Below are 227,616 nucleotides of genomic sequence, written 5' to 3' on the forward strand. Positions count from 1 at the left end.
TCACCCGGGAAACCCTTGCCTTCGGCTAACTCTTCCCCTTGCCGGGCGAGTAGAGGACTTTCACCTCCAAGTAAGTGCGCCCTGCCGGGCGCACCCAATGAAAAAGCCCCGGCCAAAGCCGGGGCTCGATCGAACCCGATCCGCCCGACCGGCTTGCGCCGGCCGGGCTTTTTTCATTCAGTCGGCGTGCGCGTTCATGCGTGCGCTTCGCAGTGACGGCAGAAGATCAGCGCGCGCGACCGCGACACGGCTGCCTGCGCACCGCGCGCCGCGACGATCATTCCGACCTGGCCGAGATTGAAATCGCGCTCGACCATCAGCTGCGTGAGCCCGGCAAGCGCCAACACGACGGACGGGTGGTACAGGCTCGATTCAATCAGGGCTTTCATCATCGGCTCCATCTGGCAATGCGTGATTTGATGGAGTGGATTCTAGGGATCGGTCGCGTCCGGATAAACAGCGCGAATGCGAAGTCACTTGTCAGCGGCCGAGAACAATCGGCAGCGGCTTGCCGGATAAGGGCGAGCGGCGTGCGACAGCCCGGCGGGCCGCTTCACAAGCTAGGCGAGCGGCGTCTCGACGAAGGCCGGGAGCGCTTCCGCCCGCGCGGAATGCGCGGCGAGCGCCGGATAACGGGCCGGATCAATCCGCGCCAGTACCGGGTAGTCGGCCGCCATGAACTGCGTGAAGCGCCACGCCACCGCGACCGTCACGTCCGACTGCAGCAGCCGCGCACCGCCGAACCAGCCCTTGGTGGCCGCGACCAGCGGCTCCAGCGCGCCGTATGCGCCTTCGAGCTGGCTCAGCACGCGTTCGATCCACGGTTCGTGCTGCTTGTCCGACGGCCGCAGCGCCTGCTCGTAGACGACCTGCACGGTTTTCTCGGCGGCGGCCAACGCGAATCCGATCGGCACCAGCGCGCGCAGTCGGGCATCGACGGCGTCGGGCAGCAGGCGCCGCTCCGGCGCGGCGAGATGATCGAGATAGTCGACGATCAGCGACGAATCGATCAGCGTCGCGCCGCCGTCGGTCACGAGCGTCGGCGCCTTGACGACCGGGTTGACCGTCCTGAACTGGTCGATATGACGAAACACCGAGATCGACTCGTGTTCGAACGGCAGGTCGAGCAGCTTCGCCGAAATGGCGACGCGGCGCACGAACGGGGAATCCAGCATGCCGATCAGCTTCATCGCGAACGCTCCGCTTACGAGGATGGGACCGACGACTGTAGCAGCGTCGCGCGGCAGCGCCTAGCGCTTGACGCGCATCAGCCAGCCGCGCATCGGGCTCGCACTGCCCGCCCCCTGCGACCATAATGCAGATTCACGCTCCTTCCGCCCCAGGGTCCGCCATGTGGTACGCCGTCGTCGAGCAGCAGCGGGAATGGATGCGCGCATGGCGCGAGGCGACGCGGTACGCGTTCGATGCCTGGCCCGCGGCGTCGCTGCCGCATGCCGCGTCGTCGTGCTACGACGACCTGTTCGAACCGCTGCTCGGGCCGCAGGCCGCGCCGCCGGGCTTCGATCTCGCGTGGCCCGACGTCGGCGAGCAGGTGGTCGCGCACACGCCGTTTTGCGACTTGCGGCGCTTCGCGCACGCCGACGCGCGCCGCACCGTGCTGCTGTGCGCGCCGCTCGTCGGGCACGCGGCCGTGATGATGCGGGAAACCGCCGAAACGCTGCTCGCCGATGGCGACGTTTGCGTGACCGACTGGCGCAATGCGCGCGACGTGCCGCTCGCGGCAGGCCGTTTCGGGCTCGACGAGTACGTCGCGATGCTCGACGGCTTCGTCGACGCGCTCGAGCACGACGATCGGCCGCTGCACGTCGTCGCCGTGTGCCAGGCGACCGTGCCGGCGCTCGGCGCACTCGCGCTGCGGGCCGCGCGCGGCCTCGCGCCGCCCGCGAGCATCACGCTGATCGGCGGCCCGCTCGATGCGCGGCTGAACCCGAGCGCGCTCGGCGCCGCGGCGGCCGCCCATTCGCTCGACTGGTGCCGGCGCCACCTGATCGACATCGTGCCGCCCGGCTTCGCCGGACACGGCCGCCACGTGTTCCCGACCTATCTGCAACAGGGCGAGATCGCACTGCTGTATCCGCAACGCTTCCTGGCGCTGATCGAGACCTACGCGCTGGCCGCCTCCCGCTTCGACATGGCCGGGCTTGCCGACGCCCGGCGGGCGCTGCGCGAATACACCGCGCTGCTCGACATGCCGGCCGATTATTTTCTCGATACGGTCGACGTCGTGTTCCAGCGCATGCTGCTCGCGACCGGCGCGTGGCGCGTGCGTGGCCGGCGCGTCGATCCGGCCGCGTTGCGCGACGTCGCGCTGCTGACCGTCGAAGGCGCCCGCGACGCGGTCACGGGTGCCGGCCAGACGCATGCGGCGCTCGGCCTGTGCAGCGGCCTCTCGGCCGACGAACGTCATCGCGTCGACGTCGACGATTGCGATCACTACGGGCTGTTTACGGGGCCACGCTGGCACGGCAACGTCCATCCGGCGATGCAACGCGTGTTCGCGCTGGCGGAAGCCGGCCGACCGCGCCCGCGCCGGAACCGTCGGACGTGACGACGGGTCAGGGGCGCGCCGCGTCGAGCAGCGCGCGCACCTCGTCGTCGCTCGTCTGCTCGAAGCGCGCGTAGAACTGGCTGATCCCGAAGAGCCGCGCCGGCTGCGACACCGCGACGAATGCATCGGCCAGACCGTCGAACGCATGCGCCGCGCCCGCCGGCGCGACCGGCACCGCCGCGACGATGCGCGCCGGACGGCGCTCGCGCAGCGCCTGCAGCGCGACGCGCATCGATGCGCCGGTCGCGACACCGTCGTCGACGACGATCGCAATGCGTCCATCCACCGCCAGCGGCGGCGCCGCGCCGCGATACAGCGCCTCGCGGCGTTGCAGTTCGGTCGTCTCGCGCGCGATCACGTCGGCGAGTTGCGCATCCGATACGTCCATCGCGCGGATCACCGAACGCTGCAGATGGGTCGCGCCGCCCGTCGCGATCGCGCCCATCGCCAGCTCGGGGTCGAACGGCACGCCGAGCTTGCGCACAACCAGCACGTCGAGCGGCGCGCGCAGTGCGCACGCGACCGGATACGCGACGGGCACGCCGCCGCGCGGCAGCGCGAGCACGACGACGTCGGTTCGCCCCGCGTATTCGCGCAACGCGTCGGCCAGCTGGCGGCCGGCATCGGCGCGATCGGCAAAACTGCTTTCGGTCACGATCGGCTCCCTGCCGTTGCGCCGGGCGCGCGCAACCCGCGCCGACGCCTGTCAACGAGCATGGTTCATCGGTCGCGCCGATGCAAGCAGGGTCATACCGGTGCGCGACGCGCCGCGGGAAAGGGTCAGAGGCCGCCAGGGCCTGTTCACGCTAATAACGGGCTTGCGCTGGCCCCCAGAAGGGCCGAGCGCAAGGATTGCGACGAAGCGAATACTCGACGTATTCGCGAGGAGCATGACGCGGCGATCGGCCCTTCTGGGGGCCAGCCCCACGAATGCATTTTTCCAAACAGGGGAACGTGCCTTTCCGCCCGCATGGCGGCGTCGTGCGTCGCTTGTTTGGCACGGCCAAACGGCGCTCCTTACTCCTTGCCCTGCGGGCGGAAAGGCACGTTCGCAAGCCCGTTATTAGCGTGAACAGGCCCTAGCCTGCCGGTACAGCCGCCAGAACGACTGCGCGTAGGACTGCGCGAGTTCGGGCGCGCGCCGGAACACGTTCACCGTGTCGGCGTGCTCGGCCGCGCCGTCGGACAGCGTCGTCAGCGCGACGCTGTCGTCGACGATCGCGAAGCGCGACGCAGGGCCGCCGTGCCGCGAATCGATCGCGACGTCGATGCCTGCGGACTTCAGATAGCCGGCGCCGCTGTACCGGCCCGCGCGCGGCGAACGCACGAGCACGACGCGCACCTCGATCCCGCGCGCGCGGGCCGCCCGCAGCGCGCTCGCGACCGTCGGCGGCACCTGCGTATAGCCGGCCAGCAGCACGCGGCGCTGCGCCTGTTCGATCAGATCGACGGTCGCATCGGCCGCCGCGTTGTCATACGAAAAGTACGTGCCGACCGATGCGGCATCGGACGGAATCTGGCTGGCGTGGACGCTCGTCGCGCAGCAGAACGCGGCGAGCAAGAAGGCGGCTGGTCTCATGGCGGGCGCCATTGTAGCGACGCCAATTCGCGTGACAAGAGGCGGCTGCGACGCTGCTGCGCCGGCGCAACACACGGTGCGGAACAAGTGCCCGGCCGCCGTGTTTCGCGCCGTGTTTCGCGCCGTGTTTCGCGCCGTGTTTCGCGCCGTGTTTCGACCCGCCGATCAGCCGGCCGCGACGCGCGCGAGCCAACGCGTCACGCCGTCGACGGAACGGAAATCCGCGAGGCTGCGCGCGGGCAACGCGGGATACGCGCCGCCGGCCATCTCGGCCAGCGCGCGCCCGGGGCCGAGTTCGAGAAACGCGGTCGCGCCGGCCTCCACGCACGCGGCAAGACAGGACGCCCATTCGACCGGCTCCGCGATCTGCCGCGCGAGCTTGTCGAGGCCCGTGTCGACATCGAGCACGGTCGCGCCATCGATCCCCGAGAACAGCCGGGTGCCGGGCAACGGCCGGCGCACGCGCGTCGCGGCCAGCGTCGCGCGGAAGGCCGGCACGGCCGCCGCCAGCCGACGCGTATGCGACGCGATCCGCACGCAGACGGGCGCGACACGCAGCGCGCCGGCGCGCGCCGCGTCGTCGGCCACGGCATCGACGTCGGCGTGCCGCCCCGCAACCACGAACGCATCGCCGGGGTTCGCGATCGCGATGGCCGCGTCGCGACCGTCGCACAGCGGCGCCAGTTGCGCCCGCGTCAGGCCGCGCACGAACACCATCCGCTCGTCGCCGCCGCTCGCGGCATCCATCTCGCGTGCACGCGCATCGGCCAGATCGAGCGCATCGTGCGGGTCGATCATTCCCGCGACGCTCCACGAGCCGACCTCGCCGACGCTGTAGCCCGCGATGCAGCGCCGGCGTGGCCATACAGCGTCGAGCAGCGCGGCGGCCGCGAGCGCCTGGACCGTACAGAGGATCTGCGCGGCCCGGTTTTCCTGCAGCGCGTCGGGGCGGGCCTGTCGGACCCACGTGCGCGGATCGTCGCCGAGCAACCGGCCCGCATGCGCGAACAGGGCATCGGCCTGCGGCGCCGATCCGGTCAGGTCGAACATGTCGGCGCGCTGCGCGCCTTGCCCCGAGCACAGGATGGCCAGCGTCATCGCGCGTGCCCTTCGGCTTCGAGCGCATCGACGAACACGCTCATCGCGAGCAGGTCGGCCGCGCCGCCCGGACTCAGCCGGCGCGCGACGAACGCACGATGCGCGGCCGCCGCGCGCAGCCGCCAGTCGCGCGCCCGCACGCCGCCGCGCGCGACGAACGCACGGGCGGTCGCGCGGGCGTAATCGAGGCCGTCCTGCCCGCCCCGGTGCAGCAGATTCGTGTCGTCGAGCGCGGCGATCAGCGCGAAGCACGCGGCGACGCGCGCGGCTTCCGGGTCGCCCGGCAGGTCGCGCTGGGCGCGGCGCAGCGCGGGCAAGCCGATCGCGTAAACGGTCGGGAAGCCGTCGGCGGCCTCGCGCCGTGCACCGCCGACCCCGTAGCGGCGGCTCGCGCGCTCGCCGTGGCTGTCCGGCAAACGCGGACCGCCGAGGATATCGGTGCCCCAGCGGCGCGACACGAACGCGCCGAGTGTCGTCCCGGCCGGCATCGCGCCCGGTATCGTGCGCCGGCCGGCGGCCGCGCACAGCAGCCCGAGGCCAAAGATCGCGCCACGATGCGTATTGACGCCGCCGGTCGCGGCGAGCATCGCGTGCTCGGCCCGCAGGCCGATCTTGCGCAGCACGGCCATGTCGGCGTCGCGTGCGCCGGCGTCGGCGAGTTCCGCGAAGTACGGCCGCAGCACGGCGGCGCTGCGCGCGAACGTCGCGGCATCCATGTCCGCGTGACTGCCGGTGTCGACGTGACTGACGAGGCCCGGCTTCGGGTAGGTGTCGATCTCGAGCACGAGGCTGCGCTCGGCCAGCGCGGCGATGCGCTCGGCCTCGGACGGCGCCGCGACGCGGCAGGCAGCCGCGGCGTTCATTGCGCGCCCCCGATGAACGCATCGGCGCGCATCAATTCGACGGTAGTCGCGGTCTTCACCGCGACTTCGGGCAACCGCGCGTGCAGTTCGCGCCAGTTGGCGCCCGCGCCGTCGTCGCGCAGCAGTTCGCCGTCGATGCGCATCGGCGCGCGCGCATCGATCGTCGCGAGACCGTCGAGCAACGGCGCGAGCGACGCGGCGTCCGGCAGCGGGAACACGATGTCGAGATCGGACGATGCGCTCAGGTACGGCTCGCCGGTCAGCGCCTGCCAGGCGAGGCTGCCGAACACGCGGCCCTGCACGCCGCAGCGCGCGCCGAGCGCATCGAGCTCGCGCAGCGGCGCATGCCACGCGGCGGGCGCTCCGGAGAGTACGTCCGCCAACGCCGGCAGCGGGCCGACCGTCGCGAGCGCGTCGGCGGCCACGTTCAGCGCGACGCGCCGCTTGCCCGCCGACGGCGGCAGCGGCAGGCCGAGCGGCACGCGGCCGGCATCGGCTTCATCCGGCGACGCGCGACGCACGATCAGCGGCCAGCCGCGTTCGGCCCATGCGCGCACGAGCGGATCGCCCGCGAGCACGGGGTCGCGGGCGAAGGCCGCGCCCCACCCGGTCGCCGTCAGCGTGACGAGCGTGTGGCGGCGCAGCGGCAGCTCAGCGTGCGGCACGCGCAAGGGCCTCGACGCGGGCGGCGACGTCGGTCGCGACCGGCCGGCCGCGCGCCGCGCGCCGGTCGACGCCCTCGGCCGCCTTGCCGAACCATTCGCCGACTTGCGCGTCGAGCGCGCGGGACGGATCGAGCACGGCGTCGACGGCGCCCATCTTCACGAGGTTGTCGAGCCCCGGCGCGAACACCGGGGTCGAACGCGCCATCTCCTTCAGCACGTCGATCGGCAGCTTGGTCACGCGCGACATCGACGGCAGGTCCATCACCTCGGGCTCGGCGCCCGGCACCGCGAGCAGCGTGCGGGTCGCGAGCGCGGTCGCGATGAACGCGCCCGCGGCCGTGTGGCCGTACAGCACGCCGATCGTCCGGTGTCCGGCGAGATCCGCGTGCATCAGGCACTTCGCGAGATGCGACAGCCCCTCGTTCAGGCCGAGCAATTCGTCGCGCTTGCTCATCCGCTGGCTATCGCTGTCGACCAGCACGACGATCGGCGTGTCGCCGCCGCGCGCGACCGTGTCGAGCACGCGCGACGCGAGCGTCAGCGCCTCGTCGATGCCGAACGGCAGGCGATCGGTCACACCGATCACGTCGACGCGCGTGCCGGCCAGTTCCGCGTGGCCCGTCAGCAGGCCGCCGGTGCGCGCAATCGAATGGCCTTTGGGGAACAGCGAGGTCAGTACTTCATCGAGCGTCATGCTGCGGCTCCTGCAGTTGATCGGCGAGCTTCGCGAATGCTTCGTCTGGCATGCCGGGGATCGCTTCCGGCTCGTCGGTCCCGAGCATGCGCCATACATCGAGCGCGTCCTTGCAGCCGCCGAACCGTTCGACTCGCGCCTCGAGGCGCGCCTGTTCCGCGCGCAGCGTCGCCGCATTGAACGCCGGCGCGCGGCCGATCAGGTCGAGCGCGGCCGCGCGAAATGCGTCCGGCGTATCGGCCACGTACCGATCGGCACCGCCGATCAGGCGCCGGTGCTTGCCGCCCATCGTGCGCCAGATCAGCGCGCGATCCTTCGAGTCGAATTCCTCGACGCCGCGATTGGTCTCGATCACTTCAGGCCCCGACACGCTGATGCGCCCCTGCTCCGACACCGCGAGCGCCGAACAGCACGCGGCGAGCAACCCGCCGCCGCCATAGCAGCCCGCGCGCCCGCCGATCAGCCCGATCACCGGCACGCCGGCCGCACGCGCGTCGACGAGCGCACGCATGATCTCGGCAATCGCGAGCTCGCCCGCATTCGCTTCCTGCAGCCGCACGCCGCCCGTATCGAACAGGATCAGCACCGGCTTGCCTACCTCGCGCGCAGCGCGCAGCAACCCGGTGAGCTTCGCGCCGTGCACTTCGCCGAACGCGCCGCCCATGAAGCGGCCTTCCTGAGCGGCGACGAACACGGGCCGGCCGTCGAGCCGGCCGTGGCCGACCACCATCCCGTCGTCGAACTGCTGCGGCAGGCCGAACAGCGGCAAGTGCGGGCTCGTCACGCGCTCGGCCGGCCCGAGGAATTCGCTGAAACTGCCCGCGTCGAGCAGCCCGTCGATGCGCTGCCGCGCCGATGCTTCATACCAGCTCGCCGCATTCGCGACGAACGCCGGCGCGTCGTGGATCACGTCGCTCATCATGCGTCTCCCTCGATCGCGCGCACGGCCTGCGCGAGCCGCAGCGACACCATGTCGGGCCGCGCGCCGCCGTCGTTGATCGACAGTTTCAGGCCGCCCGGCGTGCGCCGTTCGACGAAATCCGACACGACCGCCTGCCACACCGCGCCGAACCCGACGGCCGCGGTGCGGATGTCGATCTCGCATTCGTTGCCCGGCAGCACGCGCTCGACGAGCACCTCGAGATTGCCGGACGCGACCACGCCGACGAGCGCCGCGGCTTGTTCGCCCTTCGCGCGTTCACGCGCGGTGAAGCGATAGTTCAACTGTTCCATGCCCTCTTCCTCACCAGTTGCGGAACCGGGCCGGCGGCGCATAGAGCCCGCCCGACCAGTGCACGAGATCCTTGATCGACCGCGCGGCGAGCCAGCGGCGGTCGGCGTCGAGCGGATCGATGCCGAGATCCTCCGGGCGGCGGATCACGCCGCGCTCGCGCAGCCGCTCGACCATCTTCCGGTCGCGGCCGCGGCCGACGTCCGTATAGCCGGCCACGCCGCGGATCGCATGCTCGCGTTCGTCCTTGTCGCGGCACATCAGCAGGTTCGCGATGCCCTCCTCGGTGACGATGTGCGTGACGTCGTCGCCATAGACCATGATCGGCGCGAGGTCGAGCTGCAGCTTGTCGGCGAGCTTCAGCGCATCGAGCTTCTCGACGAACATCGGCACGTTCTTGTCGCCGAACGTCTCGCCGATCTGCACGACCAGCTTGCGCCCGCGCCGCAGCGCCGCCGGCGTGTCGGGATCGGCCTCCGCGCCCGCCTTCAACCACGGTTCGCTCGGATGGCGCCGGCCGCGCGCGTCGCTGCCCATGTTCGGCGCGCCGCCGAAGCCGGCGATGCGCTCGGCGGTAACCGTCGACGAATGGCCGGACAGGTCGATCTGCAGCGTCGAGCCGATGAACATGTCGCACGCATAGAGGCCGGCCGTCTGACAGAACGCGCGGTTCGAGCGCAGCGACCCGTCGGGGCCCGTGAACCACACGTCGGAGCGCGCGCGGATGTAGTCGTCCATCCCGACTTCGGAGCCGAAGCAGTGGATCTGCTCGACCCAGCCCGATTCGATCGCGGGAATCAGCGTCGGATGCGGATTGAGCGCCCAGTGCGTGCAGACCTTGCCCTTCAGCCCGAGCTTCGCGCCGTAGGTGGGTAGCAGCAGCTCGATCGCAGCCGTGTTGAAGCCGATCCCGTGGTTCAGGCGCTTGATCCCATACGGCTCGTAGATGCCCTTGATCGCGAGCATCGCGGTGAGGATCTGCGTCTCGGTGATCGCGGCTGGATCGCGCGTGAACAGCGGCTCGACGTAGAACGGCCGGCCGGCCTCGACGACGAAATGCACGCGATCGCCCGGGATGTCGACGCGCGGCACCTTGTCGACGATGCGGTCGACCTGCGCGATCACGATGCCGTCCTTGAACGCGGTGGCTTCGACGACGGTCGGCGTGTCCTCCGTGTTCGGGCCGGTGTACAGGTTGCCGTCGGCGTCGGCGCTCACGGCCGCGATCAGCGCGACCTGCGGCGTGAGGTCGATGAAGTAGCGGGCGAACAGCTCGAGATAAGTATGCACCGCGCCGAGCGCGATCTTGCCGCCGAACAGCAGCTTCGCGATGCGCTGCGACTGCGGGCCCGAATACGCGAAGTCGAGACGCGTCGCGATGCCGCGCTCGAACACGTCGAGGTGCTCGGGCAGCACGACGCCCGACTGCACCATGTGCAGGTCGTGGATCTTCGCGCTGTCGACGTCGGCGAGCGCGGTGGCGAGCAGATCGGCCTGCTTCTGGTTGTCGCCTTCGAGGCACACGCGGTCGCCGGGCCGCAGCACCGCTTCGAGCAACGCGACGGTGTCGCGCGCGTCGACCCGCTTGCCCTGCGCGTACGCCGCGCCGGCCGCGACGCGTGCATCGCGCGCCTGCCGCGCGTGATTCCATCCGGTCATGAACAGTTCTCCGCTTCGAGGGTTCAGCGGCATTCTAAGCCTGGCGCCGCCGCCGATTGATGATGTTGCAGAATGCGACTCAGAGGACGCCGCGATGGATGCGGCCCGCACGCGGGCCGCGTCGCATCGCCCTACGCGCCGACCAGCGCGCGCGTCGTGAAGAACAGCAGCGACGGCCCGAGCAGGCAGCCGACGCCGGTATGGAACGTCGCGACCAGCGCGCCGTACGGCACGAGCCGGCGGTCGGTCGCGGCAAGGCCCGCGCTCACCCCGCTGACGGTGCCGGCCAGCCCGCCGAAGATCATCGCGGAACGCGGCGTCTTCAGCCCCATGAAGTTGGCCGCGACCGGCGTGCCGACCATCACGATGATCGCCTTCACGAGCCCCGTCGCGATGCTGAGCGCGATCACGTCGGAGCTCGCGCCGATCGCCGCGCCCGTGACGGGCCCGACGATGTAGGTGACGGCGCCGGCCCCGATCGTCGTCATGCTGACCGCGTCGGTATAGCCGAACGCGCGCGCGACGCACGCGCCGACGATGAACGGCAGCACGGTGCCGAGCAGCAGCGACACGACGCCGACGAGCCCGGCCTTGCGCGCCTCGGTCGGCTGCACTTCGAACGCGGTCGCGACGATCGCGAAATCGCGCAGCATCGCGCCGCCCATCAGGCCGATGCCGGCGAACAGCTTGACGTCGGCCAGCCCCTTCTCGCCACCGGTGAACGCGCCGCCGACGTAGGCGAGCACGAGGCCGATCACGATCGCGATCGCCGAGCCGTGCACGCGGCCGAACGTGAGCTTGCGCGACGCGATCGAAGACAGCCACATGATCAGGCCGACCAGCGCGAACGACGCGACGAGCCCGTTGTGGGCGACGGTTTTTTCGAGCATCTGCAGCATGGCGGCCTCCGTTACTGTTCTTCGAATTGCGGCACGCCCGCGAAGGCCGTGTCGTCGCGGCCCGTGCGCGCGAGTACCGCGATGCAGCATGCGCAGATCGCGACCGCGCCGACCGCGGCCAGCAGCGCGACCGGCCCACCCTTCAGCGCGGCGACGACGTTCTGGTTCGCGGCCATCGCGACGACGACCGGGATGTACATCGCGCCCCAGAAACCGACGCCCGCCTCGGTCTCCTTCGGCAGCCAGCCTCGCCGGTGCAGCCACAGGCGCAGGCAGATCAGCAGCAGCATCGCGATGCCGACGCCGCCGACGTTCGTTTTCACGCCGATCGCGCTGCCGAGCAGGTCGCCGAGGAACAGTCCGGCCAGGTGGCAGAACGCCAGCAGCGCGGTTCCGTAGATGATCATGAGTCGTCTCCAGTCTCTTCGTGACGGGCGCCTGACGCGTGCGGGAGCCAGGCCCGCACGCCGATCCCGGGCGGACTGTCTGTCTCCTGCGGCGGGGCGCCGCGGCCCGGCGGCTCGTCGTGCGAGCGCGTTCTCGGGGTCGATGGGATGATGCGGGTTCGGGCCGGACGCCGGATGGCTTAGACTGATCGATGCAGCCGGCGGCGCGACACGGGCTACGCGTCCGGTGCCCCTCGTTCGCGGAGGCCGCACTGGCGCGTGATCCGATACTAGCGCCGCAAAATCCGGCCATTTATGAAGTTGTCGAAACCGATTCAGTGGATTTAGCAATGCGTCCGTTACCGCCCGAATTGCTGCGCAGCTTCGTCGCCGTCGCCCAGTCCGGCAGCTTCACCGCCGCGTCCGAGCGCGTGAACCTGTCGCAGTCGACCGTCAGCCAGCATATCCGCCGGCTCGAGGAGCTGCTCGACCGGCCGCTGTTCGAGCGCGACACGCGCAACGTGCACCTGTCGCAGCACGGCGACGCGCTGTTCCGCTACGCGGTGCGCATCCTCGAACTGATGGACGAGGCCGTCACGTCGGTCTGCGGGCCGCCGCTGTCGGGCAAGGTGCGGCTCGCGATGTCGGAGGATTTCGCGTCGGCGCACCTGACGGCCGCGCTCGCGAGCTTCGTGCAGCGCAACCCGGACGTCGAGCTCGCGATCTCGACCGGGCTGTCGGGCGACCTGTTCGACGCGCTCGACGAGGGCCGGCACGATCTCGTGTTCGCGAAGCGCATCGCCGGCAGCCGGCGCGGCCGCGTGATCCGCAGCGAACCGCTGTACTGGTGCACCGGCCCCGATTCGCGGATCACCGGCCACGAGGCCGTGCTGCCGCTCGCGATGCATCCGGAGCCGAGCGTGTCGCGCCGCCGCGTGCTCGAATCGCTCGAGGCCGTCGGGCGGCCGTACCGGATCGCCGTCGTGAGCAGCAGCATCGCGGTGCTGCGGGCGGCCGCGAGCGCGGGGCTCGGCGTCAGCGCGTTCGCCGGCTACGTGATCCCGGCCGGGCTCGCGCGGCTCGACGCAGGGCTGCCGGAACTCGGCGAACTCGAATACGTGATCGATCGCCCGGCGGCCGCGTCGCGCTCGACGCTCGCGCTCGAAGCCACGCTGATCACGGCGGCGGCCGAGTTGTAACGGCACGGCGGGCACCGCACGCGGGCGCGGTCGCATCCAGCGGCACCTGACAGCTTTGCCCGGAACGCGTCATCGTCCGCGCAGCACCCGCTCGCGACAATGGGCTCCATCCGAACGCACCGCGCATCGCCGCGCGCGTCCGGTACCCCGTCCCATTGATCGGAGCCCGCCATGAAGAACGTCCTGCGATTCGCCGTCGCGACCGCTGCAGCCGCCTGGCTGTCCCCCGCCTTTGCCCAGACCGACGCGTCGGCCCCCGCACAACAAGGCCTGACGCGCGCGGAAGTCATCGACCAGCTCAAGCAGGCCTATCTCGACGGCGAACTGCCGACCAACGACGGCAACTACCCGCCGAACGCCGCGACCCGTGCGCGCAACCGCGAACTCGTGCAGGCCGTGAGCCCCACGTGGCTGGCTCACACGCCGCCCGCCGCACAAGCGACATCGCAGCAGTGACCGTCGCCCCCGCTGCGCATAATCAGATCAGGATCAGGGCAGGAAGCTGCGGCGCCGCGCGTCGATCAGCTCGACGAGCAACCGGTCGCGCTCCGCCGCCAGTTCCTGCATCGAGCGCTCGCCCTGGATCGCGCGCAGCTCGTCGGTCAGCTTGCGATCGACTTCCGGATCGAACGACGGCGTGCCGAGGTCGTCCCACCAGCTCGTGATCGGCCCCGACAGGTGTTCGAGGAAATGCGCGATCCCGCCCGCGCCGCCGCCGAGGTGATAGGTCAGGCACTGCCCCATTAGCCCCCAGCGCAGGCCGGGGCCCCACGCGACGGCCTTGTCCGCATCGGCGACGCTCACGACGCCTTCGCCGACGAGGTGATACACCTCGCGGAACAGCGCGGCCGCGAGCCGGTTCGCGACGTGGCCGGTCATCTCCTTGTTCAGCACGATCGTCTGCTTGCCGAGCGCATCGTAGAACTGCTTCGCGCGCGCGATCACGTCCTGGCCGGTCGCGTCGCCGCCGACCAGTTCGACGAGCGGAATCAAGTGTGGCGGATTGAACGGATGCGCGATCAGGCAGCGCTCCGGATGCTTCGCGCACGCGCTCTGGATCTCGGACATCTTCAGGCCCGACGAGCTCGACGCGATCGGCACGTGCGCGGGCAGCACGTCGTCCATCTGGCGGTAAAGCGCGCGCTTCAGGTCGAGCCGCTCGGGGCCGTTCTCCTGCACGAAGTCGACGCCATCCAGCGCGCGCACGAGATCGGCGTCGAACGACAGCCGCGCGGAAAGTTCGTCGGCCCGCTCGCCGAGGAAGGCGGCGAGCGCGTCGCGCAGCCGCGCGTCGGCTTGCGGCGCCGGGTCGGTCGCGACGACGTCGAAGCCTTGCGTCAGGTAGAACGCGGCCCAGCTCGCGCCGATCACGCCGGCGCCGACGATCGCGATACGTCGAATGTCCATGGTTGTCCCGTGTGGTTGGTCTGCGGATATGTCGCGGCGATTGTCGCATCGAATCCCCTGCGCACGCGTCGACGCCGATTGCAAATTCCCTCTTGAAATGCGCGGCGGCGGCCACTAATTAAGCGTCGGCTGGCAGTGCCGCATGCAACGCACCGCCCCCGTTATCGACCCCGTGGAGCCACCCGTCGCGCCCGCCCCAGGCGTCGCGCCGTCGCGTCTCCCGCGTTCCCTGTTCAGGAGGACCAACATGAGCGGTATCCATCACGGCTACGACTTGTTCGACGAATTCGCCCGCGTGCAGCGGCAGATGGCGAGCCTGCTCGGCGAACGGCCGTCCGGCATCCGTGCGGGGCGCGCCGGCGCGTTTCCCGCGCTCAACGTCGGCGCCACCGACGACGCGATCGAAATCGTCGCGTTCGCGCCCGGCATGGCCGCGGCCGACTTCGACGTGTCGATCGACAAGGACCTGCTGACGATCAGCGGCGAGCGCAAACCGGCGCCGCGCACGGAAGGCGACGACGTGCGCACGTATGCGCAGGAGCGCTTTCACGGCGCGTTCCGCCGCGTGGTCGAACTGCCGCGCGACGCGGACCCCGAGCAGGTCAGCGCCCGCTACGAGAACGGCTGCCTGCTGATTCGCGTCGGCCGGCGCGAAGCATCGAAGCCGCGCGCGATCACCATTCAGTAATCTTCAGGATACCGACATGAACACGAACCCGACCCTGGCCGAACGCCACCCGAGCACCGTTCACGCTGCCGCCGCCGAAGCCGCGCGCCGGCCCGCGATCACCCCGTCCGTCGACATCGTCGAGGACGCGCGCGGCGTCACGCTGCGGGCCGACCTGCCCGGCGTGCCGCGCGAGAACCTCGACGTGAAGGTGCACGACACGACGCTGACGATCGAAGCCGCGACGCAACTCGACACGCCGGCCGACCTGCGCGTGCGACACGCGGAAGTGCGCGCGACGCGCTATGCACGGTCGTTCGTGCTGAGCGCCGATCTCGACACGTCGCGAATCGACGCGAACCTGCGCGACGGCGTGCTGACGCTGACGATCCCGCGCCGCGAGGAAACGCGCCCGCGCCGCATCGACGTGACGGCCGGCAATGCGTAAGGGTCGACGCGTGTGCTGACGCGACGCGCATGAAAATGCCCCGCTCCGGCGTGATGCCGGGCGGGGCTTTTTTGCATCGGGCCGTGCGCGCTCAAACGCACGGACTTCAGATTCAATCGAAATCGAACAGGTCGAACACCGACTTCTTGCGGCGCCGGCCGTCGTGCCGGTATCGATCGTCGTGCGAGCGGCCGTCGCGGCCCCAGCCGTCGTCGCGCTCGCGCGGCGCGTGCGCGTCGTGCTGCGCCGGCACGGCATCGCGGCGGGCCGGCGCGTCGCCGGTCTCGCGTGCGATCAGCTTGTCGAGCTCGCCGCGATCGAGCCACACGCCGCGGCAGGTCGGACAGTAGTCGATCTCGATCGACTGGCGCTCGGCCATCAGCAGGTCGGGCGTCTTGCAGACAGGACATTTCATCGCGTTTCTCCTTTCCGTGCGAATTTCATCCGGATTCCGTACGAGGCGCGCGAACCGGCCGCCGCGGCGGCCGGCATCCCGCGCGCCGGCTCAGTCGCGCGCCACGTGCGCCGCACGCTTCGCCTTCGCGCGCCGCGCCAGCATGTTCATGCCCTCGACGAACGCCGAGAACGCCATCGCCGCATAGATGTACCCCTTCGGCACGTGCGAACCGAACCCTTCGGCGATCAGCGTCATGCCGATCACGACCAGGAACGACAGCGCGAGCATCACGATCGTCGGGTTGCGGTCGATGAAACGCGCGAGCGGCTGCGCGGCGAACAGCATCACGCTCACGGCGACGATCACGGCGACGAACATGATCGGAACGTGCTCGGTCATGCCGATCGCGGTCACGATGCTGTCGATCGAGAACACGATGTCGAGCATCACGATCTGGCCGATCGCGGCCCACATCGTCAGGCCGGCCGCGCCCGCGGCGCCGCCCGCGCCGTCACCGTCGTGCGACACGTGGTGATGGATCTCGGTGGTCGCCTTCCACACGAGGAACAGGCCGCCCGACAGCAGGATCATGTCGCGCCACGAGAACGCATGATCGAACAGCGTGAACACGGGTTCGGTCAGGCTCGCGATCCACGCGACGCTGCCGAGCAGCGCGAGGCGCATCACCAGCGCGAGCGCGATGCCGAGGCGCTGCGTGCGGGCGCGCTGCGCTTCGGGCAGCTTGTTGCTGAGGATGGAGATGAAGATCAGGTTGTCGATGCCGAGCACGACTTCCATCACGACGAGCGTCAGGAGCGCGGCCCAGACGGCGGGGTCGGTGGCAAGCGTCAGCAGGTAGTCCATGGGATGGGCCGATACGAAAGTGGAAAGCCCGATGATATGCCGCCCCGCACTTCGAAAAAATCAGCGAGAATCTGACTTTGGGTTCGGTTTTTTCGATATATCGCGCGCCGATGCTGAATTTTCGCCATCTGTACTATTTCTGGGTCGTCGTGAAGGAAGGCGGCTTCGCGCGCGCGGCCGGCCGGCTGGACATGGCCGTGCAGACGATCAGCGCGCAGGTGCGCGAGCTGGAGAAAGCGCTCGGCCACCAGTTGCTGCGCCCCGCCGGGCGCGGGGTCGCGATGACCGACGCCGGGCAGGCCGCCTTTGCGCGCGCGGAAATCATCTTCGAGATGGGCCGGCTGATCCCCGACGACGTGCGCGCGGCGGCCAGCCAGCCGACCGTGCGGCTCGCGGTCGGCCTCGCGGACGGCATCTCCAAGCTCGCCGCGCACGCAATCCTGGCCCCGGTGCTCGACACGCCCACGCTGCGGCTGCTGTGCCACGAAGGCGAGCACGACGCGCTGCTCGCGGAACTCGCGCTGCATCACCTGGATCTCGTGCTGGCCGGCCAAGGCGCGCCATCGGGGTCGAATCTGCGCGTGACGAGCGAGCGGCTCGTCGCGTCGCCGGTCGACTGGTACGGGCCCGCGGCGCTCGTCACGCCGGCCGCGCGGCAGCGCTTTCCGCACTGCCTCACCGACCTGCCGGTGCTGCTGCCGACCGCGCATTCGGCGTTGCGCGCGCGTCTCGACCTGTGGCTGGAAAGCGAGCGGATCGTGCCGCGCGTGGCCGGCGAGTTCGAGGACAGCGCGCTGATGGCCGTATTCGCCGCGCGCGGCCTCGGCGTGTTCCCGCTGAGCGAACTCGGCGCGAACGATGCGTCGCTGCTGCGTGGGCTCAGGCGGCTCGGGCGCGCGGGCGACGTGACCGAGGAGATCCACGCGATCCGCTCGCGGCGCGGCGAACACCATCCGCTGACGGCGCAATTGCTGGCCGCGGCGCGCGGCGCGTCGGCCGACTGAAGCGAGCGCGACATCAAACGAAACTATAATGTCGCCCCGGCCATACGAGATGTGCGCGCGCGTCAATCCGGGCACTCCCTTTGCGCCGCCTCTCGCCGAGCCTTCTGAAAGACGCCATGCACAACCGATTTCGCCTGTTTTCCGTTTCGTGCGCGCTCGCGGCCGCGACCGTGCTGGCGGCATGCTCGTCGCCGCCCAAGCCGATCTACCAGCAGGAACAGTTCGACGCGACCAGCAGCCCGTATGCGCATACGTTCCACTCGAAATCCGACGCGGCCTGCGAGGCCGCCCGGCGCGCGCTGCTGAGCCAGGGCTACGTGGTGTCGTCGTCGCGCAACGACGCGGTCGATGGCAGCAAGAATTTCCAGCCGAGCAACGACATGCACGTCGTGATCGAGTTTCACGTCGTGTGCGCGGACGCGACGGCGGACGGCGCGTCGAGCATCGCGTACGTGAACGCGGTGCAGGACCGCTATACGCTGAAGAAATCGAATACGTCGGCCAGCGTGGGCTTGAGCGTGTTCGGCTCACTGTCGCTGCCGATCGGGTCGAGCGACGACGCGCTCGTCAAGACCGCGAGCGAGACGATTCCCGCCGGCGTGTTCTATGAGCGCTTCTTCACGCTCGTCGACCATTTCCTGAAGATCGACCCGGCGCGCCGCGACCGCGCGACCGTGAAGGCCGCGGAGAAGGAGCCCGTCGCGCCACTGCCCGAGCCCGCGCCGACGCCGCAGGGCGAACCGATGAAGATGACGACGCCGGTCGTACCGACGCCGCCCGCGGCGCCGGTGCCGCTGTCGGCGACGGGTGTCGCGCCGGGGTCGGGCGCGAATGCCGTGCCGGCCGCGGCATCGGCCGTCGCGGCGCCGGCTTCGGGGACGGCACCCGCGGCCGCTTCTGCGCCTGCGCCGGCTTCGGCTGCCGGCCCGGCGCCTGCATCGACCCCCGCTCCCGCTTCGTCTGCTGCGCCAGCTTCGGCGCCTAAGCCGGGTTCCGGTCCGGCACCCGCGCCGGCACCTTCGTCGACCTCCGGTTCGACGGCCGCGCCGGTTTCCCCGCCCCCGGCTCTTTCGGAGCCGCCAACAGCCGCGGCCACCGCTACGCCGTCGTCGTCCTCGGCCGCGCCTTCGTCAGCGGCATCCACGTCCGCATCGGCATCGGCGCCGTCAAGCGGATCGCCTGCGCCGGCTACCGCCAACCCGGTCGCATCGTCCACGCCGTCCGGCGCGAGCGCACCCATCGCGAATTGATCGCGCTCCCGTATCGACGCGGCGCGACGACACGCCCCCCCTTCCGCAACGTTCCTGAAGTCGTTTCCGCCCATCCGGCCGTGCGCCGACCGCGCATGGTCGCGCGGGATTGACGGTAAGGCAACGTCGACGCGTGGCGGTCCGCCATGCACGCGCCAGACCCGCCGTCACCGCGCGCGACAATCGCCAGCAATCCGCCGTCTCGCGAGTGCGCTGCTCACCCGCGCACTCGCCTACCGCAACGTCGCGCGCAGCGTCTGCAGATCCTCGGCGGTCGTGGCCACCCCGCCGCAGACGATCACGGCGATATCCGCGGCCGACGCGAGCACCGGCACCGGCCGCTCCAGCGCGGCCAACGCCGCGCCGCACGCGGGCTCGACGACGATCCTGTGTTCGTCGAGAAACCGCAGCGACGCCGCCACCGCGTCGGCGTCGGACACGACGACCGGATGGATCGCGTGGCGTGTCGCCCATTCGACCGCCGCGTCGCACGGCCGCTTCGCGCCGAGCGTCGTCGCGATGCTCGAGATGGCCGCCAGTTCGACCGGACGCCCCTGCGCGACCGAGCGCGCATAGCAGTCGGCGCCTTCTGTCTCGGCCGCGACGACCGGCACGTCGTGCCAGCCGTTGCGCGCCAGCCCTTCCAGCACGCCACACAGCAGACCGCCGCCGCCCACAGCAAGCACGACCGCGTCCGGCTTCGGGCCGGCCGCCGCCATCTCGTCGATCATCGTCGCGTGGCCCTGCCACAGCACGCGATCGTCGAACGGATGCACGAACGCGTCGTGCGCGTCGAGCGCCGACTGCGCGAACGCGTTCGCCTCGGCCCAGCTCGCGCCGTGCACGACGAGTTCCGCGCCTTCGACGCGGATCAACTCGCGCGCCCGCGCCGACGTGCTTTCCGGCACGACGACGCGCACCGGCACGCCGAGCTCGCGGCCGCAGTACGCGACCGCGATGCCCGCGTTGCCGCCCGACGACGACACGAATCGCCGCGCGCCGGCGGCGTGCCGTGCCTCGCAGACGGCGCCGATGCCGCGCAGCTTGAACGAACCCGACGGCTGCAACGCCTCGAGCTTCAGCCGGATGGTCGTGCCGAGCCGGCGGGATGCGATCGGCGAGCGGATATAAGGAGTCGGGATATGAAGCGGCATGGGGCGGAACGCAATGAGGACGGAGGAAACGCACACGACGCGCGACGACGCGCATGCGGCAATGACGGTCATCGTACGGCAGGCCCGCCATGCTTTCCAATACCATCGAATGGCGTTTGCTATGCTTCACAGGCATATCCATACATCAGACCCGACACCGCATGCGCCAGATCGAACTGCGTCACCTGCGCTACTTCGTCGCCGTCGCCCAGGCCGGCAGCGTGATGGCCGGCGCCCGTGCGGCCGGCATCGTCCAACCCGCGCTGTCGCGACAGATCCGCGAACTCGAGGACGCGATCGGCACGCCGCTGCTGATTCGTCGCGCGACGGGCGTCACGCTCACGGCGGCCGGCACGAGCTTCCTGCACGATGCAACGGGCCTGCTCGCGATGCTGCAGGACAGCCGCGAGCGCGCGTTGCGCAGCGCGGCCGGCCAGCTCGGCGAACTGCGGCTCGGCGCGCTGCCGAACTGCCTGCCGTTGCCGGTCGTCGCGAAGGTCCTCAAGGCGTTTCGCGATGCGTGCCCGGACGTGAAACTGTCGATCGCGCCGATGCTGTCGGCCGAACAGGCGAGCGCGCTGATGCGCGGCCAGCTCGACGCCGGGATCATGGCGTGGCGTCGCGAGGAAGCGCCGCACCTGACGGGCGTGCGGCTGCTGAGCGACCGCTTCGTGCTCGCGATGCCCGCGCCGCCGGGCGGCCGCTTCGTCGCGCCGCGCACGCTGGCCGACGTCGCGAACGAGCCGTTCGTCTGGTTCGATGCGCAGCGCTCCGCCGCGCACCACCGGTTCCTGATGACGCAGTGCGAGCAGGCCGGCTTCACGCCGCGCATCGCGCAGGTCGGCAGCGACATCCCGACGCTGATCGGCCTCGTCGCGGCCGGCATGGGCTGCGCGTTCGTGCCGGAAAGCGCGTCGCCGACCTGCCCGCGCACGGTCCGGCTCGTCGCGCTCGACGAACTCGCGAGCCGCTTCGACATCGAGTTCGTGTTCGACGGCGCGGCGGCCCCGTCGCCCGTCGTCGCGCGGTTTCTCGCGGCGGTCCGCGACGCGGCCGGCGAACCGGGCTGAACGTACGCCAGATGCTTCGCCGCGCGATCGGGCGATGCGACTTGCAGCGCCGGCCGCTGGACGGAATCGCCATTCCGCGATCTCGTCGTTTTCGCGGTTTTCGCGCACTAAACGACACCGCCGTGCCACCGAAAAATCTTTCAGAACACCGACGGACGGCGTCACGACGCCGCTATTTTCAAATTGACACCAAAAACGGCCGTTTAACGCCGATTCGAATCGTCCTGGCCCGAAATATACTGCCCGCGCATCCCATTCCTCGTGCCAAAGAGAGGATGCGTTTCCGCCCCGGCCACGGACCCCCTGTGGTCGGGGCTTTTTTCCTGTTGCGCGTCGCGTCACGCCCCACACGCCACCCCCGCGCCGCATTGTTGACATGAAATCAAGATAATTTCGTCCGGATGCGGCTTTTTCCGCAAAAGTAATGCAGGCACACTTCGGGCTGTCCTCAATGGCTTCATGCCGTTGTCCCCCGCTTACAGGAGCCCGCCGCATGAACCCCACGACTTCCTCTCCGTCCCGCCCGGGCGGCAGCGCCGCGCTGCCGCTGCTGGCGCTCGCCGCCGGCGCGTTCGGCATCGGCACCACCGAGTTCTCGCCGATGGGCCTGCTGCCCGTGATCGCCGACGGCGTGCACGTGTCGATTCCGCAAGCCGGCATGCTGATCAGCGCGTATGCGATCGGCGTGATGGTCGGCGCGCCGCTGATGACGCTGCTGCTCGCGCGCTGGTCGCGCCGCTCCGCGCTGATCGCGCTGATGTCGATCTTCACGATCGGCAACCTGCTGTCGGCCGCCGCACCGGACTACACGACGCTGCTGCTCGCCCGCCTCGTGACGAGCCTCAACCACGGCGCGTTCTTCGGGCTCGGCTCGGTGGTCGCGGCGAGCCTCGTGCCGCGCGACAAGCAGGCCAGCGCCGTCGCGACGATGTTCATGGGCCTCACGATCGCGAACGTCGGCGGCGTGCCGGCCGCGACCTGGCTCGGCCAGATGATCGGCTGGCGCATGTCGTTCGCGGCGACCGCGGGCCTCGGCCTGGTCGCGATCGCCGGCCTGTTCGCCGCGCTGCCGAAGGGCGAAGCCGGCAAGATGCCGGACCTGCGCGCCGAACTCTCCGTGCTCACGCGCCCGGTCGTGCTCGGCGCGCTCGCGACGACGGTGCTCGGCGCCGGCGCGATGTTTACGCTCTATACGTATGTCGCACCGACGCTCGAACACCTGACGGGCGCCACGCCCGGCTTCGTGACCGCGATGCTCGTGCTGATCGGCGTCGGCTTCTCGATCGGCAACATCGCGGGCGGGCGCCTCGCCGACCGCTCGCTCGACGGCACGCTGATCGGCTTCCTGTTGCTGCTGATCGCGACGATGGCCGCGTTCCCGCTGCTCGCCGCGACCCACGCGGGCGCCGCCGTCACGCTGCTGGTCTGGGGGACCGCGACGTTCGCGGTCGTGCCGCCGCTGCAGATGCGCGTGATGCGCGCGGCCCATGAAGCGCCGGGCCTCGCGTCGGCCGTCAACATCGGCGCGTTCAACCTCGGCAACGCGGTCGGCGCCGCCGCCGGCGGTGCGGCGATCTCGGCCGGGTTCGGCTACGCGGCGGTGCCGCTCGTCGGCGCGCTGATCGCCGCCGCCGGGCTCGCCCTCGTCATGCTGCAGGTCACGCAGCGCCGCCGCTCGCCAGCCGCCGCGAATTCGTAAGCGCGGGCACGTCGGGACTGCCGGGAACCCGCTCGCTTTTTTACGGCCGCGCCATGCGGCCGTTGTCATTTCCAGCGTGCGGTCCGGTTCCGACGGCCCCGGTCAGCGCCCCGCGGCGAACCCGCCGAAGAACGCGCGCGCGTTCGCGTCGAGACTCTCGAGGTGATAGCCGCCTTCCTGCACGATCACCGTCGGCAACCCGAGCGCGCCGATCGCGCGGCCGAGCCGGCCGAACCCGTCGGTCGTGACCGCGACCTGCGATTGCGGATCGTCCTTGTAGATGTCGAAGCCGAGCGCGAGCACGAGCGCATCGGGCTGGAACCGCGCGAGCGCGCGCAGCGCGTCGTCGAGCCGCTGGAAGAACGTCGACTCCGGCGCACCGTGCGGCATCGGCAGGTTGAGGTTGAAGCCGTCGCCGGCCCCAGCGCCCGTCTCTTCCTCGTAGCCCGCGACGACCGGGTAGAAGTTGGTCGGGTCGCCGTGAATCGATACGTACAGCACATCGTCGCGGCCGTAGAAAATCTCCTGCACGCCCTGCCCGTGATGCATGTCGGTATCGAGGATCGCGACGCGGCGATGGCGGCCGAGCAGCGCCTGCGCGGCGATCGCCGCGTTGTTCAGGTAGCAGAAGCCGCCCGCCGCGTCGCGGCGCGCATGATGGCCGGGCGGCCGGCACAGCGCGTAGGCTTCGCGTGCGCCGTCGTTGACGTCGGCCGCCGCGGCCAGCGCGCCCTGCGCGGACCAGTACGCCGCGCGCCACGTGTTCGCGCCCACCGGGCAACTGCCGTCGGCGAGATAGCGCGCGGCCTTCGCGAGCACGCCGCGCAACGGGTTCGGATCGCGCACGAACACGTTCGACATCACTTCGTCGCCCCAGTCGTCGGGCATCTGCTTCCAGTCGCGGTGCGCATCCTCGAGAAAGCGCAGGTAGTTCATGTCGTGCACGGCCGCGATCGGCGCGGTGCCGCGGTCGGCCGGCTCGCGCACGTCGAAGTCGAGCGACCGGACGGCCGCGACGAGCCGCGCCGCGCGCTCGGGCACTTCCTGCGGCTCGCGCATCTGGCCGCGCGACAGGTAGCTGCGCGGATGGTGCAGCAGTTGTTCGGGATGGAAATAGGTTTTCATCGTAGTCCTCGTCGATTCGCCGGATCAGGCGCCGTGCGCGGCGGCCGCCGCGTCGATGCGCGCCGCGATGCCCGCGCGCGCGAGCACCGCATGGAGCAGCACGTTCGCGCCGCGCGTCACGTCGTCGGGCAACGCATCCTCGGCTTCGTTGTGCGACAGGCCGTCGACGCACGGAATGAACACCATCGCGGTCGGGAAGCGACGCGCGAGCAGGATCGCATCGTGGCCGGCGCCGCTCACGATCCGCTCGTGCGTGTAGCCGAACGCGGCCGCGGCCTGCGCGACCAGCCCCACGCAATCGCGATCGAACGGCGTCGCCGGGCTGCGCCAGCAGGTGTCGACCGCCACCTGCACGCCGCGCGCGGCGGCGATGCGGGCGCACGCCTCGCGCAGGTCGCGCTCCATCGCGTCGACTTCGGCATCGTCGTGATGACGCAGGTCGACCGTGAAGGTCAACTCGCCGGCAATCGTGTTGCGCGATGCGTGGCGGATGCCGACCTGCCCGATCGTCGCGAGCCCGCGCGGTGCATAAGCGGCGACGATCCGTTCGAGTTCGAGCGCGATCTGCGCACTCGCGAAATACGCGTCCTTGCGATACGGCATCGGCGTCGTGCCGGCGTGCGCGGCCACGCCCGTCACCGTCACGTCGAGCCAGCGGATCGCCTGCCCGCCCGTGACGATGCCGATCGTCGTGCCGTTCGCCTCGAGCACGGGCCCCTGTTCGATATGCGCCTCGAAATACGCGTCGACCGCACCGCCCGTTGCGCGCGTGCCGCGATAGCTGCATGCGTCGAGCGCCGCGCCGAGCGTGACGCCGTCGGCGTCCTGCTTCGCGAGCGCGTCGTCGAGCGGCAGCGCGCCCGTGAACACGGCCGAGCCAAGCATCGCCGGCGCGAAGCGCGCGCCTTCCTCGTTGGTCCACGACACGATCTCGAGCGGCTTGTCGGTCGCGATGCCTGCGTCGTTCAGCGTGCGCACGAGTTCGAGCGCGGCGAGCACACCGTAGACGCCGTCGAAGCGGCCGCCTTCGGGCTGCGTGTCGAGATGGCTGCCGATCAGCACGGGAGCTGCCTGCGCATCGGCGCCGTCGCGACGCGCGAACACGTTGCCGACCGCATCGACGCTCACCGTCAGCCCCGCGTCGCGGCACCATTGCACGAACAGGTCGCGCCCGCGCCGGTCGTCATCGGTGAGCGCGACACGCCGCACGCCGCCGCGCGGCGTCGCGCCGACGCGCGCCATGTCGGCCAGGCTCTGCCACAGGCGGGCGCCGTCGATTTCCAGCAGGTCGTTCATTGGGATTCCGGATCGATTCGTTCGTTGAGGTTCAATGCGAGCCGAGCGCTTCGGCGGCGGCCGGCCGCGCGGCGCGGCGCGCGTCGAGCGCGACGATGCAGAGCAGCGAGATGCCGGCGAGACACGTGTAGAACACCGCGAGCGGCCACCACTGGCCCGTGAAGCGATGCGCGAGCCACGTGCCGACGAGCGGCGTCAGGCCGCCCGCGATCGCGCCGCAAATCTGGTAAGCGAGCGAGATCGCCGAATAGCGCACGTGGGCGGGAAACACGTCGCTGACGAAGCCCGCGATCACCGAATAGAAGCCGGCCATGCAGACGACGGCGAGTGCGATGCCCGCGATCAGCGACGCGGACGTGCCGCCCTGCACGAGCATGAACATCGGATACGGCGACAGCATCGCGAGCAGCGCCGCGAGCTTCAGGAAGCGCGCGCCGCCGATACGCTCGGCGATCCACGCGGCGAGCGGCTGCGCGAAGAACTGGATGATCGCGACCGCGAACAGGCTGTCGAGGATCAGCGAGCGCGACACGCCGACGTACTGCGTCGTGTACGCAATCATGAACGTGTTCGTGAAATAGACGCCCGCGATGCCGATCGTGTTCGCACCGATGCAGAGCAGCACGAGCCCCGACGCGGAACGGAACACTTCCGCGACCGGCAGCTTCACCGTGCGGTTCGCTTCCTTGACCCGCGCGAACTCCGGCGACTCGTTCACGCCAAGCCGGATCAGGATGCCGACCACGAGCAACACCGAACTCGCGAGAAACGGCAGGCGCCAGCCCCACGCGAGGAAGTCGGCCTTGTCCATCGACGTGACCGCGCGGAACGCGATCAGCGACAGGATCAGCCCGGCCGGGCTGCCGAGCTGCGCGAACGATGCGAAAAACGTGCGGCGCCCCTGCGGCGCATGCTCGCCCGCCATCAGCACCGCGCCGCCCCATTCGCCGCCGACCGCGATCCCCTGCACGACCCGCAGCGCGACGAGCAGCACCGGCGCGAGGACGCCGACCTTCGAATAGGCGGGCAGCAGCCCGACGCAGACGGTCGCGACGCCCATCATCATCAACGTCGTCATCAGCGCCTTCTTGCGGCCGATGCGGTCGCCGAGATGGCCGAAGATCACGCCGCCGAGCGGACGCGCGAAGAAGCCGACCGCGAACGTCGCGAACGACGCCATCGTGCTGACGAACGGGTCGTGCGACGGGAAATAGAGTTCGCCGAACACGAGCGCGGCCGCGGTCGCATAGATGTAGAAGTCGTACCACTCGATCATCGTGCCCATGAACGCGGCCGTCGCGGCGCGTGCCGGCTGGCGGGCGGAAGGAAGGGACTGAGTCATGCGGGCTCCTGACGCGCGCCGCGGCGGAGCGGCACGCACTATCGTGAGGACGGCCGTCTGTCGCGGCCTCGCGCCGCACGCTGCGGCGCCCCTCCTTTATCGGTGGCCGCAAATCATTAGTCAAATTTCAAGTTATTATTCTCTATATAAATTCAACTAATGCCGGCCCCGCCGCCCGCCCGGAGACCCGATGCGCCCCGACCTCGCCCCGTTCCTCAACGATCGCCTCGACTGGAACCTGCTGCGCACCTATCTGGTGATCATGCAGGAGCGCAGCGTGAGCCGCGCGGCCGCCCGCCTGCACGTCACGCAGCCGGCCGTGAGCCAGGCGCTGCGGCGGCTCGAGGAGACGCTCGAGCGCCGGCTGATCGAGCGGCGCGGCGCGCACTTCGCGCCGACGCCGGCTGGCGAAGCCGTGTACCGGATCGCGAGCGACATCTACGGCGGCATCTCGCGCCTCGAAACCGAAATCGACGACAGCACGGCCGACCTGACCGGCTCGATCCGGCTGCTGACGGTGAGCCGCATCGAATCGCCCGTCTACGACGAATTCCTCGCGGATTTCCATCGCGCGTATCCGCGTATCGATCTGCAGATCGAAGTGATGCGTTCGTCGGACATCCTGTCGTCGCTGCTGCAGAAGACGGCCACGGCCGGGCTCGGCCTGTGCCGCACGCCGCACGACAAGCTGGAGATGCGCTGCTTCCTGCGCCAGCGCTATGCGATCTACTGCGGCCGCCACCACCGGCTGTTCGGGCAGACGCAATTGCGGATGGACGATCTGCTCGCGGAGAATTTCGTGTCGTTCACGAGCGACCAGATCGGCGACAGCCTGTCGCCGCTCACCGTGTTTCGCGACCAGAAGGGCTTCACCGGGCGCATCGTCGCGTCGTCGCCGAGCCTCGACGAAGTGCGGCGGCTGATCTTCGCGGGCTATGGCATCGGCTGCCTGCCCGAGCACATCGTGCGCGACGACATCGCACAGCAACGGCTGTGGCGGTTGCCGCCCGACGACGGGCTCGTCGATGTCGACGTGTTCTTGCTGTGGCATCGCGACCGCAAGATGAATGCGGCGGAGCATGCGTTTCTCGACGCGATGGAGCGCTGCATGCAGCGCTACTCGCTCGCGAAGCGGCTGGGGAAATGATGACGCGGGTGCGCCCGATGCACGCGCCGGGCGCACGCGGCCCGGCGCATTGCGTGCGTCAGAAGCGATGCACGATGCCGAGTTGCACGCCGCGCGCATTCGCGCCCGGGTACGCGAGCGGCAGGCCGGGGTTCGCCGCGCCGGCGAGCGTGTAGTCGGCCTGGTTGCGGTTGCGCAGGTACGACAGCGCGCCGTAGAAGCTCGTGCGCTTCGACAGGTCGTACTCGTACATCAGCCCGAGCTGGTCCGCGTTATTGCGTTGCGACGACTGGTCGTGCAAGTATGCGTAGCCGAGCGCGACCGCATTCGCCGGGTTGATCCGATATTTGACCGACAGCCCGTACACGCGCGAATCGATTCCGAGGTCGGCCCACTTCACCGCGGAGAACCCGCCATACACGGTGGCCTTGCCGATTGCGTACGATGCGCCGGCCATGATCGTGCGATCCGTCGTGGTCGCCGCGGCGTTCTTCAACCACTGGCCCGCGACGAATGCGCCGAACGGGCCGCGTTCGTAGGTGAGGTCGAACTGCCGGCTGGAACCGGCCGAGCGCACGCCGCCCGCGTCGCCGAACCCGAAGTACAGTCCGCCCTGGAAACCGGCAATCTCGGGGCTCTGGTACGACAGCGTATTGCTCGTGCGGAATGCGAACACGGTCAGGTTGTCCATGCCGGACGCCTGCGTGACGCCGCCGAACGCATCCTGCCCGCCCTGGTCGTTGAACAGCGGCGAATTCTGCCGGCCCGCGCGCACCTTGCCCCACTGCCCCGCGATGCCGACCCACGCCTGCCGGTTGAACATCGTGCCGGCGCTCGCGAGCGAGCCGTCGTTCGGGTTGAAGCCGTTTTCCAGCGCGAACTCGATCTTCTGGCCGCCGCCGATCTCTTCGCCGCCCTTCAGCCCGAACCGGCTGCCCCACTAGCCGCCCGAGTTGATCGCGGCCGTATAGCCGTTGCCCGTGTTCACGTATTGCGCGAATTCGTCGATCACGCCGTACAGCGTGACGCCGTCCTGCGCGAGCGCGGCGTCCGAACCGGCGACGCAAGCGGCCGCGACGGCCATCCGAAGACCGGCATGCGCCGGTCGCACCCGGGAACGATGTCCTCGTGCGTTCATTTTATTAGTCCTGCTATTCAATGAAAGGAGAATGGAACGACGCCGGGCACGGTGGTCCACCATGCCGGCATCGCGGATAACGAAGAGGATGTGCGGTGCGGTTGCCGGTCGCGCCGGTTCGGCGCGGCGGGCCGCTCAGGCCAGCGGTAAACCGGCCCGACGAACGACGTGATACGTCGGTGTCAGACCTCGCCGCGTTCGAGCGGCAGGATCAGGCGTTCGGGAATGCTGCGTCGCGACGCACGTGCGGCGACGTAATACAGCACGGCCGGCACGACGAGGCCGAGGATCCACGAGATGTCGGTGCCGCCGAGCGCATCGACGAGCGGCCCCGTGTAGATGTGCGTCGACATGAACGGCAGTTGCACCAGGATGCCGACCACGTAGATCGTGATCGCCATCACGTTCCAGCGACCGTAGCGGCCGTCGGGATCGGACAGCGCCGGCACGTCGTAGCGCGAACGCGTGAAGCAGTAGTAATCGACCAAGTTGATCGCGCTCCACGGCGTGAAGAACGCGAGCAGGAACAGGATGAACGCGGTGAATTCCTTCAGGAACGAATGACGGCCCGCGAGCGCGATCAGCGTCGATACGCAGATCATCCCGAAGATGTACACGAGGCGGCTCTTCGACGATACCGCCCCCTTGCCGCGAAAGCCGCTGACGATCGTCGCCATCGACATGAAGCTGCCGTACGCGTTGAGCGCCGTCACCGTCACCTTGCCGAACGCGATGCTGAAGTACAGCAGCGCGGCCACGGCGCCCGTCGAGCCGAGGCCGACGATATACGCCACTTCATGGTGCGCGAACTGGCTGCCGGCGAGCGCGGCCGCGAACACGCCGAACACCATCGCCGCCTGCGCGCCGATCACCGAGCCGAGTCCGACCGCGAGAAACGTCGCGACCGACGACGTCGAACGCGGCAGGTAGCGCGAATAGTCGGCCACGTACGGGCCGAACGCGATCTGCCACGACGCGGACAGCGACATCGCGAGCAGGAAACTCGCGAGCGAGAAATGCTTGTTCGCGAGCAGCGCGCCGACGTCGTGGTTCGCGAACAGCTGCGCGAACATGTAGACGAACGCGACGATGCCGACCACGCTCGCGATCCGGCCGACGAAGTGGATCGCGCGATAGCCGAACACGGTCAGCACGACGATCACGGCCGCGAACAGCAGGATGCCGGCCGCGTCGTCGACGTGCAGCAGTTGCGCGACGGCCTGCCCGGCCAGCACCGAGCCGCTCGCGGAAAAGCCGATGTACATCACGCACACGAGCACGATCGGGATCATCGCGCCATACACGCCGAACTGCACGCGGCTCGAGATCATCTGCGGCAGCCCGAGCTGCGGCCCCTGCGCGCCGTGCAGCGCCATCACCGCGCCGCCGACGAGCTGGCCGAGCAGCAGCGCGACCAGCGACCAGAACACGTCGCCGCCGAGCACGACCGCGAGCGCGCCCGTGACGATGGCCGTGATCTGCATGTTCGCCGACAGCCACAGCGTGAACTGGCTCAGCAGGCCGCCGTGGCGCTCGGCGTCGGGAATGAAGTCGATCGAGCGTACCTCGATCAGTCCGCCGGCTTTTCCACTGGAATTCGTTGACACGGGTCAATCTCCAAAATACTCAGGACCACACAGGGTTTGAACGAGACAGGAAGCTGCGACCCGCCCTTTCGGCTCGACGGATGCGGGGCGCCGTGGATCGCCGGCATGCGCCACGCACGCACGGTCTGCACGCTGGCGCGCAAGCGGCACGACGTGTGCCGACATTGCCAGCGGATGATCTTGTATATACAACTTGCGAGATATCGGTGATTACCCGGAATCGATCGATTTTCGAAATCGTCCGAGAGATCCGTGCACGTCCGAGCGATTTCGCCGCAAGTCTGGCGTTGGAAAAATGAAAGGTCAGGCGCTGGATGAAATGACTGCCGGGATGGACATCGTGCACGCCGCGCTCGCCGAGCAGTTCGGCACGCTCGACGGAAACGCAGACGAATGGCCGGACGGGCGCACCCGCCCGCGCCGTATCAGACCAGTTGGTCGGATGCGACGACCTGCACGCCCGGCCGTGCGTCGATTGCCGCGTCGAGCAACGCGCGTGCAATCCGCGACGCGGGATTCACGCGCCACTTCGCCGGCAGCACCGGCGCGGCGGCGCTCAGCGCGAACACGAACAACCGCTCGCCGAACCGGAACTCGTCGCGGCTGCCGCCGATCAGGCCCGGTCGCACATACGTGAGCGAGTCGAACCCGACGCCGGCGAGCGCCTGTTCGACCTCGCCCTTCACGCGGTTGTAGAAGATGCGCGACGCAGCATCGGCGCCGAGTGCGGAATTCAGCACGTAGGTCAGCGTGCCGTGCCGGTGCGCGAGCCGCGCGATCGCGAGCGGATAGTCGTGATCGACGCGCCGGAAAGCCGCCTGCGAACCGGCGGCCCGCATCGTGGTGCCGAGCGTGCAGATCACGGCATCCGCGTGCCACCAGTCGGCCGTGTCGGGCAGATGGTCGAAATCGACTTCCAGTGCGCGCATCTTCGGATGTGGCGTCAACGGCCGGCGCGCGAGGACGATCACCTGGTCGACCCGCGCGTCGGCCAGCGCGACGTCGAGGACGTGGCGCCCGACGAGTCCGGTCGCGCCGACGAGCAGCAGTTTCATATCCGGTTCATCCGTGTGGAGCCTGCGTTGTCGGACCGAGGCGGCCCGGTTTCCGGCTATCGACATGATCGTCGGCCAACGCCACGCCGACAACCCTCCACTCGTCTCGAAAAATTACGGCGCTGTCGGGTGCGATCCCGCGCGATCGAATGCCGACTGAAACAACGCGAAGTCCATCAGACGCCGCAAGCGCCGCCGATGCGTGCGTGACGCACCGGCGGCGCCCCGTCAGGCGATTACGTCAGATATGCAGCGCATGTCCGAGCGCGCGCAACGCCGCTTCCTGCAGCGCCTCGCCGAGCGTCGGATGCGCGTGAATCGTGCCACCGATGTCCTCCAGCCGCGCGCCCATCTCCAGTGACTGCGAGAACGCCGCGGCCAGCTCCGACACCCCGCGCCCGACCGCCTGCCAGCCGACGATCAGGTGATTGTCGCGCCGCGCGACGACGCGCACGAATCCGTCGGTCGCCTGCAACGTCATCGCCCGCCCGTTCGCGGCGAACGGGAACGACGCGCTCAGACAATCGACGCCGGACGCGTGCGCATCGTCGGGCGACCAGCCGGCCGTCACGATCTCGGGATCGGTGAAGCACACGGCCGGAATCGATGCGGGCGTGAACTGCCGACGCCGGCCCGCGATCAGCTCGGCCACCATCTCGCCTTGCGCCATCGCGCGATGCGCGAGCATCGGCTCGCCCGCGACGTCGCCGATCGCCCAGACATTGCGCATCGACGTGCGGCATTCATCGTCGATCCGCAGCGCGCGGCCGTTACGATCGAGCATCAGCGTCTCGAGCCCGAAGCCGTCGACGCGCGGCCGCCGGCCCACGGCGACCAGCACGCGATCGGCCGGCAGCGTCTGTTCGGCGCCATCGGCCGCCTGCACGCGCACGGCGCCGTGCGCGTCCAAGCCGAGCACCTTGTGGCCGAGCCACAGCCGCACGCCGAGCCGCGCGAGCGAATCGGCCACCGGCCGCACGAGTTCGGCATCGTACGCAGGCAGCACGCGCTCGGCCGCTTCGACGACGCTGACGTCGACGCCGAGCTTCCGATAGACGGTCCCGAGTTCGAGCCCGATATAGCCGGCCCCGACGACGACCAGCCGCTTCGGCAGCGTCGCGGGCGACAGCGCGTCGGTGGACGACACGACGTGCCCGCCGAACGGCATCGACGGCAGCTCGACCGGTTCGGAACCGGTCGCGAGCAACAGGTGTTCGCAACCGATCCGCATCGTATGGCCGCCGCCGACGACTTCGACGGTCTTGCCGTCGATCACGCGCGCTTCGCCGTGCAGCACGCGCACGCCGTTCTTCTTGAGCAGCGTGCCGACGCCGCGTGTCAGACGATCGACGATGCCGTCCTTCCATGCGACGCTTCTCGCGATGTCGATCTCCGGCGTGCGCACGCGGATGCCGAGCGCGCCTTCGCCGGCATGACCGCACGCCTGTTCGAACGCGTCGGCCACATGGATCAGCGCCTTCGACGGAATGCAGCCGATGTTCAGGCAGGTGCCGCCGAGCCGGTCGCGTTCGACGAGCACGGTCGGAATGCCGAGCTGGCCCGCGCGGATCGCGGCGACGTAGCCGCCCGGGCCGCCGCCGATGACGAGCAGTGTGGTGTGTTCGTTCTTCATCGGCTCACTCCACGAACAGCAGCGCCGGGCGTTCGAGCACCGCGCGCACGGCCTGGATGAATTCGGCCGCATCCGCGCCGTCGACGACGCGATGATCGAACGACGACGACAGGTTCATCATCTTGCGCGCGACGATCGCGCCGTCGCGGATCATCGGCCGCTCGACGATCCGGTTCACGCCGACGATGCCCACTTCCGGATGATTGATCACCGGCGTCGACACGATGCCGCCGAGCGCGCCGAGGCTCGAGATCGTGATCGTCGACCCGCTCAGCTCGTCGCGCTGCGCGCGGTTCGCGCGCACCGCGTCGGCGAGCCGCGCGATTTCGGCCGAGATCGACCACACGTCGCGCGCTTCCGCATGACGCAGCACGGGCACCGTGAGGCCGCCGTCCGTCTGCGTCGCGACGCCCATGTGCACCGCGCCGTAGCGCGTGACGACACCCGCTTCGTCGTCGAAGCGCGCATTGATCTGCGGGAAGTCGCGCAGCGCGATCACCATCGCGCGGATCAGCAGCGGCAGCGGCGTGAGCTTGCCGCGCGTGTCGCCGTGGCGGCGGTTCAGTTCCGTGCGCAACGATTCGAGTTCGGTCACGTCGATTTCCTCGACGTAGCTGAAGTGCGGAATGCGGCGCTTCGCTTCCTGCATCTTGCGCGCGATCGCGCGCCGCAAGCCGATCACCGGCACTTCGGTTTGGTCGTGGCGTTCGTCGTAACCGCGCGGTTGCGCCCCCTGCGCCGAACCGCCGCCGGTGCGCGCATACGCATCGAGATCCTCATGCAGGATCCGCCCGGCTTCGCCGGTGCCGCGCACGTAGCGCAGCTCGATGCCCATGTCCCACGCACGTTGGCGCACGGCCGGCGACGCGAGCGGCCGTTCGCCCGGCGCAAGCGCCGCGCGCGGCTGCGCGGCCGGTTCGTCGCGGCGCGGTTTCGCCGAGGCGCGAGGCGCAGCGGATTCGGCAGTCGGCTCGGCCGGCACGTCCGTCACCGGCTTCGACGGCGCCGCCGCCGCGACCGGTGCGGTTGCTACCTTTGTTTCTCGCACCGGTGCCGTGGCCTTCAGGTTGCCATCGCCTTCGACTTCCAGCCGAATCAGCTCGCTGCCGACCGCCATCATCTCGCCGATCCGCCCGCCCAGTTCGATCACCTTGCCCGTTACCGGCGACGGAATCTCGACCGCCGCCTTGTCGGTCATCACGTCGGCGAGCGGCTGGTCTTCCTCGATCGTCTGCCCGACCTCCACATGCCAGGCCACCAGCTCGACCTCGGCGATCCCTTCGCCGATATCCGGCATCTTGATGACATGAATCCCCATCTCACGCCTCCATCACGCGTCGCAACGCTTCACCGACCCGGGTCGGCCCCGGAAAGTACGCCCATTCCTGCGCATGCGGATACGGCGTGTCCCAGCCCGTCGTGCGTTCGACCGGCGCTTCGAGGTGATAGAAGCAGTGCTCCTGGACCAGCGACACGAGTTCCGCGCCATAGCCGCAGGTACGCGTCGCCTCGTGCACCACGACGCAGCGCCCGGTCTTGCGCACCGACGCGACGACCGTGTCGAGATCGAGCGGCCACAGCGTGCGCAGGTCGATCACTTCCGCGTCGATGCCCGTCTCCTCGGCCGCGGCGAGCGACACGTGCACGGTCGTGCCGTACGTCAGCACCGTCACGTCGTTGCCGGGCCGCACGACGGCGGCCGTATCGAGCGGCACCGTGTAGTAGCCTTCCGGCACCGCGCTCGCCGGATGCTTGAGCCACGACGTGACGGGCCGTTCGTGATGGCCGTCGAACGGCCCGTTGTACAGCCGTTTCGGTTCGAGGAAGATCACCGGATCGTCGTTCTCGATCGACGCGATCAGCAGCCCTTTCGCGTCGTACGGATTCGACGGCATCACCGTGCGCAGCCCGCACACCTGCGTGAACATCGCCTCCGGGCTCTGGCTGTGCGTCTGCCCGCCGTAGATGCCGCCGCCGCACGGCATCCGGATCGTCATCGGCGCGGTGAACTGGCCGGCCGAGCGGTAACGCAGCCGCGCGCCTTCCGACACGATCTGATCGGAGGCCGGGTAGAAATAGTCGGCGAACTGGATCTCGCAGACGGGCCGCAATCCGTACGCGCCCATCCCGACCGCCGCGCCGACGATCCCGCCTTCGGAGATCGGCGCATCGAACACGCGCGACTTCCCGTATTTGTTCTGCAGTCCTTCGGTACAGCGGAACACGCCGCCGAAATAGCCGACGTCCTGCCCGAACACGACCACGTCACTGTCGCGCCCGAGCATCACGTCCATCGCGGAGCGCAGCGCCTGGATCATCGTCATCGGCTGCGTGGCCGTCCCTGTCTCGTGTTGCGCCATGATCACGCTCCCAGTTCCTGGCGCTGACGGCGCAGGTGCGCGGGCAGCTCCTTGTAGACGTCGTCGAACATCGAGGCCGGCGACGGAATCCGGTCGTCGGCCAGCGTCCCGTATTTCTCCGCTTCCTTCTGCGCGGCAATCACCTCGGCCTCGAGCTCGGCCGTCAACGCGTCGTGCGCGCCGTCCGACCAGATGCCCTTCACGATCAGGTGACGCTTGAAGCGCTCGATCGGATCGCCGAGCGGGAAATGGGACCAGTCGTCGCTCGGCCGGTACTTGGTCGGATCGTCCGACGTCGAATGCGCGCCCGCGCGGTAGGTCACCCACTCGATCAGCGTCGGGCCGAGGTTGCGACGCGCGCGTTCGGCGGCCCAGTTGGAGGCGGCGTAGATCGCGAGGAAGTCGTTGCCGTCGACGCGCAGCGACGCGATCCCGCAGCCGACGCCGCGCCCGGCGAACGTCGTGCCCTCGCCGCCCGCGATCGCCTGGAACGTCGAGATCGCCCACTGGTTGTTGACCACGTTCAGCACGACCGGCGCGCGGTACACGTGCGCGAACGTGAGCGCGGTGTGGAAATCGGCTTCGGCCGTCGCGCCGTCGCCGATCCACGCGGACGCGATCTTCGTGTCGCCCTTGATCGCCGACGCCATCGCCCAGCCAACCGCCTGGATGAACTGCGTCGCGAGGTTGCCGGAAATGGAGAAGAAGCCGGCTTCGCGGTCCGAGTACATCACCGGAAGCTGGCGCCCCTTCAGCGGATCGCCTTCGTTCGACATCAACTGGCAGATCATCCGCTTGAGCGGCACGTCGCGCGCGATCAGGATGCTTTGCTGCCGGTAGGTCGGAAAGCACATGTCGCCGTCGCGCAGCGCCATCGCATGCGCGGTGCCGATCGCCTCTTCGCCGAGGCTCAACATGTAGAAGGAGATTTTCTTCTGGCGCTGCGCGATCATCATGCGCGCGTCGAAAATGCGGGTCTTGAGCATCGCGCGCAGCCCGGCGATCAGCCGCGCATCGTCGAGATCGGGCGCCCACGGGCCGACGGCCTTGCCGCTGTCGTCGAGCACGCGCACGAGGCTGCGGGCGAGATTGGCGGTGTCCGCCGCGGCAACGTCGATCGGCGGGCGGCGGACGGCGCCGGCCGGCGATAGATGCAGGTAGGAAAAGTCCGTCTTGCAGCCCGGGCGCCCGGTGGGCTCCGGCACATGCAGACGCAATGGCTCTGACAGGCTCATCGTGTCGTCTCCACGCTCGATTGTGTCTCACGCTGTTTGGGAACGCGCGGGCCGGTTGCCGGCCTGCGCGCGAGCTGACGCGCGGATAAGCACGCCAACCTTGGAAATCTATGCCCGGCAGCGGCGGGCGTCGATGCCCAAGCCGCTCGTTCGTCGTGAGCAGATTTGCCATGGTGGCGGTCGGCGGCACGTGAGAGCGGCGGCCGGCTTCGGCGAAGGATGGGTTTGCTGCAGCGCATCGTCGTTGGAGCGGCGGCGACGAGCGGGCATCGAGGAAGGGACGGTCAGCGTCGTCCCGATCATGTGAGGGTACGAAGCAAAAGACCCCGCGAAATCCTGGATCGTCGCGGGGTCTTTCGTCGGGTGCGGGCGCTCGTGCGCCTGATTTGCCGGCCTACTGCGGCGCGCGATCGCTCACGCGTCGGGACGGAAAAGATCGAAGCGACTGTCCGGCGTCACGTGTACATAGGCCGATGGGCCGCCCGCGCGAAGAATGATGCCCGCGCCGAACGTGTCGAAGATGCCGTCCTTCAACAGGTCATGGCGGATATGGACCGCGATCAGATCAGCCACGACTCACCGCCCCTATAGTGGGCCACGCACCCAATGCTAAAGTCATATCTACAGCGATATCACACCTTGTGAAGAACATGCCATAGTTACTTTGGCTCTGCAGTTATCAGATCCTGCGGTAGCGTTGGAGCATCGCACGAGCCGAGGCCGCGCTGGCATTTGAGAAATGTTATAGAGGACCCGAATTGGCTGCACTAACCAAGAATCAACACTTCGTACCACAACTACTGCTCCGGCATTTCACCACCGATGGCGACAAAGACGTGCTGCTCTTTGACTCAACGCGGAATAAGCTTCGACCCAGTTCCATCCGTAAAGTACTTTCACAGAACTACTTCTACGATGACGACAACAGCGTAGAGAAGTGAACCGCACCGGGAATCGTGGAGGTCGGTTGGTTTAAGTTAATGCAGGCACTTCAGCCGCATTTCTGAGTTGCCTGTAGTAGTTTGCCTCAGCTTCGGCAGGCGGGATATAGCCGAGCGGTTCCATCAGCCGATGATGGTTGTACCAGGCGACCCATTCCAGCGTTGCCAGCTCGACGGATTCCCTCGTTTTCCAAGGGGCGCGCCGATGAATCAGTTCCGTCTTGTAGAGACCGTTGATCGTTTCAGCCAGCGCGTTATCGTAGCTGTCGCCACGACTGCCGACGGACGGCTCGATACCCGCCTCGGCCAAACGTTCGCTGTACCGAATGCTGACGTATTGAGCCCCCCTATCGGAGTGGTGTATCAAAGTGCCATCGTCGCCCGGTTGGCGCGCGTACAGCGCCTGTTCGAGCGCATCCAGAACGAAGTCCGTGCTCATCGACGAACTGACGCGCCAACCGACGATGCGACGGGCAAACACGTCGATCACGAACGCCACGTACAGCCAACCCTGCCATGTCGAGACATAGGTGAAGTCAGACACCCAAAGCTGATTCGGGCGCTCTGCCTTGAACTGCCGGTTGACCCGGTCCAGCGGGCGCGGGGCGCTCGTATCGGGATTCGTCGTGCGAACTCGCTTGCCGCGAACTGCGCCTCGCAAGCCCTGCAGCTTCATCAGCCGCCCGACCGTGCAGCGTGCGACCACAATGCCCTCCCGGTTCATCTGCTTCCAGACCTTCGGCACACCGTAGACCTGCATGTTGGCCCGCCAGACACGCTTGATCTCGGGTTGCAGGACCTCATCGCGTTTGGCGCGAGCGCAGCGTTTGGACGGATCACGAAGCTGCGCAGCATGGCGTCGGTAGCCCGACGGGGCAATCCGCAAGACCTTGCAGATCGGCTCGACCCCGAAGGTGTCGCGATGCTGATCAACGAAGGCCTTCAGGACTTGAATCGGCGGTCGAGCTCCGCCTGGGCGAAAAACGCGCTCGCCAGCTTGAGAATCTCGTTGGTACGGCGCAGTTCCTTGACCTCACGCTCCAGGGCCTTGATGCGTTCACGCTCGGCCATGCTCACGCCATCACGTTCCCCACGATCAATCTCCTCGCGCTTGACCCAATCCAGCAGCGTCTGCGGCGTACAGCCGATCATCGGCGCAATCGATTCGACCGCCGCCCACATCGACGGATGTTCGCTACGCTGCTCACGTACCAGACGCACTGCGCGCTCCCGGACTTCCGGGGAAAACTTGGTTGCCTTCTTGTTCATGGCTCGATTCTCTCAAGAATCCGAGCCTCCACAAAATTCGGTGCGGTTCAGAAGTTCCTGGCTGAGAAAATTGAGGGGCCTGCTGCCGCGGTGATCGACTCTATCGTGGCAAACCCGGAACAAGTGATTAAACCAGGACTTCCGGCACTTCTCACTTTCATCGCGGTTCAGATGGCGCGCACGCCTAGCAGCCAAACCGAGGCACTTGACTTCGTCAATAGCTTCGGTGGCCAAGTCATTGAACAGGTTGCGGCGCTGAACGGTCTTCCGATCGAATCGGCCAAGAGTCTCAGGCTGAGACCAACGGACGAGCGGGCCATGCGTAATCATCTGCTGCTGCGCTCAACGCTGAATCGCTGGCTATTGGAAGACCTTTCCTGGCATGTTCTTAGCAACGAAACCAATCTCCCCTTCGTGATCTCGGATCACCCGGCAGTACTGTACAACTGGTACCTCCGGGATTCTGATGATCCTGGTTACACGGCAATAACGAAGAGTGGGGTCCAGATATTTCTCCCACTGTCTCCGTCGATCACCTTGGCGCTAATCGACAAGTCTGTCTACAAGTTCGGCGAGAAGGGAAGCAGCCACACCGTGCTAAGCCATAGGCGAGACGTCGAGCTGTTGAACAGCCTACAGTTTCGGGCGCGTCAGGACTTCATCGTGTTCCCGCGCTCGCTCGATGAGCACTACGTCGCACGTCGTTGCGCCAGCATTCCTGCAAACAGCTTAATGACTGCCCATTCAGGACGCACAGATCCCGTTCCGGCTGGTGGCGACAAACTGTCTTCAACCGTGTATGTATGGAGAATGCAAGCCCGATACGACCAATGGTTGTCCTTTTGCAAAATCAAGCGGCGGGTGTCGAAGAAGTCTCTTGGTTGCCGCGATCGCCGTCCAGACACGACGGCCGCGCACATAGCGGCGGCGCGTGATCTCTTTAAACTACCGACACGTTCTACACTGTAAGCGCAAGTGGTAACCACTTGCGATTGAATCGCATATCGATCAGCTTCACGTTGCGAACGGGCATCGGCGAGTCACGGATGCGAGCGCCCGTCCCTGGAAATCCGAATAGAAAAACCGGCCTTGGCCGGGGTGTCGGCCGGTCTTTGTTCTGGTGCGTCCGGGCACTTCGGCGTTTGCATACCCCCTCGCTGCGGCGCGCGACGAATTACGCGTCAGGGCGCGCGATATCGAAGCGGCTGTCCGGCGTCACATGCACATAGGCCGATGGGCCGCCCGCACGAAGAATGATGCCCGCGCCGAACGTGTCGAAGATGCCGTCCTTCAGCAGGTCCTGGCGGATATGGACCGCGACGACCTCACCCAACACCAGCGTGGCCGGCGTTTCGACGCCGTGGTGATCGCGCAGCCGGATCACGTCAGTTACCTTGCATTCGAAGTTCACGCCGCTTTCCGCGACGCGCGGCACGTCGACGAGGCGCGACGGAACCGCAGTCAAGCCGCCGAGTTCGAACTCGTTCACGTCGTACGGCACGGCGGCGCAGGTCTGGTTCATCCGCTCGGCCAGATCGCGCGTCGCGAGGTTCCACACGAACTCGCCGGTCTCCTGCACGTTGCGCACGCTGTCCTTCGCGGTGGTGCTCGAAAAGCCGATGATCGGCGGTCGATAGTTGAACGCGTTGAAGAAGCTGTACGGCGCGAGGTTCAGCGTGCCGTCGCTGCCGCGGGATGAAATCCAGCCGATCGGGCGTGGGCCGATGATCGCGTTCAACGGGTCGTGCGGCAGGCCGTGGCCTTGCGACGGCTCGTAATAATGATGGGTCGATTCGGTCATGACGGATGGTCTTGCGAGAGGCAAACGATGAGGGAAGCGGTCGGCGGGACGCGTTGGCCGTGGCGACGCAGGCGTCCGGTGCGACGTGCGTGCCAGTATCACATGGCGTGGTTTTCGGCGCAGTGAAGCGTATCGTGAGCCGCGCTGGCGTGCCGCTACATGTGCGTGCGCCAAATAAAAAACCCGCGAGCGCTGCATTTCTCGCGGGTTTTTTACGCCTTCGTCGAATCGAATCGCGTCGACGCAATCGATGGTGCCGGGGACCGGACTTGAACCGGCAAGCCAGTTAAGGCGGCGGATTTTCGTCACACTGCTTCTTTCAAAGCCGGCGTCGCGTACGCGAGCCGTTCGTGCGCTGGACTATGCCTTCACCGTCGCGCGCGGGCGTGACCGCTGCCCGTGCGCCTTAGGCGCCCCCCGTCTAGTCTCTACACCTTCCTCGCGGATGCCGCGAGGCTTGGCTCGGCGTTGCCTCGATGCGCACATCAGGGGTTTCGCCGAATTTGAAGGGTTCTGCACCGACCGTTTCCGGCCGGGCACTCAATCGTTTAAGTCCGCTATGTTTACCAATTTCATCACCCCGGCAAGAGGGCGGACGCGATTCTACCATTGCTTGCGCATGCGTTCCCTTATTCCGCGGCGCCGCATCGCGATACTGGCCGTCATCGCATCGCTTCTTCCTCAGCGTTCGACGCCGATACGACACTGACACCACACGGCCCACCGATTTCGTCCCGCCCCGCGACCTGCCCCGATACAATCGACCGCGCGTCGTCCCACGGCCCCAAACCGTCTGACGTTTGTATCGTGCTTTTCGCGAAACAAGCGTCGCGTGCGTCATCGCGAAGTCACAAACGTTTTCGATAATTCCCCGGCCGAAAACGTTTACATCGCACGATTTCATGACCTCGACCATCAAGGACGTCGCCGCCCTCGCGGGCTTCTCGATCGCCACCGTTTCGCGTGCGATCAACGCGCCGCATACCGTCAGCCCCGCCACGCTGCAGACGATCCGCACCGCGATCGACACGCTGCGGTTCCGCCCGAGCCCGCTCGGCCGGCAACTGCGCGGCGAGCGCACGCGGCTCGTCGGCGTCGTCGTGCCGACGCTGTCGAACCCGGTGTTCGCCGACTGCCTGCAAGGCATCGACGAACTCGCGACCGCGGCCGGTTTCAAGCTGATCCTGATGACGACCGAATACGACGCAGCGCGCGAGCGTCATGCGATCGAGACGCTGCGCGAGCAGCGCGTCGAAGGGCTGATCCTCACCGTCGCCGATGCGGACACGCACCCGCTGCTCGACATGCTCGACCGCGACGGCCCGCATTACGTGCTGATGCACAACGACACGCAGCGCCGTCCGTCGGTGTCGGTCGACAACCGCCGCGCCGCGTATGACGGCGTGCAACGGCTGACCGCGCACGGCCATCGTCGCGTGCTGATGCTGGCCGGTTCGCTCGCCGCGTCGGATCGCGCACGCCAGCGTCATCTCGGTTATGCGCAGGCGCTCGAGGCAGTCGGCGTGGCGCCGCTGCCGCCCGTCGAAGTCGACTTCACCGCGCCCGAGCTGCCCGATGCGGTGCTCGCGCATCTCACCGCGCACGCCACGCGCCCGACCGCCCTCTTCTGCAGCAACGACCTGCTCGCGATGGTCGTGATGCGCGGCCTGCGCCGCGCGGGTTTCTCGGTTCCCGACGACCTGTCGGTGCTCGGTTTCGATGGCATCGCGATCGGCGAGCTGCTTGCGCCGCCGCTCGCGAGCGTCGCGACGCCGAACCGCGACATCGGCCGCCACGCGTGGCAGCGTCTCGTCGAATGCATCGGCGGCGCGCCGATCGACCGCACGTCGACGATCCTGCCGCATGCGGTACGCGACGGCGCGACGATTGCTCCGCCCGCCACCGACCGGCAACTGCGCAACGCCTGAGCGCAACACGCACGCGCGACGCACACCGATCACCCCGTACCACACCACTCGCCCGGAGATTCACCGTGTCCTTTCGCCTGACCTCGCTGCTGCGCGCGCTTGCCGCGCCGCTCGCCTTCGCCGCGCTCGTCGCCGGCGCCCCCGCTGCCCACGCCGACGAAACGGCGATCTGCTACAACTGCCCGCCCGAATGGGCCGACTGGGCCGCGCAGATCGCCGCGATCAAGCAGAAGACCGGCATCCGCGTGCCGTCCGACAACAAGAACTCGGGCCAGGCGATCGCGCAGCTGATCGCCGAGCAGAAGAGCCCGGTGGCCGACGTCGTCTACCTCGGCGTGTCGTCGGCATTCCAGGCGAAGGACAAGGGCGTGATCGCGCCGTACAAACCCGCGCACTGGAACGACATCCCCGCGAACCTGAAGGACCCGCAAGGCTACTGGTTCGCGATCCACTCGGGCACGCTCGGCTTCTTCGTGAACAAGGACGCGCTCGACGGCAAGCCGGTGCCGCGTTCGTGGGCCGATCTGCTGAAGCCCGAATACAAGGGCATGGTCGGCTATCTCGATCCGTCGAGCGCGTTCGTCGGCTATGCGGGCGCGGTCGCCGTCAACCAGGCGCTCGGCGGCAGCCTCGACAACTTCAAGCCGGGCCTCGACTGGTTCCGCAAGCTCAAGGCCAACGCGCCGATCGTGCCGAAGCAAACGGCCTATGCACGCGTGCTGTCCGGCGAGATTCCGATCCTGCTCGACTACGACTTCGACGCGTATCGCGCGAAATACAAGGACAACGCGAACGTCGAATTCGTGATCCCGAAGGAAGGCACGATCGCGGTGCCGTACGTGATGAGCCTCGTGAAGGGCGCGCCGCACGACGCGAACGGCAAGAAGGTGCTCGATTTCGTGCTGTCCGACGAAGGCCAGAAGCTGTGGGCCAACGCCTACCTGCGCCCGGTGCGCGCGCAGGCGCTCGGCGCCGACGTCGCCGCGAAGTTCCTGCCGGCCAGCGAATACGCGCGGGCGAAATCGGTCGACTTCGGCAAGATGGCGGCCGGCCAGCAGGCGTTCGGTCAGCAGTACCTGCAGATCATGCAGTAAGCCGCGGGACGCAACCGATGTTCGACCTGACTTTTCCGCTGCGCTGGCGCGTCGCGCTCGTCGCGCCGGCGCTGGCGGTATTCGCCGCGTTCTGGCTGCTGCCGATGGCTTCGCTCGTGCGGGTGTCGGCCGACGGCGCCTTCTTCTCGCACTACGCGGCGCTGCTCGCCAACGCGCGCTACATGAAGAGCCTCGGCGAGACGGTTGCGTTGTCCGCGGGCGTCACGCTCGCGACGCTCGCGCTGTCGACGATCTCGGGCCTGCTGCTCGCGCGCCGCGAATTCGCCGGCAAGCGCGTGCTGCTCGCGCTGCTCACGTTTCCGCTCGCGTTCCCGGGCGTCGTGGTCGGCTTCATGGTGATCATGCTCGCCGGACGCCAGGGGCTGATCGGCATGCTGTCGGCGAAACTCACCGGCGACAAGTTCGTGTTCGCGTATTCGGTGGCCGGCCTGTTCATCGGCTACCTGTATTTCTCGATTCCGCGCGTGATCGTCACCGTGATCGCGGCCGCGTCGAAGCTCGACGCGTCGCTCGAGGAAGCCGCGCGTTCGCTCGGCGCGTCGCCGTGGCGCATCTTCGTCGACATCGTGCTGCCCGCGCTCGCGCCGGGCTTGATCGCGGCCGGCGCGATCTGCTTCGCGACCGCGATGGGCGCGTTCGGCACCGCGTTCACGCTCGCCACCGACCTGAACGTGCTGCCGATGACGATCTATACCGAGTTCACGCTGAACGCGAACATCGCGACGGCGGCCGGCCTGTCGATCGTGCTCGGCATCGTCACCTGGGCCGTGCTCGCGCTCGCGCGTCGCTTCACCGGTCACACCGCCGCCGCCGCGGCCTGAGGATTTACGCATGCAATCGCTTTCCGGCTCTTCCGCGCGGTCGCCGGCACCCGCTCCGGCTCCCTTGCACGCGAAACGTGCCGCCCGGCACGCGCCGCGCGTCGCCGGCGCGCGGGCGATCGCCGCGCTGCAATGGGGCGTCACGCTGCTGCTGTGCGCGTTCCTCATCGTGCCCGTCGTGATGTCGGTGCTCGCGGGGCTGACCGTCAACTATTTCCGCGGCCTGTCGAGCGGCCTCACGCTGCGCTGGCTCGAGCAGGTGTGGCAGCAGTATCACGGCTCGGTCGCGTTGTCGCTCTACGTCGCGTTCGCGACGCTCGCGATCGTGCTCGCGGTCGGCGTGCCGGCCGGCTATGCGCTCGCGCGCAGCAAGAGCCGCATCGCGCGTGCGATCGAGGAAGCGCTCGTGCTGCCGGTCGCGCTGCCGGGGCTGGCTTCGGCGCTCGCGCTGCTGGTCGTGTACGGCGGCTTCACCGCGTTCCGGATGAGCCTGTGGTTCATCGTCGTCGGCCACGTCGTGTTCACGCTGCCGTTCATGGTGCGCGCGGTCGCGGCCGTCGCGGCCGGCGCCGACCTGCGCACGCTCGAGGAAGGCGCGGCGAGCCTCGGGGCATCGTTCGTCACGCGCTTCGTCACGATCGTGCTGCCGAACCTGCGGCCGGGCATCGTCGCCGGTGCGCTCGCGGTGCTCACGCTGTCGATCGGCGAATTCAATCTCACGTGGATGCTGCATACGCCCGACACCAAGACGCTGCCGGTCGGGCTCGCCGATACCTATGCATCGCTGCGCCTCGAAGTCGGCAGCGCGTACACGATCCTGTTCCTGCTGATGACGCTGCCGCTGCTCGTCGCGATGCAGTGGCTCGGCGTCGATCCGTCCGGTACGCGTGCGCTGAAGAAGCGCCCGCGCTGAAATTTTCACAGACATGAAACTCGATTCCACTCCCATCACCCTGACCGGCTGCGCGAAGACCTTCCGCGGCACGCGCGTGCTCGAACCGCTCGACCTGTCGATCGGCGCCGGCGAAACGCTCGTGCTGCTCGGGCCGTCCGGCTGCGGCAAGACGACCACGCTGCGCCTGATCGCGGGACTCGACACGCCGGACGCCGGCGGCACGATCGCGTTCGGCGACGACGACGTCACCGCCCTGCCGATCGAACGCCGGCAAGTCGGCATGGTGTTCCAGAACTACGCGCTGTTTCCGAACCTGACGGTGCGCGGCAACGTCGGCTACGGGCTGAAGATCCGCAAGACCGAGCCGCGTGCGTTGCGCGAACGCGTCGACGAACTGCTCGCGATGATGCGGCTCGACGCGCATGCGGACAAACCGGTCGATCAACTGTCGGGCGGCCAGCGGCAGCGCGTCGCGCTGGCGCGTGCGCTCGCGGTGCGCCCGCGCGTGCTGCTGCTCGACGAACCGCTGACCGCGCTCGACGCGAAGCTGCGCGACGTGCTGCGTCGCGACATGAACGCGCTGCTGCGCGAGCTCGGCGTGACGACCGTCTACGTGACGCACGACCAGGCCGAAGCGATGGAGCTCGGCGACCGGATCGTCGTGATGGGCGCGGGCCGCATCGAGCAGATCGGCACGCCGCGCGAGATCTACTACCAGCCCGCGAACCGCACGGTCGCGCAGTTCATCGGCACGCTGAACCGGCTCGCCGGCCAGTGGCGCGACGGCGCGCTCGAAACGACGGGCGGCGCGATCGCCACGCCGCATGCGGCCGACGAATGGTTCTTCCGCCCCGAGGATGCGCAGCTCGCCGATCCTGCGCATGCATCGCTGCGCGGTGCGGTCGGTGCGTGCGCGTTCCTCGGCGAACGCACGCGGCTCACGATCGAGCATGCGGCGCCCGACGCGCTCGTGATCGACGTGCCGGGCCGCGTCGCGCTTGCGCGCGGCACGGCGGTCGGCCTCACGATCGCGCCGGAAGGGCTGATCGCGCTCGGCGCGTAAGCCGTCGATCGGGCATCATCCAGGCAGCCCCCCACGCGGCGCACGCCGCCGCGACAACAACCAGACGATTCCGAGGAACGACGATGCTGCTTGCTCAAATCAGCGATCTCCACATCAAGCGGCCGGGCCAGCTCGCGTACCGGCGCGTCGACACGGCGGCCGCGCTCGCGCGCTGTATCGAGAAACTGAACGCCCTCGTGCCGCGCCCCGACGCCGTGCTCGTCACCGGCGACCTGACCGACTTCGGCCACGACGAAGAGTACGGCAACCTGCGCGAGCTGCTCGACGCGCTCGAGATTCCGTATTACCTGATGATCGGCAATCACGACGACCGCGCCGGTTTGCGCCGCGCATTCGCCGATCGCGCCGAGCTGCAGGATGGCGAATTCGTGCAGTACGCGCTCGACGTCGGCGCGGTGCGCGTGCTCGCGCTCGATTCGCAGGTGCCGGGCGCGAGCCACGGCGACCTGTGCGACGCCCGGCTCGCGTGGCTCGCCGCGCAGCTCGACGCCGCGCGCGACCGGCCGGTGATCGTTGCGCTGCATCACCCGCCGTTTGTGTCCGGCATCGGGCACATGGACAAGCTGCGTCTCGCGCCCGCCGCCGCCGCGAAATTCGATGCACTGCTGCGCGGCCATCCGAACGTCGAGCGCGTGCTGTGCGGTCACGTGCACCGCACGATGTTCACGCGCTTCGGCGGCACGCTCGCGTGCGCGGTGCCGTCGCCCGCGCATCAGGTCGCGTTCGACTTGCGAGTCGATGGGCCGTCCGCATTCCGGCTCGAACCGCCGGCGTTCGCGGTCCATCGTCATGCGCCCGATACGGGGATGATGTCGCATCACGTCTATGTGGATGAAGGCGCGGGGCCGTATCCGTTCTACGAGCCGACCGGCGAGCTGGTCGACTGACGACGTGAAGCGCGTGCCGTGACGGGCGGCGGCCGGCCGGTTGTGCCCGTTATACCGGTTATGCGGCCGGCAGGATTCGCGTCGCTCCGGTATGATCGGCAGCCTCGACCGGCGCCCGGCCTGACTGCGCACCCGACGCGTGCGCCGCCTGCCGCGCCGCCCCACTCCGTCGCCGCCGCCATGTCCACTGCCTCGACCGATCGTCCGACCGACGCCCCCTCGCCCCACTATTCGCGCGGCCTGCTGTTGCTGCTTGCGACGATCGCGGGCGTATCGGTCGCGAACATCTACTACAACCAGCCGCTGCTCGACAGCTTCCGCTCGTCCTTCCCCGACAGCGCGTCATGGATCGGCGTGGTGCCGACCGCGACGCAGCTCGGCTATGCGGCCGGCATGTTCCTGCTCGCGCCGCTCGGCGACCGCTTCGATCGCCGCGGGCTGATCCTGCTGCAGATCGCCGCGCTGTCGATCGCGCTGATCGCGGCGGCCGCCGCGCCGTCGCTCGTCGTACTCGCGTTCGCGAGCCTCGCGATCGGCATCCTCGCGACCATCGCGCAGCAGGCCGTGCCGTTCGCCGCCGAAATCGCGCCGCCGGCCGAACGCGGCCACGCGGTCGGCACCGTGATGAGCGGCCTGCTGCTCGGCATCCTGCTCGCGCGTACGGCCGCCGGCTTCGTCGCCGAGTATTTCGGCTGGCGCGCGGTGTTCGCCGCGTCGGTCGCGGCGCTCGTCGCGCTCGCCGTCGTGATCGTGCTGCGGCTGCCGCGCAGCTCGCCGACGTCGACGCTGTCATACGGCAAGCTGCTCGGCTCGATGTGGCATCTGGTCGTCGAGTTGCGCGGGCTGCGCGAGGCATCGCTGACGGGCGCCGCGCTGTTCGCGGCGTTCAGCGCGTTCTGGCCGGTGCTCACGCTGCTGCTCGCCGGCGCGCCGTTCCACCTCGGCCCGCAGGCCGCCGGCCTGTTCGGGATCGTCGGAGCCGCGGGCGCGCTCGCCGCGCCGTATGCGGGCCGCTTCGCGGACACCCGCGGCCCGCGGGCGATCATCTCGCTCGCGATCGCGCTGCTCGCGCTGTCGTTCGTGATCTTCGCGCTGTCGGGTTCGAGCCTCGTCGGGCTGGTGATCGGCGTGATCGTGCTCGACGTGGGCGTACAGGCCGCGCAGATCTCGAACCAGTCGCGCATCTATGCGCTGAAGCCCGACGCGCGCAGCCGCGTGAACACGGTGTACATGGTGTGCTATTTCATCGGCGGCGCGCTCGGCTCGTCGGCCGGCGTCGCCGCATGGCGCGCGTTCGGCTGGACCGGCATGTGCGCGGCCGGCCTGCTGTTCACCGCGCTCGCCGGCTGGTCCCACCATCGCGGCGGCCGGCGCGGCTGAGCACGACCGGCCACCGCGGCGTCACGCGTCGGTGCGCGACGCGGCCGGCTCGGCGACGGCGGGCGGCGGCGCGAACGCCGGGGCCGGGTCGATCACCGCGGCGGGATCCATCACCGCCGCGGGCGTCGGCACCGCGAGCGGGACGGCGGAAGGCGCGAGGATCGGCGCGGCCTCCTGCGTGGCGACCGGCTCGGCGGCAGGCGAAGCGTCCGCCGTCACCGCCTGCTCGGCCGCCATGGCCGGCGAACCGGCAGCAGCGGCCGCCGCGGGCCGGCGCGCCGGGTCGAACACGAACGACAATCCGACGCTGCCGAGGATCGCGACGGTCGCGACGACGGTCGCCATCGTCACCGGTTCGCCCAGCAGCAGCGCACCGAGCGCGACCGCGACGATCGGGTTCACGTACATGCAGCTGCTCGCGATGATCGGGCTCGTGTGGCGGATCAGGTAGCCGTACGCGACGTACGCGGCCATCGTGCAGAACACCATCAGGTACACGAACGCGAACACCGGCCCGACGGCCAACTGCTCGACGCGTTCGCCGAGCAGCCACGCGACGATCGTCGACATCAGGCCGCCGAGGCCGATCTGCAGCGACGTCGACAGGAACAGGTCCGACGGCAGCTTGAGCCGCGTCGCGAGATGCGCGCCGCCCGCCCAGAACAGCGCGCCGGCCAGCACGCAGATCGTGCCGAGCGCCGAGTTCGAGGCGGCCGAACCGCCCGAATTCAGCACGACGATGCCGACCATCCCGAGCGCGACGGCCGCCCACTCGCCCTTCGTCACCGGCCGCCCGGCCACCGCCGCGATCACGGTCGCGAACAGCGGCACCGTGGCGACCATCACCGCGGCCGACCCGCTGCTGACCGTGCGCATGCCGAGCGCGATCGTGCCGGACGACAGCGCGACGAGCATCGTGCCGACGATCGCCGAGTTGCGGATTTCCAGCAGCGTCGGCCATTCGGGCTTGCGCCGCAGCGCGAAGATGAACAGCCCGATTCCACCGAGCAGGTTGCGCAGCCCCGACAGCAGCAGCGGCGGGAACGACTGCAGCGCGAAATGCAGCCCGCTGTAGGTCGAACCCCAGACGAAATAGATGAAGACGAGCGCGAGCGCCACGCGGCCGCCGCGGCTTTGCGGCAGGCGGATCCGGAACGAAAAACGGGCGAGGAAATCGAGGAGGCGGTCGAGCGGCGTCATCGAGTCACCCGCTCGCACGTCACGCCGCGTGCTCCGCTGAAAGGCGCCGGCGATGCCGGCAAACGGTCCATGCGGGACCGGGAAGGCAGAGCGAACGTGCGGGACGACATGGCAGTGCGAACGGCGACGAAAGAGAACCGGCAAGCGGCGGCAAAAGGGCAAAAACGGGGCAAAAAAAACGTGCGCAACCGCGCGGCCGCACACGCTCGGCATTATGGCATCAAGGATTCGAAAGCATCGTCGGACCTGTCTGAAAGATATCGACTGATGTTTCGGCGCGACATTTTTTCCGGCGCCGGCCCGGTGAAATCGGGGGCCGGATACGCAATGCGGGGACGGCCGGCGTATCGGAGAGCCGCCTGAGTCGCCATTCGCAGCCGTCGATCCAGCATCGGCCGGACGGCCAGTGATATGCGCCGGCGCTTCGCGGCGCGTCTATCGTGACGGACGGCGTGCCCGCGCGCCGCCGTCTGCAGCCTCTTTCCGACACTCACAACACACATACAAAATTTTGTATAATCCAGATATACTTCCGCCGAAGCCGGTCGTTTTCGTCGGCAGCGCGTTGGCCGATCTCCGCGGCTTTCCGCTGCCGGCACGGCGCGAAGCCGGCCACCAGATCGACCAGGTGCAGCGCGGCCTCGCACCCGACGACTGGAAACCGATGCGCACCATCGGCGTCGGCGTGCGGGAAATTCGCCTGCGCGATGCGAGCGGCGCATTCCGGATCGTCTACGTCGCGACTTTCCCCGAGGCGATCTACGTGCTGCACTGCTTCCGCAAGCAATCGACGCGCACGAACAAGACCGATATCGACCTCGCCGCCCGCCGCTATCGGTCGCTGATGATGGAGTCGAAACGTTGACCAATGAACGTTATGCGAACGTCTGGGACGCAATCGAAAGCGAGCCGGCGGAAGCCGCGAACATGAAACTGCGCTCCGAACTGATGATCGCGCTCAAGCAGCGCATCGCGCGGCTCGAGCTGAGCCAGGCCGAAGCCGCGAAGCAACTGGGCGTCACGCAGCCGCGCGTGTCCGACCTGATGCGCGGCAAGATCAACCTGTTCGGGCTCGACGCGCTCGTGAACATGGCCGCGGCGGTCGGCCTGCACGTCGATCTGCAGGTACGCGAATCCACGTGACGCATGCGCACGCCACGCGCACCGCTCACGATCCGCCGAACCAGTTGTAGCCCTGATCGACCCAGTAGCCGCCCGGGAACGTATCGGTCACGAAGATTTCCATGATGTGCTTCGGGTTCTTGTAGCCGAGCTTGGTCGGCATCCGCAGCTTCATCGGGAAACCGTATTCCGGCGGCAGACGATGGCCGTCGTACTCGAATGCGAGCAACGTCTGCGGATGCAGCGCGGTCGGCATGTCGATGCTCTCGTAGTAGTCGTCCGCACATTTGAAGCCGACGTATTTCGCGTGCGTATCGGCACCGGCGCGCGCGAGGAATGCGCCGAACGGCGTGCCGCCCCAGCGGCCGATCGCACTCCACCCTTCCACGCAGATATGCCGCGTGATCTGTTCCGCGTGCGGCAGCGCATACAACTCGTCGAGCGTCCACACGCGCTTGCCGGTCACGCGGCCCGACAGCACCAGCCGGTACGTCGACGCGTCGACGTGCCGCACTTCGTCGATCCCGTAGTACGCGTTGAACGGAAACGGCCGCGTGATGTCGGCTTCGGTGTAGGTCGGCGCGAGCTGGTTCGGGTTGAACAGCCACGCCTGCACGCGATCGTTCATGCGCGACACTTTTTCGAGAAACGTGTTGACCGATGCATCATCCTGCAGCGTGCAGCCGGTCAGCATCGCAAGGCCGCCGACCGTCAGCACGCGCCGGTTGAAGAGCCGTCGCGACGGCATCTCGAGTTCGCGGCGCAAATCAAGTTCGAGCGACTTCCGGTCGAGCGTCCAGCGCGGCTCGCCGCGGGGTTTTTCGGATTCCGACATGATGATTTCCTTCGCCCGCGAAGCGGGTCAGCGGCCGCGCAGCATCGCGAGCAGCGAGCGCGGCACCAGCAACGCCATCGCGACGTGAACGACGACGAATGCGACGAGCAGCGCCATCGCCCAGAAGTGCACGATGCGCGCGTTGTCGTAGCCGCCGAACAGCTCGCGCAGCAGCGGGAATTGCACCGATTTCCAGATCGTGAGCCCGGACAACACCAACAAGACGAGATCGACGATCGCGGTCAGGTACGCGGCACGCTGCACCGCGTTGTAGACGCTCAGGTCGTCGTGCGACAGCCGCCCGCCGAGCGCGGCGCGCACGTCGCGCCACACCGACGCGGGCGTCACGGGCAGCAGCTTGCGTGCGAGGCGCCCCGTCGCGATCGACATCGCGAGATAGAACAGCCCGTTGCCGACCAGCAGCCACATCGCCGCGAAATGCCATTGCAGCGCGCCGCCGAGCCAGCCGCCGAGCGTGATGCCGTGCGCGAACGTGAACGACGGATAGATCGGCGACGCGTCGTAGATGCGCCAGCCGGATAGCGCCATCAGGATCGCCGCGAGCGCGTTGAGCCAGTGGCTCGCGCGCACCCACCGCGGATGGATCGTCGTCGGCGCGGGCGGCGGCACGCTCGCACGATCGGTGACAGGAACCGTTTGCATGATGATGACTCCCGGAATGAGGCGACGGGACGCTATGCGCGCCGATGACCGGCCGCCCGCGCCCCGCACGCATTCGTCAGTTCGACGGGCTCATGGCGTCCTTCTTCATCGCGTCGCCCTTCTTCATCGCGTCGTGGCCCATCGCATCCTTCTTCATCGCATGCTTCTTCATGCCGTCCTTCTTCATCGCGCCGTCCTTCGCCATCGCGTCGTGGCCCATCGCGTCCTTCGACATCGACATGCCGTCCTTCGACATCGCATCGTTCTGCGCATGGGCGCCCGTTGCGATCGTGGCAAGTGCGGCGACGCAGGCGGCAAGGAATACGTTTTTCATGACATCTCTCCGATACATGGGTTTGGGAGCCGAATAGACGGAGGACGCCGCCGGAAATGACAGCGATGTCGAAAATTTTTTCGAAACGGGAAACAACGGACGGAAATGCTGCACTGCCCGCCCCTTCCGTCCCGGGCGACACGGCGGGTAGACGGCCGCGCCTGCTGCGGCGCACCGCGTCGGCGTCGACGTCCGCGCCCCGCCCGCTGCCCGCCGACATCGGCTTCGCACCCGGTTGAAACCGCCGCCAAGCCGGTGTATCGTGTGCCCTTGCTAACGCGGGGGTCCTGCAATGCGTTCGGTCAAACAACCGGCATTGCGGGTGAGAAATACCCTTTGAACCTGATCTGGATAATGCCAGCGCAGGGAAGCGTACGGATTTCGCCGCCATCCTTCTGACGAAATCCGCCGCCTCACCAAGCCTCGTCTCCTGCTTAGCTCGAGCCCACATTCGTCAAGGGCTCCGGGCAAGCGCCGACGCGCCTGTCCGGCGCCCGCACAGGAGATTGCATGAACGCCAATCCGAAGTTTCTGTCTGCCGACGCGCACGTCGACGCCGCTGCCGTCGCGCCGCTGCCCAATTCGCGAAAGGTCTATGTAACCGGCTCGCAGCCCGACATCCGCGTGCCGATGCGCGAGATCACGCAGGCCGACACCCCGACCGGCTTCGGCGGCGAGAAGAATCCGCCGATCTACGTGTACGACACGTCGGGCCCGTACACCGATCCGGACGCGAAGATCGACATCCGCGCGGGCCTGCCCGCGCTGCGCCAGCGCTGGATCGAAGCGCGCGGCGACACCGAGGTGCTCCCCGGCCTGTCGAGCCAGTACGGCCTCGAGCGCGCGGCCGATCCGGCCACGGCCGACCTGCGTTTCCCGGGCCTGCACCGCAACCCGCGCCGCGCGCAGCCCGGCAAGAACGTCACGCAAATGCACTACGCGCGTCAGGGCATCATCACGCCGGAAATGGAATACATCGCGATCCGCGAGAACCAGCGCCGCGCCGAATACATCGAGAGCCTGAAGTCGAGCGGCCCGAACGGCGCGAAGCTCGCCGCGATGATGGGCCGCCAGCACCCGGGCCAGGCGTTCGGCGCCGCGGCCTTCGGCGCGAACGCGCTGGCCGAGATCACGCCGGAATTCGTGCGCGACGAAATCGCACGCGGCCGCGCGATCATCCCCGCCAACATCAACCACCCGGAATCCGAGCCGATGATCATCGGCCGCAACTTCCTCGTGAAGATCAACGCGAATATCGGCAACTCGGCCGTCACGTCGTCGATCGGCGAGGAAGTCGACAAGATGACGTGGGCGATCCGCTGGGGTGGCGACACGGTGATGGACCTGTCGACCGGCAAGCACATCCATGAAACGCGCGAGTGGATCATCCGCAACAGCCCGGTGCCGATCGGCACGGTGCCGATCTACCAGGCGCTCGAAAAGGTCAACGGCAAGGCCGAGGACCTGACCTGGGAAATCTTCCGCGACACGCTGATCGAACAGGCCGAACAAGGCGTCGACTACTTCACGATCCACGCGGGCGTGCGCCTGCAGTACGTGCCGCTCACAGCGAACCGGATGACGGGCATCGTGTCGCGCGGCGGCTCGATCATGGCGAAGTGGTGCCTCGCGCATCACAAGGAAAGCTTCCTGTACGAACACTTCGAAGAGATCTGCGAGATCATGAAGGCGTACGACGTGAGCTTCTCGCTCGGCGACGGCCTGCGTCCCGGCTCGATCTACGACGCGAACGACGAAGCGCAGCTCGGCGAACTGAAGACGCTCGGCGAGCTCACGCAGATCGCGTGGAAGCACGACGTGCAGGTGATGATCGAAGGCCCCGGCCACGTGCCGATGCAGCTGATCAAGGAGAACATGGATCTCCAGCTCGACTGGTGCAAGGAAGCGCCGTTCTACACGCTCGGGCCGCTGACCACCGACATCGCGCCGGGCTACGACCACATCACGTCGGGCATCGGCGCCGCGATGATCGGCTGGTTCGGCACCGCGATGCTGTGCTACGTGACGCCGAAGGAACACCTCGGGCTGCCGAACAAGGACGACGTGAAGGAAGGGATCATCACGTACAAGCTCGCCGCGCACGCCGCCGACCTCGCCAAGGGTCACCCGGGCGCGCAGGTGCGCGACAACGCGCTGTCGAAGGCGCGCTTCGAGTTCCGCTGGGAAGACCAGTTCAATATCGGTCTCGATCCGGACAAGGCGCGCGAATTCCACGACGAAACGCTGCCGAAGGATTCGGCGAAGGTCGCACACTTCTGCTCGATGTGCGGCCCGCATTTCTGCTCGATGAAGATCACGCAGGACGTGCGCGAATTCGCGGCGCAGCAGGGCGTGTCGGAAACCGAGGCGCTGCAGAAAGGGATGGAGGTCAAGGCGGTCGAGTTCGTGAAGACGGGCGCCGAGATCTATCACCGTCAGTAAGCGCGCGCAGCGGGCCGCACCGGCCCGTCTGGCGATGCCTGAAGCCCGCTTTCGAGCGGGCTTTTTTGCGCATGCCGTGTGCCTGCCGGCGGACGCGAAACAATTGATTACGAAACCGCGCGAGCCTTAACAAGTCCTTACAGCAGCAGCGCGGGGCGGCGCGTAGATTGGGGACATGCGCGGCCGCCAGCCGGTCGTGCGCCTTCCGTTCACTACCACAAGGACAACGATCATGAACTCGATTCGGCGTTTTGGGGTATGCGCGCTTCTCGTCGCGACGGTGGCCAGCCTGTCGGCCTGCGATTCGATGTCGCGACGCCAGCGTGATACGGCAATCGGTGCGGGTGTCGGCGGCGTCGCCGGCGCGGCGATCGGCGGCAACGCGCTGTCGACGCTGGGCGGCGCGGCGGCCGGCGGCATCATCGGTAACCAGGTCGGCAAGTAAGTCGTCCGACATCGGCCGGTTGGGCGTCGTCGCCCAGCCGCAGGCCGGCCGGTCCAACGGCGTTTCCGCGGTGCGGAAGCGCCGTTTTCGTATGTCCTGCCGGAACCGGCGCGGCCGCTGCGCCCGGAAATGATCGGTTACCGTTTTTCATGCCGTGTCATCGGTACTCGGCCTAAGCTACAAGCATCTGCCGATAGCCGGCTCCGCCGGAGACACATCATGAACAGGACCTTCGTCGCCGCGGCGCTTGCCTGTACGACGCTTGCCGGTTGCTACTATCCGTACGGCTATTATCCGGGCGGCTATTACACGGCGGCGCCGGTGCCGGTACAGCCCGCGCCCGTGTATGTCGATCCCGCCCCCGCCTATTACTATCCGGCGCCTGCGTATGCGCCCGCATGGGGCGGTTACTGGGGCCCGGCGCTGTCGCTCAATTTCGGCTTCGGCGGACGCGGCGGCTGGCGTCATCACTGATCCGACCGGCCGCGCCGCACGCGGTCGGCCGGCCGCCGCCCGGCGGCAAACCGGCGAAATTCCCGTTTCTTGTCGTTTCATCCGATCATGAAACGACGGTGAGGTCGCGCGGTGTAAGATTCCTCGCATCCCGTCCCCGCCCTCGCCGATCGATGTCGCCCAAGAACGCTTTCCTGCTGACCGTGCTCGCCGCCCTGTGGGGCGCATCCTTCCTGTTCATCCGGGTCGGCGTCGTCGATTTCGGCGTCGCGCCGCTGATGGCGCTGCGCGTGGGCATCGGCGCGCTGTTTCTCGCGGGCTTCGCGCTGACGCGCTTCAAACCCGCCGATCTCGGCGCCCGGCTACGCCGTCATGCGTGGCCGCTGTTCGTCGTCGGCGCACTGAATTCGGGCATCCCGTTCTGCCTGTTCGCGTTCGCCGAACTGACGCTGTCGGCCGGGTTGACGTCGGTGATCAACGCGACGACGCCGCTGTGGGGCGCGCTCGTCGCTTACCTGTGGCTGAAGGACAAGCTGTCGCTGCCGCGCGCGCTCGGCCTCGTGATCGGGTTTGCCGGCGTGCTCACGCTCGTGTGGAACCAGGTCGCGAACGCGCACGGCGACACGGGCGCCAGCGCGACCGCGCTCGCCGCGGCGGCCGCACTCGGCGCGACGCTGCTGTACGGCATCGCGGCCAACTATACGAAACGCAAGCTCAGCGGCGTCGATCCGCTCGTCAACGCGGCCGGCAGCATGATCGGCTCGACCGTGCTGCTGCTGCCGTTCGCGATCGCGACGTGGCCGGCCGCGCCGGTCGGGGTGCACGCATGGGGCGCGGTGCTCGCGCTCGGCGTCGCGTGCACCGGCATCGCATATTTCATCTTCTTCTACCTGATCGCGCATGTCGGGCCCGCCCGCGCGATTACCGTCACGTTCGTGATCCCCGTGTTCGGGCTGCTGTGGGGCGCGCTGTTCCTCGGCGAACACGTGTCGGCCGTGATGATCGAAGGCTGCGTGATCGTGCTCGTCGGCACCGCGCTCGCCACCGGCGTGATCAAGCGGATTCCGGGCGTCCGACCGCGCGGCGGCGAGGCGACCTGACGATCGGCGCGCCGGGCGCGCACGGACCGCCGCCGGTCGCGCGGCGATGCCGGTGTCGACGCGACGCGGGTTGGCCGACGCGCCGCCGATCGCACCGCGGTGCGCGGGCATTCGTTTCATTCGTCTGACGGCGGCGGTTGACCGCCGGAATTTCCCGTATCCGCCTGCGCATCGGGCGGCATCGACGCACGGTCATGCCGCCGTCGTGTCGCGGAATTGTCATCTGTCGCCGTCATGCCCTTCGTTTCGCGACGGTCATGCACCGTACGCAGGCATGCGACGCCGTCGCCGCGCTGCCGCGCACGGGCCGGAATCGCGGTGTACCGTTTGCGTCTGGAGTTACCCTGATACGCGCGCCGCGGCAATCCCGTTACACTCGGAACACTTATTCGCAGAAGGCGTTTCGATGCCCCACGTTCTTTCGCGCCCGCCTGCGCATGCGGCTGCATCGGCGTGGCGGGGCGTCGGCGCCCCGCCGCCCGCTTCCGGGCACCGTTGACATGAAGCCCGCTCGCGACCTGTCGCTCGACGCCCTCCTCCAACGCCTCACGCCGACACCCCACGGCTGGCTCGCCACCTATCGCACCACGACGTTGCGCAGCGTGTTCCAGCCCGTGCTGTCGATCACGCACAAGCGCGTCGTCGGCTACGAGGCGCTGCTGCGCGTCGTCGACGGGAACGGTGCGCTGGTGTCGCCCACCGCCCTGTTCGACAAGACGCGCGGCGACGCCGACGCGCTGCTGCTCGACCGGCTCGCGCGCTGCCTGCACACGGCCAACTTCGTCACGCAAGGCATCGGCGACGGCTGGCTGTTCCTGAACGTGACGCCGCGCGTGCTGGACACTGGCCTCGTGCAGCGCGAGTTCGTCGAGGCGCTGTGCCGGCATTTCGCACTGCCGCCGAACCGCATCGTGCTGGAAGTGATCGAGCAGCCGGCGCGCGACGAAGCCGCGCTCGCCCGCACGATCGACATGATCCAGCATCGCGATTTCCTGATCGCGATCGACGATTTCGGCACCGGCTTCTCGAACTTCGACCGCGTGTGGCGCGCGCGGCCCGACATCGTGAAGCTCGACCGCTCGCTCGTCGAGCGTTCGACCGGCTCGGCCGACGATCGCCGCATCATGCATCACCTCGTGTCGATGCTCCACCAGGCCGGCGCGATGGTGCTGGCCGAAGGCGTCGAAAGCGACGACGCGCTGCAGGCGCTGATGGAAGCCGACATCGATTTCGTGCAGGGTTTCCAGTTCGGCCAGCCCGACGCGTCGATCGCGCACGCGAGCGCGGCGGCGCCCGCGATGCTCGACGCCGCGTGGCGGCGCTTCATCGCCCGCCGGCATACGCCGGTGGCCGCCGAGCAGCCGGGCTTCGACGCGATCGAACGGCTCGTGCTCAGCGGCGCGGCCGCGTTTTCGGCGAGCGGCAGCCTGCAGGACGCCGCGCAACGCGTGTTCGCGGTGCCGGCCGCGCGACGCGTGTTCGTCACGGACGAGACCGGCGAACAGTTCCTGCCGTCGATCGGCGCACCGCCCGACGACAGCCAGGCGAGCGTCACCCGCCTCGCCCCGCTATTCCCCGAGACCCACAGCAACTGGTCGCGGCGCCCGTATTTCCAGCGCGCGATCGCCGCCCCCGGACGCGTCGCGCTGATGGGCCCGCACTTCTCGCTGACGGAAGGCCGCGACTGCTATACGGCCGCCGTCGCGATCCGCGCGCAGAGCCGGCTCGTCGTGTTCTGCGTCGACTTCGTGCTCGACAGCGCGGGAACCGTGATGCGGTAAGCGGCGCGCACGGCGGACGGTCGCGTTCGCCTCCGACAAGCACCGCCCCTTCGTTCGTCAGTCGACCACCTTCCCGCGCCCCGACTTCACCACGCTGCGGCGCGACTTGTGCTCGAGCCGCCGCTCCTTCGACGCGCGCGTCGGCCGCGTGGCAACCCGCGCACGCGGCGTGTACGCGACGCTGCCGATCAGCGCATCGAGACGAGCGAGCGCGGCCTCGCGATTCTTCTCCTGCGTCCGATATTCCTGCGACTTGATCACGACGATACCGTCGCGCGTGATGCGCTGGTCGGACAGCGCGAGCAGCCGCTCCTTGAGGACCGGCGGCAGCGACGACGCGCGGATGTCGAAGCGCAGATGAATCGCGCTCGACACCTTGTTGACGTTCTGCCCGCCCGCGCCCTGCGCGCGCACGGCCGTCCATTCGACGTCGGCCGGATCGAGCGTGTAACGGATCATCATCGCGAAGCCTCCATGCGGCGCCGCGCGAGCGCCTCGTCGACGCGGGCAGCGAGCCCCGAATCGCGCTGCGTGCGCGTCGCGACCGCCTGCGCCAGCACGCGCCGCGGCCCGATCACCTGCACGCGCGTGCGCGCGCGCGTGACGGCCGTATAAACGAGCTCGCGCGTCAGCACCCGGCCGAACGACGCGGGCAGCACGAGCGCCGCTTCGTCGAATTCCGAGCCCTGCGACTTGTGCACCGTCAGCGCGAACGCCGTTTCGTGCGGCGGCAGCGCAGCCGGCGACACCGCGCGCGCGGTGCCGTCGGCGCGCCGGAACCACACGCGCAGCACGCCGTGCGCGTCGGGCAGCGCAATGCCGATGTCGCCGTTGAACAATCCCAGCGCATAGTCGTTGCGCGTGACCATGATCGGCCGCCCGCTGAACCAGTGCGCGCCGACCGCGAGCGGCACGCGCGCCGCATGCCGCACGTGCGCGGCCACCAGCGCGTTGACGTGTTCCGCGCCGCGCGAGCCGCTGCGGGTCGCGCACAGGATCCGGAACCGGTTGAGCGCGTCGAACAGCGGCAGCGGATCGGGCGCCAGCGCGGCCAGCGCGTCGCGCAATGCGTCGAGGTAGGCGCCGAAGCGCCGTGCGAGCCGCTCGACCGTCGACGACGCCAGCGTGTCGCCCGCATCGTCGTGAAACGATGCGGCTGCCGAGTCGTCGGCGGGCAGCGCATCGAGCGCCGCCTGCACGTCGCCGTGGCGGATCGCGAGCGACAGCCGCCCGATCGGCGAATCGAGCCCGAAGCGGTAATTGCGTTCGAGCCATACGACGCAGTCCGCGAGCGGCGCCGACGCCGGTGCGGGCGTGCCGGCGGACGCGGCAGCGGCTTCGCCGGTCAATGGCGATGCAGCCGCCGTCGCCACTGCCGATGCAAGTGCCGCGCCGTCTGCGTCGAACGGCGGTAGCTCGACGGCGTCGAGCCATGCGAGGTCGTTGGCCTCGATCCAGGCCGGCGCATTGCCGTCTGGTGCGCCGGCATCGGCCGGTGCCGACTCGGTGGGCTGTGGCGGCGCGATGTCGGCCGTCGACGACACTTCGTCATCCTGCGGTTCGTCGTCGAAGAGCGACGCCTGTCGCGCATCGACTTTCGACGACCGAGGCGCCGATCTGCGTGAAACGGGAGCAGACGCCGATGGCGACGCCGGAGCACGTGCGGAAGCAGGAACCGGATGCGCGGCCGAAACCGCCGCCGCCGGCGCAGCTTCGTCCGGCATCGGCAACGCCGCGACGAACGCCGCCTCGTCGATACCCAGCGCCTGCGCGATGCGCGTGCGCGCCGCGGCGGTGAACGCCGGCCGCGCGCTCAGCTCCGCGAACACGGCGCCGGCCTCGACCGCCGCCAGTTGATCCTTGTCGCCCAGCAACACGAGCCGCGCGCCCGGCGCGAGCGCGTCGAGCAGATGCGCGGCGAGCGCGACGTCGATCATCGACGCCTCGTCGACGACGATCAGATCGTACGGCAGCGGATTGTCGCGATGATGCCGGAAACCGGCCGCCCCGCCGCCGCCCAGCAGCCGATGCAGCGTGTACGACGTGTCGGGCAGGCGCGCCGCGAGCTCGGGCGGCAGATCGCCGGCCCGCGCGTGCAGCGCCTCCTGCATCCGCTGCGCGGCCTTGCCGGTCGGTGCGGCCAGCGCGATGCGCAGCCCCGGGTGCGCGTCGAGCAGACAGGCCAGCACGCCGACGACGGTCGTCGTCTTGCCCGTGCCCGGGCCGCCGCTGACGATCGTCACGCGGCCCGTCAGCGCGACGATCGCCGCGACGCGCTGCCAGTCGACTTCGCCGGTAGCCGGCCCGAAGTAACGGGCGAGACTGTCGCGCAAACGGTCGGGCGACAGGCCTTCGTCCGGCGCGGCGACACCGGCCTGCGCGACGAGCGCATCGGCGAGCCGCCGTTCGTAATCGAAATAGCGCGACAGGTACAGGTGATCGAGCCGATCGACGATCAGCGGCCGTTCGTCGCCGCGCGCGAGCGTGCCGAACGCGACCACGCCGCTCGCGGCGAGCGCGGCTCGCACTTCGTCGAGCGGTGCTTCGTAGCGCTGCGCGAGCGCGCCAAGCGCGACGCACACGTGGCCGCCGGCGGTCGCGCGGCTCGTCGCGAACGCGGCGCGCGCCGCCCAGCGCGCCGACGCGGACGGCGCACCGGCACGCCGCGCGAGGTCGCCGATGCGGCGCGCAAAGCCCTCCGCGAGCGCGATGCCGAAATCGGCCGGCTCGGGCAGCCGCGCGACGAGGCCGCCGGTGAATTCGAGCATGTCGTCGGACGCGGTCATGCGCGGCCCCCTTCCATCATCCGGTCGAGTGCGTCGACGAGTGCGCGGGCGGGCCGCCGCGCATGCACGCCGGCCGGCTCGCCGCCGCTGCGCCAGCCGGGCCGCACGCCGCGCACGAACAGGTACAGGTAACCCGCGATGTGCGTGTCGTAGTCGTAATCGGGCAGCCGGCCGCGCAGGTAGCGATGCAGCGCGACCGTATAGAGCAATGCCTGCAGGTGATACGCGTGATCGGCCATCGCGACGTCGAGCGCGCGCGGGCCATAGGCATCCGGCGTCGTGCCGAGGTGATTCGACTTCCAGTCGACGATCCAGAAACGGCCGTCGTGTTCGACGATCATGTCGATGAAACCCTTGATGAAACCGGCGAGCGTACCCGCCTCCAGTGCAACGTCCGGATAGCCGTGCGCGACCAGCAGCCGGCGCAGCGCCATCAGGTCGAGCGACGGCGCCGGAAACAGGAAGCCCATTTCGTCGAGCCGCTTCGCCGGATCGAGATCGACGAGCCGCATGCCCGGCACGAGCTCGGTGTGCACGACGTCGTCGACGAGCCGCACCATCATCGCCGGCAGGCGCGTCGCAAGCGCCGGCTCGGCCTCCACCGGCCGGTCGTGCAGCGCGCCGAGCGCGGCCTTGTGCCACGATTCGCGCTCCGTGAACCGGCTGAGCTCGAACAGGCGGTGCAGGCATTCGCCGGCCGCCGCGCCGCGCGGGAACACGAGGATGTCGTCGTCCGGCGGGTCGGCCGCGACCGTATCGGCCAGCGTCAATTCGCCGTCCGGCGTCACCGCGGCCAACGCGTCGTGATCGGGCCGCAGTTCGTCGTCGGGCACGGCCGCGACGCCCGCCTCCTCGCGCGCCATCGACGCGGTCAGCGAGCTGAAGCTCGCCATCCGCCACGCATCGCGCAGCACGCGCGTCGCATGGCGCGCCGCGAGCGTCTGCGACGCGTCGTGCCCGGCCGCGAGACGCTCGCGGCGCGCAGGCACCGGCAGCGGCGCGACGCTCACCGGGCCGCCCGCCAGCGCGCGCCACGCCGCATCGAGCGCGGCTTCGTCGGGCGGCTCGTCGAGCCACGCATCGAACGCAAGGCCGGCGCCCGCGACGAGCCAGTTGAGCACGCTGCGCCGCGCTTCGCGCGTCGAGCGCGACGACAGGTAGGGGCCGGCCACGACATAGCAGCGATAGACCGCGCGCGTAAGCGCCACATAGACGAGCCGCGCGCGCTCCGCGGCCTGCTCGCGCAACACCTGCCGCGCCGCGTGCGCGGCCGCTTCGTCGTCGCATCCGTAATGCAGCACCGCATCGCCCGCATCGTCGTGATACTCGCGCGCATCGGGCAGCGCGGACGACGGCGGCTCGCGCAGCCCGCCGTCGTTGAGGAACGGACAGAACACGACCGCGTATTCGAGCCCCTTCGACTTGTGCACCGTGACGATCTGCACGAGGTTGCGGTCGGATTCGAGCCGCAGTTGCGCTTCCTCGCCGCCGCCGTCGAGCCGTTGCGCGGCGAGCCAGCGCAGCGTCGGCGCGATGCCCGGCTGCGCGGATGCGCGCGCCTGCGTCAACTCGGCCAGATGGTTGATGTCGGTCACGCGGCGCTCGCCGTCCGCACCGGCCATCAGCCGCTCGGCGATTCGCAGCTCGCGCGTGAACGTGCGCCACATCACCGCGAAGCCGCGTTCGCGCCACAGCAGCCGATACCGCGAGAAGCGCTCGACCCAGCTCATCGCGTCGGCGCTGTCGACCGCCGACGCGCCGGATGGCGCATCGCCGTCGCCCTGCTCCATGCGCCAGAGCGCGCCGGCATCGAGCCCGAACCAGTCGGACGCGAGCGCCGCGCGCAGACGCCGCAGGTCGCCCGGTGCATCGATCGCCGCCAGCACGCGTTCGAGCTGCTCGGCGTCGCCGGTCGAGAACACCGACGCCTGCGCGAGCTCGACGCTGCTGATGCCCCACGTCGCGAGCACGCGCTTCACGAGACTGCCCTGCCGGTGCGTCTGCACGAGCACCGCGATGTCGCCCGGCGACAACGGCGTGTCGCCCAATCGCACGCGCCCTTCACGCGCGCCGCGCATCAGCCGCGCGATCTCGGCCGCGCAAGCCTGGGCAGCCTGCGCTTGCGCATCGCGCTTGAGCAGCGTGCCCTCGCCGCCCGGCAGCGCCCACACGCGAAAATCGCCGGCCGGACCCGGATCGGTTTCGTCGACGAACGGCGCACGCACGCGCGTGCCGGCGCGCACCGCGTAATAGTCGAGCCCGTCGAGCACGAACGCGCGCGGATTCGACATGAAGAAACGGTTGCATGCGTCGACGATCGCGGGCGTCGAGCGCTGGTTCACCGCGAGCGTGTAGCACGCGCTCGCCCGTGCGCGCGCCGCGAGATAGGTATGCAGATCGGCCGCGCGGAAACTGTAGATCGCCTGCTTCGGATCGCCGACGAGGAACAGCGGGCCGCCCGGCGCGAAGATCCGGTCGAAGATCGCGAACTGCAGCGGATCGGTATCCTGGAACTCGTCGATCAACGCGGCCGGATAGCGTGCGCGCAGCGTCTCGGCGAGCCACGGATGCGCATGCAGCGCGTGATACAGGTTCGCGAGCAGATCGTCGAACGACACGACTCGCCGCGTGCGCTTGCGCTCGGCCAGCGCGCCGGGCGCCATGTCGAGCCATTCGGCGATCAGCGCGAGCCAGCGCGCGCGCTGCGCGGCCTCGGCGGCGGCCACCGCCGCTTCGAGCGCGTCGGCCACGTCGAAGAACGCGTGGGCGGGCGTCGCACCGCCTTTTTTCGTCGCCTTCGTCAGCGCGGTTTGCGTGAGCTTCAGCGCGGCTTTCGGCAGCGCGGCCGTCGCGTCGCCCTGCTCGAAATGCACGGCCCACGCGGCGAGCGCATCGGCGAGCGCATCGGGCTTGTGCGAGCGCTGATTGAGCGCCGGCTGCGCGGCGCGCAGCAATGCATCGATCGCGTCGCGCTCGGCCGCCCACATCCGCGCGGCCTCGGCGAAACATTCGGCCGCCGCCGCTTCGGCCGATTCGTCCGGCTCGGTCACGCCGTCCCAGCGCAGCGCGGCGAGCGGCTTCTTCAGCCGGCGTGCGAGCTGCGCATCGAGCGCGGCCGGGCCGGCGCCCGATTCGACGAGCCACGTTGCGAAGCCCGGCCAGCGCGCGGCCGCCGGTTCGACGCGCGTGCGCCAGAAATCCGCCGCGAGTTCGAAGCGCAGCGACGCATCGTCGGCCTCCATGTCGAACGCGAACGGCATCGCCGCCGCGAACGGCGCTTCCTGCAGCGCGCGCTGGCAGAACGCGTGGATCGTATGGATCGCGGCCTGGTCGAACGCGCGCAGCGCGCGGCGGATCCGCTTCACGGCCGTCTCGGCGTCGAGCGCGCCGCCGTCGCCGAGCGTCGTCTCCAGCAGGCGAGCGATGAACGGATCGCCGCCGTCGTCGCCCGTGTCGAGCGCATGCGCAAGCTGCGCGAGCCGGCTGCGAATCCGCTCGTGCAGCTCGGCCGTCGCCGCCTTCGTGAAGGTCACGACGAGGATTTCGTCCGCGCCGAGATCCTTTTCGAGCAGCAGGCGCACGTACAGCGCGCAGATGTTCCAGGTCTTGCCGGTGCCGGCCGACGCCTCGATCTGGTTGACGCCGTCGAGCGGGCACGCGAACACGTCGAGTTCGAGCGCCGGCTGCTGCGACACGGCACTCATGCGACCTCCTTCAGATGCTCGACGAGCGGTTCGAACACGAGCCGCGCAAGCGTGCCGAACGGCTCGTCGAGCGACGGATGCGCACCGCGCCACGCGATCGCGATGGCCGGATCGTCGGCTTCGCTCACGACCCGCTCGTTGATCCACACGCTCGCGGCCTTCGCCTCGCCGTCGGATACCCTCGCCCACGCACTGCGCGGGAAAAACTGCAGCGGCATGCGCCGCCCCGCGCGAAACAGCGCGGCCAGCGGCGCGAGCCGTTCGAGCGGCGCCGCGACAGGCGTCAACTCGAACGCGCCGCCGCTGCCGAACCACAGCGTGCGGCGCGGGCCGCCGGGCTCGATCGCACAGTAGACGAGATGCGCGAGCCACGCGGACAGATAGTCGCGCGCGCTCGGCCGTGCATAGCGATAGATGACCTGCCCGGCCGGCGTCAGCCGGTTCAGCGTGCCGTGCAACTCGAGCGGCGCGCTCACCGCATCGGCCGACAGCATCGCGTCGTCGGCGCCGAACAGCGCCTGCTCGGTGTCCGGCCACTTCGGCACGACGGTGAGCGAGAACGGCCGCCGCTCGATGCCGTCGGCCAGCGCTCGGCGTACGTTCGACGCAAGCTGCGTCATCGAACCGAGCGCCTGGTCGCGCCACACCGCGCCCGTCGCGCCGCCGGGCAACTCCGGGCTCGCGTCCGCGATGCGCAGCGCGCGATCGTGCACGCCGCCGTCGCCCGCTTCGATCAGCAGCGGCAGCACGCGCTCGGCGAGCGCGTCGCTGCCGGCAAAGTCCAGCGCGAACGGCTCGGTATCGAGCAGTTCGGCCTGCGCGTCGGCCAGCACGATGCCGAGCCGGCCGCGCAGCAACGCACGCGCCGGATGCCGCCAGAAGCGCTCGAATTCGCTGAACGCGACGGGCTCGACCGGCTCGGCCGGCAGCGGCTGCGCGAAGAACGGCTGCTCGCGCGGCCCATTGCGCGACGCTTCGGCAGCCAGCAGCGACGCGAGCGTCGCCCGCTCGGCGTCGTACGAAACGAGGTCGCTGCCCGGCTGGAAATACGCGGCCGCGAACGGCTGCAGCGGATGCTCGACAATGAACGCGCGGCGCGCGGCGTCGACCGCGTCCGGTGCGGCGCCGGGCCCGGCCGTGACGTCCGCCAGATGATCGAGCAGTTCGTCGACGAGCGCCGCGGGCGGCAACGGCGCATTGTCGCGAATGCTGCGGCCCGTGTAGGCGATCAGCAACCGGTCGCGTGCGGCCAGCAGCAAATCGAGAAACAGATTGCGCTCGTCGTCGCGGCGCTGCCGGTCGCCCAGCTTCGGCAGCACGGCCATCAGGTCGAATTCGTCCGCGCGCGCGAGGCTCGGCAGCACGCCGTCGTCCATCCCGAGCAGGCAGACGACGCGATACGGCAGCCCGCGCAGGCTCGTCAGCGACGAGAACGTGACGCCGCCCCACGGCACGCCGCCGCGGGCCGGATCGTCGAGCGCCGCCGCGAGCCCCGCGCGGACGACGGCCGCCGGCAGCGCCTCGTCGGGCGCCCCCTCCGTCATCGCGGCCAGCATCGCATCGAGCGCATCGCGCACGCCGGCCAGCGCGTCGGCATACGCGGCGCCCGAATCGAAGAAGCGCGCGAGCGTGTCGCCAAACAGTTCGCTCCAGCCGCGCGGCGTGTGCGATTCCGCGAGCCGCCGCGCGAAGCCGTCGAGATCGTCGGTGAAGCGCGCGAGCCGGCCGAGCAGTTCGGCCTCGCTGCCGGTGGCCGCCTCGATCGGCAGCCATGCACCGATCGGCGCCGCGCCTTCGGGCATCGCATAGCCGAGAAAGAGCCGCGCGAGCGCATCGGAGAACGTATGGCGCGGCGCGGGCACGGCCGCGTCGTCGCTCGCGAGCGGCGACAGCCCGCGCCGCGCGCCGGCGGCCGCGAGCCAGGTCTGCACCGTTTCGAGCGCGGCCGCGTCGATGTCGTAGCGCGCGGCCACCGCATCCACGCGCAGCCATTCGACCAGCTCCGGCGCGCCGACCTGCCGCTCCGGCAACGCGAGCCAGTCGAGCAGCACGCGCGCAACCGGGTTCGCCTGCGACGGCGGCAGGCCGGTGATCCGGTAAGGCACCCGCGCGCCGCCGGCGCCGGCCGTGCCGAACACCGCGTCGATCAGCGGCCCGGCCGCGGCGAGATCGGCCACCGCGACGAGCACGTCGGACGGCTGCAGGCTCGCATCGGCGTCGAACCACGCGAGCAGCCGGTCGTGCAGCACCTCGAGCTGGCGCGCGAGGCTGTGGCACACGTGCACCTCGATTCCGCGCTCGACCGGCGTGTCGCCGATTTCGGCTTCCGGCTGCAGCTCGAGGATCGCGTTCTGCACGCGCGCGAGCCAGGTGGGCGCGGGATTCTCGACGAAACGCGACGCATCGCCCGACGCGGCGCTTTCGGTCAGCTCATGCAGCATGTGCAATTGCGCCTGCGTCTGCCTGCCCCATTCGGCGAGCAGCGGATGGCCGACTTCCTGGTAGTCGCGCCGCCCGGCCGCATCGAGCGCCTCGGCGTGCGCGGCGGTCACGATGTCGAACCAGAATTCGCGGCACGGGTTCAGCGCGTAGACGCGCACGTCGATCCAGCGCGACAGTTCGCGCAGCAGCGCGACGTGCAGCGGCGGCATCGTCGGCAGCGCGAACACGCTGACCGATTCGGGCCAGTCGGCGCGTGCGACCGCCTCGGCATCGAGATGGCGCGCGTCGACGAGGAAACGGTGCGCAGGCGGCGTACCGCTGTCGCTCAGCTCGGCCAGCAGCGCACGCCACAGCGCGGCCTGCCAGCGTTCGTCGTCGCGCGCGGCGTCGCTGATCCCGCGCGGCGCGCCGTCGCCCGCGAGCACCGATTCGCCGGCCTGCCACGCGGCCAGCCATTCGGGGCGATAGGTCAGGTAGTGATCGAGCACGGCCGCGACGCGATGGGCCAGTTCGTAGCGCATCGCGTCGTCGGAGGCCGACAGATACGCGGCCAGCCGCGGCGACGCGAGCCACGGCGCGTCGCCTGCCGGCTGCGCGAACAGCCGGTAGCAGCGCCACACGAGCCGGTCGGGCGCGAACGGCGAACGCGCGGGCACCGTCAGCACGCGGCCGATCTGCGCCCACAGCCACTGCGCGAGATAAGTGAACTCGACGTTCGCGCACACGCCATTGCGCGCGGCGATGTCGAGCTCGAGGCGGCGGCGCAGCGCCGCGCTCGGCACGATGACCTGTTGCGGCGCCCACGGGCCGTTGCGGGCCGGGAACGCGGCCAGATCCTCGAGCAGCGCGTCGGCCAGCGTTTCGTGACGGTTCGAATAGAAAAGATGGAGCATGAAGCGGGCGTCGGAACCTCGCACCGGCGGGGCCGGGCGAACAGGATCACCAAGGATAGCAAATGGGCCGCCGCCGCGAACCTCGGCCGGAAAGCCAGCTTTTACGAGACGCGAAATACGATAGACTCGTCGCCAGTCAATACGCCGCCCCGGGCGTCTTCGTCTGTCATTCAGCTCATCGATGCGCTATTCGGTCGAAATCAGAAAGTTTTTCTACAGCCAGTACTTTTTCGGCGGCCTGCGGATCGCGGTCGGCGTGTCGCTGCCGGCCGTGTTGTGCCTGATCGTGTTTCACAACCGGGAGCTCGGCTTCACGATCTCGACGGGCGCGCTCGGCGCGTGCGTCGTCGACATGCCGGGCCCGCTCAAGTACAAGCACAACGAAATGCTCGCGTGCAGCGTGATCGGCTTCCTCGCCGCGCTCGCCACCGGCCTCGCGACCCCGAACATCTTCGCGCTGTGGCTCACGATCGTGCCGCTCACGTTCGTGCTGTCGCTGATCGTCGTCTACGGCAACCGCTGGCCGCAGATCAGCTTCGCGACGCTGTTCATGATGGTGATGACGCTCGAGGAGAAATTCACGCCGCTGCAGGCGTTCGTCAACGCCGGCTGGATTCTCGCGGGCGGCCTCTGGTACACGTACTGGGCCACGCTCGTGTCGCAATGGCAGGCGCGTCGGATCGAGCAGCAGGCGCTGGCCGAAAGCCTGTTCGCCTGTGCCGACTACCTGCTCGCGCGCGCGCAGTTCTACGATCTCGACGCCGATCTCGACGAGTGCTACCGCAATCTCGTCGCGAAGCAGATCACCGCGGTCGAAACGCAGGAAACCGCGCGCGACATCGTGCTGCGCAACCTGCCGAAGCTGCGGCGCGGCAAGCTCGATCCCGGCCGCACGACGATGTACAACCTGTTCATCAACAGCGTCGACCTGCACGAGCTGTTCGTCGGCGCGCACACCGATTATCCGCTCGTGCGCAACACGTTCGGCGGAACGGACCTGATCATTTTCTATCGCGACCTGATCCGCAAGGCCGCCGCCGATCTCGAGGAGGTCGGCCTCGCGGTGCTCGAAAACCGCGCGCCGCATTCGCACATCAGCGTGAAGGCCGAACTGCGCGCGATCGAGTACGAGATCGAGCTGATGCGCAAGAAGAACTTCGCGGCCACCAACCCGGAAGCGTATGCGGCCGTGCTCGCGACGTTCCGGCGCATCTGGAGCGCGACGCGCCTGATCGACCGGATGCGCCGCAACCTGTCGGGCCGTGCCGATCCGCAGCAAACCGAACTGAAGATCGACAAGGCGCTCACGCGCTTCCTGCAGCGCCGCCGCATGTCGCCGCTGCTGATCTTCTCGAACCTGAACATGCGCTCGCCGAGCTTTCGCCATGCGCTGCGCGTGACGATCGCCGTCGCGGTCGGCTTCTGGATCGGCCGGCTGCTGCCGCTCACGAACGCGTACTGGATCGTGATGACGACCATCATCATCCTGAAGCCCGGCTACTCGCTGACCAAGCAGCGCAACGCGGCGCGTATCGTCGGCACGCTGATCGGCTGCGCGGCGAGCGTCGCGCTGATCTACACGGTCAAGGATACGCACCTGCTGATCGCGATCATGTTCGGGTCGATGGTGATGAGCTACAGCCTGCTGCTGTTCAACTATGCGGCGAGCGTCGTGTTCACGTCGTCGTACGTGCTGCTGATGTTCCACCTGCTCGCGCCGGGCAGCATGCGGATCATCGGCGAGCGCGCGATCGACACGGTGGTCGGCTGCATGATCGCGATCGCCGCGAGCCGGCTGTTCCCGTACTGGGAATACCGGCTGATGGGCAAGCTCGTCACCGACATGCTGACGTCCACCCGCAAGTATTTCGAGGCCGTATGGCGCGCCGGGCGCGGCATGTCGCCGCCGCCGGTGCCGACCGCCGACGGCGCTGCCGTCGTCGCGGGCGTCGCGGCCGCGATCGAGTCGCCGACGGCCAGCCTCGAGGACGACTACCGCTACCGCCTCGCCCGCAAGGACGTGCACATCGCGTTCGCGAACCTCGGGCAGGCGTTCCAGCGGATGATGATCGAGCCGAAGGCGCACCAGCGCTTCGTGCCCGAACTGAACGACCTGCTCGTGCAGACGCACGTGCTCGGCGCGCAGATCACGGCCGCCGCGCCGCTGATCCGCAGCGCATGCGCGGCCGATGGCGGCCTCGTTCACGACGACGCGCTGCAGCGCGGCCTCGCCGCCGTGCTCGACAATCTCGAGAAGGCCGAGGCCGGCGAGCCGCCGCCCGCCGACCAGCTCGAAGCGTCGAAGCAGATCACGCGCGATCTCGATGCGATGGTCGTGTCCGCGGAAAAATCCGATGCGGTCGGCGCCGAGCTCACGCACGACCTGAAGGTGCTCGCGCACCAGTGCAAGCAGATGCTCGCGTCGTCGCTGCTGATCCGCAAGGATGCGAGCGTGATCCGCCTGCCTGCCTGACCTCCGTATGTCCACGCCGGCAGGCCGGCCCGCGCACGCCGCGGATCGGCCTGCCGGCACGCCTCGATTCAACGATCCCCGAAGAAGCATGCCCCAGCCGCTCCACGCGGCCCGCGGCGCGCGACCGCCGCACGCCCCGTTCCGCTCGCCGCACTAGTCAGGGAATACCCGATTCCGGTCACCGGGTCCGGCTTGTTATCATTCGTTCACATTCAAGTTGTATAGACAACTTGACGCAGTCGAACCGGCCCCGCTCGCCAGGTTCGTCGCATAACGATATCGGAGACTCCATGAAAAACTTGCAGCGCCACCTGAGCGCGCGGCACATCCGCTTTCTCGCGCTGGGCTCGGCGATCGGCACGGGCCTGTTCTACGGTTCGGCGTCCGCGATCCAGCTCGCGGGCCCGGCCGTGATCCTCGCGTACATCCTGGGCGGCGCGGCCGTCTACATGGTGATGCGCGCGCTCGGCGAGATGGCCGTGCGCGAACCCGTCGCCGGCTCGTTCGGCCACTACGCGACCGAGAACCTCGGCCCGTTCGCGGGCTTTGTCACCGGCTGGACCTACACGCTCGAAATGGTGATCGTCGCGATCGCCGACATCACCGCATTCGGCATCTACATGGGTTTCTGGTTTCCGGACGTGCCGCAATGGATCTGGGTGCTCGGCGTCGTCGCGGTCATCTGCGGGCTGAATCTGTGCCACGTGAAGGTGTTCGGCGAGCTCGAATTCTGGCTGTCGATCATCAAGGTCGGCGCGATCGTCGCGATGATCGGCGGCGGCGTCGCGATCCTGCTGACCGGCATGCACTTCGGCCATTCGGCCGACGTGCCGACCTTTGCCAACCTGTGGAACCATGGCGGCTTCTTCCCGAACGGCGTCGGCGGCCTGATCGCGTCGCTGTCGGTCGTGATCTTCGCGTACGGCGGGATCGAGGTGATCGGGATGAGCGCCGGCGAGGCGAAGGACCCGGAGCGCGTGATTCCGCGCGCGATCAACGCGGTGCCCGCGCGGATCCTGCTGTTCTACGTGCTGACGATGGTCGTGCTGATGTCGATCAGCCCGTGGACCGGCGTCGGCAGCGACGGCAGCCCGTTCGTGCAGATCTTCTCGGCGCTCGGCGTGAAGTCGGCCGCGACGATCCTGAATCTCGTCGTGATCAGCGCGGCGATCTCGGCGATCAACAGCGACATCTTCGGTGCGGGCCGGATGATGTTCGGGATGGCGCGGCAAGGCCAGGCGCCGCGCGTGCTGACGACGACGTCGCGCCACGGCGTGCCGTGGGTCACGGTGCTCGTGATGGCCGGCGCGCTGCTGGTCGGCGTGCTGCTTAACTACCTGATGCCGAAGGACGTGTTCCTGGTGGTCGCCGCGATCGCGACGTTCGCGACCGTGTGGGTCTGGCTGATGATCCTGCTGTCGCAGGTGGCGATGCGTCGCCGGCTGTCGAACGCCGAAGTCGCCGCGCTGAAGTTCAAGGTGCCGCTGTGGCCGGTCGCGCCGGCGCTGACGATCGCCTTCATGGGCTTCGTGATCGTGATGCTCGGCTGGTTCGACGATACGCGCGTCGCGCTCTACGTGGGCGCGGCGTGGCTCGCGCTGCTCGCGGCCGTGTTCTACGCACGGATCCGCCCGAAATTCGCCGCCGCGTCACGTTGACGCACGGCTGAGCTGCCGATGCGGCGCGCCGGTTCCGGCGCGTCTTCTGCCGTCCCGGTTCCGCGCGGCGCCCGTCGCGCCGGCAACCGCGGATCGACTCCGTTCGCATGCCCCGCACGCGACCCGCCGGGCCGCGCACCGGCGCATCAGTGCGACGCCGCGCTCGCGGCCTCGGCCGGATGGGCCTCGTCGTACGCGTGCTTCTGCGAAATCGCGTTGTACAGGATCGTCCCGATCACGAGCAGCACGGCCACGACGATCAGGATGCTCACGTTGCGGACAGGGTTCTTCTTGCGCTGATCGTTCATGGTCGGTGCCGCTCCGTCAAATTCGTCGAAGCGGGCATTCTACGCGCTTGGCGCCGCGCTGCGCCGCCCCGTTCGCCGGTCCCCGCCGCCGGCCGCTCTCCGGCTTTCCGCAAGCTTTCGTTTGTTAATCATTCCCATTTCGATTTAGAATCCAGCGTCTTTCATTTTGTAATGTTTCGGGTCGCGCGGGCGGCAGGCGCGCCGCGGAACGCTCCCTCGTCCACCTGCCGCACCGGAGTCTCCATGTCGAATCCGCGCACCCGCCTGCTGCCGCTCGCCGGCGCCCTCGCCCTGACCGCGGCCGCCTTCGCGCCGCTTGCCCACGCGGCCGAGGAAGTGAGCCTGTACACCACCCGCGAGCCGAAGCTGATCCAGCCGCTCATCGACGCGTTCACGAAGCAGAGCGGCGTCAAGGTCAACACGGTGTTCGTGAAGGACGGCCTGCTCGAGCGCGTGAAGGCGGAAGGCGCGCAGTCGCCGGCCGACGTGCTGATGACGGTCGACGTCGGCAACCTGCTCGACCTCGTCGACGGCGGCGTCACGCAACCGGTGCGCTCGAAGGCGCTCGACGACGCGATTCCCGCGAACCTGCGCGGCGCGAACGGCGACTGGTACGCGCTGTCGCTGCGCGACCGCGTGCTGTACGTCGAAAAGGACCTGAAGATCGATGCGTTCCGCTACGAGGATCTCGCCGATCCGAAATGGAAGGGCAAGGTCTGCATCCGCTCGGGCCAGCATCCGTACAACACCGCGCTCGTCGCGGCGATGATCGCGCACGACGGCGAGGCCGCGACCGAGACATGGCTGCGCGCCGTGAAGGCCAACCTCGCGCGCAAAGCGACCGGCGGCGACCGCGACGTCGCGCGCGACATCCTCGGCGGCATCTGCGACGTCGGCCTCGCGAACGCTTACTACGTCGGCCATATGAAGAATGCGGAAGCCGGCAGCGATGCGCGCAAATGGGGCGATGCGATCAAGGTCGTGCGCCCGACGTTCGCGAATGCGAAGAGCGGCGGCACGCACGTGAACATCAGCGGCGCGACGGTGGCGAAGCACGCGCCGCACAAGGCCAATGCGGTGAAGCTGCTCGAATACCTGGTGTCGCCGGAGGCGCAGGCGCTGTATGCGCAGGCGAACTACGAATATCCGGTGCGCGCGAACGTGAAGCTCGACCCGGTGATCGCGAGCTTCGGCACGCTGAAGGTCGACCCGTTGCCGCTCGCGGATATCGCGAAGCATCGCAAGCAGGCGAGCCAGCTCGTCGACAAGGTCGGCTTTGACAACTGACGCGTCGCCTGCTGCCCGCGCCTGCCGCGAGCCGCGCGTTCCGCGACCGCGCGTGCGGCCGCGCGCGGGCAGCCTGTGGCTGCTCGCGGCGCTGACGATCGCCGCGGCGGTCGCGGCGCCGCTCGCGGTGCTCGTGGCCGCCGCGTTCGACGCCGATCTCGCGCACTGGCGGCATCTCGCCGAATTCGTGCTGCCGCAGGCGCTCGTCAATACGCTGCTGCTGCTCGCCGGGGTCGGCACCATCGTGTCGATCGTCGGCACCGGCTGCGCATGGCTCGTCACCGCGTACGATTTTCCCGGCCGCCGGATCCTGACCTGGGCGCTGCTGCTGCCGCTCGCGGTCCCCACCTACATCGTCGCGTTCGCGTATCTCGACCTGCTGCATCCGATCGGCCCGGTGCAGGGCGCGATCCGCTGGCTGCTCGGCTTCGACAGCCCGCGCCAGTTCCGCCTGCCCGACCTGCGCTCGCTGCCCGGCGCGATCTTCGTGCTCGGCTTCGTGCTGTATCCGTACGTCTATCTGAGCGCGCGCGCGATGTTCGTCACGCAATCCGCAAGCCTGCTCGAAGCCGCGCGCACGCTCGGCGCCGGCCGCGTCGCGACGTTCTGGCGCGTCGTCGTGCCGCTCGCCCGGCCGGCAATCGCGGTCGGCGTAAGCCTCGCGCTGCTCGAAACGCTGAACGATATCGGCGCGTCGGAGTTCCTCGGCGTGCAGACGCTGACCGTGTCCGTCTATACGACGTGGATCACGCGCTCCGATCTCGCCGGCGCCGCGCAGATCGCACTCGCGATGCTCGCGATCGTCGTCGGCATGATCGCGCTCGAACGTTACGGGCGCCGCCGCCAGCGCTACGCGCACGGCCGGCGCATGCGTCCGATCGCGCCGCGCCGCCTGACCGGCCCGGCCGCGCTGGGCGCCGCGGTGCTTGGCTGGCTGCCCGTCCTGCTCGGCTTCGGCGCGCCGGCCGCGTACCTCGCGGTCGAAACGGCCAAGCGGCTGCACGTCGTCGGTGGCGTGTCCGCGCAACTGATGACGGGGCTCGCGAACACACTGACGATCGCGACCGCCGCTACCGCCGCGACGCTCGCGTGCGGGCTCGTCGTCGCGTGGGCCGCGCGCGCGCAACGCGACAGCGCCCGCGCGGGCCCTGCCCGCCTGTGCGCGCGGATCGCGAGCCTCGGCTACGCGGTGCCGGGCACCGTGCTCGCGATCGGCCTGCTGATGCCGTTCGCGGCGGCCGACCGGCTGTTCGGCGCGGCGCTCGGCCGCGACGGGCTGCTGCTGATGGGCTCGGCCACCGCGCTCGCGATCGCCTATACGGTGCGCTTTCTCGCGATCCCGGCCGGCGGCATCGAGGCCGGCCTCGCGCGCATTCCACCGTCGCTCGAACAGGCCGCGCGCTCGCTCGGCGAGACGGCCGGCGGCACGCTGCGCCGCGTCCACCTGCCGCTGTTGCGGCCCGCGCTCACGACGAGCGCGCTGCTGGTGTTCGTCGACGCGATGAAGGAATTGCCGGCCACGCTGCTGCTGCGCCCGCTGAACTTCGACACGCTCGCGACCTGGCTGTATGCGGAAGCCGCGCGCGGCACCTATGAAGAAGGCGCGGTCGCCGCGCTCGCGATCGTGCTGGCCGGGCTCGTGCCCGTGATCCTGCTCGCCCGCACCCGCCACAAGATCGGAGCCTGACACCGTGAACCTGCTCGAACTCGACGACCTCTGCATCGCCTACGACACGCCGCACGGCCGCCGCACCGTGGTCGACGGCCTGAGCCTCGCGCTGCCGCGCGGCGAGATCGGCTGCCTGCTCGGTGCGTCCGGCTGCGGCAAGACCACCGTGCTGCGCGCGATCGCCGGCTTCGAGCCCGTGCGCATGGGGCGTATCGTGCTGGACGGCACGCCGGTCGCGGCGCCGTCGCTCGACGTGCCGCCCGAGCGACGGCGGATCGGCATGATGTTCCAGGATTACGCGCTGTTCCCGCACCTGAGCGCGGTCGACAACGTCGCGTTCGGGCTGCGGCGCATGCCGAAGGCCGAACGGCGCCTGCGCGTCGCGGAGATGCTCGACCTCGTCGGCCTCGCCGATGCCGGCGACGCCTATCCGCACGAACTGTCGGGCGGCCAGCAGCAGCGCGTCGCGCTCGCGCGCGCACTCGCGCCGTCGCCGGAATTGCTGCTGCTCGACGAGCCGTTCTCGAACCTCGACGTCGATACGCGCGAGCGGCTCGCGTTCGAGCTGCGCGACATCCTGAAGCGTACGGGCCACACCGCGATCCTCGTCACGCACAACCAGGCGGAAGCGTTCGCGATCGCCGACCGGATCGGCGTGATGAAGGACGGCCAACTCGCGCAATGGGATACGCCGTACGCGCTGCATCATCATCCGGCCAGCCCGTTCGTCGCGGATTTCGTGCGCCGCGACGCGCTGGCCGACGAACGCGCACGCGCGCTGGCGCGCGGCCGCTGAAGCCGCGCCGCCAGCGCGACGGCGTGGCGGCGTGCCCGTCAGGCCGGCTCGGCCAGATCGCGCACGGGCAGCGCGGTCGAATACTTGATCTGCTCCATCGCGAACGACGAACTGACGTCGAACAGCGGCACCGTGCGAATCAGTTGCTTGTACACGCGGTCGTAGTCGTCGATGCCGGCCACGACGACGCGCAGCAGGTAATCGGTCTCGCCGCTCATCCGGTAGACCTCGACTACTTCCGGCATGTCGCGCACCGCCTGCGTGAAGCGCTGCGCCCACTCCTCGGTATGCTGGTTCGTGCGGATCGCGACGAACACGGTCGTGCCGACCCCGAGCTTGCGCGGATCGCACAGCGCAACCTGCGCGCGAATCGCGCCGGTTTCCTTCAGCCGCTGCACGCGCTTCCAGCACGGCGTCTGCGACAGGTTCACGCGCTGTGCCAGCTCCGCGATCGGCAGCGTGGCATCCGCCTGCAGCAGCTCCAGCAGCTTGCGATCGATGGCGTCCATTTCTCCGTTCCCTCGTCGATAGAAATTTATTCTATTCATCCTGCCCGACGGGGAACAATATGAAAACTGTCTTGGCGCGTCGACCGGTGTAAATACCGATCCGTCACGCAGTCGCCGCGCCAAAGGAAACAGGCGACGCCACCCGTGAGGATGGAATCGCCTGACATTGCCGCGCGTCGCGGCTTGCACGTCGCGTCCCGGCCGGCGCTCACACGCCGCCGGCCGTCATGCCGCTCAATATGCGACCGTCGCGATCTCGCGCACGAAGCCGTCCTGTTCGAGCGCGTCGACGAACGCGACCGCGTAGTCTTCCGCCGAGATCTTGCTGTTGCCCTGCGCGTCCACGATCAGCTTGCCGACGCCCGTGCGGAACGTGCCCGTGCGCTCGCCCGGCGCGATCAGCGCGGCCGGTGCGAAGAAGGTCCAGTCGAGATCGGCGACCGTCTTCAGGTAGTCGAACGCATCGCGGTGCGCAAGCGCCTGTGGCTTGTACGCGTCCGGGAAACCTTCGGTGTCGACGAGCTGCTTGCCCGGCGCGACTTCGAGCGAACCGGCGCCGCCCACCACGACGAGCCGCTTCAACCCGGCCTGACGCGTGCCGGCGACCAGCGCCTTCGCGACCGCGACGACCTGCGCCGCATCTTCCTGCTTCGGGCCGTACGCGCTCGCGACGACGTCATGGCCCGGCAGCGCGGCCGCGATGCTGGCCGCGTCGAACAGGTCGGCCGCCTTCGCGGTGATGCCGTCGACGGATGCGCCAGGATGGCGCGACAGCGCCGTGACGCGGTGGCCGCGCCGCACGGCTTCCGCCGCGATGCGCGAGCCGATCGTGCCGGTGGCGCCGAACAGCGCGATATTCAACGAACGTTGCGTCATATCGATTCTCCAGAGTTGAAAATATGTAACACAGTCAATTACACATAAGACCGAAAAAAACGGGGCGAAGCCCCCGTTGCGCCGATCGCCGCGCTTGCGCGCCGTCCGGCTTCCTGCCCTGCCTGCCGCCCGGCACCCGTTGTCGGGTGCCCGCCGTCCGTCATCCGCCGGCGCGCGCCGCTCGTTGCGTGCGCTGCTCCCGATCCAGCATGTCGGCCGTCACGTCGACGAGCGTGCGCGTGGCGAGCGACGCCTCCATCGCGCGCTGCGCGTCGCCGATATAGCCGGTCAGCACGCCCTGGATGTGCCGCCCGACGAGACACGCCGGATTCGGTGCCTCGCGGTGCAGCGCGAACAGCTGCGCATCGTCGACCGCGCGATACACGTCGAGCAGCGTGATCTCCCCGGGCTCGCGCGCCAGCAGCGCACCGCCGCCCGCGCCGAGCTGCGACGTGGTCAGCCCTGCGGCCGCCAGCATCGACAACAACCGGCGAATCAGCGCCGGATTCGTATTCACGCTGCCCGCGATGATGTCGGACGACAACGGCACGCCTTCCTGCATCGACAGCAAGGCGAGCACGTGAACGGCAAACGCGAACCGGCTGCTGGTATTCATTCGTGACTCACTCGGCGACGCCGGCCCGACCCGCGACCGGCGACATGTGTAACTATCATAATTACAATTTGCGGATCGTGCAAGCCCGCGTCATTCGCCGCTCGCGGGTTTCGTCCCCGAGGCGCCCTGCTGGCTCCACTGCTGGAGTTTCTTGCCGGCTTCGGCGATCTTCGCGCCCGCTTCGGAAGCCGCATGCGCGACGACCGCGGACGCCGCCGCGTCGATCTGCGCCTGCGCGGCCGACGCGAGGCCGCTGGCGGACAACGGCGGCACGGCCGACGCCGCGGACGCGAGGCCGGCCTTCGCCGCGTTGATCTGTTGCGTGACGGTGCTTGCCACCTGGTCGAGCGCCTTGGCCGCATTGTTCGCGGCATCGGCCGCCGCGCTGGCGGCCGTATCGGGTTGCGCGGCCGGCGTGCCGGACTTCTCGCAGCCCGCGAGCAACAGCAGCGCACCGGCGGCCACGGCCGCCAGCACGAACCCGGGCGCGCGACGCGCCCGCGATGTCTTCATGTTCATCAGCAATCTCCGGCCGCGCATGGCGCGACCTCGTGGTTGGACCGGGGTTGATGATACCGCCTGTGGAACAGGCCCAATGACGACCCACCATTAAAAATGCCTTTCAATTTCGGACTCGTCTGATTCAATCGCACGCGCCACGCCTCTAAAGTGGGCACGCTTCGATCCGCTTCGTACGTGCCCCTTTCCCTCGTCATGGCTTTCCTCGTTGATTGGCTCATCGCCCTGGCCGCGCTGCTCGCGGCCACCCTGTTCCTGTGCCTGCGCGCGCCGTCGGCGCGCCGCCTCGCCGAATCCGGGCGGCCGCGCCGCATCGCCTGTGCGCGCCTGCTCACGCAGGCCGTGATCGGTTTCTGGACGGCCGCGCTGATCGTCGCGCAAGGCATCCTCGGCGCCGATGGCGACGGGCAGTCCCTCGCCAGCTTCGCCGCGCTCGCGTTCGCCGCGCTCGGGCTGGCGACCGTCGCCGCCTACTGGTCCGCGCGCGCGCTGCGGCTGCGCCGGCCGCCCACGCTGTTCGAGCGCCACTGACGCGCCAGATCGGTGCGCGCCCCGCGCCACCGCGCACCGCGTCATTCGTCGTACGCACCAGTTCGGCACGCATCGCACCACGCACGTGCACCCGACGCGCTGCGCGGCCGGCGACGGTCACGCCCCGATCCCGTGCACGATTCACCGGAATGCCGCATCGCGCGGGTCTCCGGGCACCAATTCCACGCAGCCGTTCACCACGTTGGCTCGATACTTGCATTCCTCGCCCGTTTTTTGCGCAAGGAAGCCACGGCATGGATGGTCTGAAATCCGGCGTCGACACACTGTTCCTGTTGATCGGCGCCGTCATGGTGCTCGCGATGCACGCGGGCTTCGCATTTCTCGAACTCGGCACGGTTCGCAAGAAGAACCAGGTCAATGCGCTCGTGAAGATCCTGGTCGACTTCTCGGTGTCGACGCTCGCGTATTTCCTGATCGGCTACACGATCGCGTACGGCGTCGAATTCTTCGACGACATCGGCACGCTGTCGCAGCACAACGGCTACGCGCTCGTGCGCTTCTTCTTCCTGCTGACGTTCGCGGCGGCGATCCCGGCGATCGTGTCCGGCGGCATCGCCGAGCGCGCGAAGTTCAATCCGCAGCTCGTCGCGACGCTGATCATCGTCGGCTTCATCTATCCGTTCTTCGAAGGCGTCGCGTGGAACGAGCGCTTCGGCGTGCAGGCCTGGCTCACGCACGCGTTCGGCGCGCCGTTCCACGACTTCGCGGGCTCGGTCGTCGTGCATGCGTTCGGCGGCTGGGTCGCGCTGCCGGCCGTGCTGCTGCTCGGCGCGCGCCACGGCCGCTATGCGAAGGACGGCCGGATCGCCGCGCACCCGCCGTCGAACATCCCGTTCCTCGCGCTCGGCGCGTGGGTGCTCGCGGTCGGGTGGTTCGGCTTCAACGTGATGAGCGCGCAGACGCTCGACAAGATCAGCGGCCTCGTCGCGGTGAACTCGCTGATGGCGATGGTCGGCGGCACGCTCGCGGCATGGATGGCCGGCCGCAACGACCCGGGCTTCACCTACAACGGGCCGCTCGCGGGCCTCGTCGCGGTCTGCGCGGGCTCCGACGTGATGCACCCGATCGGCGCGCTAGTCACCGGCGCCGCGGCCGGTGCGCTGTTCGTCGCGATGTTCACCTGCGTGCAGAACCGCTGGCGCATCGACGACGTGCTCGGCGTCTGGCCGCTGCACGGGATGTGCGGCGCGCTCGGCGGCCTCGCGGCCGGCGTGTTCGGGCTGCCCACGCTCGGCGGTCTTGGCGGCGTGTCGTTCCTGTCGCAGCTCGTCGGCACGCTCGGCGGCATCGCGATCGCGACCGCGGGCGGCACGCTCGTCTACGGCGCGCTGAAGGCGACCGTCGGCCTGCGTCTCGATCGCGAAGCCGAATTCGACGGCGCGGACCTGTCGATCCACCGCATCTCGGCCACGCCCGAGCGCGACTGAGCGCAAACGCTTGCGACCGGCGTCCGTCAGCTCACCTGACGGACGCCCGACGCATCATTACGTTTCCGATTCAAAAAACTTTCATCTAGCGTCCTTACACTTCGGTCCAGTTTTCAATCCGCCTTCACGAAGCTTGCCGCTCGCCTGCTTCGCGAAGGCCATGCTTCCAACAACCGAAACTGGACTCCACATGCCCGCGTTGCCCAATGCTTCCCGTCGTCAGGCCCTGAAGATCCTCGCCGGCGCGCCGATGCTTCCTCTTTCCGGCCTCGCGCTGCCGGCCCTGCTGACGGGTTGCGGCGGCGACGACGATCCCGCGTCGACGCCGGTCGCCGCCGCCTATACGTCGGCGGCATTCTCGGCGATGGCCGCGCCGACGCTCGACAACGCGGCCGCGATGGCCACGACGACGGTCGGCTCGACGCTGGCGGTGTCGTTCTCGGACGGCTCGTCGCGCAACTTCAAGCTCGCGTACAAGCCGTTCTTCGTGACCGGCGACATGGTGCCGGACGGCAACGGCGGCACGACGCTCGCGGGCGGCTACTACGACATCAACAACCAGCCGATCATCGATCGTTCGGTCGCCGGCAAGGAACGCCAGTTCTATTCCGACTGCCCGGACGGCAGCTCGCTGCTGACGCTGAAGAACGCCACCGTGCCCGGCGTGAAGGGCAACGCGGTGTTCGCGGTCGTGCAGTTCGAATACACGACGCGCGACCAGGCGAGCGCATCGCAGTACGGCCAGCTGCCGTCGCCGATCGCGGTGATCACGCTCGACCAGGACCCGGCCACCGGCGCGCTGAAGGTCGTGAAGTACCACAACGTCGACACGTCGAAGGCGCACGGCCTGTGGATCACCTGCGGCGCGAGCCTGTCACCGTGGGGCACGCACCTGTCGAGCGAGGAATACGAGCCGGACGCGACGAAGGCCGCGACCGACGCGCAGTTCAAGGCATTCAGCAAGAACACGTTCGGCGACGAGACGAAGGCGAACCCCTACCACTACGGCCACCTGCCCGAGATCACCGTGAATCCGGACGGCACCGGCACCGTGAAGAAGCACTACTGCCTCGGCCGCATCTCGCACGAGCTGATCCAGGTGATGCCGGACCAGCGCACCGTGATGATGGGCGACGACGCGACCAACGGCGGCCTGTTCATGTTCGTCGCCGACAAGGCGGCCGACCTGTCGGCCGGCACGCTGTACGTCGCGAAGTGGACGCAGACGTCGTCGGCCGGCGCGGGCACCGCGACGCTCACGTGGATCAGGATCGGCCACGCGACCAGCAGCGAGATCGAAGCGCTCGCGAACACGCTGAAGGCGTCGGACATCATGGACCTCGCGACCGTCGACCCGAACGATGCGAGCTACACGAAGATCCATTTCGGCGGCAAGTTCAACTGGATGCGCGTGAAGCCGGGGATGGAAAAGGCGGCCGCGTTCCTCGAGACGCACCGCTACGCGGCGCTCATCGGCGGCAGCATGGCGTTCACGAAGCTCGAAGGCACGACCGTGAACGCGAAGGACAAGATCGTCTACACGGCGATGTCGCGGATCGAGACGTCGATGGTCAAGGGCAACGCGGTGTCGCGCGACGTCGCGGTCGACAAGAAGATCGCCGCGGGCGCCGTCTACGCGCTGAACCTGAAGGCCGGCCAGCGCGACACGACGGGCGCCGCGATCGACAGCGAATGGGTGCCGGTCGACATGGGCGCGCCGGCCGCGCTGGTCGGCGAGGATCTCGCCGCGGCCGACGCACTCGGCAACCTCGCGAACCCGGACAAGATCGCGAACCCGGACAATCTGAAGTTCTCCGAAAAGCTGCGCACGCTGTTCATCGGCGAAGACTCGGGGATGCACGTGAACAACTTCCTGTGGGCCTACAACGTCGACACGAAGTCGCTCGCACGCGTGCTGTCGTGCCCGGCCGGCGCCGAATCGACGGGCCTGCACGCGGTCGACGAGATCAACGGCTGGACGTACATCATGAGCAACTTCCAGCACGTGGGCGACTGGGAATCGCCGCTGCACGACAAGGTCAAGCCGACGCTCGATCCGCTCGTGCGCGCGAACTACAAGGATCGCTTCGGCGCGAGCGTCGGCTACCTGACGGCCGAGCAGACCAGCATCAAGCTCGCGAAGGGCTGACCGGCCACGCACGAGGGGCGTGGCTCGCCAGCCGGGCACGCCCGACCGGGCCCCTTTCTTCATCATCGTTCATTCGTCGGCGCTCCACGCCGTTTCACGCGCGATGCCCACTGCGGGCATCGCGCTTTTTTTTGCGTGCGGGGATCGTGCAGGCGGCGCAAATCGCGCGTGCAAGCAGGCGCGAAACCGGCCAGGACGGGGCGTTTGCGGCGATCGGGGGATAATACGGGCCTGACGCGTCCGGGCGGACGGTCGGAAAGACAGGCAAAAAAAAGCGCCACGGAGACCGTGGCGCTAAAAAAGTTCTAGCCATTCCGAGGGCCGTGCTAGAACCTGAGAGACTGCGCGAAACATCGTTGCCGGTTAAACTCTTGAAACGATGTTTCGAAAACGTGAGACATTCTTTCCGTTTCCGCCCGACAAGTCAAGCGGTATTTGCACCGGTTCATGCACTTTCCGGCAATGCTCCTTTGAGCGTTTTCCTAATAAACCAAGGGTGAACCCGTAAAATCTCATCCAATGACCGGTTCGCCCGCGGAACATGCATCCTTTGACAATAGTCCTACAATACCAACAAAATTGAAATCGAGTTTCGGAATTAGAGAGAATCCCTCGTGTCGACACCTGTAACCTCTCCCGCGTCGCGGGACCGTGAATCGTCGCCCGACGAGATCACCGCCCTTGCCCGCGGCCTCGCCGTGCTGCGCCGCATCGCGGCTGCCGACGCGCCCGTCAGCAACCGCGAACTGACCGAATTGACCGGCATCCCGAAGCCGACCGTCTCGCGCATCACCGCGACGCTCGTCAGCGCCGGCTTCCTGTTCCAGTTGCCCGACAGCGAGCGCTTCGTGCTGACCGCGTCGGTGCTCGAACTGAGCCACGGCTTCCTGCGCAACTTCGACATCCGCGCGCGTTCGCGGCCGTTCATGATCGAGCTGGCCGAGCGCACGTCGCTGTCCGTGCACCTCGCGGTGCGCGACCGGCTCGACATGGTCGCGATCGACGTGATCCGCCCGCGCTCGGCCGTGCTCGTCACGCGCCTCGAGATCGGGTCGCGGATGGACATCGCGCGTACGGCCGTGGGCCGCGCGTATCTCGCCGCACTCGAGGACGACGAGCGCCGCCAGCTGCTCGAGTCGCTGCGCACCACGGCCGGCGACGACTGGCCGCACGTATCCGCCCGCCTGACGCCCGCGCTCGACGAAGCGATGCGCGACGGCCACGCGATCGCGATCGGCGAATGGCGCGAAGGCCTGAATGCGGTCGCGGCCGGTTTCGTCGGCCCGTCGGGCCAGCGCTATTCGGTGAATTGCGGCGGCGCGTCGCACCAGTGTCCACCCGAATGGCTTCAGCAGCACGTGGTGCCCGCGCTGCAGGAATGCATCGCGAAAATCACCCGCGAAATCGGCGGCGCGCCGGCCCGGCGCATCGGCCTGTAACCGTTTCGTCATCGCGCCGTCGCGTTGTGTAACGACCGTAACCCGTTGAAAGATAGACCGCTGGACTGTAACGGGGACGGCACGTAGGATCATGCCCATCGTCGCGCCGCATTCGCGGTGCGCACCGCTCTTTTCCCGCGCGGATCGGCGGGGCCCCGGACCGAGCCGGGCCGCCCCGTCCCGTCACCCGCACGCCCACGCGCAGCCGAGCAGCCCGATTTCCGGCCCGCCGCGCCGTCTTCCTGACAGAACACGATGGATAACGAACAAAAGCCCACGCCCCCTTCGAAAGACCCCGCGCCCGCCGTCGCCCGGCGCCCGCGCCGCACGCTGCTGATCGGCACCGCCGCGGTCGTCGTGATCGGCGGCCTGTTGTGGTGGCACCCGTGGAACCGCACGCCGGCGGCAGGCAGCACCGCGAAAGGCGCGGGCGCCAGCGCCGCCGCGGGCAGCCATCGCGGCCGCGGCGGCCCCGCCGCGATGGCGAACATGCCGCAGCCGGTGCAGGTCGCGACCGCGACGCAAGGCGAGATGCCGATCGTGCTGTCCGCGCTCGGCACGGTCACGCCGCTCGCGAACGTGACGGTGAAGACGCAGCTGTCGGGCTACCTGCAGTCGGTGTCGTTCCAGGAAGGCCAGCTCGTCAAGAAGGGCGACGTGCTCGCGCAGATCGACCCGCGTCCGTACCAGGTCGCGCTGGAGAACGCCGAAGGCACGCATGCGCGCGACGCGGCGCTGCTCGCGACCGCCCGCCTCGACCTGAAGCGCTACCAGACGCTGCTGTCGCAGGACTCGATCGCGTCGCAAACCGTCGATACGCAGGCGTCCCTCGTCAAGCAGTACGAAGGCGCGGTGAAGACCGACCAGGCCGCGATCGATTCCGCGAAACTCAATCTCACGTATGCGCGCATCACGGCGCCGGTGTCGGGCCGCGTCGGCCTGCGCCAGGTCGACCCCGGCAACTACGTGACGCCGGGCGATACCAACGGCATCGTCGTGATCACGCAGTTGCAGCCGATGAGCGTGATCTTCACGACGTCGGAAGACAACCTGCCGCAGATCCTCAAGCAGGTGAACGCGGGCCAGAAGCTGTCGGTCACCGCGTACAACCGCAACAACACGGTGCCGCTCGAGACGGGCGCGCTCGCGACGCTCGACAACCAGATCGACACGAGCACCGGCACGGTCAAGCTGCGCGCGAATTTCGATAACAAGGCAGGCATGCTGTTCCCGAATCAGTTCGTAAACACGCGGCTGCTCGTCGACGTGATGCGCAACGCGACGATCGTGCCGACCTCCGCCGTGCTGACGGGCTCGATCGGCCAGTTCGTCTATGTCGTGAAACCCGACAATACGGTGACCGTGCGCAAGGTCACGATCGGGCCGGTCGACGGCGAACGCACGAGCATCGTCAGCGGCGTCGCGCTCGGCGAGCGCGTGGTGACCGACGGCTCGGACCGCCTGCGCGAAGGCGCGAAGATCTCGATTCCGGCCGACAAGCCGAAAGGCGCGTCGGGCGCGCACGGCGCCGGCGCGGCGTCGGGCGCCTCGGCGGCCTCGGGCGCGGCCGGTCATCGCGGCGGACACAAGCACGGCGCGTCGCAGGCCGCGGCCCCCACGGCCCAGTAACGCGCGGGCCGCTCGATGAATCCATCCCGCCTCTTCATTCTCCGGCCGGTCGGCACCGCTCTCCTGATGGCGGCGATCATGCTGGCCGGTCTCGTCGCGCTGCGCTTCCTGCCGCTCGCCGCGCTGCCCGAAGTCGACTATCCGACGATCCAGGTCCAGACTTTCTATCCGGGCGCGAGCCCGGAAGTGATGACGTCGTCGGTCACCGCGCCGCTCGAACGCCAGTTCGGGCAGATGCCGTCGCTGAACCAGATGTCGTCGCAAAGCTCGGCCGGCGCGTCGGTGATCACGCTGCAGTTCTCGCTCGACCTGCCGCTCGACATCGCCGAGCAGGAAGTGCAGGCCGCGATCAACGCGGCCGGCAACCTGCTGCCGTCCGACCTCCCGGCCCCGCCGATCTACGCGAAGGTGAACCCGGCCGATGCGCCGGTGCTGACGCTCGCCGTCAAGTCGAAGACGCTGCCGCTCACGCAGGTGCAGGACCTCGCCGACACGCGCCTCGCGATGAAGATCTCGCAGATCGCCGGCGTCGGCCTCGTGAGCCTGTCGGGCGGCAACCGTCCGGCCGTGCGGATCCAGGCGAACCCGACCGCGCTCGCGCAGTACGGGATGAACCTCGACGACCTGCGCACGACGATCTCGAACCTGAACGTCAACACGCCGAAGGGCAACTTCGACGGCCCGACGCGTGCGTACACGATCAACGCGAACGACCAGCTGACGAGCGCCGACCAGTACAACAGCGCGGTCGTCGCGTACAAGAACGGCCGCCCGGTGATGCTGACCGACGTCGCGACGGTCGTCGCCGGCTCGGAGAACACCAAGCTCGGCGCGTGGGTGAATGCGGACCCGGCGATCATCCTGAACGTGCAGCGCCAGCCGGGCGCGAACGTGATCGCGACCGTCGACGCGATCAAGGCGCAGTTGCCGAAGCTGCAGGAAACGCTGCCGGCCGCGCTCGACGTCGAGATCGTCACCGACCGCACGACGATGATCCGCGCGGCCGTGCGCGACGTGCAGTTCGAGCTGCTGCTCGCGGTCGCGCTCGTCGTGCTGGTGATGTACCTGTTCCTCGCGAACGTCTACGCGACGATCATCCCGAGCCTGTCGGTGCCGCTGTCGCTGATCGGCACGCTCGCGGTGATGTACATGGCCGGCTTCTCGCTGAACAACCTGTCGCTGATGGCGCTCACGATCGCGACCGGCTTCGTCGTCGACGATGCGATCGTGATGATCGAGAACATCGCGCGCTACGTCGAGGAAGGCGAGACGGGGCTCGAGGCCGCGCTGAAGGGCTCGCGGCAGATCGGCTTCACGATCATCTCGCTGACGGTGTCGCTGATCGCGGTGCTGATCCCGCTGCTGTTCATGGGCGACGTGGTCGGGCGCCTCTTCCACGAATTCGCGATCACGCTCGCGGTGACGATCGTGATCTCGGCGATCGTGTCGCTCACGCTCGTGCCGATGCTGTGCGCGAAGCTGCTGCGCCATTCGCCGCCGCCGGAGAGCCACCGCTTCGAGGCGCGCGTGCACCGCGCGATCGACTGGGTGATCGCGCGCTACGCGGTCGCGCTCGAATGGGTGCTGAACCGCCAGCGCTCGACGCTCGTCGTCGCGCTGCTGACGCTCGGGCTGACCGCCCTGCTCTACGTGTTCGTGCCGAAGGGCTTCTTCCCCGCGCAGGACACCGGCGTGATCCAGGCGATCACGCAGGCGCCGCAATCGATCTCGTACGGCGCGATGGCCGAACGCCAGCAGGCGCTCGCGGCCGAGATCCTGAAGGACCCGAACATCGACAGCCTCACGTCGTTCATCGGCGTCGATGGCAGCAACATCACGCTGAACAGCGGCCGGATGCTGATCAACCTGAAGGCACGCGACGAGCGCACCGAAACCGCCGCGCAGATCATCCGCGACCTGCAGCATCGTGTGTCGAACATCACCGGCATTTCGCTGTTCATGCAGCCGGTGCAGGATCTGACGATCGACTCGACGGTCAGCCCGACGCAGTATCAGTTCATGCTGACGAGCCCGAACTCGGAAGAATTCGCGACCTGGGTGCCGAAGCTCGTCGCGCGGCTGCAGCAGGAGCCGTCGCTCGCCGACGTCGCGACCGACCTGCAGAGCAACGGCCAGTCGGTGTACATCGAGATCGACCGCGCGAGCGCCGCGCGCTTCGGCATCACGCCGGCGACCGTCGACAACGCGCTGTACGACGCGTTCGGCCAGCGCATCGTGTCGACGATCTTCACGCAGTCGAACCAGTACCGCGTGATTCTCGAATCGGAGCCGAAGGAGCAGCACTACGCGCAATCGCTGAACGACATCTACCTGCCGTCGGCCGGCGGCGGCCAGGTGCCGCTGTCGTCGATCGCGTCGTTCCACGAGCGGCCGTCGCCGCTGCTGGTCGCGCACCTGTCGCAGTTCCCGTCGACGACCATCTCGTTCAACCTCGCGCCGGGCGCGTCGCTCGGCGAGGCCGTCAAGGCGATCGAGGCCGCCGAGAAGGACATCGGCCTGCCCGGCTCGTTCCAGACGCGCTTCCAGGGCGCGGCGCTCGCGTTCCAGGCGTCGCTGTCGAACCAGCTGTTCCTGATCCTCGCGGCGGTCGTCACGATGTACATCGTGCTCGGCGTGCTGTACGAGAGCTACATCCACCCGATCACGATCCTGTCGACGCTGCCGTCGGCCGGCGTCGGCGCGCTGCTCGCGCTGATGATCACCGGACACGACCTCGACATCATCGGGATCATCGGGATCGTGCTGCTGATCGGCATCGTGAAGAAGAACGCGATCATGATGATCGACTTCGCGCTCGAGGCCGAACGCGTCGAAGGCAAGCCGCCGCGCGAGGCGATCTACCAGGCGTGCCTGCTGCGCTTCCGGCCGATCCTGATGACGACGCTCGCCGCGCTGCTCGGCGCGGTGCCGCTGATCGTCGGCTCCGGCGCGGGCTCCGAGCTGCGCCAGCCGCTCGGGATCGCGATCGCCGGCGGCCTGATCGTGTCGCAGGTGCTGACGCTGTTCACGACGCCCGTGATCTATCTCGGCTTCGACTCGCTCGCGCGCCGCGTGCGCGGCTGGTTCGAACGCCACGGCCCGCAAGCCGGCACGCGCACGGATGCGTAAATGAAACGACCCCCACGCTCACTTCGTTCGCGTGGGGGGGCGCAGCCCCCCCATCTCCCGAAAACGCATCCGTCGGAACACGCGGCGGCCCAGCGAGTGCCGACATGAACCTGTCGCGCCCCTTCATCACCCGCCCCGTCGCGACGACGCTGCTCGCGCTCGGCGTCGCGCTCGCGGGCCTGTTCGCGTTCATCAAGCTGCCGGTGTCGCCGCTGCCGCAGGTCGATTTCCCGACGATCTCGGTGCAGGCGTCGCTGCCGGGCGCGAGCCCGGAAACGGTCGCGACCAGCGTGACGAGCCCGCTGGAGCGGCACCTCGGCTCGATCGCGGACGTCTCCGAAATGACGTCGACGAGCACCGTCGGCAACGCGCGGATCATCCTGCAGTTCGGCCTGAACCGCGACATCGACGGCGCCGCGCGCGACGTGCAGGCCGCGATCAACGCGGCGCGCGCCGACCTGCCCGCCGCGCTGAAGAGCAACCCGACCTACCGCAAGGTCAACCCGGCCGATTCGCCAATCATGGTCGTCGCGCTGACGTCGGAAACGGCGTCGCCGGCGAAGGTGTACGACGCCGCGTCGACGGTGCTGCAGCAGTCGCTGTCGCAGATCGACGGGATCGGCCAGGTCAGCGTGAGCGGCTCCGCGAACCCGGCCGTGCGCGTCGAGCTCGAACCGCAGTCGCTGTTCCACTACGGGATCGGCCTCGAGGACGTGCGCGCGGCGCTGGCGTCCGCGAACGCCAACGCGCCGAAGGGCGCGATCGAGTTCGGCCCGCAGCGCTTCCAGCTCTATACGAACGACCAGGCATCCCAGGCGTCGCAATACCGCGACCTCGTCGTCGCGTACCGCAACGGCTCGGCCGTGCGGCTGTCCGACCTGTCCGACGTCGTCGATTCGGTCGAGGACCTGCGCAACCTCGGTTTGTCGAACGGCAAGCGCGCGGTGCTCGTGATCCTCTACCGCTCGCCCGGCGCGAACATCATCGAGACGCTCGACCGCGTGCGCGCGGCGCTGCCGCAGCTCACCGCGTCGCTGCCGGCCGACATCACCGTCACGCCGGTGCTCGACCGCTCGACCACCATCCGCGCGTCGCTGAAGGACACCGAGCACACGCTGCTGATCGCGATCAGCCTCGTCGTGATGGTCGTGTTCCTGTTCCTGCGCAACTGGCGCGCGACGCTGATCCCGAGCGTCGCGGTGCCGATCTCGATCGTCGGCACGTTCGGCGCGATGTACCTGCTCGGCTTCTCGATCGACAACCTGTCGCTGATGGCGCTGATCGTCGCGACCGGCTTCGTCGTCGACGACGCGATCGTCGTACTCGAGAACATCTCGCGGCACATCGAGAACGGCAAGCCGCGGATGCAGGCCGCGTTCGACGGCGCGCGCGAAGTCGGCTTCACCGTGCTGTCGATGAGCATCTCGCTCGTCGCGGTGTTCCTGCCGATCCTGCTGATGGGCGGGATCGTCGGCCGCCTGTTCCGCGAGTTCGCGCTGACGCTGTCGCTCGCGATCGCCGTGTCGCTCGCGGTGTCGCTCACGCTCACGCCGATGATGTGCGCGCGCCTGCTGCCGGAACAACACGACCCGCAAAGCGAGGGCCGCTTCGGGCGCTTCCTCGAACGCGGCTTCGCGCGCATGCAGCGCGGCTACGAGCGTTCGCTGTCGTGGGCGCTGCGCCGGCCGCTGCTGATCCTGCTGACGCTGTTCGCGACGATCGGGCTGAACCTCTACCTGTACGTCGTCGTGCCGAAGGGCTTTTTCCCGCAGCAGGACACCGGGCTGATGATCGGCGGCATCCAGGCCGACCAGTCGACGTCGTTCCAGGCGATGAAGCTGAAGTTCTCCGAGATGATGCGGATCGTGCAGGGCAACCCGAACGTGAAGAGCGTCGCGGGCTTCACCGGCGGCACGCAGACCAACTCGGGCTTCATGTTCGTCACGCTGAAGGACCGCACCGAGCGCAAGCTGTCGGCCGACCAGGTGATCCAGCAGCTGCGCCCGCGGCTGGCGGACGTGGCGGGCGCGCGCACGTTCCTGCAGGCGGCGCAGGACATCCGCGTCGGCGGCCGGCAGAGCAACGCGCAGTACCAGTTCACGCTGCTCGGCGATTCGAGCGCCGACCTGTACAAGTGGGGGCCGATCCTGACCGAGGCGCTGCAGAAGCGCCCCGAGCTGACCGACGTGAACTCCGACCAGCAGCAAGGCGGCCTCGAGGCGATGGTGACGATCGACCGCGCGACGGCCGCGCGGTTCGGCATCAAGCCCGCGCAGATCGACAACACGCTGTACGACGCGTTCGGCCAGCGCCAGGTCTCGACGATCTACAACCCGCTGAACCAGTACCACGTCGTGATGGAGGTCGCGCCGAAGTACTGGCAGAGCCCGGAGATGCTCAACCAGGTGTGGATCAGCACGTCGGGCGGCAGCGCGAACGGCTCGCAGACCACCAACGCGGCCGCCGGCACCTTCGTCGCGACCGCGGCCGGCACGTCGAGCGCCGGCACGGCCGCGCAGAGCGCCGCGGCGATCGCGTCCGACTCCGCGCGCAACCAGGCGCTTAACGCGATCGCGGCGAGCGGCAAGTCGAGCGCGTCGTCGGGCGCGTCGGTGTCGACGTCGAAGTCGACGATGATCCCGCTGTCGGCGATCGCGACGTTCGGGCCGAGCACGACGCCGTTGTCGGTCAACCACCAGGGGCTGTTCGTCGCGACGACGATCTCGTTCAACCTGCCGCCGGGCGTGTCGCTGTCGCAGGCGACGCAGATCATCTATCAGACGATGGCGCAGATCGGCGTCCCGCCGACGATCGTCGGCAGCTTCCAGGGCACCGCGCAGGCGTTCCAGCAGTCGATGAACGATCAGCCGATCCTGATCCTCGCGGCGCTGCTGGCCGTCTACATCGTGCTCGGGATCCTGTACGAGAGCTACATCCACCCGATCACGATCCTGTCGACGCTGCCGTCGGCCGGCGTCGGCGCGCTGCTCGCGCTGCTGCTGTTCAAGACCGAGTTCAGCATCATCGCGCTGATCGGCGTGATCCTGCTGATCGGCATCGTGAAGAAGAACGCGATCATGATGGTCGACTTCGCGATCGACCAGACGCGCAACAACGGGAAGTCGTCGTTCGACGCGATCCACGAGGCGTGCCTGCTGCGCTTCCGCCCGATCATGATGACGACGATGGCGGCGCTGCTCGGCGCGCTGCCGCTCGCGTTCGGCAGCGGCGACGGCGCCGAGCTGCGCGCGCCGCTCGGGATCGCGATCGCCGGCGGCCTGATCGTGTCGCAGGTGCTGACGCTCTATACGACGCCCGTCGTCTACCTGTACATGGACCGGTTCCGCGTCTGGGGCGAGAAGCGCCGCAACCGCCGCGGCAATACCGGCGGGCCGGCGGTCGCCGGCGAGTAACGGAAAGCGGCTGCCCTTCGGGCAGCCGTCTTTTGCGCTTGATTGGCGGGCTCGGTTGCCGGGCTTGTTTGCCGGCCGCGATCGGCTATCGTGTGTCCATGTCCACCGCCGCTCCTTCCCGGGAACCCGCCATGAACGTCCAGCTCAATCACACGATCGTCTGGTGCCGCGACAAGCATGCGTCGAGCCGCTTCGTCACCGAACTGCTGGAATTGCCGCCGCCGACGCCGTTCGGCGCGATGCTGGTCGTCGCGCTCGACAACGGCGTGTCGCTCGATTTTTACGAACAGGCGGGGGAAATCCGGTCGCAGCATTACGCGTTCCTGATCGACGAAGCCGGCTTCGACCGCGTGCTCGCGCGCATTCGCGAACGCGAATTGCCGCACTGGGCCGATCCGGCGAAGCGGCAAGCCGGCGACATCTACCGCCACAACGGCGGACGCGGCGTGTACTTCGACGATCCGGACGGCCACTTCCTCGAAGTGATGACGCAGCCGTATGGGCTGAACGGGTAGCGCGGCAGGCCGGCGGGGCGCCGGCCCGGCATGCGCGGCGCGGGTGTCGCCCGGTTGCGGACGAGACCCGGCCGATTGTCCGACTGTCGCCCGCTGCCGTTACTCGGCGGCAGCCGTCGTCTTGCGCGGACGGCGCGCGCGCGGCGCCGCCTTGCGGGCCGGTTTCTTCGGCTTGGCGGCGGCCGGGGCTTCGGCAGCCGCGTCGGGGAGTGCCGCGTCGTGCGACGGTTGCACGGCCTCGTCCCGAGCGCCGGACGCGCGAGCCGCCGGTTCGGCCGGCGCCGCCGCGTGCCGCTCGTCATGCGCCGCGTCGCGGTGCGGTTCGTCCGCATGCCGGCCCGGTGCGTGCGCTTCGCCACCGTGTGTCGTATCGCCCTGCGCGGCGGCGTCCGGCTTGCCGGCCGCGGGGCGACCGGCGCCCTTCGCGGCCGCGCCCTTCTTCGCGGCGGTCTTCTTGGCCGCGCTCTTGCGCGCGCGCTTGCGGCCATCCTTCGCGTCGCCGTGCGCGTCGGTCACATCGGGCGTGTCGGCCGTATCGGCCGGCGCCGCATCAGCGACCTCGGCAAACTCCGCGTCTTCCGCGTCGAACTGCACGCTTTCGTGAACGACCGCTTCCGCGCGCTGCCCGCGACGGTGCGCGTCGCGGCCGGCCGGTGCCGGCTCCGCCGCGCGCGCGCCGTGATGCGCGCCGTGGTGCGCCGCGCCACCGTCACCGCCCGCCGCGACGTGCTCGGCCGCGGCCGACTGGCGGGCCCGCGACACGAACGCGCCCGACTTGTCGTCGCGCCCCACTTCGAGCAGGCCGCGCGCCTGCGCCTCGTCGAGCAGGTTGCCGAACGCGCGGAACCCGTAGTACGACTCGTTGAAGTCCGGCTTGCGACGCTTGATCGCGCTCTTGAGCACCGACGCCCAGATCTTGCCGACGTCGTCGCGCTCCGACGCGAGCGCGTCGAACGTCTCGACCGCCAGCGCGATCGCCTCGGCCTTGCGCGCATCCATGTCGTGCTTGCGCGACGGCTCGTCCGGTCGCTTCGCGCCGCCGTTGCCCGCGCGCTGCTGCTGTTCGCGCTTCGCGAGCGCACGCTGCTGCTCGCGCACCAGATCGTCGTAGAAGATGAATTCGTCGCAGTTCGCGACCAGCAGATCCGACGTCGATTTCTTCACGCCGACGCCGATCACCTTCTTCGCGTTCTCGCGCAGCTTCGACACGAGCGGCGAAAAATCCGAGTCGCCGCTGATGATCACGAACGTATCGACGTGCGACTTCGTGTAGCAGAGATCGAGCGCGTCGACGACGAGCCGGATGTCGGCCGAATTCTTGCCCGACTGGCGCACGTGCGGAATCTCGATCAGCTCGAAGCTCGCTTCGTGCATCGACGCCTTGAAGCCCTTGTAGCGATCCCAGTCGCAATAGGCCTTCTTCACGACGATGCTGCCTTTCAGCAGCAGGCGCTCCAGCACGGGCTTGATGTCGAATTTCTCGTACTTCGCATCGCGCACGCCGAGCGCGACGTTCTCGAAGTCGCAGAACACGGCCATGCTGACGTTGTCCAGGGGTAATGCCATGTTGTACTCCAACCGGTGGGCCGACGCGTGATGCACGCGTAGCGGCGAAAAATGCATCGCGCACATGATAGCCGGTCGGCGCGTCATTCCCGCATCCGTGTGAACGAATGAACGCCGGTACGCCGAAGCCGGTACGCCCGAAGCCGGTACGCCCCTTATTACATGCGCACCGTCGGGCCGATTCGACATTACACTTGAGTTATCGGTCGTCCGTCCCTATCTGCACGGATGACGCATCGAGCAAGGAGCGGTTTCATGACGACGAAGGTACTGCTGATTGGCGCGACCGGCCGGACGGGCCAGGCCTGCGCGGATCTGCTGCTCAAGCAGCCGGAGTTCGAGGTCACGGCGCTCGTGCGCCGGCACGGCTATGCGCTGGCGGGCGCACGGGTCGTCGAGGCCGATCTGACGAACGATTTCTCGCACGCTTTCCAGGGCATCACGCACGTCATCTACGCGGCCGGCTCGGCCGAATCGGACGGCGCGACCGAAGAGGAGCAGGTCGACCGCGATGCGGTCGCCCGCGCGGCCGACTACGCGCTCGCGTTCAACGCGCAGAAGCTCGTGGTGGTCAGCTCGCTGTCCGCCTACCGGCCCGAGCACGGGCCCGACGCGCTGCACCACTATTCGCAGATGAAGCGCGAAGGCGACGATCGCGTGATCGCGTCGGGCGTCGACTACGTGATCCTGCGCCCGGGCCCGCTGACGGACGATCCGGGCGTCGGCAAGATCGCGCTGACCGACACGTGGCTCGAGCCCGCGCCGCCCGTGTCGCGCCAGGATGTGGCATGGGCCGCGATCGAGGCGATCAAGCTCGGCATCTCGCGCAAGGTCGTCGGCTTCGTCGGCGGCAGCGTGCCGATCGAACAGGCGCTGCGCGCGTAACGGCCCGCTGTGCGCCGCCTTTCCGGCGGCGCGTTCCCGTGCCCGCGGCCCGCACGACGGGCCGTTTTTCACGCGCAGGCCAGCCGTTTTACTGCTTCGGATGCGCGTCGGCCCACGCCTTCACGGCGGCGAGCGTGTTCTCGACGTGCTTGTCGGGCGACAGGCTCGTGTATTCGTAGAGAATCTTCCCTTCCGGCGAAATCACGTAGGACACGCGGTTCGCCCGGTCGAGCGCCGGCAGCTTCGCGTCGTACTCGCGGATGATCTTCGCATCCGGGTCGGCCGCCACCGGGAACTTGCTGCGGCACTCGCTGACCGAGAACTTCGTCAGCGTGTCGATGTTGTCGGCCGACACGCCGATCACCGTCGCGCCGTAAGCCTTGTAACGGTCGACCGCGTCCGCGAACGCATGCGCCTCGATCGTGCAGCCCTTCGTGAACGCCGCCGGATAGAAATACAGCACGACCGGCCCCTGCTTCAGTGCGTCCGCGAGCGCGTACGTGTAGGTCTTGCCGCCCAGCGACGCCTGCGTCGTGAAATTAGGCGCGGCCGCGCCCGGCTTCAGTTCCGCCTGCGCCACGAGCGCATGGCCGGCCACCAGCGCCGCCATGGCGCCCAGCAACAGTTTTCGCTTCATCTGCGTCCTCATTTCTTATAAAGTCAGCCTCGATATAGGCCACGCGGGCGTTCGCCTGCCGAACATCCGCGTGGAAAATCCGGCCGGCGGCAGCGCCGCCTGGGGCCGGCCCGTTAAAGATTTCTGACAGTCTGCCGTTATTCCTTCCGGACAACCGGTTCCAGCCCTTCACGTCAGCGAGAAACATGGAAGCCAACAGGAAACAGACGTCACGCAAGGGCTCCTGGCGCAGCGCCTTGCATACGCTGCGCCGCTTCGCTCGGTCGGGCGGCGCGCTGATGCCCGCGCGCGCGGTCGCGCCGCGACGCGACGACTCCGTGCGCAACTGGCTGGAACAGACGGTCGGCACGGTGGATTTCCTTGCCCACGTCGATCGCGAGCTGCGCTTTCTGTACGTGTCCGACGCGAGCCTGCGCTTCATCGGCTACCACCGCGACTACCTGCATACGCTGACGCTGCGCGACCTGATCGCCGAACAGGATACCGCGGCGCTCGAAGGCCTGCTCGCTCGCGCCGCGCGCTCGGGCCAGGTCGAGAAGGCGACGATGTGCATCGTCAAGTCGCTCACCTATCCGCTGGACGTCGAGGTCCGCGCGTTCAAGAGCCGCCACCACGGCGTCGACGGCTTCGCGATCGCGGCGTTCGACGTGTCGTCGTGGCGCGCGCTCGAGGCGCGCCTGACCTACGAAATGCACCACGACCCGATGACGGGGCTCGACAACCTGTCGGCGCTCGTGCCGGCGCTGATGCGCGCGCAGCAGACCGCCGACGAGGACGGCACCTGCGCGGCGCTGCTGCTGCTCGACCTCGACGACTACCAGCGGATCAACCGCGCGCTCGGCTACGACGCGGGCGACATGCTGCTGCGCGAGACCGCGCAGCGGCTGAAGGCGCTCGTCACGCCGGACGAGCAGCTCGCGCGGGTCGCGAGCGACAAGTTCGCGGTCGTGCTGGGCGCACCGGACCGCACGCAGGCGAGCCATGCCGCCGATTCGCTCGCGCGCCGGCTGCAGGCCGCGGTGCGCGAGCCCTACGTGTTCCAGGGGCAGACCGTGCACCTGTCCGCGAGCATCGGCATCGCGCTCTATCCGGACGAACGTGCCGCGCCGCATCGCGCGCAGCATCACAGCCCGCTGCTGCGCCGCGCCGACCACGCGCTCTCCCAGGCGAAGGCATCGGGCGGCAACGCGCTCGCGTTCCATGCGCCCGTCGACGATCCGGCCGACGCCGAACGGCTCAAGCTCGAAGCCGACCTGTACGACGGCGTGCGCAACGGCGAGTTTTCGCTGCATTTCCAGCCGATCACGCGCAGCCAGTCGGGCGCGGTGGTCGGCGTCGAGGCGCTGATCCGCTGGCGCCATCCGGTGCACGGCCTCGTGCCGCCGGCCACCTTCATCCCGCTCGCCGAATCGATCGGCCTGATCAACTACCTCGGCAACTGGGTGCTCAAGGCCGCGTGCATGCAGCTCGTCGCGTGGGACGGCCAGGGGCTCGCGCTGCAATACGTGGCGGTCAACGTGTCGCCGCAGCAGTTCCGCGACCCGCGCTTCACGCAGAGCGTGCGCGAGGCGATCGCGCTGACCGGCATCGACCCGCGCCGCATCGTGCTCGAAATCACCGAAAGCCTGCTGATGCACGATCCCGCGCACGCGAAAATGCTGCTCGAGGAGCTGACCGGTCTCGGCATCCGCTTCGCGATCGACGATTTCGGCACCGGCTATTCGAGCCTGGCCTATCTGCAGCGCTTCCCGCTCGCGAAGCTGAAGATCGACCGCAGTTTCGTCGAGAACCTGCTGACGTCGCGCAACGACCGCGCGATCGTGTCGGCGGTGGTCGGCCTCGCGCAAACACTGGATCTCGAGCTCGTCGCCGAAGGCGTCGAGACCGAGGCGCAGCGCGAGCTGCTGACGGAGATGGGCTGCAATCACATCCAGGGCTGGCTCGTCTGCCAGGCGCTGCCGTCCGAGGAGCTCGCGCGGCGCTTCGAGGCGCAGCAGCTGCACCTGCACGCCGCCGCCTGACGCGCGCGGCGAACCGAAAGATCCGTATGTCAACCACCGAATACCTGCCCCGCACCGCGCTGCTCGACAAGCTGTGGGCCCGGATGAACGAACGGGGCGATTTCCCGCTGCTGTCGGAATCGCTGCGCGCGACGATGGCCGCGATGAAGAACGACGACCTCGACTTCACCGCGCTCGTGCGCGTCGTGCTGTCGGACTTCGCGCTCACGCAGAAAGTGCTGCGGCTCGCGAACTCCGCGATGTACATGGCGTTCGGCGGCAACATCACCACCGTGACCCGTGCGCTGATGGTGCTCGGCATGGACGCCGTCGGCCATCTCGTGGTCGGGTTGAAGCTCGTCGACCACTTCCATCAGAGCACGCCGCGGCGCATCGACGCGAAGCTTGAGCTGAACCGTGCGCTGCTGTCCGGCTGCGTCGCGCGCAAGCTCACCGAGCACGCCGAACTGCGCGGCGGCGAGGAAGCCGTCGTCTGCACGCTGATGCGCCAGGTCGGCAAGCTGCTGGTGGTCTGCTATCTCGACAGCGAATGGGACCGCATCCGCCGCCGCGCGGCCGAGCTGAACGGCGACGAAGCGGCCGCCTGCGTCGACGTGCTCGGCGTCGGCTTCGACGAGATCGGCGTCGAAGCGGCCGCGCGCTGGCGGCTGCCCGACGTGATCCGCGGCGGGATCGCCGACGACGATCGCGCCACCCGAGCCGATGCGTTCGACAACGAAGACGGTGACGCCCGCCACGCGGGCCCGGCTGGCGACGACGGCTCGGCCGATCGCATCCGCTGGCTGCGCGCGGTGAGCCGCTGCTCGACCGACGTCGCCGGCGCGCTCGTCATGCCCGCGAGCCCGCAGCGCGACGCGCGCATCGCGGCGCTCGCGCAGCACTACGGCGCCGAACTCGACATGGAGGCCGACGCGCTCGTCGAGATCGCCGATCGGCTCGCGCGCGAGGAAGCGAGCGACACCATGATGCGCGAGATCGTCGAGCTGCGCGCGAACGCCGATGCGATCGCGCGCGCGCAGGCCGCGCCCGAGGCCTGCCTCGAAGCCGGCCTCGCGGACTTGCGCGCGCTGCCGTCCGAGCACGTGCTGACGCCGGTGCTCGCGCTCGCGTCGGAAAGCCTGCTGGCCGGCCTCGCGTTCACGCGCACCGTGATGTTCGTACGGCACGACGACGGCACCTTCGCCGCGCGCCTGGGCTTCGGCCCCGGCGTCGATACGGCGCTCGACCGGCTGCATTTCGACGAACGCTTCGAGCCGGACGTGTTTCATCTCGCGATCTCGAACTCGGTCGGCATCTTCATCGAGCAGGCGCAGGACCCGAAGATGACGAAGCGCCTGCCCGCGTGGTATCTCGACGCGTTCGACGACGCGCGCGCGTTCGTGCTGCTGCCCGTGCGCGTCGGCGCGACGAGCGTCGCGCTGCTGTACGGCGACTGGGCCGGCGCGCAACCCGCGCGCAAGATCTCGCAGCAGGAGATGGCCGTGCTCAACGAACTCGCGCGCGAGCTGGGACGGTTCTTCGCCGCGCAGCCCGGCTGACGGCGGGCCCGCCTCCCGTCGTTTTCGCTTCCCAAAAGCAAACCGACCGCATCAGCGGCCGGTTTTTTCCATCGTGCGATCGAGCGAGGCGCTTACTTGAGCGTGACAGGCACGCTGAAGTACTTCTTCGCGAGGTTGTCGATCGTGCCGTCGGCCTTCAGGTCCTTCAGCGCCTGATCGAGCGCGGTCTTCAGCGCCGCGTCGTTCTTGCGCAGACCGAAGCCGACGCCCGAGCCGAGGATCTCGGCGTCGCTGACCGTGCCGCCCGCGAACGCGAAGCCCTGGCCTTGCGGCTTCGTCAGGAAGCCCTTCGAGCCCGCTTCCGAATCCTGGAACGTCGCGTCGAGACGGCCCGACTTCAGGTCGGCATACGCCAGATCCTGCGTCTGGTACGGCACGACATCAACGCCGGCCGGCGCCCACTTCTTCTTCGCGTACGCTTCCTGGATCGTGCCCTGCAGCACGCCGACGCGCTTGCCCTTCAGCGATTGCGGGGTCGGCAGCAGGCCGCTGCCCTGCTTCGCGATCAGCTGGTTCGGAATCGTGTAGATCGGATCGGTGAACGCGATCGCGTGCTTGCGCTGGTCGGTGATCGTCATGTCCGAGTTGATCGCGTCGAACTTGCGCGCCTGCAGCGCCGGGATCAGGCCGTCGAAGTCGTTCTCGACCCACACGCACTTCGTCTTCAGCTTCGCGCACACCGCGTTGCCGATGTCGATGTCGAAGCCGGTCAGCTTGCCGTCGGGCGTCTTGTATTCGAACGGTGCGTACGAGGCCTCGACGCCGAACCGGATCTCCTTCAGATCCGCGGCAAACGCGCTGCCTGCCGCCACCGCCGATGCCGCTACCACCGCGTGCGCGGCCACTTTACGCCAATCCAACTTCATCAGGTGTTCTCCTCGATACTCGAATGTTCCGGAACGACGGGCGCATGCATCATTGCAGGGCCGGATGACACCGACAATGCCGACGCCGCGCCTTGATGCGGCGCAACAGCCGCAAGGCCGCGATTGTACCAATCCGCGCGGCTCGACACGGCAAAGCGGCCGTCGATGCGCGATGGTGCGCTGCGCGCACGGCGGCCGCCGCGCGACCCGTCGAACTTGCAAGACGGTGTCGCAAATATGCAAGCGCGACGCATGCGCCGTCCGCGCGGCGGGCGGGCGTCATCGCAAAAAATGAATCGACTGCCGGACGATGCGCGGCCCGCACGATTGCACGTCGATCAGACGAGCGCCGCCAGCGTGTCGCGCGTCGTATCGACGACAAGCAGGCCCGCGCGCAAACCCGGCTTCACGGTCGGGTTCGGAAATACGATGCGTTCCTCGTCGTGCTTCACCGTATAGCGGTAGTCGCCGTCCTGCGCGAGCACCGTGCCGCGCGCGAACGCGGTGAAGTTCGCGACGTCGGCCGCGACGAACAGCTCCAGCGCATCGCTCTGCTTGGTGATCTGATCGATCACCGTGAACACCCGCGGCAATGAGGCGTCGACGTCACGCCGCTCACCCGACACGAGCTTGCGCACCGCGCGGTCGGCCGGCGCGAAGCGCGTCAAGTCGTTCTGGCCGAACGGCCGCACCTTGCCGAGTTCGAGCGTGCACGCGAGCGCGCCGCACTGCTCGGCCGTGAAATGCGAATACGTGTTGCCCTTCGCGGTATGCAGCAGCACGGCCGCGATGCGTGCGTCGCCGAGCCATTCGACCATCGCGCGCGTCGGCGGCGTGCCCGTATGCGGCAGCAGCGCGAATTGCTCGAAGACCGATGCGCGAATCGCCGTGTGCATGTCGATGTGCCAGCGCGCGCTGCCTGCCGGCGCGGCCGCGAAGAATGCGGCGGCCGCCGCCTCGAGCTGCGCGGCGCGCGGCGCTTCGCGGCTCGCGCTCACCTGCGCGTGACGGCCGCTGAACAGGCGGTTCAGGTCGTCGTCGAGATAGCGTTCGCCCGCACGCATCGCCGGCACGTTGCCGAGCACGACCAGCAGCCGGCACGCGAGCGGCAGCGCGCCCGCCGCGAGATCGCGCACGAGCAGCGACAGCAGCTCGATCGGCGCGGTCTCGTCGCCGTGCACGCCGGCCGACACGAGAACGCTCGCGCGCGCCGCCGCGTCGGCGGCTGCCGGTTCGAACGCGAGCAGCCCGTCGCCGAGCCAGCGCCAGCGCACCGCGCCGCCCGCGCACGCGCCGTCCCGTTCGGCCGGCGCGCCACCGGCCAACGTGAACGCGAGGAAGTCGTCGAGCAACGCGTTCGCCGACATGCGGTGCTCAGCGCTGGAAGTCATACAGCGACCCGACGCGCAGGATCTGCGTGAGCGCGTCGAGCGCCGTGCGCGATTCGTCGAGCAGCGCCGGATCGGCGAGATCTTCCGGGGCGAGGCGATCGCGATAGTGCTTGTCGATCCACGCGTCGAGCGACGCGAACAGCGTGTCGTTGATCCACACGTTCGACGTGACGGCCGCGCGCTCGGCTTCGGTCAGCACGACGCGCAGGCGCAGGCACGCGGGGCCGCCGCCGTTCTTCATGCTTTCGCGCAGGTCGAACACGAGCACGTCGTGAATCGGACCATTGCCGGCCGCAAGCTGGTCGAGATAGGCGGCGACCCGCTCGTTCTCGCGGCATTCCTGCGGTACGACGAGCACCTGCGAGCCGTCCGCGCGCGACAGCAGCTGGCTGTTGAACAGATACGACGTGACCGCGTCGTTCACGCTCACCGCTGCGTCGGGCACCTCGATCACGTTCAGGCGCGCACCGCGTGCGTCGAGCGCGGCGGTCAGCGTGTCGTAGATCGCCTGCTTGTTGACGAACGCGCGTTCGTGCGTGAACAGCGTGTCGCGGTTGCCGACCGAGATCACGTCGTTGTGGAACACGCCCGCGTCGATCACGTCCGGATCCTGTTGCGCGTAGACCGTCGCTTCCTCGGCGAGCCCGTGGCGATGCGCGACCGCGCGGCTCGCCTCGAAGGTCTGCCGTGCCGGGAACCGCTTCGGCTCGGGGCCGCGGCGGTATTCGGCGCGGCCGTACACGAAGAATTCGACGCCCGGCTTGCCGTATTCGGCGCAGAAGCGCGTGTGGTTCGCCGCGCCTTCGTCGCCGAGCGCCGGCGTGCCCGTCAATGCTTCGTGCACCGCGAAGTGCGTGGGGTCCGCGAACAGCGTCGACAGCGTGCGGCGCGTCGCTTCGTGCTCGATCGCGCGATGCAGCTTGCTGCACAGGTTCGCCGGCGTGAAGTGCACGCGGCCGTCGCTCGTGTCGGCCGACGGGCTGACGGTGGCCGCGTTCGCGGTCCACATCGCCGACGCCGAGCTCGCCGCGGCGAGCAGTTCGGGCGCCTGCTTCGCCGCCTTCGCGATCACGTCCGCGTCCTTGCCGGAGAAGCCGAGCTCGCGCAACAGGCGCAGCGACGGCCGCTCCTGCGGCGGCAGCACGCCTTGCGCGAAGCCGAGATCCGCAAGCTGCTTCATCTTGCGCAGCCCCTGCTTGGCGGCGGCCTTCGGGTTCGCGGCCGACTTCTCGTTGTTCAGCGACGCCACGTTGCCGAACGACAGTCCGGCGTAGTTGTGGGTCGGGCCGACGAGCCCGTCGAAATTGGCTTCTTGTGCGTTCATCGTCGTTCCCTCGATCAGAAATGCAGGCCCGGCGACAGGCTCGCGGGCAAGGTCAGTTGCGTGCTTTCCACCGACGCCATCGGGTACGCGCAATAGTCGGCCGCGTAGTACGCGCTCGGCCGATGGTTGCCCGAGCGGCCCGTGCCGCCGAACGGCGCGGCCGACGATGCGCCGTTGGTCGGGCGGTTCCAGTTGACGATCCCGGCGCGGATCGTGCGGCGGAAGTGTTCCCATGCGTTGGCGTCATCGGCCAGCAAGCCTGCGGACAGGCCGAACGCCGTGTCGTTCGCGCGCTCGATCGCTTCGTCGAACGTCGCGTAGCGGACGATCTGCGCGAGCGGGCCGAAGTGCTCTTCGTCGGGCAGGTTCGCGACACCCGTCACGTCGATGATCGACGCGTTCACGAAACCCAGGCGCGGATCGCGCTGCGTCATCGCGATGATCGGCTTCGCGCCCTGCTCGACCAGGCGCGCCTGCGCATCGACCAGCTTCGCGGCTGCGCGTGCCGAGATCACCGCGCCCATGAACGGCTGCGGATCGGCATCGAACACATCGGCGGTGATTTTCGACGTGACGTCGGCAAAGCGTGCGAGGAAGCGATCGCCGAACGCGCCCTGCGGCACGAAGATGCGGCGTGCGCACGTGCAGCGCTGGCCGGCCGACAGGAACGCCGACTGGATCGTGTGGTGCACGGCCGCGTCGAGGTCCTCGACCTCGCCGATCACGAGCGGGTTGTTGCCGCCCATCTCGAGCGCGAGCACGATTTCCGGACGGCCGCCGAACTGCTTGTGCAGCAGCGTGCCGGTATCCGAGCTGCCGGTGAAGAACAGCCCGTCGATCTGCCGGTGATTCGCGAGCGCGATGCCGGTGTCCTTCTCGCCCTGCACGAGGTTCAGCACGCCGGCCGGCAGCCCGGCTTCGCGCCACACGTCGACCGTCGCGCGCGCGACGCCCGGGGCGAGCTCCGACGGCTTGAACACCACGGTGTTGCCGGCGATCAGCGCCGGCACGATATGACCGTTCGGCAAGTGGCCGGGGAAGTTGTACGGGCCGAACACCGCAACGACGCCGTGCGGGCGGTGACGCAGCACCGCGACGCCATCGGCCATGTCCTGGCGCTTCTCGCCGGTGCGTTCCTGGTACGCCTGGATCGAGATGCCGACCTTCGCGGCCATCGCCGCGACTTCGGTGCGCGCTTCCCACAGCGGCTTGCCCGTCTCGCGGCCGATCGCGGTCGCGATCGCTTCCTTGCGTTCGGTGAGCAACGCGGCGAAGCGTTTGACGATCTCGCAGCGCGCTTCGAAGTCGAGCGCCGACCAGCCGGCGAATGCGCGGCGTGCGCTCGCGACCGCACGGTCGACGTCCGCCGCCGATGCGCTGCCGCCCTGCCATGCGATTTCATCGGTGCCCGGGTTGCGCGACGCGAAGACGGGGCCCGAGCCTGCGACCCAGGCGCCGTCGATGAAGAGTTCCGTCATGATTCGTTTATCCCTGTTTGACTTTGAGCGGCAGCACGCGGACCGGATCGCCGGCCTTCACGTCGAGCGCGGCGGCATCGTCGGCCGACAGCACGAATGCGCCGTTCGCGACCACGCCCGGCGCGACGCCGACGCGGAAATCGCCGAGCGACGTGTTCGACACGAGCGACTTCGGCGCGTCGTCCCCCGCGTCGGGCACGCCGATCGCGACCGGCACGACGACGCTCTCGCGCACCGTGCGCAGGTCGTTGACGTGGCATTCGAGCACCGGGCCCGCGTCGAAGATGTCGACGTGATTCTGGTAGCGCAGCCCTTCCGCTTCGAGCATCTTGCGGGCCGGCAGCGTGTCGCGATGCGTGAGGCCGACCGCGTCCTGCGCGTCCTGCGGCAGCAGGTCGACGTACACCGGGTAGCGCGGCATCAGTTCCGCGAGGAACGACTTGCGGCCGTGCGAGCTCAGGTAATCGGCCGCGTTGAAATCGATCTGGTAGAAGTGCGAACCGACCGCGCGCCAGAACGGCGACGTGCCGTCCTCGTCGAAGTGGCCGCGCAGTTCCGCGCAGATGCGTTCCGGAAAGCGGTCGCGGAACTGCGCGATGAACATGAAGCGCGAGCGCGACAGCAGTCCGCCGACGCCGCCCGTGCGATAGCGCGGGCTCAGGAACAGCGAGCACACTTCCGCGTATCCCGTCAGGTCGTGCGAGATGTTCAGCGCGGACATCCGCGTCCACACGCCGAGCTCCTGGCTCGCGTGCACGACCGTGCTCACGCGATAGTTGTAGAACGGCTGCTCGAGGCCGACCTGCGTCTCGATTCCGCACACGCCTGCGATGTCGCGCGTCTTCGAATCTTCCATCACGAAGAAGTAGCCGGCCTCGCCGGGCGCCGCGTGGCCTTCGAGCGTGCGGCGCGAGCGTTCGATGCGCGCCGCGAGCGCATCGCGGTCGGGCTTGAACGTGGTCAGGCCCGGCCCGGTTTCCTGCGCGAGCGACACGAGCGCGTCGACGTCGCCCGTTTGTACGACCCGAACGACGATCATGCTGCGTCTCCCTTCAAATCTTCATCGTCGCGGCGATGCAGCGGCACGCAGCGCACGACATCGCCTTCCTTCACGTCGAGCGCCGCGCGCACGTCGCCGGCGAGCGGCGCCTCGGTGCTCCGCGCGTCGGCCGTGTCGCCCGGCAGGTCGGCCAGCACGCAGCGGAACGATTCGCCGCTGCCCGTCGACACCATGTACGCGACGTCGCCCTGCTGATGCGCGGCCTCGCGCACGACGCGCTCCGACGCCTGCTTCACGCACGCGGTGCGATCGACCTGCGCGGTCAGCACCGGGCCCGCGTCGAAGATGTCGACGAAGCGGTCGGGCTCGAAGCCTTCCTCGAGATGGATGTCGTACGCGAGCAGGGCCGTTTCGTTCGGCTCGCCGAGCACGCGTTGCGCGGCTTCCGGCAACAGCGGCACGTAGAGCGGATAGGCCGGCATCACTTCCGCGATGAACGTGCGGCTGCGACCGCCCGATGCGATGTCGACGTCGGTGAAGTCGCGGCCGAAGAATTTGCGGCCCACCGCTTCCCAGAACGGCGACGCGCCGTTGCCGTCGCTCACGCCGAGCAGCAGCGTGAACACTTCCGGCGTGAAGCGGCGGCGGTTCGCGGCGATGTACATCATCCGGGCGCGCGAGATCAGGTGCGCGGCCGCGTCGCCGCGCAGCGACGGATCGACGTAGAAGCCCGCGAGCCGGCTCTTGCCGGTCAGCTCGTGCGACATCGTGAGCGCGTGGATCTTGCGGTTCACGTGCAGCTCGCGCGACGCGTGGATCAGCGCGTCGTTGCGGAACGCGTAGAACGGTTCCGAGTAGCCGGCCGCGGCCACGATGCTCGCCGTGCCGAGCAGCTTGCCGGTCGACGAATCCTCGAGCACGAAGAGGTAGAACTCCTCGCCGGCGAAGTCGACGTCCGCGCGAAACGAATCCTCGGAGAGCGCCACGCGCGCTTCGAGCGCCGCGCGGTCGTGCGGCAGCGAGTGCAGGACCGGCTGCGCGGTGCGCGCCATCTGCGCGAGCGCATCGAGATCCGTGAGTTTGCCGGGGCGAACAAATAGCATCGTCGTTCCTGTCTGCGATGGGCGCGCCGTTCAGCGCGCGGTGGCTTCCTGCGCCGCGAGCACCTGCTCGACCGCCTTTTCGAAGCGCTTCACGCCTTCGTCGAGCAGGTCGAACGGGATCACCAGCGACGGGACGAAGCGCAGCACGTTCGGGCCGGCGATCAGCATGATCAGCCCTTGCTCGGCGGCGGCCGTGACGAAATCCTTCGCGCGGCCGTCGAATGCGGCGGTGAGTTCCGCGCCGACCAGCAGGCCCTTGCCGCGGATGTCCTTGAAGATGCCGAAGCGCGCGTTGATGCGTTCGAGTGCGCCCTTCAGGCGCACGCTGCGTTCGCGCACGCCTTCGAGCAGCGCCGGGTCGCCGATCAGTTCGACGACCTTGTCCGCGATCGCCGATGCGAGCGGGTTGCCGCCGTACGTCGTGCCGTGCACGCCGACCTTGAAGTGCGCGGCCAGTTCGTTCGTCGTCAGCATCGCGCCGATCGGGAAGCCGTTGCCGAGCGCTTTCGCGGTCGTGAGGATGTCCGGCGTGACGCCCGTGTCCATGTAGGCGTAGAACTGGCCGGTGCGGCCCACGCCCGTTTGCACTTCGTCGAAGATCAGCAGTGCGCCGTTGGCGTCGCATGCTTCGCGCAGTGCCTTCAGGAATGCCGGATCGGCCGGGATCACGCCGCCTTCGCCTTGCACCGGCTCGACGATCACGGCGCACGTTTTCGGGCCGATTGCGGCCTTCGCGGCTTCGATGTCGTTGAACGGCAGGTGCTTGATGCCTTCCGGCACGGGGCCGAAGCCTTCCGAGTACTTCGGCTGGCCGCCGACGCTGACCGTGAAGAACGTGCGGCCGTGGAACGACTGCACGAACGACACGATTTCGTATTTGTCTGCGCCGTGGCGGTCGAACGCGACGCGGCGCGCGAGCTTCAGTGCGGCTTCGTTCGCTTCCGCGCCCGAGTTCGCGAAGAATGCGCGGTCGGCGAAGGTCAGCGATTCGAGGCGCTTCGCGAGGCGCAGCACCGGTTCGTTCGTGTAGCCGTTGCCGATGTGCCAGAGCTTGCGGCCTTGTTCGTCGAGGACTTTCAGCAGTTCCGGGTGGCCGTGGCCCAGCGACGTGACCGCGATGCCGCACGCGAAGTCAATGTACTCGCGGCCAGCCGTGTCCCACACGCGCGAGCCCTCTGCACGGTCCGGCACGAACGGCGCGGGAGAGAATACCGGCACCATCACTTCGTCGAATGTCTGGCGGGTCACGGTCGAGGTCGTCATGGTCGTTCCTTTCGGTTTCGTAAGAGGGTTCAACAGGATCAAGTTTAGGGAAGGGTGACGCAAGCGTCTTGCGGAATTGCGACGGGTTCTATCGGAAGGTTTTGGTTTTGCCCTCCCGGGCAGGGGGGCGGCTACGCCGTGTCGGTATTTTGGGGCTTTTTCTGTCTTGTCTGTGGCTTGCTTCCGGTGTCGTGAAGCACCTGCGATAGTGTCGGTCTATTAGCGTCGCCCCTCCGCGGGGCAGCGGTCACTTTTCTTTGTCTTGCCAAAGAAAAGTAACCAAAAGAAAGGCGCTCGGATATCGCATGACCTCCCGGTGCCATGGCGCCCAACGTGGATCGCACAAAAGTGTCCGCGCCAGTCACGTACCGGGAGTGGTTCGAGCAATGGTTCTGACACCACTCGATACCCCACGGAGCGGTATACCGCCCGCTAGCTCCGTCCTCGCTTCGCTCGGCCGATAGGTCCATCCCGACCAATGCCGCCATCTTCCGCCCGTTGCAAGGGACTCGCTGTACTTTCGATAAACGGGAATTCGCTGCTCTGCCCGCGAAAAAAATGGGGGACGCAAATACATCGTCTCGCGCAGACATCGATCGTCAAACGATCCGGTCATACAAATGCGGAGAGCAGAAAAAGTGCCTGGCAGTCGACACCTCATGCAGGAAGCAAGAACGCAACCGCCCCCCTGAAGTACCTTGCAGCCGAGCGTAGCGAGGATGGAGCTAGCGGACGGTATACCACTCCGTGGGGTAGCGAGAGGTGTCGGAACCATTGCTCGAACCACTCTGGATTCCTGACTGGCGCGGACACTTTTGTGCGGACCACTTTGTTGGCGATGGCACCGGGAGGTCATGCGATATCCGAGCGCCTTTCTTTTGGTTACTTTTCTTTGGCAAGACAAAGAAAAGTGACCGCTGCCCCGCGGAGGGGCGACGCTAATAGACCGACACGATCGCAGGTGCTTCACGCCAAACGCGGGCGGACCACCAAACAAACCAAGTCAAAACCCAACCTCAATCCTTCCCGCGCTCGACGAGCGCCCCTCCGCGAGGTTCGCTGCCCCCACCGGTCTGCTTCTCGAGCCACGCTCTTCGATCTTCCCGAGGCGTAACCCCGAACCTTTCGCGATAAGCGTTAGAGAAGTGCGCAGCAGAAGAGAACCCACAAGCCAGAGAAACTTGAACGACAGACTTGCTGGTCCGCTGCAACTGAGTCCGAGCCTTGAGCAGTCGAAGATTGAGGTAATACTTTGAGGGCATCGCCCCGAGATACTGCCGAAAGAGCCGCTCCAACTGTCGGCGCGAAACGCCGACCAAGCCGGCGATCTCATCGGTAGTAAGCGGATCCTCGATATTGGCTTCCATCAAAAGCAACGCGTCATTCAACCGAGGATGCCGCTCCCCCGGTGCAGTCACAAACGGAATCCTCTGCCGCTCCTCGCCGCTGCGCAACACCCCAACCCCAAGCGCATCGCCAATCCGCTCCGCGAGATCCACCCCATGTTCCCGGCCAATCATGGCCAACATGAAGTCAACAGTCGCCTGCCCACCCGCACAGGTGGCCCGATCGCGATCGATCTCGAAGATCTGCTGCGTGACGATCGACCGCTCGAACTGCTCGGCGAACTGCTGATACGTCTCCCAGTTCACACTCACGCGATACCCGGAAAGCTGCCCGGCCATCGCCAGCCACCACACACCGTGATGAATGCCGGTCACAACGGGCGTACGCTGCCCGACCCGCGCGAGACTCGCGAGAAACAACCGATAGTCGGCAAACTGCTGAAACCGCTCGGACACGACGATTACCCAGTCGCACGCGATCGCATCGTTGAACGCCGCATCGGCATGCCACTGCGCGCCGCCCGCGAGCGGCACCGGCCGACCGTCCCACGAACACACCTGCCAGCGATACAGCAAGCGTCCGTCGATCTCGTTCGCGAGATTCAGCGCATCGACGATCGGACCCACGCCCGACATCGACACGGGCGGCAATGCAACGATCGCCACCTGCGTCGTGCGGGTGGCGCCTGCGGGACGAGACACCGGTACCACGTTGAAACCTGCCCTGTCGCGTTACTTGAGGCTGCCCGACAGGAACTGCTTGAGCCGCTCGCTCTGCGGACGCACCAGCACCTCCTTCGGATCGCCCTCTTCCTCGGTCCGCCCCTGATGCAGGAACATCACATGATTCGACACGTTGCGCGCGAAACCCATCTCGTGCGTGACGACGATCATCGTGCGGCCTTCCTCGGCCAGCTTCTGCATCACCTTCAGCACTTCGCCCACCAGTTCCGGATCGAGCGCGGAGGTCGGCTCGTCGAACAGCATCACGTCCGGATGCATCGCCAGCGCCCGCGCGATCGCCACGCGCTGTTGCTGGCCGCCCGACAGGTGCGACGGATACTGCTTCTCGACGCGCGGCGGCAGACCGACCTTCTCCAGGTACTCGCGCGCACGCTCCTCGGCTTCCTTCTTCGAAATGCCGAGCACGTGCACGGGCGCTTCCATCACGTTCTCGAGCACGTTCATGTGCGCCCACAGGTTGAAGTGCTGGAACACCATCGCGAGCTTCGTGCGGATGCGCTGCAACTGCTTGTGATCGGCGACTTCGAGCGCGCCGGCGCGGTCGGTCTTCGTGCGCACGGCCTCGCCGTCGACGACGATCTGCCCCGCATTCGGCCGCTCGAGAAAATTGATGCAGCGCAGGAACGTGCTCTTGCCCGAGCCGCTCGCGCCGATGATGCTGATGACGTCGCCGGCCTTCGCGTTCAGCGACACGCCCTTGAGCACCTCGTTGTCGCCATAGCGCTTGTGGATGTCGACCGCGGCAAGCTTGACGGAAGCGGACGCGCTCGTTTGAGTGATCTCGGCCAACTGGCTCTCCTCGAAGTAATTCAATGACGGGCGGCCGCGAGATACGCGAGCCAGTGGCGCTCCGCGCGGCGAAACGCCGCGACGAGTGCGAACGATACCGCAAGATAGATCAGCGCGGCGATCCCGAATGACTGGAACGCCATGTAGGTCGCGGAGTTGGCGTCGCGCGCGACCTTCAGGATGTCCGGCACGGTCGCGGTGAAGGCCACCGTCGTCGCGTGCAGCATCAGGATCACCTCGTTGCTGTACAGCGGCAGCGCGCGGCGCAGCGCTGACGGCAGGATCACGCGGCGGTACATCGTGAACGGCGACATCCCGTAGGCCCGCGCCGCCTCGACCTCGCCGTGCGGGATCGCACGGATCGCGCCGGCGAAGATTTCGGTGGTGTACGCGCAGGTGTTCAGCGCGAACGCGAGGATCGCGCAGTTGAAACCGCTGCGGAAAAACGCGTCGAGCAGCGAGTGCGAGCGCACGAACTCGAGGCTGTACATGCCCGTGTACATCAGCAGCAGCTGCACGTAGAGCGGCGTGCCGCGGAACACGTACGTGTAGAACCGCACGGGCATCGACACCCACTTGTTCCTCGACACGCGCGCGACCGCGAGCGGCACCGCGCACACGAAGCCGAGCGAAATCGACGCGACGAGCAGCCACAGCGTCACCGCGAGGCCGGACAGGCGCTGGCCGTCCCAGAAAAGGAACGCCTTGCCGAATTCCTGGAGGATCTCGATCATAGTTCTGCGTGCCGCACGCCCATGGAATAACGCTTCTCGAGCTGGATCAGCACGAGGTTGGAGACGGTCGTGATCGCGAGATAGATCAGCGCCGCGACGAGGATGAAGAAGAACATGTTGAACGTGCTCTTGCCGGCGTCCTGCGCGGCCTTCACGACGTCCGCGAGACCGATGATCGACACCAGCGCGGTCGCCTTCACGAGCACCTGCCAGTTGTTGCCGATGCCCGGCAGCGCAAAGCGCATCATCTGCGGAAACATGATCCGCACGAACACGCGCGCGCCGCTCATCCCGTAAGCCGAACCGGCTTCGAGCTGACCGCGCGGCACCGACAGGAACGCGCCGCGAAACGTCTCGGTGAAGTACGCGCCGTAGATGAAGCCGAGCGTCAGCACGCCGGCCACGAACGGATCGATGTCGATCTGGTTCCAGCCGACGAGGTCGGTGAACTGGTTCAGCCAGATCTGGATGCTGTAGAACAGCAGCAGCATCAGCACAAGGTCGGGCACCGAGCGGATCAGCGTCGTATAACCGGTCGCGATCGCTCGCAGCCCCCGGTTGTGCGACAGCTTCGCCACCGCGCCGATCAGCCCCAGCGCCACCGCAGTGGCGAGCGACAGCACCGACAGCTCGATGGTCTGCACGGTGCCGGCCCAGAGGACGGGACCAAAGCCGTAAAGGAACACGCGCGTCTCCAGAGTTGAATGAATGCCGACGCGTATGCCTGTCCCGCGCCGGGCTGACGCGGATAGTCGCAAGCGAAATTATTTGCCTCAAATCACCGTGCGCGCGATTGCTGCGTCGCAACAATTCGTCCCATCATTTCTGCGCACGGCCTACGCCGCTGTTTCAAAAGGAAAAAACCCGCTTCCTGACAGTCCGATGACGCGCCGGGAAGCGGGCTTTTTGCAATTTTCCGGTCGCTTTTTCGATATAGCGCCGGCCTGGCCGTCAGGCCGAATGGGCAGATCCGGACCGACGCCACACAATCGCTCGCTCATGCCCGCGACGCGCTGCGCGGGCTGGCTGAGAAGCGCCGCGCGTGAGCGTCACCGCCCTTTCAGGATGTCGGAGCGCGACGTCGTATAGACGAGCCCGTCCGGGCCGAAATGGACGTTGAAGAACGCGTCGGTGTTGACGCCGTCCTCGAGCCAGCGCCAGCTCCAGACCGTCTCGGGTTTCAGCGGATACTGCGCGACGTCGCCGGGCTTGCCGAGCAGGCGCCGCACCTCGTCCTCGTCCATTCCCGGGCGCACTTTCGCGAAATTCTCGGCGGTCAGCACCTGCGTCGCGCCCGTGTAGCGCCCGTTCGCGTCGAGATCGACGAACCACGTCTGGTTGCCCATCGGGCCGCGCGGATATTCGAGACGCTTCGAGCCGTCGGTGAACGTGCGCTCGGTCTCGGGTTTGCCCATCGTGCCGCGCACGTCGGCCTCGGTCGATTCGCCGACCTTCAGCCCCTTCAGCAGCAGCGGCGCGGGCTTGATCGCGTTGAAGAAGTCCCTGATACGTTGCACGTCGAGATGGCCTTGGTCGTCGCAACCGGTCAGCGCCAGCGCGGCGGCCAGCATCGTCACGGCAAGCAGCCGGAAACGAAAAATCATCGGAAGAATGGCGCGTGGAGAAAACACGCGGCAAGGATACCCGCGCGGCGCCGAAAGCGCGAGACGGGCCGCGCGGCCCGTCGGAGGTTCAATGCGTCGTTTCGGTTTCGGTCCGGGCTTCGGACGCCCGATTCGCCGGCGGCGCCGGGCGCGGCCCACTCGGCGGCGCGCCCGGACGGCCGCGCGTGCGCACCAGCTCGGCCAGCTGCCACGAGCCGAGCGCGAGGCAGCCGAACAGCACTTCGCGGCCGCGCTTGACCACCGCGAGCGACAGCGCCGTCTCGCGGTCGACGCCGAACATCTGCGCGAGCAGCACGACGGTCGCCTCCTGCACGCCGAGCCCGCCCGGCACCATGAACGCCGCATGCCGGACGGCCTGCGTCATCGCCTCGATCGCGATCGCGCCGCCGATCGACACCGGATGGCCGAGCAGCGCGAGCGCCCAGTAGATCTCGAGCGCGCCGAGCACGTAGCCGGCCAGTTGCCAGAAGAACGCGCTGAACAGCAGGCCCGTGCGCGACATCAGCGAATCGATGTCGGCGTCGAGCCGGCGGCCGTCGACGCCCTGCAGCAGCCGGTGCGAATCGCCGAGCAGGCGGCCCGCGAAACGCTCGATCGCATGGAAGATGCCGCCGCGCCGCATCAGCACGACGCCGAGCACCGGCAACGGCAGCGTCAACAGCAGCGCGAGGCCGATCGTGCCGCCGCCCATGTTGTCGGTCGTCGCGAGCAGCAGCACGAGGCCGAGCGCCGCGAACGCATACTGGACGACGATCGTCACGAGCACCTCGACGATCACCGACGCGGTCACGCGGCTCGCGTCGGGCACCTGCCAGCGCGCGAGCCGGATGCCGACGATCTCGCCGCCGATCCCGACCACGGGCAGCAGCCGGTTCACGGCCTCGCGCACGGTCGCGATCCACCACAGGAACGCCAGCGACGCGCGCCGGTCGAGCAACTGGTGCCACGCGTATGCATCGAGCAGCAGCGGCAGCGCGTGGAACGGCACGAGCCACAGCAGCGCGTAACCGGCGCGCGCGAGCATCTGCGACACGTCGCCGACGCCTTCGTGCAGCCCCAGCGCGAGCAGGATGCCGATGCCGATCGGCCAGCCGAGCCACTTGATCCACTTGCTCATGACGGCTGCGCTCCCGGTGCGCGCGACGCATGCGCGCCGCGCCGTGCCGCGGGCCCGCCGAACACGTCGGCAAAGCCGCCGGTCGCGACGCCCGCCGCCTTCAGCGCGGCCGCGACGCGCGGCGACAGCAGCGCATCCAGTTCGTCGACCGGTCGGTAGCCGGCCATCGTCGGCGTGATCGGACCGTCGCCGGCTTCGGCCGGATGGCAGTAGATCTCGCCGACGCCCGGCGGCAGCTTCGCGAGCGCGTCGAGCAGCACGGCCTCGTCCATCGCGCCCGTATGCTCGATGCCGACCACGTAGTCGTTGTGCGCGAGCCCGGCCCGGTCGAGCCGCGCGCGCACCAGCGCGATCCACGGCTTGAGCAGCGCGGGCGCGCTCGTTTCGTACGGCAGCCGCACCGCGCGCAGCCCGTAGTCGCGGCCGATCTCGACGATCATCGACAGCACGGTCGGATGCAGATGGAAATGCTTGTGCGCGTTCACGTGATCGAGCGGCAGGCCGCTCGCCGCGAACGCATCGAACTGCGCACGGATCTCGCGGCGCAGCTGCGCGCGCACGTGCGGCAGGAAGAAGAAGCGACAGCCGTCCTTCGCCATCGCGTCGCCGAAGCGCCCGTCAGGGCCGACGAGCGCGGGAATCTCGTGCGCGGGCAGCGTGGCCGGCCCGTCCGCGAGCACCAGATGCAGGCCGACCGCGAGCGACGGCAGCCGCCGCGCGCGCTCGATCGCATCCTGCGCCGCAGGCGCACCGACCATCAGGCTGGCGGCGTTCAGCACGCCGTCGCGATGCGCACGCTCGACCGCCGCGTTGACGCGCGGGTGCAGCCCGAAGTCGTCCGCGGTGAAGATCAGCGCCCGCGCCGCCCGCTGCGTCGCCACGGATCAAGCCTCGTGCGCGCGCAGGAAGCGGAAGAACTCGACGCCTTCGCGCAGGCGACGCTTCATCATGTCCCAGCTCGTCAGCATCTCGCGCACGATTTCCCAGATCTTCGACGGGCGGAAGTAGAACTGGCGATAGAACTGCTCGAGATGGTGATAGATCTCGTCGCGCGACAGGTGCGGATAGCCGATCGCTGCAAGCTGCACGCCTTCCTTGCTGACCAGGTTGATGGTCTTGTTCTCTTCCATCCAGCCGTTCTCGACGGCCTGCTTGTACAGCGTCGTGCCCGGATACGGCGCGGCGAGCGACACCTGGATCGTGTGCGGATTGATTTCCTTCGCGTACTCGATCGTCTTCCTGATCGTCTCCTGCGTCTCGCCCGGCAGGCCGAGGATGAAGGTACCGTGGATCTTGATGCCGAGCTTCTTGCAGTCCGCGCTGAAGCGGCGCGCGAAATCGGTGCGCACGCCCTTCTTGATGTTCACGAGGATCTGGTCGTCGCCCGATTCGAAGCCGACCAGCAGCAGGCGCAGGCCGTTGTCCTTCATGATCTTCAGCGACTTGTACGGCACGTTGGCCTTCGCGTTGCACGACCACGTGATGCCGAGCTTGCCCAGGCCGATGGCGATGGCTTCGGCGCGCGGCAGGTCGTCGGTGAAGGTGTCGTCGTCGAACATCAGTTCCTTCACTTCCGGCATGTTGTCGCGGATCCACTTCGCTTCCGCGAGCACGTTCTCGACCGAGCGCGTGCGGTAGCGATGGCCGCTGACCGTCTGCGGCCACAGGCAGAACGTGCAGCGCGACTTGCAACCGCGGCCCGTGTAGATCGACACGTACGGATAGTTCAGGTAGCCGATGAAGTAGTTGTCGATCTTCAGGTCGCGCTTGTAGACGGGCGCGACGAACGGCAGCTCGTCCATGTTCTCGAGGATCGGACGCGCTTCGTTGTGCTCGATCGAGCCGTCCTTCGCGCGCCAGCTCAAGCCCTTGATCTCGGGGAACGGCTTGCCTTCGGCGATTTCCTTGCAGGTGTAGTCGAATTCCTCGCGACACACGAAGTCGATCGCGTCGCTCGCCGTCAGCGAGTTGTGCGGATCGACCATCACCTTCGCGCCGACCATGCCGACCCGCATCGACGGCTTCATCTTCTTCAGGTCCTGCGCGAACATCGCGTCGGTCGGGAACGACGGCGTGCTCGTGTGGATGATCACGAGGTCGTAGTCGTTGGCGATCTTCAACGTTTCCTCGACCGACAGCCCGTCGGCCGGCGCATCGACGACGCGGCTGCCCGGCACGAGCGCGGCCGGCTGCGCGAGCCAGGTCGGATACCAGAAGGAACGGATTTCGCGCTTCGCCTGATAGCGCGAGCCGGCTCCGCCGTCGAAGCCGTCATACGAAGGGGCCTGCAAGAACAGCGTTTTCATGAATGCTCCGGTAGCCTGCATAGTTCGTTTCGTTACAACGATTCAGTCAAAAAACCGCGGGCCGCCCTGCCGGCGCCCGCCTCTCTGTCATGTCGCGCCGCGCGGCTTCGCCGTGCGACGCGTCTCGGCCCGCGGGCCGGGTTCGATCGACGGCGCTAGCGGCCGTCCACTGCTTCCACGGCCGCCGTCGCGCGTTCGCCGCCGACGACCGTCATCCTGGCGCCGCGCCACACGACCTGCGTGCCGAACACGGCCGCGAGCCACTCGAGCGCGAGCAGCGTGTCGCGCACCGCGACGAGCGGCAGGTCGCGCCAGAACGCGCGCCAGCCGTCCTCGCCGCGCGCGTGCAGCACGAGCCGCCCGAATGCGCCGACCGCGGCCGCCCCGCCCGCCAGCGTGCCGGCGAAGGTGCCATCGAGGCGCAATGCCAGCACCGCGCCGATCGCGAGCCACGGCACGGTAAACGTGATGAACAGGAACGCGAAGCCGGCCGGGTTCAGCGAACGAATCGTGCGCAGCCAGCGCGTCTCGCGGTGCCACAGCGGCCCGAACGACGGTTCGATCACGTCGGTCGCGACCTCGACCTCGGACAGCACGGTGCGCCGCCCGAGGCGGCGCGGCAGCTCGGCCAGCCAGAAATCGTCGGCCAGCTCGTCCTTCAGCGCGAAGAGACCGCCGATCCGGTCGAGCGTGTCGCGCGTGAGCGCGAGCGTCGCACCGAAGCCGAAGCGGCTCGAGCGGCCGAGGTGGGTGATCCGCACCGACGGCGCGAACCACGCGTCGACGAACTGCGCGCCGATCCGCGTCCAGAAGCCGCCGACGCTGCGCGCATGATACAGGCACGTGACGACCCCGACCGACGGGTCCGCGAGCGGCGCCGTCACGCGCTCCAGATAGTCGGGCTGCACCGCGATGTCGCTGTCCGCGATCACGATGCGGCCGTATTTCGCGCGCTCGGCGAGATTGATCAGGTTGCTGACCTTCAGGTTCTTGCCGTGCACACGCGCGTCGATCACGAGCGTGATGTCGCAATCCGGATGATCGGCGCGCAGCCGCTCGACGACGGCCGCGGCCGGATCGGCCGACGATGCGACGCCGAACAGCACCTCGTAGCGAGGATGGCGCTGCGCGCAGAAGGTCGCGAGGTTTTCATACAGGTGCGGCTCCGCGCCGCACAGCGGCTTCAGCACGCTGACCGGCTCGAAGCCGTCGCGCACCGTCGTGCGCGGCGTGCGCGGCCGCGGCGCGAAGGCCGCGACGAGCGCATAGCCGGCCGCGGCCAGCGTGAACGCGATCAGGAGCCAGTCGAGCAGCGTGGCGGTGGGCGTCATGTGCGATGCCTCCCGGCGACGTGGGCGCCATGGCAAACGCTTGAGCGTGATTGAGCGTGATGCGGTATTCCGACAACGACGAACGCGGGCACGACCCGACTCCTTGTTCCAGCAGCGTCTGTAAGGGGGAGGCGCGACCCGTTGTTCGGGTTCGGCCATGCCCGGCTTCGCGTGGCGTATCCCCGCGCAGCGCCCGGACGGCATGCGGGAAGACTCGAATGGCTCCATCGGCACAAGATGGGCAGGCGGCGGATTTTAGCAGTCTGCGCCCCCCCGCGCGCGGTGCTACGCGAAACGGACTAGTGCAATTCCGGCAAAGCTGAGCGGTCGACGAGCCTGATCGGCCCGGCCACGTTCACATTAGCGTAAGCACTTTGCAGGCGTATTGCAGTCTTTAAAATCAAACGTTTCGTGCAAATTTGTATGTCGATGCGGTTTCACTTCCAATCGCCGTAAAGTTTGGTAATTAATCAGCGATTAGGTTGATTTTCGCAACGATGGTCGCAAGCAACCCTGCACCCCTGTAAGGCGCATGGGTATCCGCGCGCCGCCAGCACGTTCCGGAACCCTTTGGCAAAATCCTTGGCGTCTGTTGCGTCAGCGCATCATCACGCCACCCCGTTTCGAAGGTCTTCCGATGACACCGTTTTCCGTACTCGATCTCGCGCCCATTCCGGCCGGCGCCGACGCCTCGCAAGCGTTCCGCAACACCGTCGATCTCGCGCAGCACGCGGAGCGCTGGGGCTACCGGCGTTACTGGCTGGCCGAGCATCACAACATGCCGGGGATCGCGAGTGCGGCCACCGCCGTCGTGATCGGCCACGTCGCGGGCGCCACGCGGACGATCCGGGTCGGCTCGGGCGGCATCATGCTGCCGAACCATGCGCCGCTCGTGATCGCCGAGCAGTTCGGCACGCTCGCGTCGCTGTATCCGGGGCGCATCGACCTCGGCCTCGGCCGCGCGCCCGGCACCGACCAGACCACGTCGCGCGCGCTGCGCCGCGACCTGATCGGCAGTGCGGATTCGTTCCCGGACGACGTCGCCGAGCTGCAGCGCTACTTCGCGGAGCCGGTACCCGGCCAGCGCGTGCGCGCGGTGCCTGGCGCGGGGCTCGACGTCCCGGTGTGGCTGCTCGGTTCGAGCCTGTTCAGCGCGCAGCTCGCGGCGATGCTCGGGCTGCCGTTCGCGTTCGCGTCGCACTTCGCGCCCGACTATCTGATGCGGGCGCTCGAGATCTATCGCGCGCAGTACCGGCCGTCGGCCGCGTGGCCAAAGCCGCATGCAATGGTCGGCGTCAACGTGTTCGCGGCCGAGACCGACGACGAGGCGCGGCGCCTGTTCACGTCGCTGCAGCAGCAGTTCATCAACCTGCGGCGCGGCACGCCGGGCAAGCTGCCGCCGCCCGTCGACGCGCTCGAGGCGAATGAACTCGAACTCGCGACCGTCGCGCATTCGCTGTCGTTCGCGGCGGTCGGCTCGCGCGACACGGTGCGCGACAAGCTGCGCGACCGTATCGCGCAGACGGGCGCCGACGAGCTGATCATCACCGCGCAGATCTACGATCATGCCGCGCGGCTGCGCTCGTTCGAACTGGCCGCGCAGATCCGCGACGAACTCGCGAGCGAGGCAAGCTGACGGCACGACCGCGCGCGGCCGGCCGCCCGCGCCGCGTCACTGCGGGCGCACGGCGTCCAGCCCGTCGAGCAGCGCCTTGTGGAACGCGTCCGGGTCCTGGATCTGCGGCGCGTGGCCGAGCGCCGGAAATTCGACGAGCTGCGCACCGGGAATCGCGGCCTGCGTGCGCTTCGCGAGTTCCGGATAGCGGCCGAGCTTCGCGTGCACGTCGGGCGGCGCGACGTCCTTGCCGATCGCGGTCGTGTCCTTGTCGCCGATCATCAGCAGCGTCGGCACGCGAATCGCGCCGAATTCGTAGACCACCGGCTGCGTGAGGATCATGTCGTAGATCAGCGCGGAGTTCCACGCGACCGCGTCGCGGCCGGCGCCGCGATACATGCCGGCGAGCATCTGCACCCAGCGCTCGTACGACGGCGCCCACTTGCCCGCGTAGTAGGTCGCCTGCTCGTAGCGGCGGATGCCGTCGGCGTTGGTCTTCAGCTCGCGCGCATACCAGTAGTCGACCGACAGCGGCGGCACCCCGAGCGCCTTCCAGTCCTCGAGGCCGATCGGGTTCACGAGCACGAGCTGGTCGGTCGCCTTCGGATACATCAGCGCGTAGCGGATCGCGAGCATCCCGCCCGTCGAGTGGCCGACGATCGTCGCCGATTTCACGCCGACCGATTCGAGCAGCGCGTGCGTGTTGCGCGCGAGTTGCTGGAAGCTGTACTGGTAGCGTTCGGGCTTCGACGACTTGCAGAAGCCGATCTGGTCCGGCGCGATCACGCGATAGCCGGCGCGGCTCAGCACGCCGATCGTGTCCTCCCAGGTCGCCGCGCAGAAGTTCTTGCCGTGCAGCAGCACGACGGTGCGGCCGTTCGGATGCGCGGGCTGTACGTCGAGGTACGCCATCTCGAGGGTTTCGCGCTGCGACACGAACGCGTATTCGTGCACGGGCGCCGGATACGCGAACCCTTCCAGACGCGGGCCGTACGCGGGCCCGTCGTTGGCGGCGGGCGTCGCGGCGACGCTCGCAACGGGCATCGCGCACGCGGCGGCGGCGCTCGCGCCGAGCACGGCGGACAGGATCTTGCAAATCGAAAGCATGGCGATCACGGTGATGGGGGGACGCGCGCGGGCTGCCGGGTTGCAGCGGAGCTGTCTCGGGCTGTCTCGCGCCCCGCGATTCTACGCGGTCGCGTGACGACGGCGCGCAACACTCCGGGGCCGCGCGACTTCCGCGCGTACGACGAACTCGGGTATCGTGTGACGTGACCCTGAAACGCGTGCAGGCGAATTCCCATGAAAAACGTCCTCAGCATTCAGTCGCACGTCATCTACGGCCATGCCGGCAACAGCGCGGCCGTGTTCCCGATGCAGCGCCTCGGCGTCAACGTCTGGCCGCTCAACACCGTCCAGTTGTCGAATCACATGCAGTACGGCCACTGGGCCGGCAGCGCGATCGACGCCGCGAAGATGGAACAGCTCGTCGACGGCATCGCCGCCATCGGCGCGCTCAAGCGTTGCGACGCGGTGCTGTCCGGCTTCCTCGGCTCGCCGCCGCAGGCACGCGCGGCGGTCGAGATCGTGCGCTCGGTGAAGGCGATGAATCCGAACGCGTGGTACTTCTGCGATCCGGCGATGGGCCAGACGGGCGGCGTCCGGCCCGAGCCCGGCGTCGAGGAATTCATCGTGCAGGAGGTGCCCGCGCTCGCGGACGGCATGTCGCCGAACCATACCGAACTGCAGAAGCTCGCCGGGCGACGCATCGAGACCGTCGCGGAAGCCGTCGACGCGTGCCGCGCGCTGATCCGCCGCGGCCCGAAGATCATCCTCGTCAAGCACCTCCACGACCGCAACAGCCCGGCCGACCGCTTCAACATGCTCGCCGTCACCGAAACCGAAGCGTGGATCGGCCAGCGGCCGCTGTATGCGTTTCCGCGCCATCCGGTCGGCGTCGGCGACCTGACCAGCGCGATCTTCGTCGCGTGCCGGCTGCGCGGCGACTCGGTGCGCGCCGCGTTCGAACACACGCTCGCGGCCGTACACGCGGTCGTGAAGGCCACCTACGACGCACGCCGCTACGAGCTCGAGCTCGTCGCCGCGCAGGACGAAATCGCGCGGCCGAGCGAATGGTTCGGCGCGTGGGTGACCGACGCCTGACGCGTGCGCATCGCCCTGCTCGCCGCGGCTGGCCGCCGCCGCACCTCGGCCATCCTGCGGCTCCCTCGCTGTTCCCGCTGTTCCCGCTGTCCGCGTGCCGCGCAGCACCCGCCTCGCCCGTTGCCGCTGCCCCGCAGTCCGTGCGGCGGCGCACCGCCGGCTGCAACCCGGTCCACGCGTGCAAACGTTTCCGGACTTCACATGAATGACACCGATTCCTCGCTATGCTCGCGGCGGCACGCATCGGCGCAGCCGCATCCTGCGACCCGGTGTGCGCCGTTCCCGCAGGTCCCGCCAATCGGCTCCCTCTTTACCCCACGATAACGACCATGACCCGATCGAACCGTCGTGACTTCCTGCGCGTCGCCGCCGGCACTGCCGGCGCCGCCGCGCTGAACCTGTTTCCGCCCGTGATCCGCGATGCGCTCGCGATTCCCGCGAACCGCCGTACCGGCACGATCCGCGATATCGAACACATCGTGATCCTGATGCAGGAGAACCGCTCGTTCGACCACTACTTCGGCACGATGCGCGGTGTCCGCGGCTTCGGCGACCCGCGCCCGCTGCGCCTCGCGAACGGCAAGCCGGTGTTTCACCAGCCGGTCGGCCCGGCCGAACTGCTGCCGTTCCACCCGGGCGCCGACAAGCTCGGCCTGCAGTTCCTGCAGGACCTGCCGCACGGCTGGCAGGACATGCACGCTGCCTGGAACAAGGGCCGCTACGACCAGTGGGTGCCGAACAAGGGCACGACGACGATGGCGTACCTGAAGCGCGACGACATCCCGTTCCACTACCAGCTCGCCGACGCGTTCACGATCTGCGACGCGTACCACTGCGCGTTCCCGGGCTCGACCGACCCGAACCGCTATTACATGTGGACCGGCTACGTCGGCAACGACGGCACGGGCGGCGGCCCGGTGCTCGGCAACGATGAAAAGGGCTACGGCTGGACGACTTATCCGGAAGTGCTCGAACAGGCCGGCGTGTCGTGGAAGATCTACCAGGACGTCGGCACGGGGCTCGACGCGAAGGGTTCGTGGGGCTGGACGTCCAACCCGTACATCGGCAACTACGGCGACAACGCGCTGCTCTACTTCAACCAGTACCGCACCGCGCTGCCGGGCACGCCGCTGTACGACAAGGCGCGCACCGGCACCAACATCAGCGCCGGCGGCACGCTGTTCGACGTGCTGCAGCAGGACGTGAAGAACGGCACGCTGCCGCAGGTGTCGTGGATCTGCGCGCCGGAAGCATATTCCGAGCACCCGAACTGGCCGGCCAACTACGGCGCGTGGTACATCGAGCAGGTGCTGAAGGCGCTCGTGTCGAATCCGGACGTGTGGAGCAAGACCGCGCTCTTCATCACGTATGACGAAAACGACGGCTTCTTCGATCACGTGCCGCCGCCGTTCGCGCCGCAGTCGCGCGACAACGGGCTGTCGACGGTCGCGACGACCAACGAGGTCTATGCCGGCGACGCGTCGCACATGGCCGGCCCGTACGGGCTCGGGCCGCGCGTGCCGATGCTGGTCGTGTCGCCGTGGACCAAGGGCGGCTGGGTCTGCTCGCAGACCTTCGATCACACGTCGCTGCTGCAATTCATCGAGGCGCGGTTCGGCGCGCAGTATCCGGTCACGGCCGCCAACGTGTCGCCATGGCGTCGCGCGGTGTGCGGCGACCTGACGTCGGCGTTCGAGTTCGCGACCGCGGACGCCGCGTGGCCGACGCTGCCCGACACGAGCGGCTACGCGCCGCCCGACCGCGTGCGCCATCCCGACTACATCCCGGTGCCGCCGGTGCTGCAGAAGCTGCCGAAACAGGAAGCCGGGCTGCGTCCGGCGCGCGCGCTGCCGTACGAGCTGTTCGTGCACGGCCGCGTCGAAGCCGCGGACGGGCAGTTCCGGCTGACCTTCGCGAACACGGGCCGAGCCGGCGCCGCGTTCCAGGTCCAGTCGCGCAACCGCGTCGACGGCCCGTGGGCGTACACGGTCGAAGCCGGCAAACGCATCGCCGATACGTGGAGCGCCGCCGCGTCGCTCGGCCTGTACGACCTCGACGTGTACGGCCCGAACGGCTTCTACTGCCATTTCCGCGGCCCGTTCGCGACCGGCGTCGGCAGCGCGAGCGTGAACCCCGAAGTGATCTACGGCTACGACGTCGCGAACGGCAACATCACGCTGCGCCTGATGAACCGCGGCCACAAGGCCGTGCGGCTCAAGGTCACGAACGCGTACGGCCACGGTCACGCGCGCACGTTCGACCTCGCGCCGGGCGCGCACGTCGACGATTACTGGGATCTGCGCGGCAGCCACGGCTGGTATGACCTGACCGTCAGCGACGGCCGGGCGCTCGGCTTCCTGCGCCGCTTCGCGGGCCACGTCGAAACGGGCCGCCCGAGCACCAGCGACCCGTTGATCCGCACGACCGCGTCGCACGACGACGCCGAAGCCGCATCGGACGCCCTGTCCGACTGACGTCGACCCACGCGCGGCGCGGCCCCGGCGGGCTGCGCCGCGTCTTTGCCCCGCAGCACTCCCCCTCTCTGCGCCCGTTCCGCTCGCGACGGGAAACTCCCGATACCGGCCGCCCGCGCTCGCGCCGAAGCTATGCGCAAATCCGCATCGAATGCGCGACAAATTTCCAAGACCCGCGCATATCGGCGACCTATATATCGAAGCAATCGGGGCTCTTCGCGGAGCCTGACGGGAGATGTTTCCGAGGATCACGATGCCGACCTCCCCGCCCGATTCCGAGAAGCGGTCGAACCGCCCGCCCGTCGCACGCGCCCGGCCCGCCCGGACGCGCGCGGTACCCACTCGCCGGTGTCGAACAAGAGGAACAACATGAAATTCCGTCATTCCCTGCTGTCGGTGTCCATTGCATCCGCGCTTGCCCTCCTCTCGCAACAGGCCGCTCACGCTGCCGACGCAACCGACGTGAAGGTCGGCTTCGCCGCGCCGCTCACGGGCGTGAACGCCGGCTACGGCAAGGATCTGCAAAACGGCGTGCAGCTCGCGCTCGACGATGCGGTCGCGCAGAAGGTGCAGATCGCCGGCAAGCCCACCCGCTTCAATCTCGTCGTGCAGGACGACCAGGCCGATCCGCGCATCGGCGTGCAGGCCGCGCAGGCGCTGGTCGACCAGAACGTGTCGGTCGTGGTCGGCCACTTCAACTCGGGGACGACGATTCCGGCGTCGGTGGTCTACGACAAGGCCGGCATTCCGGTGATCGACCCGGCCGCGACCAACCCGACGCTCACGTCGCGCGGGCTCGCGAACATGTTCATGGTGATCGCGACCGACGGCCAGAATGCCGGCAACGCGGGCAAGTACGCGGTCGACGTGACGAAGGCGAAGCGCATCGCGATCATCGACGACCGCACCGCGTTCGGCCAGGGCGAGGCCGACGAATTCGAGAAGGCCGTGAAGGCCGCCGGCGGCACGATCATCGGCCGCGAATTCACCAACAATCAGGCGGTCGATTTCCGCGCGCAGATCACGAGCCTGAAGGGCAAGAACCCGGACCTGATCTTCTTCGGCGGCCTCGATTCGCTCGCCGCGAACTTCATCAAGCAGATGCGTCAGCTCGGGCTGAACGCGCAGTTCGTCGGCGGCGGCGGCGTGAAGGACAACGAGTTCATCAAGATCGCGGGCCCGGCCGCCGAAGGCGCGATGGCATGGGAATACGGCCGGCCGCTCGACGAGTTGCCGCAGGGCAAGGATTTCGAGGCGCGCTTCAAGAAGCGCTTCGGCGTCGACGTGCTGTCGTACGCGCAGTTCGGCTATGACGCGGCGTGGGCGGCGATCAAGGCGATGCAGGCGGCCGGTTCGACCGACCCGAAGGCCTATCGCCCGGCGCTGAAGAAGGTCGACTTCGAGGGCGTGACCGGCCGCATCTCGTTCGCGAACGACGGCTCGCTGAAGAGCGGGATGTCGACGCTGTACCAGGTGAAGAACGGCGCGTGGAAGACGATCGTGACGAAGGGAGGCTGATCGGCGAGGCAGGCGGCCGGCGGCGGGCACGCCGCCCGGCCGTGAAGATCGGCGGAATCACCCCGATCTCATATGACGACTGATGTTGAAGCGATTTCCCCGCGCGCAGCCGCACGGGCTCCGCAACCCGGCGGTCAGCCGGCTTCGGCCTCCGCCGCCTCGTGCGCGCGGCGCAACCGCTCGCGGCTGTTCGTGAGATGCGTGCGCATCGCGGCGCGGGCCGCTTCCGGGTCGTGGCGCGCGATTGCCTCGTAGATGTCCTCGTGCTCGTGATTCAGCCGGCCGACGTAGCGCTCGAGGTCGTCGCCGGCAAAGCGCGCCGAATTCACGCGCGTGCGCGGGATGATCGACGTGCCGAGCTGCGTCATGATGTCGACGAAATAGCGGTTGCCGGTGGATTGCGCGATCTGCAGGTGGAACTGGAAGTCGAGCTGCGCGGTGTCGCGGCCGCCGCCCGCGCCCGTCGCGATCGCGTCGAGCGCGCGCCGCAGCGCGGCGAGGTCGGCATCGTTCGCGCGCTGCGCGGCGAGGCTCGCGCACTCGCTTTCGAGGCTGATGCGCAGTTCCAGCACCGCGAGCACGTCGCGCAGCGTCGTGATCGTCGCGGGATCGATGCCGAGCGTCTGGCGGCGCGACGGCTCGAGCACGAAGCTGCCGATGCCGTGGCGCGTCTCGACGAGGCCGCTCGCCTGCATCCGCGAGATCGCCTCGCGCACGACCGTCCGGCTCACGCCCTGCGCCGCCATGACTTCGGTTTCGGTCGGCAGCTTGTCGCCGGGACGCAGCGTGCCGTTTTCGATCTGCGCGGTCAGCGCGTCGACGACATCTTGTGCGAGGCTGCGTGCGCGACGGCGCGGCGCTGCGGGAAGCGTAGGCACGGACATGTGGCCGGTTCCTTTTTGAATGATCGTAATGTGAGCCGAGGGTTTACGCGGGGTTTGAGCGAAAGCCGATGATTCATTATACTGCGTCACAAGTCATCCGACGACTGATGATCGGCGCACGGTCTCCTGTCGACTCAGGTCGGCTGTTCAGTCCCGCCTGGTCCCGTGCGTAACGATCGATCGACCCGTATTCGCGTGCTGCGCTCCACGGGCCCGGTTGTCGCTTCCACCCCGTGTTCGGGTTGCGTCGACATGCGGGGCTTGCGCGCCACGCACGTCGGTTGTCGAATGATCGCACCTCACGCCGCGCGCGGCAAAGCTTTTGCCGCACGGCATCGCCTACTTTTTCGCCATCGCCGCCCATGAACGCCGTCACTGCCTCGCCTTCCCACGACACGCCGCGCATCGTCGACCTGCAAGCGATTCCGGTCGCCGGCCACGACAGCATGCTGCTCAACCTGAGCGGCGCGCACGGCCCGTTCTTCACCCGCAACCTCGTGATCCTGAAGGACAGCGCGGGCCGCACGGGCGTCGGCGAAGTGCCGGGCGGCGAGAGCATCCGCCGCACGCTCGACGACGCGCGCGCGCTCGTCGTCGGCCAGCCGGTCGGCAACTATCACGCGGTGCTCAACGACGTGCGCCGCACCTTCGCCGACCGCGACGCGAGCGGCCGCGGGCTGCAGACCTTCGACCTGCGCACGACGATCCACGCGGTCACCGCGCTCGAAGCCGCGCTGCTCGACCTGCTCGGCCAGCATCTCGGCGTGCCGGTCGCCGCGCTGCTCGGCGAAGGCCAGCAGCGCGAGCGGGTCGAAATGCTCGGCTACCTGTTCTACGTCGGCGATCGCACGAAGACCGCGCTCCCCTATCGCGACGGCCGCGGCGCGACCGACGACTGGACCCGCGTGCGCGACGAAGCCGCGCTGACGCCCGAAGCCGTCGTGCGGCTCGCCGAAGCCGCGCATGCGCGCTACGGCTTCAACGACTTCAAGCTGAAGGGTGGCGTGTTCGACGGGGCGAGCGAGATCGAAGCCGTGACGGCGCTCGCCGAGCGCTTCCCCGACGCGCGCGTGACGCTCGATCCGAACGGCGCATGGTCCCTCGACGAGGCCGTGCGACTGTGCCGCGATCAGCATCACGTGCTCGCGTATGCGGAAGATCCGTGCGGCGCGGAGAACGGTTACTCGGGCCGCGAGGTGATGGCCGAATTCCGCCGCGCGACGGGGCTGCCGACGGCCACCAACATGATCGCGACCGACTGGCGGCAGATGGGCCATGCGGTGCAGTTGCACGCCGTCGACATCCCGCTCGCCGATCCGCATTTCTGGACGATGCAGGGCTCGGTGCGGGTCGCGCAGATGTGCCGCGACTGGGGCCTCACGTGGGGTTCGCATTCGAACAACCACTTCGACGTGTCGCTCGCGATGTTCACGCACGTCGCGGCCGCGGCGCCCGGCCAGGTCACCGCGATCGACACTCACTGGATCTGGCAGGACGGCGAACGGCTGACGCACGAGCCGCTGAAGATCGAGAACGGACTGGTGGAAGTGCCGAAGCGGCCGGGGCTCGGCATCGACATCGACATGGATGCGGTCGCGCTCGCGCACGAGCTGTACAAGCAGCACGGCCTCGGCGCCCGCGACGACGCGGCGGCGATGCAGTATCTGATCCCGGGCTGGACGTTCAACAACAAGCGCCCGTGCCTCGTGCGTTGAGGGCGCGACGAACCGGGCGGCAGGTCCGCCCGGTCGGAACGGAATGATGCGGTTCGCCCGTGGATCGGCGCTCGCCTGCCGGGAGAGACCGGCGAAGCAAAAGCGGGATTCGCGAGCGCGCGGCTAGCCTGTCGCCCGCTGATGGATCTCCTGGCCTGCCGCCCCCTAACCGGGCGTCCCTAGCCGGCTGCGCCAATCCCCCGCGCCATCCCCGACGCGGCGAACACGATGACGATCACCAGCACCGCCTGCCAGTGGCCGATCCGCACATAGGTGCGCGCACGGCCGATATCGGGCATCTGCTGCCGCCGCGCGGCGACACGCCAGCGGATCAGCCCCAGCATCGGCACGACCTCGAGCAGCAGGATCAGCACGAGCGCGGTCATCTTCAGGTGAAAGAGCGGTTCGTGCAGGTAGTACGCGGTGCCTTTCTCGAAACCGCCGAATGCGCGCGCCACGCCCGTCGCGATCAGCACGAGCGCCGACACGCCCCAGACCGCATCGGCCTTGAACACGCCGGGCAAATCGACCGCCTGCGCGGATGCGATGAGCCGGCGCAACGCGCGGTTACGCGCCGCGATCGCGGCAAACGCGACGCCGAACGCACTCAGATGAATGGCAGCCAGCAACCAACGGACGATCATCGCGCCTCCTTGTCGCCCGCGCCCGGTGCGCGAGCCCTGTCAGACGATTTGCTTGAGCGCCGCGTCGAGCGCGAGCACCGCGACGCGGTCGCCTTCGGTCGCGAGCGGCGTGCGCATCACGATCTGCCGGTTGTGGCCGACCGCCGCCGGCGAATCCCACAGCAGTTCCACCTTCGGCCGATTGAACAGGCTGCCGCGACGCGGCGGCACGACCGCCGGCTGCGTGCCCTGCTCGCCCGCGGCGGGCGCGGCGGGTGCGACTCGGCCGGGCCAGCGCACCGACAGTTCGCGCGCGTCGTACTGGCCGACCTTGCGGCTTTCCATCCAGACGATCGCGGTGCGCGTCAGCACGTCGAGCGAGATCGCATACCGGCCGACCGCGAAGCGGCGCGCGGCCACGTTGGTCCGCCACAGTGGCCGCGGCCGACAGATCCAGACGATCGCCGCGTACAGCGCCGGCGCGGCGACGAGCCAGCCGTTGGTGGCCGTCACCGCATGCAGCGCGCGGCGCCAGCCGGCCGCCCACGTGAACGCGCCGATCGACCACGCGGCAAACAGGAAACCGATCAGCGCGAACACGCGCAGCGCCTGGCGCAGCCACTGCGGCAGCGGATGGAACGGCCGCTCGGCCCGCGCGGCGGCGCCCGGCAGCGCGAGTAGCAGGAAGATCAGGATGAGGTAGAGGAATGCCCACGGCGACGATACCATCGCCGACAGCGACGAGCGATAGCCCATCTGGGACATCGAGAACAGCCAGCGCGCGAGCAGCACGAGACCGATCGCGCGCAACGCGAAGATCACGCCGGCGCCGGGGGCCGGCGCTGCGCGCGTGGTTTTCGTTCTCGCCAAGACTGCTCTCCTCTGGATAGTCGTACCGGGCCGGATTTCACGGCACGGCCATTATAGGGACATTACCGTCTGGACAGACGGCAGGATGGTGTGCCGGGCCGCTTCGGAGGCCGTTCGCAGCGTCGGGCGCGGCGAGAATACAACAGATCCGCGCCGCAGATGTGACAACGCCCCGCCGGAAAACCCGGACGGGGCGTCGTGGCGGCCGCGCGGCGGCGGCCCGCAATCAGCTTGCGTTGACTTCGCGGAGCACCGTGCGGCGCTTCTGGCGCAGCAGTTCCTCGTAGCCCTTCACGTAGTTCTGCGCCATCACCTTCGACGAGAAACGGGCTTCGAACGCGGCGCGAACCTTCTCGCGCGGCAGCGTATCGAGACGCTTGAGCGCGGCGACGGCCGACAATTCGTCTTCGACGACGAAGCCCGACACGCCGTTGTCGATCACTTCCGGCACCGAGCCGCGCTTGAACGCGATCACCGGCGTGCCGCAGGCCATCGCCTCGATCATCACCAGGCCGAAGGGCTCCGGCCAGTCGATCGGGAACAGCAGCGCATGCGCGTTGCCGAGGAATTCGGTCTTCTCCGACTCGCTGATTTCGCCGATGTACTCGACGTGCGGCAGCGCGAACAGCGGCTTGATCTTCTCTTCGTAGTACGCGCGGTCGGCCTTGTCGAGCTTCGCGGCGATCTTGATCGGCAGGCCGGCCTGCTCGGCGATGCGGATCGCCGTGTCGACGCGCTTCTCCGGCGAGATGCGGCCGAGGAACGCGAGGTAGCTCGGCTTCACGTTCGGGATCGGCGTCAGCAGGTTTTCCGGCAGGCCGTGGTAGACGGTCGACAGCCAGTTCGCCTGCGGCAGCGGGATGCGCTGGTTGTCGGAGATCGACACGACCGGCACGTCGCTGAACGCGTTGAAGATCGGCTGCAGTTCCGGCAGATCGAGACGGCCGTGCATCGTCGTCAGATGCGGGACCGGCTGGCGCGAGAACAGCGAGAACGGGTAGTAGTCGATGTGGCAGTGCAGGACGTCGAACTCTTCCGCGCGGCGGCGCACCTGCTCGAGGAGCAGCATGTGCGGGGCCATCACGTCGCGGATCGTCGGGTCGAGGCGCAGCGCCTGCGGCCAGCACGCTTCGAGCTTCGCGGAGGTTTGCGAATCGCCGCTCGCGAAGAGCGTGACGTCATGCCCCATCTCGACGAGTGCTTCGGTGAGATAGGACACCACTCGCTCGGTCCCGCCGTACAGTTTCGGGGGCACCGCTTCATGCAACGGAGCGATTTGGGCGATTCGCATGCGTAACTCCTAAAAAATCGGCAAAAAACCAGGTATGGGTCGGCAACCTGCCGGTGGTCCGGGCTGGAAACATGTCGTCCGAACCTCGGACGAATCAGCCTGCCGGGGGCGTCGAACCCGCGCTGCTCAAGGAGCGTCGGCGACGCGACAGGCATAGAACGTTTGAAACGAAGACCCGTTGACAGGGGTTCGTAAAAAAACCTGGAATCGAACCCGGAGCCGATTATCTAGGGTTATTCCCGATACGGCGCACGACATTTCAAACACTTTACTTTGTTACAAAGGCGCAACACTTTGCAACCCGCGGACTCGGGCGTCCGTTCTAGAGTGGAAGGCCGTTTTGGCGATCCTTGTTAACCCGCAGCTGCCGGCAGCGTGATTCCGGCGCACGACGCAGGACGGGATGCCGGATTTTATCTCAAAATCGAGCGCGAGCCCCTGGCCAAGGCAAGATTCGCGCAGCGCGACGCGCGGCGTTGTTTACAATGCCGGATTATTCAGTCCGGGCGAACGCCGGCCTGCGACCCAGCCGCCCCGCTCAATCACCGAATCACCGCACCCATATTTTGGAATCTCTCACCCCCGCCCAGCGCAACGCCCACAACGCGAAGCTGTCGAGCTACGCGCATCGGCCGATCGCGTTCCTGTTCCGCTACATCCGCCTCCACCCCGTCGCGCACCTGATCGTGCTCTGCAGCGTGCTGGCCGCCGTCGGCTGCGCGCTCGGCTCGCAATATGCGATCAAGCACCTGATCGACGTGCTCGCGACCGGACGCCATCACCCGGGCCCGCTGTGGGGCGCGTTCGCGCTGCTCGTCGGGCTGATCGCGGCCGACAACCTGCTGTGGCGCGTCGGCGGCTGGGTCGCCGCGCACACGTTCGTCGCGGTCACCGGCGACCTGCGGCGCGACCTGTTCCAGTACCTGATCGGCCATTCGCCGACGTATTACTCGGAGAAGCAGCCCGGCACGCTCGCCAGTCGCATCACGGCCACGTCGAACGCGGTCTACACGTCGGAGAATACGATGGCGTGGAACGTGCTGCCGCCGTGCATCGCGGTGATGGGCGCGATCCTGATGATCATCGTCGTCAATCCGCTGATGGCGGCCGGCCTGCTCGGCTGTTCGGCCGTGCTGTCCGTCATCCTGTTCAAGCTCGCCGGCCGCGGCTCCGCGCGCCACCACGCGTTCGCGGCGAAGGCCGCGGCGGTCGACGGCGAGCTCGTCGACGTGATCGGCAACATGGGCCTCGTGCGCGCGTTCGGGATGACGCTGCGCGAACAGAAGCGCTTCAGCGCGACGGTGAAGGCCGAGATGGATGCGCGCCAGCAGAGCCTGCTCTATCTCGAAAAGCTGCGGCTGCTGCACGCGGTGATCACCGCGATGCTGTCCGCCGGCCTGCTCGGCTGGGCGCTGTGGCTGTGGGATCAGGGCCGCGCGACGTCGGGCGACATCGTGCTCGTCAGCTCGCTCGGCTTCACGATCCTGCACGGCACGCGCGACCTCGCGGTCGCGCTCGTCGACGTCACGCAGCACGTCGCCCGCCTGTCCGAAGCGGTGAAGACGCTGCTCGAGCCGCACGGGATGCCGGACCGCTCGGACGCGCAGCCGCTGTCGGCCACGGGCGGCCGCGTCGATTTCGAGCGCGTGACGTTCGCGTACCCGCACCGCCGCGCGATCCTCGACCACTTCGACCTGCATATCGAGCCGGGCCAGCGCGTCGGCCTGATCGGCAAGTCGGGCGCGGGCAAATCGACCGTGCTCGCGCTGCTGCAACGCTTCTACGACACGCAGGACGGCGTCGTGAAGGTCGACGGCCAGGACGTGAAGGCCATCACGCAGGACAGCCTGCGCCACGCGATCGCGCTGGTGCCGCAGGACATCTCGCTGCTGCACCGGACCATCTACGACAACATCGCGTACGGCCGCCCCGACGCGACCCGCGACGAAGTGCTCGCCGCCGCGCGCGACGCGCGCTGCGCGGAGTTCATCGAGGCGATGCCGGAAGGCTATGACACGATCGTCGGCGACCGCGGCGTCAAGCTGTCGGGCGGCCAGCGCCAGCGCATCGCGATCGCGCGCGCGATCCTGAAGAATGCGCCGATCCTGCTGCTCGACGAAGCGACGTCGGCGCTCGACAGCGCATCCGAGGAAGCGATCCAGAGCGCGCTCGACCGGCTGATGGTCGGCCGCACGGTGATCGCGATCGCGCACCGCCTGTCGACGCTGCGCAACTTCGACCGCATCATCGTGATGAGCAACGGCAAGGTGATCGACGACGGCCCGCCCGAGGTGCTGCGCAACCGCCCCGGCCTGTACCGCGATCTGCTCGCGAAGCAGCACGGCCGCCATCATGCGGCCACCGACGGCAACACGCCGACCGGCGAACGCGTGGCCTGACGCGCGTCGGCATCCGGCCAACGAAAAAGCCGCCGTGCTTGCTCGCACGGCGGCTTTTTCAATTGCAGCGGCAGCAATGGATCGGGATCAGACCTGCTGCAGATCGCGCAGAAAATTGTCCCGCCACACCGACACGTTGTTCTCGCGAAGCTGCGCGATCATGTCCGCGTAGCGTGCGCGCCGCTCGGCGAGCGGCATCGTCAGCGCCTGCGACAGCGCATCGGCCATCCCGTCGATATCGATCGGATTGACGATCAGCGCGCCCGTGAGCTCGCGCGCGGCGCCCGCGAAGCGCGACAGCACCAGCACGCCCGGATCGTCCGGATTCTGCGCGGACACGTACTCCTTCGCGACGAGGTTCATCCCGTCGCGCAGCGGCGTCACGAAACCCACGCGCGCGAGCCGGTACAGCGCGGCCAGCAGCTGCCGGTCGTACTGGCGGTGAATGTAGAGGATCGGCGCCCAGTCGAGCTCCGCGTAGCGCCCGTTGATGCGCCCCGACTCCGCTTCGAGCTGCAGCCGGATGTCCTGATACGCGCGTAGGTCCGCGCGCGTCGACGGCGCGATCTGCAGGAACGACACGCGGTTGCGAATCGACGCCTGATGCTCGAGCAGCTTCTCGAACGCCCGGAAGCGCTCGACGAGCCCCTTCGAATAATCGAGCCGGTCGACGCTCATGATCAGTTGCCGCCCGCGCAGCGACGTCGCAAGCGTGCGCACCGCCTTGCCGTGCTCGCCCGCCTGCGCGAGCGACGCGATCTCGTCCGGATACACGCCGATCGGATAGGCGGCCGCGCGCAGCGTCTGGCCGAACGCCCGCACGTGCGCCGTGTGCCCGTCGTGCTCGACCTCGCCGTCCGCCTCGAACGCGACGTAGTCGCAGAACGCGCGCAGATCGGGCTCGGTCTGGAAGCCGAGCAGATCGAACGCGCACAGCGACTCGACGAGCTCGCGGTGCGGCGGCACGTTGACGAGCACCTGCGCGGCCGGAAACGGGATGTGCAGGAAGAAGCCGATGCGGTTCTTCACGCCGGCGTCGCGCAGCGCGCGCGCGAACGGAATCAGGTGATAGTCGTGCACCCAGATCACGTCGTCGTCCTGCAGCAGCGGCACGAGCTGCTGCGCGAGCCACACGTTGACGCGGCGGTAGCCGTCGAATTCGTGGCGGTCGTACTGGATCAGGTCCGCGCGGTAGTGAAACGCGGGCCACAGCGTCGCGTTCGAGAAGCCGCGGTAATACTGGTCGTAATCGCGACGCGACAGCCCGACGGTCGCGAACGTCACCGGCCCGCGCTCCTCGATGCGGATCTGCGGCTGCGGCGCGCCGGACGCGACCACTTCGCCGCTCCAGCCGAACCACATGCCGCCGGTTTCCTTCAGCGCGTCGTAGACGCCGATCGCGAGGCCGCCCGCCGCCGGTTCGCCTTCCGAAATCGGTGCGACGCGGTTTGAAACGATGATGAGCCGGCTCATGCGTGCGGTTGCCCCGCGCCAAGCCAGCGTGCGATCTGCTCATGCAGTGCGTCGACCGAATCGAGCCGCATCCGCGCGGACGTCTCGCCCGCGCCGACCTTGATCGACAGGCCGCCGCGCGCGTTGACCACCGCGAAGCCCTTCTCGTCGGTCAGGTCGTCGCCCGCGAACAGCGGCACGCGGCCCGCAAACGGCGGCTCGTCGAGGAACGCGGCCAGCGCGCGCCCCTTGTCGACGCCCTTCGGCTTGATCTCGAACACCATCTTGCCGGGTTGCAGCACGTACGCATCCGGATAGTCGGCGACGAGGCGCTCGGCCGCTTCGCGCGCCACCGCCTCGCGCTCGGGCGCATTGCGAAAGTGCAGCGCGACGGCCGCACCCTTGATTTCGAGCAGCATGCCCGGATGGCGATCGACCACGCCCGCGAGCTCGCGCTCGATGCGCAGCAGGCGCTCGTCGTTGAAGCCGATGCGCTGCGTGTCGCCGTTCGCGTCGCGACGCTCGGCGCCGTGCAGGCCGGCGATCGGCAGGCCGGGCATCTGCAGGAACGTGTCGAGGTTGTCGATCCCGCGTCCGGACACGATCGCAACCGCGCCGTGCGAGCGGCGCGACAACTCGTCGAGCAGCGTCAGCAGCGACGGCGGAACGTGAATGCTGTCGGGGGTCGGCGCCAGCTCGACGAGCGTGCCGTCGAAGTCGAAGAAGAACGCGGTATCGGTCAGGGACAGGGAAGCCGGAACGGATTGCATCGATTCGATAGTCTGAGGGCCGGCCGGCAAAACGCAGGCCGCCACTGCGCGAATGGAGTTGTGCGCATCTTACCGCGCCTGCGCCCCCAGATGGGCGAAACCGGGACAGCGCGGACCTCGCGCCGCCCGCCGCGTCAACTGCGACATATTGCCCCGCTCGCTCGCCCCGTACCGGTTTCAAAAGGACGCAGGCGCGCGAATTGCGCTACAGTCGCAACCGCCTGCCGCGCGACGCATGGCATCGCGCCGGCCGGCTACCCATTTAGTCCGATCGAGCTCAGGGACTGTTTCCATATGGAACGCGCATGCGAATGTCCGAAATTGCTCGTAGGGCAAGGAGTAAGGAGCGCCGTTTGGCCGAGCCAAACAAGCGACGCGCGACGCCGCCATACGGGCAATTTCGGACATTCCCGTAGAATATTTTTTAATTTGGGGTTGCCACGAGAACGGCCGCTCGCCGCGTTGCGCTCCTTGCGAATACGTCAGTATTCGCAGCGTCGCGCGCCTCGCGAGCGGCCGTTCTCGTGGCAACGCATGTGCGTTCCATATGGAAACAGTCCCTGAGATGTCGTCTGCCCGCCACGCGCCGCACCGGCGCCTTTCCCGCCTCATCCGCACGGCCGTGGCCCTCGCCGCCGCCGTGGCGCTCGCCGCGTGCACGCACGACGAGCCGCGCTGGAACCTGACCAACGTCACCGGCCACCTGCCCGACCTGTCGTTCGAGCTGACGGGCGGCGACGGCCGTCCCACCGACGCCGACGCGTTCCGCGGCCGCGTCGCGCTCGTCTACTTCGGCTACACGCACTGCCCCGACGTCTGCCCCGAAACGCTGGCGCGGTTGATGGAAGTGCTGGCGAAGCTCGGCCCGCAGGCGGACAACGTGCGCATCCTGTTCGTCTCGGTCGACCCCGCGCGCGATACGCCGCAGGCGATGCAGTCCTACGTCGCCGCGTTCGACGCCGCGCATGCGCGCGGCCTGACCGGTACCGACGGCCAGATCGAATCGCTCGCGAAGCGCTATCGCGTCGCGTACCAGATGGAAAAACGCGATCCGTCCGGCGGCTACGAAGTGACGCACAGCTCGGCCGTCTACGTCTTCGACGCGACCGGCCGCGCGCGCCTGCTCGCGACCGATCGCGATTCGCCCGACGCCATCGCCGCCGATGTGCGCCGGATCATCGACACTGCCTCCACGACCTGAATTCCGCCATGAACACGAAAACGACCCTCAAGACGTTCGCCCTCGTCGCCGCGCTGTGCGCCGGCGCGCACGCGTATGCCGCCGGCGCGATCAGCGCGCAGAACGCGTGGGTGCGCTGGCTGCCGAACAAGCTGCCCGCGGGCGGCTACGTGACGCTCGTGAACACCGGCGACAAGCCGATCGACCTCGTCGACGTCGACAGCCCCGACTACGGGATGGCGATGCTGCACCAGACGGTCTCGAACGGCTCGACGCAGAAGATGGAAATGGTCGACAAGCTGACGATCCCCGCGCGCGGCAAGGTCGACATCGCGCCGGGCGGCTATCACTTCATGCTCGAGGAGCCGAAGCACGCGATCAAGCCGGGCGACACCGTGCACCTGCGCCTGAAATTCTCCGACGGCGAAACGGTCGATGCGCCGTTCGCCGTGAAATCGCCGGCCAAGACGAAGTGATGCGCGCGCGATGAACGTCCTGTACTGGCTCGATCCGTGGGAACCGTCGCCGACCGTGGTCATCGCGGTGCTGACGGCCGCCGTGCTGTTCGCGCGCGGCGCGAAAAAGGCGAAGGTGTCGCCGCTGCGGCAGTTCTCGTTCTGGTTCGGGCTGACCGCGCTCTACATCGCGCTGCACACGCGGCTCGACTATTTCTTCGAGCACGAATTCTTCCTGCACCGCGCGCAGCACCTCGTGCTGCATCACCTCGGGCCGTTCTTCATCGCGCTGTCCTATCCGGGCGCGGCGATCCGTGCGGGCATTCCGTTCCGCTGGCGGCAGCGCGTCGTGCGCCCCGCGCTCGCGTGGGCGCCGGTACGCGCGACGCTCGACGTGGTGTTCCATCCGGTCGTCGCGGTCGTGCTGTTCGTCGGGCTGATCTATTTCTGGCTGCTGTCGCCGATCCACTTCATCGCGATGCTCGACTGGCGCCTCTATCGCGTGATGAACTGGAGCATGGTGATCGACGGGCTGCTGTTCTGGTGGCTCGTCGTCGATCCGCGCCCCGCGCCGCCCGCGCGGCTGTCGCCGGGCCGCCGGATCCTGATCGTCGTCGCGGCGATCCCGCCGCAGATCGCGCTCGGCGCGCTGATCTTCTTCACGCCGCACGAGCTGTATCCGATCTATTCGATCTGCGGCCGCGCGTTCACGTGGCTGAGCCCGCTGCGCGACCAGCAGATCGGCGGCCTGCTGCTGTGGATTCCCGGCTCGATGATGAGCGTGATCGGCGCGCTGATCGCACTGCGGCACTGGCTGCGGCTGTCCGCGCGCGGGCGCCTGATCGGCGAACGGGTCGCGCAGCGCGCGGACAAGCCGCCGGTCGCACGCATCGCGCACTGACCGCCGCGGCGCGCGTCATGCTCGCGCGCTGCTCATCCACACGTGCGGGATGCCGTCCTCGTCGTGCACGTCCGAACTCGGCGTGAAGCCGAATGCCCCGTAGAAACGCTGCAAGTGGGCCTGCGCATGCAGGCTCACCGGCGTATCCGGCCATTGCGCGCGGATATGCTCGAGCGCGCGCGACAGCAGCCCGTTGCCGAGGCCCGCGCCGCGAAACGCGGCGGTCGTCAGCACGCGGCCGATGCGCACGTCGGTGTGCTGCGCGTCCGGCAGCAACACGCGCAGATAGCCGGCCAGGCGGCCGGCCGAATCGAAGGCGGCCAGATGCCACGCGGCCTGGTCCGCATCGTCGATGTCGCGATACACGCAGTTCTGTTCGACGACGAATACGGCGCTGCGCGCTTCGAGGATCGAATAGATTTCGCGTGCCGTCAGCGCGTCGAAGGGTTTCCAGCGCCAGTCGAGATCGGCGGCGCTCGGGGATGCGGCGGGTGCGGAGGCGTTCATGTGCGGTCCTGATTCGGGCGCGCCGGCCGGCGCGCGGCAACCGTCGATTATGCCTCGAAGCACGCGTCGCGCGCGACCGCCTGCCCGCGCGCGAAAAAAAGGCCCCGCATCGCGCGGGGCCTGCTCGTCATGCCGGCATCTGGCCGAAGCGGCCGCTGTTGAAGTCGTCGATCGCGGTCCGGATTTCCTCTTGCGAGTTCATCACGAACGGGCCGTAACCGACGACCGGCTCGTCGATCGGCTCGCCGCTCAGGATCAGCAGCTTCGCGTCACCGTTCGCTTCGATCTCGACGTCGCTGCCGTCGCGGCCGAGTTGCACGAACTGCGCTTCGCGCGCCACCGTCTCGCCGTTCACCAGGACGGTGCCGCTCAGCACGACCACCGCGAGCGTGCGCCCTTCGGCGACCGGGAACCGCGCATGGCCGCCCGCCACGAGCCGCACGTCCCACACGTCGATCGGCGTGTGCGTGCGGGCCGGGCCGCGCCGCCCGTCGAACTCACCGGCGATGATCCGCGCGCGCCCCGCGCCGTCCGGCAGCTCGACCACCGGGATATCGGCGTTCAGCAGCGTCTGGTAGCCGGGCGCGCCCATCTTGTCCGCGGCGGGCAGGTTCACCCACAGCTGCACCATCTCGAGCGGGCCGCCCCGCTTCGTGAACGCCTCCGAGTGGAATTCCTCGTGCAGGATCCCGCTCGCGGCCGTCATCCACTGCACGTCGCCCGGGCCGATCGTGCCGCCCGCGCCGGTCGAGTCGCGGTGCGCGACTTCGCCGTCATAGACGATCGTCACCGTTTCGAACCCGCGGTGCGGATGCTGGCCGACACCGCGCGGCGCGCTCGCCGGTTCGAACGTCGCCGGGCCGGCGTAATCGAGCAGCAGGAACGGGCTCAGGTGCGTGCCGTGAGACTGGTAGCTGAACATCGAACGCACCGGGAAACCGTCGCCGACCCAATGGCCGCGCGGCGCACTGTACACACCCTGGATCTTCTTCATTTGCCTTCTCCGAATTGCGGCGAAACCCGTGTTTCGCATCCATGAGTGACAATATAGAGATGGAACGATCGATCCGGTAGACTGCCGAAATCGCACTCAGCGTTCCATTTCATGAACGATAAAGCGCGGGATCTGAACGATCTCTACTACTTCGTGCAGGTCGTCGAACACGGCGGCTTCGCGCCGGCCGGGCGCGCGCTGGACATGCCGAAATCGAAGCTGAGCCGCCGTATCGCGCTGCTCGAGGCGCGGCTCGGGATGCGGCTGATCCAGCGTTCGACGCGCCGCTTCACGGTGACCGACGTCGGGCAGACCTATTACGCGCATTGCCGCGCGATGCTCGTCGAGGCCGATGCCGCCGACGAGGCGATCGCGCTGCTGCACGAGGAGCCGCGCGGCATCGTGCGCGTCAGTTGCCCGATCGTGCTGCTCGATTCGCTGGTCGGCACGATGATCGCCGCATTCATGGCCGCGTGCCCGCGCGTCGAGATCCACCTGGAAGCCACCAACCGGCGCGTCGACGTGGTCGGCGAAGGAATCGACGTCGCGATCCGCGTGCGGCCGCCGCCGCTCGAAGACAGCGATCTCGCGCTGCGCGTGCTCGCCGAGCGCGGCCAGTGCCTCGTCGCGAGCCCCGCGCTGCTGGGCGAGCATGGCGTGCCGGCCGTTCCCGCCGATCTGACGCGCCTGCCGAGCCTCGATCACGGCGTGCCGCAGTCCACGCACGTGTGGCGGCTGCGCGGGCCCGACGGCGCGCATGCGGAAATCCATCACCAGCCGCGCTTCGTGACGGGCGGCATGCTCGCGCTGCGCGCGGCGGCCGCCGCGGGCGTCGGCGTCGTGCAGTTGCCGACGATGATGGTGCGCGACGAGGTGTCGCGCGGTGAACTGGTCACGGTGCTGCCCGACTGGGCGCCGCGCCGCGAAATCGTGCACGCGGTGTTCGCGTCGCGCCGCGGGCTGCTGCCCGCGGTGCGGGCGTTGCTCGATTTCCTGGCCGAGCGGTTCGCCGAACTCGAACCCGACTGAACGCGCCGCATCACGCACAACCGTGCGCTGCAGACCGCGCGCGCGTGCCGTAGACTGCGGTACGCGCAATGCGCATTTTCACAACCCCTATCGCTTTCCCGCCATGTTCACGCTGTCCAACGACCCTACCGCCTCCAAGGCCGATCAATACGCGACGCTCGTCGAGCAGGCACGCGCGCTCGTCGAATCCGAACGCGACCTGACCGCGAACGCCGCGAATTTCTCCGCGCTCGTGTATCACTCGCTCGATCGCCTGAACTGGGCGGGCTTCTACTTCTTCGACGGCGCCGAGCTCGTGGTCGGGCCGTTCCAGGGCAAGCCCGCGTGCGTGCGGATCGCGCTCGGCAAGGGTGTGTGCGGCACGGCCGCGCAAACGCGCGAGACGCAGGTCGTGCGCGACGTGCACGATTTCCCCGGCCATATCGCGTGCGATGCGGCGTCGGAATCGGAAATCGTCGTGCCGCTGGTGGCCGCCGACGGCACGCTGATCGGCGTATGGGACGTCGACAGCCCGGTCGCCGCGCGCTTCGACGACGAAGACCGCCAAGGGATGGAAGCGCTGTGCCGCGTGTTCGTCGAACACGCGTGGCAGAAGGCGCGCGGTTAGGCGTCGCGGCGCCGCGGCGCTGGCCGCCGCGAACGACACGGGCCCCGCGAAGGGGCCCGTTTCATTGCAATGCCGCGCCGCCGTCTGCGGCGCACGACAGGCGTCAGGCCGCGTGCGTGCCCGAAAGCGCGGCGAACGCCTGCGGCTTCGCGTCCTCGGTCAACACCTCGAAGCCCGTTTCCGTCACCACGACCATGTGCTCCCACTGCGCGGACAGCGAATGATCCGCCGTGACGACGGTCCAGCCGTCGGCCAGCATGCGCGTGTCGCGCTTGCCCGCGTTCAGCATCGGCTCGATCGTGAAGATCATCCCCGGCCGCAGCGGCAGGCCGGTGCCCGGGCGACCGTAATGCAGCACCTGCGGCTCGTCGTGATAGACGTCGCCGATGCCGTGTCCGCAATACTCGCGCACCACGCTGAATCCTTCGCGATGGGCAACCTGCTGGATCGCATAGCCGACGTCGCCGAGCGTCGCGCCGGGACGCACCGCGCGGATGCCGGCATGCATCGCCTCGTAGGTCGCCGCGACGAGCCGCCGCGCGAGTTCGTTCGGTTCGCCGACGAAATACATGCGGCTCGTATCGCCGAACCAGCCGTCCTTGATCACCGCGATGTCGAGGTTCACGATATCGCCGTCACGCATCGGCCGCGACGTCGGAATGCCGTGACAGACCACGTGATTGACCGACGTGCACAGCGTCTTCGGATAGCCGTGGTAGCCGATATTCGCGGGGATCGCGCCCAGCTCGTCGACGATGTATTCGCGGCAGCGCGCGTCGAGCTCGTCGGTGGTGACGCCCGGCTTCACGTGCTCGGTGATCATCGTCAGCACCTGCGACGCGAGCTTCGCGGCTTCGCGCGACTTGGCGATTTCCGCGGCACCGCGGATCGGGATTTCGCGTTTCGCCATTACGCCACCTGCTCGATGCTCTGCGCGACCGTCTCGGCCGGCCCCACGTCGCCGCCCCGCGCCTCGGCCTCGATCAACATTTTGCAGATGTCGCCGTAGGAGAGCGCCGGATTGAGTTCCGCCAGCATCCCGACGCGCAGCCAGTGTTCGGCCTGTGCATTGATCGAACGGCTCAGCGCCGTGCTCGTCGAGCGCAGCCGTTCATGCATGTGCTCTGAAATCTTGATGATGCCCATATATCCCCAATTAAGCGAAACGTAGCTGTTTCGTATATTACGCCGTGCACGACGACCGGGCAAGCCGTTCGTCCGCCTCCCTTCCGCTCTGCCACGGGAAATGTGCCGTTGACATCAAATTCCAGTTTGCTGGAAAATCAATCCATCATGAAAGAATCAGCGATACCCGCTGCCGACGACACCGGCATCAACGAGCGGATTGCCCGGCGCGTGCGCGACCTGCGCACCGTCCGAGGCTACACACTCGACGCGCTGGCCGCGCGTTCCGGCGTCAGCCGTTCGATGATCTCGCTCATCGAACGCGCGTCGGCCAGCCCGACGGCCGTCGTGCTCGACAAGCTCGCGGCCGGCCTCGGCGTGTCGCTAGCCGGGCTGTTCGGCGGCGACCGGGACGACGCACCCGCCCAGCCGCTCGCACGGCGTGCGCAGCAGGCCGAATGGCGCGATCCGGCGTCCGGCTATGTGCGACGCAACCTGTCGCCGGCCGGCTGGCCGTCGCCGATCCAGCTCGTCGAGGTCGATTTCCCGCCCGGCGCGCGCGTCGCGTACGACAGCGGCGGGCGCGAAAGCGCGCTGCATCAGCAGGTGTGGATCATCAGCGGCCGCGTCGACGTCACGTTCGGCAATACGCTTCACGAACTTCGCGAAGGCGACTGCCTGGCCATGCGGCTCGACCAGCCGCTGATCTTCAGCAATCCGTCGCCGCATGCCGCGCGCTATATCGTCGCGATTTGCGATGCATCCGCCGCCGGCATGCGCGGCGCGTAATGCGCACGCCGTGTGTGCAACCGGTTTAGCCAAACAGGAAGGAACCGTATGAATTCCCCGACACAGCGCGACGACGTGCGCCTGATCGATTGCAGCGAGGCCGAACACGCGGCGGCCATTCTCGAGATCCTGAACGACGCGATCGTGAACTCGACCGCGCTGTACGACTACCGGCCGCGCCCGCCGGAAGCGATGGTCGCGTGGTTCGCGACGAAGCGCGCGGGCGGCTTTCCGGTCATCGGCGCCGTCGACGCGGCGGGCACGCTGCTCGGCTTCGCGAGCTGGGGTACGTTCCGCGCGTTTCCGGCGTTCAAGTACACGGTCGAGCACAGCGTCTACGTGCGCAACGATCAGCGCGGTCGCGGGCTCGGCGAACTGCTGCTGCGCGAAGTGGTGCGGCGTGCGCGCGAAGCGCAGGTCCACGTGCTGGTCGGCTGCATCGATGCGGCCAACGCCGGCAGCATCGCCCTGCATACGAAACTGGGGTTCAAGCACGCGGGCACGATCGCGGAGGCCGGATTCAAATTCGGCCGTTGGCTCGATGCGGCGTTCTATCAATTGAAGCTCGAGACGCCGGCGCAGCCGGTGGATGGGTGATTGCTCTCCCCGGTCGGCGCATCAGTTATTTGGGTACCCCGGGTTACCGCCTTATTTTGCGTGGAAATATAATCGACGCAAGATGCGACGATCAGCATTTACTGCAGCAACGATCTTTAAATGCGCAACGGGCGCCGGCCGCGCAAACACGCCGATGCAGATATCGTGACCGGCACCCGGATTCGAAGCCGAAACTACAACCCTCAGTGCTACAAAAATACCCTCTATTCCCAAGAGAGAAACGTTCAATTTAATTGGATATAAAAATCAGCAAATCGATACCTAGGGGTAAACGATAGAGAGTTTGCCATACGTTATTTAAGGAAATTTCCTAATATGATCTGACGGGGATGCGCAGATCCGATTATTGCTTGCCACATCAAAATCATTACGGCACCATTTTTAAAAATTAACTTGCTAAAAACACACAGCCCGATTCTCGGATGCCGTGTATTTTTCCTGCCAAAGAGTATCGGACCGTCAATCGCAGATTGCGGAGGCGTTTATGTAAAAAATCAAGCCATCCATGAACCGAGTGTAGCGAAACACAAATATGGCCAGCAAGTGGCCGTCGAAAACAGTGTGGTGGGCAGAATTATTGCTGCGCAACCGACGCGATCCGGGATTTTGCCCGAATACGGCAACTAAACGGCTACGCGCCCTTGTCATGCGAGAGATAGGCGCCGTTACGGCGTCTGCCTTGCTACTCAAAATTTCCGATCCGGACAATCGATATGCGAACCATTGCCAAGATTCTCTTTCCGACCTTGATCGCCTGCCTTGTGTTCAACGGAGAAGCCGGCGCCGCCGAAAAATCCTTTTGCTATTACCATCACAATTGCCCTGCCGACGGAAAGCTGCCGAAAGGTCAGTTACCCGAGCAATATACCAAGCGCCAGTGCACGAACGGTGGAGGCAAGAGCTGGGGCGAAGGCCCGAAGAGTTGCGAGAACGTGAACGATTGATGGGCTCCGGTATTGAGGAGCGACTTCAGACGTGATGGCACGAACTTCGACGATGCCGGCATTTTTCCGCAATCGCCCCTCAAGATCAGAGCGCCTGCCCGGACAACGCAACGCAATATCAGGAAGAATGGCGTAATTATTTAGCATCCCGACGACTGCTTTTATATTTGTGCCGCACCTTTATCTCGTGCTAAATGGTGCGTTCGCAGCCCCCTGCCGCTTCCCTCGTTGTGGCAGGGGTTTTTTAGTGTCTTCCGAGATTACGGTCGCACGGTCGGGTCATGCGCGACGACTGGCGTCACTACGTTCGTCCGGTAACGCCGACACCCGATGCGCCGAGGAACGGTGCCCGTTCCCGACATGCCTGAGCCAATGCTTCGCCTGCAGGCGTGGTACGCGTGCCGCTTGAGTGGTTCGAGGCGGCTTTGTACTGCCCCGAGTGATTGGCTTACGAGAATGAAAGCGCCGCAGAAAAAAGAAAAGCCCTGACGAATCAGGGCTTTATCTCGTTCTACCTGGAGGCGCGAGCCGGAGTCGAACCGGCCTAAACGGCTTTGCAGGCCGCTGCATAACCGCTTTGCTATCGCGCCAAAAGCGGACTGTCCGGATGCCGTGAGGCAAGCGACAGATTTTTATTCGAGGACCGGAAGTCCATCAAATAAAAAGGGAAGCGTGGCTTCCCCATTACTGGAGCGGGAGACGAGTCTCGAACTCGCGACCTCAACCTTGGCAAGGTTGCGCTCTACCAACTGAGCTACTCCCGCATTGTCCTGCACCTGCAGCGCTTCGCCGACCAACACGCTGCCAGAAAAATCTGGAGCGGGAGACGAGTCTCGAACTCGCGACCTCAACCTTGGCAAGGTTGCGCTCTACCAACTGAGCTACTCCCGCATGTGTCCTGCATCTGCAGCGCTTTGCCAACCAACACGCTGCCAGAAAAAATCTGGAGCGGGAGACGAGTCTCGAACTCGCGACCTCAACCTTGGCAAGGTTGCGCTCTACCAACTGAGCTACTCCCGCGTATTGCTGCGCTACTGCTTCCCCGTCACACACTTAATTCGTCGTGCAGCGGAGAAGCGAGATTATGTCGAAGGCACATTCGTGTGTCAAGGGCTTTTCCAGCCCTTTTTACAAAAACCGCCGCCGCCGCCACATGCGCCGCAGGTCACGCGCCGCCGCGCTCGCGAATCTGCGGCCATGCGAGCTTCATGTAGTACAGCATCGACCAGATGGTCAGCACCGCAGCCAGGTACATCAGCCACTCGCCCCACACGCGCGTATCGATCGTCACGATGCCGAGCGGCAGCGGCCCGTAGAACAGCAGCATCGGAATCGCGACCATCTGGCACGCGGTCTTGAATTTGCCGAGCTGGTTCACCGCGACGCTCTTCGACGCGCCGATCTGCGCCATCCATTCGCGCAGCGCCGAAATCGCGATCTCGCGACCGACGATCACGAGCGCGATCGCCGCGTCGACCCGCGAAATCTGCACGAGGATCAGCAGCGCGGCCGTGACCATCAGCTTGTCCGCCACCGGGTCGAGAAACGCGCCGAACGACGACGTCTGGTTCCACTTGCGCGCGAGGAAGCCGTCGAACCAGTCGGTCAGCGCGGCGAGGATGAAGATCGCCGCCGCCGCGAGATTGCGGTGCGCGCCGCCCATCACCGTGTCCGGCAGATAGAACACGCCGACGACGAGCGGAATCAGCACGATCCGTACCCACGTCAGGAAAATCGGGAAATTGAACGGCATGGCATGCGGGACAGTAAAGGATTCGCAATTGTGCCGTGTCGACCGGCCTGCCACAAGAACGCTGGCAACGCCGCCGGCCGCACGGCCGCGTCAGTGAAGCTGCTTGTAGATCTGCTCGGCGAGCGCGTGCGAAATGCCTTCGACGCTCGCCAGTTCCTCGACGCTCGCGGCCACCACGCCGCGCAGCCCGCCGAAGCGTGCGAGCAGCCGCTGCCGGCGCTTCGCGCCGACGCCTTCGAGCTCCTCGAGCCGCGACGTCTGGCGCGCCTTCGCCCGCTTCGCCCGCATGCCGGTGATCGCAAAGCGGTGCGCCTCGTCGCGGATCTGCGCGACGAGCATCAGCGCGGCGCTCTCCTTGCCGAGTTCGAGCGGCGCGCGGCCGTCCGCGAACACGAGCGTCTCGAGGCCGACCTTGCGCCCCTCGCCTTTCGCGACGCCGACCAGCATCGACGTGTCGAGGCCGAGTTCGGTGAACACCTGCCGCGCGATCTCGACCTGACCCTTGCCGCCGTCGATCAGCACGATGTTCGGCAGCAGGCTCGACGCCTCGGCTTCGCGCGTCGATTCGCCGTCGATGCCGGCCGCTTCGTCGGCGGCCGCCGCCTGCGCGGCCTGCTCGACCATCTTCTCGTAGCGGCGCGTGAGCACCTGCCGCATCGCCGCGTAATCGTCGCCCGGCGTGATGCCCGTGATGTTGTAGCGGCGGTATTCGCTCGACTGCATCTTGTGATGGTGATAGACGACGCACGACGCCTGCGTCGCCTCGCCCATCGTATGGCTGATGTCGAAGCATTCGATCCGTAGCGTCGCCAGATCGTCGCTGTCGTAGCTGAGCGTGTCCGCCAGCGCGCGCGTGCGCGCCTGTTGCGAGCCCTGCTCGGACAGCAGCCGCGCGAGTGCGAGCCGCGCGTTCTGCTCGGCCATCGACAGCCACGCGCGCCGCTGTCCCTGCGGCTGCCGCACCAGCGACACCTTGTAGCCGGCCTGCTCGGACAGCAGCTCCAGCAGGTCGCGGCTCGCCGGCGCATGGCTGACGACGAGCACGGGCGGCACGCGATTGCCGAGATAGTGCTGCGCGATGAACGCATCGAGCACCTCGGCCTCGACCGACGCTGCGGCCGCGGCCGCGCCGCGCGCACCGCCGGCCTCTTCCGCAGGCTGATCGGGCACCGCATCGATCGACGCATCGACCGTCGAGCCGACCGTCGCACCGACCGCATCCACCGGTTCGGCCTCTTCGCCGAGACCGCCCTCGGCGAGCGTCAGTGCGCTCTCGACATGCGTCGGGAAATACGCCTTGTCGCCGAGGTGCCGGCCGCCGCGCACCATCGCGAGGTTCACGCACACGCGGCCGCCCTGCGCGACGACGGCCAGGATGTCGACGTCGCTGTCGCTGCCGACCTCGATCGCCTGCTGGTGCAGCACCGTCGCGAGCGAGCTCATCTGGTTGCGCACGGCCGCCGCCTGCTCGAATTTCAGCTCGGCCGCGAACGCGTGCATCTTCTGCTCGAGTTCCTTCATCACTTCGGACTGCCGGCCGAGCAGGAACCGCGCGGCGTTCGACACGTCGACCGCGTAATCCTCGCCGGAGATCGCGCCGACGCACGGCGCCGTGCAACGCCCGATCTGATGCAGCAGGCACGGCCGCGTGCGGTTGTTGAAGACCGAGTCCTCGCAGGTGCGCAACTGGAACACGCGCTGCAGGATCTGGATGCTTTCGCGCACGGCCCATGCGCTCGGGAACGGCCCGAAGTACTGGTTCTGCTTGTCGACCGAGCCGCGGTAGTACGCCATCCGCGGAAAACGGTGCGCGGTGAGCTTCAGGTACGGATACGACTTGTCGTCGCGAAACAGGATGTTGTAACGCGGCGCGAGCGCCTTGATCAGGTTGTTCTCGAGCAGCAGCGCTTCGGCTTCCGAGCGCGTCACCGTCGTTTCGATGCGCGCGATCCGCGTGACCATCATCGCGATGCGCGGCGACAGTTGCGTCTTCGTGAAATAGCTCGACACGCGCTTTTTCAGGTCGCGCGCCTTGCCGACGTAGAGCACGGCGCCCGCCGTGTCGTAATAGCGATAGACGCCCGGCATGTGCGGCAACTGCGCAAGGATCTTCTTCGGTTCGAACGGAGTATCGGAGGCTTCTGGGGATGTCATGCGTGATCCGGGCGCCTTGTAACGCGGAACGGGTCTATTAGAATCGCCAGTTTAGAGCATTCACCCGCCCGCTTCGATGCCACACCCCGCCGCTGCCCCCCTCTCCGCCGTCCCGCTCGCGCCGGGCGAACCGATCGCCTGCGACCTCTTCTGCACGGTGATCGACAATTTCGGCGACATCGGCGTGTGCTGGCGCGTCGCGCGCCAGCTCGCGCACGAGCACGGCTGGCAGGTTCGGCTGTTCGTCGACGACCTGCACACGTTCGCGCGCCTGCAGCCGGACGTCGATCCCGATGCGGGGCGGCAGACGGTCGACGCGATCGTGATCGAGCACTGGCACGCGGAAGTCGGCGACGCGCTGGACATCGCCGATGTCGTGATCGAGGCGTTCGCGTGCGAGCTGCCCGGCCCGTATCTCGCGGCGATGGCGCGGCGCGCACGGCGCCCCGTATGGATCAACCTCGAATACCTGAGCGCCGAGGACTGGGTCGCCGATTTCCATTTGCGACCGTCGCCGCATCCGCGCTACCCGCTGCTGAAGACGTTCTTCTTCCCGGGCCTGTCGGCCGGTACCGGCGGCGTGCCGAAGGAGCGCGACCTCGACACCCGCCGCGCGGCCTTCGACGCCGATCCGTCAGCGCGCGCCGCGTGGTGGCAGCGCGCGACCGGCGGCCCGCCGCCGGCGCCCGGCACGACGGTCGTCAGCCTGTTCGCCTACGAGAACCCGGCCGTCGACGCACTGCTCGCGCAGTGGCGCGACGGTCCGTCGCCGGTCGTTGCGCTCGTGCCGGTCGGGCGGCTGTCGCCCGCCGTCGCGCGGTTTTTCGGGGTCGAAGCGTTCGAGGCGGGCGCCCACGTGCACAGCGGCAACCTGACCGCCCATGGCCTCGCGTTCGTGCCGCAGGCCGACTACGACCCGCTGCTGTGGGTCGCCGATCTCAATTTCGTGCGCGGCGAGGATTCGTTCGTTCGCGCCCAGTGGGCGCGCAAGCCGTTCGTGTGGCACATCTACCCGCAGGCCGACGACGTGCACCTGCCCAAGCTCGACGCCGCGCTCGCGCACCTGTCGGCCGGCCTCGCCGATGCGCCGCGCGCGGCGCTCGAGCGGTTCTGGCACGCGTGGAACGGCGTCGGCGCGCCCGACTGGCCCGATTTCTGGCAACACCGCGCCGCGCTGGACGCCAATGCACGCCGCTGGGCCGACGCGCTCGCGGCCGTCGGCGATCTCGCGGGAAAGCTGGCGGAATACGCAAAATCTCAGTTAAAATAAGCGGTTATCCGACGGCTGACCACGCAAGCGCTCGCGTTTGGGCACTTGGCGCCCACCGGAACGCCCCGCCGCTTGCGCCGTCAGCCGTTGCGCAACGCTCAGGCACCTATTTATTTGATTGGATCAGGACAGTTTTTATGAAGACCGCACAGGAACTCCGCGTAGGCAACGTCGTGCAGATCGGCAGCGAAGCATGGGTCATCGCAAAGGCGGAATACAACAAGTCGGGCCGTAACTCGGCCGTCGTCAAGATGAAGATGAAGAACCTGCTGTCGAACGCAGGTCAGGAATCGGTCTACAAGGCTGACGACAAGTTCGAGGTCGTCGTGCTCGACCGCAAGGAAGTGACGTACTCGTACTTCGCCGACCCGATGTACGTGTTCATGGACGCCGACTACAACCAGTACGAAGTCGAAGCCGAAATGATGGGCGAAGCGCTGAACTACCTCGAAGACGGCATGGCGTGCGAAGTCGTGTTCTACAACGAGAAGGCGATCTCGGTCGAACTGCCGACGGTCCTCGTTCGCGAAATCACCTACACGGAACCGGCCGTCAAGGGCGACACGTCGTCGGGCAAGGTGCTGAAGAACGCGAAGCTGGCGACCGGCTTCGAACTGCAAGTGCCGCTGTTCTGCAACACCGGCGACAAGATCGAAATCGATACGCGCACGAACGAATACCGCAGCCGCGCGTAATCGTCAGCAGCATCCGCATCGAACAAAGCGCCCTTCGGGGCGCTTTTTGTTTGTCCGGCGACAACAGCTGCCACAAATCCGCGCCAGAAGCAGCACAAAAGCCACCGGTAAAGATATTCAATTTGTATCATCGGTAACTGTTTTATAGCGCCAGAGAAATAATGCGCGTGACGCGTTCGGCGGGGCATAAAATCAGTCTTTAATCCGACATGCGGCTGCGGTCCGCTGGCCGACAGCCCGCCTCTCTTGACTCGACTCGCGTCCACCATGCCACACGCCCTGATTGTCGAAGACGATCCCAACAGCCTGTCAGGCCTCACCGCGCTGCTCGCCGCAGACGGCTTCTCGGTCGACACGGCCACGTCGCTCGCCGAAGCGCGCACGGCGCTCGGCCGCTCGATTCCCGACGTCGTGCTCGTCGACCTGAACCTGCCGGACGGCAGCGGCTTCGACCTGCTCCAGCACCTGCCGCAGCAACAGCCGAACGGCTCGCTGCCCGTGATCGTGCTGACCGGCAACGCGACGGTCGAGAGCGCCATCGAGGGCCTGCGTCACGGCATCTGGGACTACCTGCTCAAGCCGATCAACATCCCGCGCCTGCGCAGCCTGCTCGCGCGGATTCCCCGCCCGTACGAACTGATCGACGAAGTGCAGTCGCTGCGTGCGTCGCTGCGCCATCTCGGCCGCTTCGGCGCGCTCGTCGGCCGCAGCGACGCGATGCAGCACGTGTACGACATGATCGAGCACAACGCCCGCACCGAAACGGCCGTGCTGTTCTCGGGCGAAGCCGGCACCGGCAAGAAGCTGGCCGCGCGCACGCTGCACGAACTGAGCCGGCGCCGCAAGGGGCCGTTCGTCTCGTTCGACTGCCGGATGCTCGCGCAGGCCGGCCGGCATGGCGCGTCGCTCGACAGCGTGCTGTTCGGCCATGAACGCGGCGCGTTCGACGGCGCCGAGCGCCGCGAATCGGGCCTGTTCGAGCAGGCCGGCGGCGGCACGCTGTTCCTCGACGAAATCACCGCATTGCCGCTCGTGCTCCAGGAAGCGCTGCTGCACGCGCTCGATTCGCAGAACTTCATGCGAATCGGCGGCACGAGTTCGATCACCAGCGATTTCCGGCTGATCGCGGCCACGCGCCGCCCGGCTCGCGAAGCGGTGGCGAACGGCACGCTGCGCGAGGATCTGTGGCTACGCCTCGACGCGGCGTCGATCACGATGCCGCCGCTGCGCGAGCGCGACGGCGATGCGCTCGCGATCGCGGACGCGCAGATCGACGAACTGAACCGCGAAGCACGCGCGACCGGCCGCAGCACGACCGACAAGCGCGCGGCGCCGGGCTTCGTGCGCGATTGTTTGTCCTACGAATGGCCGGGCAACGTGCGCGAACTGCAGGAACGCGTACGATTCGCGTACGACGCATCGGGCGACTTCATCGAGACGCTGCGTGCCGGCGAGGCCAGCTTCTCCGCCGGCGCCGCGCTGAACGGCAGCAGCGTGCAGATCAAGGTCGGCACGCCGCTGTCGGACGTCGAGGATCTGCTGATCCGCGCGACGCTCGACGCGGTCGGCGGAACGCGCCACCGTGCGGCGACCCTGCTCGGCATCAGTCCGAAGACGCTGTACAACAAGTTGCAGCGGATGAAGGTGAACTGAGCGAGCGGCCCCGATTACGGGTGCTGGTCGGGTTGGACCGTTAGTTGCGTTCAAGCTCGTTCCGGCGACCGCACGATCGGGCTGTCGCAGCCCGTAAAAAAGCCGCGCAACTGCGCGGCTTTTCGTTTGGAGCGACCGAATCGGAACGGCGCGCTGCGCGCCATCCCTGTCCGCTTACGCCAGCGCGCTCTTCAGCAGTGCCTGCGCCTGCAGATACTCGGGCTGCGCGATCAGCTTGTCCCATTTGAGCGCCTTGCCGCGCGCGCGCATCCGCTTGATGCGCCGCACCGACTCGGCCGAAGCCCGCGCCTTCAATCCGTTCAGCACGACTTCGGCCGCGTCCGGCTGGTTACACACGAGCACCATGTCGCAACCGGCGGCGAGCGCGGCGTCGGCCGCCTGCGTGAGCGTGCCGCCTTCGCGGGCAGCCTCCATCGACAGGTCGTCGCTGAAAATCGCGCCCGTGAAGCCGAGCTTGCCGCGCAGAATGTCCTGCAGCCACACGCGCGAGAATCCGGCCGGCCGCTTGTCGACCTGCGTGTAGATCACGTGCGCGGGAATCACCGCGGCAAGCGACAACCCGAGCCAGTCGTACGGCGCGACGTCCTGCTCGATGATCGCGTCGAGCGCGCGGTCGTCGGTCGGCAGCGCGACGTGCGAATCGGCCTCCGCGAAGCCGTGCCCCGGAAAATGCTTGCCGCAGTTCGCCATGCCGGCGAGCGACAGCCCGTGGTTCAGGCTCTTCGCGAGCAGCGTGACGACGCGCGGGTCGCGATGGAACGCACGATCGCCGATCACCTTCGAGTGCCCGTAGTCGAGGTCGAGCACGGGCGTGAAGCTCATGTCGATCCCGCACGCGCGCAATTCGGCGGCCAGGATGTAGCCGACGGCGGTCGCGACCTTCGTCGCGAGCAGCACGTCGCGATCCCACAGTTCGCCGAGGCGGCGCATCGCGGGCAGCACCGTGAAGCCGTCGGTGCGGAACCGCTGCACGCGCCCGCCCTCGTGATCGACGGCGATCAGGATGTCTTCGCGCACCGCGCGGATGGAGTCGGTCAGCGCGGTCAGTTGCGCACGATTCTGGAAGTGCCGCGCGAACAGGATCACGCCGCCGGTATTCGGATGCGCGAGGCGCCGCGCATCGTCGCGCGACAGGGTCGTGCCGACGACGTCGAGCATGACCGGGCCGGGAGTCGTTTTCATCAGATCGGGAATTCCGTCAGGAGGAGGTTCGGGAAACAGGTGCAGGTGCACGCGCGGCGTCGGTTTCAGCATCCGTCTCGGCGACCACGAACGACACCGCGTAGTCGCGTTCGTCGCTGACCGTCACGCGCGCCGTGATGCCGCGCGCGGCCAGCCAGTCGGCCAGCTCGCCCGACGCGACCACGTACGGCTCGCCGCTCGGGTGGTTGAGCGTCTGCAGCGCGCGCCACGTCATCGGCCAGTGCATGCCGAGCCCGATCGCCTTCGAGAACGCTTCCTTCGCGGAGAAGCGCGTCGCGAGAAACGCGATGCCGCGCGCCTCGGAGCGTGCGCGCCGCGCGTGGAACACGCGCAGTTCGTCGGGGCCGAGCACCTTCTCGGCAAACCGGCCGCCCGTGCGTTCGAGCACGGCCGCGACGCGGCTCACCTGCGCGATGTCGGTACCGATGCCGTAGATCGCCATGTCAGCCTCCGCCGGAGTGGCCCGGCGAGGCCGGGTCAGGCGCGTCGCACACGGCATGCGGGGCGCGGCAGCCTCGCATCGTCACCGCGCGCCGCCGTGCAGCGCGGCGACGCGTGCGGCGACCATGATCGCCTTCATCTCGCGCACCGCGTTGTCCCAGCCCGCGAAGATCGCGTGCGCAACGATCGCGTGGCCGATGTTGAGCTCGACGATGCCGTCGATCGCGGCGATCTGCTGCACGTTCGTGTAGTGCAGCCCGTGGCCCGCATTGACCTTCAGGCCAAGCCGCGCGCCGGCCTGCACGCCCGCGACGATACGCTCGTATTCGCGCTGCTGCTCCGCTTCGTCGTGCGCTTCGGCGTAGCGGCCCGTATGCAGCTCGATCACCGGCGCGCCTGCTTCGTGCGCGGCGCGGATCTGCGTGTCGTCCGGGTCGATGAACAGCGACACGCGCACGCCCACGTCGGCGAGCTGCTTGCACGCCGCGCGCACGGCCTCGAAGTGGCCGGCCACGTCGAGACCGCCTTCGGTCGTCAGTTCCGCGCGCTTCTCCGGCACGAGGCACGCGTCGTGCGGACGCACTTCGCACGCGATGTCGAGCATCTCGGCCGTCACCGCGCATTCGAGATTCATGCGCGTCTTCAGCAGCGGGCGCAGTTCGCGCACGTCGGCGTCGACGATGTGACGGCGGTCCTCGCGCAAATGCAGCGTGATCGCATCCGCACCGGCCTCTTCGGCGGCGAGCGCCGCGCGGATCGGATCCGGATAGCGCGTGCCGCGCGCATTGCGCAGCGTCGCGACGTGGTCGATGTTCACGCCAAGGTCGATGGCGGTGGGCGTGGTCAGGAAGAAGCTCATAGGTTTTGCAGGTCGATCAGGATCTGACGCGTGGCGAGCGGCGTGCCGCCGAGATAGGTGTTCAGCAGGAAGCGCATCAGCGTCTTGCTCTGCGCGACCGTCTGGGCTCGATGGTAATCGTCCTGCTCCATGTCGAGCAACGTCTGCCCGGTGATGACCGGCCAGTGCGACGGCACGTCGTCGTCCGCATTGCGCACGCCGCGCTCCGGATCAAACACGTAGCGGCGCTCGGGTTCGACCGCGCGACGCGCGACCGTGCGGTTCAGCGCCATCGCATAGCCGGTCTCGCGCAGCAGCACGCGCTCGAACGAGCGCAGCACCTGCACCGCGGGCTCGCCGTGCGCGAGGCGCGTGAGCGTCAGCACGTAATGATTAAACAGCGGCGGCTGCGGATCCTCGCGCGCGCAGAATTTCACGAGCAACTCGTTCGCGTAGAAACCGCACAACAGCCCGTCGCCGCCGAGCGGCAGCATCCCGCCGACCCACTCGGCGCCCGTCAGCGTGCGCACCTCGGATTTGCCGGACCACGACAGCAGCAGCGGCTGGAAGGTCTGCAATACGCCGCGCAACGCGGAGTGCGGGCGCTTCGCGCCCTTCGCGACGAGCGCGAGCCGGCCGTGGTCGCGCGTCAGCACGTCGACGATCAGGCTCGTTTCCCGATACGGATAGCTGTGCAGCACGAACGCCGGCTGCTCGGCGACGCGGAAATCGGACGTGCGAGACGTCGCGCGCCGCGCCTTGCGCGGCGGTTCGGGCGGTGCCGGCAGCGGCGCGTCGTTCGCGCCGGCCGTCACCGCGTCTTCGGTCGACGTCAGCGCGTCATTCGTACCCATAGGCACGCAGCCCCGCCTCGTTGTCGGCCCAGCCGCTCTTCACCTTCACGAAGGTCTCGAGGTACACGGGGCCGTCGAACAGCTTCTCCATGTCCATCCGCGCCTCGGTGCTGATCTGCTTGAGCTTCTCGCCCTTCTTGCCGATCACCATCGCCTTGTGCGAATCGCGCTCGACGAGGATCGTCGCGAAGATGCGCTTCAGGCGCCCCTCCTCCTCGAACTTGTCGATCAGCACGGTGCTCGTGTACGGCAGCTCGTCGCCGGTCCAGCGGAATACCTTCTCGCGCAGGATTTCGGCCGCGAGAAAGCGCGAGCTGCGGTCGGTCAGCTCGTCCTCGCCGTAGATCGGCTCGCCTTCCGGCAGGTACGGCTTGATCGTGTCCAGCAGGCGCTTGATGTCTTCCGGCTTCTGCGCGGACAGCGGCACGAGCTCGGTGAATTCGCGCAACCCGCTCACCTTCTGCATGAACGGGAACAGCGTGGCCTTGTCGTTCACGCGGTCGATCTTGTTCGCGATCAGCAGCGTCGGCATGCCGGGCGGGATCAGGTCGAGCACCTTCTGGTCGTCGGGCCCGAAGCGGCCGGCCTCGATCACGAACAGGATCACGTCGACCGACGTCAGCGTCGACGTGACCGCGCGGTTCAGCGAACGGTTCAGCGCGGTGCTGTGACGGGTCTGGAAGCCGGGCGTGTCGACGAACACGAATTGCGCGTCGTCGAACGTGTTGATGCCGGTGATGCGGTGGCGGGTCGTCTGCGCCTTGCGCGACGTGATGCTGATCTTCTGGCCGACGAGTGCGTTCATCAACGTCGACTTGCCGACGTTCGGGCGGCCCACGATCGCGATCATGCCGCAACGGAAACCGGTAGGAGCGGGAGTGTTCATATCGTTTGGGAGACAGGTTCGGAAGCGGCCGCGCGGCGCGCGGCACGATCGATGGGCAATTCAGTGGTCGGCATCGGCCACGCGCGCCTGCGCGGCAGCCAGGCTCGCGCCGCCGGGCGGCGTGTCGGCGTCGGGCGCCGCGGCCTCGCGTGCGCGCGCCGGCGCGCGCGCGGCGGAATCGGCGCCCGCCGCGGGTTTGTCGGCCGACGACGATGCCGGATCGGCCGCATGGCCGGCCGGTTTGTCGGCTGCGCGCGGCGCGGCCTCGGCGGGCTTGTCCGCAGCCTTGTCGGCCCGCTCGGCCGGTTTGTCGGCCACCTTGTCGGTCGCCGGCTTCGCCGCCCGTTCGCCCTTGTCCGTTGCCGGCTCGACATGCGCCGCGCGAATCGCGGCCATCGGCGCGACGGCCGGCTCGGCGCCCGCAGCCGCAGTAGCAGCCGCAACGGTTGCCGCCGGCACCGCGCCGGCCGCCCGGGCCTCGCGCGCCGCCGCACGTTCCTTCCGCTCAGGCGAGCGCAGGTCGAGCGCTTCCTGCACGCCCTTCACGCCCGGCACGATCTCGGGTTCGACATGCTTGGACCCACGCGCGTTTTTCGAGCGCTTCGGCTTCGCGGCCAGCATCGGCGCGGCCGCCATCACTTCGTCGAGCGCCTTCTTCGCGGCGGCCTGCTCGGCCGCGCGCCGGCTCGCGCCGGAGCCCGCGACCTTCACGTCCAGCTTCGGCACCGTGCACTCGACCTCGAACTGCTGATTGTGCGCCGCACCATGCGTCGCGACGACCGTATAGGTCGGCAGCGCGATCTTGTGCCCCTGCAGGTATTCCTGCAGCAGCGTCTTCGCGTCCTTGCCGAGGGTGCGCGGATCGATGTGGTCGAGAATCGGGATATAGAGCCGCTTGATGACCCCTTGGGCGGCTTCGAAGCCGCCATCGAGGAATACGGCCCCGATGATGGCTTCGAACGCGTCCGCGAGGATCGACGGGCGGCGGAACCCGCCGCTGCGCAGCTCGCCCTCGCCCAGCCGCAGGCCGTCCGAAATATTCAGGGCCTGAGCAATTTCGTACAGCGACTGCTGCTTGACGAGGTTGGCGCGTACGCGCGACAGGTCACCTTCGTCCAGCTTGCCGAACCGCTGGAACAAAAGGGCGGCCACCGCGCAATTCAGAACGGAATCGCCGAGAAACTCGAGCCGTTCGTTGTGCGTGGCACTGTGACTGCGATGGGTCAAAGCCTGGCGCAACAATTCCGCATTGCGAAATTCGTAGCGCAGCCGGCTTTCCAACTGGGATGAGGGCATGTGCAGGAGTATAACGCGGGCGCCCGGTCGGGCCGAAACGGCACGGCCGGACACGAAAAGGCGTGACGAGGCGGTGTTACCGCCGGTTCTTAAAGTCGTTCGGCACGACGCGACGCGGCCCGTGCGTCGCGTAGTGCGTGTACATCGAAGGCGGTCAGTTGAAGGAACCGATGCGCTTCAGGTCGCCGAAGTTCATCCAGATGAAGAACGCGCGGCCGACGATGTTCTGGTCCGGCACGAAACCCCAGTAGCGGCTGTCCGCGCTGTTGTCGCGGTTGTCGCCCATCATGAAGTAATGACCGGGCGGCACCTTGCAGATCACGCCGCGGCTGTTGTACGTGCAGTTGTCGCGATACGGATAGTCGTACGCGCCCATCACGAACGGCGGCACGGCCGGGTTGTTCAGGATCGCGTTCTTCTTGGTGCCGATCGTTTCCTCGAACTGCTTCGCGTAATTCTGGCGCTCGTCGTCGAAGAAATCGGGCAGCGGCGTTTCGGGCACCGGCTGGCCGTTGATCGTCAGCTGCTTGTCCTGGTACGCGACGGTATCGCCCGGCAGGCCGATCACGCGCTTGATGTAGTCGACCGACTCGTCCTTCGGATAGCGGAACACGACGACGTCGCCGCGCGACAGCGGACTGCCCTGCGTGATCTTCGTGTTGGTGACCGGCAGGCGCAGCCCGTACTCGAACTTGTTGACGAGGATGAAGTCGCCGACGAGCAGCGTCGGCACCATCGAGCCCGACGGAATCTTGAACGGCTCGACGATGAACGAACGCACGACGAACACGGCCAGGATCACCGGGAAGAAGCTTGCCGTGTACTCGAGCCACCACGGCTGGCGCAGCTTTTCGTCACGCAGCTTCGAACGCGTCTGCGTCGCGTTTTCGTCCGCGAAACGCTTGTCGATGCGCGACTGCTGGCGATCGAACTCCTCGATCGCCGAGTCGGCCGCCTTGCGACGCCGCGGCAGGAACACCAGTTTGTCCAACACCCACGCTACGCCCGTCACGACGACGAGCACAAAAAGAATCAGCGCAAAATTCATAAAAGGATCAGTCCTGTTATTTGTCTTCGACGCGCAAGATCGCGAGGAACGCCTCCTGCGGGATCTCGACCGAACCCACCTGCTTCATGCGTTTCTTACCTTCTTTCTGCTTCTCGAGCAGTTTCTTCTTCCGCGTGATGTCGCCGCCGTAGCACTTCGCGAGCACGTTCTTGCGGAGCGCCTTGATGTTCTCGCGCGCGACGATGTGCGCGCCGATCGCGGCCTGGATCGCCACGTCGTACATCTGGCGCGGAATGATCTCGCGCATCTTCGCGGCGACTTCGCGGCCGCGATATTGCGACTGCGACCGGTGCACGATGATCGACAGCGCGTCGACCTTGTCGCCATTGATCAGCATGTCGACCTTCACGACGTCCGACGAACGGTATTCCTTGAACTCGTAATCCATCGACGCATAGCCGCGCGACACCGACTTCAGGCGATCGAAGAAGTCGAGCACGATCTCGGCCATCGGGATCTCGTACGTGAGCTGCACCTGGCGGCCGTGATACTGCATGTTGATCTGCGAGCCGCGCTTCTGCTCGCACAGCGTGATCACCGAGCCGACGTAATCCTGCGGCATGTACAGGTTCACGGTGACGATCGGCTCGCGCACTTCGCCGATGCGGCCGGGCTCCGGCATCTTCGCCGGGTTCTCGACCATGATCGTCGAGCCGTCGCTCTGCACGACCTCGTAGACGACCGTCGGTGCGGTCGTGATCAGATCCATGTCGAATTCGCGCTCGAGCCGCTCCTGCACGATTTCCATGTGCAGCAGCCCGAGGAAGCCGCAGCGGAAACCGAAGCCGAGCGCCTGCGACACTTCCGGCTCGTACTGCAGCGACGCGTCGTTCAGCTTCAGCTTCTCGAGCGATTCGCGCAGCGCGTCGTACTGGTTCGCCTCGACCGGATACAGCCCCGCGAACACCTGCGGCTTCACTTCCTTGAAGCCCGGCAGCGGCTCGGCGGCGGGCTTGGTCGCGTGCGTGACGGTATCGCCGACCTTCGCGGCCGTCAGTTCCTTGATGCCGGCGATGATGAAGCCGACCTGCCCCGCCGACAGCGACTCGAGATTGCGCGACTTCGGCGTGAACACGCCGACGTGCTCGACCGGATACTGCGCGCCGGTCGCCATCATCTTGATCTTGTCCTTCGGGCGCAGCGTGCCGTTGACGATGCGCACGAGCATCACGACGCCGACGTAGTTGTCGAACCACGAATCGATGATCAGCGCCTGCAGCGGCGCGGCCGGATCGCCCTTCGGCGGCGGCACCTTCGCGATCAGCGACTCGAGCACGTCTTCCACGCCGAGGCCCGTCTTCGCGCTGCAGCGCGTCGCGTCGGTCGCGTCGATGCCGATCACGTCCTCGATCTCCTCGATCGCGTTCTCGGGGTTCGCGGCCGGCAGGTCGATCTTGTTCAGCACCGGCACGACCTCGACGCCGAGCTCGATCGCCGTGTAGCAGTTCGCGACCGTCTGCGCCTCGACGCCCTGGCTCGCGTCGACCACCAGCAGCGCGCCTTCGCACGCGGACAGCGAACGGCTGACCTCGTACGAGAAGTCGACGTGCCCCGGCGTGTCGATCAGGTTCAGGTTGTAGACCTTGCCGTCGCGTGCGCGATAGGACAACGCGGCCGTCTGCGCCTTGATCGTGATGCCGCGCTCGCGCTCGATGTCCATCGAGTCGAGCACCTGCGCTTCCATTTCACGGTCGGCGAGGCCGCCGCATACCTGGATGATGCGATCCGCGAGTGTCGACTTGCCATGGTCGATGTGCGCGATGATCGAGAAATTGCGAATATGATCCATTCAGTGCCGATCAAGCGAAAAAGGCGCGCTCGACGACTGCGGAGCACGCCTTGTGTAAGTCGGTGAAAAAACGGCTTATTTTAGCCGAAAAGGCTTACGCCGGGCGGGATTTCGGACGCCCGCCCCGCGGGAGCCGGCGGCGCGCCCGCCGGATCAAACCCCGTATGAAGCGGCACGGGCCGGCGGCAAGCCAGGCTCAACGCCGGGCCGCCAGCGCGCCGCGCACCCGGGCGTCGTCGAACCGGTGGCGGCACACTTCCGCGCCGTCCAGCAGCAGCACCGGCACGTCCTCGTCGTAACGCGCGACGAGCGCCGCATCGGTGTCGATGTCGACGTAGTCGACCGCGACGCCGAATTCTGCCGCCACCGGCGCCAGTGCGTCGCGCATGTCGTCGCACAGGTGGCACCAGCCGCGGCCGTAGAGCGTGAACATCGGCGCGTTACTTCTGGGTCGCGCGCGGCCGCACCGGCACGAACTGCGTGTTGTCGCCACGCCGCACGAGCACCGCGACCGCCTTCTGCGGATCGAGCTGCGCGGTCACGTCGGCGAACTGCTTCGCGCTCGTGATGTCGGTGTCGCCGACGCGCAGCACGATGTCGCCGCGCTGCAGGCCCGCACGGGCGGCCGGGCCGTCGACGCCGTCGATCTGCACGCCGTTCTTCAGCTTCAGCGTCTTCATCTGCTCCGCCGTCAGGTCGCTGACCGTCAGGCCGAGCGAATTGGCCTGACGCGGCTTCTGCGGCGCGTTCTTGCGCTGCTCGGCCTTCGCGGTCGACTCGACCGGCGTCTCGGCGATCGTGATCGGCAGATCGCGTGCCTGACCCTTGCGCCACACGCTGACCGTCGCCTTCGTGCCGGGCTTCGTGTCGCCGACCATGCGCGGCAGGTCCGACGCCGCCTCGACCGGACGGCCGTTGAACTTCAGGATAATGTCGCCCGGCTGGATGCCGGCCTTGTCGGCCGGGCCGCCCGGCTCGACGCTGCTGACGAGCGCGCCTTCGGCCTTCGGCAGCCCGATCGAGTCGGCCACGTCCTTCGTCACCTCGCCGATCGCCACCGCGATCCGGCCGCGCGTGACCTTGCCGGTCGCCTTCAGCTGGTCGGCCACGCGCATCGCCTCGTCGATCGGAATCGCGAACGAAATGCCCATGAAGCCGCCGGTGCGGCTGTAGATCTGCGAGTTGATGCCGATCACCTCGCCCTGCATGTTGATCAGCGGGCCGCCCGAGTTGCCGGGGTTCACCGCGACGTCGGTCTGGATGAACGGCAGGTAGTCGCCCGTGTTGCGGCTCTTCGAGCTGACGATGCCGGCCGTGACCGTGTTGTCGAGGCCGAACGGCGAACCGATCGCGACGACCCACTCGCCGACGCGCACCTTGTTCGAATCGCCGATCGCGACGACCGGCAGATTCGACGCCTGGATCTTGACGACCGCGACGTCCGTGCGGTCGTCGACGCCGATCAGCTTCGCCTTGAATTCGCGCTTGTCGGTCAGCGTCACGTAGATGGTGTCCGCATCGTCGACGACGTGCGCATTGGTCATCACGTAACCGTCGGCCGACACGATGAAGCCCGAGCCGACGCCGCGGTTCTGCTCGGTGTCGGGCCCATTGTCCGGCGCCGGCGCGTTCTTCGGGTTGCTGCCGTTGCCGCCGCCGTTGCCGGGCGCCTGCGGCAGCGGAATGCCGAAGAAGCGCCGGAAGAATTCCGACATGTCGCCGTTGTCGAAGCCGGGCGGGAGCACGCCGCGCGGGCCGGGTACCGGCACGTTCGCGGTGGTCCGGATGTTCACGACCGCGGGGCCGACCTTTTCGACGAGGTCGGCGAAATCGGGCAGGCTGGCAGCGGGAGGCGTGACAGCGACCGCGGTTTGCGGGACGAGCGGCAGGCAGGCACACAGCGCCGCCGCCGCGAGCACTTTGCGCAGCGTGAGTTTCGTCATGTCGGGAGCCGTAGCGTTACTTGGAAGCCTTGTATTCTATGGCAGACGCGAACTGCTGCAACGTTGCCGGCGGCACTTCGCCGAGCACGGTGATCCAGTAGTCGCCGCGGCGCTTCACGAGAACGTGCGTCGCGCCGGTGCTGCCCGCGCCTTCCTTGCGCGTGTTTTTCTCGGCCGGTTCGATGAAGACCGAGACCGTCGCGAGGCCGTCGGTGAAGACGGCCTGGTCGACCGGGATCGGCGGATCGCCCGCATCGCGCGCGGCCATCGGCCGGCGCACCTCACGAATCTTCTGGAAGCCGGCGACGCTCGGCGCGAGCTGCCAGCCCTGCGCTTCCATGTCAACCGTCGCGACCGGCGGACGCACGACCGTCCAGCCGCCCAGGTTGCGCATGCCCGCTGCGATCGCAGCCTTGTCGCCGCTTGCGCCGCCCGTCTGCACTTGCGAGAACGCGATCTGCTCGAGCACGCGATCGTTCGCGTCGAGCGTCTGCGAACGCAGCAGCAGCCCGGTGCGCGCGTCGGCCCACAGCTTGTACGTGAAACGGTACGCGTCCTTCGGCACGAGCTCGACGACTTGCGCATCGATCCCGGCCACGCGGTCCTTGCCGAGCGACTTCGCATCGTAGACGGACATCACGTGCTCGCCGCTCGCGCCGAGCAGCGCGGGGAACGAATCACGCGTCTGACGGCGCTCGACCACGCACAGCTTGCGCTCGGGCACGAACGTGTACAACTCGTCGTTGTGCCGCAGCAGTTTGCGCGGCTTGCCGTCGAGCGTTTCGATCCGCTCGAACTCGCCGTCGCGGGACGAGACGTGCGCGATGCGCGACGACTGCACGTATCCGCCGCGCTGGTAGACGAACGTACCTTCGTAGCTCTGCTGCTGCGCGGCCTGCTGGACGCGGTCGAGCCAGTCGGCGGCGCCCTTGCGGGTCGCGACGGGATCGTCCGGTTGCTGGGCGCTGGCGGGAAGGGAGTGAACGGACAACAGGGCGGCTGCGCAAAGCAGGAGGGCCGGCAGCCGCTTCCATCCGGAGATGGCGTGATTCAACTGCAATGTCCGCATCGGGTTTATTGGCCTGGCGTGGTGGTCACGGCAGCGCGGATCAGCGGCATCGAACCCGTGACGACGGGCTGCTGCGCGAATTGCTGGTGCGCTTCAAGATATTGGTCGAGGCTCGCGTCGCGAATGATGTTGACGTCCTGCAGGCCCGGCTGGGCCGATGCCTGCGCAACCGTCACGCGCTGCAGGTTGCCGTTCTGCGGCGCGCCCACCGATGCAACCTGGACGGCGCCCGGCGCACCGGCCGTCTGCATCTGCGGAACGACGATCCACGTCAGCGTGGCGGCCGCGGCGGCCACCGCGAACGCGGGCACGACACGGCGGCGCAGCGACAGCAGCTTGCGCGCGACCGGTGCAGCCGCCGGCGCCAGCAGGTGCGGCTCGCTCTCGAGCGCCGCCGACATGCGCGCGGTGAACGCGACGCTCAGCGCGGGCGGCAGCGCGAGCTCGTCCGAGCGCAGCGCATCGCCAATCAGATGGTAATGGGCCCACACGGCGCGATCCGCGCGGTCGAGCTCAGCCAGAAACTGCCCGTGATCCGGGCCATCGAACATTTCGCCGTCGACCAGCGCGGAAAGGCGCTCGCCGCGCGAGCACGCTTGCGATTGCGTATTGACCGACCCCATGATGCTCCCCATCTTGCACACCCCGTCGTGACTTCACGACTCTATCCGTAACTAGACCCCGACCCGCGTCGTTCCGCCCGTCGCGCTTACCAGCGCTTGCCTTCGGGCGTATCGAGCAGCGGACGCAATTTGGCAGCGATTGCTTCGCGCGCGCGGAAGATCCGCGACCGGACCGTCCCGATCGGACAGCCCATCATTTCCGCGATCTCTTCGTAGCTCAGGCCCTCGATCTCGCGCAGCGTGATTGCCTGGCGCAGTTCTTCGGGCAGCAGAGCCATTGCAGCGTTGACCGTCTCGGCAATCTGCTTGCTCATCAACATCGACTCAGGCGTGTTGATATCCCTTAGTTGGTCTGCGTCGGAGAAAGTTTCCGCTTCCTCCGCATCGGCCTCGGTCGAGGTCGGCGCCCGGCGGCCTTGCGTCGCAAGGTAGTTCTTCGCCGTGTTGACGGCAATTCGGTACAACCACGTATAGAACGCCGATTCGCCGCGGAATTGCGGCAGCGCACGATACGCCTTGATGAACGCGTCCTGGGCCACGTCCTCGACCTCGGCGGGATCCCGCACGAGGCGCGAGATCAGCCGAATGATCTTGCGGTGGTATTTGGAGACCAGGAGTTCGAACGCCGCCTTGTCGCCCTTCTGTACGCGCTCGACCAGAGCCTGATCGATTTCTTTTTCACTCACCTGACAAATCCATTAACTAGGGATGCAACGCGGAGCGTTATTGTAGCGTTCCGGCGCCGGCCGCTGGTTACGGTCGGTAACCGCGCCGCCGTCATGCCCGCGCCGCCGCCCCGGCCGTTCTCGCCAGCACCGACAGCGCACTGAACGACGCGGCATCGAGCGCGTCGGCCGGAATCAGCAGCGGCCGCGCGCGCCGGGCGCCCTGCCCGACCGACAGCACCAGCAGCAGGCTGCTCCAGTGCGCATGGCCCGTCACACGGCCGCGGGCCAGCAAGCGCCCGGTGCGGCCAAACGCCGCAATCTCCCCGAACGCATCGATGTGCAGCTCGGCCGGCAGCCGGCGGGCGCAAGCCCGCGCCGCGCATACGGCCAGCAGCGCCGCCGTCACGGCCGACACGCCTGCGCCGGCAGCAGCGCCCGCGCGCGGCGCCCAGAACAGGTACGCCGATGCGGCAGCCGACGCGACGAACGCGGCCAGCACGAGATACGACACGGCCGAGGCCCGCAACGCAAAGCGCTGCGGACGCCCGGCCGGAGCATCGAATGGACTCGTCAAGCGATTCGACGTCAGACGCGCTTGAACACCAGCGTGCCGTTGGTCCCGCCGAAGCCGAAGTTGTTCTTCACGGCTACGTCGATCTTCATGTCACGCGCGGTGTTCGCGCAGTAATCGAGATCGCACTCGGGGTCCTGGTTGAAGATGTTGATGGTCGGCGGCGACACGTTGTTGTGCAGCGCCAGCACCGTGAACACCGATTCGAGGCCGCCCGCGCCACCCAGCAGGTGGCCCGTCATCGACTTTGTCGAGTTGACCACCATCTTGTACGCGTGCTCGCCGAAGGCCGCCTTCACCGCGTCGGACTCGTTCTTGTCGCCCAGCGGCGTCGACGTGCCATGCGCGTTCAGGTACTGGACCTCGTCGGCGTTCATGCCGGCGTCGCGCAGGGCCGCGACCATGCAGCGGCGCGGGCCGTCCATGTTCGGCGCGGTCATGTGGTATGCGTCGCCCGTCATGCCGAAGCCCACGACTTCCGCGTAGATCTTCGCGCCGCGCGCCTTCGCCGCCTCGTACTCCTCGAGCACCATCACGCCGGAACCCTCGCCCAGCACGAAGCCGTCGCGGTCCTTGTCCCACGGACGCGACGCGGTCGCCGGATCGTCGTTGCGGGTCGACAGCGCGCGCGCGGCGGCGAACCCGCCGATGCCGAGCGGCGACACCGTCGATTCGGCGCCGCCCGCGACCATCACGTCGGCGTCGCCGGCCTGGATCAGGCGCGCGGCGAGGCCGATGGAGTGCAGGCCGGTCGTGCAGGCCGTGACGGCCGCGAGGTTCGGGCCCTTCAGGCCGAACATGATGCTCAGGTGACCCGAGATCATGTTGATGATCGAACCCGGCACGAAGAACGGCGAAATCCGGCGCGCGCCGCGATCGACGTAGGTCTGGTGCGTGTCCTCGATCATCGGCAGGCCGCCGATGCCGGAACCGACCAGCACGCCGATGCGTTCCGCGTTGGCTTCGGTCACTTCCAGCCCGCTGTCCCGGATGGCCTGGACGCCGGCGGCGATGCCGTAATGGATGAACGTATCCATGTTCCGGGCTTCCTTCGCCGGGATGTACTCCTCGGCGCTGAAACCCTTCACTTCGCCCGCGAAATGGCAGGCGAGGTTCGACGCATCGAACTTCGTGACGGTGGCGATACCGGACTTGCCGGCGACGAGATTGGCCCAGCCGTCGGCAACATTATTGCCAACAGGCGAAATCAGCCCCAGGCCTGTAACGACAACACGACGGCGGCTCACGGTAACCTCTTTTCCATTATTGGATGACAAAAACAAAAGCCACAGTGGCCACAGGAACCAGCCCTGCGAGCCCTGTGGCTGTTAGTCCGTCCGGCGCGAAGCCGGCAGGATGGCGCGTCAATCGCGATGATCGCGGCGACGTGGCGGACAAGCGCGAAAGGCGCTTACGCCTTGACGTTTGCGCGAGCGTAGTCGATCGCTTGCTGAACGGTCGTGATCTTCTCTGCTTCTTCGTCCGGGATTTCCATGCCGAACTCGTCTTCCAGAGCCATCACCAGTTCGACCGTGTCGAGCGAATCGGCGCCCAGGTCGTTCACGAACGAAGCTTCGTTCTTGATCTCGGCTTCCGCGACGCCCAGTTGCTCAGCGACGATCTTCTTGACACGTTGTTCGATGTTGTCCATTACCCCTCCGAGGGAAAGTTCAGATTTACAAGTGCGCGCATTTTATCAGGTTTGCTGACGGCAAAACGCGCGTTGGCTTGATGGTCGATCAAGCGCCGGTCCGCCTGAAAAACGGGATACGGCGCGGATGGTAAACGAAAACCGTTACGACATGTACATGCCGCCGTTCACGTGCAGCGTCGTGCCGGTGATGTAACCGGCCTGCGGCGATGCGAGGAACGCGACGGCATGGGCGATGTCCTCCGGGCTGCCGAGGCGGCCGAGCGGAATCTGGGTCTTGAGCGCGGCCTGCTGTTCTTCCGGCAGCGTCTTCGTCATGTCGGTGTCGATGAAGCCCGGCGCCACGCAGTTCACGGTGATGCCGCGGCTGCCGATCTCGCGCGCGAGCGCCCGCGTCATGCCCGCGACGCCGGCCTTCGCGGCCGCGTAGTTGACCTGACCCGGATTGCCGGCCGAGCCGACCACCGACGTGATGTTGATGATACGGCCGCCGCGCGCCTTCATCATCGGGCGCAGCACCGCACGCGACAGGCGGAACACCGACTTCAGGTTGGTGTCGATCACCGCGTCCCAGTCCTCGTCCTTCATCCGCATCGCGAGCTGGTCCTGCGTGATGCCCGCGTTGTTGACGAGCACGTTCAGCGCGCCGAATTCCTTCACGGTCGCATCGATCAGCGCCTCGGCGGCGGCTGCGTCGTTGACGTTCAGCACCGCGCCGCGGCCCGTGACGCCCGCTTCCGCGAACGCCGCGGTGATCGCGGCGGCGCCCGATTCGCTCGTCGCCGTGCCGATCACCGTCGCGCCCAGGCGCGCGAGTTCGAGCGCGATCGAACGGCCGATGCCGCGCGACGCGCCGGTCACGATCGCAACCTGTTTATCGAGAGTCTTGTCCATGAATCGAATGTCCGTTGCTTGGGAAAAGGCGCCGCGTCAGGCGGTCGCGAGCTTGAGCGCTTCGTCGAGCGAAGCCGGATCGAACACCGACGCGCCGACCAGGTTGCCGTCGATGCGCTTCGTCAGGCCGGCCAGCACCTTGCCCGGTCCGCATTCGATCACGTGCGTGACGCCGGTGCCGGCAATGTGCTGCACGCATTCGACCCAGCGCACCGGGCCCGCGGCCTGGCGCACCAGCGCATCCTTGATCGCGGCCGGATCGCTGACCACGGCGACGTCGATGTTGTTGACGACCGGAATCTGCGGCGCCTTCACGTCGACGTTCGCGAGATAGTCGCGCAGCTGGTCCGACGCCGGCTTGAGCAGCGACGAATGGAACGGCGCCGACACCGGCAGCGGCAGCGCGCGCTTCGCGCCCTTCGCCTTCGCGATCTCGCATGCCTTTTCGACCGCGGCCTTGCTGCCGGCGATCACGACCTGCGCGGGCGCATTGAAGTTCACCGCTTCGACGACGCCCGCTTCCGCGGCTTCGGCGCACACCGCGCGCACCGTGTCGTCGTCGAGGCCCAGGATCGCGGCCATGCCGCCCTGGCCGACCGGCACGGCCGTCTGCATCGCCTGCGCACGGAAGCGCACGAGCGGCACCGCGTCCTTGAACGCGAGCGCGCCGGCCGCGACGAGCGCCGTGTATTCGCCGAGGCTGTGGCCGGCGACGATCGACGGCGCCGGGCCGCCTGCCTGCTGCCACGCGCGGTAGCACGCGTATGCGGCGGTCAGCATCACGGGCTGCGTGTTGGTGGTCAGGTTCAGCTCTTCGGCCGGACCTTCGGCGATCAGCTTGCCGAGATCCTGATTGAGCGCATCGGACGCTTCCTGGAGCGTCTCGCGCACGACGGCCAGATCGGCGAATGCGTTGAGCATGCCGATCGCTTGCGAGCCCTGCCCCGGAAAAACGAATGCAAATTTCATATCGTCCCCAATTGAATCGATTCGGACGGCGCGCACGAACGGCGCGCCGACGGGATCCGCGCGCGGCTTGTCGCGCGCCGCGGATCAGAAGCGGAAGACCGACGCGCCCCAGGTGAAGCCGCCGCCGACGCCTTCGATCAGCACGTGTTGGCCACGCTGGATGCGGCCGTCGCGCACCGCGGCGTCGAGCGCCAGCGGGATCGACGCCGCCGACGTGTTGCCGTGCTGGTCGACCGTCACGACCATGCGCTCCTGCGGCAGGCCGAGCTTGCGGCAGGTGCTGGTCATGATGCGGATGTTGGCCTGGTGCGGAATCAGCCAGTCGATTTGCTCGGGCGCGAGATTCGCCTTCGCGAGCGCTTCGATCGCGACCTTTTCGAGCACGTTGACCGCGAGCTTGAACACGGCCTGCCCGTCCATGTGCAGGAATGCGCTGCCGTCGATCACGCCGCGATTGACGTTGCCCGGCGTGCACAGGATGTTCGAGTAGCTGCCGTCCGCGTGCAGCGCGCTGCCGAGCACGCCCGGCTCTTCCGACGCGGACAGGATCACCGCGCCCGCGCCGTCGCCGAACAGCACGCAGGTCGTGCGGTCCTTGAAGTCGAGAATGCGCGAGAACGTCTCCGCGCCGACGATCAGCGCGGTGCGGTGCTGGCCGCTGCGGATGAAGCTGTCGGCCGTGGCCATCGCATACGCGAAACCCGAGCATACGGCCTGCACGTCGAATGCCGCACCGCCGTTCTTGATGCCGAGCTTGTTCTGCAGCAGGCACGCGGTGCTCGGGAACACGAAATCGGGGGTCGAAGTCGCGACGATGATCAGGTCGATCGACTGCGGATCGATACCGGCCGCTTCGATCGCACGACGCGACGCCTCGAGCGCGAGATCGCTCGTCGTGACGTCGGGTGCGGCGAAATGGCGCGCGTGGATGCCCGTGCGCGCGACGATCCATTCGTCGCTGGTCTCGATGCCTTCCTTCGCAAGACGATCGGTCAACTGCTGGTTCGTGACGCGGTCGGGCGGCAGGTAGCTGCCCGTGCCGAGCACGCGGGAATAGAGAGTCGATTGGGCCATTTATGCTTTAGAGGATTGCGCAGCGGAAGGTTCGGCGTGATGGCCTGCGGCCGGGCTTGCCTGGCCCGCGCCGCCCGCGTCGTGTCCGCCGTCGCCGAGCGACACTGAATTATCCGCCATCGCGCGCGCGAGGCGCTCCAGCACCCCGTTTTTGACGGCATCATACCCGCGTTTGATCGCCCACTCAAACGCGTACGCGTCGGCCGAACCGTGGCTCTTGATCACGAGGCTCTTCAGCCCCAGCAGCGCCGCGCCGTTGTACTGGCGGTGGTCGACGCGCTTCTTGAAACGCATCAGCACCGGCAGCGCGAGCAGCGCCATCAGCCTCGACATCAGCGAACGGCCGAACTCCTCGCGGATGATGTTCGACAGCATCTGCGCGAGCCCTTCGGACGTCTTCAGCGCGACGTTGCCGACGAAGCCGTCGCACACGATCACGTCGACGGTGCCCTTGTAGATGTCGTTGCCTTCCACGTTGCCGCGGAAATTGAGCGTGCTGGCGCGCAGCAACTCGCCTGCGCGCTTGATCGTCTCGTTGCCCTTGATGACCTCTTCGCCGATGTTCAGCAGGCCGATCGTCGGGCGCTCCTTGCCTTCGAGCGCGGCCACGAGCGCGTGCCCCATCTCCGCGAACTGCAGCAGGTGCTGCGGCTCGCAGTCGACGTTCGCGCCGAGGTCCAGCATCATCGTGTAGCCGGTCGGGTTCGGCAGCGCGGACGCGATCGCGGGCCGCTCGATGCCGGGCAGCGTCTTGAGTACGTAACGGGAAACGGCCATCAGCGCGCCGGTATTGCCGGCGGAGATGCAGGCCTGCGCCGCGCCTTCCTTGACGTGGTTGAGCGCGACGCGCATCGAAGAATCCTTCTTCTTGCGCAGCGCCACTTCGACAGGATCGTCCATCGCCACGACTTCGGTGGCGGGCACGATGGTCAACGCGGGATCGTCGAGAGCTTTCAGCTTCTTCAACTGAGCGCGAATCGCGCTTTCGATGCCGACGAGCATCAGGTGCGCATCGGGATGCGCGCGGACGAACTTGACTGCCGCGGGAACGGTCACGGACGGGCCGTGGTCGCCTCCCATGCAATCGATTGTGAGCTTTACGGTCATGGAATGCGACGAATTTCAGGCACAAAAAAGCGGCAGTTGAATGCCGCCTTTTTGTTGAGCCAGGAAAGTGTCAAGCGAACCAGTTGTCACGCGAACGGCGAGCGTAGCGCGCAACGCGTGACTTGACGCTTAGTCGTTCTTCGTCTTGACGACTTTCTTGCCGCGATAGTAGCCGTTCGGGCTGACGTGGTGACGCAGATGCACTTCACCCGTGCTCGGCTCGACTGCCAGCGGCGCTGCCGTCAGGAAATCGTGCGAACGATGCATGCCGCGCTTCGACGGCGACTTCTTGTTTTGCTGGACTGCCATGACTAACTCCTAAATAATTTTCCGGATTCTAACACAGCCCGATCCGGCGCTTAACTACCCTGGCCCAAAGCCCTACGCCTTCCCGCGCCACAACTGCTTAGTGTTTCTTGGTGCCGTCACCGTCCTTCTTCAACGCTTGCAGCGCTGCGAACGGATTCGGCCGTTTGCCTTCGTCCCCGGCTTCGTCGGACTCCTCGTCCGCCGCTTCCGCGGGACCGCTCGCGCCCGACACGAGGCTTTCGTGAACTGCCGGGCAAACCTCGTGCTTGGGCACGAGCGGCAACGAAAGCAGCAATTCCTCTTCGATCAAGTCGACGAGATCGAACTGGCGTGAGCCCACGATCACATCGGCTTCATCGTCGTCGAGCGGAAATTCCTCAGCTTCTTCTTCGGTCGCGACGACCCGGTACGTCATGTCGACGTCGAACGTCTGATCGTACGGCGTCACGCAGCGCTGGCACGTGAGCCACGCATGGCCGTGCACCGCGAGGCGCAGATACGGCTGCTGCCCGTCGGCGCCGTCGTCCTGCAACTCCTTCTGCGTGAACCCTTCCGCCTGCCATGTGAAGACCGTGTCGCGATCTGGCGCGTCCGTCGGCACTTCGTTTAACATGCGCGGCAGTTGCGAGAGGCGCACCGCCCCGGCTGCCTGCCGCCCGCTGCGGGCGAACTCGAACAGGTCGACCGCGTGCGGATCGAGCGCCGCCGCAGGTTTGCCAGAAGAAGTGTTCATGTGCGCTCCTGCCTACAGGCTGACTTGCGGATCCGGCTTGGCACCGCTCGCGTACGGCTCATCGAAGGATGACGTACTTTACTTCCGAAGACCCGGCAGGCGCCACCACAACGAAAGCCTGCCGACGAAAAGCGGGAAAGCATACCTGTTTTACCTTTTGCGGTCAATCACTTAAGCTTGCGTCCGCGCAACGCCGCGCCACACCTGACGACTCACCGATCCAACCGACCATGCCGGATACCGTTTGCCGCCCGCCGCGGCTGATTCTTGCCTCCAGTTCCCGCTACCGCCGCGCGCTCCTCGAGCGCCTCGGCGTGCCGTTCGACGTCGTGTCGCCCGACCTCGACGAAACCCCGCTCGCCGGCGAAACGCCGGCCGCGACCGCGCTGCGCCTCGCCGGCGCGAAGGCGCGGGCCGTGGCCGCGACGATCGATGCGCCGGACGGCGTGCTCGTGATCGGGTCGGACCAGGTCGCGACCTTCGACGGGCACCAGATCGGCAAGCCCGGCACGCACGAGCGCGCGCTCGCGCAGCTCATGTCGATGCAGGGCCGCGAAGTCGAATTCCACAGTGCGCTCTGCCTGTACGACAGCCGCACCGACGACGCGCAGGTCGAGGACATCGTGACGCACGTGCGCTTCCGTTCGCTGCCCGAGGCCGAACTCGACGCCTACCTGCGCGCGGAAACGCCGTACGACGTGGCCGGCAGCGCGAAGTCCGAAGGGCTCGGCATCGCGCTGCTCGACGCGATCGACTCGGACGACCCGACCGCCCTCGTCGGCCTGCCACTGATCGCCCTCACGCGGATGCTGCGCACCGCCGACTACCCGCTGTTTGCCACCACCCGAGGAGACCGCGCATGACCGCCGGCACGCTTTATCTGGTCCCGAACACACTCGGAGAAGGCGACGAATCGATGCTCGCCGCCGTGCTGCCCGCCGCCGTCCAGGCGCGCGCCGGCACGCTCGGTTATTACATCGGCGAGAACGCGAAAACGACGCGCGCGTTTCTGAAGAAGATCGGTACGACCCGTCCGATCCAGGAAATCGAGATCAGCGAGCTGAACGTCAATACGCCGGCCGGCGCCATCGACCGGCTGCTCGCGCCCGTGCTGGCCGGTGCGGACGCCGGCCTCGTGTCGGAGGCCGGCTGCCCGGCCGTCGCCGACCCCGGCGCGCTGCTGGTGCGCCGCGCGCACGAGCGAGGCGTGAAGGTCGTGCCGCTCGTCGGGCCGAGTTCGATCCTGCTCGCGCTGATGGCGTCGGGCCTGAACGGCCAGAGCTTCGCGTTCAACGGCTATCTGCCGGTCGATGCGGCCGCGCGCGCGAAACGGCTGCGCGAACTCGAGCAACTGTCGCGCAAGGCGCGCCAGACGCAGATCTTCATCGAAACGCCGTACCGGAATCACGCGATGCTCGACACGCTGGTCGCGACCTGCGCGCCGTCGACGCAGATCTGCGTCGCGGCCGACCTGACCCTCGCGACCGAGACGATCGCGAGCCGCACGGTGGCCGACTGGAAAAAAGCGCCTGCGCCGAATCTGCACAAGCGCCCCGCGATCTTCCTGCTGCTCGCGAATTGATGGCGTGAACGGCGATCAGCCAGCCAGATGAAAGGCGGGCCGTCGCGGCCCGCCGATGGTCGCCAGCCGTCAGCGCAGGCTGACCGACGCGCCGCCGGCCGTCAGCGCCTTCATCGCGGCGCCGCCGACGGCCGCGCCGAACTTGCGCGCGACGCGATTCGTCAGGCTTTCCTTCACCGTGTAGTCGACCAGATCCGGCGCCTTCAGCACGTCGCGTGCGACCGTGTCGGTCGTGCCGTAGCCGTCGGCGAGGCCCAGTTCGACGCTCTTTTCACCGGTCCAGAACAGGCCCGAGAACATGTCGGGCGTCTCGTGCAGCCGCTTGCCGCGGCCATCCTTCACCGCCTTGATGAACTGCGCATGCACCTGGTCGAGCAGTGCCTGCGCGTGCGCGTCCATCTTCGGCGTTTCCGGCGAGAACGGATCGTAGAAGCCCTTGTTTTCGCCCGACGTGTGCAGGCGCCGCTCGACGCCGAGCTTGCCCATCAGCCCGGTGAAGCCGAACCCGTCCATCAGCACGCCGATCGACCCGACGATGCTCGCCTTGTCGACGAAGATCTTGTCGGCGGCGGACGCGATGTAATAGCCGCCCGATGCGCACATGTCGGTCACGACGACGTACAGCGGCTTGTCCGGATACTTGCCGCGCAACCGCCGGATCTCGTCGTAGACCATCCCGGCCTGCACCGGGCTGCCGCCCGGGCTGTTGATCCGCAGCACGACGCCGACCGTGCCGTCGTCGTCGAAGGCGGCGTCGAGCGCCGTGTTGATGTCGTCGGCGTTCGCGTTGACGCCGGCCGCGATCTCGCCGTCGATCGTCACGAGCGCCGTATGCCGCCCGCTCGCCGAGAACTTCGAATCGCTCGAGAAATCGATCAGCGCGAACGCGAACAGCACGAACACGCCGAGAAACGCGAAGCGGAAGAAGATTTTCCAGCGCCGTGCCGCGCGCTGCTCCTTGACGGCCGCGAGCGCGATCCGCTCGAGCGCCGCGCGCTCCCAGCTCGGTTCACGGCTGTCGGGACGGGAGGAAGAATCCGGGGAATTCGGTTGGTCGGCCATGCAGTAGTGTCGTCAATCGGTCGTGGCGGAAGTGGCAGGATGCAGGTCCGCATCGGGCACCCAGAATACCGCACGGCCGTCGGGCGTGTCGCGCTCGTCGACCTCGACCGGTCGCAGGCGGCCGCCGCGGCACGGGCCGCCGACGCACTTGCCGGTATCCGGCGCGTAGATCGCGCCGTGCGTCGCGCACATCAGATAGAGGCCCGACGACTCGAAGAACTGCCCTTCGGCCCAGTCGAGCTCCATCGGCACGTGCGCGCAGCGGTTCAGGTAGCCGTACGCGCGGCCGTCGTAACGCACGAAGAACACGACGGCCTGCTCGCCGCGCAGCGTCGCGTCGACGCGCACGCCGGCGCCGCCGTCGGTCAGCGCGTCCGACGCGCATACGCGCACGGCGTCCGGCGCCGCGCTCATGCGTGCTCCCGCAGCCAGGCGGCCAGCGCGCCGACGTCCGGCGCGACGAAGCGCGGCGTGAGCGCCGCCAGCACCTCGGCCGAGTGCGCGCCGTACGCGACGCCGACGCCGGCCGCGCCGGCGCTCGCGGCCATCTGCAGGTCGTGCGTGGTGTCGCCGATCATCACGGTGCGCGACAGGTCCTGCCCCAACTCCCGCGACAACTCGTGCAGCATCGCCGGATGCGGTTTCGAAAACGTCTCGTCCGCGCAGCGCGTCGCATCGAACCAGCTCGTCAGTTTCGACTGGTCGAGCACGCGGTTCAGCCCGACCCGCCCCTTGCCTGTCGCGACGGCGAGCAGGTAGCCCGTGTCGCGCAGTTCGGCGAGCAGTTCGCGCACGCCGGCGAACAGCTCGATGCGCTGGTCGTCGAGCAGATAGTGATAGCGGTAGCGTTCGGCCAGCCGCGCATAGTCGGACGGATCGAGGGTCGGAGCCGTGATCTGCAGCGCGTCGCGCAGCCCGAGGCCGATCACGTAGCGGGAGGCCTCGTCGGACGGCGTGGGCAGACCGAGATCGCGGCATGCGGCCTGGATGCTGTGCGCGATGTGCGCAGTCGAATCCATCAGCGTGCCGTCCCAGTCGAAGACGATCAGGTCAAATTGCTGTCGAGCCATGCGGTTCAGGCGGTATCGCGCAATGCGCTGAGTTGATCGAGGAAGCGCCGGCATTCGGCCGGCAACGGCGCATCGAACTGCAGCGCCTCGCCGGTCAGCGGATGCGCGAGCTTGAGGCGGTGCGCATGCAGGAACATCCGCTTCAGCGACGGCTGCGCATTCGCGCGCGCCAGCGCCTTGTTCAGTGCGAAATCGCCATACTTCGCGTCGCCGGCGATCGGCAGGCCGAGATGCGCGAGGTGCACCCGTATCTGATGGGTCCGACCCGTTTTGAGTTCCGCTTCGACGAGCACATAGTCGGACCAGCGGTCGACGAGGTTGAACACCGTATGCGAGGCCAGCCCGTCGTCCTGCACGCGCACGCGGCGCTCCCCTTCCGGGGTCGAATACTTGAACAGCGGCGCCTTCACCGCGCGGCGCCGGCCCCAGTCGGATTGCCATTCGCCGTGCGCGCACGCGAAGTAGCGCTTGTCCATCCGGTTCTCGCGGATCTGCTCGTGCAGGGCGACGAGCGCCGTGCGCTTCTTCGCGAGCATCAGGATGCCGGACGTCTCGCGGTCGAGCCGGTGCACCAGTTCGAGGAATTTCGCGCGCGGGCGCGCCTGGCGCATCTGCTCGATCACGCCGAACGCGACGCCGCTGCCGCCGTGGACCGCGACCCCGGCCGGCTTGTCGATCACGAGCATCGCGTCGTCCTCGTACAGCACGTCGAAATTCGCGGGCGGCACGACCGGCGTGTCGGCGCGCGCGAGGTCGGCCGCGGCCACGCGCACCGGCGGCACGCGGACGAGGTCGCCCAGTTCGAGGCGGTACTGCGCGTCGATCCGGCCCTTGTTCACGCGCACTTCGCCGCTGCGCAGGATCCGGTAAATATGGCTTTTCGGCACGCCTTTACAGACGCGCAACAGGAAATTGTCGATGCGCTGACCGGCCGAGTTTTCGTCGATCTCGATCATCGATACCTGGCCGCTTGCGACCGAATTCTGGGATATTTTGCCTAACTCATTCATACTGAATATAATTTTGCCCAGCCTGACGTTGTGGGTGGCCTGATCGGCCGGCCCCGGCTGAATTGGGCAAGGCGCAAGCGCAAACCGCTATTTTACTTGCGCCGGGGGCCCGCTGCTCGCCCCTAATCAAAGAGATGCAGCAAGTTGCACGCACGGCGCCGCCCGTCGGCAAGGATCGCGCCCACAGGCGGATTCGGTCGGCAAGGCGCCGCGGTAACGGAAAGTTGGTTGAAAAGAATTTGATCGGCAGCCCGACGGCGCGCAGTGCGTCCGCAGGCTGCCGGTTGCGAAAATTACGGCGTTGCGCCCGATTTGGCCCCGCGAAGCGTGCGGGGCTTGGCGACGTCAAACCAGGGAAGTACACCCCAAGCGGGAAAGTCGGGCTGGATTCGATACTCCCCGCTGCGGCCCAAGCCGCAGCATCTGCCGCCCGTCGGCGCGCGCGACGCATTGCGCGCGCCCGTGGCAATGCCCGGACAGGCTTAGCGCGCTTTTGCAGCGTGCGGTGTGTGAACGCCGTGCTTTGAAGCCGTATTCGCAGGTGCCCTATGGCCGCCGGCCCCGTCTTTCGGGCCCAAGCGCCTCTTCAGGCAATTCTCCCCGCCAGCGTTCCCGCTCCAGCGTGCTCGTGACAACACAACAAGGTGCGGCCTGCCGTCGTTCCCGCCCTCGCGCCTGACAACCGCGAGGCGCCGGCAGCGGAGCCGCCTGGAGTCGTTCATGAAACGCATGCTGTTCAATGCGACGCAGCAGGAGGAGCTGCGCGTCGCCATCGTCGATGGGCAAAAGCTCATCGACATCGACATCGAAACCGCCGGGCGCGAACAGCGCAAAGGCAATATCTACAAAGGTGTCATCACCCGTATCGAGCCGTCGCTCGAAGCGTGCTTCGTCAACTACGGCGAAGACCGCCACGGCTTCCTGCCGTTCAAGGAAGTCGCCCGCCAGTACTTCAAGGACGGCATCGACATGCGCTCCGCGCGCATTCAGGATGCGCTGCGCGAAGGCCAGGAGCTGATCGTCCAGGTCGAGAAGGAAGAGCGTGGCAACAAGGGCGCCGCCCTCACCACCTTCATCTCGCTCGCCGGCCGCTACCTCGTGCTGATGCCGAACAATCCGCGCGGCGGCGGCGTGTCGCGCCGGATCGAAGGCGACGAGCGCCAGGAACTGCGCGAAACGATGGCACAACTGCAGATTCCGGACGGCATGAGCATGATCGCCCGTACCGCGGGCATCGGCCGCAGCGCCGAGGAACTGCAGTGGGACCTGAACTACCTGCTGCAGCTGTGGCGCGCGATCGAAGCGGCGTCGCAAAGCGGCAACGCCGGCCAGCCGATGCTGATCTATCTGGAATCGAGCCTCGTGATCCGCGCGATCCGGGACTATTTCCAGCCCGATATCGGCGAAATCCTGATCGACACGAACGAAATCCACGATCAGGCCCGTGCGTTCATGGACATCGTGATGCCGGACAACGTCGCGAAGGTGAAGCGCTACCACGACGACGTGCCGCTGTTCTCGCGTTTCCAGATCGAGCACCAGATCGAAACCGCGTACTCGCGCACGGTGCCGCTGCCGTCCGGCGGCGCGATCGTGATCGACCACACCGAAGCGCTCGTCGCGATCGACGTGAACTCGGCCCGCGCGACCAAGGGCGCGGACATCGAGGAAACGGCCACCCGCACGAACCTCGAAGCGGCCGACGAAGTCGCCCGCCAGCTGCGCCTGCGCGACCTCGGCGGCCTGATCGTGATCGATTTCATCGACATGGAATCGGCGAAGAGCCAGCGTGAAGTCGAGCAGCGCCTGAAAGACGCGCTCAAGCACGACCGTGCGCGCGTGCAGATGGGCAAGATCTCCCGCTTCGGCCTGATGGAGCTGTCGCGCCAGCGCCTGCGCCCGGCGCTGTCGGAAGGCAGCCACGTGACGTGCCCGCGCTGCAACGGCACGGGCCACATCCGCGACACCGAATCGTCCGCGCTGCAGGTCCTGCGGATCATTCAGGAAGAAGCGATGAAGGAAAACACCGCGGCGATCCACTGCCAGGTGCCGGTCGAGGTGACCGCCTTCTTGCTGAACGAAAAGCGTCAGGAAATCAACAAGATCGAGTCGCGCTTCAAGGTCGGCATCGTGCTGATCCCGAACAAGCACCTCGATACGCCGCACTACAAGCTCGAGCGCCTGCGTCACGACGACGCACGCCTCGACGATCCGCGCGCATCCTGGAAGATGGCCGAGGAAGCGGCCCGCGAGCTCGAGTCGGAAACCGGCTACAGCAAGCGTGCGGCCGAAGTGAAGCCGAAGCAGGAAGCCGCGGTCAAGGGCATCACGCCCGAGCGCCCGGCACCGAGCCCGGCGCCGCAGCGTCCGGTCGAACCCGTTGCGGCCCCCGCCCCGGCGCCCGTCGCTGCGGCAAGCGGCGGCTTCATCGGCTGGCTGAAGGGCCTGTTCGGCGTGTCGCCGGCACCGGCGCCCGCACCGGTCGCGCCGGCCCCGGCGAAGGAGCAGGCAGCCCGTCCGGCGCGCGAACGCACCGAAAAGACCGAGCAGCGCGGCGGCGATCGCAACCGCAACCGTCGCGGCGGCGCCCAGCAGGCGCAAGGCGGCCGCGACCAAGCAGCCGCCGGCCGTGGCCAGCCGCAACGCCAGGAACGCGAAGGCAAGGAAGTGCGCGAACCGCGCGAAGGCCGTGAGCCGCGCGAGGGTCGTGAGCTGCGTGAGGGCCGCGAGGGTCGCGAAAACCGCGAAGGTCGTGAAAACCGTGAGGGTCGCGAAGGCCGCGAGGGCCGTGGCCCGCGCGAAGGTCGCGAGCCGCGTGAAGCCCGTGAGCCGCGCGAACCGCGTGAAAACCGCGAACCGCGCGAGCGCGTCGAACAGCCGGAAGGCGTCGAAGCAGCCGGCCGTGGCGAGCGCCAGGAACGCGGCGAGCGTCGCGAGCGCGGCGAACGCCGCAAGCCGACCCAGCATGCGGCCACGCTCGAAACCGTCACCCGCGGCGAAAACCATCCGGAACCGGAAACCGACAAGGCTGTTGCAGAAGCCCTGCCCGGCGCGGAACTGGCAGCCGATGCGGAAGCCGGCGCACGTGACGGCGAAGAACGCCGCCGTCGCCGTCGCGGCCGCCGCGGCGGTCGTCGCGAGCGCGAGGAAGACGGCGCAATCGACCAGGCCGAGCAAGGCGCCGAAGGCGAAGTCGCGGCGCAAGCCGTGACGCCGGTCGCGGCCGAACCGGCCCACACGGCCGCACCGGCAGTCGTCGCAGCCGTGGCCAGCGCGGTCGCGGTGGAAGCCGTCGCCGAGCAGCATGCCGCACCGGCCGCTGTCGAAGCGCAGCCGGCGCCGGCACACGCCGAAGCGGCTCCGGCCGCCCCGGTCGAGCCCGTCGTCGCCGTCCAGGCAGCAGAACCGGCACCGGTCGCACCGGCGGTCGCGGAAGCGGGCCCGGCGCCGGTCGCGGTATCGCCGACCGATGCGTTCGAAGTGCCGGCGGCCGCTCCGGCTGCTGTCGACGCGCCGCAAGCCGCGCCGGTCGCTGTCGAGGCGCCGCAAGCCGCACCGGTCGAGCCAGCCGCACCGGCCGTCGCGATCGAAGCCGCTCCGGTGGCAGTCGAACCGGCACCGGTCGAAGCCGCGCCTGTCGAAACCGCACCGGTCGAGGCAGCACCGGTGCCGGCACCGGCACCGACGCCGGCTCCCGCACAACCGGCAGCCGCGCCCGCTTCGGCGAGCCTGGATGTCGTGCTGGAGCAGGCCGGTCTCGTCTGGGTGAACACGGACGCCGACAAGTTCGCGGCCGCGCAGGAAGCCGCATCGCGACTCCCGCGCCCGGCCCGCGTGCCGCGCGAACGCAAAGTGCTGCCGCCGGCCGATACGGCCCCGATGCAGCAGGTCGAAACGACGCACCACTGAACGGCGCATCGCACGACCAGGAAAAGCCCGCCTCCGGCGGGCTTTTTCACGTCCGCGCTGCGGGTTTCCGCCCACCGGCCCCGCCGGCCGGTTGCGGCTAAAATAGCAGTCTGGTTCGCACTTCTTCCAACATGTCCCGACGCATCATTCCCCTCGCCGACGTCAGCGGGATGCCGGACGTCTCCGGCGTCGCGCATGCCCCCGACGGCACGCTGGCCGACACGTTCGCCCGGCCGCTGCGCGACCTGCGCATTTCGGTGACGGATCGCTGCAACTTCCGTTGCGTGTACTGCATGCCGCGCGCGGTCTTCGACAAGGACTATCCGTTCCTGCCGCACAGCGCGCTGCTTACGCACGAGGAAATCGAGCGCGTCGCGCGGCTCTTCGTCGCGCACGGCGTCGAGAAGATCCGCATCACGGGCGGCGAGCCGCTGCTGCGCAAGAACCTCGAATTCCTGATCGAGCGGCTCGCGCGCCTGACGACGCACGCCGGCCGCCCGCTCGACCTGACGCTGACGACCAACGGCTCGCTGCTCGCGCGCAAGGCGCGCGCGCTGAAGGACGCCGGGCTCACGCGCGTCACGGTCAGCCTCGATGCGCTCGACGATACGCTGTTCAAGCGCATGAACGATGCGGAGTTCGCGAGCGCCGACGTGCTCGACGGCATCTTCGCCGCGCAGGCCGCGGGCCTCGCGCCGGTCAAGGTCAACATGGTCGTGAAGCGCGGCACCAACGACAGCGAGATCCTGCCGATGGCCGAGCGTTTTCGCGGCACCGGCGTGATCCTGCGCTTCATCGAATACATGGACGTCGGCACGTCGAACGGCTGGAACATGACCGAGGTGCTGCCGTCGGCGGACGTCGTCGCGCGCATCGCCGAACATTTCCCGCTCGTGCCGCTCGAGCCGCACACGGCGGCCGAAACCGCGCAGCGCTGGGGCTATGCGGACGGCAGCGGCGAGATCGGCGTGATCTCGAGCGTCACGCAGGCCTTCTGCGGCGACTGCACGCGCGCGCGGCTGTCGACCGAAGGCAAGCTGTACCTGTGCCTGTTCGCGTCGACGGGGCATGACCTGCGTGCACTGGTGCGCGGCGGCGCGAGCGATGCCGAGATCGCGACCGCGATCGCCCGCATCTGGCAGGCGCGTGGCGACCGCTATTCGCAACTGCGCGGCAGCGCACCGGCCGACGCCGCGCCCGATGGCGCCGGCAAGCGCGTCGAAATGTCGTATATCGGCGGCTGACGCCCCCTTTTCTCCTGCGCACGATGCCCGCTCCCGCCTCCCCGTCGATCGCCGGCCTGCTGCTCGCAGGCGGACGCGCGACCCGCATGGACGGCGTCGACAAGGGCCTGCAACTGCTCGACGGTACGCCGCTCGCGTTGCATGTACTGCGCCGGCTGTCGCCGCAGGTGGACGAAACGCTGATCAGCGCGAATCGCCATGCCGATCGCTATGCCGAACTCGGTGCGCCGTTCGACGCGCGCATCGTCGCCGACGAAACACCCGACTTCCCCGGGCCGCTCGCGGGCCTGCTTGCCGGCATGCGCGCGGCGCGGGCGCCGCTAGTCGCGTGCTCGCCGTGCGATACGCCCTATCTGCCCGCCGACCTCGTCGCGCGGCTGCATGCGGCGCTCGACGCGCAACAGGCCGATATCGCGATGGCGGTCACCGTCGACGCACAGCAGATGCGCTCGCCGCAGCCGACGTTCGCGCTGCTGCGCACGTCGCTCGCGGACGACCTGGCCGCCCGACTAGCGGCCGGCGACCGCAAGGTGCGTGCGTGGTACGCACGCCACACGACGGTCGAAGTCGAGTTTCGCGACGAGCGTGCGTTTTACAATGCCAACTCCTGGCAGGAACTCGCCGCGCTGGCCCGCCGCTGACGGCCCCGCGCCGTTCCCGCCCGGCGTCTGCCGCACGCGAAACCCGCGCCCCGGCACCCTCCTCGCGCCACCGGCCACGAACCCGATACGCCTTGCGGCGCAGTCCGACTGATGATCACGCAATCCTCGCCCGCCCCTCGAACCGCACCCGACCCCGATGCCCCGCTGTCGCTCGCCGGCGCGCAGGCACTCGCGTGCCGCTTCGCGGTGCCCGTCGACGCGTGCGATACGGTGGCGCTGCGCGACGCGCTCGATCGCGTGCTCGCGGCCGACGTGAGCGCGCCGTTCGACATTCCCGCGTACGACAACTCGGCGATGGACGGCTATGCGTTCGACGGCAGCACCGCGGCACGCGCGTCGGCGCAGGGCGAGGTCGCGATGACGGTCGTCGGCGCCGCGTTCGCCGGCCATCCGTTCGACGGCGCCGTGGCGGCCGGTGCATGCGTGCGCATCATGACGGGCGCGCCGATGCCGGCCGGATGCGACACGGTGATTCCACAGGAACGCGTGCGCGTCGACGGCGACACGATTCGCTTCGCCGCGCACGACGTCGCGCGCGGCGCGAACTGCCGCCGGGCCGGCGAGGATCTCGCGCGCGGCGTCTGTGCGCTCGCCGCGGGCCGCATTCTGCGGCCGTCCGATCTCGGCCTGCTCGCGTCGTTCGGCATCGCCGACGTCACGGTGCGCCGGCGCGTGCGCGTCGCCGTGTTCTCGACCGGCGACGAGTTGCGCGAGCCCGGCGAACCGCTCGGCCGCGGCGCGCTGTACGACAGCAATCGCGGGATGCTGATCGCGATGCTCGAAAGACTGCACGTGGACGCGATCGATCTCGGGATCGTCCGCGACGACCCGGCCGCGCTCGAAACCGCGTTGCGCGACGCCATCGCCGCGCAGGCCGATGCGGTAATCACGTCCGGCGGCGTGTCGGTCGGCGAAGCCGATTTCACGCGCGACGTGATGGCCCGGCTCGGCGACGTGACGTTCGCGAGCCTCGCGCTGCGACCGGGCCGCCCGCTCGCGTGCGGTACGCTCGCCCGCGCGGCCGACGGCGCCGGTCGCGCGCTGTTCTTCGGCTTGCCCGGCAATCCGGTCGCGTCCGCCGTGACGTTCCATGCGATCGTGCGCCCCGCGCTGCTGATGCTGGCCGGCGCGCGCACGCCGCCGCCGGCCATGTACACGGCGCTCAGCACGCAACCGTTGAAGAAACGCCCCGGCCGCACCGACTACCTGCGCGGCATCGCGACGCGCGCCGCCGACGGTCAATGGCACGTCGCACCGGCCGGATCGCAAAGCTCGGCGTCGCTGAGCGGTCTCGCGGCCGCCAACTGTTTCATCGTCCTGGGCCACGATTCCGCGGCAATCGACGCGGGCGCCCCGGTCGACATCCTGCCGCTCGACGGCCTGATCTGAATTCCAATCGGTATATCTCTACGGGGGCAATCCGCACATGAAAAAACAAATCTCGTCGATCGCCGCGGGGCAGACCGCCAAGGCGCTGATCCTCGTCTACCTGACGTTCAGCGTGCCGATCGTGCTGCTCGGCATTCTCGTTGCGTATATCCGTTACGGGATGGTCGAGTTGAGCACGATCCTGAGCGCACTGCTGCTGAACGCGATCCTCGGTTTCGTGCTGCTGTGGATCGCGTGCCATGCGTACAACTGGGTCGCATCGCGCTTCGGCGGCATCGAGATCGTGCTGTCCGATCCGCCGGAAGAAGCGTGAGCGGCACGCCGCTGATCCGCGCGGCCGACACGCGCGACGTCGGCGCGATCCTCGCGCTGATGCGCGAGCTGGCCGAGTTCGAAAAACTCACCGAGCTGTTCGTCGCGACCGAAGCCGATCTCGCGGACGCGCTGTTCGGCGAGCATCCTGCCGCCGAGGCACGCGTAGCCGAACAAGACGGCACGATCGTCGCGTACGCGCTGTTCTTCCACAACTATTCGACGTTCCTCGGCCGCCGCGGGCTCTATCTCGAGGATCTGTACGTGCAGCCGTCGCAGCGCGGCACGGGCCTGGGCACCGCGATGCTGCGCCATCTCGCGGCGCTCGCCGTCGAGCGCCGTTGCGCGCGCTTCGAATGGTCAGTGCTCGACTGGAATCAGCCGGCGATCGATTTCTACGAGAAGATGGGCGCGACCGTGCTGCCTGAGTGGCGCATCGTGCGCGTGACGGGCGACGCGCTGGACACGCTCGCCGCGCATTGAGCGCGAGCCGGCTGCACCGGTGACCGCTGCAAAAGAAAACGGGCGCCCGTTTCTTCTGTCCGACAGTTGCCGGCAACGCGCGTCACGCGTCGTCCGCGTCGGCGCCTTCGGCCTCTTCCGCGCCGAGCAACCCGGCCGCCGTATCGCCCGGCAACGCCTCGACCTGCTTCAGCTTGCGGTTCATCACACGTGTGCGCTGCTCGGCGGACTCGATCGAGCGCGTGACCGTTTCGAGCTGCGCCTTCGTGCGCGCGAGCACGTCGCCGAACTTGCCGAACTCCGTCTTGACCGCACCGAGCACCTGCCACACCTCGCTCGAGCGCTGCTCGATCGCGAGCGTGCGGAACCCCATCTGCAGGCTGTTCAGCAGTGCGGTAAGCGTGGTCGGCCCCGCGACCGTCACGCGATAGTCGCGCTGCAGCAGGTCGGTCAGCCCCGGACGGCGCAGGATCTCCGCATAGAGCCCCTCGGTCGGCAGAAACAGCAGCGCGAAATCGGTCGTGTACGGCGGCGCGACGTACTTCTCGGCGATCGTGCGCGCCTCCATCCGCACCCGCGCCTCGAGCGCACGCGCCGCCTCCTCGACAGCCACCGCATCGGCGCGCTCCTGCGCGTCGATCAGCCGCTCGTAGTCTTCGCGCGGGAATTTCGCGTCGATCGGCAGCCACACCGGCGACGCGTCGCGCGTGCCGGCGTCCCGCCCCGGCAGCCGGATCGCGAATTCGACGCGCTCGGTACGCTTCGGCACCGTCGCGACGTTCTTCGCGTACTGGTCGGGCGTCAGCATCTGTTCGAGCAGCGCCTCGAGCTGCACCTCGCCCCAGGTGCCGCGCGTCTTCACGTTGGTCAGCACCTTCTTCAGATCGCCGACGCCGGCCGCGAGCGTCTGCATCTCGCCGAGCCCGCGATGCACTTGTTCGAGCCGGTCCGACACGAGCTTGAACGATTCGCCGAGCCGCTGCTCGAGCGTCGCGTGCAGCTTCTCGTCGACGGTGCGGCGCATCTCCTCGAGCTTCGCCGCGTTGTTCGTCTCGATTTCCTTCAGCCGCTGTTCGAGCGTCGCACGCACCTCGCCGATCCGGCGGTCGTTCGCCTCGGTCAGTTGCGTGAGCTGCCGGTTCAGCGTGTCGCCGAACAGCCGCAGCGCGCCCGTCTGCTCCTCGCGCGCCTGTTGAGCCTGGCGCTGCACGCTCTCGCGCATCGCGTCGAACTGCTGCGCGTTGCCGGCGACGAGCTTGCCGAGCTGCTGCGCGAACCCCTCGATCTGGTTGTTCTGCACGGTCGCGACGCTCGTCAGTTGCGCGGCGAGCGTCTGCTGCAACTGGGCGAAGCTGCCGGCCAGCTCGGTACGCGAGCCGCGTGCGTTCTCGACGATCTCGCCGCGCAATTCGCGTTCGAGCCGCTCGACCGCGCGCGCCTGCGCATGCGCGGCGTCCTCGATCTGGTCGCCGAGCACGGCCGCGTCGTCGTGGCGGCCGCCGCCGCGCACGAGCGCGACGATCGCCACCGCGAGCGCGACGGCCAGCACGACGACCGCCGCAAGCAACAACGTCGTCGTCATGCGCGCGGCTTCCCGATCACGTCAGGGTTGATCGGATTCGGCGGCTGCCCCGCACGCGGCCCCTCGCCGAGCGCGGCGATCAGGTTGTCGGCGGCGAGATTGGCCATCGCGCGGCGAGTCTTTTCGGTCGCGCTCGCGATATGCGGCGTCAGCACGACGTTCGGCACCTCGAGCAGCGCCGGATGCACGGTCGGCTCGCCCTCGTACACGTCGAGGCCGGCCGCGGCGATCGTCCCGTCGCGCAGCGCGGCGGCCAGCGCCGCGTCGTCGACGATCCCGCCGCGCGCGATGTTGGTCAGCGTCGCCGTGGGTTTCATCTTCGCGAGCTCGGCCGCGCCGATCGTGTGATGGTTCTCCTTCGTGTACGGCAGCACGAGCACGACATGATCGGCGCGCGCGAGCAGCGCATCCTTCGACACGTATTCGGCATTCAGCTCGGCCTCGATCTCGGGCGCGACGCGCGACCGGTTGTGATAGATCACCTGCATCCCGAAACCGCGCGCGCGGCGCGCGAGCGCCTGGCCGATACGGCCCATCCCGATCACGCCGAGCGTCGAACCGTAGATGTCGCTGCCGAGGAAGCCGTCGTACGCCCACTTCCGCCAGTGACCGGCGCGCAGCCAGTGTTCGGATTCGGCGATCCGGCGCGCGGCGGCCATCATCAGCGCCCAGCCGAAATCGGCGGTCGACTCGTTCAGCACGTCGGGCGTGTTGGTGCCGAGCACGTTCGCCGCGTTGAATGCGGCCATGTCGAAGTTGTTGTAGCCGACCGCCATGTTCGCCACGACCCGCAGGCGCGGCGCCGCCGCGAGCGTGGCCGCGCCGACCGGGTCGCCGGCCGTCAGCGCGCCGTCCTTGTCGGCCAGACGCGCGGCGAGCGCGTCGGGCGCGAGCGCGTCGCCGTCGTTCCAGTCGACGTCGAAATACTGCTTGAGCCGTTCGATCACGTCCGGAAAGATCGGACGCGCGACCAGGATCTTCTGCATCGCCATCTCCGCATGCCGCGGACGGATCGCGGCGCGCGATGCGCCGCCGGTGCCGCCCGCTCGGGGTTGAAAAACGTCAGCTTACGCCGTGAAGAAAAGCCACGACGTCAGCAGGAATACCGGTATCAGCACGACGAGCGCCCAGCCGAGATACGCGAAGAAGCTCGGCATCTTCACGCCGCGCGATTCGGCGATCGCCTTCACCATGAAGTTCGGCGCGTTGCCGATATAGCTGTTCGCGCCCATGAACACCGCGCCGGCGGAAATCGCGGCGAGCGTCGACGCGCCGGTCGTCATCAGCGTCTGCGCGTCGCCGCCCGCGAGGTTGAAGAACACGAGGTAGGTCGGCGCGTTGTCGAGGAACGACGACAGGATGCCGGTCGCCCAGAAGTACATCGCGTCGACCGGCTTGCCGTCGGGGCCCGTGACGAGATGGACGATCTGCGCGAACGCGCCGTCCGCACCCGCGCGCAAGATCACGATCACCGGCGCGATCGTCACGAAGATGCCCGCGAACAGCTTCGCGACTTCCTCGATCGGCGCCCAGTTGAACGCGTTGCCGTCGCGCGCGGAACGCGGCGTCAGCGCGAGCGACGCGAGCGTCACGACCACGAGCGCGACGTCGCGCACGAGATTCTGCAGCGCGACGTGCGTGCCCCACACGTCGAACGAGATGCCCGGCTTCCACACGCCGCTCATCAGCACGAGCGCGATCACGGCCGCCAGCAGCACGAAGTTGATCTTGCCGTCGATCGACAGCCCCGCGCCGTCGGGCGTCGGATCGAGCGCGGCCGGCCGCTCCTCGCCGCCCTTCCGGTAGAAGTACGTATCGAGCGCGAAGAACAGCGTCAGCAGCACCACGCAGATGAACAGCATCGGCAGCGCGAGATGGGTGGTCGTCCAGAAGAAGCTCACGCCGTTCAGGAAGCCGAGGAACAGCGGCGGATCGCCGAGCGGCGACAGCGAGCCGCCCGCGTTCGCGACGAGGAAGATGAAGAAGATCACGACGTGCACGACATGCTTGCGGTTGTCGTTGGCGCGCAGCAGCGGCCGGATCAGCAGCATCGCGGCGCCCGTCGTGCCCATCACGCTCGCGAGCAGCGTGCCGAGCGCGAGGATCGCGGTATTCAGCTTCGGCGAACCGTGCAGGTTGCCGTTCACGCAGATGCCGCCCGCGACCGTATAGAGCGCGGTGAGCAGCACGATGAACGGAATGTATTCCTCGAGCAGCGCATGCACGAGCGTGCCGAACGCGGCGCCGGCGCCGAACGCGAGCGCGAACGGCGCGAGGAACACGATCGCCCAGCCGGCCGCGATCTTGCCGAAGTGGTGATGCCAGAACACCGGGGCGACGAGCGGGAACAGCGCGATGGACAGCAGGATCCCGGCGAACGGGATGCCCCAGAGCGCGGACAGCGTGGCACCGTCGAGCGTGGCGGCCGATGCGAGCGCGGGAGCGGCGCCAAGCGCGATTCCCGACGCCATGCCCGCCCAGGCGGCATGTCGTTTCATGCGGAACTTCCTTGTTCGAGTAACGGTGAATGCGGCAGGCGCGTCATGCGCCCCGTACGACGATCGCGTGCACGCGGTACGGGCCGTGTGCGCCCAGAATGATCGTTTGCTCGATGTCGCCCGTGCGCGACGGGCCCGACACGAAATTGACCGCGCGCGGCAGCTCGCCGCGCTCCGCGCGAATCAGCGCGAATGCGTCTTCATGACCGGCGACGATGCGCGACGCCGGCACGATCGCGATGTGGGTTTCCGGCAGCAGGCCGGCCGATGCGTAAGTGTCGGGACCGGACAGCAGCACGAGCGACCCCGTTTCGGCGGTCGCGCAGAAGCAGCCAGTCAGGCCGACGAGATCGCCGTCGCGCGGCTTGCGGCACTCGACCGACAGGCCGGCGCCGGCCCAGTCGAAATCGGCCAGCGTACGCCATGCGACGGCCCGCGTCGGCAGACCCTGAGCGGCAAGATAGCGGGCGGCGGCAGCAGGCACGTCGGCCAGCGTCGCGACTTCGTCGACCGTGGTCGACAGGCGCCCCGCTTCGTCGACGAAAGCGGCGACGAGATCGGTCGGTGTCGGCGGGCGCGGGCCCTGCGGATGCCGCGCGAGATAGTCGGCGACGCCGTCGCGCTCCGCTGCATCGGGTTCGGCCGCGCGCCCCTGCGCCGCGCGAATGCGCGCGAGGATCTGGCGACGGGCGGCGGAAGTGTCCATGAACGGTCCTCGTGACGTTGGCGTGCAATACGTCGGATTATACCGGCCACCCCTGCCGCGACACACCTTCGGCCGAACGGCCAACGCCTACTTCGACGCGTCTTCCTCGACCGGCTGCGCGATGCCGAACACCTGGCGCAGGTACGCGAGATAGGCCTTGTCGTCGCACATGCTCTTGCCCGGCGAATCCGACAGCTTCGCGACCGGCTGGCCGTTGCAGCGAACCATCTTGATCACGATCTGCAGCGGCACGTAGCCGAGATCGTTGGTGAGGTTGGTGCCGACGCCGAACGCGAGCTTGCAGCGGCCGCGGAACCGTTCGTACAGCTGCATGACCTTCGGGATGTCGAGCGCGTCCGAGAACACGAGCACCTTGGTGCGCGGATCGCAGCGGTTCGCCTCGTAGTGGCGCAGCATCCGCTCGCCCCAGTCGAACGGATCGCCCGAATCGTGGCGCGCACCGTCGAACAGCTTGCAGAAATACATGTCGAAGTCGTTCAGGAACGCGTCCATCCCGTAGACGTCCGACAGCGCGATCCCGAGGTCGCCGCGATATTCCTTCGCCCACATCTCGAAGCCGTAGATCTGCGAGTCGCGCAGCCGCGGGCCGAGCGCCTGGCACGCCTGCAGGTATTCGTGCGCCATCGTGCCGAGCGGCGTGATGTCGTGCTTCATCGCGTACAGCACGTTGCTCGTGCCCGCGAACTGCGGGCCGAGCCCGTCGCGCAGCGTGAGCGCGACTTCCTCGTGCCACACCTTCGAGAAGCGCCGGCGCGTGCCGTAGTCGGCGATCTTGCAGTCGGCGAACTCGGGCTTCGCGCCGAGCAGCTTGATCTTCTCGCGCAGCCGCTCGCGCCCTTCGCGATAGTCGGGCTCGCGCTGCGTGTTGCGGAAATAGACTTCGTTGACGATCGCGAGCACCGGGATCTCGAACAGGATCGTGTGCAGCCACGGCCCCTCGATCACGACGTCGATCTCGCCGTTGCCCTTCGGCGACGGCGTGATCGAGATGTATTTCTCGTTCAGGTGGAACAACGCGAGGAAGTCGACGAAGTCGCTCTTGATGAAGCGCATCCGCCGCAGGTAGTCGAGTTCGACGTCGGAAAAGCGCAGCGAGCACAGGCCGCGCACCTCGTCGCGAATCTCGTCGATGTACGGCACGAGATCGACGCCGGGCGTGCGGCAGCGGAACCGGTATTCGACGTTTGCAGCGGGAAAGTGATGCAGGACGACCTGCATCATCGTGAACTTGTAGAGATCCGTGTCCAGCAGCGAAGTGATGATCATGATGACGGCAGCGCCAATATCGTGACAGGGCACCGGCGCACCGCGCGCCGCCCGGTCTGTCGGCCATGTTACCCGAATGCGGGCCGGACCATCGTGAAACCGCCCCGCCGCCCTTGCCGCATCGTGCCGGCGCCCGACGTGCGGGTACCCGTCTCGCACATCCCATAAACTAATCACGAAACGATATAAGCCGGATAGCCGACCTCGTCATGCGGGTTTGGCGCTTCAGTTACAATGCCGCTTTTGGCGCAAACGCCACCCCATATACCGCCAAGCAGGAGCGTTTTAATGACTCACGTTGTGACCGAAGGCTGCATCAAGTGCAAATACACGGATTGCGTGGATGTGTGCCCGGTGGATTGCTTCCGTGAAGGTCCCAACTTTCTCGCCATCGATCCGGACGAGTGCATCGACTGCGCCGTGTGCGTCGCCGAATGCCCGACCAATGCGATCTATGCCGAAGAAGACGTTCCGGGCGACCAGCAGCAGTTCACCGAGCTGAACGCCGAGCTGGCGAAGAACTGGCCGTCGATCACGAAGACCAAGCCGGCGCCGGCCGACGCGGACGAGTGGAAGGACGTGCAGGACAAGCTGCACCTGCTCGAGCGCTGATCGCACGGCGGCGCCCGCAAAAAAATTTCATGCGTCGCGGCTTCGAAGTGTTGACAGGTTAGCGAACACTCCATACAATCTCGTTTCTCTGCTGTTGCTTGTTTGTTCCCCGATAGCTCAGTCGGTAGAGCGCCGGACTGTTAATCCGTAGGTCCCTGGTTCGAGCCCAGGTCGGGGAGCCAAAAACGCAAAAGCCCGTTGAAAGTGGACGGGTTTTTTGTTGGAAAACACAGCACGCAGATGTACCGATTTATTCCCCGATAGCTCAGTCGGTAGAGCGCCGGACTGTTAATCCGTAGGTCCCTGGTTCGAGCCCAGGTCGGGGAGCCAAATAGCGAAAGGCCCGTCATTCGACGGGCCTTTTGTTTTTCCGGCCACCTTGTCCGCCTTCCTGCGTTGCGTGCCCCGGTCATGCGCATGCTAGAGTCTCTGTCCCGCATCCGCATCCGGTTCCGTCGATGAAGCATCGCCTCCTCCGTTTCGCCCCCGCTGCCCTCCTGCTCTCCGCCGTCGTCGCCGCACCGCTCGCGCACGCGGAGGAAGTCGGCAGCGTCAACACCCATTTCCGCGTCACGGGTTCCGATCGCGTGGTCGTCGAGGCCTATGACGATCCGGTCGTGAACGGCGTGACCTGCTACGTGTCGCGCGCGCGCACCGGCGGGATCAAGGGCACGCTCGGCGTCGCCGAGGATCCGAGCGAAGCGTCGATCGCGTGCCGGCAGGTCGGCCCGATCAGCTTCAAGGAACCGCTCAAGCAGCAGGCCGACGTGTTCAGCGAACGCATGTCGTTCATCTTCAAGACGCTGCACGTCGTGCGCGTGGTCGACAAGAAACGCAACACGATCGTCTATCTGACCTACAGCGACCGCATCGTCAGCGGCAGCCCGAAGAACGCCGTCACCGCGGTGCCGATGCCGGCCGGCACGACGATTCCGGTCAAGTAAGCCCGCACCCGCCGGGGGCGCGAGCGATACACTGTCGGTTCGACCGCTCCCGCGCCCGATCATGTCCGCCACCCGCCTTCCCGATTCCGCACGCTACTGGCGCACGCCGCTCGTGCCGGACGCGGACCTACTCACGGCCACCTATCGCGATCACGCGTTCGCGCCCCACTGGCACGATGCGTACACGATCCCCGTGATTCTCGAAGGCGCGGAACGCTTCACCTATCGCGGCAACGGCTATGTCGCCGAAACGGGCACCGTGCCCGTGATCAATCCCGGCGAAGTGCATACGGGGTCGCGTGCCGCCGACGAGGGCTGGTGCTATCGCGTCAGTTACATGCCGGTGGAATTCATCCGCGAACTCGCGAGTGCAGTCGCGGGCCGCCCGCAGGATGCGCCATGGTTCGCCCCCGGCGTGATCCGCGACGCCGATCTGGCGGCCCGGCTCACGCTCGCGCATCGGATGCTGGAAGCCGGCAGCGAGCGCGCGCTGTCGTCGCATGCGGCCGACGGTCCGGCTACCGACGCGCCGCGCGTCTACGATCCGCTCGCCGCCGAAACCGCGATGCTCGACGCGCTGTCGACGCTGATCGTGCGCCATGCCGACGTGCGGCCGCAGCCGGCGCCACTCGCGGCCGACGAACCGCGCGTCGACGCGATGCGCGAGCGGCTCGCCGCCGATCTGACGTCCGCGGTGACGCTCGACGACGTTGCGCAGGCGGTCGGCCTGTCGCCGTTCCACGCCGCGCGTCTGTTCACGCGTACGACCGGCATGCCGCCGCATGCGTGGCGCAACCAGCTGCGGCTGCAGCGCGCGCTGGCGCCGCTGCGCGCGGGCGTGCCGGTCGCCGATGTCGCCGCGGCCAGCGGCTTCGTCGACCAGAGCCACTTCACGCGGCATTTCAAACGGATGTTCGGCGTGCCGCCCGGGCGCTGGCAGGCAAGCTGACGCGCGGCGTCCCGCCGTCGTCGGTCGGACCGCACCGCGCAGCGACCCGCCGCGCCGGCCGACACTCGGGCACCGGCCCCGCTCCCGCGAGCGCAAGAACATACAAGCCGGCCCGCCACCGGCCCGCTATCCTCCCGCTCATGGAGGAGCGCTACTTGAACGAGACACCCGCCTCACCCCCGCGCCGCCCGCTCAACGAATGGCTCGACGGCGCGCGCGACACGATTCCGATGATGATCGGCGCCGCGCCGTTCGGCGTGATTTTCGGCACGCTCGTCGGCAGCGGCCCGCTTGCCGCCTGGCACGGCGCGCTGATGTCGCTCGCCGTGTTCGCGGGCTCCGCGCAGTTCATCGCGCTCGGCCTGATCGCCGGCAGCGCGAGCTTCGTCGTGGTGCTCGCCACGACGCTGATCGTGAACCTGCGCCACCTGCTGTACAGCGCGACGCTCGCGCCCTATGTCGCACACTTGCCGCTGCGCTGGCGCGCGACGCTCGGCGCGTTGATGACCGACGAAGTGTTCGCGGTCGCCTACGGGCACTACCGGCACTATCCGCCCGGCACGATCGGCCCCCACTACTTTTTCGGCTCCGGGCTCGCGATGTACCTGAACTGGCAGGTCTGGACGCTCGCGGGCATCGGCTTCGGCACGGCGTTCCCGGGCCTGCAGTCGCTCGGCCTCGACTTCGCGATGGCGGCGACCTTCATCGCGATCGTCGTCCCGCAGCTCGGCACGCTGCGCTACTTCGCGGCGGCCGCGACGGCCGGCACGCTCGCGTACTTCTGGCAGGGCTGGCCGTACAAGCTCGGGCTGCTCGGCGCGGTCGCCGCCGGCGTCGCGATCGGCGTCGTGCTCACGCTGCGGCACGATCGCACGCGGGCCCGCTCTCGCCCGGAGGCCGCATCGTGAACTACGCGCTGTTGATCCTCGGGATGGCCGTCATCACGTACGCGATCCGCTCGACGCTGTTCCTGTTCGGCGAGCGGCTGACGTTCCCGCCGCTCGTGCGGACAGCGCTCGGCTTCGTGCCGGTCACCGTGCTGACCGCGATCATCGTGCCGATGACCGTCTCGCCGCACGGCGGCACGGCCGAGCTGACGTGGCGCAATCCGCAGCTCGTCGGCGCGCTCGCGGCCGTGCTCGTGTCGGCCGCGACCCGCCGGCCGCTCGTCACCATCGCGGCCGGGCTCGCGGTGTTCTTCCTGTGGCAAGGGGTCGTCATCCCGCACTGGCTGCCCGCCTGAGCGCACGCTCCATCGCGCGCGCTCAAGTTTCCGCGCGGCGCGCCGATATAGGAGAGGAAGACCCGCCACCAGCCCCGGCGCGCATCGGTCAGTCGGCGCTGCGCCCGCTCCGGTGCGCCGTGCCGGCGCCGGCTTGCGCGGGCCGCCATCGAGATGATTCATGGGCCAGATCACCCTTTCCCTCAAGGACGACACGCTCGAGTCCCTGCGCAAGGACTACGACGCGTTCGTGCGTGTGTCGCTGAAACTCGACCCGCAATTCGCGACGCCGTCGTTCGAGGATTTCCTGCGCGCCAAGCTGCTCGACAACATGGTGCCGCTGACCGAGCACGCCGTGCAGCGGATGCTGCAGGGCGGCCAGTACGCATGGGCCAAGCGCACGCTCGACAAGGAATTTCCGGACGTCGTCGCGATCCTGATGCGGCAGGCCGGCGAATTCGGCTTCGGCTTCGCGTCGCGCTCCGAATGGACGCCCGACGAGCTCGCGAAGGCATGCCGCGACTGGGCGAAGGCGATCGTCGCCGAAGCACAGGGCGACGCGTCGCTGATCGACCCGCTCGCGTCGCAGATCAAGGCGGCGGCGCAGGACATCCAGACGCTCGAGGAACTGATGCAGACGCCTGCGTGGCGGCTCGCGGAATCGCTGCGGCAGCGGATCTACGAGGCCAAGCTCGCGTGCGAGATGAGCGTCGGCAGCACCGCGCGCGACAAGCTCGGCGAACTGCGCGGGCTGCTGCGGCTCGGGCTCGCGCACGGCTCGTTCCAGAAGCAGGAAGCGCAGCAGATCATGGAATACCTGCGGCTGTTGAAGCCGGAGATCTTCGTCGAGGAACCGTACGACGTCTTCGCGCGCCTCGCCGCGTGGCTGCGCAGCGTATTCACGCCGGCTGCGCTGCGGCCGGGCCAGGGGCAAGGCCAGCGCCGGCCGTAAGCGCGTCCCGCTGAACGTATTACCCACGAAAACGGCCCGATTCGCGCGAAGCGAACCGGGCCGCCGGACGATCGCCCGTCGCGACGCGCCGTCCGAAGGCGAGCGTCGCGACGGCGCCGGACACCGCTTACTGCGTGGCGCCCTGCGCCGATGCACCACCCTGCGCGCCGACCGAGGCGCCGCCTTCGGTCGCGTCGTCGGCCTTCTTCTTGGCCGAGCCCGCATGGCTCTTGGCCGACTTCGCCGCATGCTTCGTGTGCTTCTTGGTCGAATGGACGGCCGACGACGTCGTATCCTTCGCGCCATCGGCTGCCGCGCCGACCGCATCGGTCGCGCCGCCCGTCGCATTGCCCGACGCGTTCGCGCCGGCACCACCCTGGACGCCTGCGCCAACACCTGCCGCCGGGGCCTGCGTCTGTACGCCGGCACCCGCCGCGCCTTGCGCCGTCGTGCCCGTCTGGGCGAATGCGGCCGAAGTGGCGAACGCCGTCAGCGCGGCACCGATCAGCATCGTACGAATCTTGGACATGGCAATTCTCCTCAAGAAGTTGTGCGCCCGGTCCGCAGCGATGCGGACCGTCGCGTTCCCGCCGCAACACGCAGCAGGTACGACAGAAGACCCGCGGCCCGCGCGGCCGGTTCGCGAATCTCTCAGACTGTTACCCACCGTTTCATTTGCTGACGAATCGCTCACAGTCCTTTACAACGTGCGGCGGCGGCCCGCGCTCGCGTGCCGGCCCGCGGTGCCGTATGATGCGGAGCGTTTCCTCCCGCGCACCGCGCACCTTCCTCGTCATGCCCAATCTGGATTTCACGCTGACCGGCGAATACGTCGAGCTGCACAACCTTCTCAAGATCACCGGCCTCGCGGACAGCGGCGGCACCGCGAAGCTGATCGTCGCGTCCGGCGCGGTGAAAGTCGACGGCGCGGTCGAGCTGCGCAAGACCTGCAAAATCCGCGCGGGTCAGGTCGTGCTGCTCGGCGACACGCGCATCGCGGTACGCGAGGCATAGCGCCCGTTCACGCTGATAACGGGCTTGCGCAGGCCCTGGCCGTTCCCCTGCCCGCGACATGGCCATCGGCGCACGCGTTCGACACGGTACGAATAAAGCCGTAAGCTAGCCGTCTCTCAAAATAACGACATACAGCGCGGGCCCGCACCCGCGCGAGCGCCCATTCCATGTCGCATTCCGGTCTCACGCGGACGGCCGCCGCGCCGCCGTCCCTGTCCAGTCACGCCGCCGATACCGCGCGCCTCGCCGCCCCGCTCGCGATCGCGCAACTGTCCCAGATGGCGATGAGCGTCACCGACACGGTGCTGCTCGGTTCGCTCGGCCCCGATTCGCTCGCGGCGGGCGGGCTCGGCGCGAACTTCTTCTTCGTGATCGTGACGATCCTGCAAGGCGTGCTGTCGTCGGTCAGCGTGAGCGTCGCGCACGCGCGCGGCGCGCAGGCCGAGGATCGCGTGCCGCACATCTACTGGACGGGCTTCGCGCTGTCCGTGCTGCTCGCGATTCCGGCGATCGTCGCGCTGTCGCTGGCCGAACCGATCCTGCTGATGTTCCACGAGCCGCCGCTGCTCGCGCATCACGTCGGCGAATACACGGGCATCCTGCGCTTCGCGGCGCTCGGCAGCCTGATCGGCGTCGGGCTGATGCGCGCGTTCCTGCCGGCGATCGGTGCCGCGCGGCGGCTGTTGTGGGTATCGATCGGCGGCGTCGGCGTCAACGGCGTGCTGAACTACGGGCTGATCCACGGCGCATTCGGACTGCCGCGCCTCGGCTTTCTCGGCTCGGCCGTCGCGACGACGATCACGATCTGGCTCACCGCGCTCGCGCTGATCTGGCTGCTGCACGGCCGGCAGCGCTTCCGCCATTTCGTGACCGCCGCGCGCCCGAAGCTGCCCGTGATGGGCGAACTGATCGGCATCGGCTGGCCAGTCGCGATCACGTACGGCGTCGAATCGACGCTGTTCCTCGCCACCGGCCTCACCGTCGGCGTGCTGGGCGCGACGTCGCTCGCCGCGCACCAGATCGCGCTGAACGTCGCGTCGGTGTCGTTCATGGTGCCGCTCGCGATCGGCCAGGCGGCCAACGTGCGCGTCGGCTACTGGATCGGCGCAGGCTCGCCCGTCGCCGCGCGGCACGCGGGCTTCGTCGCGCTCGCGCTCGGCGTCGGCTTCATGTCGCTGTCCGGCCTCGTGATGATCGTCGCGCCGCATACGATCGTCGGCCTGTACCTGCACCTCGACGACCCGGCCAACGCGGCCACGGTGTCGCTCGCCGCGTCGCTGCTCGGCATCGCCGCGGTGTTCCAGATCGTCGACGGGATGCAGACCGTCGGGTCCGGTGCGCTGCGCGGCCTGAAGGACACGCGCATCCCGATGCTCGCCGCGACCCTCGGCTACTGGGGCATCGGCTTCCCGACCGGCTACTGGTTCGCCTTCCACGCGGGCCTGGGCGCGCGCGGCCTGTGGTGGGGGCTCGCGGCGGGCCTCGCGAGCGTCGCCGTGCTGATGGCATGGCGCTTCCACCGCAAGACCGCGTCGCTGATCGCGGCGGCGCGCTAGCGCCGGTTTGCGCGCGTCACGCGCCGTGGGCACGACACGACGCGAAATCGCGGCCGGCGCTATGCTTGTCGGCTGAACCGCTCGAGACGCCGCGCCAGCGGCGCGACTGCCTCACGATACGTCTGATTACGCCTGACGCCGCGCGACGACGCGCGGCCTTTCCCCTTTCCAGGAGGAGTGCATCATGAATGAAGCAGTTCGGATGGAACGCGACACGTTCGGCGAGATCGCCGTGCCGGCCGACCGGCTCTGGGGCGCGCAGACCGAGCGCTCGCTGCAGAATTTCCGGATCTCGACGGAGAAGCAGTCGCCCGAGCTGATCCATGCGCTCGCGATCGTCAAGCGCGCCGCGGCGGCCGTCAACCAGTCGCTCGGCGTGCTCGCCGACGACAAGGCGCACGCGATCATCGAGGCCGCCGACGAGATCATCGCCGGCAAGCATCCGCGCGAATTCCCGCTCGCGGTGTGGCAGACGGGCTCCGGCACGCAGACCAACATGAACCTCAACGAGGTGATCGCGAACCGCGCGAGCGAACTGATGGGCGGCGAGCGCGGCGAAGCGCGCAAGGTTCATCCGAACGACGACGTGAATCGCGGCCAGTCGTCGAACGACGTGTTCCCGACCGCGATGCACATCGCGGCCGCGTACGCGATCGTCAATCACCTGCTGCCGGCGCTGCGCACGCTGCGCGCGACGCTCGACGCGAAGTCGAAGGCGTTCGCCGACATCGTGAAGATCGGCCGCACGCACCTGCAGGACGCGACGCCGCTCACGCTCGGCCAGGAGTTCTCCGGCTATGTCGCGCAGCTCGACCAGGGCATCCGCCACGTCGAATCGGCGCTGCCGCACCTGTACGAGCTCGCGCTCGGCGGCACCGCGGTCGGCACCGGGCTGAATGCGCATCCGGAATTCGCGGTGCGCGTGGCCGACGAGATCGGCCGGCTCGCGAAGCTGCCGTTCGTGACGGCGCCGAGCAAGTTCGAGGTGATGGCGGCCGCCGACGCACTGGTGTTCGCGCATGGCGCGCTGAAGACGGTCGCGGCGAGCCTGATGAAGATCGCGAACGACGTGCGCTGGCTCGCGAGCGGGCCGCGCTGCGGGCTCGGCGAGCTGTCGATCCCGGAAAACGAGCCGGGCAGCTCGATCATGCCGGGCAAGGTGAACCCGACGCAGTCGGAAGCCGTGACGATGCTGTGCTGCCAGGTGTTCGGCAACGACGTCGCGGTCAACGTCGGCGGCGCGAGCGGCAATTTCGAACTGAACGTGTTCCGGCCGATGATCGCGCACAACGTGCTGCAGTCGGTGCGGCTGCTCGCCGACGGCGCGCAGAGCTTCAACGATCACTGCGCGGTGGGCATCGAGCCGAACCGCTCGCGCATCGACCTGTTGCTGAACGAATCGCTGATGCTCGTGACGGCGCTCAATCCGCACATCGGCTACGACAAGTCCGCGCAGATCGCGAAGAAGGCGCACAAGGAAGGCACGACGCTGAAGGCGGCCGCGCTCGCGCTCGGCTACCTGACCGAGGCGGAATTCGATGCATGGGTACGCCCCGAGCAGATGATCGGGACGCGGTAACGGCAGGACGACGGGCGCGGCGCGTCGAGCGCGGCGCCCGCGGCACTCAGACGGTGCCCTTCGCGACCTCTTCCGGCTTCATCTCGACGATCTTGTCGAGCGCGGCCCGCACGTCGGCCGCATATTTCGCGAGCACCTTCTGCTCGTCGGTTTCGGGCACGAACGGCGGCACCGGCACCGGGTTGCCGTTCTCGTCGACCGCGACGAACACGACGAGGCAATCGGTCGTCTGGCGCAGCACGCCGCCCTTCGGATCGCCGGCGTGCACCGACACGTGGATGTGCATGCTGGTACGGCCCGTCGCGACGACGCGCGCCTTCAGCTCGACCAGATTGCCGACCAGGATCGGACGCTGGAAACGGATGTTGCCGACGCTGACCGTCACGCAATAGCGGCTCGACCAGACGGCCGCGCACGCATACGCGACCTCGTCGATCCACTTCATCAGCGCGCCGCCATGCACCTTGCCGCCGAAGTTCACGGACGAAGGCTCGGCAAGGAAGCGGAATACGGTTTCGGTGCGGTCGAGAGCGGCCGGCACGGGGGACGGTTGGGGCATTGTTGTGGCTCCAGGCGGCAGGGGCGCTGTAATCGGGCCATTATACGTTGCACTGCGGCAACGCGTCGCGGCAAGCCCCGCGTGGCGGGGCTGCGGCGGCCATGCCGGCTCGCGCGCCGACCGGCGCCGGTCAGCGGCGCACCGTGATGCCCTGGTCGATCGTCCCGTACATCTCGATACTGCCGCTGCGCTCGCCGGTCGCGCCCGCACCGCCCGACGCACAGGCCGCGCACACGAGCGCCGCCGCCAACACACAGAAAATCGTCTTCATCGTTGCATCGCGTCACATGCGGCGGCCCGCTGCCGCCGCGTCCGGCCATTCTACGCGTGGCCTGCCACGGGCCGCAGTCCGGTCCGCGCCAGCGCGCCACCGCTGCATCCGACATTTCATCCGAAAGCGAAACATCGAATGCGCGCGCGGACTACACTGCCCTTCAATCCGCTCGACGAGACACGACGATGACCGATCAAGACGACCACCATTTTCCGGGCCTGAGCCGCATCGGCGCACTGATCGCCGATCCCGGCCGCGCCGCGATGCTGTGGGTGCTGATGGACGGCAGCGCACGACCGGCCGGCGAACTGACGATGATCGCGGGGCTGTCGCCGTCCGCGGCCAGCGCGCACCTCGCGCGCCTGACCGAGGGCGGGCTGCTGGCCCTCGACGTGCGCGGCCGGCATCGCTACTACCGCATCGCGTCGGCCGACATCGCGGCCTCGCTCGAAGCGCTGGCGAACGTCGCCCGCGCGGCCGCGCCGCATCGCCCGGTTCCGCCGCCGTCGCGCACGGTCCCGGCCGAACTGCGCTATGCACGCACCTGCTACGACCACATGGCCGGCGAGCTCGCGGTGCGCATCTTCGACGGCCTCACCGCGCGCGGCTGGCTATTCGCCAACGGCGACGCGATCGACACCACCGAGCGCGGCACGCAGGCGCTCTCGCAATGGGGCATCGACGTCGCGCAGCAGCGCGCGCGCCGGCGCCGCTTCGCGTGCGGCTGTCTCGACTGGAGCGAGCGGCGTTCGCATCTCGGCGGCGCGCTCGGCGCGGCGCTGCTCGACAGCTTCTGCGCACACGGCTGGATCGAGCGCGCGGCCCGACCGCGCGTGCTGCGCGTCACGGTGCCCGGGCAGCAGGTTTTCGACGCGTGGCTTACGTCTGCTTGACGCCGGCATTGCAGCTGCACGACAACGGCGCGCGATGGACAGGTTTTGTTACACCGCGTGCCATTCGACTTACAAAACACCGTGCCTTGAAACAGGCCAAGCGGATATCGTGAACGGGACGGCACGAATCGACGCGCCGCGATCACAACGATGACGCTCACCATGGCCTCCCTGTTCGCGCTCAAGCGCACCGCCCGCTACACGCTGCTCGCATTCGCCGCACTGGCGGCGCCGCCGCCCGCCTTCGCGCAATCGGCCGATGCGCCGCCGGCTGCAGCCGCGGCACGGCAACCCGGCGGCGATCCGCCCGGCCGCGTCGCGCGGCTCAATTACCTGTCGGGCGCCGTGACGACCGAACCGGCCGGCACCGATACCTGGTCGTATGCGGCGGTGAACCGGCCGCTGACGACCGGCGACCAGCTGTGGAACGATGCCGGCGCGCGCTCGGAACTGCACATCGGCTCGACCGCGGTGCGGCTCGGCGAATCGACGAGCCTGTCGGTGCTGAACCTCGACGACACGACGACGCAGTTGAAAGTGGGCCTCGGCACCGTCTCGACGCACGTGCGCGGTCTGCCGGCCGGCGGATCGTACGAAATCGACACGCCGAACCTCGCGCTCGGCATCACGGGCCCCGGCGACTATCGCGTCGATGTCGCGCCGAACGGCGCGAGCACGACGGTGACGGTGCGCAGCGGCAGCGCGACCGTCTACGGCAGCAACGGGCAGTATCCGCTGTCGCCCGGGCAGCAGGTCGTATTCACCGGCACCGACCTGCAGGTCGCGCAGCAATCGGCCGCACCGGGCCCCGACGCGCTCGACCAGTGGGCCGCCAGCCGCGACGCGGCCGAAGCGCGCTCGGTGTCGGCCCGCTACGTGTCCCGCGACATGCCCGGCTACCAGGATCTCGACGCGAACGGCACGTGGCGCGAAACCCCGAATTACGGCACGGTATGGGTGCCGAACGACACGCCGGCCGACTGGGCGCCGTATCACGACGGCCACTGGATCTGGCAGGCGCCGTGGGGCTGGACCTGGGTCGACGACGCGCCGTGGGGCTTCGCGCCCTATCACTACGGCCGCTGGGCATACGTGGACGACAGCTGGGCCTGGGTGCCGGGGCCGATGGTCGTCAGCCAGCCGCCCGTCTATGCGCCGGCGCTCGTCGCATTCGTCGGCGGCGGGGGCGGCGGCGGTTCCGACTGGAGCGTCGCGCTCACGGTCGGCGGCGTCGCGGCGGCCGGCTGCGCGTGGTTCGCGCTCGGTCCGGGCGAACCGTGGCATCCGGGCTGGGGCGGCTGGAGCCCGCACTACTACGACCGCGTCAACCGCAACATCGTGGTGAACAACGTCAACGTGAACAAGACCGTGAACGTGACGAACATCACCAATATCACCAACATCAACAAGACGTACGTGAACTTCCGCGCGCCGCACGCGATCACGGCCGTGCCGGCCGCCGCGTTCGTGCACGGCCAGCCGGTCGCGCACTTCTCGCAACACGTCGATCCGCAGCAATGGCGCAACGCGCACGTCACGCCGGGCACGCCCGGCATCGCGCCGGTCCGCCAGAGCTTCACCGGCGGGCTACGCACTGCCAGCTACCGCCCGCCGGCGGCGATCGCGCAACACCCGTATGTCGCGACGCGCAATCCTGCCGTGCCGCCCGCGTATCGCGACCAGGCCGCCGCCCACCTTGCGCAGCAAGGCGGGCGCGTACCGGGTGCCGGCGCGCCGGTCGTGAAGACGAATGTGCCGGCCGACTATGCGGCGCGTCCGGTCCGCGTGCCGGGCAAGCCGGGCGGCGGCGCCTGGGCGATGCACAACGTGCAGCTCGTGAATCCGCACGGCCCCGTCGTGCAGCCGGGCCGCGCGCCGCGTGAAGGCCAGCCGGCCGCCGAGCAGGCGGGCCGGCCGAGCGTACCGACGCCGGGCATGCCGAACGTCGCCCGGCCGGCGAACGGCGAAAGCCCCAATACACCGCGTTTCGCCAATGGCGGCCCGCCGCAGGCGCCCGGCAACCCGATCCCGCATCAGGCGTTCGCGCCCGGCAACGGCGTTCCGCATCCGCCGGGCGCGAACAACGCTCCGTCGGGCATCGGCAATGCACGAGCAGCCGCCGCGCCGTCATCGCCCGCATGGATGCAGCCGTACACGCCGATGGAGCGTCAGCGCGCCGCGCCGCCCACCGCGCTGCACGCGGCAGGACAGAATGCGCTGCCACCCGTGCGCAGCGCGGCGGCGGCGCATCCGGACGGCGTGCCGACACCGCAGGGTGTGCAACCCGGCGGCCGGAACGAAACGCCGCGCACGCAGCAGCAACCGCAGCCGCAGCCGCAGCCGCATTCGGACCATGTCGCACAGATTCCGCAACCGCGTCCGCGCCCCGATCTCCCGACGCCGGCCCGCCAAGCGCAGCCGCAGCCCGAACGGGCCGCCCCCGCGCCGCAACCGCGCCAGGACTTCGCGCAACCGGCGCCCCATCGCGAAGTCGCGCCGCCGCGCGTGAACGAGTACCGCCCGCCGGCGCCCGCCGTGCATGACATGCCGCGCCCGCAGCCGCAGGCGCCGCGCATGGAGCCGCGACCTCAACCCCAGCCGGCGCCCCGGATGGAACCGCGCCCGGCGATGCCCGCGCCCCGGATGGAGCCACGGCCACAGCCGGCGCCGCACGTCGAGGCGCCGCGTCCGGGCAATCCGCCGCCGCAGGGCGGCCACGAGGAGCGGCATCGCCAGTAAGTGCAGCAAACATGAAACAAAAAGGCTCGACCGGTATCAGCCGGTCGAGCCTTTTTGCAGGGAACGAATCGATGCAACCGCGCGGCCGCGGCCGCGCGATCAGACCGCCATCGGCGCGGTCAGCGGCTCATGGTGCCGGTAGCCGACGAGCGAGAAATCGGACGGCTCGACCTGCTCCAGCCATTCGGGCGCATAGACGCCCGTCTTCGCGTACTCGGGCACGCGCTCGGCGATCTCCAGCCGCGGACTTTCGTACGGCTCGCGCGTAAGCTGCTGCTGCAGCATGTCGAGCTGGTTCTCGTAGATGTGCGCGTCGCCGATGAAATACGTGAACCAGCGCGGCGTATAGCCCGTCAGCCGGCCGACGAGCGACAGCAGTGCGGCCCCTTCCGTCAGGTTGAACGGCGTGCCGAGGCCGACGTCGTTGCTGCGGATGTACAGGCACAGCGAGATCTCGCGCTTCGTCGCGTTCGGCAGGAACTGGTACAGCAGATGGCACGCGGGCAGCGCGATCTGGTCGAGCACGGCCGGATTCCACGCGTGAAACAGGATGCGGCGATCGGACGGGTTCTCCATGATCGTGTCCAGGCACTGGCGCAGCTGGTCGATCGCCTTGTACAGCAGCACCTTCGGCGCACCGTCTTCGTCGAAACGCGTGACGATCCGGAAGCCGCGGCGCGTCGCGTCGGCGATCTGCGCGTCGGCGTTCGCGTCGAGCACCTTGTAGCCCGGCCACTGACGCCATTGCACGCCGTATACGTCGCCGAGATCGTCGACGCCCTGGCGATACGGGTTCGCGAGCCACTGCGCGTTCTCGTTCGCGTTCGCATCCCATACCTTGCAGCCGAGCGCGCGGAAATCGGCCGCGCTGCGCGACGCGCGCAGGAACCCGACCAGTTCGCCGATCGCGGACTTGAACGCGAGCTTCTTGGTCGTCACGGCCGGGAAGCCTCGCTGCAGGTCGAAGCGCAGCATCGCGCCCGGCATGCTGATGGTGCGGATGCCCGTGCGGTTCTCCTGCCAGGCGCCGGTATCGAGAATGGTACGAACGAGATCGAGATACTGTTTCATGCGGGTTCCTTCGGCCGCGAGGGGCGGCCGTACCCGCCAATTTTAGCAAGCGTGGCGCGGAAGCTCCGGCAACGACGCCGAAAACCCTGCCAGCGTGTCGCCGCGATCGCGCATGCCGTGCGCGCACATCAGCCGGTAGAGCGTGACGCGCGACACGCCGAGCTCACGCGCGGCATCGGCAAAACGGCCGCGATGGCGCAGCAGCGCCTGCTCGATCGCCTGCCGTTCGGCCGCCTCGCGCGCCTCCAGCAGCGACACCGGCGCGAGCGTCGCATAGTCGTTCAGCTCGAGATCGGCCGCGGTGATCATCCGGCCTTCGGACATCACGATCGCGCGCCGCACGCGGTTGATCAGCTCGCGCACGTTGCCCGGCCACGAATAGCCGTACAGCGACGCGACCGCGTCCGGGGAAAAGCCGCGCAGGCGGCGATGCGCGTCGCCCTTGAAGCGCTCGAGCATGTGGCGCGCCAGCACCTCGATGTCCTTGCCGCGCGCGCGCAGCGGCGGCTCCTCGATCTTCAGCACGCACAGCCGGTGAAACAGGTCCTCGCGAAAGCGCCCTTCGCGCAGCGCCGTTTCCATGTCCACGTGCGTCGCGCAGATCACGCGGACATCGACCGGCATCGACACGTGCGCGCCGAGCCGCTCGATCTTGCCTTCCTGCAGGAAGCGCAGCAGGCTCGCCTGGCTTTCGAGCGGCAGGTCGCCGATCTCGTCGAGAAACAGCGTGCCGCCGTTGGCGGCCTCGACGCGGCCGATCTTGCGCTGGTTCGCGCCGGTGAACGCGCCGCGTTCATAGCCGAACAGTTCCGCCTGCAGCAGCGTCGACGGGATCGCGCCGCAATTGATCGCGATGAACGGCGCCTGCGCGCGCGACGAACGCTCGTGAATCGCGACCGCCGTCAGTTCCTTGCCCGTGCCCGATTCGCCGGAGATGAACACCGGGGCGTCGGTCGCCGCGACGCGGCGAATCGTCCTGAAGAGCCCGAGCATCGCATCGCAGGTGCCGACCATCTCGCCTTCGCTGCGCCCGGCGCCGACGGGCGGCGCAACGGGATCGGTCAATGCGACCATGCCGTGCGCATGGCCGACGGTCTCGACGATCCGCCCGGTTTCGTACGGCATCGTCACGTAGTCGAAGCAATAGTCGCGGATGAGATGCCGCAGCGTCGCGTCCTGCAACTGGCCGCGCCGCGTCGCCGCGATCCAGCCGATGTGCTGGATGCTCAGGCAGGCTTCGAGTTCGCGCAGATCCGACGGCTTGAAGCCCGGCGAGAAATCGAGCAGGCCGGCGGTTGCCACGCCGTGCTGCACGACACGCCGCACGTCGCGCACGGTCTCGGCGAGATCGACGCGCCAGCCGCGCTCGTCGAAATGGCCGCGCAACGCGTCGTTCGGTTCGCGCGAATAGTAGATCACGTGCCGCTGATCGGCTCCCATATCCTCACCCCGTTCATCAACCGTCTAACGATTGCCGCACACGTCAGATCGTGTGCAAAAGGATCGAATCGAGTCAGCCAGAGGTGGCTCGATTCGCCATGCCGATGCGCGGCAACGACAAAGCCTCGCATGATGGCGCTTATCTCGCGTCCAATAATTTTTGACAAGACAGCTTGGTTATAGGCGCTGAATACGACAAACCCGTTTCAGCACCGATGGCGATGCGGCCAAATCGCTCAGGAGGTCGATGCAGATCAATCCTCTGCACATAGTGGATGCGCAGAAAGGGCTTCGTCACCAACACACGCGCCGATTTTCATCCTTCGAGCGTATCGGTTGAATCAGCAATATTCCCGAGCCCCCTCGTTTCAGGCCTGAAACATTTTCAGGCGTTTTCGGCCGTCATTCGCAATGCTCGGGCACGAATCGCAATGGCGGCAACGGTTCCGGTACGGTGGCATGTATTTCGCTGAATACGGAAACGACCGGAGACAGTCGCCATGAGAAAACTTTTTTTACTTTCCTTCGTGCCGATGACGCTCGTGCTGTCGGCCGCCGGCCCGCCTGCACCGGCCTGCGCGGACGAAGGCATGCAGCCGCAGCGCGCGATGCTGCTTGCCGACAACACGCCGGGCAGGCAACACGACGACGCGTTCGGTATCGTGACCGTGTCGGCGCCGCAACCGCTGCCGGCACGCCAGGCCTCCGTGACGCTGTGGGACGAGATTCCACCGCCGCCCCATTTGCCGATGCCGCTGCCGCTGCCGGCGCCGCAACCGGGCGATATCCGGCATGCGATGGACGGCAACGCGCGAGTCAATACGCACCCCTGATCATTCGACGCGTCGAATCGATCAGGATTGCGTATTGAATCGACGATCCGGTCGGAAGGAATGCCATCGGGCAGAGCCGGTATCGCCGATCTCGCGGCACAAAAAGTTTTTGTGCTCCGTCCCCCGGCGGGCACACTTTTTATTCGGACGGCCGCCGCGGCGCGGGGCATCACGCGTCGCGGCGCACGATGCAAGAAACGCGAATACCCGCGCCGGCAGGCGGAATCCGGCGCGCGCCGCCGTTCCGGTAAAATCGGCCCCATTCCGTCTTCCCTCTTCCCCGACCTTCATGACGACGTTGACCTTGATCGTCGCGCGTGCCCGCAACGGCATCATCGGCCGCGACAACCAGTTGCCCTGGAAACTTCCCGAGGATCTCGCGTTCTTCAAGCGCACGACGATGGGCGCGCCGATCGTGATGGGCCGCAAGACCCACGAATCGATCGGCCGGCCGCTGCCCGGCCGCCGCAACATCGTCGTCACGCGCGACGCCGCGCGCCGTTTCGAAGGCTGCGACACGGTCACGTCGCTCGCCGATGCACTGGCGCTCGCCGCGCACGACGGCGTGCCCGAGGCGTTCCTGATCGGCGGCGCGCAACTCTACGCGGAAGGTCTCACGCTCGCCGACAAGCTGATCGTCACCGAGATCGATGCAGATTTCGACGGCGACGCGTCGTTCCCGGCGCCCGACGCCGCGCACTGGCAGGAAGTCTCGCGCGACGCGCATCGGGCCGCCGCGCCGAACACGTTCGGCTATGCGTTCGTCGTCTACACGCGCAAGCGCGGCTGACGTCTTCTTCCGCGCGATGAAAAAAGCCCGACCGGCTCACATACGCCGGTCGGGCTTTTTCGTTTCCTGGCGGCCTGCGCCACGCGGGCTTACTGCCCCGCGATCGTCATCTGCTCGATCAGCACCGAGCCGGTTTCCTTCGTCCCGCGCACGATCGAGTCCGCCCCGATCGCGACGATATGGCGGAACATCTCCTGCAGCGTGCTGGCGACGGTGATTTCCTCGACCGGATACTGGATCACGCCGTTCTCCACCCAGAAACCCGCCGCGCCGCGCGAATAGTCGCCCGTCACGTAGTTCACGCCCTGCCCCATCAGCTCGGTCAGCAACAGGCCCGTGCCGAGCTTCTTCAGCATCGCGTCGAAGTCGTCGCCCGCCTGCGTGTTCGAGCTGCGCAGCGCGAGGTTGTGCGAGCCGCCCGCGTTGCCGGTGGTTTGCGTGCCGAGCTTGCGCGCCGAATAGGTCGACAGGAAATAGCCTTCGACGACGCCGTCCTTCACGACGCTGCGCGCACGCGTGCGCACGCCTTCCTCGTCGAACGGCGCGCTGCCCATCGCGCGCGGCACGTGCGGATCCTCGACGACCTGGACGTGCGGCGCGAACACCGGCTTGCCGAGGCTGTCGACGAGGAACGACGTCTTGCGATACAGCGCGCCACCGCTCACCGCCTGCACGAACGCGCCGAGCAGGCCGGCCGCGAGCGGCGCCTCGAACAGCACGGGCACCTTGCGCGTGTCGAGACGGCGCGCGCCCATCCGCGCGAGCGCGCGTTCGGCCGCGTAACGGCCCACCGCTTCGGGCGCGGCGAGATCGATCGCGCTGCGCTTCGACGAATACCAGTCGTCGCGCTGCATGTGGCGGCCGCTGCCCGCGATCGGCGCGCATGCGATGTAGTGGCGCGAGTACGGATAGCCGGCGAGGAAGCCGCGCGACGTCGCGAGCACGAACTGCGAGTGCTGCGCCGACACGCTCGCGCCTTCCGAATTGCGGATCTGCGGGCTGACCGCGAACGCGGCGTCTTCCGCGCGGCGGGCGAGCTCGACGGCCTCGTCGGCGCTCAGCGCCCACGGGTGGTACAGATCGAGGTCGCGCGGATTGGTTTCGAGCAGCTCGGCTTCGGCCAGGCCGGCCGCCTCGTCCTCGGCCGTGAAGCGCGCGATGTTGTAGGCCGCGGCGACGGTATCCTTGATCGCGGCCGGCGAGAAGTCCGACGTGCTCGCGTTGCCGCGCTTCTTGCCGATGAACACGGTGACGCCGACCATCTTGTCGCGGTTGTGCTCGATCGTTTCGACTTCGCCGCGGCGCACCGACACCGACAGGCCGTCGCCCTCGGAGATTTCGGTCGCGGCGTCGGTCGCGCCGAGCGCCTTCGCATGGCGAAGGATGTCCGATGCGATTTCCTTGAGCTGGTCCTGCGTGTGCGGGAAATAGCGCGCTTGTACGTCGAGATTGGCTGCCATCGTCTTGGTATCCGGTGGCGGGCGGGCGCCCGCATGGTCAAAATGTTGCGTATCCCGCGATCATAGCAAGGTCCGGGGCCGCGCACAGACAAGCTTGGGGTGTCCGCACCGCGATACAATGCGGCCCATGACACGCAAAACCCGAATCCAGCCGATCGAGCCTGTCGCCGAAGAAGACGACAACGGCTACGATCGCCCCAGCAAATCCCAGTTGAAGCGCGAAATGCACGAGTTGCAGGTGCTCGGCCAGGCGCTCGTCGACCTGCCGAAAGACGCACTGAAGCGCATGCCGATGCCCGAAAGTCTCGCGGACGCCGTGCGCGAGGCGCGCCGGATCACCGATCACGAAGGCAAGCGCCGCCAGCTCCAGTACGTCGGCCGCGTGATGCGCTCGCTGACCGACGACGAAACGGCCGCGCTGCGCACCGCGCTCGACGCGCAACGCGGCGTGAACAAGGCCGCGACGGCCCGCCTGCACTGGATCGAGCGCACGCGCGAGCAGCTGCTCGCGAGCGACGACGCGCTGACCGAATTCCTGCGCCAGCACCCGGACGCCGACATCCAGGAAGGCCGCACGCTGATCCGCAACGCACGCAAGGAAGCGCAGCAAGGCAAGCCGCCGCGCTATTTCCGCGAGCTGTTCCAGTGGATCAAGGCGGCCGGCGGCGCGTCCGACAGCGACGACGACGCGGCCGACGACGCCGGAGACGACCATGACGACCATGACGACGAAGCCTAACCACCCGGACGAGCTCGTGGTCGGCCTCGTGTCGATCAGCGACCGCGCGAGTACGGGGGTCTACGAAGACAAGGGTATTCCGGCGCTGCAGGAATGGCTCGCCGGCACGCTGGTTTCGCCGTGGCGCGCCGAAACGCGCCTGATCCAGGACGACGCGCCGACGATCTCGGCCACGCTGACCGAACTCGTCGACGTCGCCGGCTGCGACCTCGTGCTGACGACGGGCGGCACGGGCCCCGCGCGTCGCGACGTGACGCCGGAAGCCACGCTGGCCGTGGCGACGAAGGAAATGCCGGGATTCGGCGAACAGATGCGGCAGATCAGCCTGAATTTCGTGCCGACCGCGATCCTGTCGCGGCAGGTCGCGGTGATCCGCGAAACGGCCGACCATGCGGCGCTGATCATCAACCTGCCCGGCCAGCCGAAGTCGATCCGCGAAACGCTGGAAGGGCTGCGCGACGCCGACGGCAAGTCGACCGTGCCCGGCATCTTCGCCGCGGTGCCGTACTGCATCGACCTGATCGGCGGCCCGTATATCGAGACCGACGCCGCGGTGGTCGCGGCGTTCCGGCCGAAAAGCGCGCGGCGCTGAGCGTTTGCCGCGCGCCCCGCGCGTGCCGGCCCGCTCAGGCGGCCGGCACGGAATCGCCTGCCGGCGCCGACGCGGCCGGAATCAGGAAATGCTGGCGGTAGTACTTCAGCTCGTCGATCGACTCGTGGATGTCGGCGAGCGCGGTGTGCATCGCCCGCTTCTGGAAACCCTTGTAGATGGCCGGCTGCCAGCGGCGGCACAGCTCCTTGAGCGTGCTGACGTCGAGGTTGCGGTAGTGGAAGAACCGCTCGAATTCCGGCATCCAGCGCGCCATGAAGCGGCGGTCCTGGCAAATCGAGTTGCCGCACATCGGCGACTTGCCCGGCGACACGTACTGCGCGAGGAACGCCTGCAGTTGCGCGGCGGCTTCCGCCTCGGTCACTGTCGACGCGCGCACGCGGTCGATCAGCCCCGAGCGGCCGTGCGTCGACTTGTTCCAGTCGTCCATCTTCGCGAGCGTCTCGTCGCTCTGGTGAATCGCGAACACCGGGCCCTCGACGGCGATGTCGAGCGTGGAATTGGTCACGACGACCGCGATCTCGATGATGCGGTCGTTATCCGGGTCGAGGCCCGTCATCTCCATGTCGAGCCAGACGAGGTTCAACTCGTTGCGCACGAGCGCGGGCTGGCTGGCGGAAGCGGCGGTATCGATCATGATTCATCCTGGAAAATAGCGAACCGGGCGCGCCGACGCGGCGCCGCCCGGGCGGCCGGCATCGCATCAGCGGGGCCGGTCCGCAAGAACATATAATTCTCGCATAGAACCCTTTGGCGCCTTCGATGTCACCCTTTTCGTTCACCCTGCTGTTCGCGATCGCCGTACTCGCGATGGTCGTCACCAAGCTGTGGCTCGCGTCGCGGCAGATCCACTTCGTCGCCGCGCACCGCAACGGCGTGCCCGCGCAGTTCAGCGCCACCATCCCGCTGACCGCCCACCAGCGCGCGGCCGATTACACCGTCGAGCGCACCCGGCTGACGATGCTCGAGATCGTCGTCAGCGCGGCCGTGCTGGTCGGCCTCACGCTGCTTGGCGGCGTCGGCGCGCTCGACACGCTGCTGACCGGCTGGCTCGGCCGCGGCTACGGGCAGCAGGTCGCGCTGGTCGCCGCGGTGCTCGCGATCACGGGCGTGATCGACGTGCCGTTCGAGTATTACCGCCAGTTCGGGATCGAACAGCGCTTCGGCTTCAACCGGATGACGAAGCGGCTGTTCTTCACCGACATGCTGAAAAACACGTTGCTCGGCGCCGTGCTCGGCCTGCCGCTGCTGTTCGTCGTGCTGTGGCTGATGAACCAGGCCGGCAACCTGTGGTGGCTGTGGACCTGGGTCGTCTGGGTCGCGTTCCAGATGCTCGTGCTGCTGATCTACCCGACCTTCATCGCGCCGCTGTTCAACAAGTTCGAGCCGCTGAAGGACGAGGCGCTGCGCGCGCGCATCGAGTCGCTGATGAAGCGCTGCGGCTTCGCGGCCAAGGGGCTGTTCGTGATGGACGGCAGCCGCCGCTCCGCGCACGGCAACGCGTACTTCACGGGCTTCGGCGCATCGAAGCGGATCGTGTTCTTCGACACGCTGCTCGCACGCCTGTCCGGCCAGGAGATCGAAGCCGTGCTCGCGCACGAGCTCGGCCACTTCAAGCGCCGCCACGTGATGAAGCGGATGCTCGTGTCGTTCGTGCTGAGCCTCGTGCTGCTCGCGCTGCTCGGCTGGCTCGCGCAACGCACGTGGTTCTACACGGGGCTCGGCGTCACGCCGTCGCTCGACACCAGCAACGCGGGTGCCGCGCTGATCCTGTTCTTCCTCGCGATTCCGGTGTTCCTGTTCTTCGCGACGCCGTTCAGCAGCCTCACGTCGCGCAAGCACGAATTCGAGGCCGACGCGTTCGCGGCCAGCCAGACCGACGCGCAGGATCTCGTCAGCGCGCTCGTGAAGCTCTATGAGGACAACGCGTCGACGCTGACGCCCGACCCCGTCTACACGGCCTTCTACTACTCGCATCCGCCCGCGTCGCAGCGGATCGACCGCCTGCTGCAGCACGCATGAGCCGGCCGACCTCCCGCCAGCCGGCCCCGCGCGCATCGGGCGCGCAACGGGCCGAAGGCCGCGTGATCGCGGCGCACGGCCGCCACTACATCGTCGCCCCCGACGACGGCGGCCCGATGCTGCAATGCTTCCCGCGCGGCAAGAAGAGCGACATCGCGGTCGGCGACCGCGTCGCGTACGAACTCGCGTCGGCCGACCAGGGCGTGATCGTGGAGATCGGCGAACGGCGCAACCTGCTGTACCGCTCCGACCAGTTCAAGTCGAAGCTGTTCGCGGCAAACCTCGACCAGTTGCTGATCGTGCTCGCGACCGAGCCCTATTTCAGCGAGGATCTGCTCGGCCGCGCGCTGATCGCGGCCGAGGCGAACGAGCTGAAGCCGCTCGTCGTGCTGAACAAGATCGACGTCCAAGCCGCGCTGCCGGTGGCGCGCGAGCGTCTCGCGCCGTACCGCGCGCTCGGCTACGACGTGCTCGAGCTGTCGGTGAAAGGCGCGCCGGACGACGCGCGCGCGCAGCTGATGCCGCACCTCCCCGGGCATTCGACGATCCTGCTCGGCCAGTCCGGGATGGGCAAGTCGACGCTCGTGAACCTGCTCGTGCCCGACGCCGAAGCCGCGACCCGCGAGATTTCGGCCGCGCTCAACAGCGGCCGTCACACGACCACGTTCACGCGCCTGTACCCGCTGGAAGGCGGCGGTGCGCTGATCGATTCGCCGGGCTTCCAGGAATTCGGCCTCTACCACCTGACCGAAGGCCGCCTCGAGCGCGCGTTTCCGGAATTCCGTCCGCTGCTCGCGGACTGCCGTTTCTATAATTGTCATCATCTGCACGAGCCCGGCTGCGCGATCCTCGAAGCCGTCGCCGACGGCCGCATCGCGCCGTCCCGGCACGCGCTGTACGCGCAGCTCGTGCACGAGGCGAGCCAGATCGTCCGCTGACCGCGAGACGTGTGCGACGGCCGGCCGGCGCCAGCCGGGCCGGCCTTCATCGACAGGAGCCGCGATGCGTTTCAAGGCACCCGACCTCGCGACCGCACAGCATTGGGCCAACGTGCTCCAGGTGGCCGGCATCGGTTGCGAGCTGCACAACTGCTATGCGACCGGCGCGCTCGGCGGCCTGCCCGCCGATGCGTGCACGCCCGAACTGTGGCTCGACGACGAACGCGACGACGCGCTCGCTCGTCGGCTGCTCGATGCCGCGTCGCACGGCCCGTCGGCCGGCGCCGCACCCTGGCGCTGCCGGCAGTGCGGCGAAGCGCTGGAAGCGCAATTCACCGCGTGCTGGCAATGCGGCGCCGTGCGCGACCCGCTCGACGACTGAACGCACTGCCCCGACGCACAGCGAAAAGGCCGGCATCGAGCCGGCCTTCTCATTTTGGCGAGCGCTGGGCTAGCACATCACTCACGATACCCACACGGCCAGCGTCAGCATCAACAGCAGGATCATCCACAGGATCACCGCGCGCCACACGAGGCCAACCGCCGACTGCAGCGTGCGCGGCGTGCAATCGTCACCGACCGTCAACGGACCGCTGTCGCCGACCGCCAGCGCATCGAGGCTCGACGGTTCCGCGAGCGGCCCCGCGAGACGCGCGCCGAGCGCGCCGCTGCCCGCGGCCAGCAATACGCCGTCGTTCGGGTCGGGCCACTGGCGCGTATGGTTGCGCCACGCATAGATCGCATCCTCGAAGTTACCGACGATCGCGAAGCCGAGCGCCGTCAGGCGCGACGGAATCCAGTCGATCACGAAGAATGCGCGCTGCGCGAACGTCGAGAACGCGGCCGTGCGGTCGTCGCCCGGCGTCGACCAACTGCGCGCGAGGTATTCGGAAATCCGGTACAGCACGGCGCCGGCCGGGCCGATCGGCAGCACGTACCAGAAGAACACGCCGAACACGTGCCGATGCGACGCGACGACCGCGTGAATCAGCGTATGGCGGACGATTTCGCCGACCGGCATGTCGACCGTGTCGAGGCCCGTCCACTCGTGCAGGATTTCGCGCGCACGCGGCACGTCGTCGTTGTTGAGCGCGAGATGGATATCGGTGAAGTAGTGGCTGAACTGGCGGAAGCCGAGCGTGAAATACACGACGGCGACGTTCCACAGGAACGCGAGCACGAAGCTCACCTTGTACAGCAGGAAATAGATCAGCGCGACGATCAGCACCCACGGCAGCACGACCGCGAGCCAGGCGAGGAGCCCATGCTTCTGCTTGCCGGCGTCGAGGCCATGCGCGACGTTTTCCGCATGAAACTGGAACAGTGCGAACACCGGATTGCTCGGCGACAACGCGCGGACCTGTTCGATGATGAGAGCGAGGAGAACCGAAAAGAAAGTCATGCGTGGCGCCGTCTTCGGAGTTATGTCATTTTTTGCATAACGATAGCACAGCGTCAGCCGCGCATGGCTGCCGGCGCGGTCGCCGGGCAGCCGCTCGCGCGCGCCGGCCGGCGCGCCCGCCTAACCGGCCGCCAAGAAGCGATACAGATTGCGAAACATGGCGGCAGTTGCGCCCCAGATGAAGTAATGCCCGTCCGGTTCGTCGTTCGGGTAAGGCATGGCAAAAAAACGACGCTCGCCGCCTTCCCACCGGAACACGCGGATCTGATGGTTCGCGGGATTCATCACGAACGCGAGCGGCACTTCGAAAATCTCGGCGACTTCGAACGTGTCGGCCTGCACGGTGAACGGCGGATGCACGAGGCCGACGACCGGCGTCACGCAGAAGCCCGTGCCGGTCAGGTAGTCGGGCAGTGCACCGAGAATCTCGACGTGTTCGGCGGCCAGCCCGATCTCCTCCTTCGCCTCGCGCAACGCGGTGGCGGTCGCGTCGCGGTCGAACGGCTCGCGACGGCCGCCGGGAAAACTGATTTGCCCGGCGTGATCGTTCAGGTGATCGGCGCGCTGCGTCAGCAGCACCGTGAGGCCCGACTCGCGGACGACGAGCGGCACGAGGACGGCCGCGCTACGCGGATCGACGCCTTCCTGCAGCCTCGCCTCGCCGGGCTCGACGCTCCATTCGAGCGTACGCGCGAAACGTTCGCGCAGGCCGGACGGCGTCAGCAACCGGGAATCGATGACAGGCAGGCCGGCACCGGTGCCTTCGACCGGCAGGACTTCGGGATCGATGATGGGGCGGCGATTCAATGGAGCTCTCGGGTTCGTGTCGTATCGAGCATATTGTCGCGCCAGAATGAAAAAAGCACCCGGTTGGGTGCTTTTTCCTTACAGCTCTTACTCTTGGGAAGCTGCTGCGGCGCGATCCTTCGACACCAGCTTTTCCTTGATACGAGCCGACTTGCCCGAACGCTCGCGCAGGTAGTACAGCTTCGCACGACGCACATCACCGCGACGCTTCACGACGATGCTTGCCAGCAGCGGCGAGTACGTCTGGAACGTACGCTCGACGCCTTCGCCCGACGAGATCTTGCGGACGATGAAGTTCGAGTTCAGACCACGATTGCGAATCGCGATCACGACGCCTTCGTAAGCCTGAACGCGCTTGCGGTTACCTTCAACCACGTTCACGTTCACGATCACCGTGTCGCCCGGGGCGAAATCGGGGATGGTCTTGCCGGCGAGCGCGCGCTCGATCTCTTCCTGCTCAAGTTTTGCGATCAGATTCATTACTGACTCCTTATGCCATCGTGTCGGCGTTCACACCCGCCTGCTTCCAGGCCTGGCCCCGATAGAGGATGGATTCACATCAGGCGCCGCACACGCATGTACGGCACCGCCAATTCCCGCTCGCGCAGCCGCCTCAGGAGGCGTCCTTCGCTTCGCGTGCGAGGTTCGCGAGCCACGCCTCGTCGGCCCGGCTCAACAACTTCTCGCGGCGCGCCCGGACGATCAGGTCCGGCCGCTTCCGCAACGTATTCCTCAATGCTTCCTGGCGCCGCCACTTCTCGATCTCGGCATGATGCCCGCCGAGCAGCACGTCCGGCACGCGCACGCCGTCGTATTCCTCGGGGCGCGTGTAGTGCGGACAATCGAGCAGGCCATCGGCGAAGCTGTCCTGCACGGCCGACAGCGAATCGTTCAGCACGCCGGGCAGCAACCGCACGACTGCATCCATCATCGCCATCGCCGGCAATTCGCCGCCCGACAGCACGAAATCGCCGAGGCTGATTTCCTCGTCGACGCAACGGTCGAGCAGGCGCTGGTCGATCGCTTCGTAGCGACCGCACAGCACGACGACGCCGGGTTCCTGCGCCATCCGCACCGCACGATCATGCGTGAGCGGCGCGCCTTGCGGCGACATCATCACGACGCGCGTGCTCGCGATGCCCTGCTCCGCCTGTGCCGCTTTCGCGGCGTCGATCGCGGCTTCGAGCGGCCTGGCCAGCATCACCATGCCCGGACCGCCGCCGTACGGACGATCGTCGACCGTGCGGTAGTTGTCCGTCGTGAAATCACGCGGATTCCAGGTGCGCAACCCGAAGCGCCCCTGCTTCACGGCCCGGCTGGTGATTCCCCAGTCGGTCAGTGCACGGAACATCTCGGGAAAGAGCGTGACGACGTCGAACTGCACCGCGCTCTCGGTAACCTGGTTCATTTCAGTAATCGGCTTCCCAGTCGACGACGATGCGACGCGCCGCCTGATCCACCGTTTTGACGTAGACGCCGACGAACGGAATCAACCGCTCGTCGGTGGTCGGCTGACCGTCTTTGCCGGTTGCCGGATACTCGACACGCATGATCGAATGCACGCCGTTGTCGATCATCCCGCTCACCTTCCCGAGCGCCACCGATTGCTCGTTGACGACCTCGAGACCGATCAGGTCGACCCAATAGAATTCGTCCGCGGCCAGTGCCGGGAAATCTTCCCGGCGCACGAACACGCGAAAGCCGCGCATGGACAGCGCGGCATCGCGGTCGCTGACGCCCGCGGGTTGCGCAACGACGGTGTCGCTGTGCGTCTTCGACTGCATGATGCGGACGGAAAGCCGCTCCGCACCGCGTTCCAGCCACCAGCGACGCGCGTTGAGCAGCGCGTCGCCACCGCGACCGGCATCGGCATGCGTCGCCACCTTGACCCAGCCCTTCAGGCCGTAGGCGTCGACCACCGCCCCGACCTCGACGGCATCGTCGGGCCAGGCTTGCGTCGCGTCGGGACTGCCTTGTTCGACAGCCTGACCGGCGTTCGCGACTGCGTCGCGCTCGACCGGCTTGCGGACGAATGCGCCGAATGACGCACGCCCGCGCCTTGCATTACCGGAATCGTGACCCGCCATCAATGCACCTCACAGCCGGCACGACCGGCACACCGTGCCATTAGGCAGCCGGTTGCGCCTTTTGCGCTTCCTTCACCAGACGCTGGACGGTCGGCGACAGTTGCGCGCCAACGCCTTGCCAGTACGTCAGGCGATCCTGAGCGATACGCAGCGATTCGCCCTTCGTGGCGACCGGGTTGTAGAAGCCGACGCGTTCGATGAAGCGGCCGTCACGACGGTTGCGCGAATCGGTAGCAACGATGTTGTAGAACGGGCGCTTCTTCGAGCCGCCACGAGCCAGACGGATGATAACCATATGATGTCCTTCGGGAAAACCGGGTTCGAAACTACTGAAACACGCGATTATAGCCGGAAACCAGAGGTACAACAAACACTTACGCGTAAAAATCCGCGGACGGCCCGTCCGCCGGGCATACAATCGTCGTGTCCTGGATGCTCCCGACCGTCATGCCGCCTCTTCGCGCCGCCTCGATGCGCCGCGTGCAGCGCCTGTTCGCGGCGCTGCTTGCCGGCCTTGCCTGCCTCGCGTTCACCCCGGCGTTTGCCGCGACGCTGCCGGTGAGCGAACTCGTCGTGCCGCCCGGTTTCCATGTGGACGTGCTGACCGACGCCGTCCCGGCCGCACGGGAAATGGCGTGGTCGCCGCGCGGCATCCTGTATGTCGGCACGCGGGACGGCCGCGTCCATGCGCTGGTGATGCACGAGGGCCGGATCAGCGCACGCTACGTGATCGCGTCCGGGCTCGACATGCCCGTCGGGGTGGCCTACCTCGACGGCGCCCTTTATATATCCGCCGTGTCGCGCATCCTGCGCGTCGATCATATCGACGACCGGCTCGCGAAACCGCCCGCGCCCGTCGTCGTGACCGACGCACTGCCGACCGATCACCATCACGGCTGGAAATTCATCGCGTTCGGCCCCGACGGCAAGCTGTACGTGCCGATCGGCGCACCGTGCAACGTCTGCCTCGCCGATCGCAGCCGTTACGCGATCATCGCGCGGATGAATGCCGACGGCAGCGGGCGTGAAGTGGTCGCGCGCGGCATACGCAACACGGTCGGCTTTGCATGGCACCCGGATTCGGGCGAGCTCTGGTTCACCGACAACGGGCGCGACCTGATGGGCGACGACGTACCGGACGACAAGCTGAACCGCGCGCCGCGCGCCGGCCTCGACTTCGGTTTTCCATACTGCCACGGCGGCGATACGCCCGACCCCGAATTCGGCAGCGCCGACGCGTGCCGACGTTATGTGCCGCCGGTCCTGAAACTCGGCGCTCACGTCGCGGCGCTCGGGATGCGCTTCTACACCGGGCCGATGTTTCCGGCGTCGTATCGCAATAACGTCTTCATTGCCGAACACGGCTCGTGGAACCGCCGCACGAAGGTCGGCTACCGCGTGATGCGCGTGGTCGTCTCGGCGGACGGCAGCCACGCTCATCAAACGCCGTTCGTCACGGGCTGGCTGCGGCCCGACGGCACGGCATGGGGACGCCCGGCCGATGTATTGCCGCTGCCTGACGGTTCGCTGCTCGTCAGCGACGATTACGCGGGCGCGATCTACCGCGTGACGTATGCGGCACCCTGACGCACGCGAGGGGTGACCGGTCACGACCGGGCATCGTAGAATGCGTGCCGGGCCGCGCGCCCGCGCCGGCCTGCCGGCCGCCCATGCCAACGACACTACGCCGCTATCCATGTCCAGCAGCACCGCATCGCCCCGCCGCTTCCGCTCCAAGACGCTCACCGCCGCCCTCGCGTTCCTGCTCGGGTCGATCGGCGCGCATCGTTTCTATCTGTACGGCTTTCGCGACGTATACGGCTGGGCCCACCTGCTCGCGACGATCGTCGGCATCCCGGGCTTCCTGCTGCTTGCCGCAACCCAGCGCAGCGCCGGCCTCGGCTGGTGGCTCGCGGTGCCCGGTGCAATCTCGCTGCTGGCGGCGTTCCTCGCCGCACTCGTCTACGGGCTGCGCCCCGATGAAAAATGGGATGCGCAATTCAACGCCGACACCGGCAAGCAGAGCCAGTCGGGCTGGACCGTGATCTTCGTCGTGATCTTCTCGCTGTTGATCGGCGCGTTCCTGTTGATGACCGCACTCGCGCTGTCGTTCCAGACGTACTTCGAATCGCAGGTCGAAGCGGCCAAGCAGATTTCGCAGTAAGCACGACCGATACGGTCGATACGGCCCACCGGCGGCGGGCCGCTCGCCGGTCAGAACAGGTTCAACTGCATGTCGTCGCGCGATTTCGCGCCAGCTGCACGAACCGCGACGCGCGGCGCCGGCGCCCCGGCGGCAGGCGCACCGCGGAACCGCGACAGATCGAGGATGCCGTTCGTGCGTTCGTTCAACCCGAGCCGCTTGACGGCCTGACGGAAGCGCTGCCGCAGCAGGTCGGCCCAGATCCCCTCGCCTTTCATCCGTTTCGAGAAATCCGAGTCGTAATCCTTGCCGCCGCGCATGTCGCGCACGCGATTCATCACGCGCTCCGCGCGATCGGGAAAATGCGCGGCAAGCCACTGCTTGAACAGCGGCGCGACCTCCCACGGCAACCTCAGGACGATGTAGCTCGCATGCGTCGCACCGGCTTCCGCGCAGGCCTCCAGCACGTGCTCCATGTCGGGCTCGGTCACGAACGGAATCACCGGTGCAATGCTCACGCCGACCGGCACGCCCGCCTCGCGCAGCGCACGGATCGTGCGCAACCGCCGCGCGGGCGTGGCCGCGCGCGGCTCGAGCGTGCGCGCCAGTTCGGCATCGAGCGTCGTGATCGTGACCGCCGCCATCACCTGCCCGCGTTCGGCCATCGGCGCGAGCAGGTCGAGATCGCGCTCGATCAGCGACGACTTCGTGATCGCCGCGAACGGCAGCCCGCGGTCGTGCATCACCTGGATCACGCTGCGCGTGATGCGCAGGTCGCGCTCGACCGGCTGGTACGCATCGGTGTTGACGCCGAGCGCGATCGGCTCCGGCACGTAGCGCTTGCGCGAAATCTCTCGCTCGAGCAGTTCGGCTGCGTTGACCTTCGCGTAGATGCGGCTTTCGAAATCGAGCCCCGGCGACAGCCCGAGGTAGCTGTGCGTCGGCCGCGCGAAGCAATAGATACAGCCGTGCTCGCAGCCGCGATACGGATTGAGCGACACGCTGAACGGAATATCGGGCGACTGGTTGCGCGTCAGGATGCTCTTCGCCCGCTCCTCGAAGACCTGCGTGCGCAGCGGCGCGGGGAAATCGGCATCGTCGGACGCGTGCGTCCAGCCGTCGTCCACCGCTTCGCGCTGCGCGATTTCATACCGCCCCTGCAGGTTGTCGACCGCGCCGCGCCCCTTGCGGGGCACGGGCGGCGCTACCGGAAATTCGTTGTCGGACCGATCGTCCATGTGCCCACCCATTCGCCTGCGCCCAATACTGTACATTTATACAGTATTGGGCGCAGCATGCCAAGGGTGGGATAAAGGGCCCGACGACGGGCCGCCAACGCGTCACTCGCCAACGGCGATCGTCAGCGTTTCCTTGATTTCCTCCATCACGACATAGCTCTTCGACTGCACGGCGCCGGGCAACTGCAGCAGGATGTCGCCGAGCAGTTTCCGGTAGTCGGCCATCTCGCCGATCCGCGCCTTGATCAGGTAGTCGAAATCGCCGGAGACGAGGTGGCATTCGAGCACCTCGTCGATCTTCATTACTTCGCGGCGGAATTGCTCGAACATGTTGCCGCCCTTGTGGCCGAGCGTGATCTCGACGAACACCAGCAGCGCGGCATCCAGCTGATGCGGGTCGACCCGCGCGTGATAGCCGGTGATCACGCCGTCGCGCTCCATGCGCCGCACGCGCTCGATGCACGGCGTGACGGTCAGTCCGACCTGTTCCGCGAGGTCTTTCATCGCCATCCGGCCGTCGTCCTGGAGCAGTTTCAGGATGCGCCGGTCGAGCTTGTCGAGCGTACGTACGGGCTGACGTTGCGTTCTCATTTGTTTATGCTGAAAACCAGAAAAATACAATAACAAAAACTGCACATTCGACAATACCATAGCGCAAAAAACTAGATCAGCTAGAGGTTACACGGAGCCGCAGGTGCGCCCGGCCTCGACCTGGTTCCTTCCATCTGGAGCAGCTATGCGAGTCGTCATTCTGGGCAGCGGTGTAGTGGGCGTGGCAAGCGCGTATTACCTTGCGCGCGCCGGTCATGAAGTCACGGTGATCGACCGGGAAGCCGGCCCGGCGCTGGAGACGAGCTTCGCGAACGCAGGCCAGATCTCTCCCGGCTATGCGGCACCGTGGGCCGCGCCCGGCGTGCCGCTGAAAGCCGTCAAGTGGATGTTCGAAAAACATGCGCCGCTCGCGATCCGTCTCGACGGCACGCGCTTCCAGCTCCAGTGGATGGTTCAGATGCTGCGCAACTGCACGGCCGAGCGCTATGCCGTCAACAAGAGCCGCATGGTCCGTCTCGCCGAATACAGCCGCGACTGCCTGCAGGCGCTGCGCGCCGATACCGGCATCGAATACGAAGGCCGCACGGGCGGCACGCTGCAATTGTTCCGCACGCAGCAGCAGCTCGACGGCGCGGCGAAGGACATCGCCGTGCTGCAGGAAGCGAACGTGCCGTTCGAACTGCTGTCGCCGGCCGAACTGAAGCATGCCGAGCCGGCGCTCGCCGCCGTCTCGCACAAGCTGACGGGCGGCCTGCGCCTGCCGGGCGACGAAACCGGCGATTGCCAGCTGTTCACGACGCGCCTCGCCGCGCTCGCCGAATCGCTCGGCGTCAAGTTCCGCTACAACACGCCGATCGACGCGCTCGCGATCGCGGGCGGCAAGATCGCCGGCGTGCAGTGCGGCAGCGAGACGGTGCGTGCGGACGCGTACGTCGTCGCGCTCGGCTCGTACTCGACCCGCTTCATCTCCCACCTGATGAAGATTCCCGTCTATCCGCTCAAGGGCTATTCGATCACCGCGCCGATCGTCAACGAAGCCGCCGCGCCGGTGTCGACCGTGCTCGACGAGACCTACAAGATCGCGATCACGCGCTTCGACCAGCGCATCCGCGTCGGCGGCATGGCGGAAATCGTCGGCTTCGACAAGACGCTGCGCGCGGCGCGCCGCGAAACGCTCGAGATGTGCGTGAACGACCTGTTCCCGGGCGGCGGCGACACGTCGAAGGCCACGTTCTGGACGGGCCTGCGCCCGATGACGCCGGACGGCACGCCGATCGTCGGCCGCACGCCGGTGTCGAACCTGTTCCTGAACACCGGCCACGGCACGCTCGGCTGGACGATGTCGTGCGGCTCGGGCCAACTGCTCGCGGACCTGATCTCGGGCAAGATGCCCGCGATCCAGGCCGACGACCTGTCGGTGCATCGTTACCTGAAGGACGTGCCCGGCCAGACGCGCCCGGCCTACGCGTAAACCGGAACGGCCCGCTGCGATGCGGGCCGATTGCATCAACGAGAAAGGCGCCCGAGGGCGCTTTTCTCGTTTTGGCGACTGCGACTCGACTGCGAGTGGCCACTCGGCACGACGCTTCAGTCGACGCACGCATGCACGCGTCGTCCGTTGAACGAATCGACGTTACCCGCCGTGCCTGCGCGACGATATGTTCGGCGCGGCACGGTACGAGCGCGAATCGTCCGGACGAGCGATATCCGCTCCTCATTCAACGACCACACAACGAAAAAAGGGGCGCTCGTCGCGCCCCCTCTTCTCGTGTGCTTACCGCTGAAGCGTCACGCCGCGTCAGCCGAGCTCGCTCACCAGTTCCGGCACGAGCGAGAACAGATCGCCGACGAGGCCGTAGTCGGCCACGCTGAAGATCGGTGCTTCGGGATCCTTGTTGATCGCGACGATCACCTTCGAATCCTTCATGCCGGCCAGATGCTGGATCGCACCCGAGATGCCGACCGCGATGTACAACTGCGGCGCGACGATCTTGCCGGTCTGGCCGACCTGGTAGTCGTTCGGCACGTAGCCGGCGTCGACTGCCGCGCGCGATGCGCCGAGCGCTGCCGACAGCTTGTCGGCCAGCGGCTCCAGCACCTTCGTGTAGTTCTCGCCGCTGCCCAGACCGCGGCCGCCCGACACGATGATGCTCGCGCTCGTCAGTTCCGGACGGTCCAGCTTCGTCACTTCACGGCTCACGAACTGCGATTTGCCGGCGTCTGCCGCTGCGTCGATCTTGTCGACCGATGCACTGCCGCCTTCCGCCGCCACCGGATCGAAACCCGTTGCCCGCACCGTGATGACCTTGATCGGGTCGCTCGACTGCACCGTCGCGATCGCGTTGCCCGCGTAGATCGGACGCTCGAACGTATCGGCCGAATCGACTGCCGTGATGTCCGAGATCTGCGCGACGTCCAGCTTCGCGGCGATGCGCGGCGCGATGTTCTTGCCGTAGGCCGTCGCCGGCGCGAGGATGTGCGAGTAGTCCTTCGCGATGTTCAGCGCGGTCGCTTCAACGTTTTCCGCCAGGCCTTCGGCCAGTTGCGGCGCGTCGGCCAGCAGCACCTTCGAAACGCCTGCGATTTTCGCTGCCGCATCGGCCGCCGCTTGCGCGTTGTGGCCCGCGACCAGCACGTGGATGTCGCCGCCGATCTTCGCCGCCGCCGCCACCGTGTTCAGCGTCGCGGCCTTGATCGACGCGTTGTCGTGTTCTGCAATCACCAGAATCGTCATTTCTTTCCGCTCCCTCTTACAGCACCTTGGCTTCGGTCTTCAGCTTCTCGACCAGCGTCTTCACGTCCGGCACCTTCACGCCGGCCGCGCGCTTCGGCGGCTCGACCACCTTCAGCGTCTTCAGACGCGGCGCGACGTCCACGCCGAGGTCTTCCGGCTTCACGGTTTCCAGCGGCTTCTTCTTCGCCTTCATGATGTTCGGCAGCGTCACGTAGCGCGGCTCGTTCAGGCGCAGGTCGGTCGTGACCACCGCCGGCAGCGTCAGCGACAGCGTTTCCGCGCCGCCGTCGACTTCGCGTGCGACCGTCGCCTTGCCGTCGGCCACCGTCACCTTCGACGCGAACGTCGCTTGCGGCAGGCCGGCCAGCGCGGCCAGCATCTGGCCCGTCTGGTTCGAATCGTCGTCGATCGCCTGCTTGCCGAGGATCACCAGCTGCGGCTGCTCCTTGTCGACCAGCGCCTTCAGGATCTTCGCGACGGCCAGCGGCTCGACGCTGTCGTTCGACTCGATGAGGATCGCGCGATCCGCGCCGATCGCGAGCGCCGTGCGCAGCGTCTCCTGCGCTTGCGTGACACCCACCGACACCGCGATCACTTCGGTCGCGACGCCTGCTTCCTTGAGGCGCACCGCTTCTTCCACCGCGATTTCGTCGAACGGGTTCATCGACATCTTCACGTTCGCGATGTCGACGCCCGTGTTGTCCGACTTCACGCGGACCTTCACGTTGTAATCGACCACTCTTTTCACTGGCACCAGGATTTTCATGCACACGCTCCAAAGTTACGAATACGACCAGAGGCCATTTTATAGCGAGGCCTCATGACTGCGCGGCCAGGCGGACCCAACCATGATGGTTGTCGAGGATACCGCTTCTTGGCGACGCGCCAATGATAGCGAACGGTCGTTCTATTTTAAAAGAGAAAAAACCCGGACGCAAAGCCCGGGTTTTCGATCATCGACTCTAATCCCGCCGGGCGTCCGGTGCGCCGCCCGTTACCAGGCGGCAATGACCGCGCCGCCGAACTTGCCTTCGATGAACTGCTTCACCTCGGCCGAATGATAGGCGGCGATCAGCTTCGCGACCCACGGCTTGTTCCGGTCCGCCTCGCGGATCGCGAGGATGTTCGCGTACGGGC

At 67.9% G+C, this 227,616-nt stretch carries 208 protein-coding genes, 6 tRNA genes, 2 pseudogenes, 1 riboswitch and 1 other annotated feature (1 of these 218 only partly in view); of the genes and pseudogenes, 89 read left to right on the forward strand and 127 right to left on the reverse strand.

Annotation, left to right across the window (positions count from 1 at the left end):
- Window positions 1-194: 194 nt before the first annotated feature.
- Together HWX55_RS08620 and HWX55_RS08625 are read right to left on the reverse strand one after the other, a co-directional pair.
- Complete coding sequence (locus tag HWX55_RS08620; protein WP_050015242.1) at window positions 195-392, reverse strand: hypothetical protein; 198 nt, start codon at window positions 390-392, stop codon at window positions 195-197.
- A 168-nt stretch (window positions 393-560) separates the two neighbouring features.
- A complete protein-coding gene (locus HWX55_RS08625) occupies window positions 561-1,190 on the reverse strand; it encodes a glutathione S-transferase (protein ID WP_175975319.1) in 630 nt (209 codons plus the stop codon).
- Between the two features lie 161 nt (window positions 1,191-1,351).
- On the opposite strand from HWX55_RS08625, the gene HWX55_RS08630 reads away from it, so the two are divergent.
- Window positions 1,352-2,569, forward strand: a complete 1,218-nt coding sequence (locus HWX55_RS08630) for a polyhydroxyalkanoate depolymerase (RefSeq protein ID WP_175975320.1) — start codon at window positions 1,352-1,354, stop codon at window positions 2,567-2,569.
- Window positions 2,570-2,576: 7 nt separating this feature from the next.
- Here HWX55_RS08630 and HWX55_RS08635 read toward each other — a convergent pair whose 3' ends face one another.
- From HWX55_RS08635 to madL, 11 genes are all read right to left on the reverse strand, one after another.
- Window positions 2,577-3,224, reverse strand: a complete 648-nt coding sequence (locus HWX55_RS08635; RefSeq protein WP_175975321.1) for a phosphoribosyltransferase family protein — start codon at window positions 3,222-3,224, stop codon at window positions 2,577-2,579.
- 408 nt (window positions 3,225-3,632) lie between these two features.
- Window positions 3,633-4,160, reverse strand: coding sequence for a phospholipase D-like domain-containing protein (locus HWX55_RS08640; RefSeq protein ID WP_175975322.1), 528 nt, complete (start codon window positions 4,158-4,160; stop codon window positions 3,633-3,635).
- Window positions 4,161-4,313: 153 nt separating this feature from the next.
- Complete coding sequence (gene mdcH, locus HWX55_RS08645) at window positions 4,314-5,246, reverse strand: malonate decarboxylase subunit epsilon (RefSeq protein WP_175975323.1); 933 nt, start codon at window positions 5,244-5,246, stop codon at window positions 4,314-4,316.
- On the reverse strand, window positions 5,243-6,109 hold the full coding sequence (gene mdcB, locus HWX55_RS08650) for a triphosphoribosyl-dephospho-CoA synthase MdcB (RefSeq protein ID WP_175975324.1): 867 nt from the start codon (window positions 6,107-6,109) through the stop codon (window positions 5,243-5,245). The genes mdcH and mdcB overlap by 4 nt, the downstream gene beginning before the upstream one ends.
- Window positions 6,106-6,774 carry a malonate decarboxylase holo-[acyl-carrier-protein] synthase gene (gene mdcG / locus HWX55_RS08655; RefSeq protein ID WP_175975325.1) on the reverse strand — a complete coding sequence of 223 codons (669 nt, stop codon included), beginning with the start codon at window positions 6,772-6,774 and terminating at the stop codon, window positions 6,106-6,108. Before mdcG ends, mdcB begins: the two co-directional genes overlap by 4 nt.
- Window positions 6,761-7,468, reverse strand: coding sequence for a biotin-independent malonate decarboxylase subunit gamma (mdcE, locus tag HWX55_RS08660; protein ID WP_175975326.1), 708 nt, complete (start codon window positions 7,466-7,468; stop codon window positions 6,761-6,763). Before mdcE ends, mdcG begins: the two co-directional genes overlap by 14 nt.
- Entirely contained in the window at window positions 7,455-8,390 is a 936-nt protein-coding gene (locus HWX55_RS08665) for a biotin-independent malonate decarboxylase subunit beta (protein WP_175975327.1), read from the reverse strand. The genes mdcE and HWX55_RS08665 overlap by 14 nt, the downstream gene beginning before the upstream one ends.
- Window positions 8,387-8,701, reverse strand: a complete 315-nt coding sequence (gene mdcC, locus HWX55_RS08670) for a malonate decarboxylase acyl carrier protein (RefSeq protein ID WP_006485317.1) — start codon at window positions 8,699-8,701, stop codon at window positions 8,387-8,389. Before mdcC ends, HWX55_RS08665 begins: the two co-directional genes overlap by 4 nt.
- A 10-nt stretch (window positions 8,702-8,711) precedes the next feature.
- A complete protein-coding gene (gene mdcA / locus HWX55_RS08675; protein WP_175975328.1) occupies window positions 8,712-10,358 on the reverse strand; it encodes a malonate decarboxylase subunit alpha in 1,647 nt (548 codons plus the stop codon).
- 131 nt (window positions 10,359-10,489) lie between these two features.
- Entirely contained in the window at window positions 10,490-11,257 is a 768-nt protein-coding gene (gene madM, locus HWX55_RS08680) for a malonate transporter subunit MadM (protein WP_027808885.1), read from the reverse strand.
- An 11-nt stretch (window positions 11,258-11,268) separates the two neighbouring features.
- Window positions 11,269-11,664, reverse strand: coding sequence for a malonate transporter subunit MadL (gene madL, locus HWX55_RS08685; RefSeq protein WP_006485307.1), 396 nt, complete (start codon window positions 11,662-11,664; stop codon window positions 11,269-11,271).
- A gap of 329 nt (window positions 11,665-11,993) precedes the next feature.
- Between madL and HWX55_RS08690 the strand changes: the two genes are divergently transcribed.
- Entirely contained in the window at window positions 11,994-12,842 is an 849-nt protein-coding gene (locus tag HWX55_RS08690; RefSeq protein WP_012328224.1) for a LysR substrate-binding domain-containing protein, read from the forward strand.
- Window positions 12,843-13,013: 171 nt separating this feature from the next.
- The gene (locus HWX55_RS08695) at window positions 13,014-13,298 is read left to right on the forward strand and encodes a DUF4148 domain-containing protein (RefSeq protein ID WP_175975329.1); all 285 of its coding nucleotides are present in this window, start codon (window positions 13,014-13,016) and stop codon (window positions 13,296-13,298) included.
- Window positions 13,299-13,331: 33 nt separating this feature from the next.
- Here the strand turns inward: HWX55_RS08695 and HWX55_RS08700 are convergent, their stop codons facing one another.
- The gene (locus HWX55_RS08700) at window positions 13,332-14,249 is read right to left on the reverse strand and encodes a 3-hydroxyacyl-CoA dehydrogenase NAD-binding domain-containing protein (RefSeq protein WP_175975330.1); all 918 of its coding nucleotides are present in this window, start codon (window positions 14,247-14,249) and stop codon (window positions 13,332-13,334) included.
- Window positions 14,250-14,496: 247 nt separating this feature from the next.
- Between HWX55_RS08700 and HWX55_RS08705 the strand changes: the two genes are divergently transcribed.
- Both HWX55_RS08705 and HWX55_RS08710 read left to right on the forward strand, forming a co-directional pair.
- Window positions 14,497-14,937, forward strand: a complete 441-nt coding sequence (locus HWX55_RS08705) for an Hsp20/alpha crystallin family protein (RefSeq protein ID WP_124557384.1) — start codon at window positions 14,497-14,499, stop codon at window positions 14,935-14,937.
- A gap of 16 nt (window positions 14,938-14,953) precedes the next feature.
- Complete coding sequence (locus tag HWX55_RS08710; RefSeq protein ID WP_089488313.1) at window positions 14,954-15,364, forward strand: Hsp20/alpha crystallin family protein; 411 nt, start codon at window positions 14,954-14,956, stop codon at window positions 15,362-15,364.
- 112 nt (window positions 15,365-15,476) lie between these two features.
- Here HWX55_RS08710 and HWX55_RS08715 read toward each other — a convergent pair whose 3' ends face one another.
- A complete protein-coding gene (locus HWX55_RS08715) occupies window positions 15,477-15,779 on the reverse strand; it encodes a zf-TFIIB domain-containing protein (RefSeq protein ID WP_175975331.1) in 303 nt (100 codons plus the stop codon).
- 90 nt (window positions 15,780-15,869) lie between these two features.
- Window positions 15,870-16,625, reverse strand: coding sequence for a TerC family protein (locus tag HWX55_RS08720; protein ID WP_089488311.1), 756 nt, complete (start codon window positions 16,623-16,625; stop codon window positions 15,870-15,872).
- A 110-nt stretch (window positions 16,626-16,735) separates the two neighbouring features.
- On the opposite strand from HWX55_RS08720, the gene HWX55_RS08725 reads away from it, so the two are divergent.
- Together HWX55_RS08725 and HWX55_RS08730 are read left to right on the forward strand one after the other, a co-directional pair.
- Window positions 16,736-17,629 (forward strand): LysR family transcriptional regulator, encoded by an 894-nt coding sequence (locus HWX55_RS08725; RefSeq protein WP_175975332.1) that lies wholly within the window; start codon window positions 16,736-16,738, stop codon window positions 17,627-17,629.
- Window positions 17,630-17,745: 116 nt separating this feature from the next.
- On the forward strand, window positions 17,746-18,879 hold the full coding sequence (locus tag HWX55_RS08730) for a DUF2242 domain-containing protein (protein ID WP_175975333.1): 1,134 nt from the start codon (window positions 17,746-17,748) through the stop codon (window positions 18,877-18,879).
- Between the two features lie 233 nt (window positions 18,880-19,112).
- Here HWX55_RS08730 and HWX55_RS08735 read toward each other — a convergent pair whose 3' ends face one another.
- Window positions 19,113-20,033 carry a pyridoxal-phosphate dependent enzyme gene (locus HWX55_RS08735; protein WP_124557253.1) on the reverse strand — a complete coding sequence of 307 codons (921 nt, stop codon included), beginning with the start codon at window positions 20,031-20,033 and terminating at the stop codon, window positions 19,113-19,115.
- Window positions 20,034-20,194: 161 nt separating this feature from the next.
- Here HWX55_RS08735 and HWX55_RS08740 point away from each other — a divergent pair, with 161 nt between their 5' ends.
- Window positions 20,195-21,103: a LysR family transcriptional regulator gene (locus HWX55_RS08740; protein ID WP_175975334.1), complete on the forward strand. Its 909-nt coding sequence runs from the start codon at window positions 20,195-20,197 to the stop codon at window positions 21,101-21,103.
- A 493-nt stretch (window positions 21,104-21,596) separates the two neighbouring features.
- A complete protein-coding gene (locus tag HWX55_RS08745; RefSeq protein ID WP_175975335.1) occupies window positions 21,597-22,802 on the forward strand; it encodes an MFS transporter in 1,206 nt (401 codons plus the stop codon).
- Between the two features lie 102 nt (window positions 22,803-22,904).
- Here the strand turns inward: HWX55_RS08745 and HWX55_RS08750 are convergent, their stop codons facing one another.
- Genes HWX55_RS08750 through HWX55_RS08760 form a run of 3 tightly spaced genes read right to left on the reverse strand, consistent with a single transcriptional unit; the run spans window position 22,905 to window position 26,565 of the window.
- Complete coding sequence (locus tag HWX55_RS08750; protein WP_175975336.1) at window positions 22,905-23,927, reverse strand: histone deacetylase family protein; 1,023 nt, start codon at window positions 23,925-23,927, stop codon at window positions 22,905-22,907.
- Window positions 23,928-23,951: 24 nt separating this feature from the next.
- A complete protein-coding gene (locus HWX55_RS08755; RefSeq protein ID WP_175975337.1) occupies window positions 23,952-25,223 on the reverse strand; it encodes a Zn-dependent hydrolase in 1,272 nt (423 codons plus the stop codon).
- Between the two features lie 31 nt (window positions 25,224-25,254).
- Window positions 25,255-26,565, reverse strand: coding sequence for an MFS transporter (locus HWX55_RS08760; protein ID WP_175975338.1), 1,311 nt, complete (start codon window positions 26,563-26,565; stop codon window positions 25,255-25,257).
- Window positions 26,566-26,755: 190 nt separating this feature from the next.
- On the opposite strand from HWX55_RS08760, the gene HWX55_RS08765 reads away from it, so the two are divergent.
- Window positions 26,756-27,712 carry a LysR family transcriptional regulator gene (locus tag HWX55_RS08765; RefSeq protein WP_175975339.1) on the forward strand — a complete coding sequence of 319 codons (957 nt, stop codon included), beginning with the start codon at window positions 26,756-26,758 and terminating at the stop codon, window positions 27,710-27,712.
- Between the two features lie 58 nt (window positions 27,713-27,770).
- On the opposite strand, the pseudogene HWX55_RS08770 reads toward HWX55_RS08765, so the two are convergent.
- From HWX55_RS08770 to HWX55_RS08815, 9 genes and pseudogenes are all read right to left on the reverse strand, one after another.
- A pseudogene (locus tag HWX55_RS08770) lies at window positions 27,771-28,829 on the reverse strand (porin).
- Between the two features lie 182 nt (window positions 28,830-29,011).
- Complete coding sequence (locus tag HWX55_RS08775) at window positions 29,012-30,436, reverse strand: cytosine permease (protein WP_175975340.1); 1,425 nt, start codon at window positions 30,434-30,436, stop codon at window positions 29,012-29,014.
- A 425-nt stretch (window positions 30,437-30,861) separates the two neighbouring features.
- Window positions 30,862-31,491, reverse strand: a complete 630-nt coding sequence (locus HWX55_RS08780; RefSeq protein ID WP_175975341.1) for an NAD(P)H-binding protein — start codon at window positions 31,489-31,491, stop codon at window positions 30,862-30,864.
- 241 nt (window positions 31,492-31,732) lie between these two features.
- The gene (gene lpdA / locus HWX55_RS08785) at window positions 31,733-33,124 is read right to left on the reverse strand and encodes a dihydrolipoyl dehydrogenase (protein WP_175975342.1); all 1,392 of its coding nucleotides are present in this window, start codon (window positions 33,122-33,124) and stop codon (window positions 31,733-31,735) included.
- A 4-nt stretch (window positions 33,125-33,128) separates the two neighbouring features.
- Window positions 33,129-34,442 carry a dihydrolipoamide acetyltransferase family protein gene (locus HWX55_RS08790; RefSeq protein ID WP_175975343.1) on the reverse strand — a complete coding sequence of 438 codons (1,314 nt, stop codon included), beginning with the start codon at window positions 34,440-34,442 and terminating at the stop codon, window positions 33,129-33,131.
- 1 nt (window position 34,443) lies between these two features.
- Window positions 34,444-35,484 (reverse strand): alpha-ketoacid dehydrogenase subunit beta, encoded by a 1,041-nt coding sequence (locus HWX55_RS08795; RefSeq protein ID WP_050015137.1) that lies wholly within the window; start codon window positions 35,482-35,484, stop codon window positions 34,444-34,446.
- Window positions 35,485-35,486: 2 nt separating this feature from the next.
- Window positions 35,487-36,719, reverse strand: a complete 1,233-nt coding sequence (locus tag HWX55_RS08800) for a 3-methyl-2-oxobutanoate dehydrogenase (2-methylpropanoyl-transferring) subunit alpha (RefSeq protein ID WP_175975344.1) — start codon at window positions 36,717-36,719, stop codon at window positions 35,487-35,489.
- Between the two features lie 414 nt (window positions 36,720-37,133).
- Window positions 37,134-37,295: pseudogene (locus HWX55_RS08805) on the reverse strand (flavin reductase family protein); the annotation flags it as partial.
- Window positions 37,296-37,691: 396 nt separating this feature from the next.
- Window positions 37,692-38,929 (reverse strand): IS3-like element IS1416 family transposase gene (locus HWX55_RS08815; RefSeq protein WP_175975346.1). Its coding sequence is split into 2 segments (ribosomal slippage): window positions 37,692-38,638 and window positions 38,638-38,929, totalling 1,239 coding nucleotides; the frame shifts between segments, so codons are not numbered across the junction.
- Window positions 38,532-38,648 (reverse strand) — a sequence feature (AL1L pseudoknot). It overlaps the preceding gene by 117 nt.
- Here HWX55_RS08815 and HWX55_RS08820 point away from each other — a divergent pair.
- The gene (locus tag HWX55_RS08820) at window positions 38,849-39,898 is read left to right on the forward strand and encodes a DUF4238 domain-containing protein (protein WP_175975347.1); all 1,050 of its coding nucleotides are present in this window, start codon (window positions 38,849-38,851) and stop codon (window positions 39,896-39,898) included. The two genes, HWX55_RS08815 and HWX55_RS08820, sit on opposite strands and share 81 nt — an antisense overlap.
- 205 nt (window positions 39,899-40,103) lie before the next feature.
- Here the strand turns inward: HWX55_RS08820 and HWX55_RS08825 are convergent, their stop codons facing one another.
- Entirely contained in the window at window positions 40,104-40,730 is a 627-nt protein-coding gene (locus tag HWX55_RS08825) for a flavin reductase family protein (RefSeq protein WP_175975348.1), read from the reverse strand.
- Between the two features lie 902 nt (window positions 40,731-41,632).
- On the opposite strand from HWX55_RS08825, the gene HWX55_RS08830 reads away from it, so the two are divergent.
- The 7 genes from HWX55_RS08830 (at window position 41,633) to HWX55_RS08860 (ending at window position 48,840) form a co-directional block, all read left to right on the forward strand.
- Window positions 41,633-42,658 (forward strand): substrate-binding domain-containing protein, encoded by a 1,026-nt coding sequence (locus tag HWX55_RS08830; protein WP_175975349.1) that lies wholly within the window; start codon window positions 41,633-41,635, stop codon window positions 42,656-42,658.
- Window positions 42,659-42,723: 65 nt separating this feature from the next.
- Window positions 42,724-43,752, forward strand: a complete 1,029-nt coding sequence (locus HWX55_RS08835; RefSeq protein WP_175975350.1) for an ABC transporter substrate-binding protein — start codon at window positions 42,724-42,726, stop codon at window positions 43,750-43,752.
- A gap of 17 nt (window positions 43,753-43,769) precedes the next feature.
- A complete protein-coding gene (locus HWX55_RS08840) occupies window positions 43,770-44,594 on the forward strand; it encodes an ABC transporter permease (protein WP_175975351.1) in 825 nt (274 codons plus the stop codon).
- Window positions 44,595-44,604: 10 nt separating this feature from the next.
- Window positions 44,605-45,507 (forward strand): ABC transporter permease subunit, encoded by a 903-nt coding sequence (locus tag HWX55_RS08845; protein ID WP_175975352.1) that lies wholly within the window; start codon window positions 44,605-44,607, stop codon window positions 45,505-45,507.
- A gap of 13 nt (window positions 45,508-45,520) precedes the next feature.
- Window positions 45,521-46,552, forward strand: a complete 1,032-nt coding sequence (locus tag HWX55_RS08850) for an ABC transporter ATP-binding protein (RefSeq protein WP_175975353.1) — start codon at window positions 45,521-45,523, stop codon at window positions 46,550-46,552.
- Window positions 46,553-46,635: 83 nt separating this feature from the next.
- Window positions 46,636-47,460 (forward strand): phosphodiesterase, encoded by an 825-nt coding sequence (locus HWX55_RS08855; RefSeq protein WP_175975354.1) that lies wholly within the window; start codon window positions 46,636-46,638, stop codon window positions 47,458-47,460.
- Between the two features lie 180 nt (window positions 47,461-47,640).
- Window positions 47,641-48,840 (forward strand): MFS transporter, encoded by a 1,200-nt coding sequence (locus HWX55_RS08860; protein WP_175975355.1) that lies wholly within the window; start codon window positions 47,641-47,643, stop codon window positions 48,838-48,840.
- Window positions 48,841-48,861: 21 nt separating this feature from the next.
- Here the strand turns inward: HWX55_RS08860 and HWX55_RS08865 are convergent, their stop codons facing one another.
- On the reverse strand, window positions 48,862-50,040 hold the full coding sequence (locus tag HWX55_RS08865; protein ID WP_175975356.1) for an EamA family transporter: 1,179 nt from the start codon (window positions 50,038-50,040) through the stop codon (window positions 48,862-48,864).
- 511 nt (window positions 50,041-50,551) lie between these two features.
- Between HWX55_RS08865 and HWX55_RS08870 the strand changes: the two genes are divergently transcribed.
- Window positions 50,552-50,905 (forward strand): type II toxin-antitoxin system RelE/ParE family toxin, encoded by a 354-nt coding sequence (locus HWX55_RS08870; protein ID WP_175975357.1) that lies wholly within the window; start codon window positions 50,552-50,554, stop codon window positions 50,903-50,905.
- Window positions 50,902-51,183, forward strand: a complete 282-nt coding sequence (locus tag HWX55_RS08875) for an XRE family transcriptional regulator (RefSeq protein ID WP_175975358.1) — start codon at window positions 50,902-50,904, stop codon at window positions 51,181-51,183. The genes HWX55_RS08870 and HWX55_RS08875 overlap by 4 nt, the downstream gene beginning before the upstream one ends.
- Window positions 51,184-51,208: 25 nt before the next feature.
- Here the strand turns inward: HWX55_RS08875 and HWX55_RS08880 are convergent, their stop codons facing one another.
- From HWX55_RS08880 to HWX55_RS08890, 3 genes are all read right to left on the reverse strand, one after another.
- Window positions 51,209-51,997, reverse strand: coding sequence for a molybdopterin-dependent oxidoreductase (locus HWX55_RS08880; RefSeq protein ID WP_175975359.1), 789 nt, complete (start codon window positions 51,995-51,997; stop codon window positions 51,209-51,211).
- Window positions 51,998-52,024: 27 nt separating this feature from the next.
- Window positions 52,025-52,660 (reverse strand): cytochrome b/b6 domain-containing protein, encoded by a 636-nt coding sequence (locus HWX55_RS08885; protein WP_175975360.1) that lies wholly within the window; start codon window positions 52,658-52,660, stop codon window positions 52,025-52,027.
- A gap of 76 nt (window positions 52,661-52,736) precedes the next feature.
- Window positions 52,737-52,994, reverse strand: coding sequence for a pentapeptide MXKDX repeat protein (locus HWX55_RS08890; protein WP_175975361.1), 258 nt, complete (start codon window positions 52,992-52,994; stop codon window positions 52,737-52,739).
- Window positions 52,995-53,264: 270 nt separating this feature from the next.
- Window positions 53,265-53,381, forward strand: a riboswitch (TPP riboswitch).
- A gap of 123 nt (window positions 53,382-53,504) precedes the next feature.
- Here HWX55_RS08890 and thiC point away from each other — a divergent pair.
- The 5 genes from thiC (at window position 53,505) to HWX55_RS08915 (ending at window position 59,215) form a co-directional block, all read left to right on the forward strand.
- A complete protein-coding gene (gene thiC / locus HWX55_RS08895; protein WP_175975362.1) occupies window positions 53,505-55,436 on the forward strand; it encodes a phosphomethylpyrimidine synthase ThiC in 1,932 nt (643 codons plus the stop codon).
- 232 nt (window positions 55,437-55,668) lie between these two features.
- The gene (locus HWX55_RS08900) at window positions 55,669-55,881 is read left to right on the forward strand and encodes a glycine zipper 2TM domain-containing protein (protein WP_011545020.1); all 213 of its coding nucleotides are present in this window, start codon (window positions 55,669-55,671) and stop codon (window positions 55,879-55,881) included.
- Between the two features lie 219 nt (window positions 55,882-56,100).
- The gene (locus HWX55_RS08905; protein WP_006497666.1) at window positions 56,101-56,355 is read left to right on the forward strand and encodes a hypothetical protein; all 255 of its coding nucleotides are present in this window, start codon (window positions 56,101-56,103) and stop codon (window positions 56,353-56,355) included.
- Between the two features lie 152 nt (window positions 56,356-56,507).
- Window positions 56,508-57,434 (forward strand): DMT family transporter, encoded by a 927-nt coding sequence (locus tag HWX55_RS08910; protein WP_089488300.1) that lies wholly within the window; start codon window positions 56,508-56,510, stop codon window positions 57,432-57,434.
- 500 nt (window positions 57,435-57,934) lie between these two features.
- Window positions 57,935-59,215 (forward strand): EAL domain-containing protein, encoded by a 1,281-nt coding sequence (locus HWX55_RS08915; protein ID WP_175975363.1) that lies wholly within the window; start codon window positions 57,935-57,937, stop codon window positions 59,213-59,215.
- Between the two features lie 57 nt (window positions 59,216-59,272).
- On the opposite strand, the gene arfB is transcribed toward HWX55_RS08915, so the two are convergent.
- From arfB to recC, 4 genes are read right to left on the reverse strand one after another with little or no spacing between them, the layout of a single operon-like run.
- Window positions 59,273-59,677 (reverse strand): alternative ribosome rescue aminoacyl-tRNA hydrolase ArfB, encoded by a 405-nt coding sequence (arfB, locus tag HWX55_RS08920; protein WP_050015102.1) that lies wholly within the window; start codon window positions 59,675-59,677, stop codon window positions 59,273-59,275.
- Window positions 59,674-62,001 carry an AAA family ATPase gene (locus HWX55_RS08925; protein WP_175975364.1) on the reverse strand — a complete coding sequence of 776 codons (2,328 nt, stop codon included), beginning with the start codon at window positions 61,999-62,001 and terminating at the stop codon, window positions 59,674-59,676. The genes arfB and HWX55_RS08925 overlap by 4 nt, the downstream gene beginning before the upstream one ends.
- A complete protein-coding gene (recB, locus tag HWX55_RS08930) occupies window positions 61,998-65,705 on the reverse strand; it encodes an exodeoxyribonuclease V subunit beta (RefSeq protein WP_175975365.1) in 3,708 nt (1,235 codons plus the stop codon). Before recB ends, HWX55_RS08925 begins: the two co-directional genes overlap by 4 nt.
- Complete coding sequence (gene recC, locus HWX55_RS08935; protein ID WP_175975366.1) at window positions 65,702-69,040, reverse strand: exodeoxyribonuclease V subunit gamma; 3,339 nt, start codon at window positions 69,038-69,040, stop codon at window positions 65,702-65,704. Before recC ends, recB begins: the two co-directional genes overlap by 4 nt.
- Before the next feature lie 181 nt (window positions 69,041-69,221).
- Here recC and HWX55_RS08940 point away from each other — a divergent pair, with 181 nt between their 5' ends.
- Both HWX55_RS08940 and HWX55_RS08945 read left to right on the forward strand, forming a co-directional pair.
- Entirely contained in the window at window positions 69,222-71,513 is a 2,292-nt protein-coding gene (locus HWX55_RS08940) for an FUSC family membrane protein (protein WP_050015094.1), read from the forward strand.
- Between the two features lie 290 nt (window positions 71,514-71,803).
- On the forward strand, window positions 71,804-73,171 hold the full coding sequence (locus tag HWX55_RS08945) for an amino acid permease (RefSeq protein WP_089488294.1): 1,368 nt from the start codon (window positions 71,804-71,806) through the stop codon (window positions 73,169-73,171).
- A 146-nt stretch (window positions 73,172-73,317) separates the two neighbouring features.
- On the opposite strand, the gene HWX55_RS08950 is transcribed toward HWX55_RS08945, so the two are convergent.
- On the reverse strand, window positions 73,318-73,479 hold the full coding sequence (locus HWX55_RS08950) for a hypothetical protein (RefSeq protein ID WP_006476417.1): 162 nt from the start codon (window positions 73,477-73,479) through the stop codon (window positions 73,318-73,320).
- A 243-nt stretch (window positions 73,480-73,722) separates the two neighbouring features.
- On the opposite strand from HWX55_RS08950, the gene HWX55_RS08955 reads away from it, so the two are divergent.
- The 3 genes from HWX55_RS08955 to HWX55_RS08965 are packed head-to-tail and all read left to right on the forward strand — an operon-like array spanning window position 73,723 to window position 77,231.
- Window positions 73,723-74,766: a Fe(3+) ABC transporter substrate-binding protein gene (locus HWX55_RS08955; protein WP_175975367.1), complete on the forward strand. Its 1,044-nt coding sequence runs from the start codon at window positions 73,723-73,725 to the stop codon at window positions 74,764-74,766.
- A gap of 52 nt (window positions 74,767-74,818) precedes the next feature.
- The gene (locus HWX55_RS08960; protein ID WP_244140531.1) at window positions 74,819-76,453 is read left to right on the forward strand and encodes an iron ABC transporter permease; all 1,635 of its coding nucleotides are present in this window, start codon (window positions 74,819-74,821) and stop codon (window positions 76,451-76,453) included.
- A 4-nt stretch (window positions 76,454-76,457) separates the two neighbouring features.
- Entirely contained in the window at window positions 76,458-77,231 is a 774-nt protein-coding gene (locus HWX55_RS08965) for an ABC transporter ATP-binding protein (protein WP_175975369.1), read from the forward strand.
- A 38-nt stretch (window positions 77,232-77,269) separates the two neighbouring features.
- Here the strand turns inward: HWX55_RS08965 and HWX55_RS08970 are convergent, their stop codons facing one another.
- From HWX55_RS08970 to HWX55_RS08985, 4 genes are all read right to left on the reverse strand, one after another.
- A complete protein-coding gene (locus HWX55_RS08970; RefSeq protein WP_006484401.1) occupies window positions 77,270-77,740 on the reverse strand; it encodes an Lrp/AsnC family transcriptional regulator in 471 nt (156 codons plus the stop codon).
- A 234-nt stretch (window positions 77,741-77,974) separates the two neighbouring features.
- Window positions 77,975-78,616 carry an NAD(P)H-binding protein gene (locus tag HWX55_RS08975; protein ID WP_175975370.1) on the reverse strand — a complete coding sequence of 214 codons (642 nt, stop codon included), beginning with the start codon at window positions 78,614-78,616 and terminating at the stop codon, window positions 77,975-77,977.
- Window positions 78,617-78,776: 160 nt separating this feature from the next.
- On the reverse strand, window positions 78,777-79,232 hold the full coding sequence (locus tag HWX55_RS08980; RefSeq protein ID WP_011545008.1) for an Rrf2 family transcriptional regulator: 456 nt from the start codon (window positions 79,230-79,232) through the stop codon (window positions 78,777-78,779).
- Window positions 79,233-79,322: 90 nt separating this feature from the next.
- Window positions 79,323-79,751: a hypothetical protein gene (locus HWX55_RS08985; RefSeq protein WP_175975371.1), complete on the reverse strand. Its 429-nt coding sequence runs from the start codon at window positions 79,749-79,751 to the stop codon at window positions 79,323-79,325.
- A gap of 195 nt (window positions 79,752-79,946) precedes the next feature.
- On the opposite strand from HWX55_RS08985, the gene HWX55_RS08990 reads away from it, so the two are divergent.
- From HWX55_RS08990 to HWX55_RS09025, 8 genes are all read left to right on the forward strand, one after another.
- Window positions 79,947-80,282, forward strand: coding sequence for a hypothetical protein (locus HWX55_RS08990; RefSeq protein WP_175975372.1), 336 nt, complete (start codon window positions 79,947-79,949; stop codon window positions 80,280-80,282).
- A gap of 254 nt (window positions 80,283-80,536) precedes the next feature.
- A complete protein-coding gene (locus tag HWX55_RS08995; protein ID WP_175975373.1) occupies window positions 80,537-81,730 on the forward strand; it encodes an ammonium transporter in 1,194 nt (397 codons plus the stop codon).
- A gap of 190 nt (window positions 81,731-81,920) precedes the next feature.
- Window positions 81,921-83,879, forward strand: a complete 1,959-nt coding sequence (locus HWX55_RS09000; RefSeq protein ID WP_050011368.1) for an alkaline phosphatase PhoX — start codon at window positions 81,921-81,923, stop codon at window positions 83,877-83,879.
- Between the two features lie 614 nt (window positions 83,880-84,493).
- Complete coding sequence (locus tag HWX55_RS09005; RefSeq protein ID WP_050011369.1) at window positions 84,494-85,318, forward strand: IclR family transcriptional regulator; 825 nt, start codon at window positions 84,494-84,496, stop codon at window positions 85,316-85,318.
- Window positions 85,319-85,573: 255 nt separating this feature from the next.
- On the forward strand, window positions 85,574-86,947 hold the full coding sequence (locus HWX55_RS09010) for an MdtA/MuxA family multidrug efflux RND transporter periplasmic adaptor subunit (protein ID WP_175975374.1): 1,374 nt from the start codon (window positions 85,574-85,576) through the stop codon (window positions 86,945-86,947).
- A 15-nt stretch (window positions 86,948-86,962) separates the two neighbouring features.
- Entirely contained in the window at window positions 86,963-90,076 is a 3,114-nt protein-coding gene (locus HWX55_RS09015; protein ID WP_175975375.1) for an MdtB/MuxB family multidrug efflux RND transporter permease subunit, read from the forward strand.
- A gap of 104 nt (window positions 90,077-90,180) precedes the next feature.
- On the forward strand, window positions 90,181-93,489 hold the full coding sequence (locus HWX55_RS09020) for an efflux RND transporter permease subunit (RefSeq protein WP_175975376.1): 3,309 nt from the start codon (window positions 90,181-90,183) through the stop codon (window positions 93,487-93,489).
- Between the two features lie 131 nt (window positions 93,490-93,620).
- Window positions 93,621-94,004 (forward strand): VOC family protein, encoded by a 384-nt coding sequence (locus HWX55_RS09025; RefSeq protein WP_175975377.1) that lies wholly within the window; start codon window positions 93,621-93,623, stop codon window positions 94,002-94,004.
- A gap of 99 nt (window positions 94,005-94,103) precedes the next feature.
- Here HWX55_RS09025 and HWX55_RS09030 read toward each other — a convergent pair whose 3' ends face one another.
- On the reverse strand, window positions 94,104-95,570 hold the full coding sequence (locus tag HWX55_RS09030) for an NYN domain-containing protein (RefSeq protein ID WP_175975378.1): 1,467 nt from the start codon (window positions 95,568-95,570) through the stop codon (window positions 94,104-94,106).
- A 255-nt stretch (window positions 95,571-95,825) separates the two neighbouring features.
- Between HWX55_RS09030 and HWX55_RS09035 the strand changes: the two genes are divergently transcribed.
- Window positions 95,826-96,455, forward strand: a complete 630-nt coding sequence (locus tag HWX55_RS09035) for an SDR family oxidoreductase (RefSeq protein WP_175975379.1) — start codon at window positions 95,826-95,828, stop codon at window positions 96,453-96,455.
- 88 nt (window positions 96,456-96,543) lie between these two features.
- Here HWX55_RS09035 and HWX55_RS09040 read toward each other — a convergent pair whose 3' ends face one another.
- Complete coding sequence (locus HWX55_RS09040) at window positions 96,544-97,092, reverse strand: peroxiredoxin (RefSeq protein WP_050011409.1); 549 nt, start codon at window positions 97,090-97,092, stop codon at window positions 96,544-96,546.
- A 278-nt stretch (window positions 97,093-97,370) separates the two neighbouring features.
- Between HWX55_RS09040 and cdpA the strand changes: the two genes are divergently transcribed.
- Entirely contained in the window at window positions 97,371-99,113 is a 1,743-nt protein-coding gene (gene cdpA / locus HWX55_RS09045; RefSeq protein WP_200891613.1) for a cyclic di-GMP phosphodiesterase CdpA, read from the forward strand.
- 26 nt (window positions 99,114-99,139) lie between these two features.
- The gene (locus HWX55_RS09050; RefSeq protein ID WP_175975380.1) at window positions 99,140-100,651 is read left to right on the forward strand and encodes an HDOD domain-containing protein; all 1,512 of its coding nucleotides are present in this window, start codon (window positions 99,140-99,142) and stop codon (window positions 100,649-100,651) included.
- A 92-nt stretch (window positions 100,652-100,743) separates the two neighbouring features.
- Here the strand turns inward: HWX55_RS09050 and HWX55_RS09055 are convergent, their stop codons facing one another.
- The 16 genes from HWX55_RS09055 to hpnI all read right to left on the reverse strand — a co-directional run bounded on the left by HWX55_RS09055 (window position 100,744) and on the right by hpnI (window position 119,089).
- Window positions 100,744-101,538: an ABC transporter substrate-binding protein gene (locus tag HWX55_RS09055; RefSeq protein ID WP_050011412.1), complete on the reverse strand. Its 795-nt coding sequence runs from the start codon at window positions 101,536-101,538 to the stop codon at window positions 100,744-100,746.
- A 338-nt stretch (window positions 101,539-101,876) separates the two neighbouring features.
- On the reverse strand, window positions 101,877-102,905 hold the full coding sequence (gene astE / locus HWX55_RS09060; RefSeq protein WP_175975451.1) for a succinylglutamate desuccinylase: 1,029 nt from the start codon (window positions 102,903-102,905) through the stop codon (window positions 101,877-101,879).
- 7 nt (window positions 102,906-102,912) lie between these two features.
- Window positions 102,913-104,253: an N-succinylarginine dihydrolase gene (gene astB, locus HWX55_RS09065; RefSeq protein ID WP_175975381.1), complete on the reverse strand. Its 1,341-nt coding sequence runs from the start codon at window positions 104,251-104,253 to the stop codon at window positions 102,913-102,915.
- 14 nt (window positions 104,254-104,267) lie between these two features.
- On the reverse strand, window positions 104,268-105,731 hold the full coding sequence (gene astD / locus HWX55_RS09070) for a succinylglutamate-semialdehyde dehydrogenase (protein ID WP_175975382.1): 1,464 nt from the start codon (window positions 105,729-105,731) through the stop codon (window positions 104,268-104,270).
- Between the two features lie 7 nt (window positions 105,732-105,738).
- Window positions 105,739-106,770 carry an arginine N-succinyltransferase gene (astA, locus tag HWX55_RS09075; protein ID WP_175975383.1) on the reverse strand — a complete coding sequence of 344 codons (1,032 nt, stop codon included), beginning with the start codon at window positions 106,768-106,770 and terminating at the stop codon, window positions 105,739-105,741.
- Window positions 106,767-107,834: an arginine/ornithine succinyltransferase subunit alpha gene (gene aruF / locus HWX55_RS09080; RefSeq protein ID WP_175975384.1), complete on the reverse strand. Its 1,068-nt coding sequence runs from the start codon at window positions 107,832-107,834 to the stop codon at window positions 106,767-106,769. The genes astA and aruF overlap by 4 nt, the downstream gene beginning before the upstream one ends.
- Window positions 107,835-107,864: 30 nt before the next feature.
- A complete protein-coding gene (locus tag HWX55_RS09085) occupies window positions 107,865-109,097 on the reverse strand; it encodes an aspartate aminotransferase family protein (RefSeq protein WP_175975385.1) in 1,233 nt (410 codons plus the stop codon).
- 1,016 nt (window positions 109,098-110,113) lie between these two features.
- Window positions 110,114-111,154 (reverse strand): GlxA family transcriptional regulator, encoded by a 1,041-nt coding sequence (locus HWX55_RS09090; RefSeq protein WP_175975386.1) that lies wholly within the window; start codon window positions 111,152-111,154, stop codon window positions 110,114-110,116.
- 21 nt (window positions 111,155-111,175) lie between these two features.
- The gene (locus HWX55_RS09095; protein ID WP_006488736.1) at window positions 111,176-111,976 is read right to left on the reverse strand and encodes an ATP-binding cassette domain-containing protein; all 801 of its coding nucleotides are present in this window, start codon (window positions 111,974-111,976) and stop codon (window positions 111,176-111,178) included.
- Between the two features lie 20 nt (window positions 111,977-111,996).
- Window positions 111,997-112,710, reverse strand: coding sequence for an ABC transporter permease (locus HWX55_RS09100; protein ID WP_006476443.1), 714 nt, complete (start codon window positions 112,708-112,710; stop codon window positions 111,997-111,999).
- On the reverse strand, window positions 112,707-113,396 hold the full coding sequence (hisQ, locus tag HWX55_RS09105) for a histidine ABC transporter permease HisQ (protein WP_175975387.1): 690 nt from the start codon (window positions 113,394-113,396) through the stop codon (window positions 112,707-112,709). Before hisQ ends, HWX55_RS09100 begins: the two co-directional genes overlap by 4 nt.
- Before the next feature lie 363 nt (window positions 113,397-113,759).
- On the reverse strand, window positions 113,760-114,314 hold the full coding sequence (locus HWX55_RS09110; protein ID WP_175975388.1) for a hypothetical protein: 555 nt from the start codon (window positions 114,312-114,314) through the stop codon (window positions 113,760-113,762).
- Between the two features lie 88 nt (window positions 114,315-114,402).
- Window positions 114,403-115,452 carry a lysylphosphatidylglycerol synthase domain-containing protein gene (locus HWX55_RS09115; protein ID WP_124556939.1) on the reverse strand — a complete coding sequence of 350 codons (1,050 nt, stop codon included), beginning with the start codon at window positions 115,450-115,452 and terminating at the stop codon, window positions 114,403-114,405.
- Window positions 115,449-116,333: a hopanoid biosynthesis-associated protein HpnK gene (hpnK, locus tag HWX55_RS09120; protein WP_175975389.1), complete on the reverse strand. Its 885-nt coding sequence runs from the start codon at window positions 116,331-116,333 to the stop codon at window positions 115,449-115,451. Before hpnK ends, HWX55_RS09115 begins: the two co-directional genes overlap by 4 nt.
- Before the next feature lie 3 nt (window positions 116,334-116,336).
- A complete protein-coding gene (hpnJ, locus tag HWX55_RS09125) occupies window positions 116,337-117,758 on the reverse strand; it encodes a hopanoid biosynthesis associated radical SAM protein HpnJ (RefSeq protein ID WP_050011424.1) in 1,422 nt (473 codons plus the stop codon).
- 155 nt (window positions 117,759-117,913) lie between these two features.
- Complete coding sequence (gene hpnI / locus HWX55_RS09130; protein WP_124556937.1) at window positions 117,914-119,089, reverse strand: bacteriohopanetetrol glucosamine biosynthesis glycosyltransferase HpnI; 1,176 nt, start codon at window positions 119,087-119,089, stop codon at window positions 117,914-117,916.
- 637 nt (window positions 119,090-119,726) lie between these two features.
- Between hpnI and HWX55_RS09135 the strand changes: the two genes are divergently transcribed.
- Window positions 119,727-120,725 (forward strand): LLM class flavin-dependent oxidoreductase, encoded by a 999-nt coding sequence (locus HWX55_RS09135; protein ID WP_069620521.1) that lies wholly within the window; start codon window positions 119,727-119,729, stop codon window positions 120,723-120,725.
- 36 nt (window positions 120,726-120,761) lie between these two features.
- On the opposite strand, the gene HWX55_RS09140 is transcribed toward HWX55_RS09135, so the two are convergent.
- Entirely contained in the window at window positions 120,762-121,811 is a 1,050-nt protein-coding gene (locus tag HWX55_RS09140; protein WP_175975390.1) for an alpha/beta hydrolase, read from the reverse strand.
- A gap of 195 nt (window positions 121,812-122,006) precedes the next feature.
- Here HWX55_RS09140 and pdxY point away from each other — a divergent pair, with 195 nt between their 5' ends.
- From pdxY to HWX55_RS09155, 3 genes are all read left to right on the forward strand, one after another.
- Complete coding sequence (pdxY, locus tag HWX55_RS09145; RefSeq protein ID WP_050011428.1) at window positions 122,007-122,867, forward strand: pyridoxal kinase PdxY; 861 nt, start codon at window positions 122,007-122,009, stop codon at window positions 122,865-122,867.
- Between the two features lie 329 nt (window positions 122,868-123,196).
- A complete protein-coding gene (locus HWX55_RS09150; RefSeq protein WP_175975391.1) occupies window positions 123,197-125,341 on the forward strand; it encodes a phospholipase C, phosphocholine-specific in 2,145 nt (714 codons plus the stop codon).
- 369 nt (window positions 125,342-125,710) lie between these two features.
- Window positions 125,711-126,859, forward strand: coding sequence for a branched-chain amino acid ABC transporter substrate-binding protein (locus tag HWX55_RS09155; protein WP_175975392.1), 1,149 nt, complete (start codon window positions 125,711-125,713; stop codon window positions 126,857-126,859).
- Window positions 126,860-126,993: 134 nt separating this feature from the next.
- Here the strand turns inward: HWX55_RS09155 and HWX55_RS09160 are convergent, their stop codons facing one another.
- Window positions 126,994-127,743: a FadR/GntR family transcriptional regulator gene (locus tag HWX55_RS09160; protein WP_011544971.1), complete on the reverse strand. Its 750-nt coding sequence runs from the start codon at window positions 127,741-127,743 to the stop codon at window positions 126,994-126,996.
- A gap of 362 nt (window positions 127,744-128,105) precedes the next feature.
- Between HWX55_RS09160 and gudD the strand changes: the two genes are divergently transcribed.
- Entirely contained in the window at window positions 128,106-129,458 is a 1,353-nt protein-coding gene (gudD, locus tag HWX55_RS09165; RefSeq protein WP_175975393.1) for a glucarate dehydratase, read from the forward strand.
- A 179-nt stretch (window positions 129,459-129,637) separates the two neighbouring features.
- Here gudD and HWX55_RS09170 read toward each other — a convergent pair whose 3' ends face one another.
- The 3 genes from HWX55_RS09170 to HWX55_RS09180 form a co-directional block, all read right to left on the reverse strand.
- The gene (locus HWX55_RS09170; RefSeq protein WP_175975394.1) at window positions 129,638-130,102 is read right to left on the reverse strand and encodes a DUF2214 family protein; all 465 of its coding nucleotides are present in this window, start codon (window positions 130,100-130,102) and stop codon (window positions 129,638-129,640) included.
- A gap of 39 nt (window positions 130,103-130,141) precedes the next feature.
- Window positions 130,142-130,951 (reverse strand): hypothetical protein, encoded by an 810-nt coding sequence (locus tag HWX55_RS09175; RefSeq protein WP_175975395.1) that lies wholly within the window; start codon window positions 130,949-130,951, stop codon window positions 130,142-130,144.
- A gap of 226 nt (window positions 130,952-131,177) precedes the next feature.
- Window positions 131,178-132,242 (reverse strand): glycosyltransferase family 4 protein, encoded by a 1,065-nt coding sequence (locus HWX55_RS09180; RefSeq protein WP_006476459.1) that lies wholly within the window; start codon window positions 132,240-132,242, stop codon window positions 131,178-131,180.
- A gap of 566 nt (window positions 132,243-132,808) precedes the next feature.
- Here HWX55_RS09180 and HWX55_RS09185 point away from each other — a divergent pair.
- Window positions 132,809-134,641 (forward strand): ABC transporter ATP-binding protein, encoded by a 1,833-nt coding sequence (locus HWX55_RS09185; protein WP_175975396.1) that lies wholly within the window; start codon window positions 132,809-132,811, stop codon window positions 134,639-134,641.
- 87 nt (window positions 134,642-134,728) lie between these two features.
- On the opposite strand, the gene otsA is transcribed toward HWX55_RS09185, so the two are convergent.
- Together otsA and otsB are read right to left on the reverse strand one after the other, a co-directional pair.
- Entirely contained in the window at window positions 134,729-136,114 is a 1,386-nt protein-coding gene (gene otsA / locus HWX55_RS09190) for an alpha,alpha-trehalose-phosphate synthase (UDP-forming) (RefSeq protein ID WP_124556929.1), read from the reverse strand.
- Window positions 136,111-136,863, reverse strand: coding sequence for a trehalose-phosphatase (gene otsB, locus HWX55_RS09195; RefSeq protein ID WP_175975397.1), 753 nt, complete (start codon window positions 136,861-136,863; stop codon window positions 136,111-136,113). Before otsB ends, otsA begins: the two co-directional genes overlap by 4 nt.
- Window positions 136,864-137,428: 565 nt before the next feature.
- Between otsB and HWX55_RS09200 the strand changes: the two genes are divergently transcribed.
- Genes HWX55_RS09200 through HWX55_RS09210 form a run of 3 tightly spaced genes read left to right on the forward strand, consistent with a single transcriptional unit; the run spans window position 137,429 to window position 139,399 of the window.
- Entirely contained in the window at window positions 137,429-138,064 is a 636-nt protein-coding gene (locus HWX55_RS09200; RefSeq protein WP_175975398.1) for an SCO family protein, read from the forward strand.
- An 8-nt stretch (window positions 138,065-138,072) separates the two neighbouring features.
- On the forward strand, window positions 138,073-138,519 hold the full coding sequence (locus HWX55_RS09205; protein WP_175975399.1) for a copper chaperone PCu(A)C: 447 nt from the start codon (window positions 138,073-138,075) through the stop codon (window positions 138,517-138,519).
- A gap of 10 nt (window positions 138,520-138,529) precedes the next feature.
- Window positions 138,530-139,399, forward strand: a complete 870-nt coding sequence (locus HWX55_RS09210) for a cytochrome c oxidase assembly protein (RefSeq protein ID WP_175975400.1) — start codon at window positions 138,530-138,532, stop codon at window positions 139,397-139,399.
- A gap of 15 nt (window positions 139,400-139,414) precedes the next feature.
- Here the strand turns inward: HWX55_RS09210 and HWX55_RS09215 are convergent, their stop codons facing one another.
- Complete coding sequence (locus tag HWX55_RS09215; protein ID WP_175975401.1) at window positions 139,415-139,906, reverse strand: GNAT family N-acetyltransferase; 492 nt, start codon at window positions 139,904-139,906, stop codon at window positions 139,415-139,417.
- A 127-nt stretch (window positions 139,907-140,033) separates the two neighbouring features.
- Window positions 140,034-140,900, reverse strand: a complete 867-nt coding sequence (locus HWX55_RS09220; protein ID WP_175975402.1) for a pirin family protein — start codon at window positions 140,898-140,900, stop codon at window positions 140,034-140,036.
- 111 nt (window positions 140,901-141,011) lie between these two features.
- On the opposite strand from HWX55_RS09220, the gene HWX55_RS09225 reads away from it, so the two are divergent.
- A complete protein-coding gene (locus HWX55_RS09225) occupies window positions 141,012-141,929 on the forward strand; it encodes a LysR family transcriptional regulator (protein WP_175975403.1) in 918 nt (305 codons plus the stop codon).
- A 103-nt stretch (window positions 141,930-142,032) separates the two neighbouring features.
- Complete coding sequence (locus HWX55_RS09230) at window positions 142,033-142,536, forward strand: GAF domain-containing protein (protein WP_050011447.1); 504 nt, start codon at window positions 142,033-142,035, stop codon at window positions 142,534-142,536.
- Between the two features lie 103 nt (window positions 142,537-142,639).
- On the opposite strand, the gene map is transcribed toward HWX55_RS09230, so the two are convergent.
- Together map and HWX55_RS09240 are read right to left on the reverse strand one after the other, a co-directional pair.
- Window positions 142,640-143,446 (reverse strand): type I methionyl aminopeptidase, encoded by an 807-nt coding sequence (gene map / locus HWX55_RS09235; RefSeq protein ID WP_175975404.1) that lies wholly within the window; start codon window positions 143,444-143,446, stop codon window positions 142,640-142,642.
- A complete protein-coding gene (locus tag HWX55_RS09240) occupies window positions 143,446-143,682 on the reverse strand; it encodes a ParD-like family protein (protein WP_050011449.1) in 237 nt (78 codons plus the stop codon). The genes map and HWX55_RS09240 overlap by 1 nt, the downstream gene beginning before the upstream one ends.
- A 147-nt stretch (window positions 143,683-143,829) precedes the next feature.
- Here HWX55_RS09240 and HWX55_RS09245 point away from each other — a divergent pair, with 147 nt between their 5' ends.
- The 3 genes from HWX55_RS09245 to HWX55_RS09255 all read left to right on the forward strand — a co-directional run bounded on the left by HWX55_RS09245 (window position 143,830) and on the right by HWX55_RS09255 (window position 146,012).
- A complete protein-coding gene (locus HWX55_RS09245; protein WP_175975405.1) occupies window positions 143,830-144,450 on the forward strand; it encodes a helix-turn-helix domain-containing protein in 621 nt (206 codons plus the stop codon).
- A 48-nt stretch (window positions 144,451-144,498) separates the two neighbouring features.
- Window positions 144,499-145,047 (forward strand): GNAT family N-acetyltransferase, encoded by a 549-nt coding sequence (locus HWX55_RS09250; protein ID WP_175975406.1) that lies wholly within the window; start codon window positions 144,499-144,501, stop codon window positions 145,045-145,047.
- A 734-nt stretch (window positions 145,048-145,781) separates the two neighbouring features.
- Window positions 145,782-146,012, forward strand: a complete 231-nt coding sequence (locus HWX55_RS09255; protein WP_175975407.1) for a hypothetical protein — start codon at window positions 145,782-145,784, stop codon at window positions 146,010-146,012.
- A gap of 516 nt (window positions 146,013-146,528) precedes the next feature.
- On the opposite strand, the gene HWX55_RS09260 is transcribed toward HWX55_RS09255, so the two are convergent.
- The 6 genes from HWX55_RS09260 to uvrC all read right to left on the reverse strand — a co-directional run bounded on the left by HWX55_RS09260 (window position 146,529) and on the right by uvrC (window position 149,919).
- Window positions 146,529-146,602 (reverse strand) — tRNA-Cys (locus HWX55_RS09260).
- Window positions 146,603-146,700: 98 nt separating this feature from the next.
- Window positions 146,701-146,776: transfer RNA gene (locus HWX55_RS09265), tRNA-Gly, on the reverse strand.
- A gap of 51 nt (window positions 146,777-146,827) precedes the next feature.
- Window positions 146,828-146,903, reverse strand: a tRNA-Gly gene (locus HWX55_RS09270).
- A 53-nt stretch (window positions 146,904-146,956) separates the two neighbouring features.
- A tRNA-Gly gene (locus HWX55_RS09275) sits at window positions 146,957-147,032 on the reverse strand.
- A 145-nt stretch (window positions 147,033-147,177) separates the two neighbouring features.
- A complete protein-coding gene (gene pgsA, locus HWX55_RS09280; RefSeq protein ID WP_006482193.1) occupies window positions 147,178-147,765 on the reverse strand; it encodes a CDP-diacylglycerol--glycerol-3-phosphate 3-phosphatidyltransferase in 588 nt (195 codons plus the stop codon).
- A 90-nt stretch (window positions 147,766-147,855) separates the two neighbouring features.
- Complete coding sequence (gene uvrC, locus HWX55_RS09285) at window positions 147,856-149,919, reverse strand: excinuclease ABC subunit UvrC (RefSeq protein WP_175975408.1); 2,064 nt, start codon at window positions 149,917-149,919, stop codon at window positions 147,856-147,858.
- Between the two features lie 76 nt (window positions 149,920-149,995).
- Here uvrC and earP point away from each other — a divergent pair, with 76 nt between their 5' ends.
- The 3 genes from earP (at window position 149,996) to HWX55_RS09300 (ending at window position 153,537) form a co-directional block, all read left to right on the forward strand.
- Complete coding sequence (earP, locus tag HWX55_RS09290; protein WP_175975409.1) at window positions 149,996-151,189, forward strand: elongation factor P maturation arginine rhamnosyltransferase EarP; 1,194 nt, start codon at window positions 149,996-149,998, stop codon at window positions 151,187-151,189.
- A gap of 137 nt (window positions 151,190-151,326) precedes the next feature.
- Window positions 151,327-151,884, forward strand: a complete 558-nt coding sequence (efp, locus tag HWX55_RS09295; protein WP_006476487.1) for an elongation factor P — start codon at window positions 151,327-151,329, stop codon at window positions 151,882-151,884.
- 267 nt (window positions 151,885-152,151) lie between these two features.
- A complete protein-coding gene (locus HWX55_RS09300; RefSeq protein WP_050011458.1) occupies window positions 152,152-153,537 on the forward strand; it encodes a sigma-54 dependent transcriptional regulator in 1,386 nt (461 codons plus the stop codon).
- Between the two features lie 174 nt (window positions 153,538-153,711).
- Here HWX55_RS09300 and nagZ read toward each other — a convergent pair whose 3' ends face one another.
- The 22 genes from nagZ to HWX55_RS09410 form a co-directional block, all read right to left on the reverse strand.
- Window positions 153,712-154,740, reverse strand: coding sequence for a beta-N-acetylhexosaminidase (nagZ, locus tag HWX55_RS09305; protein WP_175975410.1), 1,029 nt, complete (start codon window positions 154,738-154,740; stop codon window positions 153,712-153,714).
- 16 nt (window positions 154,741-154,756) lie between these two features.
- Entirely contained in the window at window positions 154,757-155,203 is a 447-nt protein-coding gene (acpS, locus tag HWX55_RS09310) for a holo-ACP synthase (protein WP_175975411.1), read from the reverse strand.
- An 81-nt stretch (window positions 155,204-155,284) separates the two neighbouring features.
- On the reverse strand, window positions 155,285-156,061 hold the full coding sequence (gene pdxJ / locus HWX55_RS09315) for a pyridoxine 5'-phosphate synthase (protein WP_050011462.1): 777 nt from the start codon (window positions 156,059-156,061) through the stop codon (window positions 155,285-155,287).
- A complete protein-coding gene (gene recO / locus HWX55_RS09320) occupies window positions 156,058-156,894 on the reverse strand; it encodes a DNA repair protein RecO (protein ID WP_006476492.1) in 837 nt (278 codons plus the stop codon). The genes pdxJ and recO overlap by 4 nt, the downstream gene beginning before the upstream one ends.
- Window positions 156,881-157,780: a GTPase Era gene (era, locus tag HWX55_RS09325; RefSeq protein ID WP_050011463.1), complete on the reverse strand. Its 900-nt coding sequence runs from the start codon at window positions 157,778-157,780 to the stop codon at window positions 156,881-156,883. The genes recO and era overlap by 14 nt, the downstream gene beginning before the upstream one ends.
- A gap of 60 nt (window positions 157,781-157,840) precedes the next feature.
- Complete coding sequence (rnc, locus tag HWX55_RS09330) at window positions 157,841-159,076, reverse strand: ribonuclease III (protein ID WP_175975452.1); 1,236 nt, start codon at window positions 159,074-159,076, stop codon at window positions 157,841-157,843.
- Between the two features lie 154 nt (window positions 159,077-159,230).
- Complete coding sequence (gene lepB, locus HWX55_RS09335; protein ID WP_050011465.1) at window positions 159,231-160,124, reverse strand: signal peptidase I; 894 nt, start codon at window positions 160,122-160,124, stop codon at window positions 159,231-159,233.
- Between the two features lie 16 nt (window positions 160,125-160,140).
- Window positions 160,141-161,934 (reverse strand): translation elongation factor 4, encoded by a 1,794-nt coding sequence (gene lepA, locus HWX55_RS09340; protein WP_089488272.1) that lies wholly within the window; start codon window positions 161,932-161,934, stop codon window positions 160,141-160,143.
- Window positions 161,935-162,130: 196 nt separating this feature from the next.
- On the reverse strand, window positions 162,131-162,367 hold the full coding sequence (locus HWX55_RS09345; protein ID WP_069620551.1) for a glutaredoxin family protein: 237 nt from the start codon (window positions 162,365-162,367) through the stop codon (window positions 162,131-162,133).
- Between the two features lie 7 nt (window positions 162,368-162,374).
- Window positions 162,375-163,877 (reverse strand): DegQ family serine endoprotease, encoded by a 1,503-nt coding sequence (locus HWX55_RS09350; protein WP_175975412.1) that lies wholly within the window; start codon window positions 163,875-163,877, stop codon window positions 162,375-162,377.
- Between the two features lie 16 nt (window positions 163,878-163,893).
- Entirely contained in the window at window positions 163,894-164,946 is a 1,053-nt protein-coding gene (locus HWX55_RS09355; protein ID WP_175975413.1) for a MucB/RseB C-terminal domain-containing protein, read from the reverse strand.
- Window positions 164,947-164,951: 5 nt separating this feature from the next.
- Complete coding sequence (locus HWX55_RS09360; protein ID WP_174390361.1) at window positions 164,952-165,569, reverse strand: RseA family anti-sigma factor; 618 nt, start codon at window positions 165,567-165,569, stop codon at window positions 164,952-164,954.
- 86 nt (window positions 165,570-165,655) lie between these two features.
- A complete protein-coding gene (gene rpoE / locus HWX55_RS09365; RefSeq protein ID WP_006490873.1) occupies window positions 165,656-166,255 on the reverse strand; it encodes an RNA polymerase sigma factor RpoE in 600 nt (199 codons plus the stop codon).
- A 91-nt stretch (window positions 166,256-166,346) separates the two neighbouring features.
- Entirely contained in the window at window positions 166,347-166,811 is a 465-nt protein-coding gene (locus HWX55_RS09370) for a hypothetical protein (RefSeq protein ID WP_175975414.1), read from the reverse strand.
- 11 nt (window positions 166,812-166,822) lie between these two features.
- A complete protein-coding gene (gene fabF / locus HWX55_RS09375) occupies window positions 166,823-168,055 on the reverse strand; it encodes a beta-ketoacyl-ACP synthase II (protein WP_175975415.1) in 1,233 nt (410 codons plus the stop codon).
- A gap of 164 nt (window positions 168,056-168,219) precedes the next feature.
- Window positions 168,220-168,459, reverse strand: coding sequence for an acyl carrier protein (acpP, locus tag HWX55_RS09380; protein ID WP_004197638.1), 240 nt, complete (start codon window positions 168,457-168,459; stop codon window positions 168,220-168,222).
- Window positions 168,460-168,603: 144 nt separating this feature from the next.
- Entirely contained in the window at window positions 168,604-169,353 is a 750-nt protein-coding gene (fabG, locus tag HWX55_RS09385) for a 3-oxoacyl-ACP reductase FabG (RefSeq protein WP_006476504.1), read from the reverse strand.
- 36 nt (window positions 169,354-169,389) lie between these two features.
- Window positions 169,390-170,322 carry an ACP S-malonyltransferase gene (gene fabD, locus HWX55_RS09390; RefSeq protein ID WP_175881907.1) on the reverse strand — a complete coding sequence of 311 codons (933 nt, stop codon included), beginning with the start codon at window positions 170,320-170,322 and terminating at the stop codon, window positions 169,390-169,392.
- 84 nt (window positions 170,323-170,406) lie between these two features.
- The gene (locus HWX55_RS09395) at window positions 170,407-171,396 is read right to left on the reverse strand and encodes a beta-ketoacyl-ACP synthase III (protein WP_050011475.1); all 990 of its coding nucleotides are present in this window, start codon (window positions 171,394-171,396) and stop codon (window positions 170,407-170,409) included.
- On the reverse strand, window positions 171,397-172,503 hold the full coding sequence (plsX, locus tag HWX55_RS09400) for a phosphate acyltransferase PlsX (protein WP_124556911.1): 1,107 nt from the start codon (window positions 172,501-172,503) through the stop codon (window positions 171,397-171,399).
- A 129-nt stretch (window positions 172,504-172,632) separates the two neighbouring features.
- Window positions 172,633-172,812 (reverse strand): 50S ribosomal protein L32, encoded by a 180-nt coding sequence (rpmF, locus tag HWX55_RS09405; RefSeq protein ID WP_006051932.1) that lies wholly within the window; start codon window positions 172,810-172,812, stop codon window positions 172,633-172,635.
- A gap of 97 nt (window positions 172,813-172,909) precedes the next feature.
- Window positions 172,910-173,545, reverse strand: a complete 636-nt coding sequence (locus tag HWX55_RS09410; RefSeq protein WP_050011478.1) for a DUF177 domain-containing protein — start codon at window positions 173,543-173,545, stop codon at window positions 172,910-172,912.
- Window positions 173,546-173,775: 230 nt separating this feature from the next.
- On the opposite strand from HWX55_RS09410, the gene HWX55_RS09415 reads away from it, so the two are divergent.
- Entirely contained in the window at window positions 173,776-174,408 is a 633-nt protein-coding gene (locus tag HWX55_RS09415) for a Maf-like protein (protein ID WP_175975416.1), read from the forward strand.
- A complete protein-coding gene (locus HWX55_RS09420) occupies window positions 174,405-175,127 on the forward strand; it encodes an SAM-dependent methyltransferase (protein WP_011544932.1) in 723 nt (240 codons plus the stop codon). Before HWX55_RS09415 ends, HWX55_RS09420 begins: the two co-directional genes overlap by 4 nt.
- A gap of 69 nt (window positions 175,128-175,196) precedes the next feature.
- On the opposite strand, the gene HWX55_RS09425 is transcribed toward HWX55_RS09420, so the two are convergent.
- Genes HWX55_RS09425 through HWX55_RS09440 form a run of 4 tightly spaced genes read right to left on the reverse strand, consistent with a single transcriptional unit; the run spans window position 175,197 to window position 178,269 of the window.
- Window positions 175,197-176,189, reverse strand: a complete 993-nt coding sequence (locus HWX55_RS09425; RefSeq protein WP_050011480.1) for a S49 family peptidase — start codon at window positions 176,187-176,189, stop codon at window positions 175,197-175,199.
- A 12-nt stretch (window positions 176,190-176,201) separates the two neighbouring features.
- Entirely contained in the window at window positions 176,202-176,603 is a 402-nt protein-coding gene (locus HWX55_RS09430; RefSeq protein ID WP_069620560.1) for a Rieske 2Fe-2S domain-containing protein, read from the reverse strand.
- Complete coding sequence (locus HWX55_RS09435; RefSeq protein WP_175975417.1) at window positions 176,600-177,259, reverse strand: HAD-IA family hydrolase; 660 nt, start codon at window positions 177,257-177,259, stop codon at window positions 176,600-176,602. Before HWX55_RS09435 ends, HWX55_RS09430 begins: the two co-directional genes overlap by 4 nt.
- Before the next feature lie 5 nt (window positions 177,260-177,264).
- Complete coding sequence (locus tag HWX55_RS09440) at window positions 177,265-178,269, reverse strand: RluA family pseudouridine synthase (protein WP_050011483.1); 1,005 nt, start codon at window positions 178,267-178,269, stop codon at window positions 177,265-177,267.
- Between the two features lie 720 nt (window positions 178,270-178,989).
- On the opposite strand from HWX55_RS09440, the gene HWX55_RS09445 reads away from it, so the two are divergent.
- The 6 genes from HWX55_RS09445 to HWX55_RS09470 all read left to right on the forward strand — a co-directional run bounded on the left by HWX55_RS09445 (window position 178,990) and on the right by HWX55_RS09470 (window position 186,268).
- Complete coding sequence (locus HWX55_RS09445) at window positions 178,990-182,178, forward strand: Rne/Rng family ribonuclease (protein WP_175975418.1); 3,189 nt, start codon at window positions 178,990-178,992, stop codon at window positions 182,176-182,178.
- A 131-nt stretch (window positions 182,179-182,309) separates the two neighbouring features.
- Window positions 182,310-183,422, forward strand: a complete 1,113-nt coding sequence (gene moaA, locus HWX55_RS09450) for a GTP 3',8-cyclase MoaA (protein WP_175975419.1) — start codon at window positions 182,310-182,312, stop codon at window positions 183,420-183,422.
- Between the two features lie 23 nt (window positions 183,423-183,445).
- Window positions 183,446-184,063, forward strand: coding sequence for a molybdenum cofactor guanylyltransferase MobA (gene mobA / locus HWX55_RS09455; protein ID WP_175975420.1), 618 nt, complete (start codon window positions 183,446-183,448; stop codon window positions 184,061-184,063).
- 111 nt (window positions 184,064-184,174) lie between these two features.
- Window positions 184,175-185,473, forward strand: coding sequence for a gephyrin-like molybdotransferase Glp (glp, locus tag HWX55_RS09460; RefSeq protein WP_175975421.1), 1,299 nt, complete (start codon window positions 184,175-184,177; stop codon window positions 185,471-185,473).
- Window positions 185,474-185,510: 37 nt separating this feature from the next.
- Window positions 185,511-185,786: a hypothetical protein gene (locus HWX55_RS09465; protein WP_006476519.1), complete on the forward strand. Its 276-nt coding sequence runs from the start codon at window positions 185,511-185,513 to the stop codon at window positions 185,784-185,786.
- Window positions 185,783-186,268: a GNAT family N-acetyltransferase gene (locus HWX55_RS09470; protein WP_089488268.1), complete on the forward strand. Its 486-nt coding sequence runs from the start codon at window positions 185,783-185,785 to the stop codon at window positions 186,266-186,268. Before HWX55_RS09465 ends, HWX55_RS09470 begins: the two co-directional genes overlap by 4 nt.
- 82 nt (window positions 186,269-186,350) lie before the next feature.
- On the opposite strand, the gene rmuC is transcribed toward HWX55_RS09470, so the two are convergent.
- From rmuC to pncB, 5 genes are all read right to left on the reverse strand, one after another.
- Window positions 186,351-187,829 carry a DNA recombination protein RmuC gene (gene rmuC / locus HWX55_RS09475; protein ID WP_175975422.1) on the reverse strand — a complete coding sequence of 493 codons (1,479 nt, stop codon included), beginning with the start codon at window positions 187,827-187,829 and terminating at the stop codon, window positions 186,351-186,353.
- The gene (locus HWX55_RS09480) at window positions 187,826-188,815 is read right to left on the reverse strand and encodes a D-glycerate dehydrogenase (RefSeq protein ID WP_175975423.1); all 990 of its coding nucleotides are present in this window, start codon (window positions 188,813-188,815) and stop codon (window positions 187,826-187,828) included. The genes rmuC and HWX55_RS09480 overlap by 4 nt, the downstream gene beginning before the upstream one ends.
- Before the next feature lie 81 nt (window positions 188,816-188,896).
- On the reverse strand, window positions 188,897-190,327 hold the full coding sequence (locus HWX55_RS09485) for a sodium:proton antiporter (protein ID WP_175975424.1): 1,431 nt from the start codon (window positions 190,325-190,327) through the stop codon (window positions 188,897-188,899).
- A 43-nt stretch (window positions 190,328-190,370) separates the two neighbouring features.
- Complete coding sequence (locus HWX55_RS09490) at window positions 190,371-191,033, reverse strand: lactate utilization protein C (RefSeq protein WP_175975425.1); 663 nt, start codon at window positions 191,031-191,033, stop codon at window positions 190,371-190,373.
- Window positions 191,034-191,120: 87 nt separating this feature from the next.
- Complete coding sequence (gene pncB, locus HWX55_RS09495; protein WP_050011492.1) at window positions 191,121-192,320, reverse strand: nicotinate phosphoribosyltransferase; 1,200 nt, start codon at window positions 192,318-192,320, stop codon at window positions 191,121-191,123.
- Window positions 192,321-192,608: 288 nt separating this feature from the next.
- Between pncB and fdxA the strand changes: the two genes are divergently transcribed.
- From fdxA to HWX55_RS09535, 8 genes are all read left to right on the forward strand, one after another.
- Complete coding sequence (gene fdxA / locus HWX55_RS09500; RefSeq protein ID WP_011544919.1) at window positions 192,609-192,932, forward strand: ferredoxin FdxA; 324 nt, start codon at window positions 192,609-192,611, stop codon at window positions 192,930-192,932.
- Between the two features lie 106 nt (window positions 192,933-193,038).
- Window positions 193,039-193,114, forward strand: a tRNA-Asn gene (locus HWX55_RS09505).
- A gap of 72 nt (window positions 193,115-193,186) precedes the next feature.
- A tRNA-Asn gene (locus HWX55_RS09510) sits at window positions 193,187-193,262 on the forward strand.
- A 128-nt stretch (window positions 193,263-193,390) separates the two neighbouring features.
- Entirely contained in the window at window positions 193,391-193,876 is a 486-nt protein-coding gene (locus HWX55_RS09515) for a CreA family protein (RefSeq protein ID WP_175975426.1), read from the forward strand.
- 61 nt (window positions 193,877-193,937) lie between these two features.
- On the forward strand, window positions 193,938-194,825 hold the full coding sequence (locus HWX55_RS09520) for an AraC family transcriptional regulator (RefSeq protein ID WP_175975427.1): 888 nt from the start codon (window positions 193,938-193,940) through the stop codon (window positions 194,823-194,825).
- Window positions 194,826-194,965: 140 nt separating this feature from the next.
- Window positions 194,966-195,733 (forward strand): AzlC family ABC transporter permease, encoded by a 768-nt coding sequence (locus HWX55_RS09525; protein ID WP_175975428.1) that lies wholly within the window; start codon window positions 194,966-194,968, stop codon window positions 195,731-195,733.
- On the forward strand, window positions 195,730-196,068 hold the full coding sequence (locus tag HWX55_RS09530; RefSeq protein ID WP_175975429.1) for an AzlD domain-containing protein: 339 nt from the start codon (window positions 195,730-195,732) through the stop codon (window positions 196,066-196,068). Before HWX55_RS09525 ends, HWX55_RS09530 begins: the two co-directional genes overlap by 4 nt.
- 160 nt (window positions 196,069-196,228) lie before the next feature.
- Window positions 196,229-196,999: a DUF4088 family protein gene (locus HWX55_RS09535; protein WP_175975430.1), complete on the forward strand. Its 771-nt coding sequence runs from the start codon at window positions 196,229-196,231 to the stop codon at window positions 196,997-196,999.
- A 127-nt stretch (window positions 197,000-197,126) separates the two neighbouring features.
- Here the strand turns inward: HWX55_RS09535 and HWX55_RS09540 are convergent, their stop codons facing one another.
- Entirely contained in the window at window positions 197,127-197,528 is a 402-nt protein-coding gene (locus HWX55_RS09540; protein ID WP_050011498.1) for a hypothetical protein, read from the reverse strand.
- Between the two features lie 266 nt (window positions 197,529-197,794).
- Between HWX55_RS09540 and HWX55_RS09545 the strand changes: the two genes are divergently transcribed.
- The 3 genes from HWX55_RS09545 (at window position 197,795) to fumC (ending at window position 201,148) form a co-directional block, all read left to right on the forward strand.
- Window positions 197,795-198,013, forward strand: a complete 219-nt coding sequence (locus HWX55_RS09545) for an RNA-binding S4 domain-containing protein (RefSeq protein WP_006486208.1) — start codon at window positions 197,795-197,797, stop codon at window positions 198,011-198,013.
- Window positions 198,014-198,180: 167 nt separating this feature from the next.
- Window positions 198,181-199,569, forward strand: coding sequence for a multidrug efflux MATE transporter NorM (norM, locus tag HWX55_RS09550; protein ID WP_124557539.1), 1,389 nt, complete (start codon window positions 198,181-198,183; stop codon window positions 199,567-199,569).
- A gap of 184 nt (window positions 199,570-199,753) precedes the next feature.
- Window positions 199,754-201,148: a class II fumarate hydratase gene (gene fumC, locus HWX55_RS09555; protein ID WP_027811986.1), complete on the forward strand. Its 1,395-nt coding sequence runs from the start codon at window positions 199,754-199,756 to the stop codon at window positions 201,146-201,148.
- Between the two features lie 46 nt (window positions 201,149-201,194).
- Here the strand turns inward: fumC and HWX55_RS09560 are convergent, their stop codons facing one another.
- Together HWX55_RS09560 and HWX55_RS09565 are read right to left on the reverse strand one after the other, a co-directional pair.
- The gene (locus HWX55_RS09560; protein WP_027811985.1) at window positions 201,195-201,707 is read right to left on the reverse strand and encodes an acyl-CoA thioesterase; all 513 of its coding nucleotides are present in this window, start codon (window positions 201,705-201,707) and stop codon (window positions 201,195-201,197) included.
- Window positions 201,708-201,837: 130 nt separating this feature from the next.
- Window positions 201,838-201,978 (reverse strand): hypothetical protein, encoded by a 141-nt coding sequence (locus HWX55_RS09565; protein WP_162838111.1) that lies wholly within the window; start codon window positions 201,976-201,978, stop codon window positions 201,838-201,840.
- Window positions 201,979-202,166: 188 nt separating this feature from the next.
- Between HWX55_RS09565 and HWX55_RS09570 the strand changes: the two genes are divergently transcribed.
- Window positions 202,167-202,874, forward strand: coding sequence for a helix-turn-helix transcriptional regulator (locus HWX55_RS09570; RefSeq protein WP_050011501.1), 708 nt, complete (start codon window positions 202,167-202,169; stop codon window positions 202,872-202,874).
- A gap of 150 nt (window positions 202,875-203,024) precedes the next feature.
- Window positions 203,025-205,613 carry a DUF6600 domain-containing protein gene (locus HWX55_RS09575; protein WP_244140532.1) on the forward strand — a complete coding sequence of 863 codons (2,589 nt, stop codon included), beginning with the start codon at window positions 203,025-203,027 and terminating at the stop codon, window positions 205,611-205,613.
- A 99-nt stretch (window positions 205,614-205,712) separates the two neighbouring features.
- Here HWX55_RS09575 and HWX55_RS09580 read toward each other — a convergent pair whose 3' ends face one another.
- A complete protein-coding gene (locus tag HWX55_RS09580) occupies window positions 205,713-206,684 on the reverse strand; it encodes a thymidylate synthase (RefSeq protein ID WP_175975431.1) in 972 nt (323 codons plus the stop codon).
- 42 nt (window positions 206,685-206,726) lie between these two features.
- The gene (locus HWX55_RS09585; protein ID WP_050011505.1) at window positions 206,727-208,124 is read right to left on the reverse strand and encodes a sigma-54 dependent transcriptional regulator; all 1,398 of its coding nucleotides are present in this window, start codon (window positions 208,122-208,124) and stop codon (window positions 206,727-206,729) included.
- 500 nt (window positions 208,125-208,624) lie between these two features.
- Here HWX55_RS09585 and HWX55_RS09590 point away from each other — a divergent pair, with 500 nt between their 5' ends.
- Both HWX55_RS09590 and HWX55_RS09595 read left to right on the forward strand, forming a co-directional pair.
- On the forward strand, window positions 208,625-208,957 hold the full coding sequence (locus HWX55_RS09590) for a hypothetical protein (RefSeq protein ID WP_175975432.1): 333 nt from the start codon (window positions 208,625-208,627) through the stop codon (window positions 208,955-208,957).
- A 289-nt stretch (window positions 208,958-209,246) separates the two neighbouring features.
- Window positions 209,247-209,747 (forward strand): dihydrofolate reductase, encoded by a 501-nt coding sequence (locus HWX55_RS09595; protein WP_050011507.1) that lies wholly within the window; start codon window positions 209,247-209,249, stop codon window positions 209,745-209,747.
- Between the two features lie 89 nt (window positions 209,748-209,836).
- Here HWX55_RS09595 and pmbA read toward each other — a convergent pair whose 3' ends face one another.
- Window positions 209,837-211,207: a metalloprotease PmbA gene (gene pmbA, locus HWX55_RS09600; RefSeq protein ID WP_175975433.1), complete on the reverse strand. Its 1,371-nt coding sequence runs from the start codon at window positions 211,205-211,207 to the stop codon at window positions 209,837-209,839.
- 127 nt (window positions 211,208-211,334) lie between these two features.
- Here pmbA and yjgA point away from each other — a divergent pair, with 127 nt between their 5' ends.
- Window positions 211,335-211,946, forward strand: coding sequence for a ribosome biogenesis factor YjgA (gene yjgA / locus HWX55_RS09605; RefSeq protein ID WP_279612670.1), 612 nt, complete (start codon window positions 211,335-211,337; stop codon window positions 211,944-211,946).
- Entirely contained in the window at window positions 211,930-212,538 is a 609-nt protein-coding gene (gene mog, locus HWX55_RS09610; RefSeq protein WP_080334138.1) for a molybdopterin adenylyltransferase, read from the forward strand. The genes yjgA and mog overlap by 17 nt, the downstream gene beginning before the upstream one ends.
- A 34-nt stretch (window positions 212,539-212,572) precedes the next feature.
- On the opposite strand, the gene orn is transcribed toward mog, so the two are convergent.
- Complete coding sequence (gene orn / locus HWX55_RS09615; protein ID WP_175975435.1) at window positions 212,573-213,193, reverse strand: oligoribonuclease; 621 nt, start codon at window positions 213,191-213,193, stop codon at window positions 212,573-212,575.
- 125 nt (window positions 213,194-213,318) lie between these two features.
- Here orn and HWX55_RS09620 point away from each other — a divergent pair, with 125 nt between their 5' ends.
- The 3 genes from HWX55_RS09620 (at window position 213,319) to HWX55_RS09630 (ending at window position 215,898) form a co-directional block, all read left to right on the forward strand.
- Window positions 213,319-214,578: a M48 family metallopeptidase gene (locus tag HWX55_RS09620; protein WP_175975436.1), complete on the forward strand. Its 1,260-nt coding sequence runs from the start codon at window positions 213,319-213,321 to the stop codon at window positions 214,576-214,578.
- Entirely contained in the window at window positions 214,575-215,516 is a 942-nt protein-coding gene (gene rsgA, locus HWX55_RS09625) for a ribosome small subunit-dependent GTPase A (protein ID WP_175975437.1), read from the forward strand. The genes HWX55_RS09620 and rsgA overlap by 4 nt, the downstream gene beginning before the upstream one ends.
- A gap of 64 nt (window positions 215,517-215,580) precedes the next feature.
- On the forward strand, window positions 215,581-215,898 hold the full coding sequence (locus tag HWX55_RS09630) for a hypothetical protein (RefSeq protein WP_011351362.1): 318 nt from the start codon (window positions 215,581-215,583) through the stop codon (window positions 215,896-215,898).
- A gap of 81 nt (window positions 215,899-215,979) precedes the next feature.
- Here HWX55_RS09630 and HWX55_RS09635 read toward each other — a convergent pair whose 3' ends face one another.
- The 6 genes from HWX55_RS09635 to rpsP all read right to left on the reverse strand — a co-directional run bounded on the left by HWX55_RS09635 (window position 215,980) and on the right by rpsP (window position 220,107).
- On the reverse strand, window positions 215,980-216,918 hold the full coding sequence (locus HWX55_RS09635; RefSeq protein ID WP_175975438.1) for a CobD/CbiB family protein: 939 nt from the start codon (window positions 216,916-216,918) through the stop codon (window positions 215,980-215,982).
- A gap of 120 nt (window positions 216,919-217,038) precedes the next feature.
- Complete coding sequence (locus tag HWX55_RS09640) at window positions 217,039-217,725, reverse strand: CoA pyrophosphatase (RefSeq protein ID WP_175975439.1); 687 nt, start codon at window positions 217,723-217,725, stop codon at window positions 217,039-217,041.
- An 87-nt stretch (window positions 217,726-217,812) separates the two neighbouring features.
- A complete protein-coding gene (gene rplS, locus HWX55_RS09645; RefSeq protein ID WP_006486838.1) occupies window positions 217,813-218,205 on the reverse strand; it encodes a 50S ribosomal protein L19 in 393 nt (130 codons plus the stop codon).
- Window positions 218,206-218,338: 133 nt separating this feature from the next.
- Window positions 218,339-219,133, reverse strand: a complete 795-nt coding sequence (gene trmD, locus HWX55_RS09650; RefSeq protein WP_006476548.1) for a tRNA (guanosine(37)-N1)-methyltransferase TrmD — start codon at window positions 219,131-219,133, stop codon at window positions 218,339-218,341.
- 1 nt (window position 219,134) lies between these two features.
- On the reverse strand, window positions 219,135-219,812 hold the full coding sequence (gene rimM, locus HWX55_RS09655; protein ID WP_175975440.1) for a ribosome maturation factor RimM: 678 nt from the start codon (window positions 219,810-219,812) through the stop codon (window positions 219,135-219,137).
- Window positions 219,813-219,852: 40 nt separating this feature from the next.
- Entirely contained in the window at window positions 219,853-220,107 is a 255-nt protein-coding gene (rpsP, locus tag HWX55_RS09660; protein ID WP_006476550.1) for a 30S ribosomal protein S16, read from the reverse strand.
- 152 nt (window positions 220,108-220,259) lie between these two features.
- Here rpsP and HWX55_RS09665 point away from each other — a divergent pair, with 152 nt between their 5' ends.
- Both HWX55_RS09665 and HWX55_RS09670 read left to right on the forward strand, forming a co-directional pair.
- Window positions 220,260-221,399 carry a PQQ-dependent sugar dehydrogenase gene (locus tag HWX55_RS09665; protein ID WP_175975441.1) on the forward strand — a complete coding sequence of 380 codons (1,140 nt, stop codon included), beginning with the start codon at window positions 220,260-220,262 and terminating at the stop codon, window positions 221,397-221,399.
- Between the two features lie 109 nt (window positions 221,400-221,508).
- A complete protein-coding gene (locus tag HWX55_RS09670; RefSeq protein ID WP_050011523.1) occupies window positions 221,509-221,976 on the forward strand; it encodes a TM2 domain-containing protein in 468 nt (155 codons plus the stop codon).
- A gap of 50 nt (window positions 221,977-222,026) precedes the next feature.
- On the opposite strand, the gene HWX55_RS09675 is transcribed toward HWX55_RS09670, so the two are convergent.
- The gene (locus HWX55_RS09675) at window positions 222,027-223,205 is read right to left on the reverse strand and encodes a PA0069 family radical SAM protein (RefSeq protein WP_175975442.1); all 1,179 of its coding nucleotides are present in this window, start codon (window positions 223,203-223,205) and stop codon (window positions 222,027-222,029) included.
- 90 nt (window positions 223,206-223,295) lie between these two features.
- Complete coding sequence (locus HWX55_RS09680) at window positions 223,296-223,784, reverse strand: Lrp/AsnC ligand binding domain-containing protein (RefSeq protein WP_050011526.1); 489 nt, start codon at window positions 223,782-223,784, stop codon at window positions 223,296-223,298.
- A 145-nt stretch (window positions 223,785-223,929) separates the two neighbouring features.
- On the opposite strand from HWX55_RS09680, the gene HWX55_RS09685 reads away from it, so the two are divergent.
- Window positions 223,930-225,216: a D-amino acid dehydrogenase gene (locus tag HWX55_RS09685; protein ID WP_175975443.1), complete on the forward strand. Its 1,287-nt coding sequence runs from the start codon at window positions 223,930-223,932 to the stop codon at window positions 225,214-225,216.
- Between the two features lie 327 nt (window positions 225,217-225,543).
- Here HWX55_RS09685 and HWX55_RS09690 read toward each other — a convergent pair whose 3' ends face one another.
- The 3 genes from HWX55_RS09690 to HWX55_RS09700 form a co-directional block, all read right to left on the reverse strand.
- Window positions 225,544-226,479, reverse strand: a complete 936-nt coding sequence (locus HWX55_RS09690; RefSeq protein WP_175881948.1) for an electron transfer flavoprotein subunit alpha/FixB family protein — start codon at window positions 226,477-226,479, stop codon at window positions 225,544-225,546.
- Between the two features lie 16 nt (window positions 226,480-226,495).
- Entirely contained in the window at window positions 226,496-227,245 is a 750-nt protein-coding gene (locus HWX55_RS09695; protein WP_175975444.1) for an electron transfer flavoprotein subunit beta/FixA family protein, read from the reverse strand.
- A 228-nt stretch (window positions 227,246-227,473) separates the two neighbouring features.
- Window positions 227,474-227,616, reverse strand: the 3' end of a protein-coding gene (locus tag HWX55_RS09700) for a MetQ/NlpA family ABC transporter substrate-binding protein (protein WP_175975445.1). Its footprint extends 652 nt past the window's final position; only the last 143 of its 795 coding nucleotides appear in the window; the start codon falls outside the window, past its right edge; it ends in the stop codon at window positions 227,474-227,476.

It is taken from the genome of Burkholderia sp. BCC1047 (assembly GCF_902833155.1).
In the GTDB taxonomy this organism is placed as follows: Bacteria; Pseudomonadota; Gammaproteobacteria; order Burkholderiales; family Burkholderiaceae; genus Burkholderia; species Burkholderia sola.

Coding starts and splice junctions, on each gene's coding strand:
- aruF (WP_175975384.1), bottom strand. CDS start 107,834: ATGCTATTTGTTCGCCCCGGCAAACTCACGGATCTCGATGCGCTCGCG.
- lepA (WP_089488272.1), bottom strand. CDS start 161,934: ATGGATCATATTCGCAATTTCTCGATCATCGCGCACATCGACCATGGC.
- fumC (WP_027811986.1), top strand. CDS start 199,754: ATGAATGAAGCAGTTCGGATGGAACGCGACACGTTCGGCGAGATCGCC.
- HWX55_RS08820 (WP_175975347.1), top strand. CDS start 38,849: ATGTTCGCTACGCTGCTCACGTACCAGACGCACTGCGCGCTCCCGGAC.
- HWX55_RS09205 (WP_175975399.1), top strand. CDS start 138,073: ATGAACACGAAAACGACCCTCAAGACGTTCGCCCTCGTCGCCGCGCTG.
- HWX55_RS09420 (WP_011544932.1), top strand. CDS start 174,405: ATGACCGCCGGCACGCTTTATCTGGTCCCGAACACACTCGGAGAAGGC.
- HWX55_RS09680 (WP_050011526.1), bottom strand. CDS start 223,784: ATGAGAACGCAACGTCAGCCCGTACGTACGCTCGACAAGCTCGACCGG.
- HWX55_RS09345 (WP_069620551.1), bottom strand. CDS start 162,367: ATGTTCACGCTCTACGGCCGCGGCTGGTGCCACCTGTGCGACGACATG.
- HWX55_RS08905 (WP_006497666.1), top strand. CDS start 56,101: ATGAACAGGACCTTCGTCGCCGCGGCGCTTGCCTGTACGACGCTTGCC.
- HWX55_RS08840 (WP_175975351.1), top strand. CDS start 43,770: ATGTTCGACCTGACTTTTCCGCTGCGCTGGCGCGTCGCGCTCGTCGCG.
- HWX55_RS09225 (WP_175975403.1), top strand. CDS start 141,012: ATGAACGATAAAGCGCGGGATCTGAACGATCTCTACTACTTCGTGCAG.
- HWX55_RS09170 (WP_175975394.1), bottom strand. CDS start 130,102: ATGATCGTCCGTTGGTTGCTGGCTGCCATTCATCTGAGTGCGTTCGGC.
- plsX (WP_124556911.1), bottom strand. CDS start 172,503: ATGACCGTAAAGCTCACAATCGATTGCATGGGAGGCGACCACGGCCCG.
- yjgA (WP_279612670.1), top strand. CDS start 211,335: ATGACACGCAAAACCCGAATCCAGCCGATCGAGCCTGTCGCCGAAGAA.
- HWX55_RS08700 (WP_175975330.1), bottom strand. CDS start 14,249: ATGGACATTCGACGTATCGCGATCGTCGGCGCCGGCGTGATCGGCGCG.
- HWX55_RS08730 (WP_175975333.1), top strand. CDS start 17,746: ATGCACAACCGATTTCGCCTGTTTTCCGTTTCGTGCGCGCTCGCGGCC.
- HWX55_RS08755 (WP_175975337.1), bottom strand. CDS start 25,223: ATGAACGACCTGCTGGAAATCGACGGCGCCCGCCTGTGGCAGAGCCTG.
- nagZ (WP_175975410.1), bottom strand. CDS start 154,740: ATGAAAACGACTCCCGGCCCGGTCATGCTCGACGTCGTCGGCACGACC.
- HWX55_RS08715 (WP_175975331.1), bottom strand. CDS start 15,779: ATGAAATGTCCTGTCTGCAAGACGCCCGACCTGCTGATGGCCGAGCGC.
- rpsP (WP_006476550.1), bottom strand. CDS start 220,107: ATGGTTATCATCCGTCTGGCTCGTGGCGGCTCGAAGAAGCGCCCGTTC.
- madL (WP_006485307.1), bottom strand. CDS start 11,664: ATGATCATCTACGGAACCGCGCTGCTGGCGTTCTGCCACCTGGCCGGA.
- fabD (WP_175881907.1), bottom strand. CDS start 170,322: ATGAAATTTGCATTCGTTTTTCCGGGGCAGGGCTCGCAAGCGATCGGC.
- mdcA (WP_175975328.1), bottom strand. CDS start 10,358: ATGACCGGATGGAATCACGCGCGGCAGGCGCGCGATGCACGCGTCGCG.
- hpnJ (WP_050011424.1), bottom strand. CDS start 117,758: ATGAAAACGCTGTTCTTGCAGGCCCCTTCGTATGACGGCTTCGACGGC.
- HWX55_RS09570 (WP_050011501.1), top strand. CDS start 202,167: ATGACCGATCAAGACGACCACCATTTTCCGGGCCTGAGCCGCATCGGC.
- astB (WP_175975381.1), bottom strand. CDS start 104,253: ATGAACGCACAAGAAGCCAATTTCGACGGGCTCGTCGGCCCGACCCAC.
- HWX55_RS09200 (WP_175975398.1), top strand. CDS start 137,429: ATGTCGTCTGCCCGCCACGCGCCGCACCGGCGCCTTTCCCGCCTCATC.
- HWX55_RS09515 (WP_175975426.1), top strand. CDS start 193,391: ATGAAGCATCGCCTCCTCCGTTTCGCCCCCGCTGCCCTCCTGCTCTCC.
- recB (WP_175975365.1), bottom strand. CDS start 65,705: ATGAGTGCCGTGTCGCAGCAGCCGGCGCTCGAACTCGACGTGTTCGCG.
- HWX55_RS08985 (WP_175975371.1), bottom strand. CDS start 79,751: ATGAACATGAAGACATCGCGGGCGCGTCGCGCGCCCGGGTTCGTGCTG.
- HWX55_RS08735 (WP_124557253.1), bottom strand. CDS start 20,033: ATGCCGCTTCATATCCCGACTCCTTATATCCGCTCGCCGATCGCATCC.
- HWX55_RS08995 (WP_175975373.1), top strand. CDS start 80,537: ATGGATGGTCTGAAATCCGGCGTCGACACACTGTTCCTGTTGATCGGC.
- HWX55_RS09245 (WP_175975405.1), top strand. CDS start 143,830: ATGAAAGAATCAGCGATACCCGCTGCCGACGACACCGGCATCAACGAG.
- HWX55_RS09030 (WP_175975378.1), bottom strand. CDS start 95,570: ATGGCATTACCCCTGGACAACGTCAGCATGGCCGTGTTCTGCGACTTC.
- HWX55_RS08720 (WP_089488311.1), bottom strand. CDS start 16,625: ATGGACTACCTGCTGACGCTTGCCACCGACCCCGCCGTCTGGGCCGCG.
- glp (WP_175975421.1), top strand. CDS start 184,175: ATGATCACGCAATCCTCGCCCGCCCCTCGAACCGCACCCGACCCCGAT.
- HWX55_RS08850 (WP_175975353.1), top strand. CDS start 45,521: ATGAAACTCGATTCCACTCCCATCACCCTGACCGGCTGCGCGAAGACC.
- HWX55_RS09350 (WP_175975412.1), bottom strand. CDS start 163,877: ATGACGAAACTCACGCTGCGCAAAGTGCTCGCGGCGGCGGCGCTGTGT.
- HWX55_RS09210 (WP_175975400.1), top strand. CDS start 138,530: ATGAACGTCCTGTACTGGCTCGATCCGTGGGAACCGTCGCCGACCGTG.
- HWX55_RS09465 (WP_006476519.1), top strand. CDS start 185,511: ATGAAAAAACAAATCTCGTCGATCGCCGCGGGGCAGACCGCCAAGGCG.
- HWX55_RS08765 (WP_175975339.1), top strand. CDS start 26,756: ATGCGCCCCGACCTCGCCCCGTTCCTCAACGATCGCCTCGACTGGAAC.
- astD (WP_175975382.1), bottom strand. CDS start 105,731: ATGACGGAACTCTTCATCGACGGCGCCTGGGTCGCAGGCTCGGGCCCC.
- HWX55_RS08950 (WP_006476417.1), bottom strand. CDS start 73,479: ATGAACGATCAGCGCAAGAAGAACCCTGTCCGCAACGTGAGCATCCTG.
- HWX55_RS08970 (WP_006484401.1), bottom strand. CDS start 77,740: ATGGACGCCATCGATCGCAAGCTGCTGGAGCTGCTGCAGGCGGATGCC.
- HWX55_RS08990 (WP_175975372.1), top strand. CDS start 79,947: ATGGCTTTCCTCGTTGATTGGCTCATCGCCCTGGCCGCGCTGCTCGCG.
- norM (WP_124557539.1), top strand. CDS start 198,181: ATGTCGCATTCCGGTCTCACGCGGACGGCCGCCGCGCCGCCGTCCCTG.
- HWX55_RS08800 (WP_175975344.1), bottom strand. CDS start 36,719: ATGAGCCTGTCAGAGCCATTGCGTCTGCATGTGCCGGAGCCCACCGGG.
- HWX55_RS08910 (WP_089488300.1), top strand. CDS start 56,508: ATGTCGCCCAAGAACGCTTTCCTGCTGACCGTGCTCGCCGCCCTGTGG.
- HWX55_RS09355 (WP_175975413.1), bottom strand. CDS start 164,946: ATGCGGACATTGCAGTTGAATCACGCCATCTCCGGATGGAAGCGGCTG.
- HWX55_RS09665 (WP_175975441.1), top strand. CDS start 220,260: ATGCCGCCTCTTCGCGCCGCCTCGATGCGCCGCGTGCAGCGCCTGTTC.
- moaA (WP_175975419.1), top strand. CDS start 182,310: ATGTCCCGACGCATCATTCCCCTCGCCGACGTCAGCGGGATGCCGGAC.
- HWX55_RS09085 (WP_175975385.1), bottom strand. CDS start 109,097: ATGACGACCTCGACCGTGACCCGCCAGACATTCGACGAAGTGATGGTG.
- rplS (WP_006486838.1), bottom strand. CDS start 218,205: ATGAATCTGATCGCAAAACTTGAGCAGGAAGAGATCGAGCGCGCGCTC.
- mdcH (WP_175975323.1), bottom strand. CDS start 5,246: ATGACGCTGGCCATCCTGTGCTCGGGGCAAGGCGCGCAGCGCGCCGAC.
- HWX55_RS09240 (WP_050011449.1), bottom strand. CDS start 143,682: ATGGGCATCATCAAGATTTCAGAGCACATGCATGAACGGCTGCGCTCG.
- HWX55_RS09535 (WP_175975430.1), top strand. CDS start 196,229: ATGGGCCAGATCACCCTTTCCCTCAAGGACGACACGCTCGAGTCCCTG.
- acpP (WP_004197638.1), bottom strand. CDS start 168,459: ATGGACAACATCGAACAACGTGTCAAGAAGATCGTCGCTGAGCAACTG.
- madM (WP_027808885.1), bottom strand. CDS start 11,257: ATGCTGCAGATGCTCGAAAAAACCGTCGCCCACAACGGGCTCGTCGCG.
- HWX55_RS09255 (WP_175975407.1), top strand. CDS start 145,782: ATGCGAACCATTGCCAAGATTCTCTTTCCGACCTTGATCGCCTGCCTT.
- HWX55_RS09480 (WP_175975423.1), bottom strand. CDS start 188,815: ATGCAGAAGATCCTGGTCGCGCGTCCGATCTTTCCGGACGTGATCGAA.
- HWX55_RS08690 (WP_012328224.1), top strand. CDS start 11,994: ATGCGTCCGTTACCGCCCGAATTGCTGCGCAGCTTCGTCGCCGTCGCC.
- HWX55_RS09425 (WP_050011480.1), bottom strand. CDS start 176,189: ATGGCCGACCAACCGAATTCCCCGGATTCTTCCTCCCGTCCCGACAGC.
- HWX55_RS08745 (WP_175975335.1), top strand. CDS start 21,597: ATGAACCCCACGACTTCCTCTCCGTCCCGCCCGGGCGGCAGCGCCGCG.
- HWX55_RS08865 (WP_175975356.1), bottom strand. CDS start 50,040: ATGACGCCGCTCGACCGCCTCCTCGATTTCCTCGCCCGTTTTTCGTTC.
- HWX55_RS09595 (WP_050011507.1), top strand. CDS start 209,247: ATGACGACGTTGACCTTGATCGTCGCGCGTGCCCGCAACGGCATCATC.
- acpS (WP_175975411.1), bottom strand. CDS start 155,203: ATGGCGATCTACGGCATCGGTACCGACATCGCGCAGGTGAGCCGCGTC.
- lepB (WP_050011465.1), bottom strand. CDS start 160,124: ATGAATTTTGCGCTGATTCTTTTTGTGCTCGTCGTCGTGACGGGCGTA.
- trmD (WP_006476548.1), bottom strand. CDS start 219,133: ATGAACCAGGTTACCGAGAGCGCGGTGCAGTTCGACGTCGTCACGCTC.
- HWX55_RS08625 (WP_175975319.1), bottom strand. CDS start 1,190: ATGAAGCTGATCGGCATGCTGGATTCCCCGTTCGTGCGCCGCGTCGCC.
- HWX55_RS09300 (WP_050011458.1), top strand. CDS start 152,152: ATGCCACACGCCCTGATTGTCGAAGACGATCCCAACAGCCTGTCAGGC.
- mog (WP_080334138.1), top strand. CDS start 211,930: ATGACGACGAAGCCTAACCACCCGGACGAGCTCGTGGTCGGCCTCGTG.
- HWX55_RS09675 (WP_175975442.1), bottom strand. CDS start 223,205: ATGGGTGGGCACATGGACGATCGGTCCGACAACGAATTTCCGGTAGCG.
- HWX55_RS08760 (WP_175975338.1), bottom strand. CDS start 26,565: ATGACTCAGTCCCTTCCTTCCGCCCGCCAGCCGGCACGCGCCGCGACG.
- HWX55_RS08845 (WP_175975352.1), top strand. CDS start 44,605: ATGCAATCGCTTTCCGGCTCTTCCGCGCGGTCGCCGGCACCCGCTCCG.
- HWX55_RS08880 (WP_175975359.1), bottom strand. CDS start 51,997: ATGTCGGAATCCGAAAAACCCCGCGGCGAGCCGCGCTGGACGCTCGAC.
- map (WP_175975404.1), bottom strand. CDS start 143,446: ATGGCGAAACGCGAAATCCCGATCCGCGGTGCCGCGGAAATCGCCAAG.
- HWX55_RS08780 (WP_175975341.1), bottom strand. CDS start 31,491: ATGAAACTGCTGCTCGTCGGCGCGACCGGACTCGTCGGGCGCCACGTC.
- HWX55_RS08980 (WP_011545008.1), bottom strand. CDS start 79,232: ATGAATACCAGCAGCCGGTTCGCGTTTGCCGTTCACGTGCTCGCCTTG.
- recC (WP_175975366.1), bottom strand. CDS start 69,040: ATGCTCCATCTTTTCTATTCGAACCGTCACGAAACGCTGGCCGACGCG.
- HWX55_RS09590 (WP_175975432.1), top strand. CDS start 208,625: ATGAGAAAACTTTTTTTACTTTCCTTCGTGCCGATGACGCTCGTGCTG.
- HWX55_RS08825 (WP_175975348.1), bottom strand. CDS start 40,730: ATGACCGAATCGACCCATCATTATTACGAGCCGTCGCAAGGCCACGGC.
- HWX55_RS08640 (WP_175975322.1), bottom strand. CDS start 4,160: ATGGCGCCCGCCATGAGACCAGCCGCCTTCTTGCTCGCCGCGTTCTGC.
- gudD (WP_175975393.1), top strand. CDS start 128,106: ATGAACGCCGTCACTGCCTCGCCTTCCCACGACACGCCGCGCATCGTC.
- mdcB (WP_175975324.1), bottom strand. CDS start 6,109: ATGAACGCCGCGGCTGCCTGCCGCGTCGCGGCGCCGTCCGAGGCCGAG.
- pgsA (WP_006482193.1), bottom strand. CDS start 147,765: ATGCCGTTCAATTTCCCGATTTTCCTGACGTGGGTACGGATCGTGCTG.
- HWX55_RS09620 (WP_175975436.1), top strand. CDS start 213,319: ATGTCACCCTTTTCGTTCACCCTGCTGTTCGCGATCGCCGTACTCGCG.
- earP (WP_175975409.1), top strand. CDS start 149,996: ATGCCACACCCCGCCGCTGCCCCCCTCTCCGCCGTCCCGCTCGCGCCG.
- HWX55_RS09215 (WP_175975401.1), bottom strand. CDS start 139,906: ATGAACGCCTCCGCACCCGCCGCATCCCCGAGCGCCGCCGATCTCGAC.
- HWX55_RS09490 (WP_175975425.1), bottom strand. CDS start 191,033: ATGGACACTTCCGCCGCCCGTCGCCAGATCCTCGCGCGCATTCGCGCG.
- HWX55_RS09635 (WP_175975438.1), bottom strand. CDS start 216,918: ATGACTTTCTTTTCGGTTCTCCTCGCTCTCATCATCGAACAGGTCCGC.
- HWX55_RS09630 (WP_011351362.1), top strand. CDS start 215,581: ATGCGTTTCAAGGCACCCGACCTCGCGACCGCACAGCATTGGGCCAAC.
- pdxJ (WP_050011462.1), bottom strand. CDS start 156,061: ATGAGCTTCTTCCTGACCACGCCCACCGCCATCGACCTTGGCGTGAAC.
- HWX55_RS08725 (WP_175975332.1), top strand. CDS start 16,736: ATGCTGAATTTTCGCCATCTGTACTATTTCTGGGTCGTCGTGAAGGAA.
- otsB (WP_175975397.1), bottom strand. CDS start 136,863: ATGCAATCCGTTCCGGCTTCCCTGTCCCTGACCGATACCGCGTTCTTC.
- HWX55_RS09015 (WP_175975375.1), top strand. CDS start 86,963: ATGAATCCATCCCGCCTCTTCATTCTCCGGCCGGTCGGCACCGCTCTC.
- mdcC (WP_006485317.1), bottom strand. CDS start 8,701: ATGGAACAGTTGAACTATCGCTTCACCGCGCGTGAACGCGCGAAGGGC.
- pdxY (WP_050011428.1), top strand. CDS start 122,007: ATGAAAAACGTCCTCAGCATTCAGTCGCACGTCATCTACGGCCATGCC.
- recO (WP_006476492.1), bottom strand. CDS start 156,894: ATGGGTACGAATGACGCGCTGACGTCGACCGAAGACGCGGTGACGGCC.
- HWX55_RS09155 (WP_175975392.1), top strand. CDS start 125,711: ATGAAATTCCGTCATTCCCTGCTGTCGGTGTCCATTGCATCCGCGCTT.
- HWX55_RS09025 (WP_175975377.1), top strand. CDS start 93,621: ATGAACGTCCAGCTCAATCACACGATCGTCTGGTGCCGCGACAAGCAT.
- mobA (WP_175975420.1), top strand. CDS start 183,446: ATGCCCGCTCCCGCCTCCCCGTCGATCGCCGGCCTGCTGCTCGCAGGC.
- rimM (WP_175975440.1), bottom strand. CDS start 219,812: ATGGCGGGTCACGATTCCGGTAATGCAAGGCGCGGGCGTGCGTCATTC.
- HWX55_RS08900 (WP_011545020.1), top strand. CDS start 55,669: ATGAACTCGATTCGGCGTTTTGGGGTATGCGCGCTTCTCGTCGCGACG.
- HWX55_RS09115 (WP_124556939.1), bottom strand. CDS start 115,452: ATGAGCAAGTGGATCAAGTGGCTCGGCTGGCCGATCGGCATCGGCATC.
- HWX55_RS09525 (WP_175975428.1), top strand. CDS start 194,966: ATGGAGGAGCGCTACTTGAACGAGACACCCGCCTCACCCCCGCGCCGC.
- HWX55_RS08710 (WP_089488313.1), top strand. CDS start 14,954: ATGAACACGAACCCGACCCTGGCCGAACGCCACCCGAGCACCGTTCAC.
- HWX55_RS09010 (WP_175975374.1), top strand. CDS start 85,574: ATGGATAACGAACAAAAGCCCACGCCCCCTTCGAAAGACCCCGCGCCC.
- HWX55_RS09050 (WP_175975380.1), top strand. CDS start 99,140: ATGTCAACCACCGAATACCTGCCCCGCACCGCGCTGCTCGACAAGCTG.
- HWX55_RS08955 (WP_175975367.1), top strand. CDS start 73,723: ATGTCGAATCCGCGCACCCGCCTGCTGCCGCTCGCCGGCGCCCTCGCC.
- HWX55_RS09000 (WP_050011368.1), top strand. CDS start 81,921: ATGCCCGCGTTGCCCAATGCTTCCCGTCGTCAGGCCCTGAAGATCCTC.
- HWX55_RS09520 (WP_175975427.1), top strand. CDS start 193,938: ATGTCCGCCACCCGCCTTCCCGATTCCGCACGCTACTGGCGCACGCCG.
- HWX55_RS09540 (WP_050011498.1), bottom strand. CDS start 197,528: ATGTCCAAGATTCGTACGATGCTGATCGGTGCCGCGCTGACGGCGTTC.
- fabG (WP_006476504.1), bottom strand. CDS start 169,353: ATGGACAAGACTCTCGATAAACAGGTTGCGATCGTGACCGGCGCGTCG.
- HWX55_RS08925 (WP_175975364.1), bottom strand. CDS start 62,001: ATGACCGCGTCCGACGACATGCTCGAATTCACCGGCGGCCTCGTCGCG.
- HWX55_RS08665 (WP_175975327.1), bottom strand. CDS start 8,390: ATGATGAGCGACGTGATCCACGACGCGCCGGCGTTCGTCGCGAATGCG.
- HWX55_RS09035 (WP_175975379.1), top strand. CDS start 95,826: ATGACGACGAAGGTACTGCTGATTGGCGCGACCGGCCGGACGGGCCAG.
- HWX55_RS08620 (WP_050015242.1), bottom strand. CDS start 392: ATGATGAAAGCCCTGATTGAATCGAGCCTGTACCACCCGTCCGTCGTG.
- HWX55_RS08915 (WP_175975363.1), top strand. CDS start 57,935: ATGAAGCCCGCTCGCGACCTGTCGCTCGACGCCCTCCTCCAACGCCTC.
- thiC (WP_175975362.1), top strand. CDS start 53,505: ATGAACGCCAATCCGAAGTTTCTGTCTGCCGACGCGCACGTCGACGCC.
- fdxA (WP_011544919.1), top strand. CDS start 192,609: ATGACTCACGTTGTGACCGAAGGCTGCATCAAGTGCAAATACACGGAT.
- HWX55_RS09575 (WP_244140532.1), top strand. CDS start 203,025: ATGACGCTCACCATGGCCTCCCTGTTCGCGCTCAAGCGCACCGCCCGC.
- HWX55_RS09690 (WP_175881948.1), bottom strand. CDS start 226,479: ATGACGATTCTGGTGATTGCAGAACACGACAACGCGTCGATCAAGGCC.
- HWX55_RS09395 (WP_050011475.1), bottom strand. CDS start 171,396: ATGGCCCAATCGACTCTCTATTCCCGCGTGCTCGGCACGGGCAGCTAC.
- HWX55_RS09430 (WP_069620560.1), bottom strand. CDS start 176,603: ATGAGCGCGGCGCCGGACGCCGTGCGCGTATGCGCGTCGGACGCGCTG.
- HWX55_RS09160 (WP_011544971.1), bottom strand. CDS start 127,743: ATGTCCGTGCCTACGCTTCCCGCAGCGCCGCGCCGTCGCGCACGCAGC.
- HWX55_RS08975 (WP_175975370.1), bottom strand. CDS start 78,616: ATGACGCAACGTTCGTTGAATATCGCGCTGTTCGGCGCCACCGGCACG.
- era (WP_050011463.1), bottom strand. CDS start 157,780: ATGAACACTCCCGCTCCTACCGGTTTCCGTTGCGGCATGATCGCGATC.
- HWX55_RS09685 (WP_175975443.1), top strand. CDS start 223,930: ATGCGAGTCGTCATTCTGGGCAGCGGTGTAGTGGGCGTGGCAAGCGCG.
- HWX55_RS09415 (WP_175975416.1), top strand. CDS start 173,776: ATGCCGGATACCGTTTGCCGCCCGCCGCGGCTGATTCTTGCCTCCAGT.
- HWX55_RS08790 (WP_175975343.1), bottom strand. CDS start 34,442: ATGGGGATTCATGTCATCAAGATGCCGGATATCGGCGAAGGGATCGCC.
- HWX55_RS09410 (WP_050011478.1), bottom strand. CDS start 173,545: ATGAACACTTCTTCTGGCAAACCTGCGGCGGCGCTCGATCCGCACGCG.
- rpmF (WP_006051932.1), bottom strand. CDS start 172,812: ATGGCAGTCCAGCAAAACAAGAAGTCGCCGTCGAAGCGCGGCATGCAT.
- HWX55_RS09110 (WP_175975388.1), bottom strand. CDS start 114,314: ATGATTTTTCGTTTCCGGCTGCTTGCCGTGACGATGCTGGCCGCCGCG.
- HWX55_RS09135 (WP_069620521.1), top strand. CDS start 119,727: ATGACACCGTTTTCCGTACTCGATCTCGCGCCCATTCCGGCCGGCGCC.
- HWX55_RS08945 (WP_089488294.1), top strand. CDS start 71,804: ATGAAAAACTTGCAGCGCCACCTGAGCGCGCGGCACATCCGCTTTCTC.
- HWX55_RS09220 (WP_175975402.1), bottom strand. CDS start 140,900: ATGAAGAAGATCCAGGGTGTGTACAGTGCGCCGCGCGGCCATTGGGTC.
- hpnI (WP_124556937.1), bottom strand. CDS start 119,089: ATGACGCCCACCGCCACGCTGCTCGACTGGCTCCTGATCGCGTTCACG.
- HWX55_RS09585 (WP_050011505.1), bottom strand. CDS start 208,124: ATGGGAGCCGATCAGCGGCACGTGATCTACTATTCGCGCGAACCGAAC.
- pncB (WP_050011492.1), bottom strand. CDS start 192,320: ATGATCATCACTTCGCTGCTGGACACGGATCTCTACAAGTTCACGATG.
- HWX55_RS09055 (WP_050011412.1), bottom strand. CDS start 101,538: ATGAAGTTGGATTGGCGTAAAGTGGCCGCGCACGCGGTGGTAGCGGCA.
- rsgA (WP_175975437.1), top strand. CDS start 214,575: ATGAGCCGGCCGACCTCCCGCCAGCCGGCCCCGCGCGCATCGGGCGCG.
- orn (WP_175975435.1), bottom strand. CDS start 213,193: ATGATCGATACCGCCGCTTCCGCCAGCCAGCCCGCGCTCGTGCGCAAC.
- HWX55_RS09580 (WP_175975431.1), bottom strand. CDS start 206,684: ATGAAACAGTATCTCGATCTCGTTCGTACCATTCTCGATACCGGCGCC.
- HWX55_RS08795 (WP_050015137.1), bottom strand. CDS start 35,484: ATGGCGCAACACGAGACAGGGACGGCCACGCAGCCGATGACGATGATC.
- HWX55_RS08860 (WP_175975355.1), top strand. CDS start 47,641: ATGTCCACTGCCTCGACCGATCGTCCGACCGACGCCCCCTCGCCCCAC.
- HWX55_RS09230 (WP_050011447.1), top strand. CDS start 142,033: ATGTTCACGCTGTCCAACGACCCTACCGCCTCCAAGGCCGATCAATAC.
- HWX55_RS08890 (WP_175975361.1), bottom strand. CDS start 52,994: ATGAAAAACGTATTCCTTGCCGCCTGCGTCGCCGCACTTGCCACGATC.
- HWX55_RS09560 (WP_027811985.1), bottom strand. CDS start 201,707: ATGCCCCAACCGTCCCCCGTGCCGGCCGCTCTCGACCGCACCGAAACC.
- uvrC (WP_175975408.1), bottom strand. CDS start 149,919: ATGACATCCCCAGAAGCCTCCGATACTCCGTTCGAACCGAAGAAGATC.
- HWX55_RS09360 (WP_174390361.1), bottom strand. CDS start 165,569: ATGGGGTCGGTCAATACGCAATCGCAAGCGTGCTCGCGCGGCGAGCGC.
- HWX55_RS09445 (WP_175975418.1), top strand. CDS start 178,990: ATGAAACGCATGCTGTTCAATGCGACGCAGCAGGAGGAGCTGCGCGTC.
- HWX55_RS08705 (WP_124557384.1), top strand. CDS start 14,497: ATGAGCGGTATCCATCACGGCTACGACTTGTTCGACGAATTCGCCCGC.
- HWX55_RS08940 (WP_050015094.1), top strand. CDS start 69,222: ATGCGCTATTCGGTCGAAATCAGAAAGTTTTTCTACAGCCAGTACTTT.
- HWX55_RS08630 (WP_175975320.1), top strand. CDS start 1,352: ATGTGGTACGCCGTCGTCGAGCAGCAGCGGGAATGGATGCGCGCATGG.
- HWX55_RS09435 (WP_175975417.1), bottom strand. CDS start 177,259: ATGGCTCGACAGCAATTTGACCTGATCGTCTTCGACTGGGACGGCACG.
- HWX55_RS08740 (WP_175975334.1), top strand. CDS start 20,195: ATGCGCCAGATCGAACTGCGTCACCTGCGCTACTTCGTCGCCGTCGCC.
- HWX55_RS09695 (WP_175975444.1), bottom strand. CDS start 227,245: ATGAAAATCCTGGTGCCAGTGAAAAGAGTGGTCGATTACAACGTGAAG.
- HWX55_RS09250 (WP_175975406.1), top strand. CDS start 144,499: ATGAATTCCCCGACACAGCGCGACGACGTGCGCCTGATCGATTGCAGC.
- HWX55_RS09150 (WP_175975391.1), top strand. CDS start 123,197: ATGACCCGATCGAACCGTCGTGACTTCCTGCGCGTCGCCGCCGGCACT.
- cdpA (WP_200891613.1), top strand. CDS start 97,371: ATGCCCGCGCGCGCGGTCGCGCCGCGACGCGACGACTCCGTGCGCAAC.
- astA (WP_175975383.1), bottom strand. CDS start 106,770: ATGATCGTCGTTCGGGTCGTACAAACGGGCGACGTCGACGCGCTCGTG.
- otsA (WP_124556929.1), bottom strand. CDS start 136,114: ATGAGCCGGCTCATCATCGTTTCAAACCGCGTCGCACCGATTTCGGAA.
- HWX55_RS09485 (WP_175975424.1), bottom strand. CDS start 190,327: ATGAAACGACATGCCGCCTGGGCGGGCATGGCGTCGGGAATCGCGCTT.
- HWX55_RS08855 (WP_175975354.1), top strand. CDS start 46,636: ATGCTGCTTGCTCAAATCAGCGATCTCCACATCAAGCGGCCGGGCCAG.
- HWX55_RS08750 (WP_175975336.1), bottom strand. CDS start 23,927: ATGAAAACCTATTTCCATCCCGAACAACTGCTGCACCATCCGCGCAGC.
- HWX55_RS09040 (WP_050011409.1), bottom strand. CDS start 97,092: ATGAAGCGAAAACTGTTGCTGGGCGCCATGGCGGCGCTGGTGGCCGGC.
- arfB (WP_050015102.1), bottom strand. CDS start 59,677: ATGATGATCCGTTACACGCTCGATCCGGCCGACGTCGAATGGACGGCC.
- mdcE (WP_175975326.1), bottom strand. CDS start 7,468: ATGACGCTCGATGAAGTACTGACCTCGCTGTTCCCCAAAGGCCATTCG.
- rmuC (WP_175975422.1), bottom strand. CDS start 187,829: ATGACGACGACGTTGTTGCTTGCGGCGGTCGTCGTGCTGGCCGTCGCG.
- HWX55_RS09100 (WP_006476443.1), bottom strand. CDS start 112,710: ATGATCGAGATCCTCCAGGAATTCGGCAAGGCGTTCCTTTTCTGGGAC.
- HWX55_RS09545 (WP_006486208.1), top strand. CDS start 197,795: ATGCCCAATCTGGATTTCACGCTGACCGGCGAATACGTCGAGCTGCAC.
- rnc (WP_175975452.1), bottom strand. CDS start 159,076: ATGCCCTCATCCCAGTTGGAAAGCCGGCTGCGCTACGAATTTCGCAAT.
- HWX55_RS09670 (WP_050011523.1), top strand. CDS start 221,509: ATGTCCAGCAGCACCGCATCGCCCCGCCGCTTCCGCTCCAAGACGCTC.
- HWX55_RS08885 (WP_175975360.1), bottom strand. CDS start 52,660: ATGCAAACGGTTCCTGTCACCGATCGTGCGAGCGTGCCGCCGCCCGCG.
- astE (WP_175975451.1), bottom strand. CDS start 102,905: ATGTCGGCGAACGCGTTGCTCGACGACTTCCTCGCGTTCACGTTGGCC.
- pmbA (WP_175975433.1), bottom strand. CDS start 211,207: ATGGCAGCCAATCTCGACGTACAAGCGCGCTATTTCCCGCACACGCAG.
- lpdA (WP_175975342.1), bottom strand. CDS start 33,124: ATGAAGAACGAACACACCACACTGCTCGTCATCGGCGGCGGCCCGGGC.
- HWX55_RS09565 (WP_162838111.1), bottom strand. CDS start 201,978: ATGAAGACGATTTTCTGTGTGTTGGCGGCGGCGCTCGTGTGCGCGGCC.
- HWX55_RS09180 (WP_006476459.1), bottom strand. CDS start 132,242: ATGCGAATCGCCCAAATCGCTCCGTTGCATGAAGCGGTGCCCCCGAAA.
- efp (WP_006476487.1), top strand. CDS start 151,327: ATGAAGACCGCACAGGAACTCCGCGTAGGCAACGTCGTGCAGATCGGC.
- HWX55_RS09440 (WP_050011483.1), bottom strand. CDS start 178,269: ATGAATGAGTTAGGCAAAATATCCCAGAATTCGGTCGCAAGCGGCCAG.
- HWX55_RS08830 (WP_175975349.1), top strand. CDS start 41,633: ATGACCTCGACCATCAAGGACGTCGCCGCCCTCGCGGGCTTCTCGATC.
- HWX55_RS09140 (WP_175975390.1), bottom strand. CDS start 121,811: ATGCTTTCGATTTGCAAGATCCTGTCCGCCGTGCTCGGCGCGAGCGCC.
- HWX55_RS08695 (WP_175975329.1), top strand. CDS start 13,014: ATGAAGAACGTCCTGCGATTCGCCGTCGCGACCGCTGCAGCCGCCTGG.
- HWX55_RS09020 (WP_175975376.1), top strand. CDS start 90,181: ATGAACCTGTCGCGCCCCTTCATCACCCGCCCCGTCGCGACGACGCTG.